The following is a 230,686-nucleotide window of genomic DNA, read 5'->3' as shown; positions in this document are numbered from 1 at the left end:
GAGGAGCTCTACACGCTGGACTACTACCTGGGCCTGGCCCGGCAGATGGTCGACGCCGGGGCCCACGTCCTGGCCATCAAGGACATGGCCGGACTGTTGCGGCCGCAGGCTGCCCGGGAGCTGGTCGGTGCCCTGCGCGCCGAGTTCGACCTGCCCGTCCACCTGCACACCCACGACACCGCCGGTGGTCAGCTGGGCACCCTGCTCGCCGCCGCCGAGGCGGGGGTGGACGCGGTGGACACGGCCGTCGCGTCCATGGCCGGGACCACCAGTCAGGTGCCGATGTCCGCCCTGGTGGCGGCCCTGGAGCACACCGAGCGGGACACCGGTCTCGGGCTGGACCAGGCCGCCGCGCTGGAACCGTACTGGGAGACCATCCGTGAGGTCTACCGCCCCTTCGAGTCCGGGCTGTCGGCACCGACGGGACGCGTCTACCGGCACGAGATCCCGGGCGGCCAGCTGTCCAACCTCCGCCAGCAGGCCATCGCCCTGGGCCTGGGCGACCGCTTCGAGCAGATCGAGCGGATGTACGAGGCCGCCAACGACATGCTCGGCAACATCGTCAAGGTCACCCCGAGCTCCAAGGTGGTCGGGGACCTGGCCCTGCAGCTGGTCGGCATGGACGTGGACCCGGCCCAGTTCGCGGAGAGTCCCCAGGACTTCGACCTGCCGGACTCCGTGATCGGCTTCCTCTCCGGAGAGCTGGGGGACCCGCCCGGAGGCTGGCCCGAGCCGTTCCGGACCCGGGCCCTGCAGAACCGAGGCCGTCGCCGCGCGGAGACCGAGCTCTCCGCGGAGGACCGCGCGGCGTTGGAGCAACCCGGTGCCACCCGCCAGGCGACGTTGAACCGGCTCCTGTTCCCGGGGCCGACGCAGGAGTACGAGGCCAACTGCGCGACCTACGGGGACACCTCCGTCCTGCACACCCGGGACTGGCTGTACGGGCTGGTGCGGGGCCGTGAGCACGTCATCTCCCTGGGCAAGGGCGTGCGCCTGCTGACCACGCTGCAGGCGATCGGCGAGCCCGATGCCAAGGGCATGCGGCCCGTGATGGTGACCCTCAACGGCCAGGCGCGGCAGATCACCGTGCGCGACCGCTCCGTCGAGTCGACCGCCCGGGCGGCCGAGAAGGCCGACCCCGCCAACAAGGGGCACGTGGCCGCGCCCTTCGCCGGGGTCGTCTCCGTGACCGTGGCCGAGGGTGACACCGTGGAGGCCGGGGACACGGTGGCCACCATCGAGGCCATGAAGATGGAGGCCGCCATCACGGCCCATGCCTCCGGCACCGTGACCCGCGTGGTGCTGGGCGGCACCACGGCGGTCGAGGGTGGTGACCTGCTGCTGACACTGGGCGAGTGACCGGGGCGGTGCCCGCGGAGCCTTAGGCTGAGAGCCATGGGCACCGAAACCTACGACCTCGCCATCATCGGCTCCGGCTCCGGCAACTCGCTGGTCACCCCGTACTGGGACGACAAGCGCGTGGCCATCATCGACTCCGGCACGTTCGGGGGCACCTGCCTCAACGTCGGCTGCATCCCCACCAAGATGTTCGCCTACCCGGCGTCGCTGGCCGTGGTGCCGGAGGAGGCCAGCCGGCTCGGCGTGGACCTGGGGATCGGCGGGACCGACTGGCCCGGGATCCGGGACCGGATCTTCTCGCGCATCGACGCCATCTCCGCCGGGGGCCTGCACTACCGGGACGTCGAGTTGCAGAACACCACGGTCATCCCGGAGGAGACGCGGTTCACCGGGACCCGCCAGCTGACCACGGCCAGCGGGCGGGTCCTGGAGGCCCAGGACATCGTGGTCGCCGCGGGCTCGAGGGCGGTCGTCCCCTCCGTCCCCGGCAGCGACCTGCCCCAGGTCCACACCTCGGACACCGTGATGCGCCTGCCCCGGCTGCCCCAGCGGATCGTGGTGCTGGGCGGGGGGTACATCGCCGCCGAGTTCGCCTCGATCTTCTCCGGCCTGGGGTCCTCCGTGGTCCAGGTGAACCGCTCACCGCGACTGCTGCGCCATCACGATGCGACCATCTCCGAGCGGTTCACCGAGATGGCCTCGACCCAGTGGCGGGTCGAGACCGGCTGGACCCTGTCCCGGATCGAGGAGGGGCTGGACGGGTGGGTGACCGTGCATCTCGACGGGCCCACCAACACCACCTGGGAGGTGGACGCCGACGCCGTGCTCATCGCCTATGGCCGGGTCCCCAACAGCGACCGGCTCGACCCGGCCGCCGCCGGGCTGGACCTGCATCCCGACGGGCGGCTCGCCGTCGACGAGTACCAGCGGCTGCTCTCCGGCGGTGAGCCGGTGCCCGGGCTGTGGGCCCTGGGTGACGTCTCCAGTCCCCACCAGCTCAAGCACGTGGCGAACCACGACCAGCGCGTGGTCAGCCACAACCTGGAGCACCCGGATGACCTGCGGCCGAACACGCTGGGTCCGGTGCCCTCGGCGGTCTTCTCCCGGCCTCAGGTCGCCGCGGTCGGTCTCACCGAGGCGGAGGCCGTCGAGCAGTACGGCGCGGAGAGGATCACCGTCAAGGAGCAGAACTACGGCGACGTGGCGTACGGCTGGGCCATGGAGGACGGCACCTCCCTGTGCAAGGTCATCGCCGACCGCCAGACGGGCCTGCTCCTCGGGGCCCACCTGATCGGACGGGACGCGCCGAATCTCATCCAGCCCCTGGTGCAGGCCATGAGCATGGGCCTGGACGCCCACGCGATGGCCCGCGGCCAGTACTGGATCCACCCGGCACTCACGGAGGTCGTGGAGAACGCGCTGCTCGGACTCGACGTCCCGGACAGCGGCCGCCTCTAGGACGAGACCGGCTTCGGCGCCCCGTAGATCTCCTCGACGAGGGACTCGAAGTCCTCCAGGACCACGTTGCGCTTGATCTTCAGGGACGGCGTCATCTGGCCGGACTCGATGGAGAAGTCCACGGGGACGATCCGGAACGCCCGGATCGACTCCGCCTTGGACACCGTCTCGTTGGCCCTGTCGATCACCGACTGGACGTGGTCGAGGACCACGGGGTGCGTGGCGAGCTGGTCCATCGGCGTGTCCGCCGGGACACCGTGCTGGCCCAGCCAGCGCGGCAGGATGTCCGCGTCCAGGGTGACGAGGGCGGAGACGAACGGCCGCTGGTCACCCACCACGACGCACTGGGAGACCACCGCGTCGGCCCGGATCTGGTCCTCCAGCAGCGCCGGCACCACGTTCTTCCCGGACGCCGTGACGATGATGTCCTTCTTCCGACCGGTGATGGTGAGGTACCCCTCGTCGTCCAGGTCCCCGATGTCCCCGGTGTGCAGCCAGCCGTCCACCAAATCCTTCTCGGTCAGGTCCGGACGGTTGTGATAGCCGCGCATCACGCAGACACCCCTGGCCAGGATCTCGCCGTCCTCGGCGATGCGCACCCCGTTGCCCGGGATCGGAGGGCCGACGGTGCCGATCTTCACCCCGTGCGGGACGTTGACCGTGACCGGTGCCGTGGTCTCGGTCAGGCCGTAGCCCTCCATGATGTTGACGCCGATGCCGTGGAAGAAGTGGCCCAGGCGTGCACCCAGTGGGCCGCCGCCGGACACCGCGTGGGTGACCTGCCCGCCCATGGCCTCGCGGATCTTGCCGTAGAGCAGCTTCTCGAACACCGCGTGCTTGACGCGCAGCACCAGGGGCACCCTGCCGGCACTCTTCGCCGTGGAGTAGTCGATGGCGGCCTGGGCGCCGGCCGCGAAGACCTTGCCCTTGCCCCCGGTCTCCGCCTTGAGCTGCGCGGAGTTGTAGACCTTCTCGAAGACCCGGGGCACGGCCAGCAGGAAGGTGGGCCGGAAGGACTGCAGGTCGGGGACCAGTTGCTTGAGGTCGGAGGTGTGGCCCACCTTGGTGCCCGCCGCCAGCGCCAGCACGGAGATGAAACGGGCGAACACGTGGGCCAAGGGGATGAACATCACGGTGCTGGCCTGCGGGTTGACGACCTCGCCCAGGTTCGTCCCGAGGGTCTGCAGGCTCAGCTCGGCGAAGTTGCCGTGGGTCAGTTCGCAACCCTTCGGCTTGCCGGTCGTGCCCGAGGTGTAGATGATGGTCGCCAGGTCGGACAGGGTGGCGGCGGAACGGCGGGACTCCATGGTGGTCTCGTCCGGTCCGCGCTCGGCCAGCGCGCGCAGTTCGTCGAGACCGTCGTCCTCGATCAGCCAGCTGGAGACCAGCGGATCCAGCTGCTCCTGGCGGATGGCGGTGTCCACCACGCCCTGGTGCCGCGACGTGTCACAGACCACCGCCCGCACGTTGGCGTCGGAGATGATCCAGGCGACCTGGCTGGGGGAGGACGTCTCGTAGATCGGGACGGTGACGGCGCCGGCGTACCAGATGGCCACGTCCATCAGGGTCCACTCGTAGCGGGTGGGGGCCATGATCCCCACCCGGTCGCCCGGCTCCAGCCCGGCGGCGGCCAGGCCGCGTGCGAGGGTGCGGACATCCTCGCGGAACTCCTCCGCGCTGACGTCGGTCCACTGCGCCGGGGCGGTCTGCCGGGCGAACAGGGGGCGCCGCGGATCGGCCAGGACCTGCTGCTCCACCAGGTCCGTGATGTTCATGTCCCGGGGGACGTCCACGACGGGAGGGGAGGTGTATTCCTTCAACGTTCGCTCCTGGTGATCGACGGTAGCCGCCTGCGTGGCAGAGTGGTGGTCCCGGGTGCAGGCCCTCCGGGGCGGGGGTCCCCGTGTCCTCTGACCCTACCGGAGGGGTCGGACCGGTGTGTCCTGCGCCACAGGAAATATTCTACTCATGGGTAACTTCGGTTGTCAGCAGGAACGGTGGGACCGACGGTCCGGAAGGCGGTGGCCGGCACGATGGGCGGATCTGCACACCCGGGGGCTCCCGTCGCCGCGGCCATCGGGCTCGACGTCGGAGGCGGGGCGGTCAAGGCCGGCGCGGTCCTGCTGGACGGCCGGGGCAGACTGGTGCCCGCGCTCACGGAGATCCGGGTCGCTCACCACCTCGAGGCGGACGGGGCCGGCCTGAGCGCCCTGTGCGCCCGCACGGCGCTGGAGCTGTTCGGGGCCCTGGACGCCAGCTGGCCGGGTCTGCCCGTGCCGTGGGGGGTCTCCGCCGCCGCCTGGATCGACCCGCGCAGCGGCACCGCCGTCTTCAGCCCGCACCTGATGGGGTGGCGCCAGCGGCCCCTGCCCCAGGACCTGGGCGCTGCCCTGTCGGAGGCGACGGGACGGCCTTCCAGTGCTCAGGCAGCCGCCCGCCCGTCCCGCGATACCGTCCCCTGGCCCGCGGTCGTCAATGACGCGGACGCGGCGGCCTGGGCGGAGGCGCGGCTGGGGGACCCGGCTGCCCCGCCGGCGGGTCCGGACCCGGTCCGCGGGCCGGACCGGATGGTCATGGTCGCCATCGGCACCGGCATCGGGGGCGCGCTGGTCCAGGAGGGGGTGGTGGACGTCGGCGCGCACGGCATGGCCGGGGAGTTCGGGCACATGACCGTGGACCCCTCGGGGCTGCCGTGCCCCTGCGGGAACACCGGATGCTGGGAACTGCTCGTCTCCGCCGAGGCCCTGGCTGCCCGCGCCGGACGTCCCTCCGCCCGGTCGGTCCTCGACGACGCCCTGTCCGCGGACCCGCGCGCCGTGCGGGCCGTGCAGGAGACGGGCCGGTGGCTGGGCCGTGGCCTGGCCACGCTGGCCGCCGTGCTGGACCCCTCCCGGTTCGTCATCGGCGGCGGAGTGGCGGTCGCCGGTGACCTCCTTCTCGAGCCGGCCCGGGCGGAACTGGCCCGCCACATCCCCGGCGGGCGACGGCGTCCGGTCCCGTCCGTCATGGTCGCCAGCCTGGGCAACCGGGCCGGCTGGCTCGGCGCGGCGGGCCTGGCGCTGGAGCGCTCCGGTTGGTCCGTGAGGGAGTCGGCCACCGCCGCCCGGTGACCGGTCGCGCGGATCAGACCTGCGCACCGTCGCCGCCGGGGCCGTCCCGGTCCGCGTCCCGGGGGAGTGCGAAGAACAGTCCCACGGCGCCCGCCACGAACGAGGCGATCAGCACCGCGAGCACGAGTCCGGGCACCGAGGGCCAGAGGATCGCCGCGAGCAACAGGGCCGCGGGCGCGCCGGCCACCCCGATCAAGCTCAGCACGACGACCGAGTTGCCGGAGCCGAGCGCGGGGGGCTCGGGCGGGATGAAGTCCCCGTCGTCCTCGTCCTCCGGGAAGTCGCGTGGACCCCACGCCCGGCCGGGGGCCGGGGGCTCCTCGCGGTCCGGTGCGTCCGGATCCGGTCCGGCCGATCCCGCCGCGGTGGGCTCCGGCCACGCGGTATCCCGGGCACCGGCGTCCAGGGGGCCCAGCCCGGCGATGATCTCCTGCCACCGGCGGTCGACCTCGTCCGGGTCCCGGTGCTCGGGGTCGCTGCCCTCGTGGTCGCGGTCCAGGGGCTCAGCCACGGACGTCGGCCCGTCCACATGCCAACCCGGCGATGAACCTGACCGACTCGTCCTCGATGACCCCCGCGTCCCAGTCCAGGGTGGCCACGTGGAAGCTGTTGTACAGCGGCCTGACGGTCAGCAGCCCGGGGGCCAGGCCGCGAGCGAGGGCGGCCATGGAGGAGTGGGGCACCACGCGGTCAGTCGTGGACCGGAACGCCAGGACCGGTGCCGTGATCGCCGGCAGTCCGGCCCGGGCGGCGGCCTGGAGGGCGCCGACCTGCTGGACGGCGGCCACCGGGGTGCGCGGGTAGGCCTGTTCGTCCACCCCGGGGCGCGCGGCGTCGTTGGCGATCGGTGCCACGCTGCGGACGGCGTACTTGAGCACCCTCGCCAGGGGAGCGGCCGGGGAGGCGAAGCGCAGCCCGGGATTCACCACGACGACGCCGGACACGGACCGGTGCGCGGCCGCATCGAGCGCGAGCGCGCCGCCCATGGACAGACCGGCGACGACCACGCGGTCGTGCCGGGCGAACAGGCGGTCGACCGTGTCCCGCGCGGTGGCCCGCCACTCCTCGGCCGTGACGACCCGGAGGTCCTGCCACCGGGTCCCGTGGCCGGGCAACAGCGGGACCTCCACGGAGGCACCCGCCGACGCCAGGGCGCGGGCCCAACCGGTCACGGAGACGGGACCCGAGGTGAACCCGTGGAACAGGGCGACCCCCGTCGACCCGGACCCGGCGGACGCGGCCAGGGGGCCGTCGTCGGCGCCGTGGAGGGACAGCGCCCGCTGGTGGGCGATCATGTCCCCAGCGTAGCGTCCCGCCCCCCGCGATCGCTCCCTAGACTGGGAACGGTCCACGCCACCACCTGAGAGGAAGACCATCGTGTTCTACTGGTTCGCCAAGACCTTCGTGGTGGCCCCCGTGACGAACCTCGTGTTCCGGCCCTGGGTGAAGGGCCTGGGCAACGTCCCCGAGGAGGGTGGGGCGATCCTGGCCAGCAACCACCTCTCGGTCTCCGACTCGATCTTCATGCCGTCCCAACTCGGCCGGCAGGTCCACTTCCTGGCGAAGATGGAGTACTTCACGGGCAAGGGTGTCAGGGGGTGGCTGACCCGGAAGTTCTTCGAGGCCACCCATCAGCTGCCGATGGACCGTGCCGGCGGCCAGGCCTCACTGGACTCCCTGCGCTCCGGGCTCGAGGTGCTGCAGGAGGGGAAGCTGCTCGGGATCTACCCGGAGGGCACCCGCAGCCCGGACGGCCGGTTGTACCGGGGCAAGCTCGGCGTGGCGAAGCTGGCCCTGAAGGCGCGGGTCCCCGTCGTGCCCATCGCGATGATCGGCACGGACAAGGTCCAGCCGATCGGCAGGACCATTCCGAACATCCGCCGCGTGGGCATGATCTTCGGCCCCCCGCTCGACTTCTCGGAGTACTACGACCGCGCCGGCGACCGCTTCGTGGAGCGTCAGGTCACCGACCAGATCATGGAGGCCATCCGGCGCCTGTCGGGACAGGAGTACGTGGACGTGTACGCCGCCACGGTGAAGAACGCGCCCCCGGCGGACGGCCGCGACGCCGGTTGAGCGTGCCACCGGGCCGGCATCCGGGAGCCGCGCGCCGGCGAAGGGGTAGGAGATCGTCACGTGGACGTCGGAACGGCAACCGTTCCGTACCCTTGGAGCATGATTTCTGATCCCCGCACCGATACCCCGGCCTTCGGCTCAGCCCAGTCCAACGGGGCCGCCGACTATCCCGGCCTGGACACGTGGCGGGAGAAGCCGATCACCCAGCAGCCCACCTGGGAGGACCGGGACGCCTTCGCCGAGGTGATGACGGAACTGTCCTCCGCCCCTCCGCTGGTGTTCGCCGGTGAGGTCGACGTGCTGCGGACCCAGTTGGCCGCGGCAGCACGGGGTGAGGCATTCCTGCTCCAGGGTGGTGACTGCGCCGAGACCTTCGCCGGCGCCACGGCCAACAAGATCAGTGCCCGCGTGAAGACCATCCTGCAGATGGCCGTGGTTCTGACCTACGGCGCCTCCCTGCCGGTGGTGAAGATGGGCCGGATGGCCGGCCAGTTCGCCAAGCCGCGTTCCTCGGACACCGAGACCCGCGACGGCGTGACCCTGCCGTCCTTCCGTGGTGAGATCGTCAACGGCTTCGACTTCACGCCCGAGTCGCGCCGGCACGATCCCCGACGGATGGTGCAGGCCTACAACACCTCCGCCTCGACCCTGAACCTGGTCCGCGCCTTCACGCAGGGCGGCTTCGCGGACCTCCGGTCCGTGCACGCCTGGAACCAGGGGTTCATGCGGAACCCGGCGTACTCCCGCTACGAGGAACTCGCCCAGGAGATCGACCGTGCCGTCCGGTTCATGGATGCCGCCGGCGCTGATTTCGAGGCCCTGCGCCGCACCGACTTCTTCACCGCCCACGAGGCCCTGCTGCTGGACTACGAACGTCCGTTGACCCGCATCGACTCGCGCTCGGGACTGCCGTACGCCACCTCGGGGCACTTCCTGTGGATCGGCGAGCGGACCCGTGACCTGGACGGCGCCCACGTCGAGTTCCTCTCCAAGGTGCGCAACCCGATCGGGGTCAAGCTCGGGCCCACCACGAAGCCCGCGGACGCCCTCGCACTCATCGACAAGCTGGATCCCGAGCGGGAGCCGGGACGGTTGACGTTCATCACGCGCATGGGCGCGGAGAGGATCCGGGAGAACCTGCCCCCGCTGGTCGAGGCGGTCCGGGACTCGGACGCCACGCCGCTGTGGGTCACCGACCCGATGCACGGCAACACCGTGACCGCGGCGAACGGCTACAAGACCCGCCGCTTCGACGACGTCATGAACGAGGTGCGCGGCTTCTTCGAGGTCCACCGTGACGCCGGAACCTACCCGGGCGGGCTGCACGTGGAGATGACGGGTGACGACGTGGCCGAATGCCTCGGTGGCTCCGACCCGATCGACGAGTCCGCGTTCGCCGATCGCTACGAGTCCCTCGTGGACCCCCGGCTGAACCACCAGCAGTCCCTGGAGATGGCCTTCCTGGTCACGGAGGCACTGTCCCGGTCCGGCCGCGGGGTCTGAACGGGCGGACGGCTGCCCTCCGCCGGGGCGTCCGCGCGTGACGCCCCGGCGCAGCCGCCTCAGAGGATGACGATGCGCACGGTCGAGCCCGAAGGGGCCTGGCTGCCGGGCTCGGGGGTCTGACTGCGGACAGTGCCCTCCCGGTCTCCGAAGAGTTCCCCGAGGATCCGCGTCTCCTCCACGGTGAAGCCGGCGTCCTCGAGGATTCCGCGGGCACGTCCCGTGGGCTGGCCGGTGACGTCGGGCACCGTGACGGAGGCCGGCCCGTCCGACACCACGACGGCGACCGGACGTCCGCCGCGCAGGCTCGCCCCGGCGTCCGGTTCCTGGCGGATCACCAGCCCCTTGTCCACGGTGTCCGAGTGCTCCGTGGAGACCCGGCCCAGGCTCAAACCCGCCCCGTCGAGTGCCCGTGCGGCCTCCTCGCGTGCCAGGCCGGTGACGTCCGGCACGTCGAACAGTTCCGGTCCCAGAGACACGGTGACCAGCACGGTGTTGAACCTGCGCAGCTCGGTACCGGGACCCGGATCCGTGGAGATCACGCTGTCCTCGGCCACCACGTCATGGTGGACGCTGGCCAGCGAGTAACCGACCCCGGTCTGCTGCAGCTCCTCCACCGCCGCGGCCTTGCTGTGCCCCTCCACGTCAGGGACGACCACCAGGGCGCCCGGCCCTGAACCGAAGAACCAGCCGGCCAGGACCAGGACCGCGGTCAGGATGAGCACGACCGCCGCCCAGATCCACATCCGCGTCCCGCTCCGCCGCCCCAGGTCCTCAGTGGGGGTGCGGGCACGCCGGATCGCCTGGCGTCGCTGCTGCCGCGTGGAGGGCGGCCTGGGGGACCTGCCCGAGGAGCGGGGAAGCAGTGGGCCGGGGACGGTGCCACGATCCTGGGGCGGGTCCGTCGGTGCACCGGCGCCCGGGTGCCCGGAACCGCCGGGGCGGCGACCCGGGTCCGGTGGCAGGCTGGGCAGGACCGAGGTGCGTTGGGTGCCCGGTGCGGGAAGGACCGTGGTGACTCCCGGGTCCAGGCCCTCCGTGGCACCGGCGTCACCGATCACGTCCGTGGCATCCCCGGGGACCTCGTCCGTGTCCTCGTCGTGGCCCCCGTCCACCCCGTATCCCGCGTCCCGGTACGCGTCGTCCATGGCGGGAGCCCCCGCGTTGACCGCGGGGGGCACGGCGCCGAAGGCCTCGGTGGCCTGACCCCCCGCCCGGGCCTCGTCGTCGGGATCCGCGCCGACCCGCCCGAACGCCTCCGTGGACCCTTCCCCGGCGATGCCGGCCGCGATGACCGGTGGCTCGAAATCGAGGTCCGCGTCCGCCATCGTCGAGCGCAGGTGCCGGATCTCGGTGAGCAGGACCCCGGCGTCTGCCGGCCGGTCCCGCGGGTTCTGGGCGGTGCACCACAACACGAACCGGTCGAGGGCGTCCGCGAGTCCGGGGATACGGCCGGAGGGCGGCGGGACCTCGTTGTTGACGTGCTGATAGGCGACCTGGATGGGGGAGGAGCCGACGAACGGCTGCCGCCCGGTGAGCATCTCGTAGGCCATGATGCCGACCGCGTAGATGTCGCTGCGTTCGTCGGCGGGGGATCCGCTCACCAGCTCCGGGGAGATGTAGGCCACGGTGCCCACGAGGGCCGCACCGATGCCCGTGAAGTCGGTGGTCGCCCGGGCGAGGCCGAAGTCGGCCACCTTGATCTGCCCGTCGCGGGACACCAGGACGTTCTCCGGCTTCATGTCCCGGTGGACCAGTCCGGCCCGGTGGGCTGCCGCGAGCCCGTCCACGATCGCCTCCAGGTAGGCCAGGGCCACCCGGGGGGTCATCGCCCGGCGGCGCTGCAGCACGGTCCGGAGCGTGTACCCGGGGACGTACTCCATCACCAGATAGGCGAGGTCCCCGTCGGGGCGTTCGTCCACGCCCTGGTCCAGGACGTTGACGACGTGGGGGTGGGACAGCCTGGCCGCCGTCTTGGCCTCGAGCTCGAACCGTTCCACCAGCGCAGGGTTCTCGGCCAGGTGCGGATACAGCACCTTCAGGGCGACCTCGCGGTCCAGGCGCCGGTCGACCGCCAGGTACACCGTGGACATCCCGCCCCGGGCCAGGCGGGACCGTATCTCGTACCGTCCCTCGATAACGGTCCCGTTCAGGGGGTCGGTGCGGCGTTCCTTCACCATTACAGGGTAGACCGGGAGACCGGACGCACCGGGGACGCGGGGGTCAGAACCGCTGCATGTACCCCTTGACCTTGGACACGTACCGCTTGGTGTCCGGGTACATGCCGTTGCGCGTCACCCCGCCCAGCCCCTGGTAGTACGCCGCGATGCCGATGTCCACCGACGGGGCGTTGCGCTGCAGCTGGCGGATGATGGCGACACCCGCGGTGGCGTTGTCGTAGGGGTCCAGCAGGTTGAGCTTGCGCCCCACCAGCTCGGAGGCCCAGGTGCCCGAGGACGGGATGACCTGCATGGCGCCGATGGCGTTGGCGGGGGAGACGGCGGCATGGTTGAAGCTGGACTCCGCGAAGGAGTGCGCCAGCGCGAGGCTCGGGTCCACGCCCATCCGCCGCGCCGTGTCGGCGATGATCGCCTGCATCTGGGACCGTGAGGGAACACCGGCGCCCAGCAGGGCGCGCTTGTTCGCGTTGGCCGAGGACACCACATGGTCCGGGTAGGTGTAGTGGAGGAATGTGCTCGGCACGAGGTCGTTGCCGGGTGCCGCCCCCTGGCCGGCCGCGCTGGAGAGCTTGAGGGTCTGGCCGGGGTGGATGATCGCGGCGGAGGACAGCCCGTTGGCCTTGAGCAGGGTGGAGAGGCCGATGCCGTTGCGGGTGGCGATGCCGGACAGGGTGTCCCCGGCCTTGACCGTGTAGGTCCCGGCCGAGGCCCGGGAGGTGGAGGACTGCTGGCCGGCGGCGCCGGAGAGCTTGAGGGTCTGGCCGGGGTGGATGATCGCGGCGGAGGACAGCCCGTTGGCCTTGAGCAGGGTGGAGAGGCCGATGCCGTTGCGGGTGGCGATGCCGGAGAGGGTGTCCCCGGCCTTGACCGTGTAGGTCCCGGCCGAGGCCCGGGAGGTGGAGGACTGCTGGCCGGCGGTGCCGGAGAGCTTGAGGGTCTGGCCGGGGTGGATGATCGCGGCGGAGGACAGCCCGTTGGCCTTGAGCAGGGTGGAGAGGCTGATCCCGTGGCGGGTGGCGATGCCGTAGAGGGTGTCCCCGGCCTTCACCGTGTGGGTGGCCGCCGTCCTGGACGCCTGGGTGGCCCCGGTCGGAGCGACGAATGCTGCCGGCAGGCTGGAGGCCAGCGTCGTGGAGGACAGTCGCACCTGGGCCGTCTCGATGTTGACGGACGTGGCCGACCGGGGCGCCAGCGCCTGTCGGGGCGCGTCGGCAGCCGCGGGGGCCGCCAGGGCCGCTGATCCCAGCACCAGCAGGGGCAGGGTGGACGTGGCCACGGCGGACCTCAGCAGGCGCGGTGTACCGGTCGGGCGTTCAGGCATGGATTTCCTCTGCGGTGGGGCACCGAAGGACATGTCGCGGGCAGTGTGACTGGCGTGACAATCCTTGGCTGATGGTGCCTGTGATCAGAATGTGACGTACGACAACGTACCGGACGATGTTTATCGAAAGGTAATCATTACCGTAACGATAAGGTAACCATGGCGTGTCGTCCTCCGTGGCCTCAGGCTGCCCCGCGGCGCATGTCAAGGGCTTTCAGAGAATTCCCGCCGATCGCTACTCTGGAGCGGTGACTACAACGGACCACCACAAGAACCCGTCATCGGAACAGCCCCTGGAAGACCTGGTCGGAGAGTGGGTTCCCTTCCCTGACCTGGCCGAGCGCTGGGACATCCCCGTGACCCGGGTGCACAACATGGTCAATGACGGCCGCCTGCTGGCCTCCCGCATCGGGGAGAACGCCTATCGGGCCGTGCCCGCCCTGTTCGTGCAGGAGGACGGCCCCCTGGAGGCGCTGCGGGGGACCGTCTCCGTGCTGAAGGACGCGGGCTTCAGCGAGGACCAGGCCATCCGCTGGTTGTTCACCGCCGACGACTCGCTTCCCGGCCGTCCGGTGGACGCGCTGCGCGAGGGGCGCAAGACCGAGATCCGGCGCCGCGCGCAGGCGCTGGCCTGGTAGCGGGCCGTCCTAGCGGCCATGCCGCAGGATGCGGTGCGCCAGACGGGCGAGCCCGTCCCGCACCGCATGGTCCACCGTCATCTCGTCCAGGGCGCGCAGGGCCTGGTCGCCCAGCGTGGCGACCTCGTCCTCGACCCGGGCCCTGGCCCCGCACTCGGTCAGCAGCGACTGGAGCCGCGCCACTGACTCGGGCGTGAGGTCCGGATCACCCAACGAATTCTCCAGGATCTTCGCCTGGCCCGGAGGCAGCAGGGAGAGGGCGTGGGCCACCAGCTCGGTGCGCTTGCCCTCCCTCAGGTCGTCCCCGGCCGGTTTCCCGGTGACCTCGGGATCGCCGAACACGCCCAGCAGGTCGTCCTGCAGCTGGAAGGCCTCACCCAGGGGGAGGGAGAACGCCTCGTAGTAGGTCAGGGGTGCGCCGTCCGTGTCCGCCAGCACCCCGCCGAGGTTGAGTGGGTGCACCACCGAGTACCGGGCGGACTTGTACCGCAGGACGGTGCGCGCACGGGCCAGTGCCTCAGCAGGATCCTGTCCGGGCACCTCGACCTCGTCGAGGACATCGAGGTACTGGCCGGCCATCACCTCGAAGCGCATCCGGTTGAACATGGTCCTTCCGGCGGCCGGCGATTCCGTGGCATCCGCCGCGTGGGCGAACACCTCCTCGCTCAGGGCCAGGCACAGGTCCCCGGTCAGGATCGCGGCGGACGTCCCGAAGTGCTCGGGGTCCTGACGCCATCCCGCCTGCTGGTGACGGGCGGCGAAGGCCCGGTGGATGCTGGGTTCCCCGCGGCGCGTATCGGACCGGTCGAGGATGTCGTCGTGGATCAGCGCCGCGGCCTGGAACAGCTCCAGGCCCACCGCGGCGTCGATGATCCGCTGGTCGTCCACGGCGCCACCGGCGCCGCGCCATCCCCACCAGGCGAGGATGGCCCGCACGCGCTTGCCGCCGCGCACCAGGCCGGCGATGGCCTCGACCAGGGGGGCTGCCGACGTCGAGATCTCCTCGGCGCTGCGCCGGTAGTCGGCGAGCAGTGCGGACATCCGGCGGTCCACCGCCTCGACGAAGGCCTCCTCCGGGAGGCGGTCCTGACAGGGGGATGCGGGGGCTGAGGATGGCACGTCCTCCAGCCTACCGTCGGGACATCGGCCTAGGCTGGAGCCATGGATGAACGCTATTCCGCCGGGGGACCACCGCCGGCGGCCCAGGATCCATCCTGGGATGCCGTCATCCTCCACGTGGACATGGACGCCTTCTTCCTCTCCGTCGAGTTGCTCGAACGCCCGGAGCTCAGGGGCCGGCCAGCCCTCGTGGCCCACCGGGGCGGGCGTTCCGTGGTGCTCTCCGCCTCGTACGAGGCACGGCGCAGTGGCGTGCGCTCGGCGATGCCGCTGGCGCACGCCCTCGCGCTCTGCCCGGGGGTCGCGGTGGTGGAACCACGGCACGAGGGGTACACCGCCGCGTCCCGTCAGGTGATGGACATCCTGGGATCGTTCACCCCGGTGATGGAGCAGCTCAGTATCGACGAGGCCTTCCTCGATGTCTCCGGGGCCCGACGCCGGCTCGGCCCGCCGGCCCGGATCGGCGCCCTGATCCGTGAGCGCGTCCGGGAACGGACGGGGTTGCCGTGCACCGTGGGTGCGGCCACCACCAAGTCCGTGGCCAAGATCGCCTCGACCCGCGCCAAGCCGGACGGGCTCGGCGTGGTTCCCGGTGCGCAGACCCGGGCGTTCCTGGACCCGCTGCCGGTCTCGGCGCTCTGGGGTGTGGGCCCCGTGCTGCAGCGCAGGCTCGTCGAGGCCGGCCTGGAGACCGTCGGTGACATCGCCGCCCAGTCGCCCCGACGCATGCAACGCTGGCTCGGGTCCAATGGGCCGGCCCTGGTCGATCTGGCCCGCGGTATCGACCACCGGGCGGTGGTGCCCGAACGGGAGGCCAAGTCCCTGGGGGTGGAGCGGACGTTCGACGTGGACGTGACGGACCGGGAGGAGTTGCACAGGATCCTCGTGGCGCTCTCCCACGAATGCGCCTTCCGGCTCCGCCGGGCCGGGGTCCGTGCCGGGGCGATCTCCGTCAAGCTCAAGGCTCCTGACCTGACCGTGCGGAACAGGTCCCGCTCCCTGGCGGTGCCGGTGGACTCGGCCGGACCCCTGGCCGAGGCGGCCGAGGAGCTGCTGGCGGAACTGCTGGATGCACGGCGGCACCCGGCCCGGCTGGTGGGCCTTCGCGCCGAGCGCCTCAGCGGCGCCGGCGACGCCGTGCAGGACGCTCTTCCCTGGGAGGACGAGGGGTCAGAGGCGGACTGGTCCGAGGCGGACCGCGTCGCGGACGACATCCGGCGCAAATTCCCCTCCGCGGCACTGCGGCCGGCGACCCTCGTGGACGGCCGACCGGCACCCCGGCGCCCGCGCCTACGCTGATCGCGGAAAAGTCCGGTCCGAGCGGGTCGACCGGCGTTGCCGATATGGCGTGGCGTGCGGCCCGGGCCCTATGCTAGTACTACGAAATTCGTGGCTGGAGGAGGAGGCAGCGATGCCGTTGTCTGAGCGGGAGCAGAAGCTCCTGGAGCAGCTGGAGCAACAGCTGAACGCCGAGGACCCGCACTTTGCCACGAGCATGAGTGAGACGGGGACCTCTCGGTTCTCGACCTCGCGACTGGTCGCCGGAGCGGTGGCTGCGGCGGTCGGCCTCGGAGTCATGCTCTGGGGAATCTCCCAGCAGGCGATCTGGCTGGGCATCATCGGCTTCGTCCTGATGGCCGTGGGCGTCTACGTCGGCACGGCGCGGACCAAGGCCGGTTCAACGGGCCGGGCGTCCGGGACGGCATCGGCCAAGAAGAACTCTGCCTTCATGGACGGACTCGAGCAGCGCTGGGAGCAGCGCCGCCATCAGGACCCGTGACGGTGGCAGCAGCCCGTCACGACTGATCCACCCCGGGACCCCGCCGCATCGCGGCGGGGTCCTCTCGTTGTCCTGCCTTCCTCCACCGGGCCGCCCCACATCCCTCCACCGGGCCGCCCCACATCCCTCCACCGGGCCGCCCCACATCCCTCCACCCCGGTCATTCCGGCGGGATCACCGGCCCCTGAGTGGCCCTGGAGCGGGGGTGGCCGACGTTCGCCCCGCGACGACTCTGGGTGAACCCCACGCCACATCAGCGCAGGTCAGAGGCCATTTCGCGCGGTGGTGGGGGCGGCGCGTGGCTTGACGGTGGAGGGTAGTGGGGTAAAGTGGAGGGCATCAGAGGATGGTGGTGTTGAGGGAGGCTCAAGCGGCCCTTTCGGACGGCAAAGGCGGTGCTCCATGTTCTTGGGGACCTACACGCCTCGGCTGGACGAGAAGGCCCGTCTGATCCTCCCGGCGAAGTTCCGCGAGGAGCTAGCCGACGGTCTGGTCCTCACCCGGGGACAGGAACGGTGCATCTACGTCTTCAGTGCTCGCGAGTTCGAGAGGGTTCACGAGCAGATGAGGTCGGCTCCGCTGTCCTCACGCCAGGCCAGGGACTACATCCGTGTCTTCCTGTCAGGGGCCTCTGACGAGGTTCCGGACAAGCAGGGGCGGATCACCATCCCAGGACCGCTGCGCAGTTATGCGGGACTGGACCGGGACGTGGCGGTCATCGGAGCCGGTACGCGAGCCGAGATCTGGGATGCCGAGGCCTGGAACTCCTACTTGGAGGACCAGGAGAACGCCTTCTCGGAGACCGATGAGGAAGTCCTCCCGGGGATCTTCTGACCGGCCGGCCCCTCCGTCCTTCGGCGGCAGGGGTCGCACACAACCGAACAGCGCGGATTCTTGCATGAGACCTCCAGCCGCCCCAGGCCGGACCTGACCCGACTTCCCCCGGGCCGGGCACGGAACCGGTGAGCGATTCCGGCCCTGACCCGACTTCCCCCGGGCCAGGCACGGAAGACGTGCGGATGGGGATCTGATCCAAGGGTCCGCCTGTCACTTAATGGGGTCCTCTGCCGTCGCGAGCCGGACGGGGACCAGCGGAACCGGACGAGGTCGAGCGTGGAAAGGGACTCACGGCTTGGGTGAAGAGCAGAGACCGGCACAGGACCGGCACATTCCCGTCATGCGCGACCGCGTCCTGGACCTGCTCTCCCCGGGACTCGACGCTGCCCGCGACGCCGGGCGCCGCCCCGTCGCGCTGGACGGCACCCTGGGCATGGGGGGACACGCCGAGGCGATCCTCCGGCGACACCCGGATGCCGTCGTCGTGGGGATCGACCGGGACACCGAGGCCCTGCGCCTGGCGACCGAGCGCCTGGCCTGGGCCGGTGACCGGTTGCGGACCTGGCACGGGACCTATGACGGTGTGGCCGAGGCACTGGCCTCGGCCGGTGTCGCCGAGGCCGATGCCATGCTCTTCGACCTGGGCGTCTCCTCGTACCAGCTGGACGAGCGTGAGCGCGGTTTCGCCTACTCCTACGACGCGCCGCTGGACATGCGCATGGACACGACCGGGGGGATCACCGCCGCCGACGTCGTGAACGAGTACGACGAGGACCGCCTGCGCCGGATCATCCGGTCCTGGGGCGAGGAGAAGTTCGCCGGCAGGATCGCCTCGGCCATCGTCCGTGCCCGCCAGGAGGCGCCCTTCGAGACCACCGGCCGGCTCGTGGAGGTCATCCGTTCGGCCGTCCCCGCCGCGGCCGGCCGCAGCGGTGGGCATCCCGCCAAGCGCACGTTCCAGGCCCTCCGGATCGAGGTCAACGAGGAGCTCGACGTGCTCGAGGCGATGCTGCCGGCGGCGATGCGTGCCCTGTCGGTGGGCGGGCGGCTCGTGGTCATGAGCTATCACTCGCTCGAGGACCGGATCACCAAGAAGGCCATCACGGCACAGTCCACCTCCACGGCTCCTCCCGGGTTCCCGGTCGAACTGGAGGACCACGCACCGGTGGTCCGCGTCCTGACTAGGGGCGTGGACAAACCCACGGAAAAAGAAATCGAAGAAAACCCTCGCGCCTCCTCAGCAAAAGTGCGCGCTATTGAGAAGATCAGACCATCAAGGAGCACAGCATGACCGCAACGCAGCAGCGCACTGCCATGCAGCAGCCCGTCCACGCCCGCGAGAGCACCGCTCCGCAGCTGGACCAGGCTGCTCCTTGGCAACCCACCATCAGCCCCGAGTACCGTGCCGCGCCGGCGGGTACCCCGGGCGAGGAGAACCGGGCCCGGACCCCGCTGGCCGTCGTCCCGGCACCGGTCAGGAGGACCGGCCGGGGCTTCGTCGCCCTGTGCGTCGGAATCCTGGCCCTTGCGCTGCTGGCCGTGCTGGTGGTCAACATCACAGTCTCGAACCGGCAGTACGACATGGTCGGGCTCAAGAGCGAGCAGCTGGACCTGACCCAGTCGAACGAGCTGCTGCGCCAGCAGGTCGAGCACCTCGAGGCTCCGCAGAACCTCGCTGCCGAGGCCGACCGGCTGGGCATGGTGAAGCCGGGGGACATCGCCGCGGTGGACCTCGCCACCGGCCGGGTCACCGGCGCCGCCACCTCCGCCCAGGGCGAGGACGGGCCGACCGGCCTGATCGCCGCGCCCGTCGGACCGGGCGAGCGGGCTGCCGCTGAGGCCGAGGCCCGCGAGACCGGCGTCGAGCCGGGGAGCGAAGCGGACGGGACGACGGCATCCGAGGCGCCGGCCCCCGTGCAGTCCGAACAGGACACGGCGGCTGGTCAGGACACGGCGGCTGGTCAGGACGCCGGGGCCGATCAGGAGGTCGCGGCCGGACAGGACCGGTCCGAGGGCGCCACCTCCGGCGCCGCCCGGGAGCTCAACGGGGGGACGATTCCCGCTCCGCAGTTCGCCGCCGGCAGCGCCGACTGAGACGCATCGCCGGAGAGCCTCCGGCCTGAACCACTCCCGAGGAACTGAGGAACGACCGGACGACGGCCATGCCGTGGTGACCGGCAGGAAGGACTGCAGCAGATGGCCCAGGCATCCGACGCCCGAAGCGCCACGGACGTGACCGGCAGGCGCCTGCGCCTGGGCATGGTCATCGCCCTGGTCCTTCTGGCGGTGCTGGGCCTGCGGCTGGTCTTCATCCAGGGGGTGGACGCCTCCGGCAACGCGCAGGACGCCATGAAGGAGCGGTTGCGCTCCGTGACGGTGGCGCCCGACCGCGGATCCATCCTGGACTCCCAGGGACGGGTGATGGCGGCCTCGGTGGCCCGCTACGACCTGGTGGCCGACCAGCGGCTGGTGAAGGACTTCCGGCGCTGGGACGCCGAGAGCGCCTCGATGGTCGACGTGTCCCTGTCCGACTCACTTGACCGGCTCTCCGGGATCCTGGGCATGGACCGTGCCGAGCTCGAGGCCCGCATGGTCGGCGACCGCCCGTACAAGGTCGTGTCCAAGGGGGTCACGCCGGAGGTCAAGGACCAGGCCCTGGATCTCGGCATCCCGGGCCTGCTGGCCGAGCCCGTCACCGAACGCACCTACCCCAACGGGTCGGTGGCCGGTTCGATCCTGGGCTTCGTCGGGGGGGACGGCACCCCGCTCGAGGGCCTGGAGCTGAGCCAGGACGAGCAGCTCTCCGGCGAACCCGGCAAGCGCACCTACGAGATCTCCGCCGACGGCGTGCGCATCCCGAACGCGGAGTTCTCCGAGGAACCCGCCGTCGACGGCCAGGACGTTCGGCTGACCATCGACCAGGACGTCCAGTGGTTCGCGCAGGAGGCGATCGCCGCGAAGACGGAGTCCTACGACGCCCTGTGGGGCAACATCGTGGTGATGGACGCCAGGACCGGTGAGCTTCTGGCCATGGCCGACTCGACCACGGTGGACCCCTCCGACCCGACGGCCACGGACGGCCTCTTCTGGCGGCCCACCGCCCTGACCCAGTCCTACGAGCCCGGTTCCACCGGCAAGGTCCCCACCTTCGCCACCGCGCTCGAGGTCGGCGGCGTGGAGCCGACCGACGCCTACGAGGTGCCCAACAAGCAGGAGTTCGACGGGCAGATCATCAACGACTCGATGCCCCACGACACCTACGAGATGACGACGGCCGGCATCTTCACCCGGTCCTACAACACCGGCACGGTCCAGGTGGCCCAGAGCGTCGACGACCAGACCCGCTACGAGTACATGAAGAAGCTCGGGATCGGCGAACACGTGGACATCGGCCTGCCCGGCAGCAACAAGGGCATCCTGGTGCCGCCCGAGCAGTGGGACGGCCGTCAGCGGCTCACCACGATGTTCGGCCAGGGATACACCCAGACCACGCTGCACATGGCGCAGGTCTTCCAGACCATCGCCAACGGCGGGGTCCAGCGTCGCCCCCAGCTGATCGACGCCTACATCGACCCCGACGGCTCGGAACACGTGCAGCCGGACCCCGAGGGCACCCGGATCTACTCCGAGGAGACGGCGGAGGAGATGCTGCGGATGATGGAGGGCGTCGTCCAGGTGGGGACCGCCGGGCCGGCCAAGATCCCCGGGTACCGCGTGGGTGGCAAGACCGGTACGGGCGAGGCCGCTGGCGTCGGTGGCTACAACGGCTACACGACCTCCTTCACCGGCGTGGCCCCGCTGGACGACCCCCGGTTCGTCGTGGCCGTCTCCGTCCACCGCCCGCAGGGGAACTGGCGGAACTGGGAGGTCGAGGACACGGCCGCCGAGGTCCTGTCCTACCTGTTGAACCAGTACAGCGTCCCGCCCTCGGACGCGGCACCGCAACACTACGATGTCTTCACCGACGAGCCCCAGAAACGACCCTGGTAGACCCCGGATGACCACACCACTTTCTCCCGCCGCGCAGGACGCGGCCTTCCGACCCGCCGAGATCGAGCCGATGCGCTGGGATGAGCTGCTCGCCGGACTGGACCGCGCGGGCCAGCCCGCCGACGTCGTCGGCAGCACCGCGGACCGTCCCGGTCCCACCGGTGTCACCATGGACTCGAGGATGGTCCGGCCGGGCGACCTCTACGCCGGCGTCCCGGGGGCCTCCCGGCACGGCGCGGAGTTCGCCGGGACGGTCGTCGCCGCCGGTGCCCGGGGCATCCTGACGGACCGACAGGGCGCCCGGCTCTGCGCCGCCGCCTCCGCCGCCGGCATCCCGGTGCTCATCGTGGAGGACGTGCGCGACGCCGTCGGGCCGGCCGCCGCGGCCGTGTACGGCAACATCGGGGCCGGGCCCCGGTTGTACGGGATCACCGGGACGAACGGCAAGACCACCACGAACTACTTCCTGACGGCGCTGCTGGGCGCACTCGGGGAGACCACCGGCATGATCGGGACGATCGAGATCCGGGCCGGCCAGCGCGTGGTCCCCAGCACCCTGACCACCCCGGAGTCCACCCAGTTGCACGCCCTGATGGCCCTGATGCGCCAGGAGGACGTCTCCTCGGCGGTGATGGAGGTGTCCTCGCACTCGGTCAGCTACCGGCGCATCGCGGGACTGCACTACGCGGTGGCCGGGTTCACCAACCTCACCCAGGACCACCTGGACCTGCACGGTTCCATGGACGACTACTTCCGGGCCAAGGCCGGACTGTTCGACGCCGGCCGCACGGACCGTGCCGTGATCACCCTCGACGGCGGACCGGATGCGCCCGACGCCGACGGGCAGACGTGGGGGACCAGGATGGCCGCACAGGCCGGTTGTCCGGTCGTGACCGTGGCCCTGGGCCCCGCGGCCGACCACGGGGGCCGCCCTCTGAGCGGCGACTGGACCGTCACGGACCTCGTCGCGGAGGGCATGGGCCACCGGTTCACGCTGCGGCACGCCGCCTCCGGGCGGGACGTCACCGGCTCCACCGGACTGCCCGGGCGGTTCAACGTCGCCAATGCGGCCCTGGCCGCCGTGATGGTGTTGGAGTCCCGGCCGCCGGCGGACTGGGACCGGATCGCCGCGGTGCTCGACGCACCCGTGGGGGAGGGCCCCTTCGCCACCGCCGTGCCCGGGCGCATGGAGGTCGTCGGCCGCGCCCCGGACGCGATCGTCGACTTCGCGCACAACCCCGACGGGATGGTCCGCGCCCTCGAATCGGTCCGCGAGGCACGGCGCGCCACCGGAAACGACACCGGGCGGACGATCCTGGTCTTCGGGGCGACCGGTGACCGGGACCGGGCCAAGCGCCCGGGCATGGGCCGGATCGCCGCGGAGTGGGCCGATGTCGTGATCGTCACGGACGACGACCCGCACACCGAGCCCCCGGCCGGGATCAGGACCGAGGTCCTGCAGGGGGTCCACGAGGGCGTGCGGACGGCGGCCGCGGCCGGCCGCACCGTCCAGGTGCACGAGTCGGCGCCACGCCAGGACGCGATCGAGCTGGCCGTGTCCTTGGCCACACCGGCCGACACCGTCCTGCTCGCCGGCCGCGGCCATGAGACCGTGCAGGACATGGACGGAGTGGACATCCCGCTCGACGATCGCGTCGAGCTGCGGGACGCCCTGGCCCGGCACGGCCACGGTCCCTCCCCGGTTTCCCCCGAGGCTGCACGTAAAGTTGACGGGTCATGATCGAACTCACCGCCTCCGCCATCGCCGGGGCCACCGGGGGCGTCCTCACCGCCTCGGCGTCCCCTGACCTGCTGGTCAGCGCAGCCACCACCGACTCCCGCGAGGTCACTCCGGGGACCCTGTTCATCGCCAAGCCGGGCGAGCAGGCCGACGGGCACGACTTCATCCCGGCGGCACGGTCCGCCGGCGCCACCCTCGTGCTCGCCGAGCGCGAGACCGCCGACGCCGGGGGACAGGCCGACCCGGCCGTCATCGTCGACGACGTGGTCCTGGCCATGGGACGGCTGGCGGCGTTCATCGTCGCCCGAATCCGCGAGCACTCGCCGACCACCGTCATCGGCATCACCGGGTCGGCGGGCAAGACCACCACGAAGGACCTGCTGGCGGGCATCCTGGGCACCGACGGTCCCACCGTGGCCCCGCAGGGCTCCTACAACGGGGAGGTGGGCGTCCCGCTGACCGTGTTCCGGGCCGACTTGGACACCCGCTACCTGGTGGTCGAGATGGGTGCCGACGGGATCGGCAACATCGAGTACCTGGCGGACATGGTCCGCCCGGACATCGGTGTGGTCCTGATGGTCGGCAGCGCCCACGCCGGCAAGTTCGGCGGCGTGGAGAACATCGCCCGGACCAAGGGCGAACTGGTGGAGGCGCTGCCGGCGGACGGCGTGGCCGTCCTGAACCGTGACGACGCCCGGGTGGCCGCGATGGTGGACCGGACCTCCGCCCGGCTGGCCTGGTTCTCCACCGAGGACGGCAGCTTCCCGCTGGTCGACGCGGACGTGGCCGACGGCACCGCCGACTTCTCCGCCCTGGCCGCGAACCTGACCACCACCGAGGGGCAGCACCCCGAGTTCGACCTGCGACTGGGTGCGGGCACCGCAGCCGAGGCCCATCACGTGGTCTCCGGACTGATCGGCAGGCACCACGCCACGAACATCGCCGCCGCCGCAGCGGCCGCCCATGCCGCAGGGCTGCCGGCCGGCAGGATCGCCGCCGCCCTCGACGGGGCGGGAGCCACGAGCCGCCGGCGGATGGAGCGCACCGACCGGCCGGACGGGGTGACGATCATCAATGACGCGTACAACGCCAACCCGGAGTCCATGCGGGCCGCCCTGAAGACGCTGGCGATGATCGGCCGTTCCACGGGGCGCCGGACGTGGGCCGTGCTGGGGGAGATGCTCGAACTGGGCGACGCCCGCATCGCCGAGCACACCGCGATCGGCACGGCCGTGGTCCGGTTGAACATCGACCAGCTCGTGGTGGTCGGCCGCGGTGCCCGACCGCTCTACACCTCCGCCGTCAACGAGGGCTCCTGGGGGGACGAGATCGACTTCGCCGAGGACGTCGACGAGGCCGAGGAACTGCTCCGGCGTCGACTGGCGCCCGGGGACGTGGTGCTGTTCAAGTCCTCCAACGGCGCCGGCCTGGGGGACCTCGGGGATCGACTAGCATTGGCCCCGGCCAGCCCGGAGCCGGGAGCCGGAAGCCGGAAGGAGCAGCGCCAGTGATAGGCCTGTTGATCGGTGGTCTGCTCGGGCTGGTCCTGACGCTCGTGGGGACCCCCCTGTTCATCCGCTTCCTGGTCAGGAAGGGATACGGACAGTTCATCCGCGATGACGGACCGACCACCCACAAGACCAAGCGCGGCACCCCGACCATGGGCGGGGCCGTGTTCGTGGTGGTCACCGTGGTGGCCTACTTCCTGACGCACTGGATCCTGGGTGGCCTCGGACTGGAGAACGCCGGGCCCACCGCCTCGGCGATGACCCTGCTGTTCCTCATGGCCGGCATGGGACTGGTCGGGTTCCTGGACGACTTCAGCAAGATCTCCAACCAGCGCTCCCTCGGACTGACGCCCTGGGCGAAGATCGTCCTGCAGGGCGTGGTGGGCACCGCCTTCGCGGTCCTCGCCCTGAACTTCCCGGACGGGCGCGGGCTGACCCCCGCCTCGACGTCCATCTCCTTCGTGCGTGACCTGCCGATCGACCTGGCCTTCGCCGGCCCGGTCATGGGTCTGATCCTGTTCGTGGTCTGGTCCAACCTGATCACCACGGCCACCACCAACGCGGTGAACCTGACCGACGGCCTGGACGGCCTGGCCACCGGCGCCACCGCCATGATCACCGCCGCCTACATGCTGATCACCATCTTCCAGTCCAACCAGGCGTGCTCCACGTCCGGGGCGACGCCGGGCTGCTACGAGGTCCGTGACCCGCTGGACCTCGCCATGCTCGCGGCGATCCTCACCGGCTCGCTCATGGGCTTCCTGTGGTGGAACACCTCGCCGGCGAAGATCTTCATGGGGGACACGGGATCGCTGGCCCTCGGTGGGGCCCTGGCCGGGTTCGCCATCCTGTCCCGCACCGAACTGCTCGTCATCATCCTGGCCGGGCTGATGGTCCTCATCACCCTGTCCGTGATCATCCAGGTCGGCTACTTCAAGCTCTCCGGTGGCAAGCGCGTGTTCCTCATGGCGCCGCTGCAGCACCACTTCGAGCTCAAGGGCTGGGCGGAGGTCACGGTGGTCGTGCGGTTCTGGCTGATCGGCCTGCTCTGCGTGGTCCTCGGCGTATCCCTCTTCTACGGCGAGTGGGTGCTGGTCCGATGACGGCCGGGAGCACCGCCGGTCATCCCCGGCTCGACGACCTGACCACGTGGGACGCGGACTGGTCCGGACTGCGGGTGGTCGTGGCCGGCCTCGGCCTGTCCGGGTTCTCCGCAGCCGACACCCTGGCCGAGCTCGGGGCCGACGTCGTGGTCGTGGACGGCCGGGACAGCCCGGAGAACCGTGCCCGGGCGGACACCCTGAGGATCGTCGGGGTCCGGGAGGTCCTGCTGGGCGAGGACCACGCGCGGTCCCTTCCCGACGTCGGCGGGTCTCCCGCCGAGCTCGTGGTCACCTCCCCGGGATGGCGCCCGGACCAGCCGCTGCTGGCCGCGGCCGCGGATGCCGGCGTCCCGGTCTGGGGCGACGTCGAACTGGCCTGGCGGGTCCGCGAACGCGCGGGACGCAAGACGGCCGACTGGCTCGTGGTCACCGGGACCAACGGCAAGACCACCACGGTGGGCATGGTCGAGTCCATGCTGCTCGCGGCCGGCCTGCGGGCGGTGGCCTGCGGGAACGTGGGCACCCCCATCCTGGACGCGATCCGGGATCCGGAGGGCTGGGACGTGATCGCCGTGGAGCTCTCCAGCTTCCAGTTGCACTGGACCCACCACATCGAGCCGGCCGCCTCTGCCGTGCTGAACGTGGCGGAGGACCACGTGGACTGGCACGGGTCCTTCGCGGCGTACTGCGCGGACAAGGCCCGGATCTACGAGCACACCCGCGAGGCGTGCATCTTCAACGAGGCCCAGCCCGAGACCATGCGGATGGTCGAGCAGGCCGACGTCCAGGAGGGGTGCCGAGCGGTGTCCTTCACCACGGACACGCCCGGACTGTCCATGGTCGGCGTGGTCGACGGCATCCTCGTGGACCGGGCCTTCCTGGACGAACGGGCCCATCAGGCCCTGGAACTCGGACACCTCGAGGACCTCGGGCCCATCGCGCCCCGGCACCAGGTGGCCAACGCCCTGGCGGCCGCCGCCCTCGTGCGGGCCATCGGCGTGCCGCCGGAGGCCGTCCGGGACGGGCTGCGTGCCTACCGACCGGGGGAGCACCGCATCCAGCTCGTGGCCAAGGCGGACGACGTGCTGTGGATCAACGACTCCAAGGCGACCAACCCCCACGCCGCGGACGCCTCACTCGCCGCCTTCACCGACGTGGTGTGGATCGCCGGCGGACTGCCCAAGGGCGTGACCTACGACGACCTGGTCTCCCGCCACGCCCACCGCCTGCGCGCCGTGGTGCTCATCGGGGCGGATCCCAGCGAACTGGCAGGTGCCGTACAGCGACACGCACCCGACGTCCCGGTCCTGTCGACGGCGGTACGCGACACTGGAGGGGATCCCTCGGACGGCCACCGGGCCATGGACGCCGCGGTCCGGGAGGCCGATGCCGTGGCCCGGCCCGGGGACGTCGTGCTCATGGCGCCCGCGGCGGCGTCCATGGACCAGTTCACGTCCTACGCAGACCGAGGAAACGCCTTCATCGACGCCGTCGCCCGCCTCATGGAACACAAGGGGCTGAGCAGCTAAGGAGCCCACCCATGGTGACCACCCCCCAACGGCCCCTGAGCCGTACCCGGGGTCCCGCCAGGGGCCGGCGTCCCCGTCCGGGGACCGGCGCGGCCCCGTCCGCCTCCGGTACCCCCTCCGCCCGTGCGGCCGGTGGCCGCGCGGCCCGCGGCGCCGGGCCGGCCTCCGGGCCTCGGCCGGGGAGCACGCGTCGTGGCGGCCGCGGCCCGGCGCACTGGTGGCGGCGGATGTGGTCCTTCCTGGAGGGCGAAGGCTCGGCGTCATCCTATTTCCTCATCCTCGGCTGCACGCTCGCGCTGACCGTGATCGGACTGATCATGGTGCTGTCCTCCTCCTCCGTGGAGAACATCGGAGAGACGACCGGATCCTATGACCTGTTCATCCGCCAGGCCGTCTTCGCCGCCGTCGGGCTGGGTGTGATGGTCTTCCTCTCCCGGCTGAGCACGGACAGACTGCGCCGGCTGGCCTGGCCGGCGCTGGTCATCGCCATCGTGCTGCTGATGCTCGTCCTGACGCCCCTGGGCCACGAGGTCAACGGCAACCGCAACTGGATCAAGGTCGGACCGGCCACGGGACAGCCCTCGGAGGCGGCGAAACTGGCCCTGGCCCTCTGGGCGGCCGCCGTGCTCGAACGCAAGGGCCGGCTCATCGGCCAGCTCAAGCACTCCGTCGTGCCGGTGCTCTTCCCGGTGGGAGCCATCCTCCTCGGCCTGGTCATGATCGGCCGGGACCTGGGAACCGCCATGGTCATCATGCTGGTCGTGGCAGCCGTGCTGTTCCTGGCCGGCACGAGGCTGCTCTACTTCGCGGTGGCCGGAGCCGTGGCCGCGGTGGGCGCGATCATCATGGCCCTCGTCTCGGCCAACCGCACGGTGCGCATCCAGGCCTGGCTGGGCAACTGCGACTTCGCCACCGACCCGTGCTACCAGCCCCAGCACGGCCTGTACGCCCTCGCCTCCGGTGGCTGGTGGGGACTCGGGCTGGGCCAGTCCCGGCAGAAGTGGAGCTACATCCCCGAGGCGGAGAACGACTTCATCTTCACCATCCTCGGCGAGGAGCTCGGACTCGTCGGCGCCCTGCTGGTGCTCACGCTCTTCGCCGGACTGGCCGTCGGCATGTTCCGGGTCGCGCGGCGCACCGACTCCGTGTTCATCCGGATCTGCACCGGCGGCATCCTGGCCTGGATCGTGGGCCAGGCATTCATCAACATCTCCATGGTCACCGGCCTGCTGCCCGTCATCGGCGTGCCCCTGCCGTTCATCTCCTACGGCGGATCCTCCCTGACGTTCGTCCTGGCGGCCGTCGGCGTGGTCCTGGCCTTCGCCCGCGAACAGCACCGGGCGGGCCGGGCCGTCGGAGCCGGCACCGGCCCCGCCGTGGACACCCGCCCCGACACGAAGGAGGCGCACTGATGCCCGACACCCTGAACGTGGTCCTGGCCGGCGGCGGTACGGCCGGCCACATCAGCCCCATGCTCGCCATCGCCCGGGCCCTCGAGGAGACCGCGACCGAGGGCGGCCATCCCACCGCGGTGCACTGCACCATGGTGGGCACCGCCTCCGGTATGGAGACCCGTCTCGTCCCGGCCGCCGGTTACGCGCTGGACACCATCGACCGGGTCCCGATGCCCCGCCGTCCCACCATGGACCTGGTCCGCCTGCCCTCCCGCTTCCGGCGGGCCGTGGCACAGGCGGGTGACATCCTCGACCGGCGCCGCGCCGACGTCGTGGTCGGGGTGGGCGGCTACGTCTCCACCCCCGTGTACCTGGCCGCCGCCCGGCGCCGGGTGCCCGTGGTCATCCACGAGGCCAACGTCCGCGCCGGGCTGGCCAACCGCGTCGGGGCCCGCCGCGCCGCGGCCGTGGCCACCGCCTTCCCCGAGACGGTGCTGCCGGGCGCCCTGCACGTGGGGATGCCGATGCGCCGGGAGATCTCCGCCCTCGACCGGGAGGCGGCCCGCGAGCCGGCCCGGCGGGCCCTCGGCCTGGACCCCTCCGCCACCACGGTGGTGGTCACCGGCGGGTCCTCGGGCGCCCTCAACGTCAACCGGACGATCGCGGCGGCCCTCCCGGCCCTCGCCGGCGCAGGACTGCAGGTCCTGCACCTGACCGGCCGGGGCAAGCAGGTCCTGGGGCCCGACGGCGACCCGGTCGCCTCGCCCGGATACCACCAGGTCGAGTACCTGGAGGGCATGGAGCAGGCCTACGCCGCGGCCGATCTCATCGTCGCCCGCTCGGGTGCCGGCACCGTCTGCGAGCTGGCCGCCGTGGGGTTGCCCGCCGTGTTCGTCCCGCTGCCGATCGGCAACGGAGAGCAGGCCCTCAACGCCCGCGGGCTGGTGACGGCGCAGGGAGCCGTCCTGGTGAAGGACGAGTCCTTCACCGCGGACTGGGTCCGCCGAGAACTCATTCCCCTGGCCCTGGACGCCGGGCGGCTGGAGCGGATGTCCGCCGCCTCCGCCGCGCTGGGGATCCGGGATGCCGACCAGGCCATGGCGCGCCTGGTCCTGAACGCCGCAGGAGGACCCCGATGACCCGACCGACCGACGAGACCACCCCGGTGCGGCCCATGGCGCCGTCGCTGGCCGCCCTGGGCCGGGTCCACTTCCTGGGCCTGGGCGGTGTCGGCGTGTCCGGCATCGCGCGGATCATGCAGCAGCAGGGGGTGCCAATCTCCGGGACCGACGCCAAGGACCTGCCGGTGATGCACGAGCTCGAGGCCGCCGGGGCCGCGGTGTTCGTCGGCTACGACGCGCGGAACCTCGACCGGGTGGCCCAGCGGGCGGGTGGTGCCGGCGTGGACACCGTCGTGGCCTCGTCGATCGCCGGCCCGGGCAACCCCGAGTACGACGCCGCGATCGCCCGGGGCGTGCCCGTCCTGCACCGTTCCCAGGGGCTGGCCGCGGCGATGGCCGGCCACCGGGTGCTCGCGGTCGCCGGCACGCACGGCAAGACCACCACGTCCTCGATGGCGGCGATGACGTTCACCCGCGCCGGCGCCGATCCGACCTTCGCCGTCGGCGCCGCCGTCGCCGGCCTGGGGACCAACGCGCGAGCCGGCGCGGGGGAGTGGTTCATCGCCGAGGCCGACGAGTCCGACGGCACGCTGCTGAACTACCGGCCGCAGATCGCGATCGTGACGAACGTGGAGGCCGACCACCTCGACTTCTACGGCTCCGCCGACGCCGTGGTGCAGGTCTTCCGCGACTTCGCGCTGCTGCTGCCCCCGGACGGCGTGCTGGTGGCCTGTGCCGACGACCCCGGGGCCCTGGCCCTGGCCCAGTGGGTCCGCGCCGAGGCGGCCGCCGGCCGGCCCGCGCCCCGTGTCGTCACCTACGGTTCGGAGCCCGGACGGGGCGACGACCTCGTCCTGACGGACAGCGATCTGGCCGGTACGGCCGGGGGCACCGGGCAACGCGTCACCTTCCGCTGGGCCGGCGGACGCTCCACTCAGGTGGAACTGGCGGTCCCGGGCCGTCACAACGCGCTGAACGCCGCCGCGGTCCTGCTCGCCGCCCACTACGCCGGCCTGGAGGCCGAGGACGCTGCCGGCGGCCTGGAGGCCTTCCGCGGCACCGCGCGTCGGTTCGAGTTCCGGGGCGAGCGTGCCGGCGTCCGCGTCTTCGACGACTACGCGCACCACCCCACCGAGGTGGCGGCGGCCATCGCCGCCGGGCGCTCGGTGGCAGGCGGGCACCGGGTCCACGTGCTCTTCCAGCCCCACCTGTTCTCGCGCACCCGCGACTTCGCGGACGGCTTCGCGCAGGCGCTCTCGGCCGCCGACGGCGTGCGTGTCCTGCCCGTCTACGCGGCACGGGAGGAGCCGATCGCCGGGGTCGACTCGACCTTGATCACCCGGCACCTGTCCACCCTCCTGCCCGGTTCCGGGGAGGTCCCGGAGGACGCCGGTGCCGGCGTGGCCGGCCTGGTCGCCGCGGCCCGTCCCGGCGACGTCATCCTCACCATGGGCGCCGGGGACGTCACGGCCCAGGGCGGGGCGATCCTGGCGGCGCTGGCGGATCGCGACGAGGAAACCCTCGATGGCGGACGATAGGACGGACGCCGGCCCGGAGACCTCCACGACGACCGACGTGATGACCGCGGATGACGACAACGTCCTGGCCTTCCCGGAGACGCCCGAGCAGGCCCGGCGCCGGCGGGTCCGGTTGTGGCGCGTGGTCGGCGCGGCGGGCCTGGTGCTCCTGATCGTGCTCGGGGCGGTCCTGTACTTCTCCCCCCTGCTGGCCATCCGCACCATCACGGTCACGGGCACCGACCTGCTGCCGCGCGAACGGGCCGAGGCGCTGGTGCAGCCCCTGCACGGAGTGCCCCTGCCGCAGGTGGGCCAGCGGACCGTCGCGGAGCGGCTGGCGGGTGAACCCGCGGTCGAGGAGGTCAGGGTCCGGGCGGAACCGCCCGCGTCGCTGGTCGTGGAGGTCGTGGAGCACCAACCGGTCGCCCAGGTGCCGCAGGGGGATCAACGGGTGCTGTACTCGGCCCAGGGCCAGGCCGTCGCCACCCTGGGGGCGGAGGAGGCCGAACGGTACCGGCTGCCCAGTGTCTCCGATGCCGCCGACCTGACCGATCCCGAGGTCTTCGACGCGATCACGACCGTCCTGGGCTCGTTGCCGGACCCCATCCGCAACCGGATGGACTCCGCCTCGGCGCAGACGGTGGACTCCGTGACCCTGACGCTCGAGGACGGGCGCACCGTGCTCTGGGGCAACGCCGAGCACGGGGACCGGAAGGCCCAGGTCCTGGGGGCCCTGCTGAAGGTCCCGCAGGACGAGGCGGACCCGGTCGAGGAGTTCGACGTCTCGATCCCGGAATACCCGGTGACGCGATGAGCGGACCCTGCCGGAGGGCTCCTCGGGGCGCGCGAGGGCGACACGCGGGAGCGGGTCTTTGCGCGATCCGCGTCGGCACCATAACGTTTCACCCAGAACACAGGTTGACATAACACTAACCTTCAACCTGAACGTTAAGCCACCCGGAGGGCGTTGCGGCGTCCGATGGGCGTCCGGGGCGCAGGCCGGACAGCAGACAGACAGACACCGAACAAGGGACAAACACCGTGGCAGCACCCCAGAACTACCTGGCCGTCATCAAGGTCGTCGGCATCGGCGGCGCCGGCGTCAATGCCGTGAACCGCATGATCGACGTGGGACTCCGCGGCGTGGAGTTCATCGCCATCAACACCGATGCCCAGGCGCTGCTGATGAGTGACGCCGACGTCAAGCTGGACGTCGGGCGGGAGCTGACTCGCGGACTGGGTGCCGGGGCGAACCCGGAGGTGGGCCGCCAGGCCGCCGAGGACCACGCCGAGGAGATCGAAGAGGTCCTGCGCGGGGCCGACATGGTCTTCGTCACCGCCGGCGAGGGCGGCGGCACCGGTACCGGTGGCGCGCCGGTCGTCGCCCGCATCGCCCGCTCGCTGGGCGCCCTGACCATCGGCGTCGTGACCCGTCCGTTCACCTTCGAGGGCCGGCGCCGGGCCACCAGCGCCGAGTCCGGCATCGATGCCCTGCGCGACGAGGTCGACACCCTGATCGTGATCCCGAACGACCGGCTGCTGTCCATCTCCGACCGCAACGTCTCGGTCCTGGACGCCTTCAAGTCCGCCGACCAGGTGCTGCTCTCCGGCGTCCAGGGCATCACCGACCTGATCACCACCCCGGGCCTGATCAACCTCGACTTCGCCGACGTCAAGTCCGTCATGCAGGGTGCAGGATCGGCACTCATGGGCATCGGCTCCGCCCAGGGCGAGGACCGTGCCGTCAAGGCCGCCGAGCTGGCCATCGCGTCGCCGCTGCTGGAGGCCTCCATCGACGGTGCCCACGGCGTGCTGCTGTCCATCCAGGGCGGTTCCGACCTCGGCCTGTTCGAGATCAACGAGGCGGCCCGCCTCGTCCAGGAGGTGGCGCACCCGGAGGCCAACATCATCTTCGGTGCCGTCATCGACGACGCCCTCGGCGACGAGGCGCGCATCACCGTCATCGCCGCGGGCTTCGACCGGGTCGACGCCACCTCCGCGCCGGCGGGGGCCTACGGCACCGGGACCCGCCCGCAGGGCCAGCAGGCCGCCCCGCAGCCGGTGCCCAGCCAGTCACTCCCGGCCGCCCCGGTGGCGGTCCCCGTGCCGGCCCAGCCCGCCGCGGAGCCGTCCGGCTACCGCGCCGAACCGGCAGCCCAGCAGGACCTACCCACCGTCGTGGAGCCCGACCTGTCCGGCGGCAGCCGTGACGACCTGGACGTTCCCGACTTCCTGAAGTGACCGGAGGGCCGTTCGTGTTCCGCGTCTCGCCGTCTCCCGGTCTGCACATCGGCTTCACCGGGGTCGGCACCGGCAACCTCGCGTTCCATGTCTCCGGTGGGACGACGGCGCAATACCCCGGCCGTCCTGGGCCCGTGTCCGAGGCCAGGACCCGGCTGGAGCGGGAGATGGGCGTGGCGCCGGGGCGCACCGAGTACCTCACCCAGGTGCACTCCGCGCGCGTCGTCGAGGCGACCGGGAACGGATGGGGTGCACGCAGCGGCCCCGCCGAGGAGGCCGACGCCCTGGTCAGTCCGACGGGGCAGGACCCGCTGGCCGTCATGGTGGCAGACTGCCTGCCCGTCGTCTTCGCCTCCCGCCCCCCGGGCGGCGTGGACCTGACCGGGCCGACCGCGGTCGCCCATGCCGGACGCCGCGGACTGCTCGACGGCGTGCTGGAGGCCACCGTGGACCGGTTGCGGGGTTCCGGCGCCGGGAGCGCGCCCGGTGAGATCGAGGCCTGGGTGGGGCCGGGCATCTGCGGCCGGTGCTACGAGGTCCCCGAGGACATGCGCCGTGACGGCGCCTCGAGGATCCCGGCCGCGGACTCGACCACCTCCTGGGGAACGCCCGCGCTGGACCTTCCGGCGGGCGCGGTCGCCGTACTGGAGCGGCTCGGCGTGACGGTGCACCGCGATGACCGGTGCACCTTCGAGGACGGGCGGCTGTTCTCCCACCGCCGCGCACCGGGTGAGGGCCGATTCGCCGGGGTCGTCTGGCGCACCGGGGAGGGTGCGGCGTGAGCGGGGTGGAGCAGGGGCCGGGGCCCGGCCGGGCCGACGACGCCCGCGGACGGGAGCTCGCGGCCCGTCTCACCACCGTGCGCCACCGGGTCGAGGAGGCCACGCGCGCAGCGGGACGCTCCGACGTCCCCACGCTGATCGTCGTAACCAAGTTCCATCCGGCCGAGGACGTGGCCCGGCTGGCCGCACTCGGCGTGCGGGATGTCGGCGAGAACCGGGACCAGGAGGCCCGCGCCAAGGCGGCCGAGACGGAGCGGCTGACCGGGGTGCAGGCCCCGGACGGTCCCGCGGCCCCGGTGCGGTGGCACTTCATCGGCCAGTTGCAGTCCAACAAGGCCAAGTACCTGGTGCGCTATGCCTCCGCGGTGCACTCGGTCGACCGGGAGTCACTCGTGGACGCCCTCTCCGCGGCGATGGGGCGTGAACAGGCCAGGCGCGCGGAATCCGGACTGCAGGAACGGGATCCGCTGGACTGCCTGGTCCAGGTCGACCTGGACCCGCGGCCCGAACAGGACCGTCCGGCCGGCATCGGCGCCCGCGGCGGTGTCGACCCCGCCGCGGTGGGGGCCCTGGCCGACCGGATCGCGGCGGCCGACGGCCTGAGGTTGCGCGGCGTGATGGCGGTGGCCCCCCTGGGCCTGGACCCCGCCCCTGCCTTCGCGCGGCTGGCGGAACTCTCGGCCGCACTGACCGGAACGTACCCCGAGGCCACGTGGATCTCCGCGGGAATGAGCCAGGACCTGGAGCAGGCCATCTCCGCGGGAGCGACACACCTTCGGGTGGGAACCGATGTCCTCGGGCCCCGTGCGCCCGTGGGTTAACCTCGATAGTGTCCGCAGGACGGCAGATCTCCGCAGGGCCGGCAGCAGGCCGGGCGGCTTCCACACGGTGAGGATTTTCGATGGCTGGTGCACTGAAGAAGACCATGATCTACCTCGGGCTCGCCGATGGCGACGAGCAGTACGAGGAAGAGCAGCGGGCCACGGAGTCCCGTCGGCACGAGCGTGCCGACCGGAGCGAGGTCTCCGACCGCACGGATCATGACGATCGTGCCGACGCCGCCGAGGACTGGGACGAGGACAGCCGCCCGGAGCGCCCCCAGCCGAGCAGGGTGGCAGCGGCCCCGGTGGCGGAACGGGAGTACCGCGCACCGGTGACCCCGATCAAGCGTGCCGCCCACTCCCGTGAGGATGCCCCTGCCGTGCGTCAGATCACCACCGTGCACCCCCGCTCCTACAACGACGCCAAGGTCATCGGGGAGTCGTTCCGTGGCGGCATCCCGGTCATCATGAACGTGACGGACATGGGCGAGGCCGACGCCAAGCGGCTGGTGGACTTCTCCGCCGGCCTCGTGTTCGGGCTGCACGGTTCCATCGAGCGCGTCACCAACAAGGTGTTCCTGCTGACGCCGGCCCACATCCAGGTCCTCGGGGAGGATTCCTCCGGCACCGAGGACCAGGCCCACTTCTTCAACCAGAGCTGACACCCGTCGGGGAGTGACCCCTCCCGGACCCGACATGGTGTGGAATAGGCTGCCGTGACCCTCATCTTCTCCCTCCTCTACCTCGTCCTGGCGATCTTCCAGTTCCTGCTGCTGGTCCGGATCGTCTTCGACGTGGTCCAGTCCTTCGCCCGGGCCTGGCGCCCGCAGGGGTTCATCCTCGTGGTCGCCTCGACCGTCTACACCGTGACGGATCCGACGCTGCGGTGGCTGCGGTCCAAGATCCCCCCGCTGAACCTGGGCGGGATCGGGCTGGACATCGCCTTCCTCGTGCTGTTCGTGGTCGTCGTGCTGCTCAAGTCCGTGGTCGGGGCCCTGGCCGTCGGCTCGTTCGCCTGACCCCCGCCGGACCTGCGCCGTGGCCGGCTGGTGCCGAAGTCCCGGCCGGGACACCGGTGGTAGCCTGAACTGCAGTGTGGCCCTCGTGCGCGGAGAAGCCGTGGCGTGGCGCCACGGGACGACCATTGCCCCTCCGCGGGCAGACCTGACAAGTATTGGGGTGACCACATGGCACTGACGCCGGAAGACGTTGTGAACAAGCGGTTCCAGCCGACCAAGTTCCGCGAGGGATACGACCAGGACGAGGTCGATGACTTCCTGGACGAGATCGTCGTCGAGCTGCGCCGGCTGAACCAGGAGAACGACGAACTGCGTCGCAAGGTCGCCGAGCTCCAGTCCGGCGGTGCCTCCGGGTCCACCGTTCCCGCCCCGGTCTCCGCCGAGGACGCGGAGGACGAGGGGACCGTCGCCACCGGCACCTCCGTCCAGGAGGCCGCCGCAGGCACCCCGTCCACCCCTGTCGCCGAGGCGGCCTCCACCGAGGACACCGGCACCAGCCAGAAGCCGGCCGCCTCCGTGCCCGCGGCCAAGGACTCGGACGAGGTCATCGAGGCGGTGCCGGCCGTCGCGCCGGCTGCGACCGCGGACACGCCGACCACCGCCGTACCGGCCGCACCCGCCGCGGACAGTGGCCGCGAGGCCGTCGCCACCTCGGCCGCCGGCGTGCTCGCCATGGCCCAGAAGCTGCACGACGACTTCGTCGCCGAGGGCGAGGCCAAGCGCGAGCAGATCATCGCCGACGCCCAGTCCGAGGCCGACGGCCTGGTCAACGACGCCCAGGAGAAGTCCCGGAAGACGCTGGCCGAGCTGGAGGAGAAGAAGTCCGTGCTCGAGCGCAAGGTCGAGCAGCTCAAGGGCTTCGAGCGCGACTACCGTGCGCGGCTGAAGGCCTACATCGAGGGTCAGCTGCGCGACCTGCAGAGCCAGGGCCCGATCCAGGACGAGGTCACCGCCACCAGCTGACCGGTGCGGGCCGTCCCGACGGCCCACCGCTCACGCCGGCAGATCCAGACCGGATCCGGGGCCGGCCACGGGAGGACCGTGGCCGGCCCCGCGTCTCTGCCCGTCGCGGCCCCCCGTTCCCCCGTTCCCGCCGATCCGAGAGACCCCACCGCGTGACCGACACCGAACCGACCGTCCCGGCGCATCCGGACGCGGAACGAACCCCGAGGCGTCGCCGCGGCTGGATCGCCGTGCTGGTCCTGGCCGTGGGCTACGTCCTGGACCAGCTGACCAAGCGCTGGGTGGAGACGACCATGGCCGAGGGGCAGGTCATCGACGTCCTGCCCCCGCTGCTGCGCTGGCACTTCATCCGGAACCCCGGGGCGGCCTTCTCGATCGGCGAGGACCACACCTGGGTCTTCACGATCATCCAGGCGGCGGTGGCGGTGTTCGTGGTGGTGTTGCTGTTCCGGGTCCGCTCGACCGCCTGGGCCCTGGCCCTGGGCGGCCTGCTCGGTGGAGTGCTCGGCAACCTCACCGACCGCCTGCTGCGGCCCCCGGCCTTCGGCGTCGGCCACGTGGTGGACTTCATCGCCCTGCCCAACTTCGCCATCTTCAACATCGCCGACTCGCTGATCGTCTGCTCGATGATCGGCATCGTGCTGCTGATGTTCACCGGCCGCCGGCTCGACGGGACGCGGGAGCCCGCCCAGGCCCCTCGCCCGGCGGCCCCGGGGGAGGACCGTGACTGATACCGCACCCGGACCCCTGCCCGGCCCGGCCGTCGTCGTCCCCGGCCCGGCCGACGTCGGCCGGCGGGTGGATGCGGTCCTGGCCCGCGCCCTCGGGGTGTCCCGCACCAAGGCCGGCGCCTGGTGTGCCGACGGCCGGGTGACGCAGCGCCGCACCGGCGCGGCGTCCGGTGCGCAGACCGTGCAGAAGTCGGCGAAGGCCGTCGCGGGAACCGAACTCGTGGTGGACGTGCCCGAGGAGACCGACCCGCTCGAGGTGAAGGTGGAGATCGTGGAGGACCTGACCATCCTGGCTGACGACCCGGACTATGTCGTCGTGGACAAGCCCGTGGGCGTGGCCGCCCACCCGTCGCCGGGTTGGGTCGGGCCGACCGTCGTCGGCGGCCTGGCGGGTGCCGGGTACCGGATCTCGACGTCGGGGGCACCGGAGCGGCAGGGCATCGTGCACCGGCTGGACGTGGGCACCTCCGGTGTCATGGTGGTGGCCAAGTCCGAGCGGGCCTACACCGCCCTGAAGGACGCGTTCCGTGACCGGACCCCGAAGAAGACCTACCACGCCGTGGTGCAGGGACTGCCGGACCCCCTGAACGGCACCATCGACGCGCCGATCGGCCGTCACCCCGGTCACGACTGGAAGTTCGCCGTCCTCGACGGAGGACGGGACTCGGTGACGCACTACCGGACCCTGGAGGCCTTCGGCCGGGCGACCCTGGTCGAGGTGCAGCTCGAGACCGGCCGGACCCACCAGATCCGCGTCCACTTCGCCGCGCTGCGCCATCCCTGTGCCGGGGACCTGACCTACGGGGCGGACCCGAAGCTCGCCGCCGAGCTCGGGCTGACCCGGCAGTGGCTGCACGCCCGCCGGCTGGGCTTCTCCCACCCCGTGACGGGGGAATGGGTCGAGTACGAGAGCCCGTACCCGCATGACCTGGCCTACGCCCTGGACGTCCTCCGGGGCCACTAGGGTGGTACGGCACCACGAATCAGTTGTACGGCAACGCAGCAGGGCAGTAGGGAAGAGCGGACAATGACGGCGACCACATCGGCAACGGGACAGGCCTCGCGGGACGGCGGATTCGCCCACCTGCACACCCACACCGAGTACTCGATGCTCGACGGGGCCGCCAAGCTCAGCGAGCTCTTCGTCGAGACCGAACGCCTCGGCATGGACTCGATCGCCATCACCGACCACGGGTACCTGTTCGGTGCCTTCGACTTCTGGAAGAAGGCGACGGACGCGGGCATCAGGCCGATCATCGGTCTCGAGGCCTACCTGACGCCGGGTCAGCAGCACCGCACGGACAAGACCAAGGTCCGCTGGGGCGAACAGCACCAGCGCGGGGACGACGTCTCCGGCGGCGGTGCGATCACGCACATGACCCTGCTGGCCAAGGACAACACCGGCATGCACAACCTGTTCCGGGCCGGCTCGATCGCCTCCCTGGACTCCGTGTACGCCAAGTGGCCCCGGATCGACCGGGAGCTGCTCTCCACGTACTCATCCGGGTTGATCGGGACCACGGGATGCCCGTCCGGTGAGGTCCAGACCCGGCTGCGGCTGGGCCAGTACAAGGAGGCGGTGGAGGCCGCGGCAGAGTTCCGCGACATCTTCGGCAAGGGCAACTTCTACTGCGAGCTGATGCAGCACGGTCTCGACCTGGAGAAGCGCGTGGTCCCGGACCTGCTCCGGCTGGCCAAGGACCTGGACCTGCCCCTGGTCGCCACCAACGACCTGCACTACACGCATGAGCACGACGCCAAGCCGCACGAGGCGCTGCTGGCCATCCAGTCCGGGTCCACCCTGCTGGAACCCACCTACGACCAGGGCGGCTCCCGGTTCGCCTTCACCGGCACGGAGTTCTACCTGAAGTCCCCGCGGCAGATGCGGGACCTGTTCTCGGAGTTCCCCGAGGCGTGTGACAACACCCTGCTCATCGCCGAGCAGTGCGAGGTCTCCTTCGACACATCCGCCAACTACATGCCCAAGTTCCCCTGCCCTCCGGGGGAGGACGAGACCAGCTGGCTGACCAAGGAGGTCGCCACGGGGCTGAAGCACCGCTACCCCGACGGCGTACCGGACCACGTGCGCAAGCAGGCGGACTACGAGCTCGACGTCATCATCTCCATGGGCTTCCCGGGCTACTTCCTCGTGGTCGCCGACTTCATCAACTGGGCCAAGGACCACGGCATCCGCGTCGGGCCAGGCCGCGGTTCCGGGGCCGGCTCCATGGTCGCCTACGCCCTGAAGATCACCGAGCTCGACCCGCTCGAGCACGGCCTGATCTTCGAGCGATTCCTCAACCCGGACCGCGTGTCCATGCCGGACTTCGACGTCGACTTCGACGATCGCCGCCGCTCCGAGGTGATCGACTACGTCACGGAGAAGTACGGTGACGAGCGCGTGGCCATGATCGTCACCTACGGCACCATCAAGACCAAGCAGGCGCTCAAGGACTCTGCGCGCGTGATGGGCTTCCCGTTCTCCATGGGCGAGACGCTGACGAAGGCGTTGCCACCGGCGGTGATGGCCAAGGACATCCCGCTCAAGGACATCGAGGACAAGGACGCCAAGAGGTACTCGGAGGCGGGGGAGTTCCGGGAGCTGGTCGCCACGGACCCGGACGCCGCGAAGGTCTTCGAGACCGCCAAGGGCGTCGAGGGGCTGAAGCGCCAGTGGGGTGTGCACGCCGCGGGCGTGATCATGTCCTCGGAGCCGATCATCGACGTCATCCCGATCATGCGCCGCATGCAGGACGGCCAGGTCATCACGCAGTTCGACTACCCCACCGCCGAGGGGCTCGGACTGATCAAGATGGACTTCCTGGGCCTGCGGAACCTGACGATCATCTCCGACGCCCTCGAGAACATCACGGCCAACCAGGGATTCGACCTGGACTTGGAGTCCCTCGCGTTCGACGACCGGGCGTCCTACGAACTGCTCGCCCGGGGGGACACCCTGGGCGTGTTCCAGCTCGACGGCGGGCCGATGCGCTCGCTGCTGAAGATGATGAAGCCGGACAACTTCGAGGACATCTCGGCGACCATCGCCCTGTACCGGCCGGGGCCCATGGGTGCCAACTCGCACACGAACTACGCGCTGCGCAAGAACGGCCAGCAGGAGATCACCCCGATCCATCCCGAGCTCGAGGAACCCCTCAGGGAGATCCTCGACACCACCTATGGCCTGATCGTGTATCAGGAGCAGGTCATGGCCATCGCGCAGAAGGTCGCCGGCTTCAGCCTCGGACAGGCGGACATCCTCCGCCGCGCCATGGGCAAGAAGAAGAAGTCCGAGCTGGACAAGCAGTACGTCGGCTTCCACCAGGGGATGGTCGACCACGGGTATTCCGAGGCGGCCATCAAGGCGCTGTGGGACATCCTGCTGCCGTTCTCGGACTACGCCTTCAACAAGGCGCACTCCGCGGCGTACGGCCTGGTGTCCTACTGGACGGCCTACCTCAAGGCGCACTACCCGGCCGAGTACATGGCCGCGCTGCTGACCTCCGTCGGTGACGACAAGGACAAGATGGCCATGTACCTCAACGAGTGCCGCCGCATGGGCATCACGGTGCTGCCCCCGGACGTCAACGAGTCCTCCCTCTACTTCACCCCGGTCGGCAGGGACATCCGCTTCGGCATGGGCGCCGTGCGCAACGTGGGCTCGAACGTGGTCACCGCCATGGTGGACGCCCGCGAGGAGAAGGGGGACTTCGGCTCGTTCCCGGACTTCTTCAAGAAGGTGCCCGCGGTGGTCTGCAACAAGCGCACCATCGAGTCGATGATCAAGGCCGGCGCCTTCGACTCACTCGGGCACTCGCGCCGGGCGCTGCTGGCCATCCACGAGGAGGCCGTGGACGCCACCGTGGCCCAGAAGCGCCAGGAGGCGAACAACCAGTTCGACTTCTTCTCCATCCTCGAGGCCGAGGGTGGAGAGGCGGCCGACGCCGGGCTGGGGCTGGAGGTCCCCGACATGCCCGAGTGGGACAAGAAGGACAAGCTCACCTTCGAGCGGGAGATGCTCGGCCTCTACGTCTCGGACCATCCCCTGCAGGGGCTGGACGGTGTCCTGGCCCAGCACGCGGACACGTCCATCTCGCACATCATCTCCGACGACGGCCCAGCGGACGGTGCGCAGGTCACCATCGCCGGGCTCATCACCTCGCTGCAGCGGCGGATCGCCAAGAGCTCCGGCAACGCCTACGCCCGGTGCGAGGTCGAGGACCTGGGTGCCTCGATGGAGGTCATGTTCTTCGGCCAGGCCTACGCCCCGATCGCCACGATGCTGGCCGAGGACCTGGTGGTCGCGATCAAGGGCCGGGTCCAGCGGCGCGACGACGGGTCGATCACCCTCAGCGCCCAGGAGCTGACCATCCCGGACCTGTCCGGGGGGCATTCGGGACCGGTGTCCATCACCATGCCGGCCTTCAAGGCCAACGAGACCGTGGTCTCCGCCCTGGGGGACGTGCTGAAGACCCACCCCGGGACCACGGAGGTGCGGCTCAGGCTGGCGGGGAACCGGACCATGGAGATCATGCAGCTCGGACCGGACTTCCGGGTCAGTCCCAACCCTGCCCTGTTCGGTGACCTCAAGGTGCTGCTCGGCCCGGCCTGTCTGGAGTGAGCCCGGACCGGCTGGAGGGGCCGACCTGCCGGCCCCGGTCCGGCTTCCGCCCCGGCCCGCCGCCCGGAACACTACATGTGGTGATGTGCCGATTGTGGTGACGCCATATGTGGGATTATGATGAGGGCGTTCACCCGAACGGCCCACGGCGGGCCCGCCGACTGCAGAAGGGGAGTCCATGCACTGTCCCTTCTGTCGTCATGAGGATTCCCGGGTGGTGGACTCCCGGTCCCTCGACGACGGATCCGCCATCCGCCGGCGACGGCAGTGCCAGTCCTGCGGCAAGCGGTTCACCACCATGGAGACCACGGCCCTGACCGTGGTCAAGCGCTCCGGGGTGGCGGAGCCGTTCGACCGCTCCAAGGTCATCAACGGCGTTCGCAAGGCCTGTCAGGGGCGGCCGGTGACCAACGACGACCTGGCCATGCTCGCCCAGGAGGTGGAGGAGACCATCCGCGCCACCGGCAACGCCGAGGTGGACGCCCACGAGGTGGGGCTCGCGATCCTCGACCCCCTGCGCCGGCTGGACCAGGTGGCGTACCTGCGCTTCGCGTCGGTCTACCAGGACTTCGACTCGCTCGACGACTTCGCCCGTGCCGTGGAGGAGCTGCGCGAGGCGGGGAACAGGCCCGAGACGGTCAGGGCCCTGCAGCCGCGGTTGTTCACCCGCTGAGCGCGGGAGCCCGTGACGGGCCCATCAGACTGCCGATGGTGGTTCCGGAGGGGAAGCCGGAGCCACCATCGGCCACCACGGCCCAGCGGGGCGGTCGTGACGCCGGCAGAGCCCGGAGGCTACCGACTGGAGCGGCGGATCGCCTTCTCCATGGCCTTGTGGACGGCCTGGGCCTCCTTGGCCGCTTTGCGCTCGGCCTTGGCGGCCCGCTTCGCGGCCTTGTCGGCCTTCTTCCGCAACCGGGCCGCCTTGTCCTGGACGGCCGTGGATGCCTTTCCCGGCTTGCCCTGTTTGCCCGGCTTGTCCGCCGTGACCCCCTGGGCGGTCTTCCCGGCCTTGCCCGCCGTCCCGCTCGCGACCGTCTCGGCCGCGGCCGCGCGCTCCGCCGCCTGGCGGGCCCCTCCGGCCATGCCCGTGCCCGTCGTCGCGCTCCGTCCGGTGCCGGCCTGGTCGGCCTCCACCCGGCGTGCGATCTCCTGGTCGGCCGCCCTCCGGGCGGTCTGCAGCACGGATGCCCGGGCGGGGGACTGGGCCATCACGTCGGTGGCCCACAGTGCGGCTCCCACGATCCCGGCGTTGTTCTGCAGTGCGGCCGGCACGATCGGGGTGCGCAGGCGCAACAGCGGGAGGTAGTCCTGGGGGCGCTTGGAGATGCCGCCGCCGACGATGATCAGGTCCGGGTAGAAGATGCCCTCCACGTAGGAGAAGTAGCGCTGGAGCCGCTCGGCGTACTCCGGCCAGTCCAGTCCGTCCCGCTCGCGGGCGGACGCCGAGGCCCGCTGCTCGGCGATCGCCCCGTCGAGCTCGATGGTGCCCGGTTCCAGGTTCGGCACCAGTTCGCCGTCCCTGAACAGTCCGCCCCCGATGCCGGTGCCGAGGGTGAGGACGAGGACCGTGCCCGGCACGCCCCGGCCCGCACCGAACCGGACCTCGGCCAGTCCGGCGGCGTCGGCGTCGTTCAGGGTGGCCACCGGGCGCTTGAGGTGCTCGGAGAACAGCGCGTCCACGTCGGTGCCGATCCAGGACCGGTCGATGTTCGTCGCCGTGCGGCAGATCCCGTTCTGGATGGCGGCGGGGAAGCACACGCCGGCCATCAGGGTCGCCGGCGGGGCCTCGGGCCGGGAGTCCAGCTCGGCCGCGATCTCGGCCAGGACCCCGGCGACCGTGTCCGGGACGGCCGGCTTCGGCGTGGGGATCCGGTACCGCTTGCCGACCAGCTGGCCGGTGTCCGGGCCGGCGCCGAGCTGGACGATCCCGCCCTTCATGCCGGTACCGCCGACGTCGATCCCGAGGGCGGTGTGTGCCCCGGTGGCAGGGTCGGTTCTCTGCTGCGCCATGGAAGTGCTCCTAGGGGTGTCGACGGGGGACGTGGTCAGGGCAGGGTCAGGATGTCCGCGCCGTCGTCGGTGACGACCAGCGTGTGCTCGAACTGGGCGGTGCGCCTGCGGTCCCGGGTGACCACGGTCCAGCCGTCGTCCCACTGGTCCCACGCGATGGAGCCGAGGGTGATCATGGGCTCGATGGTGAACACCATGCCGGGGACCATGAGCCGGTTGTGCGCCGGGGCGGCGTCGTAGTGGGGGATGACCAGTCCGGAGTGGAACTCCCGCCCGACGCCGTGGCCGATGAAGTCCCGCACCACGCCGTAGCCGAACCGCTTGGCGTAGGACTCGATGGCGCGGCCGATGACGTTGATCTCCCGGCCCGGCTTGACGGCCTTGATGCCCCGCATCATCGCCTCGTGCGTGCGCTCGACCAGCAGGGCGGACTCCTCGTCCACGGTGCCGACGGTGAAGGTCATGTTGTGGTCGCCGTGGTGGCCGTCCAGGTAGGCGGTGATGTCGAGGTTGATGATGTCCCCGTCCTCGAGCACCGTGTCGTCCGGGATGCCGTGGCAGATGACCTCGTTGAGCGAGGTGCAGATGGACTTGGGGAATCCCTTGTAGCCGAGGCAGGAGGGGTAGGCTCCGTGGCCGATGAGGTACTCGTGGGCCACCCTGTCCAGTTCGGCCGTGGTCACCCCGGGGGTGATGTGCTTCGCCGTCTCCTGCATGGCCCGGGCGGCCAGCCGCCCCGCGGCGCGGATCCTCTCGATGCCCTCGGCATCGTAGACGTCCGACCCCTTGCCCTCGTCCGCGGTGGCCTTCCCCACGTACTCCGGGCGGTCGATGGAGGCGGGTACGGCCAGCGGCGGGGCGACGACGCCCGGGGCCAGGGTGCCCACGGGCGCCAGGGAGCCGGGCTGGCCGGCAGGCGGCCCGGCGGGGGCCGGGCCGTTGTGGCCGGCTGCGGTCCCGGCGGGGACGGTGGCGGTTCGGGTGGACGTCATGGAGCCTTCGGACATGTTTCGATCCTATCGCCGTCCCGACGGACCCGGATCGCCGGGATCGACCCTAGGCTGGTGCCATGAGCGAATACTGGTACAACGTCGTCACCAAGACCGTCGAGGAAGGCCCCCAGTCGGACTGGTCGAAGCTGCTGGGCCCCTACACCACCCGCGAGGAGGCCGAGGGCGCGATCGCGCAGGTGCAGGCCAACAACGAGCGCTGGGACGAACGCGAGGGCGAGGACTCCAACTGGGACAACAACCCCACCAACGACCGGGACTGAGTCCGCGGTCCGCCGCCCGCGCCCCGTGGCCCGGCGGACCGCCCCGCCGGGTCCGTGCAGGACGGGGCCCGGGGGCACCGGAACCTCAGGACTCGAAGCCGTGCTCCGCGGCCGGGAAGGTGCCCTCCAGCACGTCCCGGCGGTAGGCGGCCGCGGCCTCGCCGACGATCGAGCGCAGGTCCGCGTACTGCTTGACGAACCGGGGCATCCTCCCGGCCCGCAGGCCCAGCATGTCCTGCCACACCAGCACCTGTCCCGTGGTCCCGGCACCGGCACCGATGCCGATGGTGGGCACGCGCAGGGCCTCGTCCACCTGGCGGGCCACGTCGGCGGGCACCATCTCCATCAGGACCGCAAAGGCCCCGGCGTCCTGGAGCACCGTGGCCTCACGGATCATGGACGCGGCGGCGCCCTCGCCGCGGCCCTGGACGCGGTACCCGCCCAGGACGTTCTCGGACTGCGGCGTGAAGCCGATGTGGGCCATCACCGGCACGCCGGCATCGGTCATCATGGCCACGTGGTCCGCGTACCGGATCCCGCCCTCCATCTTCACGGCGTGCACCCCGGCCTCCTTGACGAGCCGGATGGCACTGGCGGTGGCCTGTTCGGGGGAGACCTCGTACGAGCCGAACGGCAGGTCGCAGATGACCATCGCATGAGTGGTGCCGCGCACCACGGAACCGGCGAAGACGATCATCTCCTCCATGGTGATCGGCAGCGTCGTGGCGTGGCCCATCACGTTGTTGGCGGCCGAATCGCCCACGAGGATCGTCTCAAGGCCGGCCTCGTCGAACACCTGGGCCATCTGGAAGTCGTAGGCGGTGAGCATGGCGAACCGGCGACCCTCGTCCTTGGCCTGCTGCAGGTGCGCGGTACGGTACCGGGCCGGGGTCTTGGCGGCGTACGGTGCGGTCTCGTTCTCAGCCATGACCGCAGTCTAGTGTCGCCGGCGCTGACCTCGGGGCATGTCCGGCGTGACCGCGCACGGGAGTGCTCCCACCGCTACAGTGGAGCCAACGTCCCGATCCGACAGGAGGCAGCCACGAACGATGGATCGCCAACAGGAGTTTGTACTCAGGACCATCGAGGACCGGGACGTGCGGTTCGTGCGCCTGTGGTTCACCGACGTGACCGGGACGCTGAAGTCCGTGGCCCTGGCGCCCGCCGAGGTGGAGGGGGCCTTCGCGGAGGGGCTGGGCTTCGACGGGTCCTCCATCGACGGCTACACCCGCATCTTCGAGTCCGACATGCTGCTGCAGCCGGATCCCTCGACCTTCCAGATCCTGCCCTGGCGCGGTGAGGAGGAGCCGACATCGCGGATGTTCTGCGACGTGCTCACCCCGGACGGCGAACCGTCCGCGGCGGATCCCCGGAACGTGCTGCGCCGCCAGCTGTCCCGGGCCGCGGACATGGGCTTCACCTTCTACACGCACCCGGAGATCGAGTTCTACCTGTTGGCCTCGAAGGAACCGGGGCCGGACGGCCAACCGGTCCCGGTGGACCAGGCCGGGTACTTCGACCACGAGCCCGGCGGGGTGGCCACGGACTTCCGCCGCCACGCGGTGAACATGCTGGAGGCCATCGGGATCTCCGTGGAGTTCAGCCACCACGAGTCCGGACCGGGCCAGAACGAGATCGACCTGAGGTACGCGGACGCGCTGCAGACGGCGGACAACATCATGACGTTCCGCACGGTCATCAAGGAGGTGGCCCAGCTACAGGGCAACTACGCCACGTTCATGCCCAAGCCCTTCGGGGACCACGCCGGCTCCGGGATGCACACCCACTTCTCCCTCTTCGAGGGTGACTCCAACGCCTTCTTCGAGCCCGGTGCGGAGTTCCACCTGTCCACCACCGCCCGCCGGTTCATTGCCGGACTGCTGCACCACAGCGTGGAGATCACGGCGATCACCCACCAGTTCGTCAACTCCTACAAGCGTCTCTGGGGCGGTGGCGAGGCGCCCGCCTACGTCTCCTGGGGTCACAACAACCGCTCCGCCCTGGTCCGGGTGCCCCTGTACAAGCCGGACAAGGCGGGGTCCGCCCGCGTGGAGTACCGCGGCATCGACGCCTCCGCCAACCCGTACCTCACCTACGCCGTCCTGCTGGCGGCCGGGTTGAAGGGGATCGAGGAGGAGTACGAACTCCCGGAGGCGGCGGCGGAGGACGTCAACGCCCTGACCGCCATGGAACGCCGTGCCCTGGGGCACGATCCGCTGCCGGGCACCCTGCACGATGCCCTGCGGATCATGGAGGAGTCCGAGTTCGTCGCCGGGGTGCTGGGGGAGCAGGTGTTCGAGAACTACCTGCGCAACAAGCGCCAGGAATGGGACGAGTACCGGATCAAGGTCACCCCCTACGAACTGCAGCGGTACCTCGGCATCCTGTAGAGCCCGATGCGACCCTCCACCCCCGGAAGCAGCGCCCCTGCCGCCCGCAGCGCGAACCGCAGCGGCATACCGGTCCCGGCCGGTTCCCCGGCCGAGGCCGGCGGATTCAGCCGGGGCGTGCTCATCGGGACTGGGTTCACCGACCTCGACCGCGCTCGCACGCTGCTGGCCTCGAGCGAGCTCGACCGGGTCGACCACGAGACGCTGCTCGGGATCCTGGCCGACGCCCCGGATCCCGACCAGGCCCTGATCCTCCTGGTCCGTCTCCTGGACCGGGCCCCGGGGACGGCAGGCGTGCTGGACGACCCCGACCGGTCCCTGGCCCTGGCGCGACTGCTGGGCTCCTCGGAGGCACTGGGGGAGTTCCTGATCCGCCGGCCGGACCACGTCGACCTGCTCACCGACCCCACGCAGGCCGCGGCCACGGCCCCCGTGCTCGGCCCGGAGGGGCTGGACTCCGAGTCCTCCACGCTCCGGGACCTGCTGCTGGCGGCCGTGGAGGCGGACCCCTCGGTGCCCGAGCCGGTGGCCGGGCTGCGGGGCAAGGAGGCCGCTGCCGCGCTGCGCATCGCGTACCGCCGCCAGCTGACGGCCCTGGCCCTGCAGGACCTGACCGACCCGGATCCCCAGGGCATCCAGCCGAAGGTCTCGGCGTGGTTGTCCGACCTGGCCGGCGCCGCGATCGAGGCGGGACTGGCGGTGTCCCGCGCGGACGCCGCCGAGCAGTACGGCGACGACGCGCGCAGCGTCAGCCTGGCGGTCATCGGCATGGGCAAGTGCGGGGCCCGGGAGCTGAACTACATCTCGGACGTGGACGTGATCTTCGTCCACTCCTCGACCCTGGCCGACGGGCACCGGTCGGCGACCATCGCCACCGCCCTGGCCGCCGGGATCTCCCGGTACGTCACCGCCGCGGCGCCCGAGCCGGGACTGTGGGAGGTGGACGCCAACCTGCGTCCGGAGGGCAAGGACGGGACGCTGTCCCGCACGGTCGACTCCCACGCCGAGTACTACCGCCGCTGGGCCCACACCTGGGAGTTCCAGGCCCTGCTCAAGGCCCGGCCGATCGCCGGGTTGCCGGAGCTGGGCCAGGAGTACATCGACGCGATCTGGCCCCTGGTGTGGACGAGCTCGGAGCGGGAGGGCTTCGTGTCCTCCGTCCAGGGCATGCGCCGCCGCGTGCTGGACAACATCGCACACCAGGACCGGGACCGTGAGATCAAGCTGGGCTCCGGCGGGCTCCGGGACGTCGAGTTCACGGTCCAGCTGCTGCAGCTGGTCCATGGCAAGACCGAGGAGTCCGTGCGGGTCCGCAACACCCAGAGCGCCATCCGTGCCCTGGAACGGCGCTCCTACATCGGCCGCAAGGACGCCCAGTCCTTCGCGGCGGCCTACCGGTTCCTGCGCCTGCTGGAGCACCGGATCCAGTTGGTGCACCTGCGCCGCACCCACCTGATGCCGGACCGCCCCCGTGCCCGGTGGGTACTGGCCCGCTCCTCCCGGGGTCCGGGGGAACCGGGCCCGTCCGACGCCGATGCCCTCACGGCGGTGTGGAAGCGGACCCGCAAGGACGTGCGGGCCCTGCACGAGAAGATCTTCTACCGTCCGCTATTGTCCACCACGGCGGCCCTGTCCGCCGAGGAGGTCCGCCTCACCCCGGTGGCGGTGGGCGAGCGGCTCTCGGCCCTGGGTTACCTGGACCCGTCGGGTGCCCTGCGCCATATCGAGGCCCTCACCACGGGCGTGTCCCGGCGCGCGTCCCTGCAGCGGCAGCTGTTGCCGGTCATGCTCGGCTGGCTGGCGAACGGACCGGACCCCGACGGCGGCCTGCTCGCCTTCCGGAGGCTGTCCGAGTCCCTCGGTTCCTCACCCTGGTTCCTGGGTATGCTCCGGGACTCCTCCGCGGCGGCGGAGCGGTTGTGCCATGTCCTGTCCTCCTCCTCCTACATCAGCGACATGCTCGAGCACCTGCCGGAGGCCGCGGCCTGGCTGGGCCGGGACCGTGAACTGCAGCCGATGCCGTTCGAGGCGCAGTGGCAGGAGATCCGGGCCAAGATGGCCCGCCACCCGGACGGTGACGAGGCGATGCGGCAGATCCGGTTGATCAGGCAGCGCGAGATCCTGCGCACCGCGATCGCCGACGCCGCCGGACTGCTGGACCAGGACGCCGTCGGGCATGCCCTCTCCGACGCGGACCGGGCCGCCGTCCTCGGCGCCCTGCACGTGGCCGAGAACACGATGTTCGGCCACCCCGAGGCCCGCCAGGACGAGGCCGGGGAACTCACCGACCTGCTCCTGGTCGCCATGGGCCGCCAGGGCGGCCAGGAGATCGGCTACGGATCGGACCTGGACGTGATGTTCGTCCACCGCCCCCGGGCCGGTGCCGACCCCGACGCGGCCCAGCGGCAGGCCGTGGAGCTGGCCAAGCAGGTGAGCTCCCTGCTGACCAAGCCGTGCCGGCCGCCCGTGCTGGCGGAGCGGCCACTGATCGTGGACGCCGATCTGCGTCCCGAGGGCAAGAAGGGGCCGCTGGCGCGGTCCCTGGAGTCCTACCAGGAGTACTACCGGCGCTGGGCGGACACCTGGGAGGTCCAGGCCCTGCTGAGGGCCCGGGCCGTCGCCGGCGACCCCGGACTCGCCCGGGACTTCACCGCATGGGCGGACTCCGTGCGCTACGCCGGGGATCCCGGTCCCACGGCCATCCGGGAGATCCGCCGGATCAAGGCCCGGGTGGAGTCCGAGCGGCTGCCACGGGGCGCGGACCCCGCCCGTCACCTCAAGCTCGGCCGGGGCGGGCTGTCCGACGTCGAGTGGCTCGTCCAGACCCTCCAGCTGCAGCACGCGGACACCCGCGCGTCATTGCGGACGACCGGGACGATGTCCGCGCTGGAGGCGTTGGTGACGGAGGGCCTGCTGCCGGCGGAGGACGGTGAGGTGCTGCACCGTGCGTGGCAGCTGGCCTCGAGGGTCCGCTCCGGGATCGTGGTGTGGTCCGGCAAGAACTCGGACGTGCTGCCGACCAAGCGCCAGGACCTGGAGGCCATCGCGCGGTGGTGCGGTTACGAGCCCGGCAACGCCGCCGGGCTGGAGGAGGACTACCTCCGGTGCACCCGGCACGCCCGCCAGGTGTTCGAGAAGCACTTCTACGGGGCCTGAGCCGTGCCGACGTCCCGTCCGGCGGGTCAGCCGCGGACCATGACGTTCTCCCCGAGCAGCTGGAGGGTGCGGTGCCGGGCCTCGAGGTCCGGGGCCGCGTTGGTGATGATCAGCTCGTCCGCCTGGACGCGCTCCCTGAACCGGTCCAGGTAGTCCCGGACGGTCTCGACGGTGCCGACGGCCGTGTACTTGGTCATCGAGAGCACCTGTTCCGCGGCGGGGGAGTGCATCAGCTGGGTGACCTCCTCCTCGGTGAGGTCCCGTCCCCGGCCGAGCATCTGCCGGATGCGGAACCGCTGGGAGAGTTCGAACTGCCGCTGGGCCTCCTCGGCGGTGTCGGCGGCGATGACGTTCAGCGCGGCGATGAAGTGCGGTTCCGGGTAGTCCTCGGACGGCTCGAACGACTCCCGGTAGATGCGGGCGGCGTGTTCGAGCATCTGCGGGGCGAAGTGCGAGGCGAAGGCGTACCCGAGCCCCAGGGCGGCCGCGAGCTGCGCCCCGTACTGGGAGGAGCCGAGCACGAACAGCGGGACGTCGGTCCCCTTGCCCGGATAGGCGTCCACCCCGGGGATCATGGACTCGCCCTTGAGGTATCCCTGCAGCTCCTTGATGTCCCGGGGGAACGTGTCGGCCGCCGAGGGCTCGCGCCGTAGGGCCATCATGGTCCGCTGGTCCGTGCCCGGGGCCCGCCCCAGTCCCAGGTCGATCCGGCCCGGGTGGATCTCGGCCAGGGTGCCGAACTGCTCGGCGATCACCAGCGGCGAGTGGTTGGGGAGCATGATGCCGCCGGCGCCCAGGCGGATGCTCGAGGTGTTCGCGGCGACGTGGGCGATCAGCACCGAGGTGGCCGAGGAGGCGATGGAGGGGAAGTTGTGGTGCTCGGCGAACCAGATCCGGGCGAACCCCTGCTCCTCGGCCGCCCGTGCCAGGTCCACGGTGGCGGCCACCGCCTCGGCGACGGACTGGTCCGGCAGGACGGTGGACAGGTCGAGGATCGACAGGGGGTAGCTCACGAGGGGCCTTTCACGAGGGGACATCGCTCAGGCACAGCCGACGCCGGGGGGAATCTATTCCCCCGGTCCTCGTCGACCCGAGGCCAGGGGCGCCGGGACGTACCTCCCCCCTCAACGCGGAAGAGCCCGCACGAGACGCCCCTCGACAGGGCGGGCGCTCGTGCGGACTCTGTGCGGGCCGAGGCCCTCAGCGACCGGCGACCAGGCTAGACGCCGTAGTAGAGCTCGAACTCGTAGGGGTTCGGGCGGATCGACAGCGGCAGGATCTCGTGCTCACGCTTGTAGGAGATCCAGGCCTCGATGAGGTCCTCGGTGAAGACATCACCGGCCAGGAGGAACTCGTGGTCCTCCTCGAGCGCGCGCAGGGCCTCCTCCAGCGAGGCAGGTGCCTTCTGGATGGTCGCGGCCTCCTCGGCGGGCAGCTCGTAGAGGTCCTTGTCGATCGGCTCGGCCGGCTCGATCCGGTTGCGGATGCCGTCCAGGCCGGCCATCAGCTGGGCGGCGAAGGCCAGGTACGGGTTGCTGGACGGATCCGGGGCGCGGAACTCGAGGCGCTTGGCCTTCGGGTTGGAGCCCGTGATCGGGATGCGGATGGCCGCGGAGCGGTTGCCCTGGGAGTAGACCATGTTGATCGGGGCCTCGAAGCCCTTCACCAGACGCCGGTAGGAGTTCACCGTCGGGTTGGTGAACGCCAGGATGGCAGAGGCGTGCTTCAGCAGGCCGCCGATGTACCAGCGGGCGGTGTCCGAGAGGTTGGCATAGCCCTTCTCGTCGTAGAACAGCGGCTCGCCGGCGTTCCACAGCGACTGGTGGCAGTGCATGCCCGAGCCGTTGTCACCGAACACGGGCTTCGGCATGAAGGTCGCGGTCTTGCCGAAGGCGTCCGCGGTGTTCTTCACCACGTACTTGAACTTCTGCAGGTCGTCGGCCGCGTGGGTCAGCGTGTTGAACCGGTAGTTGATCTCCGCCTGGCCGGCCGCACCGACCTCGTGATGGGACCGCTCGACCTCCAGGCCCACCTCGTCCAGGGCCACGCAGATCGCATCGCGCAGGTCGGCCTGCTTGTCGACCGGCGAGACGGGGAAGTAGCCGCCCTTGACACCGGTCTTGTGGGATAGGTTGCCACCCTCCTCGGCGCGACCGGAGTTCCACCAGGCCTCGTCGGAATCGACCGAGTAGAAGCTGTGGTTGGGCGTGGACTGGTACCGGACGTCCTCGAAGATGAAGAACTCGGCCTCGGAGGCGAAGTTCGCCGTGTCGGCGATGCCGGTGGAGGCCAGGTACTCCTCGGCGCGCTGGGCGACACCGCGCGGGTCGCGGTGGTACGGCTCACCCGTCCGGGGGTTGACGATGGAGAAGTTCATCACCAGGGTCTTCTCGACCCGGAAGGGGTCGACGTAGGCGGTGGCCACGTCCGGGATCAGCTGCATGTCGGACTCGGCGATGCCCTGGAAGCCACGGATCGACGAGCCGTCGAAGAGCTGGCCATCGGTGAAGAAGTCCTCGTCCACGGCCTTGGCCGGCAGGTTGAAGTGCTGCTGGACCCCGGGCAGGTCGGTGAAGCGGACATCGATGAAGACGATGTCCTCTTCCTGGATGAACTGCAGGGCTTCCTGGACGGAAGTGAACATGCGGGCGCTCCTCGGTGGATCGTTGCGAATGGGTTCACCCTATCGGCATGCCGTGAATCATCGGTGACGGTCGTGTTTCGGGCGTGTAACACGGCACGCCGCGGCCTGGGTCCGCGGTGGCCGTCACCGCGGTGGCAGGCGGACGCGGACGGGCCGACTCGGTAGAGTGGGACGGTGGCTCGATCCAAGAAGAACAGGTCCTCCGCCGGCGCAGGCGCCTCCTCGACGGGGACGTCCGGGAAGCCCCGCGACGACCGTCCGCGACCCGCTGCGGAGCCTGCCGACGAGCGCCTCATCACCCGGCGGGACATGGCCGGGTGGGTCGGGGGGACCGAACGGTCCGGACAGCTGGGCAAGTGGCCCGGGGAACGCCTCGGACTGGCCGAGGAGGGACCGACGGCGATGGCCGGATGGGGCCGGCGGGTGCTGGCCCTGGTCATCGACTGGTTCATCCCCGCCGTGGTGTCCGCCGTGTGGTTCCAGGGGCACAGCCTCGTGACGCTGGGCCTGTTCGTCGTCCTGCAGGTGCTGGGCGTCGGCCTCCTGGGCACCACGATCGGCAAGCGATTGGTCCGGATCCAGGTCGTCCGCGTCGGTGGGGCCATGACCGGCCTGCCCAAGGCCCTGCTGCGCACGGTGCTGCTCTGCCTGATCGTCCCGCCGCTGGTGATCGACGGCGACGGCCGCGGACTGCACGACCGGGCGGCCGGAACCGTCCAGATCCGGATGTGAGGTTCCCCAGGATCCGGGGACGAGGGGACCCGGGTCCTGAGATTCCTGGAACCCGGACGTGCGGGTTCCAGGACGCTCGAGACCCGGGGTCCGTCGCTTCGGGTCAGGAGGCCTTATCGGCCGCGCATCGACTTGCGGTCCGGCCGGGCACGGTAGGGATCGATGCCCTTCGGGATCGGCATCTTCGCGGACCCCAGCGCCGCCAGGCGCTTGTCCACGGCCTGGACCTCCTGCTTGGTCAGGGTCTTCTTCATGCGCTTGAGGGTCTTGGCCAGGTCCTGGAGCTCGACCTGGCCCTCGCCGTGTCCGGTCGCGAGGACCTGGATCGGCACGTTGGGCAGGAAGCGCTGCATGTTGCGCCGCTCCTTCTCCACCAGGGGACGGACGCGGTTGGTCGGACCCTCGGTGATGAGCACGACGCCGGGACGGCCCACCGCGCGGAAGACCGCGTCCTGGGTCTTGGGGCTCACCGCCACGGGCTGCTCGTGGATGATCCAGCCGCGGCGCAGGGTGGACAGGGCCGCGCCGGCGGCGCCGGGGCGGCCGTCGATGCGGGCGAAGGCGGCGCGCTCGGCCATCCGGTTCATGATGATGACGGCGGCCAGCAGGCCGAACGGGATGGCGATGAGCAGCCACGTGATCCAGTTGTTCAGGAGCAGGCCGACGATGAGGCCGATGACGAGGGCACCGACGAAGGCCAGCGACATCCACAGCACGACCTTGGGGTCGTGGGCGCGGGTCATGGAGAAGACCTCGCCCATCTGCTTGAAGACGCCGGGCTTCTTGGTGGCCTTCTTCCGGGCCCTGTTCTCGGCCTTGTTCGCCTTGGCGCTGGCGCGCTCCTGGAGGCGGCGCTCACGCTGGGCGGCCTTGACCGCCTTCAGGGCGTCACGGGTCGAGGACGAGGATGCTGCGGGATCTGTGCTCTTGGCCATAGTGGCGCTAAGTCTACCGGCCGGCAAGGAGGGTTGCGGCCTCCTGCCGCGTGCTGCCGTTGTCCTCGATGTGGGCGAGGTGCTCGGGCATGGGCCGTCCGAGCTTGCGCATGGCAGAGGCGTACAGCCGGCCGGCCCGGTAGGAGGACCGGACCAGGGGACCGGCCATGACGCCGGCGAAGCCGATCTCCTCGGCCCGGTCGGACCAGTGCACGAATTCCTGCGGCTTGACCCAGCGGTCGATCGGGTGATGCAGCTTCGAGGGACGCACGTACTGGGTGATCGTGATGATGTCGCAACCGGCCTCGTGCAGGTCCAGCAGCGCCTGGTCGATCTCGTGGTCCTCCTCACCCATGCCCAGGATGAGGTTGGACTTGGTGAGGAGCCCGTCCGCCTTGGCCATGGTCAGCACGCGCAGGGACTTCTCGTAGGTGAACGCCGGGCGGATGCGCTTGAAGATCCGCGGCACCGTCTCCAGGTTGTGGGCGAAGACCTCCGGTCGGGCGTCGAAGACGACCTGGACGAGGTCCGGGTCGGCCCCGAAGTCCGGGGGCAGGATCTCCACGCCCGTGTTCGGGTTCAGCTCGTGGATCTTCCGGATCGTCTCGGCGTAGAGCCAGGCCGCACCGTCCTTCTGGTCGTCCCGGGCCACGCCGGTGACCGTGGTGTAGCGCAGGTTCATCTCGCGGATGTTCTCCGCCACCCGGCGGGGCTCGTCCAGGTCCAGCGGGTTGGGGCGGCCGGTGGCGATGTCGCAGAAGTCACAGCGACGGGTGCAGACGTCACCGCCGATCAGGAAGGTGGCCTCCCGGTCCTCCCAGCACTCGAAGATGTTCGGGCAGCCGGCCTCCTCACACACGGTGTGCAGGCCGGAGGACTTGACCTTGTTCTTGAGCTGGATGTACTCCGGCCCGATCTCGACCTTCGCCTTGATCCAGTCGGGCTTGCGTTCCACGGGGACCTCGGAGTTCCGGGCCTCGACGCGCAGCAGTCGGCGGCCGTCGGGGGATGCGCTCACTTGGATGTTCCTTCCAGCAGGGGGGAGTCGATTCCCTCGCCCGCGGCGAGGAGGGCCGAGGACACGGGGGCGAGGTGCTCCGGGGCCAGGGCGGTGAAGTGCTCCATCACGGCGGTCACGACGTCGGCGGGGGACACGTCCTGTCCGGTCTCGGCCGCGATGGTGGTGGATCCTGCGTCGGTGATGCCGCAGGCGATGATGTGGTCGTAGGGGGTCAGGTCGTTGTCGCAGTTCAGGGCGAACCCGTGCATGGAGACCCCGTGGTTGACCCGCAGCCCGATGGCCGCGATCTTGCGATCGGGCAGGGGCCTGCCGTCGGCGTCGGTTCCGCCCCGGATCCAGACCCCGGACCGGCCGTCGACCCGTTCACCCGTCAGTCCGTAACCGGCCAGCGTCCGGATGAGGACCTCCTCCAGGAACCAGACGTACTCCCGGACGGCGGCGGGGTCGGCGAGCCGGACCACGGGGTAGCAGACCAGTTGGCCGGGGCCGTGCCAGGTCAGCTTGCCCCCGCGGTCCACGTGGACCACGGACGAGCCGTCATCGGGCATGTCCGCGGGCTCGGTGCGCTTGCCGGCGGTGTAGACCGCGGTGTGTTCCAGCAGCAGCACGGCGCCGGCCGAGGAACCGTCCACGACGTCGGCGTGCAACGACTGTTGCAGGTCCCACGCCCGTTGGTAGTCAACGGTGTCCGGGGACAGGCCCAGGACGCGGAACGGCGGGTAGGTCGACGCGGACATGCGTCCACTCTAGCCTCGCACCCCGTACCTGTGGATAACCCGCCACGCCATGCGGGGTAACGCGGCACGATGGAAGGACGGCGCACGGGAGTGCACGGAAGCGCACCGGACGGCGGGGCAGATGGAACGGGAAGGCGACCGGACAGCATGGGCACACCAGGGGACACCCCCACGGTCCCGGGGTGGCAGGTGCGGCGTGAACTGGGCCGTGGAGGCAGCTCGACGGTCTGGCTGGTGGAGGACGGCCAGGGCGGGCAGGCCGCCCTGAAGCTCCCGGACCGATCGGCCGAGGCGCCCGCGGCCTCGCTCGACGTCGAGTTGCGGGCGCTGGGCGAGCTGAGGCACGAGCACGTGGTGCGACCGCTGGGGGTCGTGTCCACCGACCGGGGACCGGGACTGCTGAGCGAGTACCACGCCGGCGGTTCCCTGGGTTCCCTGGTCCGGGCCGCGGGCCCGTTGCCGGTGGGTCAGGTGGTGACCGTCCTGGTGCCCGTGGCGCAGGCCCTCCAGGCCCTGCACGGGCTCGGTGTGGTCCACGGTGACCTCTCGCCGGGAAACATCCTCTTCACCGTCCAGGGACGTCCGGCGGTCTCGGACCTCGGGTCGTCCCGGTTGCTGGGCGGGGCATCTGTCCGGACCGGCACTCCGGGCTTCTGCGCCCCGGAGATCGCGGACGGTCCCGACGACGGGCACGGTGGGCTCGACCCGGCCGCGGACGTCTACTCGCTGGCGGCCGTCGGATGGTATGCCCTGACCGGACGGGCCCCGGCCCGCACCTCGTCCCGCGCCCCGCTGCCGCTGGTGGTCCCGGACATCCCGGACGAGGTCCTCTCGCTCCTGGAGGCAGGGCTGGCCGAGGACCCGGGGGTCAGGCCCAGCGCCGAACGTTTTGCCCTGGCCTGCTATCGCTGGGCCACCGCCGAACCTGTGGACCTGTACCCGTCGGCCAGCCCGGACGTGGCCATGGAGCTGCCCACGCGCCATCGCACCGAGCCCGCACGACGGCGGCGACGGCCCGTCCTGTGGGCCGCGGGTACCGGCGCGGCGCTGGCGGTGGCCGGCGGTGTCCTGGCCACCGGCGTGGCCGGGATCGGGGCAGATCCCCCGGTGTCCGCCCCGACGCCCGGCCCCGCCGGGGCAGCGGCCAGCGATCCCGCGACGACTGGGCCGAGGGGGACGCCGTCCCCCTCGGCCCCCGGCCCCTCGACCACCGGCCCCTCCGGCACGACGGGCCCTCGGGACGGCGGGGGTACGAGCGACGTGGCGGAGGCGGCGCGAACCCTGGGACCGGCCCGGGCGCGGGCTCTGGCCTCGCTGGACCGGGAGGATGTCCGCGCCTACAGCCTGCCGGACTCGCCGGCCTACGAGGCGGACCTGAGGCTGCTCGACGAATTGGACAGCCGCGGCCTGCGGTATGAGGACCTGGCGCTGCGGACGGCCGTCTCCGGGCCGGTCGACCGCACCGGCCCGGACGAGGCCCGGGTACCCCTGACGCTGACGATCAGTCCCTACCGGACGGTGACGACCGCCGGACGGACCGTCGACGAGGTGACGCGCTCGACCGAGGAACGGTTCACGGCCGAACTGGTCCGGACGGGCCCCGGCTGGCGCGTCGAGCGGATCGTCGAGGGACGGGACCCGGAGCGGTGACCGACGACGAGGGCGCCCGCCCGGGAGATCCCGGACAGGCGCCCTCGTCGAGGTGGTGTGTCCGCTGCGACGGGCGCAGCGAACGCACCACGGGTGGTCAGGCGGAGTAGTCCTGCCACAGTACGGCCACGAGGATGTTGATCAGTCCGAGGCCACCCACGGCATGGGCCAGACCGGTGGGCACCGGCTCACCCCTGTTCTCCTTGCGGCGGCCCAGCAGGGCGGCGACGAACACGGCCAGGCCGATGACCAGCTTCACGGTGAGCTTGATCCGGTCGACGGGACCGTCACCCATCTCGGCGAACCCGAACAGCAGCAGGCCGGAGACGATCATGCCCAGTGAACCCCACCACTGCGACGTCGTGATGGTCGGGTTCTTGAAGTGGGCCAGCCAGCCGCCGACGATGGCCGCCGCGGAGACGATGTGGATGGCGACGAAGATCGCGGTGAGGACCTCCACCCCCTACAGCCCCAGCTCGTGGGCGAACTCGCCCTCCTCAAGGCGTGCCTTGATCGTCTGCAGGAACCGTCCGGCGTCCGCGCCGTCCACCAGGCGGTGGTCGTAGGTCAGGGACAGGTACATCATGTGGCGGATGGCGATGACATCGTTGCCGTCCTGGTCCGTGATGACCATGGGACGCTTCACGATGGTGCCGACGCCCAGGATGGCCACGTTCGGCTGGTTGATGATCGGGGTGTCGAACAGCGCTCCCACCGAACCGAAGTTGGTGATGGAGAACGTGCCGCCGGACAACTCGTCGGGTGAGATCTTGTTGCTCCGGGTGCGATCGGCCAGGTCGGCGATCTTGCTGGCGAGACCGGAGAGGTTCAGCGCACCGGCATCCGAGATCACCGGGACGAACAGGCCCTTGTCGGTGTCCACGGCGATCGCGATGTCCTCGGAGTCGTGGTAGGTGATCTCCGAGGTCTCCGCGTTGTACTCCGCGTTGAGCTTCGGGTGCTGCTTCAGCGCCTCCGCCACCGCCTGGGTGATGAACGGCAGGAAGGTCAGCTTCACGCCGTTCTTCTGCTGGAAGCTGCCCTTGGCCCGGTTGCGCAGCGCCACGATCCGGGTCATGTCGATCTCGTGCACCTGCGTGAGCTGGGCGGACACGTCCAGGGACTCGCGCATGCGCCGGGCGATGGTCTGCCGGATGCGGGGGGCCTTCTCCGTGGAACCGCGCTTGGACGGGTCCACGGTGCTGGCGGCTGCCTTCGCCGCCGGGGCGGCAGACGGGGCCTCCCCACCGGCCGGTGCCTGCGGGCGGCCGCCGGCCTGGGAGGCCTTGGCGGCCTCGGCGGCCACGAGCACGTCCTGCTTGCGGATCCGGCCACCGACACCGGTGCCCACGACCGCGGACAGGTCCACGTCGTTCTGCTGGGCCAGGCGGCGCACCAGCGGGGTGACGTACCCTTCACCGGGCGCCGAGGCCTGGGCCGCGGGCTTGTCCTGGGCCGGCTTGTCCTGGGCCGGCTTGTCCTCGGCCGGCTTCTCCTCGGCCTTCGGCGCGGGCTTCTCCTCAGCCTGGGGGGCCTGCTGGGCGTCCGCCTGCTGGGCGGGCTCCTCCTCGGCGGGCTCCTCTTCGGCGGGTGCCGGCTTCTCCTGGGCCGGGGCGGCAGCCGGGGCGGAACCGCCCGCGGAACCGGAACCGACGAGTGCCAGCAGGGCACCGACCTCGACGGTCTCGTCCTCCTGGACCTTGATCTCCAGCAGCTTGCCGGCCACGGGCGAGGGGATCTCGGTGTCGACCTTGTCCGTGGAGACCTCGAGCAGCGGCTCGTCGACCTCGACGTCGTCGCCGACCTCCTTGAGCCAGCGGGTGACGGTGCCCTCGGTCACGGACTCACCCAGTGCGGGCAGGGTGACCTCGGTGGCCTCACCGCTGCCGCGCTCCTCGGCGTCCTCGGCGGCGACCTGCTCGGAGGACAGCTCCTGGCCGGCGGTGCCGGTGTCCCCGGCCTCGTCGGTGTCCGTTCCCGCGGCCTCCTCGGTCGCCTCCTCGGCCTGCGGCTGCTCCTCGGCACCGGCGTCGGAGCCGGCATCGGAGGAACCGCCGCCGGAACCCTCGCCGATCCGGGCGAGCGGGGCGTTGACCTCGACGGTCTCGTCCTCCTGGACGAGGATCTCCTCCAGGATCCCGGCCACGGGGGAGGGGATCTCGGTGTCCACCTTGTCGGTGGACACCTCCACCAAGGGCTCGTCGACGGCGACCTCGTCGCCGACCTCCTTCAGCCAGCGGGTGACGGTGCCCTCGGTGACGGATTCACCCAGGGCCGGCAGGTTCACGGTTTCAGACATGTCGTCCCGTTTCTCCTCAAGTGCGTGCCGGCTGCCTGCCGGCCTGACGGTTGTTGACGGCCCGACTCCACGGTGCGGGCCGGTGTGCGTTCTGGTGGTCTCAGCCGTGCAACGGGTGGCCGTTCAGGGCCATCGCGGCCTCGCCCAGGGCCTCGTTCTGGGTCGGGTGGGCGTGGACGAACGCGGCCACGTCCTCCGGGTAGGCCTCCCAGTTCACGATGAGCTGGGACTCACCGATCTGCTCGCCGATGCGCTTGCCGATGCCGTGGACACCCACGATCGGACCGTTCTTCTGACGGACCATCTTGATGACGCCGCCGGTGCCGAGGATGGAGGACTTGCCGTTGCCGGCCAGGTTGTACTCCACGGCCTCCACGTTGCCCTCGCCGAACTTCTCCTTGGCCTTGGACTCGGTGTAGCCCACGGACATGATCTCCGGGTCGGTGAAGGTGACCTTGGGGATGTTGATGTCCTCGACGATCAGCGGGTTGTTCCCGGCGATCTCCTCGGCCACGAAGTGGCCCTGCTGGTAGCCGCGGTGCGCCAGCTGCAGGCCCGGCACGATGTCCCCGATGGCGTAGATGTTGCCGACGCCGGTGTGCAGGCGCTCGTTGGTGATGACGAAGCCGCGGTCCAGGGTGATGCCCTGCTCCTCGTAGCCCAGTCCGGCGGTCACGGGGCCACGGCCCACGGCCACCAGGCAGACGTCCGCGGTGAATTCCTTGCCGTCCGCCAGGGTGACCTTGACGCCGTCACCGGTCTCCTCGACCTTCTCGAAGAAGGTGCCCAGGCTGGTCTTGATGCCCTTCTTCTTGAACTCCCGCGTCAGCACCTTGATGATGGCCGGGTCCTCGTTGGGGACCAGGCTCTCCAGGCCCTCGATGATGGTGACGTCCACGCCGAAGGAGTTCCAGGCGGAGGCGAATTCGGAACCGATGACCCCACCGCCCAGGATGATCGCCGACTTCGGGGTGTAGTCCAGTTCCAGGGCCTCGGTGGAGGTCATGATCTTCCCGCCGATCGGCAGGCCGAAGGTCTTGGCCTCGGAACCCGAGGCCAGGACGATGTTCTTGCCCGAGTAGCGGGTGCCGTCGACCTCGATCTCGTTCTGGGAGACGAGCTTGCCCTCGCCCTCGATGACGTTGACCTTCTTCATCTTGAGCAGCCCGGTCAGGCCCTTGAACTTGCCGGCGACGATGCCGTCCTTGTACTTGCGCACCCCCGCCATGTCGATGGAGTCCAGCGTGGTGTTGATGCCGTACTTGGAGCTGGTCCGGGCCTCGTCGGCGAGCTCGGCCGCGTGCAGGTACGCCTTGGTGGGAATGCAGCCCCAGTGGAGGCAGGTGCCGCCCAGCTTGGCCTTCTCGATGAGTCCGACCGTCAGCCCGTACTGCACTGACCGCAGTGCGGCGGCGTAACCGGCGGAGCCACCGCCGAGGATGAGAACGTCGAATTCCTTGGCGGTTGCCTTGTCGGCCACGATGGAGCTCCTCACGATCGGGCAGCGGGGTCTCCGGTTGCCCTGGGGTTGGTGGACGGTCCGTGACCGGATCGTCACGGGGATGCCTCGGGTTTCACCTTAGCCGGACGTGACCGGTCGATCTACTCAACCGGCCGCGTCCGACACGCATCAGGACGCGCGGTCCTGCAGGAACCGGACGAGAGTGCGGACCATCACACCGGTCGCCTCCTTCGGGGTGTACCCGAAGGCGCCCGACTCGTTGAACGAGGGGCCGGCGATGTCCAGGTGCGCCCACGGGGTGGGGGCGGCCTTGACGGCGTCCGGCTCGCGGCCGGCGTCGACGAAGTCACGCAGGAACGCCGCCGCGGTGAGCATGCCGCCGAAGCGGTCTCCCACGTTGGAGATGTCGGCGATCGCCGAGTCCAGCGAGGCGCGCTGGTTGTCCGGGATCGGCATCGCCCAGGCGGACTCTCCGGCGGCACCGGCCGACCGCACCAATTCGTCCCGCAGGTCCTCGGTGCCCATCACGCCGGTCGTACGCGTGCCCAGGGCGATCATCTGGGCGCCGGTGAGCGTGGCCACGTCGATGACGGCGTCCGGGGTCTCGTCGGTGGCGGCGACCAGTCCGTCGGCCAGCACGAGGCGCCCCTCGGCGTCCGTGTTCATGACCTCGACCGTCTTGCCCCCGTAGATGGTGATGACGTCCGAGGGGCGCTGGGCCGTGGCCGAGGGGAGGTTCTCGGCCATGCACAGCCAGCCGGTGACCCGCACGGGCAGCTGCAGCTCGGCGGCTGCCCGCACCACCGCGGCGACGGTCGCGGCGCCGGCCATGTCCGACTTCATGGTGGTCATCGACGTCGGGGGCTTGAGGGAGAGCCCGCCGGAGTCGAACGTGATGCCCTTGCCGACCAGCGCGACGTGGACGGACGCCCGGGCGGGGGAGTAGTCGAGCTTCACCAGCCGCGGGGGCCGGGAGGAGCCCATGCCGACGTTCAGGAGTCCGCCGAAGCCGTCCTTGGCCAGCTTCTTCTCGTCCCAGACGGTGACCTTCACGGGCAGCTTGCGCACCGCGTCCGTGACCTCCGCGGCGAAGGAAGCGGGGAACAGGTGGGACGGCGGGGTGTTGACCAGGTCCCGCGTGGCGCGGACCGCACGGGCGACGACGGCGGCGCGGTCGAGCACGGGTCCGCACTGTCGCGGCTTCAGGGAGGTCACGACGGCGACCTCGGCCACCGGGTCCTTCGCCTTCTCCCGGCCGGGGGCGGAGCGGAAGGCCGTGAACGAGTACGCGGCCAGTGCCGCCCCCTCGGCCACCGCGGCCACGTGCTCCTCCGTGTCCGCTGGCAGTCCCAGAACCACCGAGGAGGTGCCCGCCAGCTGGCGCACGGCGGCGCCCGCGGCGCGCCGCAGGGCCTCGTCGGACACGCCCGCTCCCGGCTCGCCGGTGATCTTCCCGACACCGGTCAGCACCAGGAGGGGGAACGGCAGCGGATCCAGTCCGGGGATGCGCAGCACCTCGTCGGCCGCGCCGGTCACGCCCAGGGCCTCGAGCGAGTCGGCCAGGGCGCGGGCGCCGGCGTCGGGCAGCGGGCTGGGCAGCAGCACCGGCCCGTCGTCACCGGAGGCGATGCCCACCACCAGGGCCGAGGCCGTGCACTTGTCGAGGTCCGGCCCGATGGCGGTCAATACTGGACTGAAGTCGTTGATCACGTGCGCGTTCTCCGTCGTTGGGTGAAGGGGCGAGGGGGACGGGACCGGGAGGCCGCGTCCCACCGTGTCGATCCTAGCCACGGAATACCCGGCATCCCCCGCGCGTTGGACATTGCACGTGTACCCGGTCGCACGAGACCATGTTGCCGAAAGGACTGACCATGCAGGACCCCACCCAGCTGTTCACCCTGGAGGCCGCGGGCCGCGACCTGCTGGCCGGGGGATTCGACGGTGCCTCGGCACTGCGCGGGCTGGGCATGCTGGCGGTCTTCGGCGGCCACCTGGATGCCGGCCACCTCTCCGAGCAGGTCCGCCACACCCTGCTGGACTCACTCGACCACAAGCTGCTGGCCAGCTTCGACGCCGACCAGCTGATCGACTACCGGGCCCGCAGGCCGCAGATCAGCTTCGACGGGGACCGGTTCCTGGACTACCGCTCGCCCCGGCTCGAGCTGCACCTGGTGTCCGACGCCCTGGGCCGGCCCTTCCTGCTGCTCTCCGGACCCGAGCCCGACTACCAGTGGGAACGCTTCGTGGCCTCCGTGCTGTTCCTGGTGGACAAGCTCGACGTGAAGCTGGTGGCGCTCGTGGACGCCGTGCCCATGCCGGTGCCCCACACCCGCCCGCTGGGCGTGACCACGCACGGCAACCAGGACGAGCTCGTGGCCGGCCTGTCCACCTGGAGCCCGCAGGCGCGGATGCTCTCCGGCGTGGCCCAGCTGCTCGAGCTGCGGCTGGACGAGAAGCGCCGGGGTACCACGGGGTACACCCTGCACGTCCCGCACTACCTCGCCGATTCCGCCTACCCGCAGGCCGCCGTCGCGGCCCTCGAGTACGTGGGCGCCGCCCTGGGACTGATGCTGCCCACCGACGAGCTGCGCGAGCGCGGTCGTGAGGTGGACCGCGAGCTCGACCGCCAGACCGGGTCCTCCGGTGAGATCACGGCCATGGTCCAGGGGCTGGAACGCAACTTCGACCAGCACTCCTCCGGGACGGGACGGTCCCTGCTGGTGGGACCGGACGAACAGGTCCCGGATGCCGAGGAGCTCGGCGCCGCCGTCGAGGAGTACCTTCAGAGCCAGCCCCGGCACGCGCTGGACGAGGACACGGAATCCGGGCCGGAGCGGCAGCCCGGTGACCTTCCCGGCGAGGACGACGGCCCCGAACCGACCGACGCCGGCTGAACCGCTTCCCGACCGGCACTGCACAGCTGACCGGAGGCGTCCGGCCCTCCCCGGATGGGGCGTCGGGCGCTTCCGTGTCCCGGGTGGCCACGGAAGCGTGGAGGCATGCAGACAGACCTCCCCGGAAACCGGCTCCCGGCCGGTCCGCCACCGTCCACGTCCCTGAGGCTCACGGCCGTCGAACCGGTCGACCTGGTCAGTTACATCCAGCACACCCTGGGGTTCGTCCCCCGCAACAGCATCACGGCCATCGCCCTGGTGGGCCGCGACCTCGGAGCCGTCCTGCGCTGTGACTGGGACCCGCGGCTCACCGACGACGGGAACGCCCTCGCCGGGTACGCACGGCAGGTGGCCGGCCATCTCACGGCCGACGAACGGGCTGACGGCAGCCTGGTGTTCCTGTTCCGCGACCCCCCGGGACGACCGGGACCCGACGACGACTCCGCGAGGGTCCTCGCCGCGGCACTGGAGATCGAACTGGCCGCGGTCGGGCTGCCCGTGCAGGAGGCGTGGCTGGTGTCGCACGGCAGGCTGTGGCACCTGGACTGTCCCGACCCGGCCGCGTGCACGGCCCACGGGTCCGCGGTGGCCCGCACCGAGACCAGCGCCCTGAACGCGGCGTTCATCATGGAGGGTTCCGTCGTCGAGGACGAGCCCCAGGCAGGTGGGCTGCCGGCTCCCGCGGACAGCATGAGCCCTGCACTCCGGCAGGCCGTCCGGCGGATCTGCGGGGCGACGGACCCCTCCGGGGGCCACGCCGGGTGGCTGCGGGACTGGGAGCAGGTCCTGTCCGGGGCAGGACTCCCGGACGACCCGGCCACCCGGGCCGGGCTGCTCGGGGGACTCGCGGACGTGAACCTGCGGGACACGCTGGTGGCAGCGGCGAGCTTCACGCTGCCGCGGGCGGTCTCGGGCGCGGCGTGGCTGCACGCCGTGCCGCACGAGGTGGCCGAGATCCTGGGGACCAGTCCCCGCGAGATCGACGGGGTGCTGTACTCCTCGGTGCTGATGGCCACATCCCGTCGGGCCCCGGACTGGGACCGGATCGCCCGGCTCCGGGCGGCGTGCGAACAACTGCTGTCCGAGGCCGCCGGGGAACCGGCGGCAGCGGTGCGCTGTCTGGTCGCCTGGGTGGAATGGGCCCGGGGCCGTGGCTCCGTGGCCGGGCGCATCATCGAGGAGTGCCGGCGCTCGGACCCGGACTATCCGCTGGCGCAGGTCCTCGGTGAGGTCATCGACCGCGGCATCCTCTCCGGCTGGGCGAGACGGAGGTCCACCGCCTGGTCGGCCACGCGGCGGGGGCGGCCCTGAACGGAGGTCCGGAACCCAGGCGCGGAACGCAGGACCGGACCGGGGGCGCCGGGATCGCCGCCCATGGATCCGCGGAGGGAGCCGGCGCATGGCATAATCGTCGGGCCTCCTGCGGCTCGCTTCATCCCCTCCCTGTCCGGAGACCGTCACGGCCCCACCGGCCGTTCGGGAAAACCGGGAGCGGAGGGAACAAAACCGGACCGCGGGGCGTTGACCACATCACGACCCTGCTTCTGCGCGCGGGTCCGGCTCCGGGACCCGAGGTCCTGGCCAGTCCGGATCCCATCGACGCGGACTTGACAGGGTCATAGTGGTGTTGACCGTCAGGGGCCCCCAGGGACGCCCGTACGAAAGGTAATGAGTGACTACTTCTTCCAAGAAGACCGAGACCCAGGCCAACGCGTCCGTCGAGGACGCCGGCGCCGAGGACCAGGGCGCGGCGCTGGCCGGCACGTCCACTCGGAAGTCCACCGCCTCGTCGCGGGCCACCAAGTCGACCGCCACCAAGTCCACGGCGGCCAAGGGAGCTGCCCGGGGCGCCGCGAAGTCGGCGGCCGTCAAGACGAACGCCAAGGCCTCCGTCGCCACCTCGGCCGACGAGGCCGAGCCGGAGGAGGAGCCGAAGGACGCCCCGGAGATCGTCGAGGAGGAGGCCGAGGAGGCCACCGCCGGTGGTTTCGTGGTGTCCGACTCGGACGACGACTCCCCGGTGCAGCAGGTCGTCTCGGCCGGCGCCACCGCTGACCCGGTCAAGGACTACCTCAAGCAGATCGGCAAGGTGGCGCTGCTCAACGCCGAGCAGGAGGTGGACCTCGCCCTGCGGATCGAGGCCGGACTCTACGCCGAGCACAAGATGAAGGAGAACCCGGTCAAGGACGCTCGCCTGCGCCGTGACATGGAACTTGTCATCGCCGACGGCCGTCGAGCCAAGAACCACCTGTTGGAGGCGAACCTGCGGCTCGTCGTCTCCCTCGCCAAGCGCTACACCGGACGCGGCATGCTCTTCCTGGACCTCATCCAGGAGGGCAACCTCGGCCTGATCCGCGCGGTGGAGAAGTTCGACTACACCAAGGGCTTCAAGTTCTCGACGTACGCCACCTGGTGGATCCGTCAGGCCATCACCCGCGCCATGGCCGACCAGGCCCGGACCATCCGTATCCCGGTGCACATGGTGGAGGTCATCAACAAGCTGGCCCGCGTCCAGCGCCAGATGCTCCAGGACCTCGGCCGCGAGCCCACTCCGGAGGAGCTGGCCAAGGAACTGGACATGACCCCGGAGAAGGTGGTCGAGGTCCAGAAGTACGGCCGCGAGCCCATCTCCCTGCACACCCCGCTCGGCGAGGACGGCGACTCGGAGTTCGGCGACCTCATCGAGGACTCCGAGGCGGTCGTGCCCGCCGACGCCGTGAGCTTCACGCTGCTGCAGGAGCAACTCCACTCGGTGCTCGACACCCTCGCGGAGCGTGAGGCCGGCGTGGTGGCCATGCGTTACGGCCTGACCGACGGCCAGCCGAAGACCCTGGACGAGATCGGCAAGGTCTACGGGGTGACCCGCGAGCGGATCCGGCAGATCGAGTCGAAGACCATGTCCAAGCTGCGTCACCCGTCCCGGTCGCAGGTCCTGCGCGACTACCTGGACTGATCAGCGGCCGTGCCCGGAAGGGTGGGGACAGCATGAGGGCCCGCCACCGTCCGGTGGCGGGCCCTCATGCTGTCAGGTCCGGGAGAGGGGCGGACGCGGGATCAGTCCGCGCTCACCGGCTCCTTCTCGAAGAGCTTGCTGGTCTCGTCCTGCCAGAGGGTGGTCTGGGGACGGAGGGTGTCCTCCACGGCACGGGCGTGGTGGCCGCAGAACAGCAGTTCGCCGCTCTGCAGGACTGCGCGGACGTAGGCCTGGGCTCCGCAACGGTCGCAACGGTCTGCGCCGGTGAGCACTGGCGGGTCCATCGTCGTGGCGGTCGTGGTGGTCATGATGGCCTCCTCATCTGCTGCCCCTACACCCCTGGTGCGGTCCTGCGGACCGAGGGGATTCGGTATCGAGTACACCTATGGAACCACCTCTGTCCTGTTTTTGTTCGTCGACGGGCCCTATTCGGGCCCGGTTTCGCTGATTGCGTACCGAGCGCCGTTCCTGCGCGGCCCGGTTCCGACGCTGCGGGGCGCCATGCCGATACCCTGAAAGACGATCATCGACCGTGAAGGAAACCCATGTCCCGCAGCAGTGAGTACAACGCCCGGCACCTGTCCGTGCTGGAAGGCCTCGAGGCGGTGCGCAAGCGGCCCGGCATGTACATCGGCTCCACCGACTCGCGCGGTCTGATGCACTGCCTGTGGGAGATCATCGACAACTCCGTGGACGAGGCCCTGGCCGGGTTCGGCCAGTCGATCTCCATCACCCTCCACGCCGGGGGCGCCGTCGAGGTCGAGGACAACGGACGCGGCATCCCGGTGGACATCGAACCGCGGACCGGGCTGTCCGGGGTCGAGGTGGTCTTCACCAAGCTGCACGCGGGCGGCAAGTTCGGCGGTGGCTCCTACTCGGCGTCCGGCGGCCTGCACGGCGTGGGCGCCTCCGTGGTCAACGCGCTGTCCTCACGGCTGGACGTCCAGGTGTTCCGCGGCGGCAAGATCCACCAGCTGTCCTTCCGTCGCGGTGAGCCGGGACAGTTCCAGGACCCCGGTTCGGTGCACCGTCCGGACGCTCCGTTCACGCCCTCGGCAGACCAGTCGCCCATGGAGATCGTCGGCAAGGCCAAGCGGGGCCAGACGGGGACCCGTGTCCGCTACTGGGCGGATGAGCAGATCTTCACGCCGGACGCCACCTTCTCCTACGAGGACCTGCAGCAGCGCGCCCGCCAGACCGCCTACCTGGTCCCGGGACTGAAGCTCACCCTGCGCGACGAGCGGCGCCTGGCCGGGACCGCGGGGGAGTCCGGTCCGGTCGAGGAGGTCTTCCACTACGACGGCGGCATCTCCGAATTCGTCGAGCACCTCTCCTCGGCCAGCCCGGTCACCGACGTCTGGAGGCTGCAGGGGTCCGGAACCTTCTCCGAGCGGGTCCCGGTCCTGGGCTCGGACGGCCGGTCGACCATGCAGGACGTGGAACGCGAGTGCGAGGTGGACATCTCCCTGCGCTGGGACGTGGGTTACGACACGACCTTCCGCTCGTTCGTCAACATCATCGCCACCCCGAAGGGCGGCACCCACCAGTCCGGGTTCGACCAGGCCCTGCTGAAGACCTTCCGGAAGGTCGTGGAGGCCAACGCGCGCAAGCTGAAGGCGGGCAACGACAAGCTGGAGAAGGACGACGTGCTGGCCGGGCTCACCGCCGTCCTGACGGTCCGGTTGGCCGAGCCGCAGTTCGAGGGCCAGACCAAGGAGGTCCTGGGCACGCCCGCGGTGCGCCCGATTGTGGCGAAGGTGGTCGAGCATCAGCTCGGCGCGATCCTGCGTTCGTCGAAGAAGCACGAGAAGAACCAGGTCGCCGTGCTCCTGGAGAAGGTCGTGGCGGAGATGAAGTCCCGCGTCTCGGCCCGCACCCACAAGGAGAACCAGCGGCGCAAGAACGCGCTGGAGACCTCCTCCATGCCCGCCAAGCTGGCGGACTGCCGCACCACGGACGTGCGGTCCTCGGAGCTGTTCATCGTGGAGGGCGACTCGGCCCTCGGGACGGCCAAGCTGGCCCGCTCCTCGGACTTCCAGGCGTTGTTCCCCATCCGGGGCAAGATCCTCAACGTGCAGAAGGCCTCCGTGGGGGACATGCTCTCCAACGCCGAGTGCGCGGCCCTGATCCAGGTGGTCGGCGGCGGCGCGGGACGCAGCTTCGACCTCTCGGCGGCCCGCTACGGCAAGGTCATCCTCATGACCGACGCCGACGTGGACGGTGCCCACATCCGCACCCTGCTGCTGACCCTGTTCTTCCGGTACATGCGTCCGATGGTGGAGGAGGGCCGGGTCTACGCCGCGGTGCCGCCGCTGCATCGCGTCGAGGTGATCCACTCCGGGTCGAAGGCCAACGAGGTGGTCTACACCTACTCGGAGAACGAGCTGCACCGGTTGCTGGCGGACCTGCAGAAGGCCGGGAAGAACTACCGGGAACCCATCCAGCGGTACAAGGGGCTCGGCGAGATGGACGCTGACCAGCTGGCGGACACGACCATGGACCCGCGCCAGCGCATGCTCCGCCGGGTGACCATCCCGGAGGCCGAGGAGGCCCTGCAGCAGGCCGAGCACGTGTTCGACCTGCTCATGGGATCCAACGTGGCCCCCCGCAAGGACTTCATCATCTCCGGCGCGGACGACCTCGACCGCGAACGCATCGACGCGTGATCATGGTCTGATGAGCGAGGAGGGGGATGATCGGCGGATGGAGCCGGGGGACGTGACCCAGTGGGGCCCGGTCACCGGTCCGGATCCGGAACGGCCGGCCGGTACGACGGCGGAGGGTGGCGCCGTCCCGGGAGCGGGCCTGGGCGCCGGTGACCTCCCGACGGGCCAGCCGGGCTATGACGCGCTGGCCGAACTCTACGACCGGAGGTTCCCGGGGCCGTGGGAGCGGCCCCTGGACCGGCACTCCCTGGATGCCTTCGCCGATGCGCTGCCCCGTGGCGGGACCATCCTCGACCTTGGCTGCGGAACCGGGCACGTCACGGTGGAACTGGCCTTCCGGGGCTTCCGGACGATCGGCGTGGACCCGTCCGAGCGGATGCTGGAGATCGCCCGCAAGCGCTATCCGAGCCGGACCTGGATCCCGGGGGACGCCCACTTCCCGGCCGAGTCCTCGCAGGTGCGAGCGGCCGGGCCCATCGCCGGGATCGTGGCGCGCTTCAGCCTGATCCACGTCCCGCCCGAGGAGATCCCCGCGGTGCTGGCGTCCTGGTCCGCGAACACCTTGCCCGGGTGCCGGGTCCTGGTGGTCTTCCAGTGCCTGCTCGAACCAGACCTGGACGCCCAGGAGTTCGACCACGTGGTGGCCCCGGCCTGGCGGTGGAATCCCTCGACGCTGGCCAGGGCCCTGGACGCGGTCGGATTCGCCGAGACCTGGCGGGTCATCGTCTGCCCGGACGAGGGCCACCCCTACCCGGAATGCCACCTGAGCGCCGTCCGGCGCTGACCGGGGGGCGGCTCCGGCCACGCGGCTCCACGCCGCCGCCGACCAGCACCCCCTGCCCCGGCCCGGACCCGGTGCGGATCCTCACGTCGTGCCCGGTTCAGCCCGCCCGGTAGTGCGCGGCCAGCAGGCGCAGTCCCTCGTCGACGGACACGGCCGGTTCCCAGCCCAGTGCCTGACGGGTGCGCCGCTGGTCGAACCAGTGGGCGGTGGAGAGCTGCTCGGCGAGGAACGCGGTCAACGGTGGCTCGTCGCCGTCGGCACCGAGACCACCGGTGTCCCAGACCCGTTCGATGACGGCTCCGGCCGCCCGCGCCAGGCCGGCGGGCAGGCGCAGCCGCGGCTCGGGGGCACCCCCGGCGACGGCCAGTCCGCGGATCAGCTCGCCGACGGGACGCGGTTCTCCGTTCGTGACCACGAGCGCCTCGCCGTGGACGTGGTCCACCGCGTCCACGGCGGCCACCACGGCGTCCACGGCGTTGTCCGTGTACAGCGTGTCGACCAGGGCGGCCGAGGGACCCAGCAGCGGCATCCGTCCGGCGCGGGACCGTTGCACGATCCGCTCGGTCAGCTGGGTGTCGCCCGGGCCCCACATCAGGTGCGGGCGCAGCACGAGCACGCGGAAGTCCGGCGCGTCGGCCGCCAGGGCCAGGAGCTCGCCCACGGCCTTGGTCCGGGCGTAGTGTCCCCGGGCGCGCTCCGGGTCGGCGGGGCCGGCACCCTCCCCGACGATGGACGTGCCCGCGTGGGCGACCGAGGGCGAGGAGATGTGCACGACGCGCTCCACGCCGCAGGCGCGGGCGGCCTCCAGGACCGTGCGCGTCCCGGCGATGTTGACGGCCTCGTACTGGGCGGCGGGACCGGAGACCGAGACCTTGGCGGCGACGTGCACGACGGTGTCCCGGCCGGCCACGGCGTCGGCGACGGCCCCGGGGTCGGTGACCGACCCCGCGACGTCACGCGCGCCCGTCACCCCGGAGGGGCGGCGCTGCAGGGTCACGACGTCGTCCCCGTCCGCCACCAGCCGCCGGGCCACCCCGGCGCCGAGCAGGCCGGAGGCCCCGGTCACCAGCACGCGGCGGTTCACGGGGTGCCCACCCGTCCGCCGGCCAGCACGCCGTCCGCCCACCGGGCCAGGCGGCTGCGGTCGACCTTGGAGTTGTGACGGATGTCCACGGGGACGGTGTCGGTGACCAAGACGGCTGCCACCGGTACGGGCAGGGCCGCCGCGCGCACCTCCGCCGCCAGGTCCGTGGGAGCCAGTCCCGGGCGGACCCGGCCCCTGTCCGGGTTCCCGGCGGCCTCCACGACGGCGACCACGGCCTGGGTGCCGTGCGGGCCGACGCCGACGACGGCGGAGCGGAGCACGGCATCGAGCGCATCGATCCGGGCCTCGGGCCCGCCGGGGGCCACCGGTCCGGCCGGCGTGGTGACCACGTGCTGGAGCCGTCCCTCGATCCAGAGCCGCCCCTCGGCGTCGAGGTGCCCCACGTCCTGGGTGCGGTGCCACTGCAGGCCGTCACGGGTGTCCCGCCGGCTGAGGGCATCGGTGAGCCACAACCGGTCATAGCCGGCCTTCTGGTGCGGTGCCGAGACGACGACCTCACCGATCCGTCCGGTCGCGGCCGGCCCCTCCAGCAGGTCGTCCGCGGCGGAGCCGTCGTCCCGCAGCGGGGCGATGGCGATGCGCACCGGACCCACCGGGCGGCCCACGCACACGCCGTCCTGCGTTCCGTCCCTGGTCGGCGCGGCCAGGTGCTCGATGGTGGGCCGGTCGATGTCGGTGAGCAGCAGGGCCTCGGTCATGCCGTACGGCGAGTGGATCTCGGCCGCCGGGAAGATCCGGGCGACCTGCGCCACCAGGCGCGGGTGCACCGGGGCGCCGGCGGACAGCACCAGGTCGATACGGCCCAGCACCGACCGTTGGTCCGGGCGGAGCCGGTCCGCCGTCGCGACCACGTTGCGCAGGGCCGCCGGCGAGGCGAACAGGATCGTCGCCCGGCCGGCCGCCGCGGCCTCGGCCACCGCCGTGGCGGTGAGCGTGGCCGGCCGGGTCACCGACATGTCCGGGGTGATGGACGTGGCCCCGATGGCCGGTCCCAGCAGGGCGAAGGGCGCGAACCCGGCCAGCAGGCTGGATCCCGGGCGGACGTCGAACACGTCGCGCAACAGTCCGGACAGGGCGGACAGCCGGCCGTGGGTGTACACCACGCCCTTGGCCGGTCCCGTGGACCCGGAGGTGTAGAGGACCGCGGCCGGGTCGTCGGCGGCCGGCTCGTGGACCGGCCCGGCGTCCCCGTCGGCGTAGCGCCGTCCCGCGTGCGCGGCGGCCATCCGGTACAGGCTGTCCTCGACGCGCAGCGCCGCGGCCAGCGGGGCGGGCAGGGTCGAGACCGAGATCCGTCGTCCGGGCCAGCCCTGTGCCCGGGCCACGGTGAGCCCGGGCGTCATCCCGATGATCCAGTCCGGCCGGGCGGCCCGGACGGCGCGGGTCATGCCTGGGACGCCCAGGCCGGCGTCGGCCACGACCACGACGGCACCGATGCGCAGGCACGCGTAGAGCGCCGCGGTGAGGTCGAGTCCGGGGGTGACCATCATCGAGACCCGGTCTCCAGGCCTCACGCCCAGGCGCACGAGGCCCACGGCCATGGCGTCGACCACGCCGGCCAGCCGGCTCCAGCTCACGGGGGGCCGGGAGGCGCCGGCCATGTCCACCAGCGCCGTGGCCGGTTCCTGGCGCCACACGTCGAGGAAGGACCACAGCGGGCGGTAGTCCCCGTCCCGCTCCACCGGGGCCGGCACGGCGGAGGGATCCAGCACGCCCCGGGCCCAGCGCAGGATGGGGCCGGCGATGTCCACGTCCTCGGCGAGCAGGTGGCCGGCGGTCTCGAAGCGGTGCAGGTCGGCCTGCGGGAGCCGCTCGAGCAGGTCGGCGAGGTAACGGTCGAGGAAGACCGGGTCCTGCGGTCCCCAGAGGATGAGGGCCGGCTTCTGGAAGACGGCCAGGTCGCGGGAGACGCGCTGCAGCTCCTCGTGCGAGCCGTGCGCGGGTCCCACGGGGATGTCCGCGACGAACCCGCCGATGCCGCCGCGCCGGTCGGCGGAACGGTAGGGCAGGTGGTAGGCGGCCCGGACCCCGGAGTCCAGGGGCGGGTTCCCGAGGGAGGTGGTGACCTTCAGGAACGCGTCGGTGGCCACGGTGGACCCGGGCAGCAGGGGCCCGGCCAGGGCTGCCCGCAGGGGAGCGGGGAGGGGCTCGGCGGGGTCCCGGTGCACGGCGGTGTTCAGGGTCATGGCCCCGTCCACCAGGTCCTGGTTGCGGCCCGCCCAGCCCAAAGAGACCACACCGCCCCAGTCGTGACCGAGGGTGAGCAGCGACTGTCCGGACCGGGCCGCGGCGTCCAGTCCGAGGGTGGTGACGAGGGCGTCGAGGTCGGCGATCCGCCCGCCCAGGGTCCGGTAGCCGGCGTCGTCATCGAGCGGTGCCGTCCCCGCCGCGGAGGGCCGCGGGAGCCGGCCGTGGGCGAGGCGCTCGGAGAAGCCCATGTCCAGCTGGTCCGGGGCCACGACGCGCCATACCGGTCCGTCCCCGGACCGGGCGGCGTCGAGGGTGGCGGCCGCCAGGGAACGCCACAGGTAGGACCAGGTGGGATTGCCGTGGACCGCCAGGATGATCCCGTCGGGTCTCAGCCCAGCCTCGGCGAGGACGTCGCCGGTGTCCAGGACGTGCAGGGTCCGGTCGCCGTCGAAGGTCCGCACGGTGACGAGGCGGCTCCAGGCCGGGTCCCACCCGGGAAGGCCGGCGGGGGCCGCGGGGGCGTGGGTGTCGGGCAGGGCAGCGGGGGAGGCGGGAACCCTCACCAGCTGATCTCCAGCATGGCCGTGTTGAGCCCGGACCCCACTCCCATGCACAGCACCCGGTCCCCGGCGGAGAGGGAGCCGGCCTCGCGGGCGAGGGTGATCGGCAGGGAGGCGGGGCCCACGTTGCCCAGCTCGGGGAACGTCACCGGGAACCGGTCCGGGTCCAGGCCCGCGGCCTCGGTGATGGAGTCGGTGTGCAGGCGCGAGACCTGGTGGGTGACATAGCGGTCCATGTCCGACCAGCCCCAGTCGGCCGGGACCTCGTTCCAGGCGTCCATGACCAGCTCGAGGCCGTCCCGCAGCAGGGCGGTCGAGTCGGTGAACATCCCCTTGTGGTCCCCCACGCAGAGGTCGTGGTGATCGGTGCCGGCGCGGGTGATGCCGCGCAGGATGCGATGGCCTTCCGGGTGCAGGTCGGTCCGGCCCACGACGGCGGCAGAGGCACCGGAGCCCAGGGTCAGTGAGGCGAATTGCTCCATGAAGCTGCCCCGGTCCACCGCGGCGTGCTTGAGGTTCTCCAGGGTGGCCTGCTGGACCTTGCCGGAGTCCTCACCGGCGACGACGACGGCGTAGTCGATCTGGCCGGCGTCGATCAGGGAGGCGGCCAGCACCAGGCCGTTCACGAAGCCGAGGCACGCGTTGGTGATGTCGAAGTTGGTGGCCGAGGTGGGCAGGCCCATCTCGTGGTGGATACGCACCGCCACGGAGGGCTCGAGCGTCTCCCGGGTCACCGAGGTGTTCACCATCAGCCCCACCTGGTCCGGACGCACTCCGGCCGCGGCCAGGGCGCGCCTCCCGGCCTCGGCGGCGCCGTCCTGGAAGTGGCCCGGGTGCTCCCAGTTGCGGCGGGCCTCCACCCCGGCCACGCGCTGCAGCAGTCCGCGCGGCAGGCGCAGGCGCTTGAGCACGCCGGCCAGCTCGTCATCGATCTGATCGCTCGTCACCGTGACAGGAGCCAGCACTTCCGTCACGGACAGGAGGGAAGCGTTGGAGTGACGGAAGATCGCGTTGCCTTGCACTATGGGCCTGGTCCGTTCGGGGGGTCGGTGGGCTGCTGGGTCATCGGCGGCGAGGGCCACCGACATCCCAGCTTATCGAACCACGGGATGGGGTGCGGCGGGAGAGGCCGTCCACCTTTACGCCAGCAGCACCACGGGAAGGGCCATCAGCCCCAGGGCCGTGACGATGACGGCCAGCCGGACCGTCAGGGACAGGGGCGGCACGGGGTCGAGCAGGCGGTAGAACCGCAGGGTCAGCGGCACCGAGCCGTCCTCCTGCACGTTCGGCACCGTGCGACCGGCGTCGGTCCCGGCCGTCCCGCGGGCGACACCCTCCGCCTCCCCGGTCAGGACGATGGCGCGCACCAGGTCGGTGCGGTCATGGGACTTCAGCGCCGCGTCGTCGGCGAGCATCTCGGTCAGCTGCGCCACCGCGCGGCGGGCCGTGGCCGTGGTCGGCAGCCACGCCACGGCGCGGTGCCAGGACTCGAAGGCGAGCCGCAACAGGTCGTGGCGCTGGCGCAGGTGGGCCCGCTCATGGGCGACGACGGCGTTCACCTCGCGCTCGGAGAGCTGGTCGATCAGCCCCTGGGAGAGCACGGTCAGCGACCCGTTCAGTCCGGGCAGGCAGTACGCCAGGGGGACGTCGTGGGGGAGCACGCGGGTGTGGGCCTGCTCCACCGTGCGTTCGGCGGGAGGCGTGGCGAGCAGTTCGACCATCTGGCGGTGGCGGCGCCGCTGCGTGACGGTCCGCCAGGCCGTGACCGCCAGGGTCAGCACGAGGTGGCCCGCCAGCAGCACGGCACCGGTCACGGCCGCGATGCGGGCCGGCATCCAGACGTCCTCCTCGAGCCGGTCCACCCAGGTTCCGTCGGACAGGGCGGCCACGAAGGCCGGCAGGGACTCACCGAGGTGGTCGCCGAAGGGACCCAGCCCCCAGGCCAGGGGCGTGCCGATCAGGGACAGACCGCCGGCCAGGGCCACGGCCTGCCACAACACCATGGCGGTCCCCGGCGCGCGCCGGACCCAGCGGGCGCGGTCGAGCAGGACCGGGACCGGCCAGGCCAGGGCCACGGCCAGCGTGGCGAGCAGCAGGACGGACACGAGGGAAGTCTAGGGCGCACCGTGCCCCGTCGGGGTGGGCGCGTGTCGTGGACCGGTCAGTCCCCGAGGAGCCGGCGGACGGCAGCGGCCTCGTCCGGGCCGATGCCGCCCAGGAAGCGGGCCAGTACGGCCTGGCGGTCGGGCACGGAGCCCAGGACCTCGTTGAGCAGGCCGACGGTGTGGTCCTCGCGGGAGGACGCGGCGCCGTACCGGTGGGGGCGGCGCCCGCCGTCGCGCTGGACCAGCCCCTTCTTCTCCAGGCGGGACAGCACGGTGAGCACCGTGGTCACGGCCAGGTCCCCGGCCAGCGTGTCGCGGACCTCGTTGGCCGTATGGGGCCGGGGCGGTCCCACAGCAGGTCCATCACGGACCGTTCCAGGTCACCCAGGGCCACTGCCGTCTCCTCGTCTCGTCATCGGTTCCTCGCTCCCGCGGTCCTCGGCGGCACGCGGTGCCGGAACGCGGAGGCGATCCACACCGCCTGGTCACGTCCGGACAGGACATATTCTACAGCACGTAGAAAAGACCGCTATCCTCGATTTCTACAGGCTGTAGAAGACTTCGGTATCCGGCTGTGCCACGGCGTCCCCGCCGAGGCGGCCGGGAAAGGCGCCCACGTGGATCCCCTGGACATCGCCCGCTGGCAATTCGGCATCACCACCGTCTACCACTTCATGATGGTGCCCCTCACGATCGGCCTCGGGCTGGTCGTGGCCACCCTGCAGACCGTGTGGCACCGCACGGGCCGGGAGCAGTACCTGCGGATGACGAAGTTCTGGGGCAAGCTCTTCCTCATCAACTTCATCATGGGCGTGGCCACCGGCATCGTCCAGGAGTTCCAGTTCGGCATGGCCTGGTCCGAGTACTCCCGGTTCGTGGGTGACGTCTTCGGCGCGCCGCTGGCCATGGAGGCACTCGTGGCCTTCTTCCTGGAGTCCGTGTTCCTCGGCCTGTGGATCTTCGGGTGGAAGCGCCTGCCGGCGAGGATCCACCTCTCGGCCATCTGGGCCGCCGTCATCGGCTCGGTGTTCTCCGCCTACTTCATCCTCGCGGCGAACTCCTGGATGCAGCACCCGGTCGGTGTCGAGATGGTGGACGGCCGCCCCGTGATGAACGACATCTGGGCGGTGCTGACCAACAACACCCTGCTGGTGCACTTCCCGCACACGATCTTCGGCGCCGTCTCCGTGGCGGGCGCCTTCCTGCTGGGCATCGCCTGGTTCCACCTGTGGAAGCGCCGCGAGCAGGGCATCGACACCGTGCAGCCCGACGGCACGGTCGTCGTCGGCAGCACCGGCTCCCGTGCCCGGGACGAGACCGACTACCGGGTCTGGTGGGGCTCGCTGCGCTGGGGGGCCTGGATCGCGATCGTCGGCTTCCTGGGCACCGCGTTCACCGGCCATGCCCAGGCCCAGCTGATGATCCAGCAGCAACCGATGAAGATGGCCGCCGCCGAGGCCGCCTGCCACGACGGCACCGGCTTCTCCGTGCTCTCCGTCGCCGACCTGCGCAGCGAGGGTGCGACCAGTTGCGACGACATCGTCGGCGTCTTCGAGATCCCCGGCCTGCTGTCCTTCCTGGCCCACAACGACTTCACCACCGACGTGCCGGGCGTCAACACGCTGATCCCGCAGTACCAGGAGCAGTACGGCACCCACCTGCCGGACGACCCGATCTACGGCGAGCGCGCCGGGATGGAGATCGACTACCTGCCGGTCATGGAGGTCACGTACTGGGGCTTCCGGATCATGATCACCTTCGGCGGACTGGCCGCCCTGGCCGCGGCCCTCGCCCTGTGGGTCACGCGCAAGGGCACCGTGCCGCTGAGCAGGCCGCTGATGCGCCTGGCCGTTTTCGGGATCCTGGCCCCCTTCGGTGCCAACGCCGCCGGATGGATCTTCACCGAGATGGGCCGCCAGCCCTTCGTCGTGGTGCCCAACCCCGATCCCACGGGCATCGACCAGGTCTGGATGTACACCGCGGCCGCGGTCTCACCGGGGGTCTCCGCCGGGGAGGTGATGTTCTCGCTCGTCGTGCTGAGCCTCGTCTACGCCGTGCTCATGGTGGTCGAGGTCATCCTGCTCACCCGCTACGTCCAGGGCGGGGTGCCGGCCGGGATGCCCGAGCTGACCGCGGACGAGCACGACGGCCACGACGGACCGGAAGGCCCCGGCGACCCGTCCGGTGACGGCGGCCGCCATGCCGACGACGTCCTGGCCTTCGCGTACTGAGAGGTAGACAGACCATGGATTTCCTCCCCGCCTTCTGGTTCGTCCTGATCGCCGTGCTGTGGACCGGGTACCTGGTCCTGGACGGCTTCGACCTCGGCGTCGGCATGCTCATGAAGGGGTGGGCGCGCAACGAGAGCCAGCGACGCGTCATGCTCAACACCATCGGCCCCGTCTGGGACGGCAACGAGGTGTGGCTGATCACCGCGGCCGGTGCCATGTTCGCCGCCTTCCCCCACTGGTACGCCTCGCTGTTCGCCGGGCTCTACCTGCCCCTGACCCTCACCCTGCTGGCGCTGATCCTGCGGGCGGTGTCCATCGAGTACCGGGGCAAGTCCCGCACCGCGCGGGCCCGCACCGCCTGGGACTGGTGCATGGCCGGCGGTTCGGCCGTCGCCGCGTTCAGCATCGGGCTCATGCTGGCCGTGACGACCACCGGGATGCCCCTGGACGCCAACGGCGACCGGGTCGGCGGACCCTTCGCCTGGCTGTCCTGGGAGGGCATCGCCGGCGGGCTGGCCGCCGTCGGGTTCGCCCTCGCCATGGGCTGGGCCTACCTCGGGCTGAAGACCGAGGGCAGCCCGCGCGCCGCCGCGCACCACCACCTGAGCCGGTACCTGCCCCTGTACCTGCTGCCCTCGGCGGCCTGGGGCGTGCTGGTGGCCCTGCGCCAGCCGGACGCCCTGCCCTGGGTCCTGCTCGCCGCCGCCCTGTGCGCCGGGATGGTCGCCTGGCTCGCGGCCCGCGTCCGGCGTGAGGGCTGGGCCTTCACCGGCCTGGCGGGCTCGATGGCGGCCGGCGCCGCATCGGTATTCCTGGCGGTGTTCCCGGTGGTGCTGCCCTCCACGATCGACCCGGCCCACCACCTCACGGCCTTCAACGCCTCCTCCTCGGACTACACCCTCACCGTCATGTCCTGGGTTGCCGTGGTGATGGTGCCGATCGTGCTGGCCTACTCGGCCTTCGTCTACTGGGTGTTCCGGCGCCGGCTGCACGAGAGGCACATCCCCGAGTCGCACGTGGTGACGCCGGTCTGAGACCAGAACTGCCCACCTCGAGGTCCGGGCGGCGCGCGCTCGCCGTCCTGGCGCTGCTCGCCGGCGTGAAGGCCGTCGGCTGGATCCTGCTGGCCGTCGGGCTGGCCCGCGGGGTCGCCCACCTGGCCGAGCTGCTGCCTGCCCCGGAGAGCGGCAATCTCGTGGGACTGCTGTTCCGCCCGGACCCGGCGTCCTTCGACCCGGCCGCCCACGGGCTCACCGCGGCCGCCGGAACCGGCGCCTTCACGGTCACGGTGGCCCTGGGCCTGGCCGGCGTGCTCGCGCGGGCCCTGGCGACCTGGGGCCAGCAGGTCTTCTCCCGCCGTGCCGCCCTGGGCGCCAAGGAGGAGCTGCGCCACGGGCTCGTCCGCCACCGCCTGGCGGCCGCCGGAGCGGAGGCCGGGCGGGCCGGGGAGGACTCCGTGCTGGCTGCCACCGGCCTGGACGGCCTGGACAAGTACTTCACGCAGTACCTGCCGGCACTGCTCACGGCCGCGGTGACGCCCCTCGCGCTCGGCGGGTGGATCCTCACCCATGACTGGGTGTCCGCCCTGGTGCTGGTCCTCACCATCCCGCTGATCCCGCTGTTCATGGTCCTGATCGGCCGGTATACCGAGGACCGGGTCCAGCAGGCCGCCGAGGGGCTCGACCGGCTCTCCCACCACCTGCTCGAGCTGGCCCGTGGCCTGCCCGTGCTGGTGGGCCTGCGCCGCGCCGGCACCCAGCGCGAGGCACTGGCCGGGGTGGCCGATCGATACCGGTCCACCACGATGACCACCCTGAGGACCGCGTTCATGTCCGGCTTCGCCCTCGAGCTGATCAGCACCCTGTCCGTGGCGCTGATCGCGGTGTTCATCGGGGTGCGGCTCGTCTACGGGCAGCTGGACCTCTACACGGGCCTGGTGGTGCTGATCCTCGCCCCGGAGGTGTACCTGCCGTTCCGGGACATCGGCTCCGCCCACCACGCCTCGGAGGACGGGGTGGAGGCGTTGCGCCGCGCCCGGGCGGAGGCGGACCGGCCGGTGCCGGCCTCGCTGGCGGACCGGGAGGCCCGCGGTGCGGCCGACGACGGGGACCGCGTGCGGGTCCGCGGGCTCGCCCTGGCCTACCGGGATCCCGACGGCGGGACGTTACCGGCCGTCGTCGACGGACTCGACCTCGACCTCGCCCCCGGAACCACCACCGTGCTGGGCGGCCCGAGCGGAACCGGCAAGACCACGGTGCTCACCGCCCTGGCCGGCGTGCTGCGCTCGGGTGAGGCCCACGCCACCGGAGTGACCGAGGGACTTCGGGGGCGGCCGGTGGCCTGGCTCGGTCAGCACCCGCAGTTCAGTGAGCCCACCGTCGGCGGGGAACTGGCCCTCTACGCGGAGGCCGCGGGGGAGCTGGGGGAGACCGGCCTCCTCGACGCGCTGGCCGCCTGCGGACTGCCCGGCCACGTGCGGCGCCACCCGGACGAGCTGAGCCCGGGGGAGCGGCGGCGGCTGGGGATGGCGCGGGTCCTGGTCCGCCTCATGGCCTCCCGCGCGGACCGGGCCTGGCTCGTGGTGCTGGACGAGCCGACCGCCCACCTGGACCCCGGGCACGCCGCCCGGATCCGCCAGGCGATCACGGACCTGGCCGCGGGCCGGCTGCCCGGCGGGCGCAGCGTCCCCGGGGCCCGGCCGCTGGTGCTCATCGCCTCCCACGACCGGGAACTGCACGACCGGGCGGACACCGTCCTCGGCGCGGACCGGGACCGGTCCGCGCGCGCCACTCCCACCGCCACCACCGCGAGCGCCACCGGCCGTCTCCCCGCCGCGGACGAGGACCCGGTGGCGGCCGGCCGGGGCCGGGATGCCCACGGCCCCGACCGCACGCCGGCCGCCGGGATCCGGGACCGGTGGGGCGGCCGGTGGCAGCGGTGGCGTCGGTGGCTGGCGATCCTGCCGCTGACCGAGCGGAGGTTCATCGGCGGGGTGCTGTGGGCCGCCGCCGCCACGCTGGCCGCCGCCCTGCTGTCCGGACTGTCCGGCTGGCTGATCGTGCAGGCCGCCTACCAGCCTCCCGTGCTCTACCTGCTCTCGGTGATCGTCATGGTCCGGTTCTTCGGGATCGGCCGCGCGCTGTTCCGCTATCTCGAGCGGCTCGACACGCACGATGCGGTCCTGGGCTGGGCCAACCGCCTGCGGCTGCGGCTCTGGGACACCCTCGGTTCCCATGCCGGCCAGTGGGGGAGGCTGACCCGTTCGGGCGGCACCCTGTCCGTGCTGGTGGCGGACGTCGACGAGCTGCGCGACGCCGTCCCGAGGGTCGTCGTGCCGATCCCCGCCGCCATCCTCAGCTGGCTCGTCACCCTCGTCATCGTGGTGCTGATGGCCCCCGCCGCCTGGTGGCCGGCCGCCGTCGCCGGGCTGGTGGGCTTCGTCGTGGTCCCGGTCGCGGTGGGCCTGGCGGACCGGCACACCACCCGGGCCCTGGCCGATCACCGGACGGGTCTGCTGCGCCGCACCTCCGCCCTGTTCACGGCGGCGGCCGACCTGGCCGGCAACGGGACCGCCGGACTGGCCGCGGACCGGTTCGCCGCCGCCGACCTCTGCGCCGACCGGCCCCTGAGGCGCAACGCGGTGGCGGCCGGCCTGGGACAGGGACTCGTCGTGCTGGTCTCCGGCTGGGCCGCCGTCCAGGCGATGGTCCTGTGCTTCACCCAGGGGGTGACGGCTCCGGTGACCGCCATGGTGGTGTTCCTGATGCTGGCCCTGGCCGAGCCGTTGGGCCTGTACAGCACCGCCTGCCAGGAGAGCGCCATCCTGCGCCGCCAGCTCGCCAAGACCGCGCCGCTGCTCGACGAGGAGGTGATGACGGACCCCGGTGCGGGCGTGGAGCTCCGCGCGGCGGCCGGCGCGCGGGACGGGGACGCCGTCGAGGGCATCCAGCTGTCCGGGCTCACCGTGCGGTACCCCGGCAGCGGGACGGACGTGTTCCGTGGGCTGGCCCTGCGGGCCCACCGCGGCGACTTCATGGTGGTGACCGGCCCGTCCGGGTCCGGGAAGTCGACCCTGCTGGCCGTGCTGCTCGGGTTCCTCCCGCCCCGGGAGGGCCGCTACGTGCTGGACGTGGCGGCAGCGCCGCGGCCCACGCCGCGGGCCACCGGGCAGGCCCTGGGAGCCGTGGCCTGGTGCCCCCAGGAGGCCTACCTCTTCGACTCCACCCTGGCCGCCAACCTCGCCCTGGCACGGGACCCCGCCGACCGGCCCGACGACGCCGAGCTCGAGCGGGTCCTGGACCTCGTCGGCCTGGGCCACTGGCTCCGTTCCGCCCCGGACGGCCTGCGGACCAGACTGGGCCCGTCCGGGCACTACCTCTCGGGAGGCCAGCGCCAGCGGGTCGCCGTGGCCCGCGCGCTGCTGGCCCGGGCCGACGTCGTGCTGCTGGACGAGCCGACCGCGCACCTGGGCGCCGACGAGGCCGCGGCGCTGGTGGCGGACCTGCGTCGTGCCCTGCGGGGGAAGACCACCGTGATGGTCACCCACGACGCCCGCTTCGCGGCGGCGGGGACGGCGGCCGTGCGCCTGGGGTGATCCGGTGTCCGGTGTCCCGCCACCCGGCTCCGGGGCCCTCGACCCTCAGTCCCCGGTGGTGACCCCGGAGTCGTCGGCGAAGGGCAGGGCGTCCTCGCGGGGCTGGACGGCCGGTCGGCCGGCGCCCGTGGCAACGGGCTCCGTCCCCGCCGCCGTCCCGGCCCGCTCCGGGGAGGCCCCGGCGCCGATCGCCTCGATCACCTGGTCCATGGCCAGTCCGGAGCCGTCGCGGGAACCGTACTCGGCCGGCAGGGCGCGCGCAACGCCCGTGGCGGTGGCCGCCACGGCGGGTCCGGCCCCGGCCCAGGCCAGCGCCAGTTCCGTCTCTCCCTTGAGCAACCGGTGTGCGCGCACGCCGCCCGTGGCCCTGCCCTTGGCGGGGTACTCGGCCAGCGGGGTGCGCTTGACCGAGCCGGCGACGGTGCCGGGCAGGGTCTGCTCGCCCTTCGTGACGGTCACGACGACGGCCCGTCCGGGCTCCGCGGCATCGTCGGCCGCCGCGGCGGCGGGGACGGCGGAGAACGCGATCACGGCGTCGCCCGCGGCGACCTTGATGCCGGCCATCCCCCCGGCGGTGCGGCCCTGCGGGCGGACCAGCGAGGCCGCGTAGCGCAGCAGCTGGCCGGTGCGGGTGATGAAGACCAACTGGTCGTCGTCGCCGGGCGCCGGCCCGGCCCCGACCACCTCGTCACCGTCCTTGAGCGTGATCGCCTCGAAGTCGTCCCGGTTCAGCGGCCAGTCGGGGTTCACCCGCTTGACCACGCCCTGGCTCGTGCCCAGGGCCAGCACGGTGTCCAGGGGCACCAGGGCCACGAGCGACTCCCCGCGCTGCAGGGTCAGGAAGTCCTTGACCTTGACCCCGGCGGTCAGGTTGGGGGTGGGCGAGGCATCCGGCAGCGACGGGATGTCCACCACCTGCACGCGCTGGATCCGGCCGCTGGAGGTAAGGGCGCCAATCTCCCCGCGGGCCGACGTCGCCACCACCGAGCGGTAGGCATCGTGGCGCTGGCGGCGGCCCCCCGGGACCAGCGGCGTGTCGTCCACCGTGCGGGCCAGCTGGCCGGCGGTGGTGAGCACCACGAGGCAGGGGGTGTCGGCCACCATCAGCGGGTCGGAACCGGGATTGCCGGGCAGCGCCGCCTGGGCGGTGCCCGCGCGCACGGCCCCGGCGGTGGGGGAGGGGGCGGCGATGTTCTCGGATTCCAGCAGGACGGTCCGGCGGTCGTCGCCGAACTCGTCGGCCACGTCCTGCAACTCTGCGGCGACCAGCGCGCGCAGCCGCTCGTCCGAGGCCAGGATGGCCTCGAGTTCCTCGATCGCCGCGCGCAGCTCGTCCTGCTCGGCCTCCAGCTCGATCCTGGAGTACTTCGTCAGTTGCCGCAGCCGCAGTTCCAGGATGTGATTGGCCTGGATCTCGGTGAGGTCGAAGACGCCCATGAGCCGGGTGCGCGCGGCCGCGGTGTCATCCGAGGAGCGGATGATCTGGATGACCTCGTCGATGTCCACGAGGGCCAGCAGCAGTCCCTCGACCAGGTGCAGGCGGTCCTTCTTCTTGCCCAGGCGGTGGGCCGTCCGCCGGCGCACCACGTCCAGCCGGTGCTCCACGTAGACCTGCAGCAGCTCCCGCAGGCCCAGGGTACGTGGCTGGCCCTCGACCAGGGCCACGTTGTTGATGCCGAAGGACTCCTCCATCGGCGTGGCCTTGTACAACTGGGCAAGCACGCCCTGGGGATTGAACCCGGACTTCAGCTCGATGACGAGCTTGAGGCCGTTCCGGCGGTCGGTGAGGTCCAGGACGTCCGAGATGCCGGTGAGCTTCTTGGCGTTGACCGCGTCCTTGATCTTCTCGATCACCTTCTCCGGTCCGACCCCGTAGGGCAGCTCGGTGACGACCAGTCCGGTCTTGCGCGGCGTCACCTGCTCGACGGACACCTTCGCCCGCATCTTGAACGAGCCGCGGCCGGAGGCGTACGCGTCCCGGATGCCGTCGAGCCCCACGATCCGGCCGCCCGAGGGCAGGTCGGGACCGGGCACGTGCCGCATCAGCTCCTCGAGGGTGGCCTCCGGGTGGGCGATCAGGTGCTGGGCGGCGGCCACCACCTCCCGGAGGTTGTGCGGGGCCATGTTGGTGGCCATCCCCACCGCGATCCCGGACGCGCCGTTGACCAGCAGGTTGGGGAAGGCGGCCGGCAGCACCGCCGGCTGGAGGAACTGGTTGTCGTAGTTCGGGACGAAGTCCACGACGTCCTCGTCGAGCGAGGCCGTCATCGCCAGGGCGGCCGGGGCCATCCGGGCCTCGGTGTAGCGCGGGGCGGCCGGGCCGTCGTCGAGCGAGCCGAAGTTCCCGTGGCCGTCCACCAGCGGCAGGCGCAGCGAGAACGGCTGGGCCAGGCGCACCATGGCGTCATAGATGGCCGAGTCGCCGTGCGGGTGCAGCTTGCCCATCACCTCGCCCACCACGCGGGCCGACTTCACGTGGCCCCGGTCCGGGCGCAGTCCCATCTGGCTCATCATGTACAGGATGCGTCGCTGCACCGGCTTCATCCCGTCCCGGGCGTCCGGCAGCGCCCGGGAGTAGATCACCGAGTACGCGTACTCCAGGAACGAGGTCTCCATCTCGGCGGAGACATCGATGTCGACGATGTTCTCCTGCTCGAGGGGGATGGCCTCGGAGGCCGGGGCAGAGGTCTTCTTGGGGGTTCGGGCCATGGGGTCTGCGGGTGTCCTTGTGGGGGATGGTCGTCGCGGCACAGCGTGCAGGACGGGAATTGTCTACTGTGATCCTATGGGCGAGACGTCGAGAACTCCCGAATATCCGTCCCACTGGGAAGCGGATGTCGTCCTGCGGGACGGCACCACGGCCCATCTGAGGCCGGTCACCCCGGATGACGCCTCCGGCCTGCTGCGCATGCACGAGGGCCAGTCGCAGAGCTCGATCTACCTGCGCTTCTTCACCTTCAAGTCCACCCTGTCCAAGAAGGAACTGGACCGGTTCACCCACGTGGACTACCGGGACCGGGTCGGCCTGGTGGTGCTGCGGGGCGAGGAGATCCTGGGCATCGGCCGCTACGATCGGCTGGACGACCCGCTCGAGGCCGAGGTCGCGTTCAACATCTCGGACGCGTCCCAGGGCAAGGGCATCGGGTCGATCCTCATGGAGCACCTCGCCGTGGCGGCGAGGGAGAACGGTATCCGCCGGTTCACCGCCGAGGTCCTGCCGGAGAACCGGAAGATGCTCTCCGTGTTCCAGGACTCGGGGTTCGAGGTCTCCCGCCGGTTCGACGACGGCGTGGTGGCGGTCGAGTTCTCGATCGACCCCACAGCCAAGGTCCGGGCGGTCATGGAGTCGCGAGAGCACCGCGCCGAGGCGCGATCACTGGCCGAGCTGCTGGCCCCCGAGTCCGTGGCCGTGATCGGCGCGAGCAGGCAGCAGGGATCGGTGGGCTTCTCGCTGCTGCAGAACATCATCGAGGGCGGATACACCGGCCCGGTCTACGGCATCAACCGCGAGGCCCTGGAACTGGCCGGGATGATCTCCCGGTCCACCCTGGCCGAGGTGCCCGGCCCCGTCGACCTGGCGGTGCTGGCGGTGCCCGTGGACGAGATCCCCGCGGTGGTCCGGGACTGTGCCCGGCACGGCGTCAAGGGCCTGCTGGTGGTCACCGCCGGGTACGCAGACGCCGGCCGCGACGGCCTGGTCCGGCAGCGGGAGCTGGTGCGCCATGCCCGGGCCAACGGCATGCGGGTGATCGGGCCCGCCTCCGCCGGGATCGTGAACACCTCCCCGGCCGTCTCGCTCAACGCCTCGGTCTCGCCGTTCCTGCCGGCGCGCGGTTCCGTGGGGCTGTTCTCCCAGTCGGCCGCGATCGGGGCCACCCTGTTCGCCGCGGCCCACCGTCGCGGCATCGGCCTGTCCTCCATGGTCTCCGCCGGCAACCGGGCCGACGTCTCCGGCAACGACGCGATGCAGTACTTCGAGGACGATCCGGCCACGGCCGCCGTCGGGGTCTACCTGGAGTCCTTCGGCAATCCGCGCAAGTTCTCCCGGATCACCCGGCGCCTGTCCCGGAGCAAGCCGGTGGTGGTGGCGCGCTCGGACGTGATGGGGCGGCGGCTGCCCCCCGGCCACGAGACCCGGACCACCCAGGCGCCGGCCGGGGCCGTGGACTCGATGCTGGAGCAGACCGGCGTCATCCAGGTGGACAACCACGACGACCTCATGGACCTCATGCAGACCGTGGCCTGCCAGCCCCTGCCGGCCGGCAACCGGGTCGGGGTGCTGGGCAACTCGCTGGCGCTGAACCGGGTGGTGACCGATGCCGCCGAGCGCCACGGGCTGACCGTGGCCGCGACCATGGACGTGCCCGGCATGGACGCCGAGCACCTGGTGGAGGATGCCGAACAGGCCCTGGGCGCGGCTGTCCGCGCGGCCGTGGACGGCGGCACCGTGGACGCCCTGCTCGTGGTCACCCAGGCGGGGATGCACCAGCAGTCCGGCGACGCGGACCGGTTGGCGTCCGTGGTCGAGGACGCGGCCCGGGGATCCGGCGTCCCCGTCCTGGTCTCCTTCACCGGCGTGCTGGACCCCGATTACCAGTCGGCCACCCTGCGCCGGTCCGCCCCCGCGACCGAGGACGGCGGTCTGCAGCGCGGGCTGCCGGTGTTCTCCTCCCCGGAGCAGGCCGCCCGGGTGCTGTCCCGACTGGTGCACTACCGCGACTGGCGCCAGGCCGAGGAGGGGGTGGCGGTGGAGCCGCAGGGCGTGGACCGGAACCGGGCCGAGACCCTGCTCGACGGCTGGACCGCGCGGGCCACCGGGACGGACCTCGTCCGGCTCTCCCCGGAGGAGTCGCGGGAACTGCTGGGCTGCTACGGCATCGAGGTCCTCGCCTCGGAGCGGTTCACCACCGAGGATGAGGCCGTGGCGGCAGCCGACCGGCTGGGCTGGCCGGTGGCGGTCAAGGCCGTCGACTCCTACCTTCGCCACCGGCTGGACCTGAGCGGGGTCCGGCTCAACATCGTGGATGCCGCCTCCCTGCGGCGCAACGTCGCCCAGATGCGCGGCATCCTCGAGCCCTACGGCAGCCCCAGCCTGGAGGTGCAGTCCATGGCCCCCTCGGGGCAGGCCTGCATCATCACCGCCCTGGAGGACCCGCTGCTGGGCCCGGTGGTGTCCTTCGGCATCGCCGGGGACGCCGTGGACCTGCTGGACGACTGGGTCCACCTCGTGCCCCCGCTGACCGACCAGGACCTGGAGCGGATGATCCGCGCACCACGCGCCGCGGCCAAGCTCTTCGGCTACGGGGGCCTTCCCGAGGTTGACACGGCCGCCCTGCAGGACCTGCTGGCGCGCATCGCGGCACTGAAGGACGACCACCCGCAGGTCGCCCGGGTCCGGTTCAACCCGGTGCTGGCCTCAGACCGCGGGATCACGGTGCTCTCCGCCGAGGTGGACGTGGCCAACGCGGCCCAGCGCACGGACTCCGCGCGCCGGGCCATGCGCGGCTGAACCGGCCGCGGTGGCCAGGACCGGAGGCCACCACCGGACAGGCGGCACCGGATACCGGGCACCGGCGCCCGCTGCGGGACACCGCCGGCACCGGGCGGGGCCGATAGCATGGACGGCATGACTCCACTGCGCAGGAACCCCGGCTCCGGCCAGCACCCGTCCGGGCACCATTCCTCGGGCGCCGCGGACAACTCCGGTGCGAATCCACCGGAGCCGCAGGACGCGCCGGGCCCGGTCCACCGCCCGGTCGCACCGGCGTCGGGCGCGGGCGGCGGGCCCTCCAGCCTCGGGGCCGACCTCGAGCGCGCCGGCTTCTACCCGGAGCTGGTGGCGGACGTCCTGGACTCCGTGCTGGACGGGCGCACCGTCACCAGCCACCTGGTGCACGTGGACACGCACTTCGACTACGACGAGATCCACCGGCACATCACGGTGCTCGCCCTGGCCGGGGACATCATGGCGGCCCTGCACCTGGACGACCACGCCCTGGACGACGCCGGCGAGCAGGTCATGGCCCAGGTGTCCACCGAGGTGGTCCCGCTGCGGCGTATCGACTCGGTGGTGGCCACCACGGTCCACCCCCAGCCCCAGGACTTCCGCCGCGGGGACCCGGTGGCCGAGGTCACCCTGTCCGTGACCTGGGCCGGGGGACAGCGGATCGACCTGGCCCCGGCGGCCTGCGCGGACCCCAACTGCGACGCCGACCACGGGTACACCGGCACCTCTGCGCGCGAGGACCTGGTGCTGCGGGTGGCCGCCGAGGCCGAGGGCCAGCGCGCCGTCGACGCCGCCCTGGCCTTCTACCGCGAACTGCGGCGCGCCACCGTCGATGCGGACCGGGAGCGGACCGGGCGGTGACGTCCACTCCACCGATCCCGTCCGGACCCCCGTACGCCGGCCGGTCGCTGGCCGGCGTCCTGACCTCGGCCGCCGCGGCCCTGGGCGCCCCCGGGTTCACCAACGCACTGCAGTTGCCGCGGACCCGCCGGGTCGCCGTCGTCATGGTCGACGGGCTCGGGAAGGCCCTGCTGAAGCGCTACGGCGGCCATGCGCCGTACCTGCGGTCCGTCCTGGAACGGGACTCCACCACCCTGCAGTCGGCGTTCCCCACCACCACCGCGGCCTCCCTGTCCAGCCTGGGCACCGGGCTGGAACCGGGACGGCACGGCCTGGTCGGCTACGACGTGCTCGACCCCGACCGGAACACCGTCATCAACCAGCTCGGCGGCTGGGACCCGCAGACCGATCCGCTGCGCTGGCAGCCTCAGGCCACGGTCTTCGAACGGCTCGCCGACACCGGGGTGGAACCGGTCACCGTGTCCCTGCCGGCCTTCGAGGGCTCCGCCCTGACCAGCGCGTCCCTGCGGGGGTCCCGCTTCGTCGGCGGGACCACGCTGCACGCCCGGTTCCAGCACGCCCGCGAGCAGCTGCACGGGGCGAAGGGGCCGGTGCTGCTGTACCTGTACCTGAACGAGCTCGACAAGGCCGGGCACCAGCACGGCACCGGGTCCGAGAAGTGGCTCTACGCGCTCGAGGAGATCGACGCCGCGGCCCGCCGGCTCAGCCAGGCCGTGCCGAAGGACACCGTCCTGGTGCTGACCGGGGACCACGGCATGGTGGACGTCCCGGAGCCCGGGCGGATCGACTACTCCGCGATGCCCGCCCTGGTCGACGGCGTCGAGCACACCGCCGGTGAACCCCGGTTCGTCCAGCTGCACTTCGCTCCCGACGCCGGCCCGGCCGTGCGGGAACGGACCACGTCCGCCTGGCAGGCCGCCTTCGGCGAGCACGCCTGGATCCTGACCCGCGACCAGGCCCTGCAGGCCGGCTGGTTCGGCGTCACCGAGGACCGGGTCACGCCGCGCATCGGCGAGTTGCTCGTCGCCGCGCACGGACCGGTGGCCCTGTACGACGGACGCCGCGCGGCCCCGGGGGCCTTCGAGATGGTGGGGCACCACGGCTCGCCCACCCGCGCCGAGCGCGAGGTGCCGCTGTTGATGCTGCACCGGCCCCTGCGCTAGACCGGCCCGCTGCTCAGGCCGGCCCCCTGCGCCGCCCGGCGCCGGCCGGCCGGGCCGTCAGTCGTTCTTGCGTCCGAAGACGATCTCGTCCCAGCTGGGCACCGACGGCCGGCGCGCCTTGACGGGCCTGGCCGACTTCGCGGGCTTGGCCTCGGGGGCCGGCGTGACCACCGGGGCCGCGGGCTTCTCCGGCTCCTCCTCGCCGAGCTCGATGGCCGTCTGGTCGGGATGCTCCTCGGTCGGCCCGTCGGCGTCCTGGCCGCCGTCCGCGTCCTCGTCCCGTCCGGTCGCGTCCCCGCCCCGGGTGCCGAAGCGCGGATCCTCTTCGTCGTCGTCGTCCCAGACCTCGACCCAGCCGTCCACGGCGGACTCGTCGGTACCCGCGTCCCGGCCGGTGCCGGACCCGGCCTCCTGGCCGGCGTCACCGGGGGCGGTGGCCACGGTGAGGCGGGGCCGCTGCGTCCCCTGGTGGGGCTGCTCGTCCCGGGTCAGCATCAGGGCGAGCTCGTCGTCACCCTCCTCGTCCACGCCCAGGCGCTGGCCGCGGCGTGCCCGCAGCACGTCCAGCAGCTCGTCCTGCGAGTCCTGGTCCACGGCGGGACGCGGTCCGTGGCTCGCGGGGGCCGGGGCGGGCGCGGGTCCGGCCTCGTCCTCCTCCACGTTGAAGGGGCGGTCCCCGACGGCGGAGAGCCGGCGGGTGCCGAAGGCACCGTCCAGCGGGTCCAGTTCCGAGAGCACCTGCGCCCAGCGGTTGCGGTTGTCGAGGTGCCGGCTGCTGGGACGGAAGGTCCACAGGGCCGGGGGCTGGTCGCCGATCGCGGACTCGGCGCCCTCGGTGGAGAAGTCCAGGCTGACGGTCCAGGTGCCGTCACCCATCCGCCAGGCGTCCCAGTGGGCCGTGCCGGCGTCCATGCCCAGCACGGCCAGCCGGTGGCGCACCATGTCGCCGAGCAGGGCGGGCTCCTCGCCGAAGGTGCCCCGGTAGAGGTCGTGTCCGGGCTGCGGCGCGGCGACCTCCACCTGACGCGCCTGCTGGGCGATCCAGTCGCGCTCGGCCAGCACCGGGCCCTCGTACTTGCGCACCCGCTCCAGGTCCACCCCGGACTCGGCGGCCACCTGCTCGGCGGTGGCCCCGGCGCGGATACGGGCCTGGATGTCCCGGGGCGTCACCACGCCCTCGGCGGCGTCGGCGGCCTGGGCGGAGGGACGGTGGATCGGACGGGTGACCGCGGCCCGCAGGGCGTCGGTCACCGGGAGGGAGAACTCCTCGCCGTCCTCGTTGCTCAGCAACAGGTGCCCGCCGTCCTCCTGGACACCAACGAGACGGAGCTCCTGCATGTTCGTCCTCCACGATCGGCTTGGGTCGGTCCGGGACGCCCCCGGCAACCGACGCGACGGGCGGATGGGACGGTCCCTCCCCGACTTTGCCACGATTCCGGTGGCCGCGCACGACGGTGCCACCGGTGTGGCGTGGATCCATCCGTCCAGATCACCACTGTACGCTCACGGCGATTTTGATTTGGCCACGCCGTAGGGAACAATCTCACCGACGTGCAGACCGTCAAGGGGTCGCCCAGGGCCCCGCGGGCCGGTGTCACGTGGCCGGTCAGACCGGTCTTCCGGCCGGTTCCCCAGCGGTCCCGGCGTCACCATCGCAACATCCCATCCACGGTCGGCCCCGCCGGCCACATCAGCGGAGCGTGAACACACCCCATCATGGCCACCGATTACGACGCGCCACGCAAGAACGAGGACGAGCTGTCCGAGAGCTCGATCGAGGAACTGAAGAACCGCCGCACGGACACCCAGTCCGCGGTGGTCGACGAGGACGAGGCCGAGGCCGCCGAGGGCTTCGAGCTGCCCGGCGCCGACCTGTCCGGCGAGGAACTGATGGTCCGGGTGCTGCCCGCCCAGGCCGATGAGTTCACCTGTGCCTCCTGCTTCCTGGTCCGCCACCGGTCCCAGGTCGCCAAGGAGAAGAACGGCATGCTCTACTGCACCGACTGCGAGGGCTGAGCGGCCCCGCTCACCCCGCAGCGGCATTCCGCGGCAGCCCCGAGGCACGCGACAGGCCGGCCAGGTCCTCCTGGCCGGCCTGAGTTGTCCGCGGGCACCGGTCGTCAGCGCGCGGCGTCGTCCGCGTCCCGCGCCATGGTCCCGCCGAGGACGGCCACGAGGCGCTCCGGGTTCCGGGTGCTCGTCAGCCAGTAGGGGGTCCGGTCCCTCTCGTCCGTGATCTGGATGCGCACGACGGGGTCGATCCAGCCGCGGATGCACATGAACGCCAGTCCGTGCAGGGCCGGGCCGCGCTGGTGGGTCGCGTCGTCCCCGCGGTAACCGGTGACCTCACCGACGTAGGCGCGCTCGATCCCCGCCCGGCCGACCTGCAGGGTCGTGCCGGTCACCACGATCCGCGGGGTCGACGCCCGCAGCAGGATGGCGATGACGATGAAGACGGCGACGGCGGCCGCCAGGCCGATCTCCAGCCCGATCGGGACGAACACCAGGATCGACAGCGCGGAGATCATCACCGCGATGAGCCAGATCCACACGGACGGGCGCAGTCGCTCCTCGTAGAGAACGGAGGAGTCGGCGGGGCGCGCGCCGGAGTCGGCCGGGGATGCGGAGGAGGATTCGTGCATGCCTCCAAGAATCCCACGTTTGGGGCGCGGAACCGTAAATTCCCCGGTCGGGTACAGTGGCGCCCGTGAATCAGCCAGCCGAGACCACGCACCCGCCTGCCCTCGACCGTCCGGTGGTGGCCCTGACGATGCTCGACGACGGCATCGAGCCCCCCTCCTACGCGATGCCCGGGGACGCCGGGGCGGACCTGCGCACCACGCAGGACGTGGAGCTGGCCCCGGGCGCCCGCGCCCTCGTGCCGACCGGGGTCGCGCTGGCGCTGCCGGAGGGCTTCGTGGGCCTGGTCCATCCGCGGTCCGGGCTCGCGGCCCGCCACGGCCTCAGCCTGGTCAACTCCCCGGGGACCATCGACGCGGGCTATCGCGGCGAGATCAAGGTGCCCCTGCTGAACACGGACCGTGCGGAGACGATCCGGTTGCGCCGTGGAGACCGGATCGCGCAGCTGGTCATCCAGCGCGTGGCCCAGGCCCAGTTCGTGGCGGTCGATGAACTTCCCGCCTCCCACCGGGGCGCGGCCGGGTTCGGGTCCACCGGCGGCTTCTGAGACCGCCGGTCAGGACCGTTCGCCGGTCCACCGCGACTGACCTAAGCTGGACAGGCCGCGTCCACGGGGTTGCCCGCTGGGCGCCGGGCCATGAGAGACGCGTGACGGAAGAGAGGCAGGCAGGGCGATGATCTTCGGCCGGAACCGGAACGTCAAGATCGAGACGGTGACCCTTCCGGAGGGACTCCAGGACGACCGGGGCCGGGAGCCGGGCGATTCCTCCCCGAGCGGTCCCTTCGACGTCTCCGAACGGCCCGCGCTGGACGGGTACATCGACCTCGGGTCGCTGCGCGTGCCCGTCGTGAAGGACCTGAAGGTCCGCCTGGACGTCGAGGAGTCCACGAGGCGGATCATCGGCGCCACCCTCACCCTCGGCCAGTCCTCCCTGCAGGCCCAGGCCTTCGCGGCGCCACGCTCCGGCGGGATCTGGGACGAGATCCGGGCCGAGATCGTCCAGTCGGTCACGGCCACGGAGAACTCCCAGGTGGGGGAGCGGCAGGGACCGTTCGGCACCGAGGTGCTGGCCCGGATCCCCGCGGCGATGCCCGACGGCAGTCCGGGATGGCGCGTCGCCCGGTTCGTCGGCGTGGACGGTCCCCGCTGGTTCCTGCGCGGCGTGATCGGCGGAGAGGCCGCCTTCAAGGAGGACTCGGCCGGCCCCATCGACGAGGTGTTCTCCCGGCTCGTGGTGCAGCGGGGGGACGATCCGCACCCGCCGCGGGAACTGCTGCCCCTGACGCCGCCGGAGAACCTCCGGCCGGTCCGCCGCGCCCAGCCGGACCCCGGGGGCCAGCCGGCTCCGGCCCAGCGGCCGCCGGAACGCGGCCCGGAGATTACGGAGGTCCGTTGATCGGTGGCACCGGAGCCGGGCCGTCCCATGGCACCGTGGTGCGCCGGGACGGCATGGTCGACAACGTCCGGCGTCCCGGCCGCGGCGCCCCGGCCCGTTTCGCCGCCGACCTCGTGACCCAGCCCGCCGGCCCCGGACAGGTGTCCGGGACCGGTGAACGGATCCGGCTCGTCTGGATCGGGCAGCGGTCCGTCCCCGGGATCGAGCCCGGCCGGTGGCTGCACGTCGAGGGCTTCCGGGCAGACCATGACGGCGTGCCCACCGTCTTCAACCCGCGCTACGAACTGCTGGCAGGTGCGCACCATGACTGATCCCCGACACCCGGACACCCCTGAGGAGGACGGCCGCCCGGCGGACCCGGTGGACGCGGCGCTGCGCCGGGTCGGCTCGATGGCCGCGACCACCGAGGACGGATCCCTGGACGTCCTGGCGACCATCGGCGGATGGAGGGGGCTGCTCGAGTCCGTGGTCCCCTCGGCGGTGTTCCTGGTGGCCTTCATCACCACCCAGCACCTCTGGGGTGCCGGCATCGCCGCCGTGGCCGTCGCCGCGGTCTTCAGCGTCGTCCGGCTCGCCCAGCGCCAGAGCCCGGTGCAGGCACTGGCCGGCCTCGCGGCCGTCGCCCTGTGCGTGGTGGTGGCCCTGAACACCGGGGAGGCCCGGGACTACTACCTCTGGGGCTTCCTCACCAATGCGGTCTACATCCTGGTGCTGACGGTGTCCGTACTGGTGCGCTGGCCGCTGCTCGGACTGGTCTTCGGCATCATCCGCGGCGAGGGCGTGGCCTGGCAGAAGGACCCACGACGCCGACGGCGCTACGCCCTGGCGACCTGGTTCCTGGTCACGGCCCTGGCCCTGCGACTGCTCGTTCAGGTGCCCCTGTACGCGGCCGAGCTGCTGACGGCGCTCGGCACGGCCCGGCTGGTGATGGGCCTGCCCCTGTATGCGCTCGCACTGTGGCTGGGCTGGCTGGTCTCCGCCCCGGCCGGCCGCTCACCGGCCGACGAGGACCGGCTGGAGCACCCGGGTCAGGGACCCTCGGCGCCGGCCTGATCGCGGGCGGCCCCGCGGCGGGGACGTCGGGCGGCCCGCGCCTGGCGCTCCTGTTCGGGGACCAGCAGGTCCCGCAGCCGGGCCTCCGACTCCTCGGTGGCGAGGAAGAACAGCTCGTCGGCCACCTCCAGCACGTCGTCGTCGCTCGGGGTGATGGGCCGGGTGTCCCGGATGATCGTCACCACGGAGACGTCCGCGGGCCAGGAGACCGAACCCAGCCGGCGCCCCTGCATCCAGTGACCGGCCGGGACGGTGAACTCCACCAGCGTGGTACGGCCCGAGCGCAGGGTCAGCAACCGCACCAGGTCCCCGGTCTCCACGGCCTCCTCGACCAGCGCGGTCATGATGCGGGGCGTGGACACCGCGACGTCGACGCCCCAGGACTCGTCGAAGAGCCAGTCGTTCTTGGGATTGTTCACCCGTGCCACGGTCCGGCCGACGCCGAACTCCGACTTGGCCAGCAGGGACACCACGAGGTTCGACTTGTCGTCACCGGTGGCGGCCACCAGGACGTCCGCCGTCTCCAGGTGGGCCTCCTTCAGCACGGCCAGTTCGCAGGCGTCACCCATCAGCCACTTCACCCCGCGCAGGCCCGAGCGGGTCACCACCTCCGGCTTCTGGTCCACCAGGAGCACCTCGTGCCCGTTCGCCAGCAGCTCGCGGCCGATGGACGACCCGACGGCGCCGGCACCGGCGATCACCACCTTCATGACCGCTCCCCGTCCTGGTCGTCCTGGACGTCCGGACCGGCCTCGAGGCCCGGCCCCGCGGCCAGGACCCGTTCGGCCTCGTCCTGTCCCGCGACGTCCATCACGGCGTGCAGGATGTCGCCCTGCTGGTAGAGGGTCTCGGGCCCCGGGACGATGCCCTCCCCGAATCGCGTGACGAAGGCGATCCGCACCCGCGCCCTCGACTCCAGCTCCGTCAGGGGCCGGCCGATCCAGGCCGGGGAGACATGGACCTCGGCCATGACGATGCGCCCGGAGGAATCGCGGAAGTCACCGGCCAGGTCGGTGTCCGGCAGGATGCGCCGCAGCACCTGGTCGGTGGACCAGCGCACGGCGGCCACGGTGGGGATGCCCAGTCGCTGGTAGATCTCGGCCCGGCCGGGATCGTAGATCCGGGCGACCACGTGCTCCACGCCGAAGGTCTCCCGGGCCACCCGGGCGGCGATGATGTTCGAGTTGTCCCCCGAGGACACGGCCGCGAAGGCGTAGGCGTCCTGGACCCGGGCCCGGGTCAGGGCGTCCCGGTCGAAGCCGACGCCGGTCACCCGCTGTCCGCCGAAGTGACGCCCGAGACGACGGAAGGCGTGCTCGTCCTGGTCCACGACGGCCACCGAGTGGCCCGCCCGCTCCAGGGTCAGGGCCAGGGAGGACCCCACGCGGCCACACCCCATGATCACGTAGTGGGCCATCCGGCCTCCCTCCTGCGTCAGGACGCCGCCCGAGCGACGGCGAGTCCAGTGTGCCACGCGGCCTCACCCCGGGGTGACCGGATGTACGGTTGAGCCGTGCCCAGGATCCTCGAGCCGGTCCGCCGACTGCTGGTCGGCAGGCCCTACGACACCGAGCGGCAGCGCAGCCGGCCCCTGGGGCGTGCCGTGGCGCTGCCGGTGTTCTCCGCCAACGCCCTGTCCTCCGTGGCCTACGCCCCGGACGAGATCCTGCTGACCCTCGCCCTGGGCGGCACGGCGGCCCTGGCCATGGGCCCGGACATCGGCCTGGTGGTGGTGGCCGTGATGCTGCTGATCGTGCTGTCCTACCGTGTGTCCATCAGCGCCTATCCGCGGGGCGGGGACTACGCCATCACCCGCGCCAACCTCGGCCCCTGGGCCGGGGTCACGGTCGGGGCGGCCATGATGATGGACCTGGTGTTCACGGTGGCCGTCTCGGTGGCGGCCATGGCGCACTACCTGGCGGCCGTGTTCCCGGTGCTGACCGGAGCCGAGCTGTGGGTGGCCGTGGTCGGCGTCGTGGTCCTGGCCCTGGCCAACATCCGCGGAGCCGGCCGGGGCCGGCTGCTCCCCGCCGTGCTGGTCTACCTGTTCCTGACCCTGCTGTTCGGGATGCTGGTGAGCGGGCTCGTCCAGGACCTCACCGGCACCCTCGGCGCGGCCCGGTCCGCGGACGTGGAACCCGTCCCGGACCCGGCGTTCGCCCAGGGGCTGGGCGGACTGGCCGTGGCGGTGCTGGCGGTGCGCGCCTTCTCGTCCGGTTCAGCGCTCGCCACGGGCGTGGAGGTCCCGGCCGCCAACGTGGACGCCATGGCACAGCCGCGGATCCGGACCGCGCGGTTCGTCATGCTGGCCATGGGCCTGCTCGCCGGCGCCTCCACCCTCGGGGTGATGTACCTGGCCGACCGCACGGACGTGGTCTTCGTCCTGGATCCCGCCACCCTGCGCACCGCCGGCGGGGGAGAGGTCCCGGCAGACTACGTCCAGAACCCGGTGCTCGCCCAGCTCGCCAACGCGGTGTTCGGGCAGGGCGGGCTCCTGTCCGGTGCCCTGGTGCTGCTGGTCGCCGTGCTGCTGCTGCTCGCCGGGCACTCGGCGTTCAAGTCCTTCCCGGAGCTGACCTCCCGGCTCGCCCGGGACGCCTACCTGCCCCGTCAGCTGCTCACCCGCGGGGACCGGCTCGGCTACACCAACGGGATCGTCCTGCTCACCCTGGCCGCGCTGGTCCTGGTGGTGGCCTTCCGGGCCCAGACGGCCCTGCTGGTCCAGCTGTACGTGATCGGCGTCTTCCTGTCCTTCACCGTCAGCCAGCTGGGGATGGTGCGGCACTGGACCCGCCAGCTCGCCCACACCCCGGGCGGCCGGCCGCGCCAGACGGTCCGGCTCCGGCGGGCGGTGAACCTGGTCGGTCTCGCCGTGACGGCACTGGTCGCCGTGGTGGTCCTGGTCACCCGGTTCACCTACGGTGCCTGGGTGGCCCTGCTGGCCATCGCCGTCATGGTCTCCGTGATGGCCCGCATCCGGGCCCACTACGACGCCGTCGCCGCGGAACTGGACCTCACGCCCGCGGAGGACGCCCGCGCGCTGCCCTCCCGCGTGCACGCCCTGGTGCTGGTGATGAGCGTGCAGCGCCCCACGCTGCGCGCCCTGGCCTACGCCCGCGCGTCGCGGCCGTCCAGCCTCGAGGCCGTGGTGGTGGACCTGGACAAGGCCGCCACCCGGAGGCTGCTGGCCGAATGGGACCGGTTGCAGCTGCCCGTCCCGGTCACCGTGCTGGCCTCCCCGTACCGGGAGATGGCCGAGCCGCTGATCCGCCACCTCCGCACGCTGCGCCGCAGTTCCCCGAGGGACCTGGTGGTGGTCTACATCCCCGAGTACGTCGTGGCCCGCGGCTGGCAGTCCCTGCTGCACAACCGCACCACACAGCGCATCAAGGAGCGGTTGCACCGGGAGCCCGGGGTGATGGTCGCATCCGTCCCGTGGCAGCTTTCCCGCAGGCAGGGGCCGGGTGCGGATACGCGACCGCTACCTGAATCCGAGGCGATCCCGCCGGGGACTGGACCCGGCCCAGTAGAGTCTTCGGTGAAGGACAGTGCGTCGAGGGTCGGCGAGACCGGCCCCCTCGACGCGGGTGCCCACGACCGCTGAGAGGACGTCGAGGATGACCAGTACCCGGGACACCAGCAGGTTCGACGGAGCCCTACGGCCCGTGGACGACGATTCCGGAGCCTATGACGTGCCCCAGCTGCTCGAACTCGAGGCCGGCCCCATGGCGCACGGCGGCCATTGTGTGGCCCGGTACGACGGCCGGGTGGTCTTCGTCCGCCACGCGATTCCCGGAGAGGTGGTCCGGGCCCTCGTCACCGAGGCGGGGGAGGGCGCCCGGTTCTGGCGTGCAGACGCCGTCGAGGTCCTGCAGGGCTCCGAGTTCCGCCGCACCCACCAGTGGAAGCTCGCGGACTCGCTGCGGGCCCATGCCGCCGGGCGACTGCCGGTGGGCGGGGCCGAATTCGGGCACATCGTGCTTCCGCACCAGCGCCGGCTCAAGGCACAGGTCTTCCGGGACACGGTGCACAGGATCGCGGGCATCCAGCTCGACGTCCACGTCACCGGTGCCCCGGGGGACGACCCCTCGGGACTGCACTGGCGCACCCGCAATTCCTTCGCCGTGACCCCCACCGGCCGGCTCGCCATGCACGCCCACCGCTCCACCGTCCTGGTCCCGGTGCGGAACATGCCGCTGGGCGTGCCGGGACTGGACGCCCTGAAGCTGTGGGAACTGGACCTCACGGGCATCGAACGCGTGGAGGTCGCCACCCCCGCGGACGGCCAGCCCTCGCTCGTGGTGCTGACACCGGTCGAGGGAGCGGACATCGCCCAGCTCGGCGGCCGGATGCACCGCCAGACGGCACGGCTGCCCGAGGGGACCTCCGTGGTCCTGATGGGCCCGCCGGAGCGGCCCGGGGACCGGCCCACGCTGCACCGGTTGCGGGGGCGCACCTGGACGCAGGAGGTGGTGGAGTCCCGGATCGGCGGGAGGAAGACCTACCGGATCACCGGGGACGGCTTCTGGCAGGTCCACCGGGCGGCTCCCCAGATGCTGGTGGACGCCGTCCTCGAGGCGGCCGACCCGCAGCCCGGACAGGTCATCGCTGACCTGTACGCCGGGGCCGGTCTGTTCACCGCGTACCTGGCCGACGCCGTCGGGACGCAGGGACTGGTGCTGTCCGTGGAGGCCTCCCCGGGAGCCAGCCGCGACGCCCGGCGGAACCTGCACGGGGTCGAACAGGCCGCCGTGCTCAACGGCCTGACCGACCGGATCCTGGGTGGTTGGCTGAGGGATCCGGCGGCGCCGGTGAACGAGTGCGGCCTGGGCTCCCGGCACGTGGACACCGTGGTGCTCGACCCGCCCCGCGCCGGAGCCGGCAAGACCGCCGTGGAACGCATCCACCGGCTGGACCCCAAGCGCATCGTGTACGTGTCCTGCGACCCGGCCTCGTTCGCCCGTGACCTGGGCCTGCTGAACCAGGCCGGCTGGTCCGTGGAGGCCGCGGACGTCTACGACCTCTACCCGGACACGCACCACATGGAATCGGTCGCGCTGCTGGTCCGCCACTGACGCCCGCGGCGTCCGTCCACCGTGTCAGGAATCCCTGACGGGCCGTCAAGAAAGCCGTGTCACCGCCGGTGAATGGACGGATGACGGGCCGCCCTTCGGGATAGGATGGTCGGCGAGCCCCCTGTGACGGCGTCGACAGACCGCCGGCCCAGGACGGGCACCTGGCCGTCGCCACCGGTCCGGCATCGCCCGTACGCGGTGCCGGGAGAGCCGGTAGGCGCGGCAATGGCACTCAAGACCGGCCAATCGCCCTGACGCAGGGCGGGAAGAGGAGTCCTCCGTGACTACTGTTGACAGCTTCGGCTCCAAGGGCGTCCTGGACGTCAATGGAGCCGAGTACGAGATTTTCCGGCTCAACAAGGTGGAGGGTGCCGAGAAGCTGCCCTACTCCCTGAAGGTCCTGCTGGAGAACCTGCTCCGCACCGAGGACGGTGCCAACGTCACCGCCGAGTCGGTCAAGGCCCTGGCCTCATGGGATCCGAACGCCCAGCCGGACACCGAGATCCAGTTCACCCCGGCCCGTGTCATCATGCAGGACTTCACCGGCGTCCCCTGCGTGGTGGACCTGGCGACCATGCGCGAGGCCATCAAGGACCTCGGCGGCGACCCGACACGCGTGAACCCGCTCGCCCCGGCCGAGCTCGTCATCGACCACTCCGTGCAGATCGACTCCTTCGGCAACGACCACGCCGTCGAGCGGAACATGGAGATCGAGTACCAGCGCAACGGTGAGCGCTACCAGTTCCTGCGCTGGGGCCAGACCGCGTTCGACGACTTCAAGGTCGTCCCCCCGGGCATGGGCATCGTCCACCAGGTCAACATCGAGAACCTCTCCCGCACCGTGATGACCCGCGAGGTCGACGGCGTGCTGCGTGCCTACCCGGACTCCTGCGTCGGCACCGACTCCCACACCACCATGGTCAACGGCCTGGGCGTGCTGGGCTGGGGCGTGGGCGGCATCGAGGCCGAGGCCGCCATGCTCGGCCAGCCGGTGTCCATGCTGATCCCGCGCGTCGTGGGCTTCAAGCTGACCGGTTCCATCCCCGCCGGAGCCACCGCCACCGACGTGGTCCTCACCATCACCGAGATGCTGCGCCAGCACGGCGTGGTCGGCAAGTTCGTCGAGTTCTACGGCGAGGGCGTCGGCTCCGTGCCGCTGGCCAACCGCGCCACCATCGGCAACATGTCCCCGGAGTTCGGCTCCACCGCCGCCATGTTCCCGATCGACCAGGTCACCCTGGACTACCTGCGCCTGACCGGCCGCTCCGAGGAGAACATCGCCCTGGTCGAGGCCTACACCAAGGAACAGGGCCTCTGGCACGATCCGTCCAAGGAGGTCCAGTACTCCGAGTACCTCGAACTGGACCTGGGCACCGTGGTGCCGTCGATCTCCGGCCCGAAGCGTCCGCAGGACCGCATCGAGCTGACCGACGCCAAGGACCAGTTCCGCAAGGACATCCACAACTACGCCTCGGAGGACGAGGCCGGTGCGGGCCGTCCGTCCAAGACCGTGCCGGTCTCCATGCAGGACGGCCGCCAGTTCGAGCTGGACCACGGCGCGGTGTCGATCGCCTCGATCACCTCCTGCACCAACACCTCGAACCCCTCGGTGATGATGGCCGCCGCCGTGCTGGCGCGCAACGCCGTCGAGAAGGGCCTGACCTCCAAGCCGTGGGTCAAGACCTCCGTCGCCCCGGGCTCACGCGTGGTCACCGACTACTACGAGAAGTCCGGCCTGATCCCGTCGCTGGAGGCCCTGGGCTTCCACATCGTCGGCTACGGCTGCACCACCTGCATCGGCAACTCCGGCCCGCTGGAGCCGGAGATCTCGCAGGCCATCCAGGACCAGGACCTGTCCGTGACCTCGGTGCTCTCGGGCAACCGGAACTTCGAGGGCCGCATCAACCCGGACGTGAAGATGAACTACCTGGCCTCCCCGCCGCTGGTGGTCGCCTACGCCCTGGCCGGCACCATGGACTTCGACTTCGAGAACGACCCGCTGGGCCAGGACTCCGAGGGCAACGACGTCTACCTCAAGGACATCTGGCCGGACCCGACCGAGGTCCAGCAGATCATCGACGCCTCGATCGACACCGAGATGTTCACCCACCAGTACGGGACCATCTTCGACGGTGACGAGCGCTGGCAGGCCCTGGAGACCCCCGAGGGCGACACCTTCGCCTGGGACCCGAACTCCACCTACGTCCGCAAGCCCCCGTACTTCGAGGGCATGAAGGCCAGCCCGGAGCCGGTCTCGGACATCGAAGGCGCCCGCGTGCTGCTCAAGCTGGGCGACTCGGTGACCACCGACCACATCTCCCCGGCCGGTTCCTTCAAGTCGGACACCCCGGCGGGCCAGTACCTGCTGGCCAACGGCGTGGAGCGCAAGGACTTCAACTCCTACGGTTCCCGTCGTGGCAACCACGAGGTGATGATCCGCGGCACCTTCGCGAACATCCGCATCAAGAACCAGCTGCTGGACGGCGTGGAGGGCGGCTTCACCCGCGACTTCACCCAGGACGGCGCCCCGCAGGCCTACGTCTACGACGCCGCCCAGAACTACCAGGCCGCCGGCACCCCGCTGGTGGTGCTGGCCGGCAAGGAGTACGGTTCCGGCTCCTCGCGTGACTGGGCCGCCAAGGGCACCGCGCTGCTGGGCGTCAAGGCCGTCATCACCGAGTCCTTCGAGCGCATCCACCGCTCGAACCTCATCGGCATGGGCGTGCTGCCGCTGCAGTTCCCCGAGGGCCAGAACGCGGACACCCTCGGGCTCGTCGGCACCGAGACCTTCTCGATCACCGGGATCACGGCCCTGAACGAGGGCACCACCCCGAAGACCGTCAAGGTCACCGCGACGGCCGAGGACGGCAAGGTCACCGAGTTCGACGCCACCGTGCGCATCGACACCCCCGGTGAGGCGGACTACTTCCGCAACGGCGGCATCCTGCAGTACGTGCTGCGCCAGATCGCCGGCAAGTGACATCGCCCTGAGGTGAGGCCGGCCCCGACGCCGGCCCGCCGAGAGCGAGAGGACCGGGACCCCCAGCGGGTCCCGGTCCTTCGTCGTCCGGACACGTCCCGGGCGGACGCGGGACCGTCACTGGAGGGCGGAGGTGAGCCGTGCGAGCCCGTCCAGGACGGTGGAGCGCAGCGGTTCCCTCTCCCACTCGGCCAGGGTGAGCTCCCGGCTGATCTCGCGGTAGCCGTCCTCGACGCCGCGCATCTGCTCGACGAAGCCGGCCCCGCGCACGAGCAGCGACACCTCGAGGTCCAGGGCGAAGGACCGGATGTCCATGTTGCTGGAGCCGATCACGGCGGTGTCGTCGTCGATCGAGAGGTGCTTGGCGTGCAGGATGAACGGCGCGGGGTACCGGAAGATGCGGACCCCGGCCCGCAGCAGCGCGCCGTAGTAGGAGCGCTGGGCATGGAAGACCGGCCCCTGGTCACCCCATTCCGAGACGAACAGGTGCACCTCGAGACCGCGGTGGCAGGCGGACGTGATGGCGTACATCATCGCCTCGTCGGGCACGAAGTAGGGGCTGGTGATGATGACCCGGTGCCGGGCCGAGTAGAGCAGCGCGAGGAAGAGGTGCAGGTTGTTCTCGTACTCGAAGCCGGGCCCGCTCGGCACCACCTGGCATTCCAGCGCCGCCGGCGAGTCTTCGAACCCGACGGCGGGGGCGGCGACGTGCTCGCCGTCCAGGACCTCATCGGTCTCGCAGTACCAGTCGGTCAGGAAGACCGCGTTGAGGCCACTGACCACCGGGCCGGTGGTCCTGGTCATCAGGTCCTGCCACTGCAGCCCGCGCCGCAGGTTCTTCGCCAGGTTGTAGCTGCGGTCGACCAGGTTCTGCGAGCCCATCCAGCCGATCCGGCCGTCCACCACGACGAGCTTGCGGTGATTGCGCAGGTCGGGGCGCTGCCATTGTCCCCTCAGCGGCCGCACGGGCAGCATGAACGACCACTGCACCCCGATCCGGTCGAGCTCCGCGACGGTCTCGCGGTGCCCGGGGGCGCGGACCGAGGCGACGTGGTCCAGGAGCAGGCGCACCACCACACCGCGGGCGACGGCGTCCTCCATCGCCCGGAAGAAGTCCCTCGTCGCCACGTCGTACGAGACGATGTAGAACTCGACGTGCACGAAGCTGGTGGCGCTGTCGATGTCGGCCGTCATGCCGACCAGCGAACCGGCGTAGTCGCCGACGAGCTCCGCCCGGCTGCCGCCCACGGCCGGCACGGCGCCGAGTGCCCGGTTGAGCTCCACCACCCCGTCGAACCACCCGGGCCGGCGGGCCCTGACCGCCTCGGGCACCAGGTGCACGTCCCGCACCCCGGCGGCGATCATCCGGTTGACCTCGGCCTGCCTCGCGCGCCGCTTCCGCGGCAGCTTCGGGCTGCCGATCAGCAGGAAGAACAGGATGCCGAGGTAGGGGACCAGGAGGATCGCCAGCAGCCACGCCATCGCCGCCGTCGGCTTGCGGTCGCGCGGGATGACAATGAGCGCGGCGATGCGGATGGCCAGGTCGACCGCGACGAGGACCACTGCGATGAGCACCGTCCCCTGCTGCGGCTCCATTCCGCCGACGATAGCGGGGGACGCCGAGGCGCTACATCACCCGATCAGGATGATGACCGCGCGCGGCGCCGTACCTACTCTGGCGATACCACTCGAGCACGAGACGAGGTCGCGATGAGCAGCACCGGTTCGCGCCTCGACGGCCGCACCGGCCGCTACCCCCGGGGGACGATCATCCTCCTCGGCGCAGCTGCCGCCGTCGTCGTGGGCGCGGGGATCCACGGCATCCGGGACATCCTGGCCCCCGTGCTGCTCACCCTCGTGCTCGTGATCTGCGCGAGCCCCGTGCGCGGCCGCCTCGAGAGGCTCGGGGTGCCGTCGGGGCTGGCCACCGGTTCGGTCATCCTCGTCGTGTTCGCGCTGCTGGCCGTGTTCACGTACACGCTGATCATCGCCTTCGCGCAGTTCGTGGCGATGCTGCCGACGTACGCCTCACAGTTCCAGGAGATCGGTGCCCAGATCGCCGCCGCACTGACCAGGCTCGGCATCGGGCAGGCCCAGATCCAGTCGTTCGTCGGCGGCCTGGACCCGGGCAGCATCGCCGCGGCCATCACCGGCGCCCTCGGAAGCGTCGCGAGCATCACGGGCGCGCTCGTCATCGTGCTCACCATGATGATCCTGATGGCGGCCGATGCCGCCTACGCCCGGACGATCCTGCGCCAGCTCAGTGAGCGACGGCCGGACCTGGTCCGGGCGCTGCGCGACTACGCCACGAACGTGCGGCGCTACATGGTGGTGACCACGGTGCTCGGCGTGGCGCAGGGTGCGCTCAACGCGACCGCGCTGTACATCATGGGGGTGCCCGCCGCCCTGCTCTGGGGGCTCCTGGCCTTCCTGTGCAGCTTCATCCCGAACATCGGCTACTTCTTCGCGATCATCCCGCCGATCGTCTTCGGCTTCCTCGTCGGCGGCTGGCCGACCGTGGTCTGGGTCGTCGTGGTCTACGGCGTCATCAACGGGGTGGTGCAGTCGATCGTCCAGCCCCGGGTGGTCGGGCAGGCCGTCTCCCTGAGCCAGACCGTCACCTTCTTCTCGGTGCTGCTCTGGGCCGCGCTGACCGGTCCGGTCGGCGCGATCCTCGCGATCCCGCTCACCCTGCTGGTCAAGGCACTGCTGGTGGACGCCAACCCGGAGGCCCACTGGCTGCGCCCGGTCATCGGCCCCACGGCGGAGACGCGGGAGATCCTGAGGTCCGAGGAGGCCGCGGCGAGGACGGCCCGCACATCGAGGCGGGCCGAGGCCCGACGTACCGGAACAGCCCGTCGCACCGGAACGGCCCGTCGCGGCACCAGTCCCCGGCGGGGCCCGACACCGTCCGCGCCGACCGCCTGATCGGGCCCGCGTGCGCATAGTACGATGAGGGAAGCAGCTGAGGCGTACTTTCCCTGGGGCGCTGGGTCCCGGGCCTTCCCCGGCTCCCCGGCCTCGTGGGAGGGGTCCCTCCGCGTCATCCCGTCCCCGGCCGAAAGGACCGCCAGCCCGTGGGCCTTCTCGAAACGATCCGTTCACCCCAGGACCTCAGCCGGCTCACGCCCAGCCAGGTCCGGAGGCTGGCGGAGGAGGTCCGGACGTTCCTGATCGCCAACGTCTCCCGCACCGGCGGTCACCTCGGTCCCAACCTGGGCGTGGTCGAGCTGACCCTCGCGATCCACCGGATGTTCGACTCCCCGCGGGACGCGGTGATCTTCGACACCGGGCACCAGTCGTACGTGCACAAGCTCGTCACCGGGCGGCAGGACTTCTCCACGCTGCGCCAGCAGGGCGGGCTGTCCGGATACGGCGACCGGGGTGAGTCGGTGCACGACGTCGTGGAGTCCTCCCATGCATCGTCCTCCCTGTCCTGGGCGGACGGCATCTCCCGCGCCTGGGCACTGCGCGGCGAGGGCGACCGGTACGTGGTCGCCGTGATCGGCGACGGAGCGCTGACCGGGGGCATGGCGTGGGAGGCCATCAACAACATCGCCGCGGACCGCGACCGCCGCGTCGTGATCGTCGTCAATGACAACGGCCGGTCCTACGCCCCGACCGTCGGCGGCCTGGCGAACCAGCTCTCGGCCCTGCGCCGGGCGTTCCTGGACAAGCTGCGCACCCACCGCACCTACGAGGACACCCTGGACTTCTGGAAGGGCCGGCTGCAGACCTCCGGTGCCGCCGGGCGCTTCGTCTACCGCTCCCTGCACGCCACGAAGAAGGGCATCAAGGACTGGTGGGCCCCGCAGGGCCTGTTCGAGGACCTCGGGATGAAGTACATCGGCCCCATCAACGGGCACGACCAGGATCAGCTCGAGGAGGCCCTGACCGACGCCCGGAACTACGCGGGCCCGGTCATCGTCCACGCCATGACGGAGAAGGGCCACGGTTACGCCCCGGCGGTCGCGCACGTGGACGACCAGTTCCACGCGATCGGCAGGATCGACCCGGAGACCGGCGAACCGGTGGCCTCGAGCTCCGGACCGTCCTGGACCTCGGTCTTCGGCGACGAGATCGTGGCGATCGCCGACGAGCGCCCGGACATCGTGGCCATCACCGCCGCCATGAAGATCCCCGTCGGCCTGGGCGCGATGGCCGAGAAGCACCCCCAGCGCGTCTACGACGTCGGCATCGCCGAACAGCACGCGGTCACCTCGGCGGCCGGCATGGCGTTCGGCGGGCTGCACCCTGTGGTCGCCGTCTACGCCACGTTCCTCAACCGCGCCTACGACCAGGTCCTGATGGACGTCGGCCTGCACCGCGCCGGCGTGACGTTCGTCCTGGACCGCGCCGGGGTCACCGGACCGGACGGACCCAGCCACCACGGCATGTGGGACCTGGCGCTGCTGCAGTCTGTGCCCTCGCTGCGGATCGCCGCGCCCCGGGACGCCGAACGGCTGCGCGAGGAACTGCGCGAGGCCGTGGCCGTGGAGGACGCCCCGACCGTGGTGCGGTTCTCGAAGGGCTCGGTCGGCCCGGAGATCGCCGCCCTGGAACGCCTGGACGACGGCGTGGACGTGCTGCTGCGCCTCGGCGCGGCCTCCGCGGAGCCCGGTGCCGAGCGCGACGTGTTGATCATCGCCGTCGGCGCCCTGGCCGAACTGGGCCTGGACGTGGCCGCACGGCTGGCCGACCAGGGCATCTCCGCCACCGTCATCGACCCGCGGTGGGTCCTGCCCGTGCGCCGCTCGGTCATCGAGATGGCCGCGGACCACCGGATCGTCGTCTGCCTCGAGGACGGGGTGCGGGCCGGCGGCGTCGGCTCCCGCATCCGGCAGGAGATGCGCGCCCGCGGCGTGGACACCGCCCTGAACGAGGTCGGCCTGCCCGTGGAGTTCCTGGCCCACGGCAGCCGCGAGCAGGTGCTCGAGCGCACGGGCCTGACGGCCCGCCAGGTCGCCCACGACACCGTGGCCCAGGTCCTCGGCACCAAGGTGCCGTTCGCCCGGCCGCTCACCGGCCAGGACACCGGCCCGATCCCGACGACGAAGGAGCAGTCTTGAGCATCGTCCGCACCTACCGGCGCAGCGAGTCCGACGGCCAGCCCCGGCTGGACTACCGCGAGGCCTGGTTCGCGCCCGGCAGCGGTGAGGTGGTGGTCCACCACGGCCGGGTGGGCACCACCGGCACGACGTCGGCCGAGAAGGTCGCGGACGACGTGGCCGGTGAGGAGCTGCTCGCCAGTTTCGCGGCGCAGTGCGCCGAGGACGGCTTCGCCGAGGTGCCCGCCGAGGAGATGGACCGGCTGCAGGTCGCCTACCGGCTCAAGGGCTTCGAGCCGACGCAGGTCGAGCGCGGCCTGGTGGTGCGGCTCCGCGGCGAGATCACGAACCAGCTGGCCTGGCGCGGACTGGGCGAGGTCGTCGGCGAGCGGCTCGAGTCGGGGCAGGTCGTCTTCGAGGTGACCACCCCGCACCGGCGCAAGGCCGCGGCCGAGATCCCGGCCGCGGCGAAGCTCGCGGGCGTCCAGGCCTCGCGCGTGACGACCTCCGCCTGAACCGCCCGGCCTGAACCTCCCGGCCTGGACCGTCCGAACCGCACCGCCCGATTCCGCCCTCTCCGGAAGGACCCTCCCACCCATGCAGTACCGCCGCCTCGGACGTTCCGGGCTGACCGTCTCCGTCGTCGGCCTCGGCTGCAACAACCTCGGCCGTCCCGGCACCGCCACGCTGGAGCAGGAGGGTACCGACGCCGTCGTGCACGCCGCCCTGGACGCCGGGGTGACCCTGTTCGACGTGGCGGACACCTACGGTGCCACCGCCGGCCTGAGCGAGGAACGGCTCGGCGCCGCCCTCGGCGCGCGCCGCGAGGACGTGGTGCTGGCCACGAAGTTCGGCATGGACGCCGGCGGGGCCAACGGACCGGACCTCGGGGCGCGGGGCTCCCGGCGCTACATCGTGCGGGCGGTGGAGGCGTCCCTGCGACGCCTCGGCACGGACTGGATCGACCTGTACCAGTTCCACACCCCGGATGATGCCACGCCCATCGAGGAGACGCTGTCCGCCCTGGACGACCTGGTCCGTTCCGGCAAGGTGCGGTACGTCGGGCACTCGAACCGGGCCGGCTGGCAGATCGCCGAGGCGGAGTTCGTGGCCCGGCAGCTGGGCACCGAACGGTTCATCTCCGCCCAGAACCACTACAACCTGCTGGACCGCCGGGCGGAGCTCGAGGTGATGCCGGCGGCCCGTGCCTACGGCCTGGGCGTGCTGCCGTACTTCCCGCTGGCCAATGGCATGCTGACCGGCAAGTACTCGGCCGGGTCGGCCCCGGAGGGCTCGCGGCTGTCCCACACCCGCACGCACATGGTCCGGGACGCGGACCTGGAGCAATTGCGGCGCTTCGGGGACTTCGCGCGGGAGCGTGGGCTGCACGAGGTGGACCTGGCCTTCTCTTGGCTGGCCGCGCAGGAACCGGTCGCCTCGGTGATCGCCGGCGCCACCCGTCCGGAACAGGTGCGCCAGAACGCCGAGGCGGTGCGCTGGGTGCCGACGCACCGGGAACGGGCCGAACTGGACGAGATCTTCCCGGCGGTGCCGAAGGTCGCGCTGTTCTAGTGGACTCCCTCTCCCTGACCGCGCTCGAGGTCCTGATGTGGATCGTGGCCATCGCCGTGGTGGCGGTGCTCGTCACCGCCCTGGTGTCCCTGTCGCGATCACCCCTGGACCCGGCCCGGCGGCTCCCGTGGGCCTTCGCGATGTTCCTGCTGCCGGTCATTGGCCCGGCGGTCTGGCTCTGGTGGCGTTTCTCCTACTACCCCCAGCGCAAGGCGGAGCAACCGCACTGGGACCCGAACCGCCGCGAGGTGATCGTCAACCCCCCGCGCCGGCCAGGAGCCGGGCGGTAGCCGCGCGGGACGGGACTGATCTAGAGCGTCACCATCACCCAGTCGCCGTCCACGGTGGCGGTGAACTCGGTCAGCGGCTTCTGTGCCGGCCCGCCGAAGGGCACCCCGGTGTCCACGGCGAAGTGGGAGCCGTGGCACGGGCAGGCGAAGACGTCCTGACCGGACTCCGTGGCCGGGGCGACCGTGCAGCCCTGGTGCGTGCAGACCGCTGAGAAGGCGTGGACGACGTCCTCCGCCTCACGTCGCAGCAACAGGGTGCGTCCCTCCACCTCGACCGAGGCGGACGTCCCCACGGGCAGCTGGTCCGCGGGCAGCGTCTGGGTCGGGGTGCCGCCCACGTGGTGGGAGGGCGCATCGGCCCGGTTGCGGATCTGGTCCGTGCATCCGGCCAGCCCCGCCGTGGCCAGCCCCGCCGCGCCGAGCACCGCGCCGCGTTCCAGGAAGGTCCTGCGGGAGGTGCCGCACCCGCACCCGGTGCCCGGGCCGGCGTCGGGGACGGGAGCCGTTCCGGAGGAACGGGGGGAGGGGGAACCGGGGCCTGGCTGGGCGGTAGTCGTCATCCCCCCATTATCAGCCCGCGCCGGCTCAGCCGTGGAACCTGGTGCCGTTCACGCGCTGTGAGGCGCCCACGTCGTCCAGGTAGGGGGTGATCCCGCCCAGGTGCATCGGCCAGCCGGCGCCCAGGATCATGCACAGGTCGATGTCCCGGGCATCAGCCACCACCCCGTCGGCGAGCATCAGGCCGATCTCCTCGGCCAGGGCGTCCTGGACGCGCACGAGCAGTTCCTCGCCGGTTTGGGGGGAGTCGCCCTGGTCCAGCAGCGCCGCCGTGCCGGCCGGGATGGTCTCACCCGAGGCGCCGCCGGACTCGGCCTCGATCCGGTCTCCCGTGAGGTCCTTGGCCCAGAGGGCGGTCTTGCCGGCGTCGATGAGGCGCTGCAGGTTGGCCGAGACGGGGAAACGCGCGTCCCCGAAGGCGGCGTTGAGGGACTCGGTGACGTGCTGGGCGACCGGGATGCCCACCATGGCCAGCAACGTGAAGGGCGTCATCGGCAGCGCGAGGGAGTCGAGGGCGTGGTCCGCCGTGCCCGCCGGGGTGCCCTCATCGAACGAGGCCTGCACCTCGCCCATCATGCGCAGCAGGACGCGGTTCACCACGAAGGCTGGGGCGTCCTGGACGAGCACGGCGGTCTTGCCCAGGGTCCGGGCCGTGCCGAACGCGGTGGCCAGGACCTCGTCCGTGGTGGCCGGGCCGCGGACGATCTCCAGCAGCGGCATGGCGGCCACCGGGTTGAAGAAGTGGAACCCGACGAGCCGTTCCGGGTGGTCCAGGTCCGCGGCCATCCCGGTCACGGAGAGCGAGGAGGTGTTGGTGGCGAGGATGCAGTCGGCCGAGACGATGGCCTCGAGCTCGGCGAGGACCTGCTTCTTGACGCCCATCTCCTCGAAGACCGCCTCGATCACGAAGTCGGCGTCCGCGTAGACGTCCTTGGACACGGAACCGGTGATGAGCCCGGCCAGCTCGGTCCCGGACCCGGCCGAGAGCCTGCCGCGGGAGACCAGCCTCTGCACCTGGGACCGGACGTGCGCCAGGCCGCGGTCCACGCGGGCCTGGTCGATGTCCGTCATCACCACCGGCACGCCCAGGCGCTGGGCGAACAGCAGGGCCAGCTGGCCGGCCATCAGACCGGCGCCGACCACGCCGACCTTGCGCACCGGCCGGGCGAGGGAGACATCGGGGGCCCCGGCGGGGCGCTTGGAGCGCTTCTGCACCACGTCCAGGAAGGCGTAGACGGTGCGGTGGAACTCCGGGGTCAGGGTCAGGCGCGCCAGCGCCTCGCACTCGGCGGCGGCGGACTCGGCCCGGCTGCGGTGCCGGCCGGCCTCGAAGAGCTCCAGGACCGCGGCCGGTGCCGGGACGTGGCCGCCGGTCCTCTCGGCGACGATCCGGCGGCCCTCGTCGATGGCCTCGTCCCAGGCGGCATCCGAACGGTCCCGGTCCCGCTGGGACTCCAGGGCCGCGAGGGTGTCGGCGTCCCCGGTCACCACGCCGGCGGCCCACGCCAGCGAGGCGTCGAGGAACCCGGTGGGGTCCGCGGGGTCCTCGGAGGGGTCGAACAGGGCGTCCGCCAGGCCGATCGAGTACGCCGTGCGCCCGTCGATCGAGCGGTTGTTGTGCAGCGGGTTGGCGAGCATCAGCGTCACCGCGTCCTTCGGCCCGGTGATCCGGGGGGTCTTCCACACCCCGCCCCAACCGGGGACCAGGCCGATGAACGCCTCGGGCAGTCCCAACCCCGTCGCGGCGGAGGACACCGTACGGTACTGCGCGGCCAGCGCCAGCTCCAGCCCGCCACCCAGCGCGAGTCCGTTGATGAACGCGAAGGAGGGTACGGGGAACTCGGTGAGCAGGTCATAGACCTCGTGGCCCAGCCGGGCCAGCAGTGCACCGTCGGTGGGCTCGGTGAGTTCCGTGATGGAGCCGAGGTCCGCGCCGGCCACGAGGAACCCGGGCTTGCCGGTGACCGCGAGTGCGGCGATCTCCCCGCCGCGGGCCCGCGCGGCCTGGCCGGTGAGCACCTCACCGAGGCCGATCAGCGTGTTCGGGCCCAGGGTGGTGGGACGCCGCGGGCCGGCATGGTTGTCGAGCGTGATCAGGGCCAGGGTCCCGGCCCCGCCCGGCAGCACGAGGTCCCTGACCTCGGCCCGGGTGACGACCTCGTCCGGGAAGCGGGCCGCGAGGCCCCGGAAGGCCTCGAAGCGGTCGGGTGCGGTGGTCTCGGACGAGGGGGCGGGCGAGGCGGGCATGCTGCTCCTGGGATCGGGGGCGGGCGGACGGTGTGGGCACCGCCCAGGTTACCGATCGGTAACTACAGGGGCAAGGGTGCGTCGGCCGTGGGCGGCCACGGCCGCCGTTCGCTGGCCGCCCCGCTCACGCGGCCGGATCGGGATCCAGCAGTGCGACGGTGATGATCGGCGCCGTGATCTGCACCTGCCACCGGCGGGCGCCGAGATCCGTCAGCGCGGCCGAGACCGAGTCCAGGTCGATCGCCTCGGGCGGGGTCCAGCACACCCGGCGCAACGTGTCCGGGGTCAGCAGGTTCTCGGTGGGCAGGTTCAGCTCCTCGGCCTTGTTGCCCACCCACTCCTTGGCCGTCTTGAGCCTGCGGTCGGCCAGCGGGTTGCGGTCCCTCCACACGCGCGGCGGGGGCGGGCCCTCGTTGGGCACGTGCAGTGCCGGCAACCGGTCGGGGGTCCGTGCCGCCGCCTGCCCGGCCTGGATGGCCCGGAGCCAGCGCGGCGCCTCCTTGGCGGCGGCCCGGCCGTGGAAGCCGGGGGTCTTCAGCAGCGCGGGGACCGTGGAGGGCTGGGCCGCGGCCGCGGAGACGATCGCCGAGTCTGGGATCAGCCGTCCCGGGGCGGTGTCCCGGTTCCGGGCCAGTGCCTCCCGGGCCTCCCAGAGCTCCCGGACCACCGCCAGTTGCTGGGGCCGGCGCAGCTTGTGCATCCCGGAGGTCCGGCGCCACGGGTCCGTGCGGGGCCCTGGCAGGGGAGTGGTGCGGATGGCCTCGAACTCCTCCTCGGCCCAGTCGAGCTTGCCGGAGGCCTCGAGCATGCCCACCATGGCGGCGCGCAGTTCCACGAGCAGCTCGACGTCGAGCGCCGCGTACCGCAGCCAGTCCTCGGGCAGTGGCCGCTTGGACCAGTCGGCGGCGGAGTGTTCCTTGGCCAGCGTGACCCCGAGCAGTTGCTCCAGCACGGAGGCCAGGCCCACCCGGGGCAGCCCGAGGATCCGGCCCGCAAGTTCCGTGTCGAACAGCCGGTCGGGCCACATCCCCAGTTCCGAGAGGCAGGGCAGGTCCTGGGTGGCGGCGTGCAGGATCCACTCCACGCCGGTCAGGGACTCCTGGATGACCGCGAGGTCGTCGAACGCCTCCGGGTCGATGAGCCAGATGCCGGCACCCTCGCGCTTGATCTGGACGAGGAAGGCGCGTTGGCCGTAGCGGAACCCGGAGGCCCGCTCGGCGTCGACGGCCACCGGACCGGTGCCGGCCGCCAGCAGGCGGGCGCACCGCTCGAGTTCCTGCACGGTCTCGGTGACGAAGGGGATTCCTCCCGCCGGCTCCGTGATGAGCCGGGGGACCGCGGCCGCAGCCTCGGTCTGTGCCTCGGGCTCGGTCGTCTCCGGGATGCGGCTGGTCTCTGCGGTGATGTCAGTTCCTCCTGATGCGCGGCAGGGGCGTGACCCCGTCCGGGACCGGGGGCAGGCCGGCGAAGGCGCAGACCATGTCAGCCCAGGCCTCCAGGTGTTCGGTGGTGTCCGGACCCTCGGGGGTCCATGATGCCCGCAGCTCGATGTCGGTGGTGTCCGGCCGCGTGGCCAGTCCGCCGAAGCTCTCCGAGAGTACGCGCGTGGCCGTGCCACCGGCCTCGGTGTAGCGGGCGTGGTGGGTCTCCAGTGCCTCGACGAGCCAGGTCCATGCCACGGCGCCGAGCATCGGATCACTGCCCAGGTCCAGCTCGAGCGAGGCGCGGATGTAGGTCACCACCCGGAACGTGCCCTGCCAGACCTCGGAGCCGGCCGGGTCGTGGAGCAGGATGAACCGTCCGGTGGCCAGTTCGGACGGGCCCAGGTCGGAGGGCTCGTGGACCTCGGCGGCCAGCGCCACGGCATACGGCGCCAGCCGGCCGGGGGCCGGGATCTCGTCCAGGGTGACCTCCTGCCGGTGCCGGGCGCGGCGCAGGCCCGCGAGCGCCTCGCGGAACTCCGTGGGAAGGCGCCGCGACTCTGCGGGATGGTGGCCTAGGGCAGTCACGGTGTCAACGTGAAAGCCCTGCCTGAGGGATGTCCGTGCGACGCGCCGTGGCGAGGCTCACCGCGTGGCGTCCAGTGCGGAGGACAGGGCGGCGGTGAAACCGTCCACGTCGTCGGCGGTCGTGTCCCAGGAGGTCATCCAGCGCACCTCGTTCCGGGAGCGGTCCCAGTCGTAGAACGCGTACCGGGAGCGCACGGCCTCGGCGACCACCGGGTCCAGCACGGCCAGCACCTGGTTGGCGGCCGGCTCCTGGGTGAGGGTGACGCCGTCGAGGGCGCGGACGCCCTCGGCCAGCCGTGCCGCCATCGCGTTGGCGTGCCGGGCCGATCGCAGCCACAGCTCGTCCGTGAGCAGCGCGACCAGCTGGGCCGAGACGAAGCGCATCTTCGAGGCCAGCTGCATCGAGGACTTGCGCAGGTACTCCACCGCCTTCCCGGCCCCCTGCGGCCCGGCCTGCACGGCGTCCGGGTTCAGCAGCACGATGGCCTCGGCCCCCAGGGCCCCGTTCTTGGTGCCCCCGAAGGAGACGATGTCCACGCCGGCGTCGGTGGTGAACGAGCGCAGCGAGGTGCCCAGCGCGGCGGCCGCGTTGGCCAGTCGGGCCCCGTCCATGTAGAGCGCCATGCCCAGGCCGTGCGCGTGGTCGGCCAGGGCCCGGACCTCGTCCGGGGTGTAGACCGTGCCCAGCTCGGTGACCTGGGCGATCTCGACGACGGCGGGCTGGGCGCGATGGACGAAGCCGAGGCCGTGGGCCTGGGTGTCGACCAGTGTGGGGGTGAGCTTCCCGTCCGGGGTCGGCACGGTGTAGAGCTTGGTCCGGGCCACGCGTTCGGGGGCCCCGCCCTCGTCCTGGTGGATGTGGGCGCTCTCGGCGCAGATCACCGCGCCCCAGGGGGGCAGCAGCGACTGCAGCGCGACCACGTTCGCCGCGGTGCCGTTGAAGACCGGGAACCCCTCGGCCCGCTCACCGAATTGCCCGCGGACCGCCTCCTGCAACCGTGCCGTCCAGGAGTCGTCACCGTAGGCGCTCTCGTGGCCGGTGTTGGCCTCGGCGATGGCCGCGAGCACCTCGGGGTGGACGCCGGCGTAGTTGTCCGAGGCGAAGCCGCGCGGGGCGGGTCCGCTCATGCGCCGGCCTTGGGCTGCAGAGTCAGGGACACCGAGTTCATGCAGTAGCGCAGGTCGGTGGGCGTGCCGAAGCCCTCGCCCTGGAACACGTGCCCCATGTGGGAGCCGCAGTTGGCGCAGCGCACCTCGATGCGCTCCATGCCCAGGGTGGAGTCGCGGATGTACTCCACCCGGTCCTCGGCCAGCGGGGCGAAGAAGGAGGGCCAGCCGCAGTGGGCGTCGAACTTGGTGTCCGAGCGGAACAGCTCCGAGCCGCACGCGCGGCAGGCGTAGACGCCCTCGGTCTCGGTGTCCCAGTACTCCCCGGTGAACGGGCGCTCGGTCCCGGCCTGGCGCAGGACCTGGAACTCGGCCGGGCTCAGGCGCTCGCGCCACTCCGCGTCCGAACGATCCCGCGCCGCCGGGTCACCGGCGGGACCGGGGGCGGCGGGCGAGGCGGGGACGGGGACGGAGTCGGGACTGCCGGGGGTGGGATGCGGATCACTCATGGTCCCCATAACACCACGGACCGGCCAGTTGTTTCCCGGGCCCGCCCGCGACGACCCGGCCGGCGACCCATCCGGTTGGCACACCGGTCCGCCCGGCGGACACAATGGAGCACATGAGCCCACGCACCACCTCCGCGCGTCCCTCCCCGTCCGGGCTGGCCGGCCTGACCGGCCGGTGGCGCGGCCGGGGCCGGAGCCTGCGCAAGGGCATCGGGAAGGCGGAGCCGGTGATGCGCTGGTCCTCGGTGGCCGCCGTGGCCGGCGTGGTGACCGGCTCGGTGGCCGCCGGCACCATCTCCGGGCTTGCCGGACTGTTCGCCCGGACCGTGGTGACGCCGGTGAAGACGCCGGCCGAGGACCTCGAGATCCTCGCCGTCGTCCAGGGCGAGTCCGGACTGGAGATCATCCTCCCGGTCAACGAGGAGACCACCGTGCCGGGGACGTACTCCCTGGTGTTCGACGGCGGCGCCGGCGTGGCGCGCATCGGGGCGGTGTCCTCGTTCGACCCGCGCGACGGCACCGTCCAGCGCGAGGTCGAGGAGGTGTACTCCGGGGACCTGTCCAGGGCCGTCCGGGGCCGGTGGGCCGGGTTCATCTACCCCGATCCGCGGACGCTGGGCTACGAGGCGCTGGACGTGAGGATCGCCGTGGAGAACGGCTCCGCCCCGGCCTGGCTGGTGCCGGCGGCCGGTGACCCCGCGCGCCGGACCGGCACGGCCACGGCGCACCCCGGTCCCGAGCAGGGCCCGGTGGCCGGCAGCCCCGCGCGCGTCCTGCCGGGGGAGGGCATCTGGGCGATCATGGTCCACGGCCGGGGCGCCAAGCGCACCGAGGGGATCCGCGCGATCGGCTCCGCCCGGGCCCTGGGCATGACCTCCCTGCTGATCTCCTACCGCAACGACGGGGACGCCCCGGCGGCCGGGGACGGGCGCTACGGCCTGGGGACCACGGAGTGGCGCGACGTCGAGGCCGCGGTCGCGTACGCGCTGGAGCACGGTGCCCGCGAGGTGGTGCTGTTCGGCTGGTCCATGGGGGCCGCCGTGTGCCTGCAGCTGGCCGACCGCTCCGAACTGGCCTCCTCCGTGGCCGCCATGGTGCTGGACGGCCCCGTCATCAACTGGATCGACGTGCTGGCCCACCAGGCGAGGCTGAACCGGCTGCCCGATGCCTCCGGGCGCCTCGGGCAGTGGCTCATGAGCAACCGGGCCGGCCGCTGGGCCACCGGACTGGCGGCCCCCGTGGACCTGAAGGCCATGAACTGGGTGGCCCGGGCCGACCAGGTGCGGGTGCCCACGCTGATCCTGCACTCGGAGGACGACGACTTCGTCCCCGTCGGGCCCTCGATGGACCTGGCCGCGAAGAACCCGCAGATGGTGAGCTTCGTGCGGTTCACGCTGGCCCGGCACACCCGGGAGTGGAACGTCGACCCGGAGAAGTGGGACCGCGCGGTGCGCCTGTGGCTGCACGCGGTGCTCACCTCGCCCCGGCCCGGCCTGTCCCAGCTGGTCGCGGCCGGGTCCTGAGCCGCCCGGCGCGGGACCGCCGGGCGGCTCAGCCCAGCAGCCCGCGGCGCCGCAGCAGGTGCTCCGGGTCCGCGTCACGGCCCCGGAAGGCCCGGTAGGACTCCAACGGGTCCCGCGTGTTGCCGCGGGAGAGCAGTTCCGCGCGGAAGCGCTCGCCGTTCTCGCGCGTCAGCCCGCCCCGGGACCGGAACCACTCCACGGTGTCCGCGTCCAGTACCTCGGACCAGATGTAGGAGTAGTACCCCGCCGCGTAGCCGCCCGCGAAGATGTGCTTGAAGTACCCGGTCCGGTAGCGGGGCGGGACCAGGGCGGGATCCAGCCCGGCGGCCTCGAGCGCCTCGTGCTCGAAGACGAGCGGGTCCTGCACCACCGTCCCCGGCGCCAGGGAGTGCCAGGCCAGGTCCAGCATGGTCGCGCCCAGGTACTCCGTGGTGCGGAACCCCTCGCCCCAGAGCGAGGACGCCTCGATGGCCGCCAGCACCTCGGGGTCGATCGCCTCGCCGGTGTCCACGTGGCGCGCGTACGCGGTGACGACCTCCGGCCAGTACATCCACATCTCGTTGACCTGGGACGGGAACTCCACGAAGTCCCGCGGCACCGCCGTCCCGGACAGGGAGGCATAGCGGGCCGTGGACAACAACCCGTGCAGCGCGTGCCCGAACTCGTGGAACAGGGTGGTCACCTGGTCCACGGTCAACAGCGCCGGCTCACCCTCGGCCGGGGCCGGGATGTTCAGGGTGTTGGTGACCACGGGCTGCTCGCCGAACAGCGTCGAGGCCTCGCGGAGGGAGTCCATCCAGGCCCCGCCGGACTTGGTCGGCCGGGTGAAGAAGTCCCCCACGAACAGGCCCAGCCCGGCGCCGTCGGCGTCCAGCACCTCCCACACGCGCACGTCCGGACGGTATCCCGGCAGCTCCGGGCGCTCGCGGAAGGTGATCCCGTAGAGGGCGGTGGCGGCGGCGAAGACGCCGTGGGTCAGGACCCGGTCCAGCTCGAGGTACGCGCGCAGCCCGGAGGCGTCCACGCGGAACCTCTCCCGCTCGATCCGGGCCGCGTGGAAGGGCCAGTCCCAGGGCTCCACCGGGTGTCCGGCCGCGGTCTCGACCTCCGCCCTCTCCCGTCGGGCATTCGCGGTGGCGGCCGGGATGATCCGGCCGAGCAGGTCCCGGACCGCCGCCAGGTCCGGGGCCGTCCGGTCCTGCAGGGCGTAGTCGGCCCAGCTGGAGTGTCCCAGCACCCCGGCCTTCTCGGCGCGCAGGGCGGCCTGTTCCACGGCCAGCGGCAGCGTGGAGTGCTCGTCGTCGGTGCTGCCCCGGTGCCAGGCGGCCTCGTGGACCCGCCGACGCGACTCCCGGACCTCGAGTGTCTCCAGCCAGGGCTGGGAGGTGAACATGGACAGCGTGAGGAGGTAGCCGTCGTCGTGCCCGGCGGTGCGGGCCGCCTCCGCGGCCGCGGCGAGGTCCTGCTCCGTGAGCCCGGCCAGCTCCGCGGCCGAGGCGAACCAGACGGCCGCGGCCGTGTTCCCCTCCACCATGCGGCGCCCGTACTGGGCGGAGAGCACGGCCAGGCGCTCGTTGATGGCGGCCAGGCGCCGCTTGGCGGCCGCGTCCAGGTCCGCGCCGCGCAGGCGGAAGGCCCTGAGGGTCTCCGTGGCGAGCCGGTGATCCTCGCCGGTCAACGCCTCCAGGTCCACGCCGGCCAACCGGCGGTAGAGACGCTCGTCGAGGTAGGTCGCATCCTGGTGGGCCGACAGCTCCGGACTGATCTCCTCGTCGATCCGGTGGCGGGCGTCCGTGCCGTCGGCGGCCACCAGGTGGTGGAAGACCATGGACACCCGGCGCAGCGCCCGGCCGGAGCGCTCGAACGCCAGGACGGTGTTCTCGAAGGTGACGGGACCCGGGTCCGTGGCGATGACCTCCAGCTCGGCCCGGTGCGCGGCCATGCCCGCCCGGAACGCCGGCAGGAAGTGGTGGTCCTGGATGGCGCCGAAGTCCGGCAGGCCGTAGGGGAGCGCGGACGGCGTCAGCAACGGGTTGGCATCGGTGCCGGCGGCGGTGAGGGTGTCGGTCGTCATGGTCAGCAACTGTTTCACATCCACCGATCCGTGGACAGGGTGCTCACTGCGCCGCGGCGGCGTCCCGCTAGACTCGTCAGCAGACTTCAGCCGGTACCCGCCGGACGTCACCAACAGCCGATCCCGGTCGTGCCGCGCGCGGCCGGGCAGGGGAGGAGAACACGTGGCAGGGCATTCCAAGTGGGCGACCACCAAGCACAAGAAGGCCGTGATCGACGCGCGTCGGGCGAAAGCCTTCGCCAAGTACGTCAAGGGCATCGAGGTCGCGGCCCGCGTCGGCGGCCCGGACCTGGACGGCAACCCCGCCCTCGAACTGGCCGTGACCAAGGCCAAGAAGCAGTCGGTCCCCAATGACAACATCGACCGTGCCATCAAGCGCGGCGCCGGGCTCACCGGCGAGGTCATCGACTACACCGAGATCATCTACGAGGTGCGCGGCCCCCAGGGCTCGGCGCTGATGGTCGAGTGCCTGACGGACAACAAGAACCGCGCCGCCGCCGATGTCCGCACCGCGGTGACCCGCAACGGCGGCACCATGGCCGACGCCGGCTCCGTCGCCTTCCTGTTCAACCGCACCGGAGTCGTCCGCCTGCCGGCCGAGGGGACCACCGAGGACGAGGTCCTCATGGCCGTCCTCGACGCCGGCGCCGAGGAGGTCGTGACGTCCGGCGACTCCTTCGAGGTCCTGTGCGACCCCTCGGACATGTCCGCCGTGACCGCGGCGCTGGACGAGGCCGGGATCGAGTACGACACCGACGAGATGGAGTTCGTCGCCACCATGAAGGTCGACCTCGACGCCAAGGGCGCCAAGACCTTCCTGCACCTCGAGGAGGCCCTCGAGGACCTCGACGACGTGCAGGGCGTCTACTCCAACGTCGACATCGCCCCCGAGGTCCTCGCCCAGCTCGACGAGGACTGACCGGATCGTGGCTGGGGGTCCGGGACCGGTCGGCGCGGCCCGGCCGGCCGCGCGCCCGCTGCGCGTGCTCGGCGTCGACCCGGGGCTGACCCGGTGCGGCATCGCGGTCGTGGACGTGGCCCCGAACCGCACCGCCACGCTCGTGGGGGTGACCGTCGTCGGGACCGGGGCCGAGACCACCCTGGACAAGCGGTTGCTGGCCATCGACGAGGCGATCAACGAGTGGCTGGACCGGCACGCCCCGGACCACGTGGCCGTGGAGCGCATGTTCGCACAGAACAACACCCCCACGGTGATGGGCACGGCCCAGGCCTCCGGCGTGGTCATCGCCGCCGCCGCGCGGCGGGGACTGCCGGTGGCCCTGCACACGCCCTCGGAGGTCAAGGCGGCGGTCACCGGCCACGGTGATGCCGGCAAGGACCAGATCGCGGCCATGGTGACCCGGATCCTGCGACTGGAAGCACCGCCGAGGCCGGCCGACGCCGCCGACGCGCTGGCCCTGGCCATCACGCACGCCTGGCGCGGTGGCCTGATGGGCAGGGGACTCGAGACCGGGAACCTCACCAGTCCCCGCAAGGACTCCCGCTTCCCGGCGTCGGCCGGACGGGCCGGGGCGGGCGGTCGCGGCGCGACGGCGGCCCAGCGGGCCTGGCTCGAGGCCGAGCGCCGGTCCCGCGGTTCCACCGGTTGGGGGAGCGGGTCCCGGGTCTGAGGGGCAGACAGGCTAGGCTGTTCGTAGATATCTTCGAACAGCGCCCGATGCGCCGCTGTCGTCCGACCCCGACCCTGGAGTGAGGCCCGCATGATCTCGTCCCTGTCCGGCACGGTGGAGACCGTGGGACTGAACCACGCCGTGATCAACGTGGCCGGCTTCGGCATGCAGTTCTCGGCCACGCCCCAGACGATCTCCCACCTGCACGTCGGGGACACCGGCCGGGTGCTCACCACCCTGGTGGTGCGCGAGGACTCCATGACCCTCTACGGGTTCGCCACCCCGGACGAGAAGGAGGTCTTCGAGGTGCTCATCGGCGTCTCCGGCGTGGGCCCCCGGCTGGCGATGGCCGTGCTCGCGGTGCACGATCCCGAGACCGTGCGCGTCGCCGCCTCCTCCGGGGACGACAAGACGTTCACCCGGGTCCCGGGCATCGGGCCGAAGGGCGCCCGCCGGATCGTGCTGGAACTGGCGGACAAGCTCGTCCCCACCGGGGCCCCGGTGGCCGGCGGCCCGGACGAGGACGGTCCCTCGACGGACACGCCCTGGCTGGACCCGGTGCTCGAGGCACTCACCGGCCTGGGCTGGACGGAGAAGGACGCCGACAAGGCCGTGAAGGACACGCTGCGGCACGAACCGGAGCTCGAGGAGTCCGCGGACGTGGCCACGGTGCTGCGGGCCACCCTGCGGCACCTGGGCCAGGGCCAGTCCGCGCGGTCGGGACGCTCGTGAGGAACGCAGGAGGCAGGACATGACGGAACCAGTCAGCCCCCAGCCGGGGCAGGACGGCCCGGCCCGGATGGTCGGCGGCGGCGCCGACGGCGAGGAGCGTGAGCTCGAGGCGGCGCTGCGCCCGAAGAACCTCGACGACTTCGTCGGCCAGCACCGGGTCCGCCGCCAGCTCTCGCTCGTGCTGGAGGCCGCCCGGATGCGCGGCCGCTCGGCCGACCACGTCCTGCTCTCCGGCCCGCCCGGCCTGGGCAAGACCACGCTGGCCATGATCATCGCCGCCGAGATGAACGCGCCGCTGCGGATCTCCTCGGGGCCGGCCATCCAGCACGCCGGCGACCTCGCGGCGATCCTGTCCTCCCTCACCGAGGGCGAGGTGCTGTTCCTCGACGAGATCCACCGCATGTCCCGCCCCGCCGAGGAGATGCTGTACATGGCCATGGAGGACTTCCGGGTGGACATCGTGGTGGGCAAGGGCGCCGGTGCGACCTCCATCCCCCTGGAGATCCCCCCGTTCACGCTGGTGGGCGCCACCACCCGGGCCGGCCTGCTGCCCGGACCGTTGCGGGACCGGTTCGGGTTCACCGGGCACCTGGAGTTCTACAGCACCGAGGAGCTGGAGCTGGTGCTGCGGCGCTCGGCGCTGCTGCTGGACATGAAGGTCAACTCGGCCGGCTTCACCCAGATCGCCTCGCGATCCCGCGGCACCCCGCGCATCGCCAACCGGCTGCTGCGGCGGGTCCGGGACTGGGCCCTGGTCGGCGGCCTCGAGCAGGTGGACGCGCGGGCCGCCTCCGCGGCGCTGGACATGTACGAGGTCGACGCCATGGGACTGGACCGGCTCGACCGGTCGGTCCTGACCGCCCTGTGCACCAAGTTCGGCGGCGGACCGGTGGGGCTGTCCACCCTGGCCATCGCCGTGGGGGAGGAGACCGAGACGGTCGAGACCGTGGCCGAGCCCTTCCTGGTCCGCGAGGGACTGCTGGGACGGACCCCGCGCGGCCGGATCGCGATGCCCGCGGCCTGGGAGCACCTGGGCCTGACGCCCCCGCCCGAGGCCCCGGGGGCGGCCTTCTGGACCGTGGCCGGGTCCGGGACGGCGAGCCCCGTGGACGGCGCGCCGGCCGGAATGGCCGACGCGCGGCGGGCCGACACGCTCTTCGACGCCTGAGGGGCCTCCCGGAGCGGCCGGAGGCGGGACACACCGTAGACTGGTGAAGTTGCCCTGTGCCCCCGACCCTGGAATGTGGTGTCCCGACGTGACCCTGTTGACCGACCTGACCACCGCCTCGATCGTCGCCGAAGGCGGAGCCGGGCAGAACCCCGGCCTGCCGTTCGACCCCTTCCTGCTGATCATGCTGCTGATCTTCGGCTTCCTGATCTTCAGCATGTTCCGGCGCAGCAAGAAGGCCCAGCAGCAGCAGCAGGAACTGCGCAGCAGCCTGGCCCCGGGCGTCGAGGTCATGACCACCATGGGCCTGTTCGGCACGATCGTCTCGGTGGACACCGAGGAGAACAAGGCCGTGATCGAGCTCTCCCCGGGCACCACCGCCACCGTGCACCTGCAGGCCATCGGCAAGGCCGTCGAGCCGGCCGCCGCGGCGCCGGCCGAGGCCGCGCCCTACGAGGCGCCGACCTACCGTGAGGAGGCCACCGGGAACTCCGTCCCGGACTCCCCGGCCGCCCTGGACGAGACCCCGCGCCGTCCCGAGGACACCGACGGCACCGGACCGGACGACCAGCGGCCCGAGGGCAACCGTCCCTGATCCGACGGCTCCGCCGCCGACGAGCACCGCCCCTCCCACCGTGAACTGAAAGCCGTCAATCTCCCATGGCAGACAAGACCCCCCGAGGACGCGCCCGGCGCACGCTCTGGTGGCTCACCGGCCTGATCGTCGTCCTCACGGCGATCCTCGGCGTCGGTATCGCCACCCAGCAGGCGCAATGGGCCCCCAAGCTGGCACTCGACCTGGAGGGCGGCACCCAGATGGTGCTGGCCCCCGAGGTGGCCGGGGGCCAACAGGTCACCCAGGAACAGCTCGACCAGGCCGTGGAGATCATCCGCCAGCGCGTGGACGGTTCCGGAGTGGCCGAGGCGGAGATCGCGACCCAGGGCGGCAGCAACGTCGTGGTGTCCCTGCCCGGCGTGCCCGAGGCGGAGACCCGCGCCCTGATCCAGGCCTCGGCGAACATGGAGTTCCGGCCCGTCATCACCATGGGCCCCTTCGAGCCGGTCCCCGCGGACCAGCGCACCCCGGTGAAGGACTTCCCCGAGCCGAGCGCCGAGCCGCAGAACGGATCCGACCCGAACTGGGTCACCCCGGGACTCGCCGCCGAGTTCGAGGCCTACGACTGCGCGGCGCAGATGAACAACCCGGACCGCAAGGAGTTCCCGGCCGACGGGCCGTCCATCGCCTGCCAGCCCGGCGACGAGGAGTCCGGCCAGCCGGGTGTGAAGTACCTGCTCGGCCCCGTGGAGGTCCAGGGCACCGACATCGCCGGTGCCGACTTCGGACTCGTCAACACGGCCACCGGGGTGTCCACCAACCAGTGGGCGGTCAACCTGTCCTTCAACGGCGAGGGCGCCGACGCCTTCCGCGAGGTCACCCAGCGGCTGACGCCCTACCAGGAGGGCGATCCGCGCAAGCAGTTCGCCATCGTCCTGGACGGCACGGTGGTCTCCGCGCCCCAGTCCAACGCGGTGATCACCGACGGACGGGCGCAGATCACCGGCAATTTCACCGAGCAGTCCGCCGCCGCCCTGGCCGAACAGCTCAAGTACGGCGCCCTGCCGATCAGCTTCACCATCGAGTCCGAACAGCAGATCTCCGCGACCCTCGGCGAGGACCAGTTGCGGCTGGGCCTGATCGCCGGGCTCATCGGCCTGGCACTGGTCGCCGCGTACTCGTTCTTCCAGTACCGCGTGCTCGGCCTCGTGACCATCGCCTCGCTCGTGGTGACGGGGCTGCTCACCTACCTGGCCATCGTCCTACTGGGCTGGTCGGACAACTACCGGCTCTCCCTGGCGGGCATCGCGGGCCTGATCGTGGCCATCGGCCTGACCGCGGACTCGTTCATCGTGTACTTCGAACGCATCAAGGACGAGTTGCGGGCCGGCCGGTCGCTGCCGGAGGCCGTCGAGTACGGCTGGTCCCGGGCCAAGCGCACGATCACCGCCTCCAAGGCCGTGAACCTGCTCGCCGCCGTGGTGCTGTACTTCGTGGCCGTGGGCAACGTCCGCGGGTTCGCCTTCACCCTCGGCCTGACCGCGATCGCCGACCTGGTCGTGGTGTTCATGTTCACCCACCCCGTCATGCAGCTGCTGGCCCACACCCGGTTCTTCGGGGGCGGGCACCGGATGTCCGGCCTGGATCCCTCGCTGCTGGGCCGGGAGCCGTTGTACCAGGGCGCCGGCAAGGTCCGGCAGTTCCGGCCGAGCCCCGAGGCCACGTCCTCGAAGAAGGCCCGGAAGTCCGCCAGGGAGGCGGACCGCCGGCAGACGATCGCCGAGCGCCGGCGCGCCGAACAGATGTCCGGCGTCGGCTCGCAGGCGGCCGGGGCCACCACCCCGGCCGACCGGACGGAGGAGCAGAAGTGAGTGCACTGGCACAGTGGGGCAACCGCCTCTACACCGGCAAGACGTCCTACCCGTTCGTCGGCAAGTGGAAGCTCTGGTTCGCCATCTCCCTGGTCCTGCTCGTGGTCGCCGGCGGACTCACCCTGGCCCGCGGCGGGTTCAACCTCGGCATCGACTTCCGCGGGGGATCGGAGTTCACCGTCTCGAGCGTGCAGTCCACGGACGTCGCCGCCGGTGAGCGCGCCGTGAGCGAGGCGGTCCCGGAGGCCGAGGCGACGGTCACGAACATCGCCCCGGGCACCATGCGGATCCAGACGGACGAGCTGGACGACGACCAGACCCTGGCGGTGGGGCAGAACCTGCAGCAGGCCTACGGGGTGGGCGAGGACCGGGTGACCTCGACCTACATCGGCCCCACCTGGGGTGAGGCCGTGTCCCAGCAGATGGTGATCGGGCTGATCGTGTTCCTCGTCCTGGTCACGGTGCTCATGGCGATCTACTTCCGGACCTGGAAGATGTCCCTGGCCGCGGTGATCGGCCTGTTCTACGTCGTGGCCCTGACGGCGGGCATCTACGGGGCGACCGGCTTCGAGGTGACCCCCAGCGCCATCATCGGCTTCCTCACCATCCTCAGCTACGCCCTGTATGACACGGTCGTGGTCTTCGACAAGATCAGGGAGAACACCGAGCACAATCTCGAGGAGACCACCCGGACCTTCGGCGAGAACGTCAACCTCGCGATCAACCAGACCCTGGTGCGGTCGATCAACACCTCCGTGGTGGGCATCCTGCCCGTCGGGTCCATCCTGTTCATCGGGGCCTTCCTCCTGGGTGCGGGCACCCTGCGGGACATCGCCCTGGCGATCTTCGTCGGGATCATCGTCGGCACGCTGGCCACGATCTTCATCCAGGCCCCGCTCTACGCCCTGCTGCGCCGCGGAGAGGACCGGATCGCCGCGAACGACGCGCGGGTCCTCGAACGCCGTGCCGCCGGCGAGGGCGCCCCGGTGGGAACGGACACCGTCCCGGCCTGACGTCGCCGGAGCCGGACGGACTAGACTGGAGTATCCCGCACGACGGGACGCGAGACCGTACAGTGCGGCACGCGCAGCGAGGCGGCGCTTGTCGCGGGAAGGCAGGCAGTTGTGAGTGCAGACTCCGCCCCGCCCGGCACGGCGCACGACGGCGGGCCGGCGCCCGCCGAGCGGCGTTCCGGCACGGCGTCCTACACCTCTGCCACGCCGACCTCCCAGCCGGCCGACGTCACGCCCGCCGAGCTCGAGCCCGCCCCGCCCGGCCCCTCCCCGGCGGCGATCGTCTCCCGGCGGCCCCGCAGCAGGCTGGCCCGGCTCACCGGGCGGATGGCGAACGACTACTCGCCGATCCTCGAACCGCTGATCCGTACGCTGAAGGTCCGGCACCCCAAGGAGGACCTGGACCTGATCATCCGGGCCTTCGAGGTGGCCGACAAGGCGCACGCCGGCCAGCGGCGCAAGAGCGGTGACCCGTACATCACTCACCCGGTGGCGGTGGCCACCATCCTGGCCGAACTGGGCATGACGGGCACGACCCTGGCGGGGGCCCTGCTGCACGACACGGTGGAGGACACCAGCTACTCCCTGGAACAGTTGCGCCGGGACTTCGGGGACGAGGTCGCGCACCTGGTGGACGGCGTCACGAAGCTGGACAAGGTCAAGTTCGGCGACGCGGCGCAGGCCGAGACCGTCCGCAAGATGGTCCTGGCCATGGCCGACGACGTACGGGTGCTGGTCATCAAGCTGGCCGACCGGCTGCACAACGCCCGGACCTGGCGGTACGTCGCGCCGGAGTCCAGTGCGCGCAAGGCCAAGGAGACCCTGGAGATCTACGCGCCGCTGGCCCACCGGCTCGGCATGAACACCATCAAGTGGGAGCTGGAAGACCTCTCCTTCGCCGCGCTGTACCCCAAGGTCTACGCCGAGATCGTCCGGCTGGTGGGGGAGCGCACCCCTGAACGGGAGAAGAACCTGGCGGCCCTGCGCGGCCAGATCGAGCGGGACCTGAAGGAGGCCAGGATCCGCGCGGTCGTCACCGGCCGGCCCAAGCACTTCTACTCGATCTACCAGAAGATGATCGTGCGCGGGAAGGACTTCGACGAGATCCACGACCTGATGGGCGTGCGCGTGCTCGTGGACTCCGTCCGGGACTGCTACGGCGCACTGGGCGTCCTGCACTCGAAGTGGAGCCCGCTGCCGGGCCGCTTCAAGGACTACATCGCGATGCCCAAGCTGAACATGTACCAGTCGCTGCACACCACGGTGATCGGCCCCGGCGGCAAGCCGGTGGAGATCCAGTTGCGGACCCACGAGATGCACCGGCGCGCAGAGTACGGCGTGGCGGCGCACTGGAAGTACAAGGACCAGGCGTCCACCCCCTCGGCCGGCACCGGGGACCAGACCCCCGGCTGGCTGCGGTCGGTGATGGACTGGCAGAAGGACACCACGGACCCGAACGAGTTCCTGGAGTCCCTGCGGGCGGAGATCGACGCCGCCGAGGTCTTCGTCTTCACGCCCAAGGGCGAGGTGATGGCCCTGCCGGCCGGCTCGACCCCGGTCGACTTCGCCTACGCGGTGCACACCGAGGTCGGCCACCGGGCCATCGGCGCGCGCGTCAACGGCAAGCTGGTGCCCCTGAACTCCGAGCTGCACCACGGCGACTGGGTGGAGATCTTCACCTCCCGGACCGAGGGCGCCGGCCCCAGCCAGGACTGGCTGGGCTTCGTGCGCAGCCCGCGGGCACGGAACAAGATCCGCCACTGGTTCTCGAAGGAACGCCGCGAGGAGGCCATCGAGAAGGGCAAGGAGCAGCTGACCCGTCAGCTGCGCAAGATGAACCTGCCGCTGCACCAGCTGATGAGCGCGGAGTCGCTCTCGCGGGTGGCCGGGGAGATGAACCTGCCGGACATCTCCACGCTCTACGCCTCGATCGGCGATTCGCACGTCTCCGTCCAGAACGTCGTCGAGCACCTGCAGAAGCTCATCGCCGCCCCCGAGGACGTGGAGTCGCTCGACACCGCGCCCATCACCACGATCGCGGCCCCGACCCGGCACCCGGACTCCGGCGTCATGGTCCAGGGCTCCGGGGACGTGATGGCCAAGCTGGCCCGGTGCTGCACGCCGGTGCCCCCGGACGAGATCATCGGCTTCGTCACCCGCGGTTCCGGCGTCTCGGTGCACCGGGCAGACTGCCGCAACATCAACCAGTTGCGCAGCGAGCCGGACCGGATCGTGGACGTCTCGTGGGCACCCACCCAGGCCTCGGTGTTCCTCGTCGAGATCATGGTGGAGGCCCTGGACCGCAAGTCGCTGCTCTCGGACGTCACCCGGGTGCTGGCCGAACACCACGTCAACATCCTCTCGGCCTCGGTGAACACCTCGCGCAGCCGGGTGGCGATCAGCAAGTTCGTCTTCGAGATGGGCGATCCGAAGTTCCTGAGCCACGTGCTGTCCTCCGTGCGCCGCATCGACGGCGTCTACGACGTGTACCGGACGGCGGGCCGGTCCTCGAACGGGGCCTGACCCCCGCCGGAGGCGCCCGTCTGGTCCCGGCCGAGCAGTTCGCGCAGCGCGGCCCGGGCGGCGCTCATCCCGGGCCGCCCCCGGCGGGCCCGGAAACGCTCGCGCAACCGGACGGGGTCGCAGCGGGGCAGCAGCAGGGCCGCGACGGCCCGTTCCGGCCCGGTCGGACCGGCGCGCAGCAGGTCCTCGACCGTCCGCTCGACCGTGGTGCACCACAGGCCGTGGACCGGCGTGACGTCCGCGCGGTGCGGGGTGTCACCGCCCTCCGGGGCCGGGGCGAGCCCGGACTGCTCCAGGCGCAGCCCCACGGCGCCGGGGTGCAGCGGACGGCGGTGGTACCGGTCCACCGAGGCCTCCAGGACACCGGGTGCCGCACCCCCGGCGTGGACCCAGGCCGCCGTCTTGCCGATGGCCACCCAGGCCCCGGTCAGGACCGGTTCGGCCAGCCGGAGCACCGCCGCGGCGCGCGTCCGGACGCCCTCGCCGCCGGCGTGCGCCGCGGGGCCTGCGTCCGCGGGCAGGTAGAGGTCCCCCATGACATGGTCGAGCAGGCCGGACAGCTCCATGCCGCGCAGCTCGGCGGCGGAGAAGGGCAGCCCCGGGACCAGGAACTGCTCCCGGGGCCCCTGCCGGGCCGTCGTCGTCACCACCCCACCAGACTGGCAGCACGAGTGAGGGCCCGGCACCAGGCCGGGCCCTCACTGTGGACAACTCACCCCCGGGAGGGGGTGGTGGAGGAGAGGGTCAGCGCAGACCCTGCGCCGACTGCTGCAGCGTCTGCAGCCACATCCGCCGCGCGTCCAGGGCGTCCTGGGCCTTCCTAATGGCGCGGGCGTCCCCCTTCGCCTGGGCCTTGGAGAGGTCGTCCTCGAGCTCGGCGACCTTGTCCTCGAGCTGGCTCAGCGCGGAGTTGGTCCGGGCCTTCGTCTCGGGGTTGGTCTTGCGCCAGTGCTCGTTCTCGGCGGACTTCAGGCCCTCCTCGAGCTTGCGGAACGCCGACTCCATGCGGGTCACGTCCTTGCGGGGCACCCGTCCGGCGTCCTCCCACCGGCCGCGCAGCTCGTTCAGGGCCTTGCGTGCCGCCTTGACGTCCTTGACGGGGAGCAGCTTCTGGCCCTCGGCGAGGATCTGCTCCTTGAGCTTGAGGTTCTCGCCGTACTCACGGTCGATCTCGTCGTTGGTGGCCTTGCGGGCGTTGAAGAAGACGTCCTGGGCCGCCCGGAAGCGCGCCCAGAGGGCGTCGTCCTCCTTGCGGGAGGCCCGGGGTGCGGCCTTCCACTCGTCCATCAGGTCGCGGTAGGCCCCGGCCGTCGCTCCCCAGTCGGTGGACGTGGACAGCGCCTCGGCGCGCGCGATCAGCTTCTCCTTGACCGACTTGGCCTGGGCATTGGTCGCATCCAGCTGGGAGAAGAAGGCCCGGCGGTGCTTGTCCAGGGTGGTCCGGGCCGTGCGGAACCGCTTCCACAGCCCGTCCTCCACGGCCTTGCCGAGGCGGGGACCGGCCTTCTGGGCGGCCTTCCAGTCCTCGAACAGCTCGGCCATCCGGGCGCTCGTCTGCTTCCACTGCACCTGGGCGGGGTCCTTGGCCGCGAGGGCCTCGGCCTCCGCCACGATGGCCTCCCGCGTGGAGAGCTGCTCGGCCTGGGCCTTCTCGAGGGCGATCCGCTCCGCGACCTTGAGGTCGTCCAGGCGCGTCTGCAGGGCCTCCACGCGGGCGCGCAGGGCGGGCATGTCCCCGACCATGCCGCGCTCGGCGATGGTCTGGCGCAGGTGGCCCAGGGTCTTCTGGATCTCACCGGCCGGGGCGCCGGTGGCGACCCGCTGCTCCAGCAGCATCAGCTGGGAGACCACCTCGTCGTACTTCCGCGCGAAGTAGGCGATCGCCTCCTCGGCGCTGCCGTCCGGGAACTGCCCCACCGGGTGCCGTTCCTCGCCGTCGATCAGGGTGACGTGGCCGTCGTCGCTGACGGTGGCGAACTTCGCGGCCTCCTCCACCGGGGTGGAGTAGTCCGGAGCCGGCAGGGGCGTCACCGGGACGGTGGGAGTGCGTCCGGGCGCGGCCGGGCGACCGGGGCCGGCCGCCGGCTTGGGCTTGCCGGAGGGCTTGGGCCTGCCGGCCGGCTTCGGTGCACCGGCCCGTCCACCCCGCGGCGCGGGCGTGTCCGGGGCCGACCTGTCCGAGGTCGGCGCGGCGGCGGCCTGCGGCGCCGGCTCATCGGCAGCGGGCTCCTCCGGGGCCTCCTGACCGGCCGGTGCCTCATGGGGGACGTCCGACGCCTCCACCGCGCCCACGGACGCCAGGACGGCCTCCGTCTCGCTCTCCGCCAGGGACCCGGCGGGTGACGGTCCGGGCGCACCGGCGGGAGCCTCGGTCGCGGCCTCCTGCGCGGTCGCCGGTGCGGCCTGCTCGGGGGCCTGTTCCACGGACGGGTCCGTGGGCTGGTGCACGGCGTCCTGGGGAGCCTGCTCCGCGGACTGCTCCGTCGGCTGGGGGGTGGTCTGCTGGTCGTCGGGTTGCTGACTGGTCGTCACCGCTGGAACTCCCTGTTGGTGCCCTGCACCGGCTGGCGGCCGCAGGGACGTCTGGACACGATCAGGTCCAGCGTACCGGCTGGACCTAGAATGGGATGCCGAACACCCGCGGCACCCGCCTGACCGGAGTCGCGCCGGTACGTCACCGCACCCGTCCCAACGCAAAGGTCGTCCATGTCCCGCAAGGCTTCCCTGTCCGGTTTCCATGAATGGCTCCCCGCCGAGCGGATCGTTGAGCAGCATGTCCTGGACACCCTGCGGACCACGTTCGAGCTGCACGGCTTCTCCTCGATCGAGACCCGGGCCGTGGAGACCCTGGGGCAGCTGCTGCGCAAGGGCGAGATCGACAAGGAGGTCTACGCGGTCTCCCGGCTGCAGGGCGAGCCGGCCGAACGCGCCGACGGGGCGGAGGACCTCAACCGGCTGGCCCTGCACTTCGACCTCACGGTGCCGTTCGCCCGCTACGTCGTGGAGAACGCCGGCCACCTGTCCTTCCCGTTCCGCCGGTACCAGATCCAGAAGGTCTGGCGCGGTGAACGCCCCCAGGAGGGCCGTGCCCGGGAGTTCACCCAGGCGGACATCGACGTCGTCGGCGACGGCACGCTGCCGTTCCGCTACGACGTGGACGTGGCGCTCGTGATGGCCGAGGCCCTGGCCGCGCTGCCGATCGGCGACTTCACCATCCGGGTTAACAACCGCAAGCTCGCCGAGGGCTTCTACCGTGGCCTGGGGCTGACGGACACCGCCGGCGTGCTGCGCAACATCGACAAGCTCGAGAAGATCGGTCCCGACGAGGTCTCGCGCCTGCTGCAGTCCGAACTGGGCGCCACCGCCGACCAGGCGGCCCAGGCCCTGTCCCTGGCCGCCATCCGCACCGAGGACACCTCCTTCGTGGAGCAGGTCCGCGCCCTCGGGGTGACCCACGCCCTGCTGGACGAGGGGCTCGAGGAACTGGCCGCCGTCGTCGGTGAACTGCACCGCCGGGTCCCGGGCCGCGCCGTCGCCGACCTCTCGATCGCCCGCGGCCTGGACTACTACACCGGCACCGTCTACGAGACCGTGCTGACCGGCCACGAACAGCTCGGCTCCATCTGCTCCGGCGGCCGCTACGACGCCCTGGCCGCCAAGGGCAACCGCACCTTCCCGGGCGTGGGACTGTCGATCGGCGTGACCCGGCTGCTGATGCGCATGTTCTCCACCCAGATGGCCTCGGCCTCTCGCTCCGTGCCCACCGCCGTGTACATCGCCCTGACCCACGACGACGACTGGTCGGCCGCGCAGGATACCGCCCGCGCACTGCGCTCCCGCGGCATCGCGACCGAGGTGGCGGTCTCCGCGGAGAAGTTCGGCAAGCAGATCAAGTACGCCGACCGCCGGGGCATCCCCTTCGTCTGGTTCACCCGCACCGAGGACGACCGGACCGTCCACGAGGTCAAGGACATCCGCTCCGGTGAACAGGTCCCGGCCGACCCGGGATCGTGGATGCCGCCGCAGGAGGACCTGCGTCCCCGGGTCACCGGCGCCTGAGCCCCACCACGGCCCGGCCGGCCAGGCCCACGGCGAAGACCGCGAGCATGACCAGCACCGACTGGACCGGCAGCGTGAAGGCCAGGAGCAGGCAGGCCGCCGCGCCGAGCAGGTTCAGCCACCGGGGTCCCGGCACCACGCGTTCGGTGAGCGTGAGGGCGGAGACGTTCGCCACCGCGTAGTACACCAGCACGCCGAAGGAGGAGAACCCCACGACGGTCAGCACGTCCGTGGTCAGCAGCAGCACGATGACCACCGCCGCCGCCGTGAGCTGGGCGACCCACGGCACGGACGTCCGTGCCGAGATCCGCGCCAGCGGCCGCGGCAGGTCGCGCTCCCGGGCCATCGCCAGGCCCGTCCGGGAGATCCCGGCCGCCAGGTTCAGCATCGAGCCCAGGCAGGCCAGCGCCGCCCCGACCACGGCCAGCCACACCCAGTCCGGCCCGAGCACGACCTCGACGGCGTCGCGCACCGCGGTGGGCGTCTGGCCCAGCCCCTGGAGACCGAGGACGGCCTGCAGGCTCAGGGCCAGCAGCAGGTAGAGCACGAGCGTGAACGCCAGCGCACCGAAGACGGCCCGGGGGATGGTGCGGCGGGGATCGCGCACCTCCTCGCCCATCGTCGCGATGCGCGCGTAGCCGGCGAAGGCGAAGAACAGCAGCCCGGCGCCCTGCAGCACCCCCAGCGGGGTGGGGTCCGTCACCGCACCGGACGGGCCCCCGCCGGGAGCCGGGACGGGGCCGGGCGTGACGCCCACGAACCCGGCCACGATCACCACGGTGAGCAGGGCCAGCACCGGGGTCACGATCACCACGGTCGCCTGCACCGTGCGGGTGATGCCCAGCAGGGTGATGCCGGTGATCACCACGACGGCGGCGATCGCCACCCAGCGGGCCGTCCGGTCCGGGGCCCCGGACGCCGTCGGGACCAGGTAGAGGGCCAGGGTGTACGCCATCGCGGCGATGGAGGCGGACTTGCCGGTGACGAAGCCCCAGCCGGCCACGAAGCCGGCCCACTCGCCCAGCTGGCGCCGCCCGTACACGTAGGCCCCGCCGGAGGTCGGGTGGACGGCCGCGAGCTGGGCCATGGCCGTGGCGTTGACCCACGCGGTGGCACCGGCCAGGACCAGGGCGAGCACCAGGAGCGGCCCCGCGGTGGAGGCCGCCAGGCCGAGGGAGGTGAACACGCCCGCGCCGACCATCGACCCGACGCCGATGACGATCGCGCCGGGCAGGCCCAGGCGGCGCTGCAGGGCGGCCGGGGGACCGGCGGTGGGGTGGGTCTGGGGCATGGCGTGTCCTCCGTCGGGGAATCTGTCCCGGGCCACGGACTAGAATCATCCCCGGAGCCGGACGGCGGCGGGACGTATCGAGCCCGCGCGGTGCTGACGGCTGAAGACCTATCACACCAGATCGACACCAGACCAACATCCCGGTGAACCGGGACCGGAAGGACCCTCGTGCTGCGCACCCACCAGCTGGGCGAGCTCAACGCCTCGCTCATCGGACAGAACGTCACCGTCACCGGTTGGGTGGCCCGTCGCCGGGACCACGGAGGGGTCGCCTTCGTGGACCTGCGGGACGCGTCCGGGTTCGCCCAGGTCGTGGTCCGGGACGAGAAGGACTTCGACCCGCTGCGCAACGAGTTCGTCCTCCAGGTCACCGGCACGGTGGAGCGCCGGCCGGAGGGCAACGAGAACCCGCACCTGCCCTCGGGCGAGGTCGAGCTCATCACGGACACCGTGACCGTGCTCAACACCGCCGCCCCGCTGCCCTTCCAGGTGGACGAGCACGTCGAGGTCGGCGAGGAGGCCCGGTTGCGCCACCGCTACCTGGACCTGCGGCGCCCGGAGCCGGCCCGCATCATGCGCCTGCGTTCCGAGGTGAACCGCACCGCGCGCAACCTGCTGCACGACGAGGGCTTCATCGAGGTCGAGACCCCCACCCTGACCCGTTCCACCCCGGAGGGCGCCCGGGACTTCCTGGTGCCGGCCCGCCTCGCGCCGGGCTCCTGGTACGCCCTGCCCCAGTCCCCGCAGCTGTTCAAGCAGTTGTTGCAGGTCGGCGGCATCGAGAAGTACTTCCAGATCGCCCGCTGCTACCGGGACGAGGACTTCCGGGCGGACCGCCAGCCCGAGTTCACCCAGTTGGACATCGAGGCCTCGTTCGTGGAGCAGGACGACATCATCTCCCTCGGCGAGCGGATCGTGAAGGCCGTGTGGTCGCTGGTCGGCGTGGACGTCCCCACCCCCATCCGCCGGATGACCTACCGGGAGGCCATGGAGAAGTACGGCTCGGACAAGCCCGACCTGCGCTTCGGCCTGGAGCTGACCGACCTCACCGAGTACTTCGCGGACACCCCGTTCCGCGTCTTCCAGGCCCCCTACGTGGGTGCCGTGGTCATGCCCGGTGGGGCCTCGCAGCCGCGCCGGACCCTGGACGCCTGGCAGGAGTGGGCGAAGCAGCGCGGCGCCCGGGGACTGGCCTACGTGCTCGTGCAGGAGGACGGCTCGCTGACCGGCCCGGTCTCCAAGAACATCTCCGAGACGGAGAAGGCCGGACTGGCCGGGGCCGTCGGCGCGCAGCCCGGGGACTGCGTCTTCTTCGCCGCGGGCGAGGCCAAGCCCTCCCGCGCCCTGCTCGGCGCGGCCCGCGTGGAGATCGGCCACCGCGTCGGCCTGGTCAAGGACGCCGGGCCGGACGTTCCCGCGGCCGAGGCCGACTGGGCCTTCGCCTGGATCGTGGACGCCCCCATGTTCGAGCCGGCCGCCGACGCGGTGGCCTCCGGTGACGTGGCCGTGGGATCGGGTGCCTGGACCGCCGTGCACCACGCCTTCACCTCGCCGAAGCCGGAGTTCCTCGACACCTTCGACACGGACCCCGAGAACGCGCTCTCCTACGCCTACGACATCGTGGTGAACGGCCACGAGGTCGGGGGCGGATCCATCCGTATCCACCAGGCCGAGGTCCAGAAGCGGGTGTTCCACCTGATGGGCCTGGACAAGGAGTCCGCCCAGTCCAAGTTCGGGTTCCTGCTCGAGGGCTTCAAGTACGGCGCGCCGCCGCACGGCGGCATCGCCTTCGGCTGGGACCGCATCGTGGCCCTGCTGGCCGGGGCGGACTCGATCCGCGAGGTGATCGCCTTCCCGAAGACCGGCAACGGCTACGACCCGCTGACCGCCGCCCCCGCACCGATCACCCCGCAGCAGCGCAAGGAGGCCGGCGTGGACGCGAAGCCCGAGCCGCAGCAGCCGGCCGAAGCCGGGCCGGCCGCGGACGGCGCCCGGGCGTGACGCAGCCGCCGGCCGGCACGGGCCCCGCGGACCCCGATCCGCGGGTGGTCCCGCCCACGGCGGTGCGCCTGCTGCCGTTGCTCGTGGTGACGTTCGGCCTGAGCATGCTGATCGACCTCACGACCGAGTGGCCCATGCTGCTGCGCTGGCTCGTCGCGGGGGCCGGGGGAGTCACCGCCGCGGTGGTCTCCGTGCGGATCTGGGCGGCGCGCCGGCGCTGATCGGGTGCCGGTGCGCCCGGCCCGCCCGGGCGCTAGCCCCGCCGCGACCCCGTCAGGTCGTCGGTGTCCACCCACACGGTGAAGGGCCCGGAGTTGACCAGGGACAGCTCCATCATCGCCCCGAAGACGCCGCGTTCGACGTGGATCCCCTGCCCGGCCAGCTCCGCCGTGAACCGCTCGTAGAGCGGCTCGGCCAGTTCGGCGGGTGCCGACCGGGTCCAGGACGGCCGGCGTCCCTTGCGGACGTCCCCGTAGAGCGTGAACTGGCTGACCACCAGGGCCCCGGCCCCGGCGCTCAGCAGCGACTGCTCGTCGTCGAGCACGCGCAGCCCCGCCACCTTGGCCGCCAGCTGGCAGGCCTCCGCCTCCGTGTCCTCCACGGACACGCCCAGCAGGACCACCAGCCCCGGTCGATCCAGCCGGCCGACCACCTCGCCGTCGACCGTGACGGAGGCGGACGTGGTGCGCTGCAGGAGTGCTCTCATGCCTCCATGGTGGCTCATCTAGGCTGGAGCGGTGAGTGATCTGTTCAGTGCCCTCAGCGGTTCCGGTGACGCCGAGGAGCCCGACGACGGCGCCTCCGAGGCCGTCCGGGCGCGCCCGGGCGCCCCGCTGGCGGTGCGGATGCGGCCGAGGTCCGTGGACGAGGTGGTCGGCCAGCAGCACCTGCTCCACACTGGGTCGCCGTTGCGCAAGCTGGCCGAGGGCGCCGGTGCCGGCCGCGGCTCGGGCGCCGGGCCGTCGTCGTTGATCCTGTACGGGCCCCCGGGAACCGGCAAGACCACGCTGGCCCACGTGATCGCCCGCGGTCCCGGACGCACCTTCGTCGAGCTGTCGGCCATCAACTCCGGCGTTAAGGACGTCCGGGCGGTCATGGACCGCGCCCTGGACGACCGCGACCTCTACGGCCGGACGACCGTGCTGTTCCTGGACGAGATCCACCGCTTCAACAAGGCCCAGCAGGACGCGCTGCTGCCGGGCGTGGAGAACCGCTGGGTGGTGCTCGTGGCCGCGACCACGGAGAACCCCTCCTTCTCGGTCGTGGCGCCGCTGCTGTCCCGGTCGCTGCTGCTGACCCTCAAGCCCCTGACGGACGCGGACATCGGGGACCTGCTGGACCGCGCCGTGACGGACGAGCGCGGCCTGAACGGCACGGTGGCGCTGGCCGAGGAGGCCCGGGAGTACCTGGTGCGGATGGCCCAGGGCGATGCCCGGCGCGCGCTGACCACGCTGGAGGCCAGTGCCGGTGTGGCGCTGGACCGCCGGGAGGAGGACGGCACCCCCACGATCACCGTGGAGGACGCCGCCCAGGCCATGGACCGCGCGGTGCTGCGCTACGACAAGGCCGGCGACCAGCACTACGACGTCATCAGCGCCTTCATCAAGTCCATCCGCGGCTCGGACGTGGACGCCTCCCTGCACTACCTGGCCCGCATGCTCGAGGCGGGGGAGGACCCCCGGTTCATCGCCCGCCGGCTGATCATCTCGGCCTCGGAGGACGTCGGCATGGCCGACCCCACCGCGCTGCAGACCGCGGTCGCCGCGGCGCAGGCCGTCCAGCTCATCGGCATGCCCGAGGGCCGGCTCGTGCTCGCCGAGGCGGTGGTGCACCTGGCCACCGCCCCGAAGTCCAACGCCTCCTACACCGCCATCAACGAGGCCGTGGCCGACGTCCGCGCCGGACTGTCCGGCGAGGTGCCCGCGCACCTGCGCGACGCCCACTACCCGGGTGCCGCCGGTCTCGGCCACGGAAGGGGGTACGTCTACTCCCACGACGCTCCGCACGGGGTGGCGCGCCAGCAGTACGCCCCGGACCCGTTGCAGGGCAAGGACTACTACCGGCCCACCCGCAACGGGGTGGAGCGGAACCTGGGGGACCGGGTGCAGAGCCTGCGGTCCATCATCCGCGGCACGCCGCCCCCTGCGCGCAAGCCCGACGAGCAGGGCGCCGAGGGCTGACACCGCTCCCGGTGGACGCACCCGCGCCCCGGGGGCCCGGCCGGACCTAGGATGGAGTCGATCCTGTCCGCACCGTCCGGGTCCGGGACAGTCCTCCCAGCGGCCCGGGGAAACCGGAGGCCGTCCCATGACCACTCCCGCCAACAACCCCGCGTCCCGCCTGGTGCCCAACACCGCGGAGGTCGACTACCGCATCCTCAAGACCGTGACCACGTACGAACAGGCCCAGGAACTCGTGGACCGGTTGTCGGACGGCGGCTTCCCGGTGGAGAAGACGCGGATCGTGGGCACCGGGCTGCGCTCGGTCGAGCAGATCACGGGACGGCTGACCACCGCCCGGGCCGCCGGCCAGGGTGCCCTCGGCGGCCTGTGGTTCGGCCTGATGATCGGCATCCTGTTCGTGATCTTCGCCCCGGAGTCCGGCCTGCTGATGATCCTGCTGGCCGTGGGCTTCGGTGCCGTCTGGGGGGCGATCTTCGGGGCCATCGGCCACGCCGCGACCCGCGGCAAGCGCGACTTCTCCTCGGTCCAGGTGATGGAGGCCGAGTCCTACGACGTGCTGGTGGAGGCCTCGCACGTCGCCCAGGCCGCCCAGGTGGCGGAGGGCCGGCCGATGCCCGAGACCCCCCGGGGCTGAGGGTCGCCCGAGCTGAGATGAGCCCGGCCGCCCCGCACGGTGCCGGCACGGACGGCCCCCGGGGACTGGTAGAGTAGTCCGCTGTCTGGCAAGCGCCGCCAGCATTCCCCCGTGGTGGACCGGTCCTCGTGGCCGCGGTCACCGCAGGTCCCGTCCCGGCCGGTCCGCTCCTGCGGACCGCCGACGTGCGGCGCTGCAGCGATGACGGGCAGCGGCATGCCCCTCAGCTCTCCGCAGGACGCGACGGAGGCCAGGTTCCGGTCTGTACTTGTCACACCGTGGGAGTCCCCACCTGTGCCTGGACCGGAGATCACACCAGAACCGTGCCGCCTGACAAGAAAGGTCCCTCGTGGCTTCCAACCTCCGTTCGCGCCGTACCGTGCGCCACTCGCGCGCCCTCGGCATCGCCCTGACCCCCAAGGCCGAGAAGTACATGGAGCGCCGTCCGTACGGCCCCGGCCAGCACGGCCGTGCCCGTCGCAAGGCCGACTCCGACTACTCGGTCCGCCTGAAGGAAAAGCAGCGCCTGCGCGCCCAGTACAACATCCGCGAGGCGCAGATGCGCCGTTACTTCGAAGAGGCCAAGCGCACCGAGGGCCTGACCGGTGAGAACCTGGTCGAGCTGCTCGAGATGCGCCTGGACGCCCTCGTGCTGCGTGCCGGCTTCGCCCGCACCATCGCCCAGGCCCGCCAGATGGTCGTCCACCGCCACATCATGGTCAACGGCGCCCGCGTGGACCGTCCGTCCTTCCGCGTGAAGGAGGGCCAGCTGATCCACGTGCACTCCCGCTCCGAGAAGATGGTCCCGTTCCAGATCTCCGCCACCGGTGCCCACCAGGAGGTCCTGCCGACCGTCCCGGGTTACCTGGACGTCGAGATCGACAAGCTGCAGGCCAAGCTGGTCCGCCGCCCCAAGCGCTCCGAGGTCCCCGTGACCTGCGAGGAGAACCTCGTGGTCGAGTACTACGCGCGCTGATCCGCACGTGACGCAGGACCCGGTCCTCCCCGAGGGGAGGCCGGGTCCTCGGCGTTAACGGGGGTGCACGCGGTGCCGCAGCCGTCCGCCCGTGCCGGTTTCAGCGTCCGGCTCCCGCCACCGGTAAGGTAGACCAGTCACCCCTCCGGAAAGGACCTGTCGTGATCAAGCGCGTACTGCTGCTGGGCGTCGGCGCCGCGGCCGGATGGCTCGGCCACACCGCCTACAGCAAGGGCCGCGATGCCGCCGCCCTCAAGGCCGAGGAGACGCTCCGGAACACCCTGAACCCGGAGAACATCGGCCGCAACGCCGGCCAGGCCGCGGCCACCGCACTGGCCGCCAGCGCCCGGTCCTTCGCCTATCAGCTGCGCGAGGAGGTACCGGCCTGGAAGACCGTCTCCTCCACGCTGGCCGGTGCCGCGCCGCGGACCACGGCCGGGGATGCCCCCGCCGCAGCCCACGAGACCATCCCCGGCACCGCCACCGCCGCCCCCGCCACCTCCGCGTCCGGCACCGCCGGCCGGTCCACCCGCCCCGACTCACGGAAGCAGTCATGAAGTCCCAGGAAATCGCCAGCCGCTGGCTGGAGTTCTTCGAGAAGAAGGACCACACCGTCGTCCCCTCGGCCTCCCTGGTCTCCCCGGACCCGTCGTTGCTGTTCACGATCGCCGGCATGGTCCCCTTCATCCCCTACTTCCTCGGGCAGGAGACCCCGCCGTACCCCCGCGCGGCCACCGTCCAGAAGTGCATCCGCACCGCGGACATCGAGGAGGTCGGCAAGACGGTCCGGCACGGCACCTTCTTCCAGATGTGCGGCAACTTCTCCTTCGGCGACTACTTCAAGGAGCAGGCCATCCCCTTCGCCTGGGAGCTGCTGACCAGTTCCCGCGAGGAGGGCGGCTACGGCCTGGACCCGGAGCGGCTCTGGATCACCGTCTACGAGGAGGACGACGAGGCCGAGCGGATCTGGCGGGATGAGGTGGGCGTGCCCGCCGGCCGCATCCAGCGCATGGGCAAGGCCGACAACTACTGGAACACCGGCCAGCCCGGTCCCGGCGGACCCTGCTCGGAGATCTTCTACGACCGCGGGCCCGAGTACGGGGTCGAGGGCGGTCCCGCCGCGGACGACAACCGCTACATGGAGATCTGGAACCTGGTCTTCATGCAGTACCAGCTCTCCACGGTGCGCACCAAGGAGGACTTCGACGTCGCCGGGGAACTGGCGAACCGGAACATCGACACCGGGCTGGGCCTGGAGCGCCTGGCGATGATCCTGCAGGGCGTGGAGAACATGTACGAGACGGACCAGGTCCGTCCCGTCCTGGACCGCGCCGCCGAGCTGGCCGGCCGTGAGTACACCTCCACCGAGGACTCCCGGGACCCGCACTACGCCGACGACGTCCGGCTGCGGATGATCGCCGACCACGTGCGTTCCGCACTGATGCTCATCACCGACGGCGTGGTGCCGGGCAACGAGGCCGGCGGCTACGTGCTGCGCCGGCTGATCCGCCGCGCAGTGCGTGCGATGCGGCTGATGGGCGTCACCGACCCGGTGCTGCCCGAGCTGCTGCCCGTGTCCCGGGACGCCATGGTGGGCACCTACCCCGAGGTCGGTCGCGACTTCGAGCGCATCTCGCGGATCGCCTACAACGAGGAGAAGGCCTTCCTGCGGACCATCACCGCCGGCACCGCCCGCATGGACGGTGCCGTGGCCTCCGCCCGGGTCCAGGATCCCGAACGCCCGGGCATCTCCGGCGCCGACGCGTTCGAGCTGCACGACACCTACGGCTTCCCGATCGACCTGACCCTCGAGATGGCCGCCGAGGCCGGGGTCAGCGTGGACGAGGAGGGCTTCCGGAGCCTGATGGCCGAGCAGCGCGACCGTGCCCGGCAGGACGCCAAGTCCAAGAAGTCCGGCCACGTGGACGCCTCCGCCTACCGCGAGCTGGTCGCCGAGGGAGACACCGTCTTCACCGGGTACACCGAGCACACCACCGAGTCCCGGATCCGCGGACTGCTCGCCGGGGGCCGGCAGGTCGCCTCGGCGACCGCGGGCCAGGAGCTCGAACTGGTCCTGGACGCCACGCCGTTCTACGCGGAGTCCGGCGGCCAGGCCGCGGACACCGGCCTGATCACCGGTGACGGGTTCGTCCTGGAGGTCCTCGACGTCCAGGCCCCGCTGAGGGGGCTGAGCGTGCACCGGGTCAGGGTGCGGCAGGGCGAGGTGCCCGCGGGCGCCACGGCCGTCGGGGCCATCGACCTGCAGCGCCGCCTGGACGCCCAGAAGGCCCACACCGGCACGCACATCGTGCACGCCGCGTTGCACCAGGTCCTCGGTCCCGAGGCCACCCAGTCCGGGTCCTTCAACAAGGAGGGCTACCTGCGCTTCGACTTCCGCTGGGGCGAGGCGATGTCCGAGATGGCCCGCACCGAGGTCGAGGACGTCTCCAACGTCGCCATCCGGGACAATTACCCGGTGCTCACCCAGGAGATGTCCCTGTCCGAGGCACGCGAGCTCGGGGCGATGAGCCTGTTCGGCGAGAAGTACGGGGACCGCGTGCGCGTGGTCGAGGTCAACGGCGCCTGGTCGCGCGAGCTCTGCGGCGGCACCCACGTGGGCGCCACCGCGGAGATCGGCTCCCTGGCCCTGCTCGGCGAGCAGTCCGTCGGCTCCGGCAACCGCCGCGTGGAGGCCCTCGTCGGCCTCGACGCCTTCCGCCACCTGGCCACCGAGCGGACCCTCGTCAACGAGCTGACCGGCATGCTCAAGGTCCCGGCCGACCAGGTGCGGGACCGCGTGGCCGCCACCCTGGGCCGGCTCAAGGAGATCGAGAAGGAACTGGCCGCCCTGCGGGCCGCGCAACTGCAGGCCGAGGCCGGTCGCCTGCTCGACAAGGCCGTGGACATCTCGGGCGTGAAGGTGCTGGCCCACGACGCCGGCCAGGTCGGTTCGGGCGACGAACTGCGGACGCTGGCGCTGGACCTGCGCTCCCGGCTCGAGAACGCGAGCGGCAACGCCGCCGGCACCGCCGTCGTCGCGGTCCTGGCCGGTGTGGCCAAGGGCCGCCCGCTCGTGGTCGTGGCCACCAGCCAGGCGGCGCGCGAGTCCGGCCTGAAGGCCGGGGCCCTGGTGAAGACCGCCTGCTCCGTGCTCGGCGGCGGCGGTGGTGGCAAGGACGACGTCGCCCAGGGCGGCGGCCAGGACACCACCCGGATCCTCGAGGCACTCGAGGCCGTGAGGCAGTCCATCGTCGCGACCGTCCCGACCGCGGGCGCCGCGGGCGCGTGAGCGAGGCACCGCTGCCACCGCCCGTCCTCCCGCGTGGCGTCCGACTCGGGGTCGACGTCGGGCGCGCGCGCGTCGGGCTGGCCGCCTCCGACCCGGACGGCATCCTGGCCACGCCGGTGAAGACCCTTAGGCGCGACGCGCGGAAGGGGTCCGACCGGCGCATGATCGTCCGGGAGGCCCTGGACCGGGACGCGGTCACGGTCTACGTGGGCCATCCGGTCAACCTGCAGGGGCACCCCACCGCCTCCACCCAGGACGCCGTGGACTACGCCGGCGCGCTGGCTGCGGAGCTGTTCCGGGCCGGCAGCCGCGCCGGAGTCCGCCTGATCGATGAACGGCTGAGCACGGTGACCGCCCACCGGCAGTTGCACGAGGCCGGCCGGAACAGCCGGCAGCACCGTGAGGTCGTGGACCAGGTCGCCGCGGTGCAGATCCTTGAGCAGGCCTTGACTATGCAACAATCACTCCAGCGGGACGCGGGTCGTCCCGTCCCCATCCCTGCCGGTGATCCGAACGAAGGAGAGGACGTCACGCGTGACCAACCTGACTCCTGAAGACCCCGAGGACACCGGCGCGTCGGCGGACGCCCAGCCCGGGAACGAGTCCGCGGCGGAGAGTGACCCCGAGACCCGGGGGCATGGCTCCGAGGGCGGGGACAACCCCGACTCCGCCCAGGACGGCCAGGACGGCCAGGACCTCGACGAGGACCGCCGCCAGTACCCGGAACAGCGCGGCGAGGTCCACGGCGCGCCGGCGACCCCCGTCATCGTCCGGCCCTCCAGCCGGCAGGGGTACCAGACGGTGACCATCAACCCGGACCGCGCCAAGGACGCCGGCCAGCAGGCCAAGAGGGAGGCCCGGCGCAAGCGCCGCCGCCGGCGCAACATCGCCCTGGTCTCGGCCTTCGGCGTGTTCGTGCTGCTGCTGGTCGGCCTGTCCCTGGGGGTCCGGGGACTGCTTCCCTCACCGGCCGCCAAGGACTATCCCGGCCCCGGCGGTGAGGAGGTCGTCTTCACCGTGAACCAGGGTGAGGGCGCCCTGGCGATCGGCACGCGACTGGAGGACCAGGACATCGTGGCCAGCCGGGAGGCGTTCATCGAGGCGGTCAACCAGTCCCGGTCGGAGAACTCCATCCAGCCCGGCGAGTACCCGCTGCGGTCGCAGATGAAGGCCTCCGACGCCGCCGCCATCCTGCAGCGGGAGGGCGTGGGCCAGGTCCACTACGTGGCCATCAACCGGGGCATGCGACTGAACGAGGCCTTCGAGGCGATCTCCACCTCCACGGGCATCCCGGTGGAGGACCTCGAGGCCGCGGCGAAGGATCCCACGGAGTTCGGGCTGCCCGAGACGGCGCCCAGCCTCGAGGGCTACCTGGCGCCGGGGGAGTACCGCTTCGACATCGAGGCCGAACCGGCCGAGATCCTCACCCTGCTGACCGAACCGACCTTCGCCACCCTGGAGGCGGACGGCGTGACCGACGAGGCCGAGCAGCTCCGCACGCTCACGATCGCCTCGATCCTCGAGGCGGAGGCGCTGCCGAAGGACTACGCCACGGTGGCCGGGATCATCGAGAACCGCCTGCACCCGGACAATCCGGAGACCGACGGCAAGCTGCAGATCGACGCGACCGTGATCTACGGACTGGGCCAGCGCCAGCTCCAGTTCACCCAGGAGGAGAAGGAGGACGCCTCGAACGAGTACAACACCTACGTCCACCGCGGCCTTCCCCCCGGACCGATCGGCGCGCCGTCCACGGAGGCGATCGATGCCGCGTCCAGCCCGGAGGACAACGAGTTCTACTACTGGGTGACCACGAACATCGAGACTGGTGAGACGAAGTTCGCCCGGGACTACGCCACCCACCGGACGTACCAGCAGGAGTACCGGGACTACTGTGCCGAGAACAAGGAGATCTGTGGCTGAACCGGTGCACCGCTGGAACGCGGGCGTGCTCGGGCATCCCATCGCCCACTCGAAGTCCCCGGACCTGCACGCGGCGGCCTATCGCGTCCTGGGCCTGGACATCGACTACCGGGCCCACGACGTCACGCCGGAACACCTGTCCGGATTCGTGGCCGGGCTCGGTGACGCGGCCGCGTCGGGGGCGGACTGGCTCGGCCTGTCCGTGACGATGCCCCTGAAGGCCCCGATGGTCGGGCTCATGGACTCGGTCTCGCCCCGCGTGGAACGGCTCGGCGTGCTCAACACGGTCGTCCGTGGGGCCGACGGCTCGTTGTCCGGCCACAACACGGATGTCGACGGCATCGTCCGGTCCCTCGCCGCCGCCGGATTCGACCGGCGTGCCACGGGTGGCCGGATGGGCATCCTGGGCGGTGGGGGCACGGCCGCGGCGGCCATCGCCGCCGCCGCGCAGCTGGGACTGGACGGGATCGAGGTCTTCGTGCGGAACCCGGACCGGGCCGTGGGGCAGGTGACGCTGGCGCGCGCCTTCGGCCTGGAGGCCGCGGTGCGCACCCTGGCGGACTTCCCGGCCTCGGCGCCCGGGTTCCGCGCGGTCGTCTCCACGCTGCCGCCCCGTGCCGCCGACCCGACCGCGGCGGCGCTGGCCGCCGCCGGCCCCGCCGGCACGCGGGGGCTGCCGCCCCTGCTGGACGCCGCCTACGACCCATGGCCCTCGGCCCTGGCCGCGGCCTGGTCCGGTCGCGGCGGGGACGTCGTCAGCGGGCTGGAGATGCTGCTGTACCAGGCCGTCGAGCAGGTCCGCCTCTTCACGGCCCGCGTCCGGACGGGCACGGCCGAACCCGACTGGGCCGCCGTCACCGGTGCGATGGCCGCGTCGATCGGCCTGCCCGCGCGAGAGCCCGCGCCGCCGGCCGGGTCCTGATCCGTCACACCGTCCGGCGCGCCCGGCGGTGCGTGAGAGAATCAAGTCCATGGTGCGCTGGTTGACAGCGGGCGAATCACATGGGCCCGCACTCGTTGGAATCATCGAAGGGCTGCCCGCGGGCATCCCCCTGACGACCGCCATGGTCCAGGAGGCCCTCGCGCGCCGCCGGCTCGGCTACGGCCGAGGGGCCCGGATGAAGTTCGAGCAGGACCAGGTGACGCTGCTCGGCGGCGTCCGCCACGGCTCCACGCTCGGCTCGCCCGTGGCGATCGAGATCGGCAACACCGAGTGGCCCAAGTGGGAGAAGGTCATGTCGGCCGATCCCGTGGACGCCGAGGAGCTGGAGGGCCTGGCGCGCAACGCCGCCCTCACCCGCCCGCGGCCCGGTCACGCCGACCTCGCGGGCATGCAGAAGTACGGCTTCGCCGAGGCCCGCCCGCTGCTCGAGCGGGCCTCGGCCCGCGAGACCGCCGCCCGCGTGGCCCTGGGCACGGTGGCCGGCTCCTTCCTGGCGCAGCTGGGCATCCGGACCGTCTCGCACACCACGGCGGTCGGCACCGTCTCGGTGCCGGAGGACTCGGCACTGCCGGGCCCGGACGACGTGGTGGCGCTGGACGCCGACCCGTTGCGCTGCTTCGACCAACTGACCTCCGACGCGATGGTGGCCGAGGTGGACGCCGCCCACAAGGAGGGTGAGACCCTCGGCGGCGTCGTCGAGGTCCTGGCCTACGGTGTGCCCGTGGGGCTGGGCAGCCACGTCCACTGGGACCGTCGGCTGGACTCCCGGTTGTCCGCCGCCCTCATGGGCATCCAGGCCATCAAGGGCGTGGAGGTCGGGGACGGCTTCACCACCGCAGCCCGCCGCGGCACCGCCGCCCATGACGAGATCATCCGGGGCCAGGACGGCCACCCGCTGCGCACCTCGAACCGCGCCGGGGGCATCGAGGGCGGCATGAGCACCGGGGGAGTGGTCCGCGTCCGCGCCGGCATGAAGCCGATCGCCACCGTGCCCCGCGCCCTGAAGACCGTGGACACCGCCACCGGACAGGACACCCGGGCCCATCACCAGCGCTCGGACGTTTGCGCCGTCCCGGCCGCGGGCGTCGTCGCGGAGGCCATGGTCGCCCTCGTCCTCGCCCAGGCCGTCCTGGAGAAGTTCGGCGGGGACTCGGTCGCCGAGACCCGGCGGAACCTGGACAACTTCGTGGCGGCCCTCGAGCCCCTGCCCGCACCGGAGCCCACCGGGGTCTCCGCTGCCGAGGCGCCGATGGGCGATCCGCTGCAGTGACGCCCGGACCAGTCCCGGCTGGCGCACCGGAGCGGTTCCCCCGTCAGCGCATCGTGCTGGTCGGCCCCATGGGATCCGGGAAGTCGACGGTCGGCACCGTCCTGGCCCGTTCCCTCGGCCTGGCCCGGCTCGACGCGGACGAGCTCTTCGAGTCCGCCCACGGACCGATCCCGGACTACTTCGCACGCCACGGCGAGCCGGCCTTCCGACAGGCCGAGGAGGACGTGATCGGCCAGGCGATCAGCGGCGCCGAGCCCTGCGTGCTCTCGCTCGGCGGAGGCGCCGTGCTCAGCGCGCTGACCCGGTCCCGGCTGGCCGGGTCGCACGTGGTCTACCTGACGGTCGACGAGGCCGTCGCGCTGCGCCGGGTCGGCGGCGGTGAGGGCCGCCCGGTGCTGGCGGGTGACCCCGGTCGCACGTGGCGGCGCATCCTGTCCGAGCGCGAGGCACTGTACCGTGAGGTGTCGGACTGGACGGTGGACACCACCGACCGGTCGGCCGACGAACTGGCCCAGACCATCATCCGCCTCGTGCGCGAGGCCGAATCCGTTTCCCCCACCCCAGGAGCTGTCCATCCATGACCGAACCGAACGTGCCGCAGGCCGCTACGCCCGGGACTCCCACTCCGGCTGCCGATGACGCCACCGTCATCCCCGTCTCGGGTGGATCCGGGGCCGCGGCCTCCGGCGGGTACGACGTCGTCGTGGGCAAGGGGCTGCTGGCCCGGCTGCCGGAGATGCTCGGTGCCGGCGTGCGCCGCGTCCTGGTCATCCACCCGCGCGCGCTGCGGGCCACCGGTGACGTGGTCAAGGCGGACCTGGAGACGGCCGGCTACACCGCCCTGACCGCGGAGATCCCGGACGCCGAGGAGGGCAAGCACATCCAGGTCGCCGCGTTCTGCTGGCAGGTGCTGGGCCAGAACGACTTCACCCGCTCGGACGCGATCGTCGCGGTGGGCGGCGGCTCGGTGACCGACGTCGCCGGGTTCGTGGCCGCCACCTGGCTGCGCGGCGTACGGGTCGTGCACATCCCCACCACCCTGCTGGGCATGGTGGACGCCGCCGTGGGCGGGAAGACCGGGATCAACACCGCCGAGGGCAAGAACCTGGTCGGCGCGTTCCACCCGCCGGCCGGCGTCCTGGCCGACCTCGACACCCTGCTGACCCTGCCGCCGAACGAACTCGTCTCCGGGCTCGCCGAGGTGGTCAAGTGCGGGTTCATCGCCGACCCGACGATCCTGGACGTCATCGAGTCCTCGCCGCAGCAGGCCCAGAACCCCCACTCGGCCCAGCTGCGGGAGCTGATCGAGCGCTCCATCAGCGTCAAGGCCGAGGTGGTCTCCCAGGACCTGCGCGAGGCGGGGCTGCGGGAGATGCTCAACTACGGGCACACCCTGGGCCACGCGATCGAACTGGCCGAGCGCTACCAGTGGCGCCACGGGGCGGCCGTCTCCGTCGGCATGGTCTTCGCGGCCGAGCTCGCCCGCTCCGTCGGACGGCTGGACGACGCCACCGCCGACCGGCACCGCAGCATCCTGCAGTCCCTGGGCCTGCCCACCTCGTACGCGGCCGGGCGCTGGGAGACGCTGCTCGACGGCATCCGCCGCGACAAGAAGAACCGCGGCGACCAGCTGCGCTTCGTCCTGCTGGACGGCCTCGCCCGCCCGACGACCTACGACGTCCCGGACGCCTCGCTGCTGTTCGCCACCTACCAGGAGATCGCCGAATAACCGGACTCCGGTCATCGCCTAGAATGGTCGACTGGACTTCGAACGAGGCAACAGACGGAGAAGACTGTGGCAACCAGCAATGACATCAAGAACGGCACCGTCCTGAAGATGGACGGCCACCTGTGGAACGTGATCGAGTTCCAGCACGTGAAGCCGGGCAAGGGCGGCGCCTTCGTGCGCACCAAGATGAAGAACATCACCACGGGCAAGCTCGTGGACAAGACCTTCAACGCCGGGGCCAAGGTCGAGACCGCCACCGTGGACCGTTCGGACTACGAGTACCTGTACCAGGACGGCGAGGACTTCGTGTTCATGGACCTGGACACCTACGACCAGATCACGGTCTCCCCGGCCGTCGTCGGGGACGCCGCGCACTTCATGCTGGAGAACCAGAAGGTGACCATCGCCATGAACGAGGGCACCCCGCTGTACCTGGACATGCCGCCGTCGGTGGTCCTGGAGATCACCTACACCGAGCCGGGCCTGCAGGGGGACCGTTCCTCCGCCGGCACCAAGCCGGCCACGGTGGAGACCGGTTACGAGATCCAGGTCCCGCTGTTCGTGGACCAGGGCACCAAGGTCAAGGTGGACACCCGCACCGGTGACTACCTCGGCCGCGTGAACGACTGATCCGCCGGTGAGTGCACGAGGCCGCGCCCGCAGGCGCGCCCTGGAGATCCTGTTCGAGGCCGAGCAGCGGGGGACCACGCCGGATGAGGGAATCACCTCCCGCCGGACGTCGACGGAGCAGGTGATCAACCCGTACACGGTCGAGATCATCCACGGCGTGATCGCCGAGCAGGAGCGGATCGACGAGATCCTCTCCTCCTACGCCCAGGGCTGGACCCTGGACCGTATGCCCGCGGTGGACCGTTCGATCCTGCGCATTGGCGCCTGGGAGCTGCTGTTCAACGACGACGTCCCGGACGGCGTGGCCGTGGCCGAGTCCGTCACCATGGCCAAGGAGCTCTCGACCGACGCCTCCCCGGAGTTCGTCAACGGGCTGCTCGGCCGCATCCAGCAGCTCAAGCCAACCCTGCTGGACTGACGCCCGCCGACCCGACCGCGGCCAGCAGCTCCTGGCGCTGGCGGACCGTGGCCCGCAGCAGCCTGGACTCCTCGGCGGCATTGCGCTCCACGTCGTGTCCCCGGTCGAGCCGGTGCCGCACGGCGGCCAGCCTGCGGGCCGTGCGTTCGAGCTGCACCAGCTGGTCACCGGCGCCGGCACGGCGGGCCCAGCGCCGGGACTGGAGCCGGCCCGCCCGGGTGCCGAACATGACCGTCTCCTGGGGCAGCAGCCATCCGGTCCGCTCGTAGTGGGCCAGCTTCTCGTGGGCCAGGCGCCGCTCACCGCGCATCAACAGCAGCACGGCCGCGATCGCGGCGAGGAACAGCGGCACCTGCAGCAGCACGTAGAACGAGAAGAAGTCGTCGAAGAGCAGCGCGAGGCCGCCGTTCCACAGGACGTGCCCGAGGACGGCCGGGACCAGTCCCAGCAGGAACCATCCCGCCCAGCGGGCCGGGGCGGCGTGGGACCCGGGACCCATCCGGTGGGCGGCGATACCCAGGAAGAACCCGATCCAGACGGTGAACAGCACGTGGGCGAAGGGCGAGAACAGCCCCCGCAGCACGAACGTGACGGCCAGTTCCGGGCCCCATCCCACCTCGCCGTAGGCGGCGCCGAAGTAGAGGATGTTCTCGGTGAAGGCGAAGCCGGCGGCGACCATCCCGGCGTAGACGACCCCGTCCACGGGCCCGTCGAAGTGTGAGCGCGCCGCCAGGAAGACGACGATCAGCCCGGCCCCCTTCATGACCTCCTCCACGACCGGGGCCTGGACCACCGCGCCGAAGGTGCCGGCGTCCAGGGCCGACAATTCGGCGAAGGCGGCCGTGAACACCTCCCCGAGCACGAGGGTCCCGAACACGGACACCCCGGCCCCCCACAGCAGGGCGAAGGCCAGCCAGCCCCGCGGTTCCGGATCCCACCGGTCGATCCACCACAGCCCGACCAGCACGATCGCCAGGGGGACGAGGGCGAGCAGCCCGACCACGAACAGGGTGTCCGGACCCAGTGCCGAGGCGAGGAACCGCGCCACCAGGACCGCGACGGCGGCGGTGAGCACCAGCAGGACGGTCACGGCGGCGGTGGAGCGACGCCGGCCGCGCTCGAGCTGACGGGGTGTGGGCGCGGTCGCGTAGGGGCTGGGTGCGGGGGGTTGCGGCCCGCGGCCGTCGACCTGCTGTGACATGCCTCCCATCCTGTCATCCCGGTCCGTCACGTCCCGTCTCGGCCCCGTGGCGGCTGGTCCCGGTGGTAGGGTTGTCGCCGGACCAGACACACCCCTACCGGGGTTGCGTTTCCTTTAAGTTCCGTCCTGTGAGGCGGGGAAGGAGGCATGTGTGCAGGCTGTACCCCGCGATGCGAGGACCGTCCTGTCCGCTGCGGACATCGACCGGGCACTGACCCGGATCGCGCACGAGATCCTCGAGGCCAACCGTGGCCCGGAGGGGATCGTCGTGCTGGGCATCCCCCGCCGGGGCGTGCCGCTCGCCGAGCGCATCGCCGCGAAGCTGGAGCGGATCGAGCCCGGCTTCGCCGCCGCCGCCGCCACGGGCCAGCTCGACGTCACCCTGTACCGCGACGACCTGCGCCGCTCCACCTCACGCACCCCCGCCCCGACGCGGCTCCCGACCTCCGGGATCGACGGCGCCGTCGTCGTCCTCGTGGACGACGTCCTGTACTCCGGGCGCACCATCCGGGCCGCCCTGGACGCCCTGAACGACGTCGGCCGGCCCGCCGCCGTGCGGCTGGCGGTGCTGGTGGACCGCGGCCACCGCGAGCTGCCCATCCGGGCCGACTTCGTGGGCAAGAACCTGCCGACCTCCACCGCCGAGCGCGTCCAGGTCCGGCTCCTGGAGATCGACGGTCCCGCGGGCACCGGTGAGGTCACCGAGGACGCCGTCGCGATCATGGACATCACCGACCCCGCCACGGCCGTGGGGGAGGGCGCCCGGTGAAGCACCTGCTCTCCACCCAGGACCTTTCGCTGAGCGACGCGCTGCGCATCCTCGACACCGCCGAGGAGATGTCCGCCGTCTCCGGCCGCGAGGTCAAGAAGCTGCCGGCCCTGCGCGGCCGCACTGTGGTCAACCTCTTCCTCGAGGACTCCACCCGCACCCGGATCTCGTTCGAGGCGGCCGCCAAGCGGTTGAGCGCGGATGTCATCAACTTCACCGGGAAGGGCACCTCCGTGTCCAAGGGGGAGTCCCTCAAGGACACGGTGCAGACCCTGGAGGCCATCGGCGCGGACGCGATCGTCATGCGCCACTGGGGCTCCGGGGCCGCCGCCCAGCTGGCCGGCTCCGGCTGGATCACCTCCTCGGTGGTCAACGCCGGCGACGGCACGCACGAGCACCCCACCCAGGCGCTGCTGGACGCGCTGACCCTGCGCCGTCACCTGGCCCGCCGCCACGGCACCGGACCGCGCGGGACCGACCTGTCCGGGATGAAGGTCGTGATCGTGGGAGACATCCTGCACTCGCGCGTGGCCCGCTCCAACCTGTGGCTGCTCACCACCCTGGGGGCCGAGGTCACTCTCGCGGCGCCGCCCACGCTCATGCCCGTGGGCGTGGAGCAGTGGCCCTGCCAGGTGACCTACTCCCTGGACGAGGCCATAGCCGCCGGCCCCGACGCCGTGATGATGCTGCGGGTGCAGTCCGAGCGCATGCACGAGGCCTTCTTCCCCTCCGCCGCGGAGTACACCCGGTCCTGGGGGCTGACCGACGACCGGCTCGCCCTGCTCGAGTCCGCCGGCGCCGACGACGCCGTCATCATGCATCCCGGCCCCATGAACCGCGGGCTGGAGATCTCTGCCGCGGCGGCCGACTCCGTGCGGAACACGGCGCTGGAGCAGGTCGCCAACGGTGTCTCCGTGCGTATGGCCGTGCTGTACCTCGTCCTGTCCGGCACCGAGACCGCCGGCACCCCCGACCTCGTCCCCAGCGCCGCCAGGAGGCCTGAAGCGTGAGCCCCACCGCACCCCGATACCTGATCTCCGGCGGCACCCTGCCGGACGGCACCACCTCCGACGTCCTCATCGAGGAAGGACTGCTGGCCGCGGTCGGGCCTGAGGCGCGCTCCCGCGCCGAGGCCGGCGACGGCCCGCTCGAGACCGTGGACGCCTCCGGGCGGATCGTCCTGCCGGGACTGGTCGACCTGCACACCCACCTGCGCGAACCGGGCCGGGAGGACGCGGAGACGGTGGAGACCGGGACCCGGGCCGCCGCCATGGGCGGCTTCACCTCGGTGCACGCCATGGCGAACTCGACGCCGGTCGCGGACTCCGCGGGTGTCGTCGAGCAGGTCTGGCAGCTGGGCCGTGAGGCCGGCTGGTGCGACGTGCACCCGGTGGGCGCCGTGACCGTGGGCCTGGCGGGGGAGCGCCTCGCGGAGCTCGGTGCCATGGCCGCCTCCCGGGCCGAGGTCCGCGTCTTCTCCGACGACGGGATGTGCGTCGCCGACCCGGTGCTCATGCGCCGGGCGCTGGAGTACGTCAAGGCGTTCGACGGCGTCGTGGCCCAGCACGCGCAGGAACCCCGGCTGACCGAGGGCGCGCAGATGAACGAGGGCGAGCTGTCCTCGGTCCTGGGCCTGTCCGGCTGGCCGGCCGTCGCCGAGGAGGCCATCATCGCGCGGGACGTGCTGCTGGCCCAGCACGTCGGCTCGCGGCTGCACGTGTGCCACGTCTCCACCGCCGGTTCCGTGGAGATCATCCGCTGGGCCAAGGAGCGAGGGATCGACGTCACCGCCGAGGCGACCCCGCACCACCTGCTGCTCACGGAGGAGTCCGTGCGCAGCTACGACCCGGTGTTCAAGGTGAACCCGCCGCTGCGCCGTGAGGCGGACGTGATGGCCCTGCGCGAGGGCCTGGCGGACGGGACGATCGACACGATCGGCACCGACCACGCCCCGCACACGGCCGAGACCAAGGAGTGCGAGTGGACGGTGGCGGCGATGGGGATGACCGGGCTGGAGACGGCCCTGCCCGTGGTCCAGCACGCCCTCGTGGACACCGGATTGATGGACTGGGCGGGCGTGTCCCGGATCCTGAGCTCGACGCCGGCGCGGATCGCCCGGCTCGCGGACCAGGGCCGGATCTCGGCGGCCGGCGTCTTCGAGACCGGGGCCCCGGCCAACGTGACCGTCTACGACCCGCACGTCACCCGCACGGTGGATCCCGCCACCCACGCCACGCGCTCGAGGAACAGCCCGTACCGCGGCATGGAACTGCCCGGTCAGGTCACCGACGTGTTCAACCACGGGCACCCGGTGGTGCGTGACCGCGCCCTGGCCACGCCCCGCACCCACTAGAGAAGGACCCTCCCAGACGTGAACGACTACAGCGCCGAGTACACCCTCATCGGGATCCTGACGGTGATCGTGGTGATCGCCATCGGTGTCCTGATGTGGTGGGGCTGGCGCAACCGGAAGCGACGCCAGCAGGACATCCCCGCCCCGGCGCCGGTGCCCGCGCACCTGCTCGAGGCGGCGCCGTCGGCGGACGCGGAGGGCATGTACGTCAGCACCGTCCGCGGTCGCGACTACCTGGACCGCATCGCCGTGCACGGGCTGGGCCTGCGCACCAACGCCCGGCTCGAGGTCCACCCCGAGGGGGTGGTCGTGCTGCGCGAGGGCAGCGCGAACTTCCTCATCCCCGCCGCGGACCTGCTCGAGGTCGGCCTGGACTCCGGCATGAGCGGCAAGTTCGTCGAGTCCGGCGGGCTGATTGTCATGACCTGGCTGCTGGGCGGCCAGGAGGTCACCACCGGGTTCCGCACCCGGGCCGCCAGGGACCGTGACCCGCTGCGGTCCGCGATCGAGCACATCGTCCCCCACCACGACGGCGGCAACCGCGCCGCCGCCTGAACCACGACTTCCCCTCACCCCCCACCAGCAGATGGAGTACCTTCCGTGAGCCTGTTGAACCCTGAACCGGCCCTTCTCGTCCTGGGCGACGGCACCGTCCACCGCGGCCAGGCCTACGGTGCCACCGGCACCACCCTCGGCGAGGCGGTCTTCACCACCGGCATGACCGGTTACCAGGAGACCCTGACCGACCCCTCCTACGCGCGGCAGATCATCGTGCAGACCGCGCCCCACATCGGCAACACCGGCGTGAACGACGAGGACGCGGAGTCCCGCGACATCTTCGCCGCGGGCTACGTGGTGCGGGACGCGGCACGCCGCCCGTCCAACTGGCGTGCCCGTCGCAGCCTCGACGAGGAGCTGGTGGCCCGCGGCGTCGTCGGGATCCAGGGGGTGGACACCCGGGCGATCACCCGGCACCTGCGCAGCGAGGGGTCCATGAAGGCCGGGATCTTCTCCGGCGAGGCCGCCCGGCGCCCCGAGGGCGAACTCATCGCCGAGGTCCAGGCCCAGCCGCCGATGGCCGGTGCCCGGCTGGCCGAGCAGGTCACCACGGACGCCCCCTACGTGGTGGAGCCCGCCGACCACGGCTGGCAGGGCGAGCCCCTGCACGAGATCGCCGCGATCGACCTGGGGATCAAGGCAGCCACCCCGCGCCACCTGGCCTCCCGCGGCGTCCGCCTGCACGTGCTGCCGGCCACCGCGACGTTCGAGGACATCACCGCCCTGGACCCCGCCGGCGTGTTCCTGTCCAACGGCCCGGGCGACCCGGCCACCGCGGACGAGCAGGTGGTCCTGCTGCGCCAGGTCCTGGACGCCGGGATCCCGTTCTTCGGCATCTGCTTCGGCAACCAGGTCTTCGGCCGCGCCCTCGGCTTCGGCACCTACAAGCTGCCCTTCGGCCACCGCGGGCCCAACCAGCCGGTGATGCACAAGACCACCGGCCGGGTGGAGATCACCTCCCAGAACCACGGCTTCGCCGTGGACGCGCCCCTCGGGGAGCCCGTCCAGGCACCCGAGTCCGCCTACGGCCGGGTGGAGGTCTCGCACTGGTCGCTCAACGACCAGGTCGTGGAGGGCCTGCGCCTGCTGGACCGCCCGGCCTTCTCCGTCCAGTTCCATCCCGAGTCCGCCGCCGGCCCCAACGACTCGATCGACCTGTTCGACGCGTTCATCACCATGATGACCGAGCACTCCGCCGCCGGCGCCCCCCAGACCACCAATCCCGCTGAAGGAGCCTGAACCCAGATGCCCAAGCGCACCGATCTGCAGTCCGTCCTGGTCATCGGTTCCGGCCCGATCGTCATCGGCCAGGCCGCCGAGTTCGACTACTCCGGCACCCAGGCCATCCGCGTCCTGAAGGAGGAGGGCCTGCGCGTCGTGCTGGTCAACTCCAACCCGGCCACGATCATGACTGACCCCGAGCTGGCCGACGCCACCTACGTGGAGCCCATCACCCCCGAGGTGGTCGAGAAGATCATCGCCGTCGAGCGCCCGGACGCCATCCTGCCGACCCTCGGCGGCCAGACCGCCCTGAACACGGCCATCGCCCTGGACGCCAACGGCGTGCTGGAGAAGTACGGGGTGGAGCTCATCGGCGCCAACATCGAGGCGATCGAGCTCGGCGAGGACCGCGAGAAGTTCAAGGGCGTGGTGGAGCGCTGCGGCGCGGAGTCGGCCCGCTCCGTGATCGTCCACTCCATGGACGAGGCCTTCGCCGCCGCCGAGACGCTCGGGTACCCGATGGTGGTCCGCCCCTCGTTCACGATGGGCGGCCTGGGTTCCGGCATGGCCTACGACGAGGAGGACCTGCGCCGCATCGCCGGTGCCGGCATCCAGTACAGCCCGACCTCCGAGGTCCTGCTCGAGGAGTCCATCCTCGGCTGGAAGGAGTACGAGCTGGAGATGATGCGGGACCGCAACGACAACGTCGTGGTCGTCTGCTCCATCGAGAACTTCGACCCGGTGGGCGTGCACACCGGTGACTCCATCACCGTGGCCCCGGCCATGACCCTGACGGACCGCGAGTACCAGCGGATGCGGGACATCGCGATCGCCGTCATCCGCGAGGTCGGCGTGGACACCGGCGGCTGCAACATCCAGTTCGCGGTGGAACCGTCCACCGGGCGGATCGTCGTCATCGAGATGAACCCGCGCGTGTCCCGGTCCTCGGCGCTGGCCTCCAAGGCCACCGGCTTCGCCATCGCCAAGATCGCCACCAAGCTCTCCCTGGGCTACACGCTCGACGAGATCCCCAACGACATCACCCGGAAGACCCCGGCGTCCTTCGAGCCGGTCCTGGACTACGTGGTGGTGAAGGTCCCGCGGTTCGCGTTCGAGAAGTTCCCCGCCGCCGACCCGACGCTGACCACCACCATGAAGTCGGTCGGCGAGGCCATGGCCATCGGCCGCAACTTCACCGAGGCGCTGCAGAAGGCCCTGCGCTCCCTGGAGCAGAAGGGCGCCGAGCTGTCCTTCGTGCGCCCGGCCCTGGACGAGGTCCCCGCCCTGATCGAGCAGTCCAGGGTCCCGACGACGGACCGGCTGGCCCAGGTGCAGCGGGCCCTGCTGGGCGGCGCCACCGTCGAGCAGCTCTTCGAGGCCACCGCGATCGACCCGTGGTTCCTGGACCAGCTGGTGCTCATCAACGAGGTGGCGGCCGAGGTTGCGGCCGCCCCCGAGCTGAGCGAGCCGGTCCTGCGGCTGGCCAAGCGCCACGGGTTCTCGGACGCCCAGATCGGCCAGCTGCGCCACATGGACCCCTCGGTCGTGCGCGGCGTCCGCCACGCCCTCGGCGTGCGGCCCGTCTACAAGACGGTGGACACCTGCGCCGCGGAGTTCGAGGCCTACACCCCGTACCGCTATTCCAGCTACGACCTCGAGGACGAGGTCACCGCGCACGACAAGCCCTCGGTCATCATCCTGGGTTCGGGCCCGAACCGGATCGGCCAGGGCATCGAGTTCGACTACTCGTGCGTCCACGCCACGCTGGCCCTGCGCGCCGCCGGGCACGAGACCGTGATGGTCAACTGCAACCCGGAGACCGTCTCCACGGACTACGACATCTCCGACCGGCTGTACTTCGAGCCGCTGACCCTCGAGGACGTCCTGGAGGTCATCGCCGCCGAGGAGCGCAGCGGGGGAGTGCTCGGGGTGTTCGTCCAGCTCGGTGGCCAGACCCCGCTCAAGCTCGCGCAGCAGCTCGCGGACGCCGGCGTGCCGATCCTCGGCACCTCGCCCGAGGCCATCGACCTGGCCGAGCACCGGGGCGAGTTCGCCCGGGTCCTGGACGAGGCCGGACTGGTGTCCCCCAAGAACGGGACCGCGGTGTCCTTCTCCGACGCCAAGAAGGTGGCGGACGAGATCGGCTACCCCGTCCTGGTGCGCCCCTCCTACGTGCTCGGCGGCCGCGGCATGGAGATCGTCTACGACGAGGTCTCGCTGTCCCGGTACATCGAGAACGCCACCGAGATCACCGTGGACCACCCGGTACTGGTGGACCGGTTCCTGGAGGACGCGACCGAGATCGACGTGGACGCCCTCTACGACGGCACCGACCTGTTCATCGGCGGCATCATGGAGCACATCGAGGAGGCCGGGATCCACTCGGGCGACTCCGCCTGCGTGCTGCCGCCCATCAACCTCGGCCCGGACACCCTGGACCGGGTCCGCGAGGCCACCCGCGGCATCGCGGCAGGCGTGGGCGTGCGCGGACTGATCAACATCCAGTTCGCGCTGGCCTCGGACGTGCTCTACGTGATCGAGGCCAACCCGCGCGCCTCCCGCACCGTGCCGTTCGTGTCCAAGGCCACCGGCGTGCAGCTGGCCAAGGCCGCGGCACTGATCGGTACCGGTCGCACGATCGCCGAGCTGCGCGCCGACGGCATGCTGCCCGCCAGCCACGACGGCTCCTCGCTGCCGCTGGACGCCCCGGTGGCGGTCAAGGAGGCCGTGCTGCCGTTCGCCCGGTTCCGGACCCCCGAGGGCCGCGTCGTGGACTCGCTGCTCGGCCCCGAGATGCGGTCCACCGGCGAGGTGATGGGCATCGACAAGTACTTCGACACGGCCTTCGCCAAGAGCCAGTCCGCCGCCAACAACCCGTTGCCGACCTCCGGCAAGGTGTTCCTCTCGGTCGCCAACCGGGACAAGCGCGGGATCGTCATGCCGGCCAAGCGGCTGATCGACCTCGGTTTCACGATCGTCTCCACCGGCGGCACCGCCGAGGTGCTGCGGCGCAACGGCGTGCAGGCGGACGTGGTCCGCAAGATCGCCGACGCCGGCTCCGCGGAGGGGGAGGGCACCGTGCTGGAACTGCTCGGCGCCGGCCAGATCGCCCTGGTCCTGAACACGCCCTCGGGCGGGGACTCGCGCGGGGACGGCTACGAGATCCGGGCCGCGGCGACCTCCATCGGCGTGCCGATGATCACCACGCTGGCCGAGTTCGGCGCCGCCATCCAGGCGATCGAGGCCCAGCGCGAGTACGCGTGGGACGTCACCTCCCTGCAGGAGCACGACGCGCGGCTGGCCGCCGCCATCGGCCGCGCGGGAACCGGGGCGTGAGCGACCCCGCGGCCTCCCCTGCCGGCCGGGCACCCTTCGGTGCCCGGCTGGCAGAGGCCATGGACGCCGCCGGGCCGCTGTGCCTGGGGATCGACCCGCACCCGCAGCTGCTCTCCGACTGGGACCTGCCGGACACCCCGGTGGCCCTGGAGCGCTTCTCCCAGACGGCACTGGAGGCCGCCACGGGAACCGGTGCGCAACCCCTCGTCGCCGCCCTCAAGCCACAGGTCGCCCTCTACGAACGGCACGGTTCCGCCGGGCTGGCCGTGCTGGAACGGCTCCTGTCCGCCGCACGCCGGGCGGGCGTGCTGACGATCGCCGACGCCAAGCGGGGTGACATCGGCTCGACGATGGCCGGGTACGCCCATGCCTGGCTCTCGGACTCCTCGGCGCTGGCCGCCGATGCCGTCACGCTCAGCCCGTACCTCGGCTACGGGTCGCTGGCCCCGGCCATCGAGCTGGCCGCGGCCACCGGGCGCGGCGTCTTCGTCCTGGCCCTGACGTCCAACCCGGAGGGCGCCTCGGTGCAGCACGCCACCGGGCCGGACGGCGCGGTCGCCCGGGTCATCGCCGAGGCGGCCACCGGGGACAACGCGCGGGAACTGGCCCGGGCCCCCGGCCCGCAGGGCGGCCCGGCCGGAGCGCGCCCGGCGTTCGGCCCGGTCGGACTCGTGGTCGGGGCGACCGTCGCCGGCCAGGCCGCGGAGCTCGGCATCGACCTGGCGGGAGTGCGCGGCGCCCTGCTGGCGCCGGGTTTCGGGGCCCAGGGGGCTTCCGGAGCGGGGATGCGCGACGGGTTCGCCCGGGCGTGGCCGTCCGTGCTGGCCACCTCCAGCCGCGCCATCCTGCGGCAGGGGCCCTCGGTGGCGGGACTGCGCGGTGCCCTGGAGTCCGCGCGGGACGAGCTGGCGGGCTGATCTGGATCGACACGCCCACCGTGACCGGGTCGTCATCTACCAGAGGGTAGTCGGTGGCCGCAAGGGCCTCCGATCACCGTTGGATAAAGTTTCGGCGCGGGACCGCGTCCAGACCTGCCCCTGGCCGCGTGGGGTTGGTAGCTTTTCTCCAAGTCACGGCACCACTGCCGTGGCGTGTGGATCTAGCCCGAGGTGGTTCACCATGGCCCTCAAGGAACTGACTTCCGAAGAACGGGAAGCCGCCAGGAGCAAGGCGCTGCAGGCACGGACCGCTCGCGCGGATCTCAAGGAATCGTTCCGTGCGGGGAAGACCACCCTGCAGTCGGTCTTCGAGACGGCCGACGTGGACGACGCGATCGGCCGGATGCGCACCGTGGACCTGCTGCAGACGCTGCAGGGCGTCGGCGAGGTGCGGGCGGCGAAGATCATGGAGACGTGCGGGATCTCACCGAACCGGCGGCTGCGCGGCCTGGGCCGGAGGCAACGTGAGGCGCTGATCGCCTATATTGGCCGGTAGTCCCCTACCGACCAGGAGGTCCCGTGACCGAGCCGACCATCGGCAGATCCGTCGGCTCGGCTGGCTCTGCCGGCCCTGGCGTGCCCGCCGGGCTGGAAGACATCGAGCCCCCGCCCGTGCCGGGTGCCCGACCGGTCAGCCTGCGTCCGGAGCACGGCGCGGCCCCCGCCGGACACCGGCCGGGCATCACCGTGCTCGCCGGACCGACCGCTGTCGGGAAGGGCACCGTCTCCCAGTTCATCCGGGAGCACTATCCACAGGTATGGCTCTCGGTCTCCGCCACCACCCGGCCCCCGCGGCCGGGGGAGGAAGACGGCCGGCACTACTTCTTCGTCTCCCCGGAGCGCTTCGACGAACTGGTCGAGCAGGACCAGATGCTCGAGTGGGCGGTGGTCCACGGGGTCAACCGCTACGGCACCCGGCGGGACACCGTCCAGCGGGCGTTGGCCGACGGTCAGCACGTGCTGCTGGAGATCGACCTGCAGGGCGCCCGGCAGGTGCGCGAGCGGCTGCCGGAGGCCACGTTCGTCTTCCTGTCCCCGCCGAACTGGGAGGAACTGGTCCACCGGCTGGTGGGCCGCGGCACGGAAACACCGGCCGAACAGCGGCGTCGGCTGGAAACGGCTAGAATGGAACTCGCTGCCGAGCCGGAGTTCGACGCCGTCGTGGTCAACGACACCGTGGAACGGGCCGCCCAGGAGCTGGTCCGCATCATGGGACTGGACCCGGACGACCGCCCCTGAGACGCGATCGAGGCAGCCACACAGACTGAGCCGCGGCTACAGCAGCGGACAACCGACAGACAACAGTGGAGATCCTGTGACCGAACAGTACGAAGGCATCGTCAACCCGCCCATCGACACCCTGCTGGAGAAGGTTGACTCGAAGTACGCCCTGGTGCTCTTCGCCGCCAAGCGCGCGCGCCAGATCAATGCCTACTACTCGCAGCTCCACGAGGGCCTGTTCGAGTACGTCGGCCCGCTGGTCGACACCAAGCTCAACGAGAAGCCGCTCTCCATCTCCCTGCGCGAGATCGAGTCGGACCTGCTCGAGGCCACCCCGATGACCGAGGAGCAGATCGCTGCCGAGGAGTCCGGTGACTTCGGCGCCTTCGACCTGCCCGGTTCCACGGACGCCGACTTCTCCGACGCCGGCTTCTCCGGCGAGGGCTTCCTGACCGACACCGAGGTGGCGGACGCGACCACCGACCCGGGCATCGCCACCGACGGGTCCCCGGTCGCCGAGGAGGCCATCAGCACCGACCTGGACGGCACCCCCACCGAGGGCACCGACGACGAGGCCGACCACCAGTCCTGATCACCCGATGAGGATCGTCCTGGGAGTCACCGGCGGGATCGCCGCGTACAAGTCCGCGCTGCTGCTGCGCCTGATGACCGAGGCCGGCCACACCGTGGACGTGGTCCCCACCCCGGCAGCCCTGGGCTTCGTGGGCAAGGCCACGTGGGAGGCACTCTCCGGACGTCCGGTGCGCACGGACACCTTCGAGGCCGTGGAGACCGTCAACCACGTCCGGCTGGGCCGCGAGGCCGAGCTGGTCGTCGTGGCACCGGCCACCGCGGACGCCATGGCGCGCGCCGCCGCCGGGCTTGCCCCGGACCTGCTGGGCAACGTCCTGCTCACCGCCACGTGCCCGGTCCTGGTCGTCCCGGCAATGCACACCGAGATGTGGCAGAACCCGGCGACCGTGGCCAACGTCGCGACCCTGCGCTCCCGCGGCATCACCGTCATGGACCCGGACTCGGGCCGTCTCACCGGCCAGGACACCGGTCCCGGGCGCTTCCCGGAACCCGAGCGCATCTGGGCCGAGGCCCAGCGGCTCGCCCGGCCCACCGAGTCCCCGGAGGCCGGTCCGCTGGCCGGACGCACCGTCGTCGTGACCGCCGGCGGCACCCGTGAGGCGCTGGATCCGGTCCGCTACCTCGGGAACCGCTCCTCCGGCAAGCAGGGCGTGGCCCTGGCGCAGGCCGCCGCGGCCGCCGGCGCCACCGTCCGCTTCATCGGCGGCGCCATGTCCGTGGAGCCGCCCGCTGGCACCGCCGTGACGCGCGTGGAGTCCACCCAGGAACTGCACGACGCGGTCATGGAGCAGTGTGCGGACGCCGATGCGCTCATCATGGCCGCTGCCGTCGCCGACTTCCGGCCCACCGAGTACACGGACGCCAAGATCAAGAAGTCCGAGGACGGCTCCAGCCCCGTGATCCACCTCGAGCGGACCCCGGACATCCTCGCCGGAACCGTCCGGGCGCGGTCCGAGGGCCGGCCCATGCCCGGTGTCATCGTCGGCTTCGGCGCCGAGACCGGTGACGCCGAGCGCTCCGTACTGGAACACGGCGCCGCGAAGCTGGCTCGCAAGGGGTGCGAGATGCTCGTGGTGAACCAGGTCGGCCGGGACCTCGGCTTCGGCCAGGACGTCAACGAGGTCACCATGCTCTTCGCCGACGGTCGCGACCCGGTCGAGGCGGCCGGGTCCAAGGCGGACGTCGCGGCCGCCGTGGTGGACCAGCTGGCCGGGCTGCTGCGGGGCTGACGGCGACGCCCGGCCATCGGTGTCCGCGTCCGTGGCTAGGATGGTCGGGTGACTGACGCAGACAACACCGCAGACATGGCCCAGCCCCGTGAGGCCGCCGGCTTCGAGTCCTACGCGGGCGTCGGGGGAGGTGGACTGCGCCTGTTCACCTCCGAGTCCGTGACCAGCGGCCACCCGGACAAGATCTGTGACCAGATCTCGGACGCGATCCTGGACGCGATCATCGCCCAGGACCCCACCGCGAAGGTGGCCGTGGAGACCCTGACGACCACTGGTCTGGTGCAGGTGGCCGGCGAGGTGAACACCTCTGCCTACGTGGAGATCCCGCAGATCGTGCGCGAGACCATCCTCGGGATCGGCTACGACTCCTCCGCCAACGGCTTCGACGGCGCACGCTGCGGCGTGAACATCTCCATCGGCCAGCAGTCCTCGGACATCCACGCGGGCGTGTCCACCTCCCTCGAGGCCCGCGGCGGCTCCGTGGACGCGGTGGACCTCCAGGGAGCCGGTGACCAGGGCATCATGTTCGGCTACGCCTCGAACGAGACCCCCACCTACATGCCGACCCCGATCTTCCTGGCGCACCGGCTCTCCGAGCGGCTGACCACGGTCCGCACCATGGACGAGTCGCCCATGCCCTACCTGCTGCCGGACGGCAAGACGCAGGTCACCGTCGGCTACGGCGAGGACGGCCTGCCCAAGACCATCGAGACCGTGGTGGTCTCCACCCAGCACCTGCCGGACGTCACGCAGGAGCAGGTGAGGGCAGACGTGGAGCGGCTCGTCATCCGCCCGGTCCTGGACCAGTCCGGCCTCGACTACTCCGGGGCGCAGGTCATCATCAACCCCGGTGGTCCCTTCGTCATCGGCGGACCGGTCGGCGATGCCGGCCTGACCGGGCGCAAGATCATCGTGGACACCTACGGCGGCATGGCCCGCCACGGAGGCGGTGCCTTCTCCGGCAAGGACCCGTCCAAGGTGGACCGCTCCGCGGCCTACGCGATGCGCTGGGTGGCCAAGAACGTGGTCGCCGCCGGACTGGCGGACCGCGCCGAGTTCCAGGTCGCCTACGCCATCGGCAAGGCCCGCCCCGTGGGCCTGTACGTGGACACCTTCGGCACCGCGAAGGTCGACGAGGCCGCCATCATCAAGGCGGTCAACGAGGTGTTCGACCTGCGTCCGCTGGCCATCATCCGGGACCTGAACCTGTTGCGGCCGATCTACCGGAAGACCGCCGCCCACGGTCACTTCGGCCGTGAGGACCCGGACTTCACCTGGGAGCGGCTGGACCGCGTCGACGCCCTGCGCGCCGCCGTCGGCTGGTGACCGAGGAGCCCCTCTTCCACATCCCGGTGCCCGCCCCGGTGACCGGTCTGCCCGAGGTCGCCGGGGGCTGGCCGGACGACCCCGTGGCCCGGGTCCTGCTGGACTCCGGGGTTCCCCACCTGGACCGGGAGTTCGACTACCTGGTGCCCCATGCGCTCGACGACGAGGCCCGCCCGGGGGTGCGGGTGCGGGTGCCCTTCGGCCACCAGGACGTGCTGGGCTGGCTCGTCTCGCGGGGTTCCGAGCCCTCGACCGGTGCCAAGCTGCTGCCCCTGCGCGCGGTGGTCTCCCGCGAGCAGGTCCTCGCACCGGAGGTCCTGGACCTGGCCCGCGCCGTCGCCGCGCGGTACGCCGGGAACGTGGCGGACGTCCTCCGCGTGGCCGTGCCACCCCGCGTGGTCCGGGTGGAGAAGCAGATGGACGCCGAGGCCGAGGCCCCGGAGGCCGTGGGGACAGCAGAGCCCGACCACCCGGGTGCCGCGGGTGAGGCCCCCGGTGCGGACGGCGCCGGCAGCGGTCCGGAGGCCGGATCGCCCGTCGGACCGGTTGTCGAGGCACCCGCCTCGGACCCCGCCCCGGACCCCGTCTCGACCGTGCCGGCTGCGGCCGAGCCCGGGTTCCGGCCCGATGCCGGCAGCCGCTTCGACTGGACCCGTCTGGACGGCGCCACCTCGTTCTTCCGGCAGGTCACCGCGGGAGAGGGGCCCCGGGCGGCGGTGACCGTGCCGAGCGCCCACGGCAGCTGGGACTCCGCCACCCTGCTGGCCGACGCGGCCGCGCGGACCGCCGAGGCCGGCCGGGCCGCCGTCGTGGTGGTCCCGGACCAGCGCGACCTGGACCGGCTCTGCCGGGCACTGGGCCGCCGCGTGGGCGCCGGCGCTTACGCGCGGCTGACCGCCGACGACGGCCCCACCCCCCGCTACCGGGCTTTCCTGCAGTTGCGGCGGGGTCAGCGGCGGATCGCGGTGGGCACGCGGTCCGCGATCTGGGCACCCGTGCCGGACCTCGGCCTGGTGGCCGTCTGGAACGACGACGACGCCCTGCACTCCGAACCGCGAGCGCCGTACCAGCACGTCCGGGAGGTGGCGCTGCTGCGTTCCGAGCTGGCCGGGGCCGGACTGTTGCTGGCCTCCACGTCGCGCACCCCCGAGGTCCAGCGGCTGGTCGAGTCCGGGTGGCTGGGGGAGCTGGGCGTGGACCGCCAGACGGTGCACGCCGCGACCCCGCGGGTCGTGGCCACCGCGGACTCCTGGGAGTCGGAGCGCGATCCGGTGCTGGCGCGCGCACGACTGCCGCAGGCCGCCTGGAAGGCCGCGCGGGAGGGACTGGAGGGCCGGCACGGCGAGCCCGGTCCCGTGCTCGTGCAGGTCGGCCGCAGCGGGTTCATTCCCGCCCTGAGCTGTCAGGACTGCGGGACACCGGCCCGCTGCCGGCACTGCACGGGCCCGCTGGGATACCCGGACCGGACGGCCTCCGCCCGGAACGAGACCGCTTGCCGGTGGTGTGGGCGGCGGGAGCGACAGTACGAGTGCCCCGAGTGCGGCAGCCACCGCCTGCGGGCCGGCTCCCGGGGCGTGGACCGCACCGCCGACGAGCTCGGACGGGCCTTCCCGGACACGCCGATCCTGTCCTCCTCGGGGGACCACATCCTCTCGACCGTGGACGGCACCCCGGCGCTGGTGGTCGCCACCATCGGTGCAGAACCCGTGGCCGAGGGTGGTTATACGGCGGCGCTGCTGCTCGACGGTGACAACCAGCTCCAACGCGAGGGGCTGCGCACCCCGGGGCAGGTGCTGTCGCGATGGTTCGCGGCGGCCGCCCTGGTCCGGCCGCGCCAGGACGGGGGCGTGGCCGTGGTCACCGCGTCGCAGGAGGACGTGGTGGGAGCCCTGGTGCGCATGGACGCCGCCGGGTACGCCTCGCGTCAACTGGCCGAGCGCCGTGAACTCGGGCTGCCGCCGGCCGTGCGGATGGCTGAGGTGTCCGGACCCGCCGACGCCGTGGCCGCGTTCATGGACCTCGTGGGCCCCCTCGGTGGGCCGTCCCCCCTGCCCTGGGTGGGACCGGTCCCGGTGGGCGACGACGCGGGATTCGGGCACGCGGACGGATCTGCCGGTCCGGTCCGGCACCGGGCACTGCTCTTCTTCCCCTATTCCGCAGCTCGGCGGGTCGTCGAGTCGTTGCGCGCCGCACGGGCGGCGGCCAGCGCCCGGCGGTTGACCGAGCCGGTGCGGTTGCGGATCGACCCGGTGGACCTGCCGTAGTCCATCCCGCGCGGTGGTGATCAGTCGGTCCGCAGGAAGTCCCGGATCACCCCGGCCGTCTCCGGGGCCCGTTCATAGTGGATGAGGTGCCCGACGCCGTCGAACACCTCCAGGCTGACCCGGGGAGAGACCTCGCGGATCCGACGGGCCAGGTGTTCCTGGCCCGCCACGGAGCCCAGCTCGTCCTGGGCGCCCGCCACGAGGAGGACGGGCAACGCCAAGCGATCGGCGACCTCCAGGACCGTTCCCCTGATCGACGCGCGATACGACTCCACCAGCACGCGGCGGTGGTCGAACGCGGAGAAGTACCTCTGATGCTGGTCGTGGAGGTACGCGAGCGTATGACGGTCCTTCGTCTTGGCCATCACCGTTCCCGTGAACCAGACGACCACCGGGGAGGACAGCAGGGCCATGCCCAACGACTCGGGCAGGGCCGCGGAGGCCGCGTAGTAACCCTGGGCCAGACGCGCCAGCGTCCGTTCTGAGCGGGTGCCGTCGACGGACAGGGCCGGCTCGCAGATCGGATTGACGAGGATGAGCTCGCTCCACCGCGACGGCTGCTCCGCAGCGAGGTGAGCGGCGACCACGGACCCGAAGGAATGGCCGAGCAGCACGGGCCTGGCCGCCGCCTCCGGTGCCGTGGCCGGGCGCCCTGCGTCGGGTATCGGGACCAGGCCCAGCGCGTGCACCGCAGCGCCCACGGCCGTGGCGTAGTGCGCGACGGTGTGCTCGGCGTCCGGGAAAGCGGGGGAGTGCCCGAACCCGGGCAGCTCGGGGAGGTAGAACTCCATCTCCGGGAGGCAGTCGGCGAGCAGCGTCAGCCCATGGTGATCGCCTCGGAACCCGTGGATCATGACCACCGGTGTGGTGGGTCCTTCTGCGCTCTGGCGGGGTGCCGTCGCGTAGTGCCAGACGGCGATCGGGGTGGCACGGCCAGAGACGGGGTCCGGCACCTCGACGATCCGCCGTTCCGGGGTCCTAGCCCGGTGGCCGGTGATCACCGCGGTGTCGCGCGGGGCCGGGGGGACGAGGAGGCGATCCCTCCACCGGATGGGCAGTGGGCGCCTGCCGCCTGGGGTCCGCTCGGTGTTCACACGGTCAGCCTACCGATCCGTCGTGGTCAGACGGTGAACGGCGGACTAGGTCAAACTCCCCATCCTCGGCCGATGAAGATGGGGGATTCGCCCGATCCACCGCCGGAGGCGGACTCCTAGCGTTGGTTCCGGAAGCATCAGCCGATCTGGAGAGCGACGAGGACCATGGACTTCGACTTGGCGGTACTGGCGGGAGTGATCTCCTCGATCGTCTTCGTCGGCAGCGTGCTGCCGATGCTGATCAAGGCCGTGCGGACCCGGGACCTGGCGTCGTACAGCCTGGGAAACCTCTTGCTGGCGAATCTCGGCAACGTCGTGCACTCCGTCTACGTGTTCAGCCTGCCGACCGGTCCCATCTGGGCCCTGCACGGCTTCTACCTTCTGACTTCGGCCTTCATGCTCGTGATGTACCTGCGCCATCGGGAACCACGGCCCCGGGAGGGGCTCGGCCATGATGTCTCCTCTGACGTCCTTCGGACCGACGGCCGCGTGGGCTCGGGATCTGAGGACGCCGGTCGGGCAGCGGCGGGACGACCCGAGGGCGACCTCCAGGCAGTCGGCGCCCTGCGCTAGCAACGTGGTCGATGGGCCCATCGCCTGATGCACCGACCCCGTCGTGGGGCGGCAGGTCAGTCTTCGATGAAGGGGTTGGCGCACGCCCAACCGTCGGGGTTCTGGTGGCAGTCCTCGGCGACGTTCTTGGCCTCGGATCGCCAGATGTCGGCTTCCACCGGGGTGCTGGGCACACTGGCGGTGCCGGGAATGGCGATCCAGGGGCCACCGTTGACGGAGAACTGTCCCCGGTAGGCGGTGGCCACGGTGACCGGGAAGGTACCGGTCTGCTGGTAGGCGTGGGACGTGGTGGTCTCCTGGTTGAACTCGCGCTGCGGCCCTCCCGGGGTGGTACTGACCAGCGGGGCACTGCCGTCGCCGTAGGTGAACGTCCACTGCACCGGGATTGCCTGGATGGCGACCGGCTGGCCCAGCATGGTGGTGTTGAGGGTCTGTGGCTTGTCGGTGGCATAGAAGTTGGTATTGGCCCGGATCAGTCCGAACCCGCCGGAGTCCGACTCGATCTTCGAGGGGGCTATGTCCAGACGCCGGAAGTCAGCGAGCGTCACGACGGGCATCGGTGGAGCCTCCGGCTCGGCCTCTGCTGGATCACTGATGACCGGGTCCGACGCTTCGGAGCAGAACGGTTGTCCGAAGCGTTGTAGCGAATTGGTGGGATCAGCACGTTCATAGCGTGCCCGGATGACGTACTGGCTTCCATCCTCGGTGCACAGGGTCTGCTCGATTTCGAAGCAGTCGATGTACCCTGTTCCGTCGTTTTCATGCCCCCCGAGGCAAAAGGGTTGAAGTAGCTCTACATATTTAGACTTGAGCCCGGTATTCGCCTTAGACCTGGAATTGGACTCAGATGACTCCGTACTTTCAAGGTCCACGGCCTTATCTCCAGTTGCCGCTTGATCCCGCTCGACTTTCACATCCGCACTGGCATCTCCCGTGTTGGCCTTAATGCGGCTGAACGGATCGTCATTATCGGCAACAGCCGTCATTGAACTAGCGGTCAGCAGTGCAGGAATTGTGCATGCAACCAACAACCTGGTCAGAGCTCCAGTCTTCATTGCACGCTCATGTCTTCAATCTGCCACTGCCCGCCGGAGTATCTGGCGCCGGCACCCCAGCCGACGTCTTTGCTTCCGTCACCCGAAGCCGACTCCACCCTTGAACCGTCGGGCCGGTAGACCTCACCGGGCGCCTCCGAAACCATCAAGATTGCCCGTCCACCGAGATTGTTGTTATCTAGCGAACTAAACGCGACCTCCATTTCTGTTTCTCCTATGTCTGCCCAACCGTCAGCCCTATAAATTGCTGGCCAGTTCTTGATCAACTCTTCACACAAGGCACAGTCTTCGGTCGAGATTGCTCGCAGTGGATCAGGGTCACCAGTCAGCTTGAGGTACCGCTCTGCTTCCCACCAATACTCCAGCGCGGCCTCCAGGCCTTCCTGGGTCTGCTCCGTGGCGGCAGTCGGCATCTCGGGTACCGGCACGTTCTGGGCGGGCCCTTCGGAGGACGCCGGGACGAACTCACCGTCCGCCGCCTCAGGCGACGCCGTCGAGGACCCCGAGGGTGCTGCCAAGTCCTTCCCGTTCTCAGATGCGCTCGGTTCCGGCGAGGCCTCGCTCGACGCCGAGGGAGTGCTCGCCGGGGATCCGGTGACCGGATCGTCGGCCCCACCGCCGCAAGCGGTCAGCGCCAGGGCCAGTACCGCCACGGCAACACCCGCCCGCCCGGTCGGGCGCCTCATCAGCAACGTGCTCACTCGTTCAGTCATGGAGGAACCCCCCGTCAGGCCACGAGGCCAGCCACCGGAGCCGCGCTCGCACGCCCCGGCCTGCCATCCCCACAGCAGTTCAAAGAGCCTAGTCATCCCGTGTCCCAGGCCACACTCGACATTCAAACACAGCCGCCCCATCCGCTGTCCGCCCTGTCCACAGCCGGTATCCTGCCGCCATGCCTCCCAGCGCCGTGATCAGCATCGACCAGGGCACCACCTCCACCCGCGTCGTGGTGATGGACCAGTCCGGCTCCATCATCGCCAGCGCCCAGCGCGAGCACCGCCAGCACTTCCCGCGCCCGGGCTGGGTGGAGCACGACCCGGTGGAGATCTGGGAGAACACCCGGGAGCTGAGTGGCCTGGCTCTGACCCGCGCCCGGATGCGCCCGGGGGACATCGCCGCCGTCGGGATCACGAACCAGCGCGAGACGACCGTCCTGTGGGACGCGGTCACCGGCCGGCCCGTCCACCGGGCCCTGGTCTGGCAGGATTCGCGCACCGACGCCCTCATGGCCCGGCTCCGCTCCGACGGACACGAGGACGCGGTCCGCGCCCGCACCGGACTGCCCCTGGCCTCCTACTTCGCCGCGGGCAAGATCGCCTGGATGCTGGAGAACGTTCCCGAGGCCGCCGACCTGGCCCGCAACGGCCGCCTGCGCGCCGGCACCATCGACAGCTGGCTGCTGTGGAACCTCACCGGCGGCACGGACGGCGGAGTCCACGCCACGGACGTCACCAACGCCTCGCGCACCCTGCTCATGGACCTGGACACCCTCGACTGGGACGAGGACCTCGCGTCGGTCTTCGGCATCGACCCGGACCTGGCCGCCTCGATGCTGCCCCGGATCCACCCGTCCGTGGGAGAGCTCGGCACCATCGTGGGGGCCGAACCACTGAACGGCGTCCCCGTCTGCGGCATCCTCGGCGACCAGCAGGCGGCGACCTTCGGCCAGGCGGCCTTCGACCGCGGGGACGTCAAGAACACCTACGGCACGGGATGCTTCATGCTGCAGAACACCGGCACGACGGCGGAGCCCTCCTCCCACGGACTCGTCACCACGGTCGCCTACCAGGTGGAGGACGCGCCGGCCGCCTACGCGCTGGAGGGGTCCGTGGCCGTGGCCGGCTCGCTCGTGCAGTGGCTGCGGGACAACCTCGGCCTCATCCGCACCTCGGCCGAGGTCGAGGCGCTCGCGGGCACCGTGGAGGACAACGGGGGCGTCTACTTCGTACCCGCGTTCTCCGGTCTCTACGCCCCGTACTGGCGCCCCGACGCCCGCGGGCTGATCGCCGGACTGACCGGTTATGCCACGGCGGGCCACCTGGCCCGAGCGGCCCTGGAGGCGACCGCCTACCAGTCGCGGGACGTGCTGGAGGCGGTGGTGGCGGACACCGGCCAGCGTCCTGAGGAACTGCGGGTGGACGGTGGCATGACCGTCAACGACGACCTGATGCAGTTCCAGGCCGACATCCTGGGCGTCCCGGTGGTGCGTCCGGAACAGGTGGAGACGACGGCGGTCGGGGCCGCCCATGCCGCGGGACTCGCCGCCGGCGTGTGGTCGGGCCTGGAGGAACTGGCCGGACTCTGGCGCGAGGGCGGCCGCTGGGAGCCGAGGATGGACGCCTCGCACCGCGAAGGACTCCTGTCCGGTTGGCAGAAGGCCATCAGCCGGTCGATGGGCTGGATGACGGAGCCGGCGTCGGAACGCGCCTGAGCGTAGGGCCGTGCCGGGTCCGGGGAACTGGCCCTGGTGTCCCGTGCTCGCGGCATTGAACGCCGCAGGGACCGCGCGCACACTGTGCCTGTCAACACCTTCCCTGGTCCCCGGGGCCAGGCGTGTACTAGGCGGTAGAGATGGACCTCCAGGCCGTGCGGCGGATGGCGTGGCCGCTCTTCCTCGTCGGTGCCCTGCTGTTGCTGGGTGCCGGCAACGAACTGCTGTACGGGATCACCATCCCGGCGCTCGCCCTCATCCTGATGCTGGTCGTCCCGGGGGACAGGCCCCGGCTGGCGATGCGCGTGGACTGGCCCGACCTCGCCGTGGTGGCAGTGCTGTACACCGGGGTCGTGGCGCTGTTCTGGCTGGCGTTCCGCGTGTTCACCCAGCAGAACACCCTGGGCCTGTTCCTGTGCTTCGCGGCCGGGATGCTGCTGGGCGTGGTGGGACCGGTCGTGTACACGACCTGGATCCGGCGCAGGGCGTTGGCCGAGCTCGGGTTCCGCCGGGACAACCTGCGTCAGGCGCTCATCCTGGGACTCGTCCTGGCGGCCGTGCAGTTCCTGCTCACGCTGTGGGGTTACGCCCTGCCACGTCCGGTGGACTGGGTCCCGTTGCTGTTCCTTGCCCTGACCGTCGGCCTCTTCGAAGTGGTCTACTTCCGCGGTTTCGTACAGACCCGGTTGGAGGCCTGCTTCGGTTCCGTGCCCGGCGTGGGCGGTGCTGCAGCCCTGTACGCCGCCTACCACATCGGCTACGGCATGGGCCTGAGGGAGATGGTGTTCCTCTTCGGGCTCGGTGTGGTGTATTCCACCGCATTCGCCGTGGTGCGCAACGTGGCCGTCCTCTGGCCCCTGCTGGTCCCGATGAGGTCCTTCTACAGCAACCTGCGCGGCGGGGACATCGTGCTGCCCTGGGCCGCGATCCTGGGCTTCGCCGACGTGCTGGCCGTGATGGTCACCGTCCTGTGGTTCGCGGCCAGGAGCGAGCGGCGTCGACGGGACGGCACGGGCACGGTCCGTCGTGGCGGGCCGGTTCACCGCCGGCAGCCGCCGTAGGCGCGGTTCCGAGGCGACAGCCGCCGCGGAGTAGGATGGGCGGGCGCGTCGAGCGCCCGGTTGACGGGCCGGCGTCGTGATGTTGACACCCCGTTTCCACCGCACTTCAAGGACAGGACTTCCGTGAGCCAGGCAGCGCAAGGTACTCCCCAGGACCCCGTGACGGGGCAGGCCACCCAGGCCGCGCCCGAGGAGTACTCGTTCCGGGCCCTAGAGGACCGCTGGGGCGGTTACTGGGAGAAGCACGAGACCTTCGCGCCGCTGGACGACGGGTCCGCGGAGCGCCGCTACGTGCTGGACATGTTCCCCTACCCGTCCGGTGACCTGCACATGGGCCACGCGGAGGCCTTCGCCATGGGCGACGTCGTCGCCCGGTACTGGACGCAACTCGGCTACGACGTGATGCACCCGATCGGCTGGGACTCCTTCGGGCTGCCCGCGGAGAACGCCGCCATCAAGAACAACGCCCACCCGGCCGAGTGGACCTACCGGAACATCGAGACGCAGAAGTCCTCGTTCCAGCGCTACGCGATCTCCACCGACTGGTCCCGCCAGCTGCACACCTCCGACCCCGAGTACTACCGGTGGACCCAGTGGCTGTTCCAGCAGTTCTACGCCAAGGGCCTGGCCTACCGGAAGGACTCCCCGGTCAACTGGTGCCCGAAGGACCAGACGGTGCTGGCCAACGAGCAGGTCGTCAATGGCGCCTGCGAACGCTGCGGCACCCAGGTGACCAAGAAGTCCCTGAACCAGTGGTACTTCAAGATCACCGACTACGCCGATCGTCTGCTCGAGGACATGTCCGAGCTGGAGGGCCACTGGCCCGATCGCGTGCTGGCGATGCAGCGCAACTGGATCGGCCGCTCCGAGGGAGCCCACGTGGACTTCCAGGTCGAGGCGCGCAACGGCCAGCCCGGCCAGTCGATCACCGTGTTCACCACCCGCCCGGACACCCTGTTCGGCTCGACCTTCATGGTCGTGGCTGCGGACGCCGACCTGGCCCTGGAACTGGTGGACCCGGAGCACCGCGAGGCCCTGGAGGCCTACCGCGAGGAACTGACGCACGTCTCGGAGATCGAGCGGCAGTCCACCGAACGCTCCAAGACCGGGGTCTTCCTGGGCCGGTATGCCGTGAACCCGCTGAACGGCGAGCGGCTGCCGATCTGGGCCTCCGACTACGTCCTGGCCGACTACGGCACCGGCGCCATCATGGCCGTGCCCGCCCACGACCAGCGCGACCTGGATTTCGCCCGCGCCATGGACCTGACCGTGCGCATGGTCGTGGACACCGGTGAGGAGGACCCGGCGGTTTCTGGCGTGGCCACCACCGGGGACGGCACCCTGGTGAACTCCGGCGAGCTGGACGGCCTGGACAAGGCCGCCGCGATCAGCCGCGCCATCGAGATCCTGGACGGCCGGGGCACCGGCCGCGGCACCGTGAACTACCGCCTGCGGGACTGGCTGCTGTCCCGCCAGCGGTTCTGGGGCGCACCGATCCCGATCGTGCACTGCGCCGGTTGTGGCGAGGTCCCCGTGCCGGAGGACCAGCTGCCCGTGCTGCTGCCGACCGACGTCACCGGGGAGAAGCTGGCGCCGAAGGGCAAGTCCCCGCTGGCCGGCATCGAGGAGTGGGTCAACACCACGTGCCCGTCCTGCGGGGGCGCGGCGCTGCGGGACACCGACACCATGGACACCTTCGTGGACTCGTCCTGGTACTACATCCGCTACGCCTCGGCCCACGACGACACCCAGGTCTTCGACCGCGACGCCGTGGACCGCTGGCTGCCGGTGGACCAGTACGTCGGCGGCGTGGAGCACGCGATCCTGCACCTGCTCTACTCGCGTTTCTTCACCAAGGCGCTCTACGACATGGGCCTGGTGTCCTTCACGGAGCCGTTCAAGGCGCTGCTGAACCAGGGCCAGGTGCTCAACGGCGGCAAGGCCATGTCCAAGTCGCTCGGCAACGGGGTGGACCTCGGCGAGCAGCTGGACACCTTCGGCGTGGACGCGGTGCGCCTGACGATGATCTTCGCTTCCCCGCCGGAGGACGACGTGGACTGGGCGGACGTCTCGCCGTCGGGCTCGGCCAAGTTCCTGGCCCGTGCGTGGCGGCTGGCCCAGGACGTGCAGTCCGCCGGCGCGGCGCCGGGCACGGATCCCGACGGCGGCGTGAAGTCCCTGCGCCAGGTCACCCACCGCACGGTGGCGGATGCCGCCCGGTTGCTGGACGAGCACAAGTTCAACGTGGTCATCGCCCGGACCATGGAGCTCGTCAACGCCGCCCGCAAGGAGATCGACTCCGGTGCCGGCGCGGGCGACCCCGCCGTCCGGGAGGCCGTGGAGGCCGTGGCCGTGCTGCTGAGCCTGTTCGCCCCCTACACCGCCGAGGACATGTGGGCCCGGTTGGGCCACGAGCCGTCGGTGGCCCGGGCCGGCTGGCCGGCCGTGGACGAGGCGCTGCTGGTGGAGGACACCACCACCGCCGTGGTCCAGGTCAAGGGCAAGGTCCGGGACCGCCTCGAGGTGGCCGTGGACATCTCCGCGGCCGACCTGGAGGCGCTGGCGCTGGCGTCCGAGGCCGTCCAGCGCGTCCTCGACGGGGCCGAGGTCCGCAAGGTCATCGTGCGCGAGCCGAAGCTGGTCAACATCGTCATCTGAGACCCAGAGCAGGCGACCCGGGGCCGTGGTGCCCCGGGTCGCCTAGGTTAAAGCCGGAACCGTCGGGCGTTGAAGGGAGTGCGCGTGGTCGACATCGCCGACTGGCAGGCCGCCATGCTCGTCCGGATCCGCCAGCTGCGGGCCGCCCAGAGCGGCCGGGTCCGGCTCGGACTCCGTCCGCCGCGGAAGGGGCGGACCGCGATCGTCACCGACTCCTCGGCCTCGATCCCGGCCGAGGTGCTCGCCCACCCGCTGGCCCGCGGCCTGCGCCAGGTGCCCATGCCGGTGATGATCGGCGACCAGATCTACACGGACGGCACTCCCGACCTGCTGCGGGAGCTGCCCCTGGCCCTGGCCGCCGGGACACCCGTGAAGACCTCGCGGCCCTCACCTGGGGCGTTCAGTGCCGTGTACCAGTCGCTGGCCGAGGCCGGTTTCGAGCAGATCATCTCCGTCCACTTGTCCGGCAGGCTGTCCGGGACCGTGGAGGCGGCGCGGCTGGCCGCGCGGGAGTCCCTCATCCCCGTCTCGGTGGTCGATTCGCACACGGCCGGGTTCGCGCTCGGAACGGTGGTGATCGACGCCGTGATCGGGGCGGGCTTCGGCGTGGCCCCGGACCAGCTGGTGTCCGCCGTGGACGCGGCGAGCCAGGACGCCGGGGTGTTCTTCACCGTGCCCAACCTGGAGCAGTTGCGCCGGGGCGGTCGGATCGGGACGGTGGCGGGCCTGCTGGGGTCCCTGTTGCACGTCAAGCCGGTGCTCACGCTCGAGGACGGGGTGGTCTCCCTCGTCGACCGGCCGCGCACCACGGCCCGGGCGACGGAGCGTCTGGTCGAACTGGTCCGGGAGGCGGCGCAGGACTCGGACCCGCCGGGGCCCTCCGAGCGCATCGCGGTCCACGGCTTCGGCAACCAGGAGGCCGCCCACGAACTGGCCGGCCGCCTGCAGAGCCTGTCCGCGATGCCCGTGCCGGTGATCCGGCTCCCCGCGGTGCTGGCCGCGCACCTGGGCCTGGGGGCGCTCGGGGTCACGATGAACCCGGTGCCCACTCCACAGCCCGCCTCCTGACGGCGTGTCGCACCCTCACGGTGCCCTGACCTGCCCGTGGGCCCGTCCCGCCGGACGAGGGTGGAGGCATGGGACGCCACAGCCAGGACGACACCTCCGTGACGGGGGACTGGGAGCAGCCGCCTCCGGTGGCCCCCTTGTGGCGGGGGCGCGTCGTGACCTCCGCCGTCCTGTTGCTGGCGGTGCTCGCCGCCACGTGGTGGGCCGTCAGCTGGCTGATCTCACCGGCCGGGCCGACGGGCACCCCGGCACCCCAGGCCGCCGCCCTCGAGAACCGGGAGGGGCACCGCGGCCGTGACGCCGAGGACGCTGAACAGCGGGCGGGCACGGACCGCGGCCCCTCGTCCACGGCAGTGCCCGGACCACCGGAAGCCGGCCGGCCAGGCGTCGGGCCGTCATCGGTGGACCAGGACGACGGCACGGTGGGCACCGCCCCCGGGGCCGTGATCGTGCACGTGGCGGGAGAGGTCCACGAACCGGGGCTCGTGGAGCTGCCGCCCGGTTCCCGCGTTGCCGACGCCCTCCATGCCGCCGGCGGGTCGACGACGCGGGCGAGACTCGACCTGCTGAACCTCGCCGCACCGGCCGTGGACGCCAGCCAGATCCTCGTGCCCGGACCGGACACCCCACTGGCGACCGGTGGGACGGAACCCGGTAGTGGTCCTGGAGGACAGCCGGTGAACGAGGCTCCGGGTGAACCCGGCTCCCCGAGCGGCACGGTCAACGTCAACACGGCGGATGCCGCCGAGCTCGAACAGCTGCCCGGCATCGGCCCCGCGCTGGCCGGCAGGATCGTCGACCACCGCGAGCAGGTCGGACCCTACGGGTCGCTGGCGGACCTGGACGCGGTGTCCGGCATCGGCCCGGCCATGATGGAACGCCTCGACGGACTCGTCAGCTGGTGAGACGACCACGAGGGCGGCCCCAGAGTCGGGGTCGAGGGCGCACCCGGGCCGGTCCCACCGCATCCGGCCCGGTGACGACGATGCCGTGGTGGTCCGACGGGCTGGACGGCCGGTGAGGCCACCGACTGCCGGACCGGTGCCCGGGCCGGTCGACGTGCGGCTCGTGCCGGCCCTGCTGCTGACGCTGGTGACGTGTCTGGTCGTTCCGGTCCTCCCGTATGAGTGGGTGCAGATGCTGCCGTGGGGCCTGGGAGTGGCGGCCGCCGCGGTCACGGTGCTGTTGGTTGCCATTGCGCGCAGTGGTCGTGTGGCACTGGTGAGCCTGACGGCGCTCACCGCCTGTGCGCTGTGGGTCGCGGCCGTCGCGGCAGTGCAGGCCGTCGGGGACCGGGCCCCGGTGAAGGCCTCCGGCTGGGAGGACGCGGTGTCCGCGGGCCAGCCGGTGCGCCTCTCCGGTCGGGCGACGGGTGGGGCGGTGAGATCCCCGGGGGCCTTCGGGGACTGGTGGCACGTCACCGTTGCCGTAGACGCCTTCGGACACCCGGTACGGACCGTTCCACGAGGCACCGAGGTCGTCGTCTCTGGAGATGCAGAGTGGGACGGTATGGAGCTTGGCACACGGGTATGCCTGACGGCCGACCTCGAACCGTCCGGTACCACGGTGTTCGCTCGTGCCCGCACCGGCCCGGATGCCGGGTCATGCCCGGACCTGGATGGCGGGACAGGCCCGGAGAGCGGCATGGGCCGGAGCACGGGGCGCGAAGTGGTGCGAGCGGCGGTCCGAGACGCGGCGGCCGGTAGCGTGGGCGCGGCACCCCAGCTGCTTCCAGGACTCGTCCTGGGGGACCGCTCCGTGCAGGACCCGGAACTGGACGAGGCGATGAAGGCCTCCGGGCTCAGTCACCTGTCCGCCGTCAGCGGGGCCAACTGCACCCTCCTGGCCGGCGCAGTCGTGATGACACTGCGCACCCTGCGGATCCGTCGTCCGGTGGTGTTGGGCGCGGTCCTGGGGGTGCTGGTCGTCTTCGTCATCATCGTCGGCCCGGAACCCTCCGTGATCCGGGCCGCCGTGATGGGCGGGATCGGCGCCTGGGCGGTGTTCTTCGGGCGGGGACGGCAGGCCCTGCCGCTGCTGTGCCTGGCCGGCTGCGTCCTGCTGTGCTGGCAACCGGCGCTGGCCGCCGAACCCGCATTCCAGCTCTCCCTGGCAGCCACCGCCGGCATCGTCCTGGCCGCACGACCGGTGGAACAGTGGCTGACCGCCACGCTCGGGAGGATACTGCCCGGACCGGTCGCCGGGACGATCGGAGCCGCGCTCGCGGTGACCGTCTGTGCCCAGGTCGCCTGCCAGCCGGTGCTGGTGGGGATCGCGGGCACGCTCAGCAGCTATGCGGTGCCCGCCAACCTGCTCGCGGCACCCCTCGTCCCCCTCATCACCGTGCCGGGCACGGCGGCTGCCATCCTCGCCGTGCCGCTCCCCGGCCTGGCCGCCGCCATCTTCTGGCTGATCGGCTGGCCGGCCGCAGGGATCGGCTGGATCGCCGGCGCCCTGTCGTCACTGCCGGGAGCGCTCCATCCCTGGCCCGGGGGAGCGCTCGGGGCAGTCCTGGTGGCCCTGCACGTGCTCGCGGCCCTGGCCTTGCTCTGGCTGCTGCTGCGGTGGGAACGCACGCGGCCCGCCCGCGTGCGCCGGATCCCCGCCGGTCCGGTTCCGCGCGGCGCCCCGTCCTCCCGGACCCTGCGGTGGTCGCTGGCCGCGGCGTGGACGCTCGTGTGCGCCGCCGTCGGCAGTCAGCTTGCCCTCGTCGTCTCCCCACCGGCCGGGCCCGTCCCGCGGGACTGGTCCCTGGCCGCCTGCGATGTCGGCCAGGGGGACATGCTGGTCCTGCGCACGGGGCAGCGGTCGGCGATGGTGGTCGACACGGGCCCGGACCCGGGGGCGGCGACGTCCTGCCTCCGGAACGTCGGTGTGGAGCGGATCGACCTGCTCGTGCTGTCCCACCTGCACCAGGACCATGCGGGTTCCGCCGCCGCGCTCGCCGAGTGCTGCCAGCCTGCTGCCGTCGTCTACTCGAGCATGGCCACCCCCGGGGCCGGCGGGCCGGGCGCAGGGGACCGCGAGGACCGATCTGCCGCCGAGGGCGCCGGAGGCGCTCGCACCCCCGCCGGTGCGCGCCGGCCGGGGGTGGGGGAGACGGGCACGGTGGGTGAGCCGGCATCGGCATGGCGGGTGGACTGGGAGGTGCTGGCCGCGGACTCGGAGGCGCGCGACGAGAACGATGCCTCCCTGCAGATGGCGGCCACCGTGCACACGCCTCAGGGGTCCTACACCGTCCTGCTCACGGGGGACATGGAGCAGGAAGCCACCGGTGCACTGCTGCGCCAGGGAGTGTTCCCGGAGACGGTGGACGTGCTCAAGGTGAGCCACCACGGGGCCAGGAACGGTGGGAACGACCTCGTGCGCGCCCTGATGCCGGCGTTGTCGGTGGTGCAGGTCGGCCGGGAGAACAGCTACGGGCATCCGCACCCGTCCGTCATCACCGAGCTCCAGCGGCACGGGCCGGTCGTGCGCACCGATGAGCACGGCACGACGGTCGTCTCACTCCGCGACGGACAGCTGGTGCCGACCGTGACCGGCCAGTTCGCACCCGCGGTGACCGGCCGGGCGGCGGGCACCGTCCCGGTAGGATGACACACATGCCCGCCCCCAGCCGCTCTCGCCGATCCACCAGCTCCGGCACCGACTGGCGACGCGTGGAACCGGCGCCCCTCATGCTCCTGAAGGGGCCCGAGGACTTCATCGCCACCCGGGTCACGGACCGGGTCAGGACCGCGCTGCGGCAGGCGGACCCGGGCCTGGAGCTCCACCGGCTGGATGCCGCCGACTACCAGTCCGGACAACTGTCCATGCTGGCCAGCCCGTCCCTGTTCGGCGAGGCGAAGATCGTCCTGGCCGAGGGCCTGCAGGACATGAACGAGGCGTTCCTGGCCGACTGCCTCGACTACGTGGCCGCCCCCGCCGATGACGTCACCCTGATCCTGCGCCACACCGGAGGCAACCGCGGCAAGAGGCTGCTGGACGTGGTCACCTCGTCCGGGGTGCTGGTGGAGTGCCAGCCCATCAAGTCCGACGCGGACAAGGCCGACTTCGTGGTCGGCGAGTTCCGGTCCCGGCGCCGGTCGATCGACCAGGAGGCCGTCCGGTCCCTCATCGACGCCACGGGCGGATCGCTGACCGACCTCGCGGTGGCCTGTCAGCAGCTGGCCGCGGACACCGAGGGGACCGTGACCACCCAGGTCGTGGACCGGTACTACGGCGGACGGGTCGAGGCCACCGCCTTCCGGGTCGCCGACGCGGCCATCGAGGGCCGGGCCGGCCAGGCCACCGCGCTGTTGCGGCACGCCCTGGCCACCGGGGTCTCCGCACCGGCCATCACGGGGGCCCTGGCCATGAAGACCCGGCAGATCGCCAGGATCGTCGACGCCCGCATCTCGCAGGGCCAGGTCGCCCAGGTCCTGGGGATGGCCCCCTGGCAGGCCAAGCGCGTCTCGGAGACCGTCCGGTTCTGGAATCCCGCGACCATCGCGGCAGCCATCGAGTGGGTCGCGCAGGCCGACGCCGAGGCCAAGGGACTGGCCAAGGACGCCGAGTACGCCGTCGAGCGCGTCGTCACCCGCATCGCCCTCACGGCCCGGCGCTGACAACCCGGCGCGGCGCCCTGCAGCGCACCGACCGGTTTCACCCTGGTTCACCGGCCGGTGACGTCCGCTGAACGCACGAGGCCCCCGTCCGATGGGACGGGGGCCTCGGTGCCTGGCGCGGGGCGCCGGCGCAGCGTGAGGATCAGGCGCTGATCTTGTTCACGCGCTTGGCGATACCGGACTTGCGGTTGGCAGCCTGGTTCTTGTGGATGACGCCCTTGCTGACGGCCTTGTCCAGCTTCTTGCTGGCCAGCGCGACGGCGGAGGCGGCGGCGGCCTGGTCACCGGCGGTGACGGCCTTGTCCACGGCGCGGATGGCGGTGCGCAGCTCGGACTTCACGGCGACGTTGCGCTGGCGAGCCTTCTCGTTGGTGAGGATGCGCTTCTTCTGGGACTTGATGTTGGCCACGAAAGAGTCTTTCTGTTGCTTCTGACTTTGGTCGGTGAGGGATATTCCCGGATCCGGCGACTGAGAGGCGTGGGGATGCCATGGAAAAGCCGTTCCGGGAGTGCCCGTCGACCTGCGCGGACACACAGCTGGTTAGTCTATCACGACCACCCGTTCTGGTCGTGGAGTCCGCGGGCCACCGTCTCGAACGCGTTCCGGGGGAGCACCCCACCCTCCCGCCGGACGTCGCGTGGACTGACCTGCAGGATCCGGTCCAGCTTCACCTCGGACGGCCGGCCCCTGGAGTCCCACGGGCCGGTGCCGATGTCGATGTAGTCCCGGTCCCGCCGTACCCCGTTGTTGCGATCCCGCGTCGTGAGCTGGGCGACCAGCAGGTAGTCACCGTTGCGGCCGACCACCAGGACGGGGCGGTCCATGCCCCGGCCGTCGAGCTCCTCGAACGGCACCCACGTCCACACGATCTCGCCCGGCCCGGCCTCGGGGCCGGGGGCCGGGTCGTACTCCACCCTGGCCCGGCCGTGGAAGTCACCCGGGTAGTCCAGGACCTCACCCGCAGGCCCGACGCCGGCCGCATCGCCCGGTCGCGCGCTGCCCGGTCGCGCACCGCCCGGGACGACGCGGGGCTGGGCCGGGCGGGTCGAGCCCTGCCGCGACCCGGGCAGGCGGGGCTGGGGGCGGGAGCGCTGGGAGCCGGTGCCGTCGTCGTGCCGTCCGGGGGAGGGCGCGGAGGAACGCCGGACGTCCCGGACGAGGCGGGCCACCGCACGGCCGGCGGACAGCAGGCGGTTCAGGTTCAGGGCCATGGCACGAACCTACCAACGGGTGTCCGCGCCGCGGGGAACGAGCGCGTCGCATCGAGGCGGATCCGCGGCGGGAAACATGGAAGAATGGGGAGCCAGTCCCGCCTGGCCCCGCCAGGCGCGCCCACGTTCCCCAGTCGAAGGAAGATGCCCGTGTCGCCCATGGCGATCCACGCCCCGGTGCCCGCCGCCACCGATCCGGCGGTGATCCGTAACTTCTGCATCATCGCGCACATCGACCACGGCAAGTCCACCCTGGCCGACCGCATGCTGCAGTCCACCGGCGTGGTCCAGCCCCGGGACATGAAGGCCCAGTACCTGGACCGGATGGACATCGAGCGCGAGCGCGGCATCACCATCAAGTCCCAGGCCGTGCGCATGCCGTGGAACGTGGACGGCGCCGACTACGCGCTCAACATGATCGACACCCCCGGGCACGTGGACTTCACCTACGAGGTCTCCCGCTCACTCGCCGCCTGTGAGGGCGCGATCCTGCTGGTGGACGCCGCGCAGGGGATCGAGGCACAGACCCTGGCCAATCTGTACCTGGCCATGGAGAACGACCTGACGATCATCCCGGTCCTGAACAAGATCGACCTGCCCTCGGCCGAGCCCGAGAAGTACGCGGCCGAGATCGCCGGCCTGATCGGCTGCGATCCGGACGACGTCCTGCGCGTCTCCGGCAAGACCGGTGTCGGCGTGGAGGCCCTGCTGGACCGCGTCGTCGCCGAGATCCCGGCTCCCCAGGGGAACACGGACGGTCCGGCCCGGGCCATGATCTTCGACTCCGTCTACGACACCTACCGCGGCGTCGTCACCTACGTGCGCGTGGTGGACGGCAGGCTCTCCCCGCGGGAGAAGATCACCATGATGTCGACGGGCGCCACCCACGAGCTGCTCGAGATCGGCGTGTCCTCGCCCGAGCCGATCCCCTCGAAGGGCCTGGCCGTGGGCGAGGTGGGCTACCTGATCACCGGCGTGAAGGACGTGCGCCAGTCCAAGGTCGGTGACACGGTCACCTCGGCGGCCAAGCCGGCCACGGAGCGCATCGGCGGGTACGAGGACCCCAAGCCGATGGTGTTCTCCGGCCTGTACCCCATCGACGGCTCCGACTACCCGGTGCTGCGCGACGCGCTGGACAAGCTCAAGCTCAACGACGCGGCCCTGGTCTACGAGCCGGAGACCTCGGTGGCCCTGGGCTTCGGCTTCCGCGTGGGCTTCCTGGGCCTGCTGCACCTGGAGATCATCCGCGAGCGGCTCGAGCGAGAGTTCGACCTCGCGCTGATCTCCACCGCACCGAACGTGGTCTACGAGGTCACCCGGGAGGACGGACAGGTCATCACCGTGACCAACCCGTCCGAGTTCCCCGAGGGCAAGATCAACGAGGTCCGCGAGCCGATGGCCTCGATCACGATCATCGTCCCCTCGGAGTTCATCGGTGCCGTCATGGAGCTGTGCCAGGGCAAGCGCGGGCAGATGCGCGGCATGGACTACCTCTCCGAGGAGCGGGTGGAGATCCGCTACTGGATCCCGCTGGCGGAGATCATCTTCGACTTCTTCGACCAGCTGAAGTCCCGCACCAAGGGCTACGCCTCCCTGGAGTGGAAGACCGACGGCGATCAGGTCGCGGACCTGGTCAAGGTCGACATCCTGCTACAGGGCGAGCAGGTGGACGCCTTCAGCTCCATCACCCACAAGGACAACGCCTACTCCTACGGCGTGATGATGACGGGCAAGCTCAAGGAGCTCATCCCCCGGCAGCAGTACGAGGTGCCGATCCAGGCCGCGATCGGCTCCCGCATCATCGCCCGCGAGAACATCCGCGCGATCCGCAAGGACGTGCTCTCGAAGTGCTACGGCGGTGACATCTCCCGCAAGCGCAAGCTGCTCGAGAAGCAGAAGGAGGGCAAGAAGCGCATGAAGATGGTCGGCCGGGTGGAGGTCCCTCAGGAGGCCTTCATCGCCGCCCTGTCCTCCGAGGGCGCGGGTTCCGAGACCGGCGCCAAGAAGTAGCCAGCACATCGCAGCAGCAGTAGTAGGAGAGTAGTACCGCTTGCCTTCCATCCTTCCCGAGGGTGACCCCGCGCCCGACGACGGCCGGTTGCCCGCGCACGTGGCCCGCCGAGTGCGTGAGGCCGAGTCCGCCGGCGCGCCGCGGACGTTCAGCCTGTACGTCCACGTGCCGTTCTGCGAGGTCCGCTGCGGGTACTGCGACTTCAACACGTACACCGCCGAGGACCTGGGTCCCGGGGCGTCCCGCTCCAGCTATGCCGGCACGGTGACCGGCGAGTTCGACTTCGCCGCCGGGGTGCTGGCGGCCTCGGACGTGCCGGCACGGCAGCTGGAGACCGTGTTCTTCGGCGGCGGCACCCCCACGCTGCTGCCCGCCGCGGACCTGGTCGGCATCCTCGGCCGGGCCCGCGAGGTCTTCGGCCTCGCGCCGGGAGCCGAGGTCACCACCGAGGCCAACCCGGACTCGGTCACCGCGCGGTCGCTGGCCGAACTGGCCGCCGGGGGTTTCACCCGCGTGTCCTTCGGCATGCAGTCCGCGGTGCCCCACGTGCTGGCCACCCTGGACCGCACGCACCGCCCGGAGAACGTGCCGGCCGCCGTCGGGTGGGCCCGGGACGCGGGCCTGGAGGTGTCCCTGGACCTCATCTACGGCACGCCGGGAGAGTCCCTGGAGGACTGGCGGACCACGGTGGAGGCGGCGCTGGCGCTGCGCCCGGACCACGTCTCCGCGTACTCCTTGATCGTCGAGGAGGGCACCAAGTTCGGGTCCTCCGTCAAGCGCGGCGTCCAGGCCGACGTCGACCCCGACGACCAGGCGGACAAGTACCTGCTGGCCGAGCGGCTGCTCGCCGAGGCCGGCTACCGGTGGTACGAGATCTCCAACTGGGCCCTGGATCCGCTGGACGAGGGCATCCACCGCGCCCGCCACAACATGGCCTACTGGCGCGACCAGGACTGGTGGGGTGCCGGCCCGGGCGCCCACTCCCACCTCGCCGGCGTCCGGTTCTGGAACGCCAAGCACCCGGCCGCCTACGCCCAGCGTCTGGCCACCGGCGTGTCACCGTCCGTGGGCCGGGAGGAACCCGATGCCGAGGCCAGGTTCCTGGAGCGCGTCATGCTCGGTGTCCGGCTGTCGGAGGGCCTGGAGACCAGCGTCCTGGACGTGGCACCGGACGGCGGCGCCCAGGCCAGGGGTGAGATCGCGGCGATGATCGCCGAGGGACTGCTGGATGGCCGGGCCGCCCTGGCCGGCCGGATCATCCCGACCCTGCAGGGCCGCCTGCTGGACGACGCGATCGTGCGGCGGCTGGCGGGGTTCTGAGACGCCCCCACCGGTTCGTCATCCCCGAGGGGACCCATCCGGTGCGGTCCCGCGCCGGACATGTCCTGTGAGGACGGACGGACGGGCCTACTGGATCAGGCGCAGGTTGAACGGGTACCGGTACGGCCGGCCCTTGTTGCAGTGGATGCCCGCGGCCAGGCCGGAGATGGTCATGAACAGCCAGATGAGCATCGCGATGATCCCGAAGACCCCGCCGACCACGGGGATCAGGGCCAGCAGGTTCGCCACGATCGCCAGCACCGTGGGCGGCAGCGTGAAGTTCAGCGCCTCCTTGGCCTCCTGGGCCGTGAAGGGCCCGCGGTGGCGGAAGACGAGGTAGATCACCAGGGAGGGGACGAAGCCCAGGATGCCGCCGAAGTGCGCCAAGGTGGCCCACTGGCGGTCCTGCGCGGGCGTCAGGGGTGCGGCCTTGGCAGGGGAGCCCTGCAGGTGCTGGTCGCGCCGGGGCGCGGCGACCGGACGCTGGCGGTGCGGACCGCTGGGCTGCTGCTGTGACACGTCCTTCTGCCTCTCGGGAGTGGGGGTACTACGCCGGATTCCGTAGGACATCCTACGTGGATATCCGCCGCTGCTAGTCGCCCACGGCGGTGAGGAAGTCGATGACCTCCTCGACGCGGCCCAGCAGGGCGGGCTCGAGGTCGGCGTAGGTGCGCACCCGGGAGAGCAGCCGCTTCCAGCCGAGGCCGACGTCCTCCTTGGTCCGGTGCGGCCAGCCCAGGCCCTTGAGGATCCCGGTCTTCCAATCCTGGCCCCTGGGCACCACCGGCCAGGCCTCGATGCCCAGCACGGCCGGCTTGATGACCTGCCAGACGTCCACGTAGGGGTGGCCGACGATCAGCACGTTGCCGCGCGCCCCGGGCACCCGCATCGCCTCCGCGGCGATGCGCTCCTCCTTGGACCCGGACACGAGGTGGTCCACGAGGATCCCGAGCCGGCGCTGCGGCCCGGGGGAGAAGTCGGCGATCGCACCGGCGAGGTCATCCACGCCGTGCAGGGGCTCGACGACGATCCCCTCCAGCCGGAGGTCCTCACCCCAGACCTTCTCCACCAGCTCGGCGTCGTGCAGGCCCTCCACCCAGATGCGGGAGGCGCGCGCGGTGCGGGCCCGGGCGTGGCTCACCCGCACGGACCCCGACGCCGTCCTGGCCGGCAGGGCCTTGCCCGTCACCCCGAGCGTGCGGCCCGGAGCGGCAGGCGCGGGGGGCACCACCTGGACCGGGTCGCCGTCCACGAGGAAGCCGAAGCCCAGCGGGAAGGACTTCGTCCGGCCCCTGCGGTCCTCCAGCACCACCAGGTGCACCCCGCCGGACTTCTCCACCCGCAGGACGGCCCCGGTGAATCCCGTGCCGGCGTCCTCCAGGACCGTGCCGCGGTCCGCGGGGACCTCCGGCACGGCGCGGGCCGCCGGCCGGAAGCCGCCGTCCAGGGTGCCGGGTCCCCAGCTGTTCCATTCCATGGGCCCCGACGCTAGCAAGGCGTCCCGGAGAGCCCGGGGAACGGCTCGCGCCCGGCGTGAACCGGGTCGTGGGCGGAGCGGGACGGCTCGGACACGACCGGGTGGCGGGAGGCGCCGGGAGCGGACTGGACAGAGGTATTAGACTTGGCACTTGAACTCGACGAGTGCTAAGTGCATGGCCGGGACGACCGGTGCACCACTGACCGACGACGGGAGGGTGAGATGAGCGAGCAGCCGCGCCGCATGCAGGTGCTGCAGGCGATCGTGGAGGACTACGTGGCCTCCCGGGAACCGGTCGGCTCCAAGGCCCTCGTGGACCGCCACCAGCTGGGCGTGTCCTCGGCGACCGTGCGCAATGACATGGCCGCCCTGGAGGACGAGGGGCTGATCGTGGCCCCGCACACCTCGGCCGGGCGCATCCCGACGGACAAGGGCTACCGCGTCTTCGTGGACCAGATCTCCGAGGTCAAGCCGCTCTCGGCCGCGGAGCGCCGGGCTGTGCAGACCCTGCTGGACTCCTCCGATGACCTGCACGAGATGATGTCCCGCACCGTCCGGCTGCTCTCCCAGCTGACCCACCAGGTGGCCGTGCTGCAGTACCCGCACCTGGACTCCTCCACCGTGCGGCACCTGGAACTGGTCGCCCTGGCCCCCCGCCGCGTCCTGGCGGTGGTGATCCTGTCCTCCGGCCAGGTGGACCAGCGCGCCGTCACCACCGAGCAGGACGTCTCGGAGACCTCCCTGAACGCCCTGAAGCAGCTGTTCCTGCGCCACCTCGACGGCCTGACCCCCGTCCAGGCCGCCGACGGGCTCCGGGCCGCCATGGCGACCGTGCCGGAGCAGGACCGGGAACTGGCGGGCGTCCTGGCCGGCCAGCTGGACCAGTTGCTGGCAGCCCGGCGCGAGGACCGCATCATCATGGCCGGCACGGCCAACCTGGCCCGGTCACCGGGGGACTTCCCGTACTCGATCGGCCCCATCCTGGAGGCCCTCGAGGAGCAGGTCGTGCTGTTGCGCCTGCTGACCGAGATGGAGCAGGATGTGCGGGGCCTGAGCGTGCGCATCGGGTCCGAGAACACCGGTTCGCTGGCCGAGACCTCGGTCATCGCGGCCGGTTACGGACCCGGGGCCGGCGCCAAGCTCGGGGTCGTCGGACCCACCCGCATGGACTACCCCGGCACCATGACCGCGGTCCGCGCCATCGCCCGCTACCTGTCCAGGATCCTGTCCCAGTAGACTGCCGGGCCGCATCAGACCCGAACACGAATCCCGTCCGGAAGGAATACCCCACACCGTGGCAGACCACTACGAGGTCCTCGGCGTCAGCCGTGACGCCTCTGCCGAGGAGATCAAGCGCGCCTACCGCAAGCTGGCCCGCAAGCTCCACCCCGACGTCAACCCCGCCCCGGAGGCCGGAGACCAGTTCAAGGAGGTCACCCGCGCCTACGAGGTGCTCTCGGACGAGGACAAGCGGCGCAACTACGACGCGACCGGCCACGAGAACGGCACCGGCGGCATGGGCGGATTCGGCGGGGGTGACTTCGGCGGCTTCCAGGACATCTTCGAGACGTTCTTCGGGGGCGGTGGCGGCATGGGCGGCGGCGGGCGTGGCCCGGCGAGCCGGTCCCGCCGCGGCCAGGACGCGCTGATCACCGCGCGGATCGACCTGGTGGACGCCGTGTTCGGCGTGGACAAGACCCTCGAGGTGGACACCGCGGTGGTCTGCCCGGAGTGTGACGGCTCCTGCTGCCGGCCCGGCACCCACCCCGAGACCTGTTCCATCTGCCACGGCCAGGGCGCCATCCGCCGCCCCGTCCGTTCCATCCTGGGCACGGTGATGGCCGCCGAGACCTGTTCGGCGTGCCAGGGCTTCGGCACCGTCATCCCGGATCCCTGCCGCGAGTGCAACGGCCAGGGCCGCGTGCGCGACCGCGCGTCCCTGACCATCAAGATCCCCGCCGGCGTCGCCACCGGCACCCGCATCCAGTTGGCCGGACGGGGGGAGGCCGGCCCGGGCGGCGGCCCCAACGGCGACCTCTACGTGGAGATCGACGTCCGGCACCACGACGTGTTCACGCGGGACGGCGACGACCTGCTGGCGACCATGACCGTGCCGATGACGGCCGCCGCCCTGGGCACCGAGCTCACGCTGGACACCTTCGACGGTGAACAGCAGGTGCCGGTCCGGGCGGGCACCCAGTCGGGTGAGGTGCAGGTGCTCAAGGGCCTGGGCGTCGGGCGGCTGCGCGGTTCCGGCCGCGGGGACCTGAAGGTCACCCTGCGCGTGGAGACCCCCACCCGGCTCGACGACGAGCAGCGGCGACTGCTCGCGGAGCTCGCGATGGCCCGCGGTGAGGAGGCCGTGCACGGCAGCACCGAGCACCGCGGGCTGTTCTCCAAGCTGCGGGACAACCTCAAGAACCTGTGAGCGATCGCCCGTGAGCAACCCGCTGTTCTACCTCGACGCCGGTTCGCTGGCCACCACCGCGCCCGGTGACGCCGTCGTGCTCACCGGCGCCGAGGCCCGCCACGCCGCCCAGTCGATGCGGCTGGGCCCGGGGGAGCCGCTCGACGTAGCCGACGGCTCCGGACGCCGGGTCACGGCGACCGTCGTCGCCGCCGCCCCCGACCGGCTGGAGGCGACCGCCCGGTCCGTCACGGACGAACCGGCACCGCTTCCGGAGCTGGTCCTCGTGCAGGCACTGGCCAAGGGCGACCGGGACCTGATGGCCGTCCAGGCCGGAACCGAGCTCGGGCTGGACGCGGTCCATCCCTGGCAGGCCGAGCGCTCCATCGTGCGGTGGACGGGCGGGAAGCCGGGCAAGGGCGCCCGGACCGACAAGACGGCCAAGGCCCTGGCCAAGTGGGAGGCCGCCCTGCTGGCGGCCGCGAAACAGGCCCGGCGCACCCGGGTGCCGGAGGCCCGCGAGATGCTCGACGGCGTCGGGGTCGCGTCAGTCTGCGGCCCCGGGACGCTGGTGCTGGTCCTCCACGAGGAGGCGCAGGCCCCGCTCGGCGAGGCGGTGGCCGAGGCGGCCGCCGTGGACCGGATCGTGATGGTCGTGGGCCCCGAGGGCGGCATCAGCCCGGCCGAGCTCACGGCGCTCACCCAGGCCGGGGCCGTGCCCGTCCTGCTGGGGCGCAACGTGCTGCGGTCCTCCACCGCGGGGCCCGCGGCGACCGCCGTCGTCCAGCAACTGCTGGGACGTTTCGGGTCCCGGTCGTAGACTTCCACCAGAGCCACCCACCACAGCAGGAGCTGAACCCCCCGCCTTGAGCCTCCCCACCGATTCGACCGGAACCGACCGGGACCAGATCACCATCACCTTCGCCTCCGCCGAGGACATGGTCCGGACCCTGGGCACGCAGGACCTGTTGCTGCGCATCCTCGAGGGCATCTACCCCGGACTGGCCCTGGCCGTCCGGGGCCAGGACCTGGACGTGGACGGGCGGACCGCCGACGTGGGCCAGGCGCGCCAGATCATCGAGGACCTCAACGTGCTGGCCCGGCGGGGCACCACGATCACCCCGGAGGTGGTGGAACAGGTGTCCACCCTGGTCCGGGGCGGGTCCGGGGCCCGGGCCTCGGGGATGCTCTCGGCCTCCATCCTGTCCAGTCGGGGACGCAAGATCCGGCCCAAGACGGTCAACCAGCAGCGCTACGTCGAGTGCATCGACGAGCACACCGTCGTCTTCGGGCTCGGGCCGGCCGGCACCGGCAAGACCTACCTGGCCATGGCCAAGGCCGTCCAGGCACTGCAGGCCAAGGAGGTCAACCGGATCATCCTGACCCGCCCCGCGGTCGAGGCCGGGGAACGCCTGGGGTACCTGCCGGGGACGCTGTCCGAGAAGATCGACCCCTACCTGCGCCCGCTCTACGACGCCCTGCACGACATGGTGGAGCCGGAGTCGATCCCCCGGCTCATGGCGGACGGCACCATCGAGGTGGCCCCGCTGGCGTACATGCGCGGCCGCACGCTCAACGACGCCTTCATCATCCTCGACGAGGCCCAGAACACCACCGGTGAGCAGATGAAGATGTTCCTGACCCGGTTGGGCTTCGGCTCGCACATGGTCGTCACCGGGGACACCAGCCAGGTCGACCTGCCCCGCGGGACCGACTCCGGGCTGGCGCAGGCGGTCTCCGTGCTCGAGGGCGTGGACGACATCGCGGTGGTGCGGCTGACCTCCACCGACGTGGTCCGGCACCGCCTGGTCAGCCGGATCGTGGACGCCTACGAGGGGCTCAGCCATGGCCGTTGAGATCGTCAATGAGTCCGGCGTCGCCGTCGACGAGGAGTCGCTGCTGGGACTGGCCAGGTCCGTGCTGGCCGGACTGCACGTCCACCCCGGGGCCGAGCTGTCCGTGATCTGCGTGGACGAGGCGGCCATGGAGCAGCTGCACCTGGAGTGGATGGACCTGCCCGGGGCCACGGACGTGATGAGCTTCCCCATGGACGAGCTGCGTCCGGGCACCCCCGAGGCGCCCAGCCCCGAGGGGCTGCTCGGCGACGTGGTCATCTGCCCCCAGGTGGCGGCCGTGCAGGCCGCCCGGGGCGGGCACCCGACGTCGGATGAGATCCTGCTGCTGCTGACCCACGGCATCCTGCACCTGCTCGGCTTCGACCACGAGGAGCCCGAGGACCGCGCCGAGATGTTCGGCCTGCAGGCCCGGTTGCTCGGGGACTACCTCGGCCGGCCGGCGCCCGATCCCACCGAGGACTGAGCCGTGCTGACCACCATCCTGCTGGCGGTGCTGCTGGCGCTGCTGTTGCTCCTGACCTGGACGCTGGCCGTGGCCGAGACGTCCCTGGGCTACCTGTCCCGCAAGGAGGCCGAGGGCATCGCCCTGCGGCGCCCGCGCAGCCCAATCCTCACCGTGATGGCCCGCCTGCCCGAGCACCTGCACGCCCTGCGGTTCTGGCGATTGTTCGCCGAGACCACCGCGGCGGTCGCCGGCACCCTGTTCATCCACTCGCTGATCGGGATCGTGTGGCTCACCGCGGTGGTGTCCACGGTCCTGATGGGCCTGGTGGCACTGCTGCTGGTGGTGCTCTCCCCGCGCCAGGTCGGTACCCGGCACGAGGTGGCCGCCGCCCAGCGCACCGCCGGCCTCGTCCGGTTCCTCACCGTGCTGCTCGGCCCGCTCCCGGCCCGGTTCGCCGCGCCCGGGCCACGTTCGGAGGACGAGGAGGAGGAGGCCGCGGAGATCGAGGAGCGGCACTTCCGCGAGTTCGTGGCCCGCGCCAACGACGCCGACGTCCTGGAGGACTCCGAGGCCGAACTGATCCAGTCGGTCTTCGACATGGGGGACACGCTCGTGCGGGCCGTCATGGTCCCGCGCACCGACATCGTCACGATGGAGACGGGCACCTCCCTCGAGGACGCGATGAACCTGTTCCTGCGCTCGGGCTGCTCCCGCATCCCGCTGATCGGGGACAACGCCGACGAGGTCTTCGGGATGGTCTACCTCAAGGACGTCGCCCGGGCCCTGCACCGCGGTCCCGACGGCGACGTGGACCGGACCGCGCCCGTCGACCCCGTGGCCCGGGACGTCCGGTTCGTCCCGGAGTCCAAGCAGGTCTCCGCACTGCTGCCGGAACTGCAGCGCGAGTCCAAGCACGTGGCCATCGTGGTCGACGAGTACGGTGGCACCGCCGGACTGGTCACGCTCGAGGACCTCATCGAGGAGATCGTCGGGGAGATCTCGGACGAGTACGACCGGCAGGACCGGCCCGAGGTCGAACCCCTCCAGGACGGGACCTTCCGGGTGGATGCCCGGATGGGCATCGACGACTTCGCCGAGATGTTCGGCGTGGACCTGGACGACGAGGACGACATCGACACCGTCGGCGGCCTGCTCGCCAAGACCCTCGGCCGGGTCCCGATCCAGGGCTCGTGCGTGACCGTACAGGGCATCGAACTGACCGCCGAGTCCCTCGAGGGGCGTCGCAACCGCGTCGCCCGTCTCATCGTCCGGGACACCGCCGGACCCCGACGCCGGCCGGGCACCGAACTGGTGCCGGCACCTCAGGACGAGGACGAACACACCGACGCCCACGCATACCGGGAGACCCGATGACCAACCTGCTCGACCCCAACGCGGTACCCGAGGGCTTCCGGGCCGGATTCGTCTCCCTCGTGGGGCGGCCCAACGCCGGCAAGTCCACGCTGACCAACGCCCTGGTGGGGGAGAAGGTGGCCATCACCTCCTCCAAGCCGCAGACCACCCGGCACACCATCCGCGGCATCGTCCACCGGGACGCCTTCCAGCTGGTGCTGGTGGACACCCCCGGGCTGCACCGGCCCCGGACCCTGCTGGGCCAGCGGCTCAACGACCTGGTGGCCGAGACGCTGGGTGAGGTCGACGCCGTCGGGTTCTGCATCCCGGCGGACGAGAGGATCGGGCCGGGGGACCGCTACATCGCCGGCCAGCTGGCCCTGCTGAACCGCCGCCCGGTCGTGGCGCTGGTGACCAAGACGGACAAGGTGAAGCCGGACCAGGTCGCCGAGCAGCTGCTGGCCGTCACGGCGCTGGGGGACGAGGTCCTGGGCCCGGAGAACGGCGGGGCCGGCTTTGCCGCCGTCGTGCCCGTCTCAGCGGTCAAGGGCCACCAGGTGGAGGACGTGGCCGAGGTGCTGGCCGGTCAGTTGCCCCTGTCCCCGCCGCTGTACCCCGGGGGCGAGCTCACGGACGAGCCGGAGGCCGTCATGGTCGCCGAGCTGATCCGCGAGGCGGCCCTGGAGGGGGTGCGGGACGAGCTGCCGCACTCCGTGGCCGTCGTGGTCGAGGAGATGAACCCCCGAGAGGGACGGCCCGCGGACAGGCCGCTGCTGGACGTGCACGCCAACGTGTTCGTGGAGCGGGACAGCCAGAAGGCGATCATCATCGGCAAGGGCGGCTCCCGGCTCAAGGCGATCGGCTCCCAGGCCCGCACCTCGATCGAGCGGCTCCTGGGCACCCCCGTCTACCTCGACCTGCGGGTCAAGGTCGCCAAGGAGTGGCAGCGCGATCCCAAGCAGCTCGGCCGGCTGGGGTTCTGACGCTCTCCCGACCCGCGGCGCGCGCGGTGCTAGTCTGATGCCATGCGTGACCGACTGGGACTCGCCGGGATCCTCCCGGACACCGTTGCGGGGCTGCTACTAGGCCGCCGCAACGGGGCTGAGCCGTCGGTCGTGGTGCCCGCCACGCGCTGACGCGCCGGGTGTTCGCAGCACCCGGTGGGGCCGGATCCCCGTTGCGGAGGAAGAACCACGGCCCCTGCCCCCGTCAGACCCTCCGGTCCACGCCGGATCCATGAAAGGCACGCTGAACAGCACCATGCGCAACCTGCAGAAGTCCTCCGGGATGAAGTTCCACAAGTACACCCCCTTCCAGGACCAGATCCAGGTCCACCTGCCGGACCGCACGTGGCCGGACAAGGTCATCACCGAGGCGCCCCGGTGGTGCGCGGTCGACCTGCGCGACGGCAACCAGGCCCTCATCGACCCGATGGGGCCGGAGCGCAAGCTGCGGATGTTCGAGCTGCTGGTGTCCATGGGCTACAAGGAGATCGAGGTCGGCTTCCCGTCGGCATCGCAGACCGATTTCGACTTCGTCCGCCAGCTGATCACCGAGGACCGGATCCCCGAGGACGTCACCATCCAGGTCCTCACCCAGTCCCGCGAGCACCTGATCGAGCGCACGTATGAGGCGCTCGAGGGCTGCCACCGCGCGATCGTGCACCTGTACAACTCCACCTCCGTGCTCCAGCGCCGCGTCGTGTTCCGCGAGGACCAGGACGGCATCGTGGACATCGCCACCTCCGGGGCCCGACTGTGCCGGAAGTACGAGGAGCAGATGAAGGGCACGGAGATCATCTACCAGTACTCCCCGGAGTCCTTCACCGGCACGGAGCTGGAGTTCGCCGCCCGCATCTCCAACGAGGTGGCCGAGGTCCTGGAGGCCTCCACCGACCGCCAGATGATCCTGAACCTGCCGGCCACCGTGGAGATGGCGACCCCGAACGTCTACGCCGACTCGATCGAGTGGATGCACCGCAACCTCGCCCACCGGGACGCCATCATCCTGTCCCTGCACCCGCACAACGACCGCGGCACCGGTGTGGCCGCCGCCGAGCTGGGCTACATGGCCGGCGCGGACCGGATCGAGGGCTGCCTGTTCGGCAACGGTGAGCGCACCGGGAACGTGGACCTGGTCACCCTGGGCATGAACCTCTACAGCCAGGGCATCGACCCGATGATCGACTTTTCCGACATGGACTCGATCCGCCGGACGGTCGAGTACTGCAACCAGCTCAAGGTCGCCGAGCGGGTGCCCTACGGCGGCGACCTGGTGTTCACCGCCTTCTCCGGTTCGCACCAGGATGCCATCAAGAAGGGCTTCGAGGTCATGGACGCCGACGCGGCCGAGGCCGGCACCGACCGGGACGGCATCCCGTGGGCGGTCCCCTACCTGCCGATCGACCCCCAGGACATCGGGCGCTCCTACGAGGCCGTGATCCGGGTGAACTCGCAGTCCGGCAAGGGCGGCGTGGCCTACCTGCTCAAGAGCGAGCACAACCTGGACCTGCCGCGTCGTGCGCAGATCGAGTTCTCCCACGTCATCCAGCGGATGGCGGACAGCCAGGGCGGGGAGGTCACGGGCGACCAGCTCTGGCAGGTCTTCCAGGACGAGTACCTGCCGGCCGAGGAGGGCCAGACCCGCTGGGGTCACTACCGGCTCGGCGCGGTGCACTCCGAGACCGCCGAGGACGGCAGCTTCACGATGACGGCCGAGGCAGACGTCGCGGGCGTGCGGCACCAGCGCACCGCGTCCGGCAACGGACCCATCGCCGCCCTGCTGACGATCCTGTCCGAGGACGGGCTCGACATCCGGGTGCTCGACTACACCGAGCACGCCCTGTCGGAGGGTGGCTCGGCGATGGCGGCGGCGTACGTCGAGTGCGCCGTGGGGGAGCGCGTCCTGTGGGGCGTGGGGCTGGACTACAACACCACGATGGCCTCGCTCAAGGCCGTCGTCTCCGCCGTCAACCGTGCCCTGCGGGACGACGCCGAACTGCTCGAGGCCATCGTCGGTCCCGCGGCGTCCGGGTCGGCCGCCCACTGACGGTCACCGACGATGGCGGGCCGGGGCGGCGGTTATGCCGCCAACAGCTATCGCACCGACGCCCTGGTGCTGCGCACCTACAAGCTGGGTGAGGCGGATCGCATCATCGTGCTGCTGACCCCCGGCCACGGCCAGGTCCGGGCCGTGGCCAAGGGGGTCCGCCGGACGACCTCGAAGTTCGGGGCCACCCTGGAGCCGTTCATGCTGTCCCGGCTGCAGCTCGTCCACGGCCGGAACCTGGACATCATCACCCAGGCCCAATCGGTCACCCCCTACGGCACCGCCATCGCCGCGGATTACGACGCCTACGCGGCGGCCTCCGCCATGGTGGAGACGGCCGAACGGCTGACGGTGACCGAGGTGGGGGAGCACGGTGGCGGGGTCGAGGCGCCGAGCCAGTACCGCTTGCTGCACGGGGCCCTGGCGGCCCTGGCACGGCGGGCCCACGCACCCCGCCTGCTGCTGGACTCGTACCTTCTGCGGGCCCTGGCGACGGCAGGCTGGGCGCCGAGTTTCACCTCGTGCGCCCGCTGCGGGGCGCCCGGGCCGCACCGCTCCGTCAACGTCACGCTCGGCGGCAGCGTCTGCGACGACTGCCGGCCGCCCGGGTCCTCGACGCCGGCCCCCCAGTCGGTGGCGCTGCTGGCCGCCCTGCTCTCGGGGGACTGGACGACCGCGGACGCCGCGCCGGAGGCCTCCCGGCGCGAGGCGGCCGGTATCGTGGCGGGGTACCTGCAGTTCCACCTGGAACGCCACCTGAAGTCCCTGGCCGTGATGGGCCAGGACGCCGACCGCAACCCCTAGAGGACCGCATGCCCCGTCGACCCGCCCGCGCCGTCCAGGAGCCGTACCCGCACCCCAGCGGGGCGCAACCACCGGTCATGGACCCGCGGTTCGTGCCACGCCACGTGGCGATCGTCATGGACGGCAACGGCCGGTGGGCCAACCAGCGCGGGCTGCCCCGCACCGAGGGCCACCGGGCCGGGGAGGCGGCCCTGCTGGACGTCATGGCCGGCGCCGTGCAGCTCGGGATCGAGTACGTGACCGTCTACGCCTTCTCCACGGAGAACTGGAAGCGCTCCCCGGAGGAGGTGCGCTTCCTGATGGGCTTCTCCCGTGACGTGCTGCGCCGCCAGCGGGACACCCTGGACTCCTGGGGGGTGCGGATCCGGTGGAACGGCCGCCGGCCCCGGCTGTGGAAGTCCGTCGTGGACGAACTGCTCGTCGCCGAGGACCAGACCCGGCAGAACACCCGCTGCCACCTGACGATGTGCGTGAACTACGGCTCGCGGGCCGAGATCACCGACGCGGTGAAGGACATCGCCCGGGAGGTCGAGGCCGGGCGGCTGTCCGCGGCGGGCATCCGGGAGGAGACCATCACCCGGCACCTGGACGAGCCGGACGTCCCGGACGTGGACCTGTTCCTGCGCACCTCGGGGGAACAGCGGCTCTCCAACTTCCTGCTCTGGCAGTCCGCCTACGCGGAGCTGGTCTTCCTGGACACGCTGTGGCCGGACGTGGACCGGACCACCCTGTGGGACGCCGTCGAGGTCTACGCCCGGCGCGACCGCCGTTACGGGGGAGCCGTGGACCGGTCGGGCGACGCTCAGGCGTAGGCACCCAGCCACGTGAACATCTCGCGGGCGGCCGTCCGGCGGATAGGCTCGACGGAGGCCATCACGTCGTGCAGGGCGCCGGGATGGCGGACCACCGTCACGTGCCGGCCGAGGCGGGTGGCACGCTGGGCCAGGACCTCCACGTCCAGCACGACGTCCGCGGCCGTCATGTCCTCGGACCACCTGGTGCCGAAGACCGTGCGGTCGGACAGCATGACGTAGACCGGCTCGGCCAGCCCCAGCCCGGACGCCACCCGGGCGTGCCCGGCCATCACCGCCTGCAGCCAGCCGCCGGGCACCTCGAAGGAGTGCCGGGGACGCCAGAGCGGGTGCAGCGCCCAGTCGCCCTCGGCCTCGTCCGAGATGGACCGCCAGTAGTGGTCCACGCGGGGCAGCCTCAGGAAGCTCTTCGGCTGCAGCCGGGCCACCGGGTCCAGCACGGCCTGGGCCATCAGCCGCACCAGCGCGGAGCCCTGCATCTCCAGCCAGGGGCTGTTCAGCACCAGGGCCCGGGCCCGGCCCGGATGCCGGTCGGCCCACAGGGAGAGGGTGAGCCCGCCGGTGGAGTGTCCCATCAGCACCGGGGGCTCGGGGTGGTCCCCGGCGATCAGGCGCAGCGCCGAGCCGATCTCGTCGTCGTAGACCTGCAGGCTCTGGACCCAGCCGGGAGTCTGGCCCGGGCGCAGCGAGCGTCCGTACTTGCGCAGGTCCAGGGCGTGGAAGGCGTAACCGTGCTCCTCGAAGAGCCGGGCCAGCGGGGCGTTGTAGAAGTAGTCCGACCAGCCGTGGACATACAGCACGGGAACCCGGTGCCGTAGCCTGCCGGCAGCCCGCTCACCGGTCGCCGGACCCCGGGCGACCCGGACGAGGGTGGCCACGTTGGGGCCCTCCTCGTCCACCTCCAGCGGGACGGTCAGGCGCTCGAAGCCCTCCAGCACGTCCGGGACCCACACCCCGGGCGGCGAGTCCTCCAACAGGTCCCCCTCGGGACCGGTGAGGGGCTCCTGCGCGGGCCGCGGCTCGTCCGGGGTGTCCGGTTCGTCCCGGGTCGATGGCAGGGAGGGCATGACGGCCAGCCTACGATGGAGTCATGCCCCACCCCGACCTCACCCTGCCGCGGGTCTACCCGGCCTTCTTCAACGCCTTCTTCAAGGGCATGGACGCCGAGAAGGCCCACCACGCCGGCTTCAGCATGATCCGCGCCACCGAAGCCACCGGGGTCTCGGCCGCGCTGCGCCGACTGACCCGTCCCCACCCGTCGCTGACCACCCGCGTCATGGGACTGGACTTCCCCTCGCCCTTCGGGCTGGCGGCCGGTTTCGACAAGCAGGGACTGGGCACGGCCGCCCTGGCCGACCTCGGCTTCGGCCACATCGAGGTGGGGACGATCACCGGGCAGGCGCAACCGGGCAACCCGGCGCCGCGGCTCTTCCGGCTCGTCGAGGACCGCGCCCTGATCAACCGGATGGGCTTCAACAACGACGGGGCCGCCGCCGTCGCGCCCCGCCTCAAGGCCACCCGCAAGACGCTGACCCGGCGGTTCGGCAGCCGTCGTCCGGTCCTCGGGGTGAACATCGGCAAGACCAAGGCGGTGCCGCTGCAGGACGCCACCCGGGACTACCTGGTCTCCACCGCGGCCCTGGCACTCCACGCCGACTACCTGGTGGTCAACGTCTCCTCGCCGAACACCCCGGGACTGCGTCAGCTCCAGGACATCGAGGCGCTGGCCCCGCTGCTCGCCCAGGTCCGGGCCACGGCCGACCGGACGACCGGACGTCACGTCCCGCTGGCCGTGAAGATCGCCCCGGACCTGGCCGACGAGGACGTCGACGCCGTGGCCGGGATGGCCGTCGAACTGGGCCTGGACGGGGTCATCGCCACCAACACCACGATCAGCCGCGAGGGGCTCCGCACCCCGGCCGCCGAGGTGGAGGCCATGGGTCCCGGCGGCCTGTCCGGGGCCCCGCTGAAGGACCGGTCGCTCCAGGTGCTGACCCGCCTGCGGTCGGGGCTGCCGGACTCGGTGGCCCTGGTCTCCGTCGGCGGGGTGACCACCGGCGCAGACGTGCAGCAGCGACTCGACCTCGGGGCCGACCTGGTCCAGGGCTACACGGCGTTCCTGTACGAGGGGCCCTTCTGGGCGGCGCGCATCAACCGCGACCTGGCGCGGGGACGCTGAGCCTCCCGGTCAGGCGGGGTACTGGCCCCGCTTGACCTGGGGCTTGGGCAGGCGCAGCCGGCGCAGCTGCATGGCGCGCATCACCCCGTACCAGCGCACGCCGCGTTCGACCGCGCCGAACTTCTCCGTCAGGCGCCCCTTGAGCTGGAACGAGACGAGGACGCCCTCGAGGACCACCAGGAGCACCAGCGCCCACAGGGAGAACGTGAGCCACAACTGCAGGTCCGTATTGGGCAGGAACGCCATGAACACGTAGACGAGGACGATGATCATCAGCCACTCGCCCAGGCCGGTGCGGGCGTCCACGAAGTCCCGGGCGTAGCGCTTCTGCGGTCCACGGTCGCGGAGCGGCATGTGCCGCTCGTCGCCGGTCTCCATGGCGAGCCGCATCTTCTGCCGCTCGGCGGCCTCGGCCTCGCGGGACGCCGCCCGGGCGGCCTTGCGGTCGTCCGGCACCAGCGGGCGGCGGCGGGCCGCCTCCTGCTGGGCGCGCGTGGGGGTCGGCCCCTTCTTCTGCCGCGGGGCAGCGCCGACCTCCTCTGCGGGCACCACGGGCATCTCGGCAGGGTTCTCGGAGGTCTTCTTGCGTCCAAACACCCGTTCATTCTAGGTCGTCGGGGCCCGCCCGTGGGCCAGGCCGGGCCCGTGCCACCGGCCGGTCCGGATCGGTACGCTGGCCCCATGCCCGAACAGCCTGACCGTGACCTGATCACCCACCTCGCCGATGCCGTGGACGCGCTGATGCCCCAGGCGATCTCCACCCTGGAGGACCTCGTGGCCATCCCGGGCATCGCCTGGAACTCCTTCGACCGCGAACCCCTCGAGCGGTCCGCCCGCACGGTCGCCGAGCTGGTCCGCGGCCTGGGACTGGACGACGTCGAGATCCTGACGGAGGCAGGCGGCGGACCGGCCGTCGTCGGGCGCCGCCCGGCCGCACCCGGACAACCGACGGTCCTGCTCTACGCGCACCACGACGTCCAGCCCGTGGGGGACCTGGCCCTGTGGCAGACCGAGCCGTTCACCGCCGTCGAGCGCGACGGCCGGCTCTTCGGGCGCGGCGCGGCCGATGACAAGGCCGGCATCATGGTCCACCTGACGGCGCTGAAGGCACTGCTCGACGTCGGCGCGGACCCCGGGGTGGGCGTCACCTTCTTCATCGAGGGGGAGGAGGAGGCCGGTTCACCCACGTTCCGGGCGTTCCTGGACAGGCACCGTGATCGGTTGGCCGCGGACGTCATCGTGGTGGCCGACTCCGGCAACTGGAAGGTCGGCGTGCCCGCCCTGACCACCTCGCTGCGGGGACTGGTGGACGGGGTCATCGGGGTGCGCGTCCTGGACCACGCCGTGCACTCCGGGATGTACGGCGGGCCGGTCCTGGACGCCCCCACGCTGTTGGCCCGGCTCATCGCCACCCTGCACGACGACCGGGGCAACGTCGCGATCGCAGGCCTGGAGCAGCGGCATCACGCGGCGATCGAGTACCCGGAGGCCGACTACCGTGCCGATGCCTCGGTCCTGGACTCCGTGCGACTGGCCGGCAGCGGCCCCCTGGCGGACCGATTGTGGAACCGGCCGGCCCTGAGCATCATCGGGACGGACGTGCCCCGGCTGGAGGTCGCGTCGAACACCCTGCAGCCGGAGGCCCGCGCCAAGTTCAGCCTGCGGCTGGGGCCCGGAACCGACCCGGAACAGGCCATGGCCGCGGTGCGTGAGCACGTACTGGCCCAGGACCTGTTCGGCGCCGAGGTCTTCTTCGAACCGGGGGAGACCGGCCAGCCCTTCGCCACCGACACGTCGGCGCCCGCGGCCCGGGCGATGCTGGACTCCCTGCGGGACGCCTGGGGCGTGGAACCGGTGGAGACCGGGATCGGCGGCTCCATCCCCTTCACGGCGGACCTCGTGGAGGTCTTCCCGGCGGCGACGCTGCTGATCACGGGCGTGGAGGACCCGGACTCCCGCGCGCACTCGGCCAACGAGTCGCTGCACCTCGGTGACTTCCGCAACGCCGTGCTGGCCGAGGCCCTCCTGCTGGTCCGGCTCGGCGCCGGCGCCTAGACTCGTCGGACCGGCCGGGAATGTTCCGGCCACCCGTGCTGTTGGCACCGGTGACGGCGGGCCCTGTCCGCCGACCCCGAGGGGGAGTAGACGCGCAGAAGAAGGAGCGATCATGAGCGTTTCCGCAGAAGCATCCGGGACTGAGATCCCCACCGCCCAGCCCGCCGAGGGCCTGGACGCCCACGAGGTCGCCCTGACCGACGTGGCCGCCACGAAGGTCCGCACCCTGCTGGAGCAGGAGGGCCGGACCGACCTGCGCCTGCGGGTGGCCGTGCAGCCCGGAGGGTGCTCCGGACTGATCTACCAGCTCTACTTCGACGAGCGGGTGCTTGAGGGCGACACCCTGCGTGACTTCGACGGTGTCGAGGTCATCGTGGACAAGATGAGCGTCCCGTACCTCACGGGTGCCACCATCGACTTCGAGGACACCATCTCCAAGCAGGGGTTCACGATCGACAACCCGAACGCCGGCGGTTCCTGCGCGTGCGGGGACTCCTTCCACTGAGCCACCACGGGATTCGAGCCGGATCCCCGCAGAACCGAGTGCCCGGGCCCCTTGGGGGTCCGGGCACTCGGCGTTTCCGCGTGTCATGGGGCAGACGATCAGGACGGTAAGCTCTACAGTAGGTAGTAAACCTAGGGGTCCCCCTGTGGCTTCGTCGTCCCGGCCCAGACGCTGGCGCGGCATGGTCCGTCACAGGAGGCATTCGCACTCAAGATGAAGAGGAAGGGCCGTCTGTGAGATCGCAGAATCAAGCCGGCAGCCGTGGCAGGCGTCTCCTGAAGGGGGGAGCGCTTGCCGTCGTGGCAGCCGTGGTCCTGTCCGGTTGCTCCGAGCAGGTCCAGCGTGGCTGGCTGCCGGGCACGCGGGAGACCACGAACCAGTCCGCCGAGTTGACCGACCTGTGGGTCAACTCCTGGATCGCAGCCCTGATCGTGGGCCTGGCGGCCTGGGCCATGATGCTGTGGTGCATGGTCGCCTACCGGCGCCGGAAGAACGACAAGGGCTACCCGCGCCAGATGGCCTACAACGTCCCGTTGGAGACGCTGTTCACCGTCATCCCGATCATCATGGTCCTGACCCTGTGGGGCTTCACCGACCGCGTCCAGCGCTCGGTGGACACCCCGGTGGAGGACTCGCCGCTGACCGTTCAGGTCTACGGCAAGCAGTGGGCCTGGGACTTCAACTACAGCTATGACGGCCAGGAGAAGCACCTCGCCGGCGTCCAGGCACAGCTCGACGGCACCGAGGGTGTCGAGGAGACGCTGCCGACCTTGTACCTGCCGGTGGACGTCCCGGTCGAGTTCGAGCTGAACTCGCGTGACGTCATCCACTCGTTCTGGGTCCCCGCGTTCCTGCGCAAGCTGGACATGGTCCCGGGCAAGACCAACTACATCTACCTGACGCCCCAGGAAGAGGGACGCTTCCAGGGCAAGTGCGCCGAACTCTGCGGCGAGTACCACTCCGAGATGCTCTTCAACGTGGAGGTCGTCTCCGAGGCCGAGTTCCGGGAGCAGCTGTCCCGGATGGAGGACGGCCACCTGGGTGAGGAGTACAACCGCAACCCGAACGAGAACCCGGACGGCTGGCGTGACTCCCAGGTCCAGAACCAGGGTGACGGCACCCTGCGCGGCGAGTCCGGCGGTTCGACCGGTGGCGAGGACCTGACAGGTGAGGGAGACAACTGATGACCACCTATGAGTACGCCACGGACGAGGCGGCGGCCCAGCCGCGCGTGGTGCCCGTCTCCAAGGGCAGGATCGTCGTCAACTGGCTGACGACCACCGACCACAAGACGATCGGGTACATGTACCTGATCACGTCCTTCATCTTCTTCTGCATCGGCGGCGTCATGGCGCTGCTGATCCGCGCCGAGCTCTTCGAGCCGGGCATGCAGTTGCTCCAGACGAAGGAGCAGTACAACCAGCTGTTCACCATGCACGGCACGATCATGCTGCTGATGTTCGCGACCCCGCTGTTCATCGGCTTCGCCAACGTCATCATGCCGCTGCAGATCGGCGCGCCGGACGTGTCGTTCCCCCGCATGAACGCCCTGGCGTTCTGGTTCTTCCTGTTCGGCTCGATCATCGCCGTGGCGGGCTTCCTCACCCCCCAGGGTGCGGCCTCCTTCGGCTGGTTCGCCTATGCGCCCCTGTCGAACACCACGTACTCGCCGGGCGTGGGCGGTGACCTCTGGGTCTTCGGTCTCTTCCTGCAGGGCTTCGGCACCATCATGGGTGGCGTCAACTTCATCACCACCATCCTGACCATGCGTGCCCCGGGCATGACCATGTGGCGCATGCCGATCTTCACCTGGAACACCCTGATCACCGGCATCCTGGTCATCATGGCGTTCCCGCCGCTGGCCTCCGCCCTCGCGGCGCTGGGCATGGACCGCCGCTTCGGCGGACACGTCTTCGACCCGGAGAACGGCGGTGCCATCCTGTGGCAGCACCTGTTCTGGTTCTTCGGCCACCCGGAGGTCTACATCATCGCCCTGCCGTTCTTCGGCATCGTCTCGGAGATCATCCCGGTGTTCAGCCGGAAGCCGATCTTCGGCTACAAGTCGCTGGTGTTCGCCACCACCGCGATCGCCGCGCTGTCCGTGACCGTGTGGGCCCACCACATGTACGTCACCGGTTCCGTGCTGCTGCCGTTCTTCTCGCTGATGACCATGCTGATCGCGGTCCCCACCGGCGTGAAGTTTGTCAACTGGATCGGCACCATGTGGCGGGGTTCGCTCACCTTCGAGACCCCCATGCTGTGGACGCTCGGCTTCATGGTGACCTTCCTGTTCGGTGGCCTCACCGGCGTCATCCTGGCCTCCCCGCCGCTGGACTTCCACGTCTCGGACACGTACTTCGTGGTCGCCCACTTCCACTACGTGGTCTTCGGCACCGTGGTGTTCGCGATGTTCGCCGGGTTCTTCTTCTGGTGGCCCAAGTTCACCGGCAAGATGCTCAACGAGCGCCTGGGCAAGATCCAGTTCTGGCTGCTGTTCGTCGGCTTCCACGGCACGTTCCTCATCCAGCACTGGCTGGGCGTCATGGGCATGCCGCGCCGGTACGCGGACTACATGGTCGAGGACGGCTTCACCCTGATGAACCAGTTCTCCACCGTGTTCTCCTTCATCCTGGGTGCCTCGCTGATCCCGTTCTTCTGGAACGTCTACATCACGGCGCGCAAGGGCCGGAAGGTCACCGTGGACGATCCTTGGGGCTTCGGTGGCTCGCTCGAGTGGGCCACCTCCTGCCCGCCGCCGCGGCACAACTTCCATTCGCTGCCGCGCATCCGTTCGGAGCGTCCGGCACTCGACCTGCACCACCCCGAACTGCTGCCCACCTCCCCGCAGCATGAGCCCGAGGTCTTCGGAGAGATGGCGGCTGCCAAGTGAGAACAAACGTCAAGCTGTTCACCATCCTGGGTGTCTTCTTCGTCATCGTCGCCACCATCTACGGGGTCTGGGTGCAGTGGTCCGAGTGGGCCGGTATCCCGGCGCTGTACGCCCTGGGCGGCCTCGGCCTGATGATCGCCATCTACCTCTACCTCACCGACCGTCGCTTCGGCCTCGGGGCGGATGACCGTGAGGACGGGGACATCGCCGAGTACGCGGGCACCTACGGCCGGTTCGCGCCGTGGAGCTGGTGGCCTCTCGGCCTCGGCATCTCCTGCGCCGGGCTCGTCCTCGGCCTGGCCGTCGGCTGGTGGATCTTCTTCGTCGGCGTCGGCCTGGGGCTGTACTTCGTGGTCGGATGGGTCTTCGAGTACTCGAAGGGCGATCACGCCCACTGATCCACTGCGGATCATCATGTGACACACGGCGTGGGCCGGGACCTGAATGGTCCCGGCCCACGCCGTTCTCATAGCGCCTGCCGCAGGTTTCGCCAGTGACCGACCCCGGGAGCGCCACCACCATCGCGCGCTCTCGGGCGTCGGACGGAAGACCCGGCCCTGACGTGGGGCGCCGTGGGGCTGGGACCCGGGCCCAGAACCGGGGACGAGCGAGACCCTGCGAACCGGGGCGGGCCGGCCGGACTCAACATGAGTGGTGACCGGGTGGTCCTGCCGGAAGTGGATGTGACATTCCGGCGGCGGTCGAGTATGCCAGAACCTGTCGTCCGGGGCGGACCGGCGCATAGGTTACTGCGCATGCCACAGACTGCGCACAGCCACGCCACAGCCGTCGACGCTAAGCCGTCCAAACGCGTTGTCGGAATCGACGCCGCGCGCGGGTTGGCGTTGATCGGCCTGTTGGCTGCCCACGTGTTCCCCGTTGCCAATGAGGACACCGGGCAGGCCACTCTGGCCCACGAACTCTTCGCCGGGGACTCGGCCGCCCTGTTTGTCATGCTGGCCGGGGTGGGCCTGGCCCTGCTCACCGGAGGACGGAGCCCGCACGAGGGCCGGCGGATGGCCGCGGACCGGGCCGGGGTGGCGGTGCGCGCGGTGCTGGTAGGACTGACCGGCCTGCTGATCGCGATGCTCATGCCGGCCGACCCACCGGCCAACGGCATCCTGCTCTACTTCGCCGTGTATTTCCTGTTGGCGATCCCGTGTTTCCGTTTGCGGCCGCGGACCCTGTTCCTCGTGGCAGCGGCGTGCGGGATCATCACCCCGGTGTTGATGCAACGGTTGTACCCGGTGCTGCCGGAGACCTCCGTGTACGAACACACCGTGGTGACCCTGTTCACCGAGCCGGTCGGAGTCGTGGCCGAGTTGCTGCTCACCGGCACGTATCCGGCGCTGGCCTACATGGCCTTTGTCCTGGTCGGTCTGGGACTGGGCCGGCTGCAGCTTAACAGCACCCGGGTCCAGGTGTGGATCGCCGGCGTCGGGGCGGGCCTGTTCATCCTGGCCAACACTGTCTCGCACGTGTTGCTCCAGAACGCCGGGGGGTACCAGGCGTTGCTGGACACCCCTGGAGCGAGCAAGGACATGGTGGACGCGGCACTGATGGTGGCCCCGGAGGTGTTGCCCGACACCTCGTGGTGGTGGCTGGCCATCGCGACCCCCCACTCCAACACCCCCTTCGCCATCGCTTCGAGCCTGGGCATGGCCATGCTCGTGCTGGGCGTGGTGTTGCTGGTGGCCCGCCGATTCGGCCGGTGGCTGTACCCGCTGACCGCGATGGGCGCGATGACCATGAGCGTCTACACCGCGCACATGATTGCGCTGAGCTTTGAACTCCATTATGACAACCCGGTGCTGTGGTACGTCGTCCACCTCTCCGTGGCGGTGGTGTTCGCCCTGGCCTGGACCCGGTGGTTTGGCCGGGGGCCTCTGGAGAAGCTCATGACGGTCGGTGCTCAGCGCGCCATGCAGCGATACGTCCTCGATAACGGGACCTACGAGGCGGCCCCGCCCAGCCCGTCGCCGAGCGACGACCGGCAGAACGCACACGCCGGCGTAGGACCCGGTGCCCGGTCAACGGGAAAGACCCCGCAGACCCACACCCCGCCCGACGCGAAGGTCGACCAATCGGCCGCGCGGCCTGCTGCCGCCGGGCCCGATGAGGGCACCGCCCCACCGCGCCTGACCCCCACCACAGCACGTCTCGATGCACCTAGGGAGAAGCCATGATGAAGATTCTGATCGTCGGAGCCGGAGCCACCGGCGGGTACTTCGGGACGCGCCTGATCCAGGCCGGCCGGGACGTGACCTTCCTGGTCCGCCCGCACCGGGCCGAACAATTACGGGACGGGTTGCGCGGTTGCGGGCCCGGTTACGACCTGACCGTCCCGGTCCGGGCGGTGACCGCAGGTGAACTGGACGGTCCCTACGACCTGATCCTGCTCATGACCAAGGCCTGGTCCCTGGACCAGGCCTTGGAGGACATCGCCCCGGTCGTGGGACCGGACACCACCATCCTGCCCCTGCTCAACGGCATGGCCCACCTGGAGCGGGTGAACGCCCGCTTCGGCCGCGGTGCCGTGCTCGGGGGGATCGTCCGTGTGGTCGCCACGGTCACCCCGGAGGGTGCGGTCTTCCAGTTCAAGCCGGGCGCCACGATGATCTTCGGCGAACAGGACCGGCAGCACACTGACCGGGCGGCCCGGGTCCAGCAGGAACTGTCGGTCCCGGGGTACGACCTGGTCCTGGACGAGGACGTCCTGGCCGCGATGTGGCACAAGTGGGCCTTCATCGTGGCCGGGGGGACCACCACGTGCCTGATGCGTGGCACCATCGGCGCCATCCTGGCCACCCCCGGCGGCAGGGAGTTCGTCCTGGAGGTCATCGCCGAGACCGAACGGGTCGCTGCGGCGGCCGGATACCCCGTCTCGGACGCCGCGCACGCGGCGAGCCTGGAGATGTTCACCGAACCCGGGTCCGTGTTCACCTCCTCCCTCTACCGGGACCTGACCGCCGGGTTCCGGCACGAGGGAGAGCACCTGCTCGGCGAGTTCGTGGCCACGGCGGAGCGGTACGGCGTGGAGGTCCCCCTGACCCGGCTGGCCCTGGCCCACGTCCGGGTCCACGACCAGGCCGGCAGCCCGCGGCCGCAGTCGGTGCTCGCCGGCACCCACTGACGGGAACAGCCCGTCTCCGGCCCAGAACCTCGTCATCATTTCCCATCCAGGGCCTCACCACCCGGGGTGACCCGACGACTGAGCATGCGGCGAACCCTTGCTGGTGCGCCCATCCGCCGTGGGGGGCTCGTTCTGGACCCGGGCCGTCCACCGGTATGGGCAGGCTGGCCTACTGACGGCTCATGGGTGGTGGTCGTCCGGAGCTGCACCATGACGCCCAGGCCTGCCCGGGGCTCCTCACGGAGATCCGTCCGGACCTCGGGAGCGGCCGGATCTGCGCCTGCGGCCGGATCTGCGCCTGCGGCCGGACCGGGACGGTCTCTTCGGGTCCGGTGTTCGACACCGCCGCGGACACCAGCTCCGGAGCAGTACGCCGCCCAGGCACAGGGACATCTCTGCCAGTGCAGGAATCACCCCGTGGGACGTGAGCAACCCAGGCAGGACGGGGAGCGCGCCGCCGCTCCGGGGGAACGTCGGCGGGTGCGTCAGGGCCGTGGCATCCTGGCCGCCCGTGCCCACGGAAGGTGGTGGAGGGACGACTGGACGATCGCCGTCGCGATACCCCTCTGCAGCATCTGCACCGATTCGATCTCGATGAGTTCAATGCGGTAACCGCGGACCCTGACCCGGTCGTCGATACGGCCCAGGTACTCGATGTTCCCGTCCGCAGCGATCCGGCCCAGGTCGCCGGTGCGGAAGATCCGACCGGACGGGTTGTTGGGCAGGTCGATGCTGTCCTGGATGAACGCCTTCGCCGTGAGCTCGGGACGGTTCAGGTATCCAGCGGCGAGTCCCACACCGCCGATGCAGATCTCACCGGCTTCGCCGCGGGCAACCACCCGGTCGGACCCAGGTTCCAGGAGGACCACCGAATAGGTCGGCAAGGGCATCCCGATGGTCACGCGGCCGTGCGGGTCCAGGGTGGTCCACGTAGTCGTGACGGTGGCCTCCGGGGGGCCATAGGCGTTCACCAACCGAAGACCGGGCCGGTGCCAGCGGGTGATCAGGTCGTGCGGACACGGCTCGCCTGAGACGAGCAGGAACCGCAGGTCAGGCAGATCGTCGTCCAGCGTGGCGAGCAGGGTGGGGACGCAGCAGAGGCCAGTGACCCGGAGATCGAGGAGGAAGTCATGCAGGTCCTGGCCGATCAGGGGCGCCCCGTGGGGCTTGGGCACGATGGTGGCACCGGCCATCCAAGGCACCCAGATCTCCTCGATCGAGAAGTCGAACGCGATACTCATGCCCTGATAAAGCCGGTCTTCACCCGTGATGCCGTAGACTTCGGCCGCCACCCGCACGAAGTTGCAGATGCTGGCGTGCTCGATCGCGACCCCCTTGGGTCGCCCGCTCGCACCCGAGGTGTAGACGACATAGGCCAATTCATTGACGGGGATTCCGCGCTCCTCTGGCATGAGCCGCTCGGAGGGCTGGGCGGCGATGGCGGAGGCCTCGGCATCCACGACGACCACGGTGGCAGCGACCGCGTCCAGTGTCTCCACGTGGAGGGAGCGCGTCAGGACAGCGCTGACGCCGGCGTCCCGGCAGATATAGGCGATACGGTCCACGGGGAAACCAGGGTCAAGCGGCACGTAGGCGGCATTCAGCTTCAACGTGGCCAGCATGCCGGTATACCCGTCCAACGGATGATCCGACAACAGCGCGACGCGGTCCCCGCAACGGACCCCGCGTCCTCTCAGATGACGAGCAAGACGGTTGGCCCGCGCGTCGAGATCCGCGTAGGTGACCGCGAGGGCGCCGGTGTCCACCGCGAGGCGATGCGAGTGCTCGTGCTGCGCCAACTCGTCGACCTTATCCTCGAACAGGTGATCCAGTCGTTCGCCCGGACACCAGCGCACGCCTTGGTCGAACCGCGTGTCCACCAAGACCGCCGGGACGCTGGGACGGGCCTCCAGGGACTCGGGTCCGGGGGAGAGGAACCCCGTGTCCACGCCGCCTCCAGAGGATGCCCAGGTGCCCGGGGGAGTCCCAGGTCCCTGGGGAAGAGACCGGCCGGATCCGAACGACTCCGACCCGCGAGTAGCGAAAATGGCTTCCTGATCCGTCACGGCCATGCCTTCCATCGAGATGCACCACAGCCCAGAGCGGGAGAAGGGGATAACCCGATGCTGGGCCCACAGAAATCGCGACCTTGCGATACAGTGCACCCTGACACCGCGGTCCGGAGAGGGTCAACACCCCACGAAGGACGCTTCGATGATCCAGGTACCGTTCGGGTGTGATCGTGCCGGAACCTCTCGGTGACGCTCCGGACAGGCAAGAGTGTCCTGCGTCAATCAGCAGTCAGGAAGTCCTTGGACCCATTCCGGGACCCGGCCTCAGAGGGCCACAGCTCGTGGTCGACGATCCGGAAGCCTTCCGCCAGGGGCGGCTCCACCGTCCGGGGGGACGCGTGGGGAGGACCGTCGGCATAGCGCCGGCGATGACGGCGGGGTAGGTTGCTGGCATGACGGCGCATCAGCCGTATGAGACGCTGCGTGTGAATGACCGTGTCGAGGTGCGCCGGTACCCCGAGCACGTTCTGGCAGAGACGACCGTCGAGGCAGGCTTCACGGATGCCGGCAACCAGGCCTTCCGCATCCTGTTCGGTTATATCAGCGGTACGAACCAGGCCGAGCAGAAGGTGGCGATGACGGCGCCGGTGCTCCAGGACGCCCCGTCTGAGTCCATCGCGATGACCGCTCCCGTCCTGCAGGAGGACGCGGACGTGTACCCCGACGGCACCGGCCGCGGGCGCTTCCGGGTGGCTTTCGTCCTGCCGGAGGGATTCACCCTCGAGAACGCCCCTCGCCCCACGGATTCCCGCGTGCGGTTGCGTCGTGTCCCCACGACCGTGGCCGCGGCCATCCGGTTCCGTGGACGCTGGAGCGAGGCGAACTATCGCAAGCACCTGGAGAAGCTGCGCACCGCCCTGCGCGCCGAGAATCTCTCTCCGGTAGGACCACCACGCTTCGCCCGCTTCGATCCTCCCTTCAAGCCCTGGTTCCTGCGCCGCAACGAGATCGTCCTGAGCCTGCAGGACCCGGTCAATCCGCCCAGTCCACCCGAGAAACGTCGCTGAGGGGCTCTCGACCACTACCCGTGCAGAGCGTTTGGCGCCAGCTCACAAGGTGTGGGTCCCTGCCGGCGGGGCCGTGGTGAGCGCGTCCGTGCGGCGCAGCGCATGACCACCCCCGAGCCAACGTCACGGGCGCTCCGGCGTGGAGGCGTGGGCGGGGGAGCCGGGGGTCAGACGCCGTGGGTCAGGCGTGGCGGGTCAGGAGGGTGGTGACCCGGCGGATCTGGTCGGGCTGGAACCCACACCAGTGGTCCTCGTCGTCGACCACGACGACGGGGGCCTGACTGTACCCCAGCTCGTTCTGGATGTACACCAGGGCGGCCGGGGCCTGGCGGACGTCGATCTCCTCGAAACCGAGCCCGGCGGTGGCAAGGGCGGTCTTGGTGAGCCGGCACTGCATGCACGCCGGCCCGGTGGTGTAGACGGTGATGGTCCTCATCGGTGCGCTCTCCTTCGCTCCGTGACCCCTTTGGGATACCAGCCGGAACGGACACGTTTAGCCGGCCGCGACGGAGCAGTGGTCGGTGGCGTGGGGAGGGGAGCGGACTGACGAGCGGGTGAGGGGTCGAAGTCGTCGGAACCGGGGCAACAGGCCCACTCACGCAGGAAGGCCCCGCCGGAGCGGGGCCTTCCTGGTGTGGTGTTCTGTCAGTGCTCGAGGGTGCCGCGGCTGCCGGTGGCGGCCAGGGCGTCGGGCACGTCGTGGTGGTCGTGGGTCTTGGCCTCGGCCAGCTCCGCGCGGCTCACCGGCTCGACACGGTCCTCGTAGAACCAGCGGTTGAGCTTGGCGCGGCGCTTCTCCCCGCCGGAGACCTTCCCGTCCGGTCCCGGCTGGGCCGGGACGGGACGGTTCGCCTCGAAGCTGACCAGCTGGTAGAGCCGGTAGTCGTCCAGGCGCTCGTGCCGCTCCCGGAACTCGCCGTCCGGGGTCATCTCGATCACACCGGCCTCGCGACCGTGCAGCACGATCTCGCGGTCCTTGCGCTGCAGGGACAGGCAGATGCGCTTGGTGATGATGAAGCCGATGAACGGGCCCAGGATGAAGATCCCGCGCAGCCAGTAGGTCACGTCGTTCAGCGACACCCCGAAGTGGGTGGCGATCAGGTCCGAGGAGGCCGCGGCCCACATGGTGCAGTACCAGATCACGCCGGCGACGCCGATGCCCGTGCGGGTCGGGGCGTTGCGCGGGCGGTCCAGGATGTGGTGCTCGCGGTTGTCCTTGGTCACCCAACGCTCCAGCCAGGGCCAGGCCATCATCGTGCCGATGAGGATGGCGGCCGGGATCATCGGGATCAGCACACCCAGCGCCAGCGTGTTGGTTCCGCCCGGGAACAGGGTCCACACGTCCTGGACCTCGGTGGGGCCCGGAACCCGGTCATCACCGAGGAAGGGCAGCGGCAGCTGCCACTCGAACGGGAAGGACCCGAGGAAGCCCGGCATCAGGCGCAGCGCGCCGTCGACCCAGCCGATGTACCAGTCCGGCTGCGTACCCGCGGACACGGGGGAGGGGTCGTAGGGGCCGTAGTTCCAGACCGGGTTGACGGTGAACAGCCCCGAGATCAGCGCGATGATGCCGAACACGATGAAGAAGAACCCGCCGGCCTTGGCCGCGTACACCGGCCCGACCGGGTAGCCGACCACGTTGTTCTCGGTCCGGCCCGGGCCCGGGTACTGGGTGTGCTTGTGGACCACGACCATGAACAGGTGGGCCACGATCAGCAGCAGGATCACGCCGGGCACGAGGAACACGTGCAGGATGTACAACCGTCCCACGATCGCGTCCCCGGGGAACTCCCCGCCGAACAGGAAGAAGGAGATGTAGGACCCCACGATCGGCAGGGCCTTGATGACCCCGTCGATGATCCGCAGGCCGTTGCCCGAGAGCAGGTCATCGGGCAGGGAGTACCCGGTGAACCCGGCGGCCAGGCCCATGATCAGCAGCACGCAGCCCACGACCCAGTTCAGCTCGCGGGGGCGCCGGAACGCACCGGTGAAGAACACGCGGAGCATGTGCACCGACATCGCGGCCACGAACAGCAGGGCCGACCAGTGGTGCACCTGGCGCATGAACAGCCCGCCGCGGATGTCGAAGGAGATGTCCAGGGTGGAGGCGTACGCGGTGGACATCGGCACCCCGTACAACGGCTTGTACGAGCCCAGGTAGGTGACGTGCGCCATCGAGGGATCGAAGAAGAACGCCAGGAACGTGCCCGAGAGCAACAGGATGACGAAGGTGTACAGGGCGACCTCGCCGAACATGAACGACCAGTGATCCGGGAAGATCTTCCGGCCGAACTCGCGCACCATGGGCGAGGCCCCGACGCGGGTGTCGACGAAGTTGGCGATCTTCCCCGTGGGGGTCGATGCCTGGTACTCGGTGGTGGATGAGGTGCTCATCGGTATCAGCCACGCTCCCAATATGCCGGTCCAACGGGCTCGTGGAAGTCGCTCTGGGCGACCAGGAAGCCCTCTTCATTGACGGTGATCGGCAACTGCGGCAGCGCATGGCCGGCCGGGCCGAAGATGACCTTGCACTCCTGCGTCAGGTCGAAGGTCGACTGGTGGCAGGGGCACAGCAGGTGGTGGGTGTGCTGCTCGTAGAGGGCCACGGGGCACCCGACGTGCGTGCAGATCTTGGAGTAGGCGACGATGCCGTCCACGTTCCAGTCCTCGCGCTCCGGGGAGATCTGCAGGTCCTGCGGATCCAGGCGCATCAGCAGCACGACGGCCTTGGCCTTCTGGTTGAGGTGCTCAGTGGGCGGAAGTTCGTTGAGCCCCTCGGGGATGACGTGGAAGGCCGAGCCGACGGTGACGTCGGAGGCCTTGATCGGGGTGCCGGTGGGGTCCCGGACCAGGCGCACGCCCGAATCCCACATCGTGTGGCTCAGACGCTCGACACCGAAGTTCTCGGCGGCGAGCTCGGAGCGGTTGTCCGAGTCGTCCAGGTCGCGGAAGAGCGCGATGGCCGGCAGGGGAGCGAGGGCGACGGCGCCGATCAGCGTGTTGCGGAGCAGCGGGCGACGCTTGAGCTGGGACTCCTCGACGATGTCGTCGATCATCCCGACGGCGACCCGACGGTCCTCCTCGGTCCGCACCTCGTGGCGTGCCTCCGAGACCTCGTGGTCCGGCATCAGGGTCTTGGCCCAGTGGACGATGCCGACGCCGATGCCGAGCATGGAGAAGGCGGTCCCCAGCCCGAGCAGCATGTTCTGCAGGCGCACGGTGCCGATCTCGGTGTCCGGACCGATCTGTCCGACCACGAAGTAGCCGACGAAGAACAGCACGGTGCCGATGATAGAGATCCCGAACAGGACGGCCACCTGGCGCTCGGCCCGCTTGGCCGCCCGCGGATCCTCGTCGGCCAGCCGCGGACGGTGCGGCGGGATACCGGGGTTGTCAATGGCGTATTTGCCAGACTCCTCCACACCGGCGTGCTCAACGGCGCCCGAGTGCTCCGGACCTCCGTGGCTTTGCTCAGACATCGATCTGAATCCTTTGCTTGAGTGATGGTGACGTTGTGTGTGGCCGGCGCCCCCACGGCGCCGTCAGGTCAGGAGGACCGCGAGGTCAGCCAGACCATGAAGCCGACGATCAGTGCTAGGCCTGCGGTCCAGATGAACAGGCCCTCGGACACCGGGCCGAGCGAGCCGAGCTTGGCGCCACCGGGGGATCCCTGGGTCTCGATCTCCTTGAGGAAGGCGATGATGTCCCGCTTGTCCTCCGGCTTGATGTTGGAGTCGGAGAAGACCGGCATGTTCTGCGGGCCGGTGACCATGGCCTCGTAGATGTGCTTCTCGGAGACACCGTCCAGGCCCGGGGCGAACTTGCCACGGGTCAGCGCGCCACCGGCAGCGGCGGCGTTGTGGCACATGGCGCAGTTCACGCGGAAGAGGGTTCCGCCGTTGCCCAGGTCCACGTCCTCGTGATCGGTGTCCAGGTACTGCTCATCCGGAATCGACGGACCGGCGCCGAGGGAGGAGACGTAGGCGGCCAGCTGCGCCGTCTGCTCGTCGTTGAACTGCTTCGGCTTGGCCTGGGCCTGCGGCCCCTGCATCTGCATGGGCATGCGGCCGGTGCCGACCTGGAAGTCGACGGACGCGGCGCCGACGCCGACCAGCGTGGGGCCGTCCTGGGTGCCGACGGCCTCGTAGCCGTGGCAGGTTGCACAGTTGGCGTTGAAGAGCTTCTCGCCCTCGGTGATGTCCTCAGCGCTGTAGGTGGAACCGGTGGTGGCGGCCTGGGCCTGGTTCATGGTGCTGGCGACGGAGTAGAGGCCGCCGGTGATCAGAAGTCCCAGAAGCAGCAGCGCGAGCCCGGCGATCGGGTGGCGCCGTTTCTGTGAGAGTGCCTTCACGGTTGGTTCCTTACGTTTCTTGTGACCGGAGCAGGGTGACGTTCCGTCTCCGGTCGACCTCAGTGTGGTGCGAGAGTGCCGGTGACGGCGTGGCCTATTTCAGGAAGTAGACGATGGCGAAGAGTGCGATCCAGACGACATCGACGAAGTGCCAGTAGTAGGACACCACGATGGCCGAGGTGGCCTCGTGGTGACCGAAGCGCTTGGCCAGGTAGGCGCGTCCGATGATGAACAAGAACGCGATCAGCCCGCCGGTCACGTGGAGGGCGTGGAAACCGGTGGTGATGTAGAAGGCCGAACCGTAGGCGCTGGCGTCGATGGTGACCCCGTGGGAAACGAGCACGGCGTACTCGTAGGCCTGGACGGACACGAAGATGGCGCCCATGATGAAGGTCAGGATGAACCACTCGACCATGCCCCAGCGCTTGAGCGAGAGGAGCCCACCGGTGCGGTGCGGCTGCAGGCGCTCGGCCGCGAACACGCCGGCCTGGGCCGTGAAGGAACTGGCCACCAGGATCAGGGTGTTCACGAACGCGAGGGGCACGTTCAGCGTGGCGGTGTTCTCGGCCCACAGCTCGGGAGATGTCGAGCGCAGGGTGAAGTACATGGCAAAGAGGCCACCGAAGAACATGAGCTCGCTGGAGAGCCAGACCATGGTGCCTACTTGCACCATATTGGGTCGGCTGGGGAGCCCTGTCGCGGGCCTGGGGAGGGCATGGGTTGCAGTCGTCACCCGCCCATTATGGCCCTAAAACGTCTCACGGCTCCAATGCGACGAACGTGTCGGCGTTTCCCTCTGTTCCCGGTTCCGCGCTGTTCGCACGCGATTCCACGGCTACGCCCAGGCTTCGTACAGGTTCGCAGGTCACGGACGTTCCGGCCAGGGCGGGTGCGCCGGGACCCGACCGGCGGCCCGGCCGCCGGGGCGAGGCGCCCGCGAGGCGGTGCCGGGGCAACAGTGTGTCGCCGATCCCGGTGCAGGTGGGGGCCGGGACTAGCATGAGCCCGTGAGCACTCCGACTGAATCCCTGTCCTGGCCGTTCATCTTCAGCCTGCTGCTGGGCCGGAGAGACCTGACCACGGACCAGGCGATGTGGGCGATGCGGGAGATCATGTCCGGCAATGCCACGGACGCCCAGATCGCCGGCTTCCTGGTGGCACTCTCCGCCAAGGGCGAGACGGTCGACGAGCTGCTCGGCCTCACCCAGGTCATGCTGGACAACGCCGTGCACCTGAACGTCCCGGGGGAGACCCTCGACATCGTGGGCACCGGCGGGGACAAGCTCGGCACCGTCAACCTCTCCACCATGTCCTCCCTCGTGGCAGTGGGCGCGGGCGCCACGGTGGTCAAGCACGGCAACCGGGGGGCGTCCTCCACCGCGGGTGCGGCGGACGTGATCGAGGCGCTGGGCGTGGACCTGAACCTGCCCGTGGAGAAGGTCGTTGAGTGCGCGATGAAGGCGGGCATCACCTTCCTGTTCGCCCAGGGATACCACCCGTCCATGAAGTACGTGGCGCCCGCGCGCAAGCAACTCGGCGTGCCGACCGTCTTCAACTACCTCGGCCCGCTGACCAACCCCTCCGGGGTCCGGTCCCAGGCACTGGGCTGCGCCAGTGCCCGGATGGCCCCGCTGCTGGCGGGGGTGCTGGCGGATCGAGGCGTGCGCAGCCTGGTCTTCCGCGGCAGCGACGGGCGGGACAAGATCACGACGTCGGGTCCCACCGCGATCTACGAGGTGCGGGACGGCGCGGTGGAGGAGTACGAACTCCACCCCGAGGAGTTCGGGATCCCGCTGGCGCCCGTGGAGGCCCTGGCCGGCCGGGACGGGGCGTACAACGCCGGGATCGTCCGGGACCTGCTGGCCGGGCGCAAGGGACCGGTGCGGGACGCGGTGGTCCTCAATGCGGCGGCGGGACTCACCGCCTTCGACACGCGTGCCGATGGTCACCTGTTCGACCGGATCCGGGCCAACATGGACCGCGCCGTGGAGTCCATCGACTCCGGCGCGGCCCAGTCCGTGCTGGACACCTGGGTGGCGGTCTCCAACGCCTGAGGGGCTCCCCGGAGGGACGACCCGGGAGTCTCCCGCAGGGTCAGCGCTCGATGTTCTCGAACCCGAGCGCGAAGCCCTCTTCGAGGTCGTGCTGGGAGTAGGCACGGAACGCGAGCATGGTCTCGGTGTCCCGGACGCCCTCGACCTTGGACAGGTGGTCGGCGATGACGTCGGCCAGGTCGTCGAACTGGCGCAGGCGGACCATGGCGATGAGGTCCCAGTTGCCCGTCACGGAGTACACGGCCGTCACACCCTCCAGGTCCGCCAGCTCGGTGGCGCATTCCGGAATGCGGGTGGGGTCGGTCTTGATCATGACGAATGCGGTCACCATCACGGTTCCTCCTGGATCGGTCGGTTGGAGGCCGCACTGCTCCGCGACCCCCGACTCATCCTAGGACCGCGCGCGGCGGCCGGGCCGCAGCAGGAGCGTCGTGACGAGCCGGCGCCCGAGCAGGAGGACGCCGAGCACCAGTGCGGTCACCAGCTGGAAGGAGGGGGCCGCCGTGTCCCCGAACAGGACGCGCAGCAGCAGACCGCCCGCCACGGTGACCAGCCACACCACGACGCCGGCCGGCCATAGTCGGGCCCACTGACGGCGGGTGGCCAGGGTGATGAGGGCCCAGGCGATGAGGAACGGCAGGGCGGTCCACAGGATCCCCGCTGGATCCATTCCGGATGCATGGGTCCTGCGGCCCAGGGTGGCGAAGAGGATGATCAGCAGGACGTCCACCCCGAGGGCGAGCCCCGGCCACCACGCGGACCGGGCCGGTGCGGTGGGGGAGGAAGCGGAGGTCTGAGCGTCTCGGGCCATCCCTCGATCGTAGGCGACGACCGAGAACCGCCTTTGAACAAACCCAGAGCGTTGTTGTTACGAGAACAAACCTCTAGGATTGTGCACATGTTCGTGATGACGATGGACCAACGGGGGTCGAGTTCCGGCCCGGACCGGGTGGCCGGGCTGGTGGACGGGCTGAACGCGGAGGGGCCTGAGCCGGGGATCGTGCGTCCCTTCCAGCGTACGGCCGGTGACGAGGTGCAGGGGCTGCTGGACCGGGCCGACGTCGTGGTCGGCATCGCCCTGTCGGCGGCACGCTCCGGGCACTGGAGTGTCGGGATCGGCGTGGGGCCGGTACGGGAACCCATGCCGCGGGAGACCCGGGCCGGAGCCGGACCCGCCTTCGAGAACGCCCGCGAGGCCGTCGAACGGGCCAAGCACTCCCCGGGCCACGTGGCGGTGTCGGCGCCCGTGTCCCGCCCCGCAGTGGCCGGGGCAGCGATGGAGGACGCGGACCCGGCGGGACTGCTCGAGGCCGTGGAGGCCGGACTGCAGCTGCTGGCCGAGCTGGAGTACCGGCGCAGCGAGGAGGGACAGGACGCCGGACGGCTGGTGGACGACGGACTGACGCAGCGCGAGGCGGCCGAACGGCTGGGCATCACCCAGCAGGCTGTGAGTTCGAGACTGCGCTCGGGTCTGTGGCATGAGACCCGCCGCCTCGCCTCCGTCGCGGCGGCCCAACTGGAGGGGCTGGACGGGCGGCTGGCCGCCGGAGGCTCAGCGCCGGGGGGCCTCCGGTGAGTGGGTTCTCCGTCGCGTCCCTCGTCCTGCTCGTGATCGCCGGGATCCTGGCCGTGCCGCAGTACTTCACCCGCACGCGCGGCACGGCGGGCAGCCCCCACCGGGTCCTCTACGCCACGGCCCTGGTCCAGCTGGTCCTGTTGGGGATCTCCGCCGTGACCGCCCTGCTCTCCGGCGGCGGGGCGGGGTGGGCCGTGGCCGCTCCACTGGCCGTGCTAGCCGCCACCCTGGGCGGTGGGTCTCCCACCACGGCGATCCTGCAGATCTCCTTCAACGCCTCCCACCCGGAGCACCAGCCCATGCTGACCGGCAAGGACGGGGAACCGGTGTTCAACGAGGAGGTGGACGCCCAGCCGGTGCTGCGCGGTGGCGCGTGGATCGGCGTCCTGGAGCGCCTGGCCGTCTCCTCCACCCTGTTGATGGGCTGGCCGGAGGGGCTGGCCATCATCCTGGCCGTCAAGGCCCTGGGGCGGTACTCGGAACTGGGCAAGTCCGGTGCCGCCGAGCGGTTCATCCTGGGTACCTTCGCCAGCCAGCTCTGGGCGTGCGCGTGCGTGGGCGTGGCCGTCCTGCTGCGCTGAGGACTGGCGTCACCGCGGCGCCGGTCACACGCAGAACTCGTTGCCCTCGGGATCCGCCAGTACCGTCCAGCCGAACGGGCCCTGCCGTCCGGACCCGATCCGGGTAGCACCCAGAGCGACGAGTCGCTCCACCTCGGCAGCCCTGCGGTCGTCGTCGGCCCCGGGTTCGCGCAGGTCCCAGTGGACGCGGTTCTTCACGGTCTTGGTCTCGGGCACCGGCTGGAACAGGATCCGCGGCCGGTCCTGGGCGCCGGTCATGCCCGGAGGCGGGCCGATCGCCGCGCCGGCCACCCAGACCAGCCGACCGTGGTGGGTGGTGGTCTCGTCCTCGGTGGCATGGCCCTCGGCGACCATCCGCCGGATGAAGTCCTCGTCCTGGACCTCGACCTCCCAGCGCAGGGCCTCGGCCCACCAGTCGGCCAGTTCGTGGGGGCGGGCGCAGTCGACGCAGATCTGCAGTCCGTAGGCGGGGGAGCGTTCGGTCATGCACCCACGGTAGGGGCCGTCGACGCCTGCCCTGAAGGGCTGCGCTGCTGCCGTCCCCACCACGGGGTCACGCGGGTGCAGGTCCCGCCCGGCCGGGCCGGGGGACTCATCTGCGCCGCCGGCGTCGTCCGCTGAAGGCCAGGTATCCACCCAGCAGGCCTGCGGCACCGGCCGAGGCGGCGGCCACGGGGCCGCGCAGCGCGGCGGTGCGTCCGGTGCCGGAGGTGGCCACGATGCCACCGGCGACGTGGATGAAGGACGCGGCCAGCAGGCCGGCGACGATCCGGTTGCCGGCGAGCTGGCTGTGCGTGCGCTGGTGCTCGAGCTCCTCGGGTCCCAGGGTCAGCTGGGGTCCGCCCCGTTCGACCAGGTCGACCAGGCTCTGCAGCAACCGCGGCGCGTCCTCACCCGCCTGGCGCACGTCGTCGACCACCTCTCCCAGGCGGCGGCGGAGGGCGTCGAGGGAGTAGCGCTGCAGGACGAGCCGCCGGGTGAACGGGGCCAGGACGACGGCGAGATGGAAGTCCGGGTCGAGCCGGCGCCCCAGCCCCTCGGCCATGACCAGCATCTTGAACAGCATCGCCAGGTCGTTCGGCAGGTGCAACCGGTGCCGGCGCAGCATCCTCAGGACGTCGTTGATCAGCGCGGACACGGGGAGATCGGAGATGGAGTGGCCGCTGAAACGCTCGATCAGCGCCCCGGCGTCCTCCTTCAGTGCGGCCCGGTCGACCCTCTCCGGTGACCGGTTCAGCCGCAGCAGCGCGGAGGTCGCCCGGGACGGGTCCCCCCGGACGATCGCGACCAGGATGTCGCCGAGGGTCTCCTTCAGCTCGTCGTCGATCGTGCCCACCATGCCGAAGTCGATGATGCCGAGCGTGCCGTCCTCCTCGACGAAGAAGTTGCCCGGGTGCGGGTCCGCGTGGAAGACGCCGTGCTCGAACACCATCCGGCACAACACGCCGGTGGCCCGCTCGGCCAGCTCGGACCGGTCGATCCCGGCGGCGGAGATCGCCTCCACGTCGTGGATCTTGATGCCGCGGATCCGTTCCAGCGTGAGCACGCGGGACGAGGTGGTCTCCCAGTGCACCACCGGGATGTGCACCGCCGGGTCGTCGGCGAAGTTCCGCGCGAACTGCTCGGCATTGCGTCCCTCGCGGAGGTAGTCCAGCTCATGGTGGAGGGTCTCGGAGAACTCGCGGACGAGGCCGAGGACGTCGTGGTCCCGGGCGAAGTCCCAGCGCCGGGTCGCCTGCTGGGCCAGGTTCTCCAGGATGTCCAGGTCCTGGTTCACGGTCTCCACCACCCCGGGGCGGCGCACCTTGACGACGACCTCCACGCCGTCGAGGGTGGCGGCGTGGGCCTGTCCGATGGAGGCGCTGGCCAGCGGCTTCCTCTCGAAGCCGTCGAAGACGGAGGTCGATCCCAGTTCCTCGGTCAGGACGGCCATGACGTCGGCGGCGGGGATCGGACCGACCTGGTCCTGCAGCCTCGACAACTCCCGGACGTAGGGCGGTGGCAGCAGGTCCGGTCGCGTCGAGAGGATCTGCCCCATCTTGACGAAGGTCGGCCCCAGTTCCTCCAGGGCCATCCGGACATGCTCGGGCCGGGAGTACGCCTGGCCCGATGCGTGCCGCGGGATGCGGTGGAACGGGAAGCGGCCGGAGAGACCGAGCGCGCTGACCACGAACCCGAATCCGTGGACGGAGAAGACCTCGGCGATCTCCCGGTAGCGTTCGGCCCTGGAACCCATGATCGTGCACCTCCTGTCGGGGTCGAGTCTGGCACAGTCGCCCCGGGATGCTGTCCGTGCCGTGCCGGCCGGGGATACCCTGCTTCCATGTCCTCCGCTGGCGCCCTGGAGCGGGTGGCGGGGCTGGTCCCCGGAGTCGGGGTCGCCGCGCGCTACCAGCGTCGCTGGCTCTGGGCCGACGCGCGCGCGGCACTGGTCCTGACGGCCGTGCTCATCCCCGTGGGGATGGGGTATGCCCAGGCCTCGGGGCTGCCGGCGTACACCGGCCTCTACGCCACCATCGTGCCGATGCTCGCCTACGCCGTGTTCGGCCCGTCGCGGATCCTGGTCCTGGCCCCGGACTCGGCGCTGGCGCCGATCCTGCTGGTGACCATCACGCCGCTGGCGGCCGGGGACGGGGCCCGCGCCGTCGCGCTGGCGGGGCTGCTCTCCATCATGGTCGGGGTGCTGCTGGTGCTCGGCGGCGTCCTGCGGCTCGGGTTCGTCACCGACCTGCTGTCCGTGCCCATCCGGACGGGGTTCCTGAACGCGCTGGCACTGCTGGTGCTGGCCTCGCAGCTGCCGGGGCTGGTCGGCATCGACGTCGACGCCGCCGACCCGCTCGGCCAGGTCACCGGGACGGTGGCGGGCATCGCGGCCGGTGCGGCCTCGCCGCTGGCCGCGGCGCTGGGCGTCGGCACGCTGACGGTCATCCTGGGGTTCCGGCTGCTGCCGGTCGCCAAGGTGACGGGGACGATCGTCGCCGTGGTCGCCGCCGTCGGGATCACCGTCCTGTTCGGCCTGCAGGACCGGGTGCCCGTGGTGGGGGAGATCCCCCGGGGCCTGCCCGCGCCCGCCCTGGGCGGGCTGGGATGGCCCGACGTCGGCGCCCTGGCCTGGCCCGCGGTCGGCGTGGCACTCATCGCCTTCGCGGACTCCATCGCCCTGTCCCGGGCCTACTCCGCCCGTCAGCAGGAGGACGTCGGGGGCAACCAGGAGATGGCGGGGCTGGGCCTGGCCAACATCGCCGGCGGGTTGTTCGGGGGTTTCGCGGTCTCGGCCTCCGGGTCGCGGACGCCGGTGGCCGAGCAGTCCGGGGCCAGGACCCAGTTGGCCCATGTCCTCAGCGCGCTGCTGATCATGGCGTTCATGCTGCTGGCTCCCGGGGCGACCCGGTACCTGCCGGAGGCCGTCCTGGCCGCGGTGGTCATGGTGGCCGCCCTGAGCCTGCTGGACGTGGGGCGGTACCTGAGGCTGTGGCGCATGGACCGGGTGGACGCCGCGCTGTCCACGGCCACGCTGCTGGGCGTGTTCCTGGTCGGCGTGCTGGAGGGCCTCGGACTGGCGATCGGGCTGGCGTTCGTGGCCTTCGTGGTGCGGGCCTGGCGGCCCTACCGCACGGAGCTCGGCCTGGTGGCGGGGCTGCGCGGATACCACGACCTGCGCCGTCACCCCGAGGCGACCCGGGTCCCGGGCATCCTGATCCTGCGCTTCGACGCCCCGTTGTTCTTCGTCAACGCCGGGCTGTTCAACCAGTGGGTGCGCCGTTGCGTGCGCCGCGTGGTGCGCCAGGTCAGGGCGGCGGGCGGGACGCCGCCCACCACGCTGGTGCTGGCGGCCGAACCCATCACGGACGTGGACACCACGGCGGCCGAGGAACTGGCGGACCTGGATGACTGGCTGGCCGGGCAGGGCGTCACCCTGCTGCTCGCCGAACTGAAGGGCCCGGTCAAGGACTCCCTCGCGCGATACGGGATGGCCGGACGCTTCGGTCCGGAGCGATTCCCCCCGACCGTCGGGGCGGCCGTTGACGCGGTGACCGGGCGGCTGCGTCAGGACATCGACGAGACGCCGGAGGAGCGAACGGACCTGCGCGGCGAGTCCTGGTGAACCGGACAGAACCTGGGTGAGCCGGGGTGAACCGGGATGGAGGTCTCGCCGTGCGCGGATGACCCGCGTACCGTGGGGCCGCATGGGCATCCAGCGGCTGGAGAATGTCGGCATCGTGGTCGAGGACCTGACCGCCGTGAGGGACTTCTTCGTGGCCCTGGGCCTGTCGGTGGAGGGGGAGGCCTCGGTCGAGGGAGACTGGGTGGACCGCACCGTGGGGCTGGAGGACGTCCGCTCGGACATCGTCATGCTCGTCACGCCCGACGGCCACGGCCGGCTGGAATTGCAGCACTACCGGCACCCGGCGGCCCGGGACGCCGCTCGTGACGCCCCGCCGAACACGCACGGACTGCACCGCGTGGCGTTCGGCGTGGACGATGTCGACGCGGCCGTGCGCACGGCGGTCGACGGGGGAGCGCGGTTGCTCGGTGACATCGTGCGCTACGAGGACGCCTACCGGATCTGTTACCTGCGCGGGCCGGAGGGGATCATCGTCATGCTGGCCGAGCGGCTGGGCTGAGCCGTGGCGGACGACCTGCTGGAGGCCAGTGCCGTCGAGCTCACCCGGATGATCCGTGCCCGCGAGGTCTCGTCCCGCGAGCTGGTGGAGGCCCATCTGCGGCGCATCGACCAGGTCACCCCGGTCATCAACGCCGTCGTCACCCTCGACCCCGAGGGCGCGATGGTGGCCGCGCGCCGGGCCGACGAGGTCACCGCCGCCGGTGGGGAGCTCGGCGTGTTGCACGGGGTGCCGATGACCCACAAGGACACCCACCGCACGCGGGGCATGCGCACCACCCAGGGGTCGACGGTCTTCCGGGACCAGGTCCCGCACCAGGACGACCTGGTCGTCCAGCGGCTGCGGGCGGCCGGCGTCGTGACCACCGGGAAGAACAACGTGCCGGAGTTCGCGGCGGGTTCCCACACCTTCAACGACGTCTTCGGGACCACGACCAACCCGTATGCGCCCGATCGCAGTGCGGGCGGGTCCAGCGGGGGACTGGGAGCGGCCCTGGCCGCCCGGATCCAACCGCTGGGGGACGGCAGCGACATGGGCGGGTCCCTCCGCATCCCCGCCTCGTTCTGCAACGTGGTCGGTTTCCGCCCGTCCTACGGGGTGATCCCCGCCCCCTCGCCGCTGGACGCGTGGCAGTGGCTCGGCCGCATCGGTCCGATGGCACGCACCGTCCAGGACATCGCCCTGTTCATGACCGCCGTGGCAGGGCCCGTCGACGAGCTGCCGCTGGCCGCGCCGTTGACGGGGGACTCATTCGCCGGCCTGCTGCCGGAGCCCGCCGGTGGGGACGACGGCGGCCTGGCGGGGGTGCGCATCGGCTACTCGCCGGACTTCGGGCTGGGCATCCCGGTCGAGCGCCCGGTGCGGGAGGTGCTGGAGGCACAGCTGGGCGTGTTCGAGGACCTCGGGGCCGTCGTCGAGGAGGCGACGATCGACCTGCGGGAGGCCGACCGGGTGTTCGACGCGACGCGGGCGATGCACTTCGCCGCCCACCTGGGTGACGTGGTGCGGGCGCACCCCCAGGAGGTGAAGCCGGAGGTCGTCTGGAACGTGGAGCGGGGTTGGGAGCTCACGGCCGGGGACTGGATCGCCGTCACCGCGGCCCGGACGAGGCTGCAGCGGCGGGTGCGGGAGTTCTTCGGCCGGTACGACCTCTTCCTCAGCCCCACGGCGCAGGTGGTCCCCTTCGACGCGACCCTGCGTTATCCGGCCGAGGTGGCGGGCGTGCCCTCCCGGACGTACCTGGACTGGATGCGATCGGCCTGCGTCATCTCCGCGACGGGACTGCCGGCACTCAGCGTTCCCGCCGGGTTCACGCCGGAGGGCCTGCCGGCGGGGTGGCAACTGGTGGCCGACCACTACGACGACGTCCGCCTGCTGCGCTGGGCCGGGGCCTACGAGAGGGCCACCGGGTTCGCCGGCCGCCCGCCCGCGCTGTCGTCCTCGCATCGTCCGTGAGGGACAGGCGGTGCTTGGCCCGCCGGCGCCGGTGCACGATGCGCACCCGCACGCGGGACGGCGTGAGCGCGGTGACCGTCGCGGGCACCCCGGACGCTTCGGCTGCCCTCGACGGCATCGGCCGGGCCGGGTTCGCGTGCCACCACTGGCCGTCCGGGACCTGCTCCCCCTTCATCAGGAACGCGTCGGTGTCGATGAGGGTGTTCCGCCCCAGGTGGGTGCCGTAGTGGACGAACGCCTTGGGGGCGAGGGTCACGCCGTCCTCGACCACGATCACGTCCGACTTGAACGTCCCGTCCTCGAGTGAGTGCCCCTGCAGGATGCTGCCGAGGTTGAGGGTGCAGTAGTCCCCGATGGTGACCAGGGACCGCTCGACGAGGTTGCTGCCGTCATCGAACAGCTGCCGGCCGATCCTGGCTCCGTGCAGCCGCAACAGCCACGCCTTGAAGGGCGTGCCGTTGACCAGGCCGGCGGCCGCGTCGGACTGGAGTTTCCAGAACCGTTCGTGCCGCCAGAAATAGGGGTTGTAGATGGAGCAGTACTGGGGCTGCATGCTCCGGAAGCCCATGGTGGCC

191 protein-coding genes and 3 pseudogenes (2 of these 194 cut by a window edge) are annotated in these 230,686 nt (G+C 71.4%); 132 read left to right on the top strand and 62 right to left on the bottom strand.

What is annotated here, in order from left to right; all coding sequences use genetic code 11:
• Positions 1–1,359: the final stretch of a pyruvate carboxylase gene (locus GGQ69_RS07505; RefSeq protein WP_183528412.1), read on the top strand. Its footprint begins 2,088 nt before the window's first position; 1,359 of the gene's 3,447 nt are visible here — the last part of the coding sequence; its start codon lies off the left edge, out of view; its stop codon occupies positions 1,357–1,359.
• 36 nt (positions 1,360–1,395) lie between these two features.
• Positions 1,396–2,817: a mycothione reductase gene (locus GGQ69_RS07500; protein ID WP_183526627.1), complete on the top strand. Its 1,422-nt coding sequence runs from the start codon at positions 1,396–1,398 to the stop codon at positions 2,815–2,817.
• Here the strand turns inward: GGQ69_RS07500 and GGQ69_RS07495 are convergent.
• Complete coding sequence (locus tag GGQ69_RS07495) at positions 2,814–4,637, bottom strand: long-chain fatty acid--CoA ligase (RefSeq protein WP_183526625.1); 1,824 nt, start codon at positions 4,635–4,637, stop codon at positions 2,814–2,816. The two genes, GGQ69_RS07500 and GGQ69_RS07495, sit on opposite strands and share 4 nt — an antisense overlap.
• Before the next feature lie 213 nt (positions 4,638–4,850).
• Here GGQ69_RS07495 and GGQ69_RS07490 point away from each other — a divergent pair, with 213 nt between their 5' ends.
• On the top strand, positions 4,851–5,927 hold the full coding sequence (locus GGQ69_RS07490; RefSeq protein ID WP_183526623.1) for an ROK family protein: 1,077 nt from the start codon (positions 4,851–4,853) through the stop codon (positions 5,925–5,927).
• A gap of 13 nt (positions 5,928–5,940) precedes the next feature.
• Here the strand turns inward: GGQ69_RS07490 and GGQ69_RS07485 are convergent, their stop codons facing one another.
• Both GGQ69_RS07485 and GGQ69_RS07480 read right to left on the bottom strand, forming a co-directional pair.
• Positions 5,941–6,438 carry a hypothetical protein gene (locus GGQ69_RS07485; RefSeq protein ID WP_183526621.1) on the bottom strand — a complete coding sequence of 166 codons (498 nt, stop codon included), beginning with the start codon at positions 6,436–6,438 and terminating at the stop codon, positions 5,941–5,943.
• Positions 6,431–7,222 carry a carboxylesterase gene (locus GGQ69_RS07480; protein WP_183526618.1) on the bottom strand — a complete coding sequence of 264 codons (792 nt, stop codon included), beginning with the start codon at positions 7,220–7,222 and terminating at the stop codon, positions 6,431–6,433. The genes GGQ69_RS07485 and GGQ69_RS07480 overlap by 8 nt, the downstream gene beginning before the upstream one ends.
• Before the next feature lie 82 nt (positions 7,223–7,304).
• Here GGQ69_RS07480 and GGQ69_RS07475 point away from each other — a divergent pair, with 82 nt between their 5' ends.
• Together GGQ69_RS07475 and GGQ69_RS07470 are read left to right on the top strand one after the other, a co-directional pair.
• Positions 7,305–8,003 carry a 1-acyl-sn-glycerol-3-phosphate acyltransferase gene (locus GGQ69_RS07475; protein ID WP_183526616.1) on the top strand — a complete coding sequence of 233 codons (699 nt, stop codon included), beginning with the start codon at positions 7,305–7,307 and terminating at the stop codon, positions 8,001–8,003.
• 99 nt (positions 8,004–8,102) lie between these two features.
• Positions 8,103–9,506 (top strand): class II 3-deoxy-7-phosphoheptulonate synthase, encoded by a 1,404-nt coding sequence (locus GGQ69_RS07470; RefSeq protein WP_183526615.1) that lies wholly within the window; start codon positions 8,103–8,105, stop codon positions 9,504–9,506.
• Positions 9,507–9,565: 59 nt separating this feature from the next.
• Here the strand turns inward: GGQ69_RS07470 and GGQ69_RS07465 are convergent, their stop codons facing one another.
• Positions 9,566–11,683 carry a PASTA domain-containing protein gene (locus GGQ69_RS07465; RefSeq protein WP_370577127.1) on the bottom strand — a complete coding sequence of 706 codons (2,118 nt, stop codon included), beginning with the start codon at positions 11,681–11,683 and terminating at the stop codon, positions 9,566–9,568.
• Positions 11,684–11,729: 46 nt separating this feature from the next.
• On the bottom strand, positions 11,730–13,007 hold the full coding sequence (locus GGQ69_RS07460) for a lytic transglycosylase domain-containing protein (RefSeq protein ID WP_183526608.1): 1,278 nt from the start codon (positions 13,005–13,007) through the stop codon (positions 11,730–11,732).
• 248 nt (positions 13,008–13,255) lie between these two features.
• Here GGQ69_RS07460 and GGQ69_RS07455 point away from each other — a divergent pair, with 248 nt between their 5' ends.
• Positions 13,256–13,645 (top strand): Rv2175c family DNA-binding protein, encoded by a 390-nt coding sequence (locus tag GGQ69_RS07455; RefSeq protein ID WP_183526605.1) that lies wholly within the window; start codon positions 13,256–13,258, stop codon positions 13,643–13,645.
• Between the two features lie 9 nt (positions 13,646–13,654).
• Here GGQ69_RS07455 and GGQ69_RS07450 read toward each other — a convergent pair whose 3' ends face one another.
• Positions 13,655–14,764, bottom strand: coding sequence for a polyprenyl synthetase family protein (locus GGQ69_RS07450; protein WP_298044820.1), 1,110 nt, complete (start codon positions 14,762–14,764; stop codon positions 13,655–13,657).
• A gap of 42 nt (positions 14,765–14,806) precedes the next feature.
• Here GGQ69_RS07450 and dinB point away from each other — a divergent pair, with 42 nt between their 5' ends.
• The 24 genes from dinB (at position 14,807) to nrdR (ending at position 43,135) form a co-directional block, all read left to right on the top strand.
• Complete coding sequence (gene dinB / locus GGQ69_RS07445) at positions 14,807–16,063, top strand: DNA polymerase IV (protein WP_183526601.1); 1,257 nt, start codon at positions 14,807–14,809, stop codon at positions 16,061–16,063.
• Positions 16,064–16,175: 112 nt separating this feature from the next.
• Positions 16,176–16,544, top strand: coding sequence for a DUF3040 domain-containing protein (locus GGQ69_RS07440; RefSeq protein ID WP_183526584.1), 369 nt, complete (start codon positions 16,176–16,178; stop codon positions 16,542–16,544).
• 402 nt (positions 16,545–16,946) lie between these two features.
• Positions 16,947–17,378 (top strand): division/cell wall cluster transcriptional repressor MraZ, encoded by a 432-nt coding sequence (gene mraZ, locus GGQ69_RS07435; protein ID WP_010143394.1) that lies wholly within the window; start codon positions 16,947–16,949, stop codon positions 17,376–17,378.
• A gap of 343 nt (positions 17,379–17,721) precedes the next feature.
• The gene (rsmH, locus tag GGQ69_RS07430; protein WP_183526580.1) at positions 17,722–18,672 is read left to right on the top strand and encodes a 16S rRNA (cytosine(1402)-N(4))-methyltransferase RsmH; all 951 of its coding nucleotides are present in this window, start codon (positions 17,722–17,724) and stop codon (positions 18,670–18,672) included.
• Positions 18,669–19,475 (top strand): hypothetical protein, encoded by an 807-nt coding sequence (locus GGQ69_RS07425; protein WP_183526577.1) that lies wholly within the window; start codon positions 18,669–18,671, stop codon positions 19,473–19,475. The genes rsmH and GGQ69_RS07425 overlap by 4 nt, the downstream gene beginning before the upstream one ends.
• A 102-nt stretch (positions 19,476–19,577) precedes the next feature.
• Complete coding sequence (locus GGQ69_RS07420; RefSeq protein WP_183526573.1) at positions 19,578–21,371, top strand: penicillin-binding protein 2; 1,794 nt, start codon at positions 19,578–19,580, stop codon at positions 21,369–21,371.
• A gap of 7 nt (positions 21,372–21,378) precedes the next feature.
• Entirely contained in the window at positions 21,379–23,112 is a 1,734-nt protein-coding gene (locus GGQ69_RS07415; RefSeq protein ID WP_183526570.1) for a Mur ligase family protein, read from the top strand.
• A complete protein-coding gene (gene murF / locus GGQ69_RS07410; RefSeq protein ID WP_183526567.1) occupies positions 23,109–24,623 on the top strand; it encodes a UDP-N-acetylmuramoyl-tripeptide--D-alanyl-D-alanine ligase in 1,515 nt (504 codons plus the stop codon). Before GGQ69_RS07415 ends, murF begins: the two co-directional genes overlap by 4 nt.
• Positions 24,620–25,723, top strand: coding sequence for a phospho-N-acetylmuramoyl-pentapeptide-transferase (gene mraY, locus GGQ69_RS07405; RefSeq protein ID WP_183526565.1), 1,104 nt, complete (start codon positions 24,620–24,622; stop codon positions 25,721–25,723). The genes murF and mraY overlap by 4 nt, the downstream gene beginning before the upstream one ends.
• Entirely contained in the window at positions 25,720–27,252 is a 1,533-nt protein-coding gene (gene murD, locus GGQ69_RS07400) for a UDP-N-acetylmuramoyl-L-alanine--D-glutamate ligase (protein ID WP_183526563.1), read from the top strand. Before mraY ends, murD begins: the two co-directional genes overlap by 4 nt.
• 11 nt (positions 27,253–27,263) lie before the next feature.
• Positions 27,264–28,664, top strand: a complete 1,401-nt coding sequence (gene ftsW, locus GGQ69_RS07395; RefSeq protein ID WP_255459443.1) for a putative lipid II flippase FtsW — start codon at positions 27,264–27,266, stop codon at positions 28,662–28,664.
• Positions 28,664–29,785 carry an undecaprenyldiphospho-muramoylpentapeptide beta-N-acetylglucosaminyltransferase gene (gene murG / locus GGQ69_RS07390; RefSeq protein WP_183526560.1) on the top strand — a complete coding sequence of 374 codons (1,122 nt, stop codon included), beginning with the start codon at positions 28,664–28,666 and terminating at the stop codon, positions 29,783–29,785. Before ftsW ends, murG begins: the two co-directional genes overlap by 1 nt.
• Positions 29,782–31,305: a UDP-N-acetylmuramate--L-alanine ligase gene (gene murC, locus GGQ69_RS07385; protein WP_183526557.1), complete on the top strand. Its 1,524-nt coding sequence runs from the start codon at positions 29,782–29,784 to the stop codon at positions 31,303–31,305. The genes murG and murC overlap by 4 nt, the downstream gene beginning before the upstream one ends.
• Positions 31,292–32,098 (top strand): cell division protein FtsQ/DivIB, encoded by an 807-nt coding sequence (locus GGQ69_RS07380; protein WP_183526554.1) that lies wholly within the window; start codon positions 31,292–31,294, stop codon positions 32,096–32,098. The genes murC and GGQ69_RS07380 overlap by 14 nt, the downstream gene beginning before the upstream one ends.
• A 227-nt stretch (positions 32,099–32,325) precedes the next feature.
• The gene (gene ftsZ, locus GGQ69_RS07375) at positions 32,326–33,525 is read left to right on the top strand and encodes a cell division protein FtsZ (protein WP_010143379.1); all 1,200 of its coding nucleotides are present in this window, start codon (positions 32,326–32,328) and stop codon (positions 33,523–33,525) included.
• On the top strand, positions 33,522–34,307 hold the full coding sequence (locus GGQ69_RS07370; RefSeq protein ID WP_183526551.1) for a polyphenol oxidase family protein: 786 nt from the start codon (positions 33,522–33,524) through the stop codon (positions 34,305–34,307). The genes ftsZ and GGQ69_RS07370 overlap by 4 nt, the downstream gene beginning before the upstream one ends.
• On the top strand, positions 34,304–35,128 hold the full coding sequence (locus GGQ69_RS07365; protein ID WP_183526549.1) for a YggS family pyridoxal phosphate enzyme: 825 nt from the start codon (positions 34,304–34,306) through the stop codon (positions 35,126–35,128). Before GGQ69_RS07370 ends, GGQ69_RS07365 begins: the two co-directional genes overlap by 4 nt.
• An 80-nt stretch (positions 35,129–35,208) precedes the next feature.
• Positions 35,209–35,790, top strand: a complete 582-nt coding sequence (locus GGQ69_RS07360) for a cell division protein SepF (protein ID WP_183526546.1) — start codon at positions 35,209–35,211, stop codon at positions 35,788–35,790.
• 54 nt (positions 35,791–35,844) lie between these two features.
• The gene (locus GGQ69_RS07355; protein ID WP_183526543.1) at positions 35,845–36,147 is read left to right on the top strand and encodes a YggT family protein; all 303 of its coding nucleotides are present in this window, start codon (positions 35,845–35,847) and stop codon (positions 36,145–36,147) included.
• A 168-nt stretch (positions 36,148–36,315) separates the two neighbouring features.
• Complete coding sequence (locus GGQ69_RS07350; protein WP_183526540.1) at positions 36,316–37,110, top strand: DivIVA domain-containing protein; 795 nt, start codon at positions 36,316–36,318, stop codon at positions 37,108–37,110.
• 152 nt (positions 37,111–37,262) lie between these two features.
• Complete coding sequence (lspA, locus tag GGQ69_RS07345) at positions 37,263–37,841, top strand: signal peptidase II (protein WP_010143373.1); 579 nt, start codon at positions 37,263–37,265, stop codon at positions 37,839–37,841.
• 16 nt (positions 37,842–37,857) lie between these two features.
• Complete coding sequence (locus tag GGQ69_RS07340) at positions 37,858–38,805, top strand: RluA family pseudouridine synthase (RefSeq protein WP_183528406.1); 948 nt, start codon at positions 37,858–37,860, stop codon at positions 38,803–38,805.
• A 63-nt stretch (positions 38,806–38,868) separates the two neighbouring features.
• The gene (gene dnaE / locus GGQ69_RS07335) at positions 38,869–42,462 is read left to right on the top strand and encodes a DNA polymerase III subunit alpha (protein WP_183526537.1); all 3,594 of its coding nucleotides are present in this window, start codon (positions 38,869–38,871) and stop codon (positions 42,460–42,462) included.
• Positions 42,463–42,640: 178 nt separating this feature from the next.
• Complete coding sequence (gene nrdR / locus GGQ69_RS07330; protein WP_029139032.1) at positions 42,641–43,135, top strand: transcriptional regulator NrdR; 495 nt, start codon at positions 42,641–42,643, stop codon at positions 43,133–43,135.
• Between the two features lie 545 nt (positions 43,136–43,680).
• Here nrdR and ppgK read toward each other — a convergent pair.
• A pseudogene (ppgK, locus tag GGQ69_RS16480) lies at positions 43,681–44,472 on the bottom strand (polyphosphate--glucose phosphotransferase); the annotation flags it as partial.
• A gap of 35 nt (positions 44,473–44,507) precedes the next feature.
• Positions 44,508–45,464: a type I methionyl aminopeptidase gene (map, locus tag GGQ69_RS07320; protein WP_255459442.1), complete on the bottom strand. Its 957-nt coding sequence runs from the start codon at positions 45,462–45,464 to the stop codon at positions 44,508–44,510.
• Positions 45,465–45,541: 77 nt separating this feature from the next.
• Here map and GGQ69_RS07315 point away from each other — a divergent pair, with 77 nt between their 5' ends.
• Positions 45,542–45,745 carry an SPOR domain-containing protein gene (locus tag GGQ69_RS07315; protein ID WP_183526528.1) on the top strand — a complete coding sequence of 68 codons (204 nt, stop codon included), beginning with the start codon at positions 45,542–45,544 and terminating at the stop codon, positions 45,743–45,745.
• 85 nt (positions 45,746–45,830) lie between these two features.
• Here the strand turns inward: GGQ69_RS07315 and panB are convergent, their stop codons facing one another.
• Positions 45,831–46,673 (bottom strand): 3-methyl-2-oxobutanoate hydroxymethyltransferase, encoded by an 843-nt coding sequence (gene panB, locus GGQ69_RS07310; protein ID WP_183526525.1) that lies wholly within the window; start codon positions 46,671–46,673, stop codon positions 45,831–45,833.
• A gap of 121 nt (positions 46,674–46,794) precedes the next feature.
• On the opposite strand from panB, the gene GGQ69_RS07305 reads away from it, so the two are divergent.
• Positions 46,795–48,135, top strand: a complete 1,341-nt coding sequence (locus GGQ69_RS07305; protein WP_010143363.1) for a glutamine synthetase family protein — start codon at positions 46,795–46,797, stop codon at positions 48,133–48,135.
• A 6-nt stretch (positions 48,136–48,141) separates the two neighbouring features.
• Entirely contained in the window at positions 48,142–51,291 is a 3,150-nt protein-coding gene (locus tag GGQ69_RS07300; protein WP_221243361.1) for a bifunctional [glutamine synthetase] adenylyltransferase/[glutamine synthetase]-adenylyl-L-tyrosine phosphorylase, read from the top strand.
• Positions 51,292–51,317: 26 nt separating this feature from the next.
• Here GGQ69_RS07300 and GGQ69_RS07295 read toward each other — a convergent pair whose 3' ends face one another.
• A complete protein-coding gene (locus GGQ69_RS07295) occupies positions 51,318–52,304 on the bottom strand; it encodes an LLM class flavin-dependent oxidoreductase (protein WP_183526522.1) in 987 nt (328 codons plus the stop codon).
• A 206-nt stretch (positions 52,305–52,510) separates the two neighbouring features.
• Positions 52,511–53,935, bottom strand: coding sequence for a type I glutamate--ammonia ligase (gene glnA, locus GGQ69_RS07290; protein WP_183526519.1), 1,425 nt, complete (start codon positions 53,933–53,935; stop codon positions 52,511–52,513).
• A gap of 174 nt (positions 53,936–54,109) precedes the next feature.
• Here glnA and GGQ69_RS07285 point away from each other — a divergent pair, with 174 nt between their 5' ends.
• The gene (locus GGQ69_RS07285) at positions 54,110–54,667 is read left to right on the top strand and encodes an RDD family protein (protein ID WP_183526516.1); all 558 of its coding nucleotides are present in this window, start codon (positions 54,110–54,112) and stop codon (positions 54,665–54,667) included.
• Positions 54,668–54,780: 113 nt separating this feature from the next.
• Here the strand turns inward: GGQ69_RS07285 and GGQ69_RS07280 are convergent, their stop codons facing one another.
• The 3 genes from GGQ69_RS07280 to lipB are packed head-to-tail and all read right to left on the bottom strand — an operon-like array spanning position 54,781 to position 57,360.
• Positions 54,781–55,602 carry a DUF4191 domain-containing protein gene (locus GGQ69_RS07280; protein ID WP_183526513.1) on the bottom strand — a complete coding sequence of 274 codons (822 nt, stop codon included), beginning with the start codon at positions 55,600–55,602 and terminating at the stop codon, positions 54,781–54,783.
• A gap of 13 nt (positions 55,603–55,615) precedes the next feature.
• The gene (gene lipA / locus GGQ69_RS07275) at positions 55,616–56,620 is read right to left on the bottom strand and encodes a lipoyl synthase (protein ID WP_183526510.1); all 1,005 of its coding nucleotides are present in this window, start codon (positions 56,618–56,620) and stop codon (positions 55,616–55,618) included.
• Positions 56,617–57,360: a lipoyl(octanoyl) transferase LipB gene (lipB, locus tag GGQ69_RS07270; RefSeq protein ID WP_183526507.1), complete on the bottom strand. Its 744-nt coding sequence runs from the start codon at positions 57,358–57,360 to the stop codon at positions 56,617–56,619. The genes lipA and lipB overlap by 4 nt, the downstream gene beginning before the upstream one ends.
• Positions 57,361–57,507: 147 nt before the next feature.
• On the opposite strand from lipB, the gene GGQ69_RS07265 reads away from it, so the two are divergent.
• On the top strand, positions 57,508–59,010 hold the full coding sequence (locus GGQ69_RS07265) for a serine/threonine-protein kinase (protein ID WP_183526505.1): 1,503 nt from the start codon (positions 57,508–57,510) through the stop codon (positions 59,008–59,010).
• Positions 59,011–59,107: 97 nt separating this feature from the next.
• On the opposite strand, the gene GGQ69_RS07260 is transcribed toward GGQ69_RS07265, so the two are convergent.
• The 4 genes from GGQ69_RS07260 to GGQ69_RS07245 form a co-directional block, all read right to left on the bottom strand.
• A complete protein-coding gene (locus GGQ69_RS07260; protein ID WP_183526502.1) occupies positions 59,108–59,470 on the bottom strand; it encodes a hypothetical protein in 363 nt (120 codons plus the stop codon).
• 3 nt (positions 59,471–59,473) lie between these two features.
• A complete protein-coding gene (sucB, locus tag GGQ69_RS07255; protein WP_183526499.1) occupies positions 59,474–61,309 on the bottom strand; it encodes a 2-oxoglutarate dehydrogenase, E2 component, dihydrolipoamide succinyltransferase in 1,836 nt (611 codons plus the stop codon).
• A 100-nt stretch (positions 61,310–61,409) separates the two neighbouring features.
• The gene (gene lpdA, locus GGQ69_RS07250) at positions 61,410–62,789 is read right to left on the bottom strand and encodes a dihydrolipoyl dehydrogenase (RefSeq protein ID WP_183526495.1); all 1,380 of its coding nucleotides are present in this window, start codon (positions 62,787–62,789) and stop codon (positions 61,410–61,412) included.
• Between the two features lie 150 nt (positions 62,790–62,939).
• Positions 62,940–64,481: a leucyl aminopeptidase gene (locus GGQ69_RS07245; RefSeq protein WP_370577126.1), complete on the bottom strand. Its 1,542-nt coding sequence runs from the start codon at positions 64,479–64,481 to the stop codon at positions 62,940–62,942.
• 161 nt (positions 64,482–64,642) lie between these two features.
• Between GGQ69_RS07245 and GGQ69_RS07240 the strand changes: the two genes are divergently transcribed.
• From GGQ69_RS07240 to GGQ69_RS07230, 3 genes are all read left to right on the top strand, one after another.
• Positions 64,643–65,665, top strand: a complete 1,023-nt coding sequence (locus GGQ69_RS07240) for a PAC2 family protein (RefSeq protein ID WP_183526492.1) — start codon at positions 64,643–64,645, stop codon at positions 65,663–65,665.
• Positions 65,666–65,770: 105 nt separating this feature from the next.
• On the top strand, positions 65,771–66,976 hold the full coding sequence (locus tag GGQ69_RS07235; RefSeq protein ID WP_183526489.1) for a DUF4192 family protein: 1,206 nt from the start codon (positions 65,771–65,773) through the stop codon (positions 66,974–66,976).
• Positions 66,977–67,337: 361 nt separating this feature from the next.
• The gene (locus GGQ69_RS07230; protein ID WP_183526486.1) at positions 67,338–68,618 is read left to right on the top strand and encodes an RNA polymerase sigma factor; all 1,281 of its coding nucleotides are present in this window, start codon (positions 67,338–67,340) and stop codon (positions 68,616–68,618) included.
• A gap of 101 nt (positions 68,619–68,719) precedes the next feature.
• Here GGQ69_RS07230 and GGQ69_RS07225 read toward each other — a convergent pair whose 3' ends face one another.
• A complete protein-coding gene (locus GGQ69_RS07225) occupies positions 68,720–68,947 on the bottom strand; it encodes a hypothetical protein (RefSeq protein ID WP_183526483.1) in 228 nt (75 codons plus the stop codon).
• A gap of 237 nt (positions 68,948–69,184) precedes the next feature.
• On the opposite strand from GGQ69_RS07225, the gene GGQ69_RS07220 reads away from it, so the two are divergent.
• A complete protein-coding gene (locus GGQ69_RS07220; RefSeq protein ID WP_183526480.1) occupies positions 69,185–71,305 on the top strand; it encodes a type IIA DNA topoisomerase subunit B in 2,121 nt (706 codons plus the stop codon).
• Between the two features lie 10 nt (positions 71,306–71,315).
• Positions 71,316–72,089 (top strand): class I SAM-dependent methyltransferase, encoded by a 774-nt coding sequence (locus GGQ69_RS07215; RefSeq protein ID WP_183526477.1) that lies wholly within the window; start codon positions 71,316–71,318, stop codon positions 72,087–72,089.
• Positions 72,090–72,186: 97 nt separating this feature from the next.
• Here the strand turns inward: GGQ69_RS07215 and GGQ69_RS07210 are convergent, their stop codons facing one another.
• The 5 genes and pseudogenes from GGQ69_RS07210 to GGQ69_RS07190 all read right to left on the bottom strand — a co-directional run bounded on the left by GGQ69_RS07210 (position 72,187) and on the right by GGQ69_RS07190 (position 78,413).
• Positions 72,187–73,173, bottom strand: coding sequence for an NAD-dependent epimerase/dehydratase family protein (locus GGQ69_RS07210; RefSeq protein WP_183526474.1), 987 nt, complete (start codon positions 73,171–73,173; stop codon positions 72,187–72,189).
• Positions 73,170–75,947 (bottom strand): alpha/beta fold hydrolase, encoded by a 2,778-nt coding sequence (locus GGQ69_RS07205; protein WP_370577125.1) that lies wholly within the window; start codon positions 75,945–75,947, stop codon positions 73,170–73,172. The genes GGQ69_RS07210 and GGQ69_RS07205 overlap by 4 nt, the downstream gene beginning before the upstream one ends.
• Entirely contained in the window at positions 75,944–76,966 is a 1,023-nt protein-coding gene (locus GGQ69_RS07200; RefSeq protein ID WP_183526471.1) for a 3-oxoacyl-ACP synthase III, read from the bottom strand. Before GGQ69_RS07200 ends, GGQ69_RS07205 begins: the two co-directional genes overlap by 4 nt.
• 117 nt (positions 76,967–77,083) lie before the next feature.
• A complete protein-coding gene (locus tag GGQ69_RS07195; protein ID WP_183526468.1) occupies positions 77,084–78,049 on the bottom strand; it encodes a M56 family metallopeptidase in 966 nt (321 codons plus the stop codon).
• A 56-nt stretch (positions 78,050–78,105) separates the two neighbouring features.
• A pseudogene (locus tag GGQ69_RS07190) lies at positions 78,106–78,413 on the bottom strand (BlaI/MecI/CopY family transcriptional regulator).
• A gap of 253 nt (positions 78,414–78,666) precedes the next feature.
• On the opposite strand from GGQ69_RS07190, the gene GGQ69_RS07185 reads away from it, so the two are divergent.
• From GGQ69_RS07185 to cydC, 3 genes are all read left to right on the top strand, one after another.
• Positions 78,667–80,280 carry a cytochrome ubiquinol oxidase subunit I gene (locus GGQ69_RS07185; protein WP_183526465.1) on the top strand — a complete coding sequence of 538 codons (1,614 nt, stop codon included), beginning with the start codon at positions 78,667–78,669 and terminating at the stop codon, positions 80,278–80,280.
• A 14-nt stretch (positions 80,281–80,294) separates the two neighbouring features.
• Positions 80,295–81,314: a cytochrome d ubiquinol oxidase subunit II gene (cydB, locus tag GGQ69_RS07180; RefSeq protein ID WP_183526462.1), complete on the top strand. Its 1,020-nt coding sequence runs from the start codon at positions 80,295–80,297 to the stop codon at positions 81,312–81,314.
• 65 nt (positions 81,315–81,379) lie between these two features.
• Complete coding sequence (cydC, locus tag GGQ69_RS07175; protein ID WP_183526460.1) at positions 81,380–84,874, top strand: thiol reductant ABC exporter subunit CydC; 3,495 nt, start codon at positions 81,380–81,382, stop codon at positions 84,872–84,874.
• 45 nt (positions 84,875–84,919) lie between these two features.
• Here the strand turns inward: cydC and GGQ69_RS07170 are convergent, their stop codons facing one another.
• Positions 84,920–87,583, bottom strand: coding sequence for a DNA topoisomerase (ATP-hydrolyzing) subunit A (locus GGQ69_RS07170; RefSeq protein WP_183526457.1), 2,664 nt, complete (start codon positions 87,581–87,583; stop codon positions 84,920–84,922).
• A 76-nt stretch (positions 87,584–87,659) separates the two neighbouring features.
• Between GGQ69_RS07170 and GGQ69_RS07165 the strand changes: the two genes are divergently transcribed.
• The 3 genes from GGQ69_RS07165 (at position 87,660) to GGQ69_RS07155 (ending at position 92,404) form a co-directional block, all read left to right on the top strand.
• Positions 87,660–90,383 carry a GNAT family N-acetyltransferase gene (locus GGQ69_RS07165; protein ID WP_183526453.1) on the top strand — a complete coding sequence of 908 codons (2,724 nt, stop codon included), beginning with the start codon at positions 87,660–87,662 and terminating at the stop codon, positions 90,381–90,383.
• Between the two features lie 117 nt (positions 90,384–90,500).
• A complete protein-coding gene (locus GGQ69_RS07160) occupies positions 90,501–91,241 on the top strand; it encodes a DUF5998 family protein (protein WP_183526450.1) in 741 nt (246 codons plus the stop codon).
• The gene (locus GGQ69_RS07155; protein ID WP_183526447.1) at positions 91,238–92,404 is read left to right on the top strand and encodes a nucleotide pyrophosphatase/phosphodiesterase family protein; all 1,167 of its coding nucleotides are present in this window, start codon (positions 91,238–91,240) and stop codon (positions 92,402–92,404) included. Before GGQ69_RS07160 ends, GGQ69_RS07155 begins: the two co-directional genes overlap by 4 nt.
• A 57-nt stretch (positions 92,405–92,461) precedes the next feature.
• Here GGQ69_RS07155 and sepH read toward each other — a convergent pair whose 3' ends face one another.
• Positions 92,462–93,742, bottom strand: coding sequence for a septation protein SepH (sepH, locus tag GGQ69_RS07150; RefSeq protein ID WP_183526444.1), 1,281 nt, complete (start codon positions 93,740–93,742; stop codon positions 92,462–92,464).
• Between the two features lie 378 nt (positions 93,743–94,120).
• Here sepH and GGQ69_RS07145 point away from each other — a divergent pair, with 378 nt between their 5' ends.
• On the top strand, positions 94,121–94,420 hold the full coding sequence (locus GGQ69_RS07145) for a DUF4193 domain-containing protein (RefSeq protein ID WP_010143324.1): 300 nt from the start codon (positions 94,121–94,123) through the stop codon (positions 94,418–94,420).
• A 104-nt stretch (positions 94,421–94,524) separates the two neighbouring features.
• On the opposite strand, the gene GGQ69_RS07140 is transcribed toward GGQ69_RS07145, so the two are convergent.
• Positions 94,525–95,046: a DUF3093 domain-containing protein gene (locus GGQ69_RS07140; protein WP_183526441.1), complete on the bottom strand. Its 522-nt coding sequence runs from the start codon at positions 95,044–95,046 to the stop codon at positions 94,525–94,527.
• Positions 95,047–95,111: 65 nt separating this feature from the next.
• Between GGQ69_RS07140 and dut the strand changes: the two genes are divergently transcribed.
• From dut to GGQ69_RS07120, 4 genes are all read left to right on the top strand, one after another.
• Complete coding sequence (gene dut, locus GGQ69_RS07135) at positions 95,112–95,591, top strand: dUTP diphosphatase (RefSeq protein ID WP_040385564.1); 480 nt, start codon at positions 95,112–95,114, stop codon at positions 95,589–95,591.
• A gap of 127 nt (positions 95,592–95,718) precedes the next feature.
• Positions 95,719–96,441, top strand: coding sequence for a DUF3710 domain-containing protein (locus GGQ69_RS07130; protein ID WP_183526438.1), 723 nt, complete (start codon positions 95,719–95,721; stop codon positions 96,439–96,441).
• Positions 96,438–96,752 (top strand): hypothetical protein, encoded by a 315-nt coding sequence (locus GGQ69_RS07125; RefSeq protein WP_183526434.1) that lies wholly within the window; start codon positions 96,438–96,440, stop codon positions 96,750–96,752. The genes GGQ69_RS07130 and GGQ69_RS07125 overlap by 4 nt, the downstream gene beginning before the upstream one ends.
• Complete coding sequence (locus GGQ69_RS07120; protein ID WP_183526431.1) at positions 96,745–97,494, top strand: DUF3159 domain-containing protein; 750 nt, start codon at positions 96,745–96,747, stop codon at positions 97,492–97,494. Before GGQ69_RS07125 ends, GGQ69_RS07120 begins: the two co-directional genes overlap by 8 nt.
• Here the strand turns inward: GGQ69_RS07120 and GGQ69_RS07115 are convergent.
• Complete coding sequence (locus GGQ69_RS07115) at positions 97,470–98,204, bottom strand: TrkA family potassium uptake protein (RefSeq protein WP_183526428.1); 735 nt, start codon at positions 98,202–98,204, stop codon at positions 97,470–97,472. The genes GGQ69_RS07120 and GGQ69_RS07115 overlap by 25 nt on opposite strands.
• On the bottom strand, positions 98,201–98,911 hold the full coding sequence (locus GGQ69_RS07110) for a TrkA family potassium uptake protein (RefSeq protein ID WP_183528398.1): 711 nt from the start codon (positions 98,909–98,911) through the stop codon (positions 98,201–98,203). Before GGQ69_RS07110 ends, GGQ69_RS07115 begins: the two co-directional genes overlap by 4 nt.
• A gap of 96 nt (positions 98,912–99,007) precedes the next feature.
• Here GGQ69_RS07110 and GGQ69_RS07105 point away from each other — a divergent pair, with 96 nt between their 5' ends.
• The 3 genes from GGQ69_RS07105 to acnA all read left to right on the top strand — a co-directional run bounded on the left by GGQ69_RS07105 (position 99,008) and on the right by acnA (position 105,549).
• Positions 99,008–101,098, top strand: coding sequence for an APC family permease (locus GGQ69_RS07105; RefSeq protein WP_183526425.1), 2,091 nt, complete (start codon positions 99,008–99,010; stop codon positions 101,096–101,098).
• 13 nt (positions 101,099–101,111) lie between these two features.
• Positions 101,112–102,569, top strand: coding sequence for a class I SAM-dependent RNA methyltransferase (locus GGQ69_RS07100; protein ID WP_183526421.1), 1,458 nt, complete (start codon positions 101,112–101,114; stop codon positions 102,567–102,569).
• Between the two features lie 280 nt (positions 102,570–102,849).
• Positions 102,850–105,549, top strand: coding sequence for an aconitate hydratase AcnA (gene acnA / locus GGQ69_RS07095; RefSeq protein WP_010143314.1), 2,700 nt, complete (start codon positions 102,850–102,852; stop codon positions 105,547–105,549).
• A gap of 117 nt (positions 105,550–105,666) precedes the next feature.
• Here acnA and cls read toward each other — a convergent pair whose 3' ends face one another.
• Positions 105,667–107,145, bottom strand: a complete 1,479-nt coding sequence (gene cls, locus GGQ69_RS07090) for a cardiolipin synthase (RefSeq protein ID WP_183526418.1) — start codon at positions 107,143–107,145, stop codon at positions 105,667–105,669.
• Between the two features lie 114 nt (positions 107,146–107,259).
• Here cls and GGQ69_RS07085 point away from each other — a divergent pair, with 114 nt between their 5' ends.
• The 5 genes from GGQ69_RS07085 (at position 107,260) to GGQ69_RS07065 (ending at position 112,459) form a co-directional block, all read left to right on the top strand.
• Positions 107,260–108,477: an AI-2E family transporter gene (locus GGQ69_RS07085; RefSeq protein WP_221243359.1), complete on the top strand. Its 1,218-nt coding sequence runs from the start codon at positions 107,260–107,262 to the stop codon at positions 108,475–108,477.
• A gap of 149 nt (positions 108,478–108,626) precedes the next feature.
• Positions 108,627–110,618 (top strand): 1-deoxy-D-xylulose-5-phosphate synthase, encoded by a 1,992-nt coding sequence (dxs, locus tag GGQ69_RS07080; protein ID WP_183526415.1) that lies wholly within the window; start codon positions 108,627–108,629, stop codon positions 110,616–110,618.
• Entirely contained in the window at positions 110,615–111,112 is a 498-nt protein-coding gene (locus GGQ69_RS07075; RefSeq protein WP_010143312.1) for a hypothetical protein, read from the top strand. The genes dxs and GGQ69_RS07075 overlap by 4 nt, the downstream gene beginning before the upstream one ends.
• 82 nt (positions 111,113–111,194) lie before the next feature.
• The gene (locus GGQ69_RS07070; protein ID WP_183526412.1) at positions 111,195–112,169 is read left to right on the top strand and encodes an aldo/keto reductase; all 975 of its coding nucleotides are present in this window, start codon (positions 111,195–111,197) and stop codon (positions 112,167–112,169) included.
• Entirely contained in the window at positions 112,169–112,459 is a 291-nt protein-coding gene (locus GGQ69_RS07065; protein WP_221243358.1) for a PLD nuclease N-terminal domain-containing protein, read from the top strand. The genes GGQ69_RS07070 and GGQ69_RS07065 overlap by 1 nt, the downstream gene beginning before the upstream one ends.
• A 20-nt stretch (positions 112,460–112,479) precedes the next feature.
• Here GGQ69_RS07065 and GGQ69_RS07060 read toward each other — a convergent pair whose 3' ends face one another.
• The 6 genes from GGQ69_RS07060 to msrB all read right to left on the bottom strand — a co-directional run bounded on the left by GGQ69_RS07060 (position 112,480) and on the right by msrB (position 118,898).
• Positions 112,480–113,019 (bottom strand): ubiquinol-cytochrome c reductase iron-sulfur subunit, encoded by a 540-nt coding sequence (locus tag GGQ69_RS07060; RefSeq protein ID WP_255459441.1) that lies wholly within the window; start codon positions 113,017–113,019, stop codon positions 112,480–112,482.
• A 25-nt stretch (positions 113,020–113,044) separates the two neighbouring features.
• Positions 113,045–115,264 carry a 3-hydroxyacyl-CoA dehydrogenase NAD-binding domain-containing protein gene (locus GGQ69_RS07055; RefSeq protein WP_183526409.1) on the bottom strand — a complete coding sequence of 740 codons (2,220 nt, stop codon included), beginning with the start codon at positions 115,262–115,264 and terminating at the stop codon, positions 113,045–113,047.
• Positions 115,265–115,388: 124 nt separating this feature from the next.
• Entirely contained in the window at positions 115,389–116,546 is a 1,158-nt protein-coding gene (locus GGQ69_RS07050) for a ribonuclease D (protein WP_010143306.1), read from the bottom strand.
• A 124-nt stretch (positions 116,547–116,670) separates the two neighbouring features.
• Complete coding sequence (locus tag GGQ69_RS07045; RefSeq protein ID WP_183526406.1) at positions 116,671–117,273, bottom strand: DUF3000 domain-containing protein; 603 nt, start codon at positions 117,271–117,273, stop codon at positions 116,671–116,673.
• Between the two features lie 57 nt (positions 117,274–117,330).
• On the bottom strand, positions 117,331–118,401 hold the full coding sequence (locus tag GGQ69_RS07040; protein WP_183526403.1) for a low specificity L-threonine aldolase: 1,071 nt from the start codon (positions 118,399–118,401) through the stop codon (positions 117,331–117,333).
• On the bottom strand, positions 118,398–118,898 hold the full coding sequence (gene msrB / locus GGQ69_RS07035) for a peptide-methionine (R)-S-oxide reductase MsrB (protein WP_183526400.1): 501 nt from the start codon (positions 118,896–118,898) through the stop codon (positions 118,398–118,400). The genes GGQ69_RS07040 and msrB overlap by 4 nt, the downstream gene beginning before the upstream one ends.
• 104 nt (positions 118,899–119,002) lie before the next feature.
• Here msrB and GGQ69_RS07030 point away from each other — a divergent pair, with 104 nt between their 5' ends.
• Positions 119,003–120,412: a S9 family peptidase gene (locus tag GGQ69_RS07030; RefSeq protein WP_183526397.1), complete on the top strand. Its 1,410-nt coding sequence runs from the start codon at positions 119,003–119,005 to the stop codon at positions 120,410–120,412.
• A gap of 28 nt (positions 120,413–120,440) precedes the next feature.
• Here the strand turns inward: GGQ69_RS07030 and GGQ69_RS07025 are convergent, their stop codons facing one another.
• Positions 120,441–122,486 (bottom strand): M3 family metallopeptidase, encoded by a 2,046-nt coding sequence (locus GGQ69_RS07025; protein WP_183526394.1) that lies wholly within the window; start codon positions 122,484–122,486, stop codon positions 120,441–120,443.
• A 163-nt stretch (positions 122,487–122,649) separates the two neighbouring features.
• Between GGQ69_RS07025 and GGQ69_RS07020 the strand changes: the two genes are divergently transcribed.
• From GGQ69_RS07020 to GGQ69_RS06985, 8 genes are all read left to right on the top strand, one after another.
• Positions 122,650–123,405 carry a YebC/PmpR family DNA-binding transcriptional regulator gene (locus GGQ69_RS07020; RefSeq protein WP_183526391.1) on the top strand — a complete coding sequence of 252 codons (756 nt, stop codon included), beginning with the start codon at positions 122,650–122,652 and terminating at the stop codon, positions 123,403–123,405.
• A gap of 7 nt (positions 123,406–123,412) precedes the next feature.
• A complete protein-coding gene (gene ruvC, locus GGQ69_RS07015) occupies positions 123,413–124,117 on the top strand; it encodes a crossover junction endodeoxyribonuclease RuvC (protein ID WP_183526389.1) in 705 nt (234 codons plus the stop codon).
• 90 nt (positions 124,118–124,207) lie between these two features.
• A complete protein-coding gene (gene ruvA, locus GGQ69_RS07010) occupies positions 124,208–124,849 on the top strand; it encodes a Holliday junction branch migration protein RuvA (protein ID WP_010143298.1) in 642 nt (213 codons plus the stop codon).
• A 67-nt stretch (positions 124,850–124,916) separates the two neighbouring features.
• Entirely contained in the window at positions 124,917–126,017 is a 1,101-nt protein-coding gene (gene ruvB, locus GGQ69_RS07005; protein WP_255459619.1) for a Holliday junction branch migration DNA helicase RuvB, read from the top strand.
• An 88-nt stretch (positions 126,018–126,105) separates the two neighbouring features.
• Positions 126,106–126,612, top strand: a complete 507-nt coding sequence (yajC, locus tag GGQ69_RS07000; RefSeq protein ID WP_010143296.1) for a preprotein translocase subunit YajC — start codon at positions 126,106–126,108, stop codon at positions 126,610–126,612.
• A 65-nt stretch (positions 126,613–126,677) separates the two neighbouring features.
• Positions 126,678–128,444, top strand: coding sequence for a protein translocase subunit SecD (gene secD, locus GGQ69_RS06995; protein ID WP_183526383.1), 1,767 nt, complete (start codon positions 126,678–126,680; stop codon positions 128,442–128,444).
• Positions 128,441–129,457: a protein translocase subunit SecF gene (secF, locus tag GGQ69_RS06990; protein WP_183526380.1), complete on the top strand. Its 1,017-nt coding sequence runs from the start codon at positions 128,441–128,443 to the stop codon at positions 129,455–129,457. The genes secD and secF overlap by 4 nt, the downstream gene beginning before the upstream one ends.
• Before the next feature lie 111 nt (positions 129,458–129,568).
• Positions 129,569–131,980, top strand: coding sequence for a bifunctional (p)ppGpp synthetase/guanosine-3',5'-bis(diphosphate) 3'-pyrophosphohydrolase (locus GGQ69_RS06985; protein WP_183526377.1), 2,412 nt, complete (start codon positions 129,569–129,571; stop codon positions 131,978–131,980).
• On the opposite strand, the gene GGQ69_RS06980 is transcribed toward GGQ69_RS06985, so the two are convergent.
• Both GGQ69_RS06980 and GGQ69_RS06975 read right to left on the bottom strand, forming a co-directional pair.
• Positions 131,935–132,630 (bottom strand): hypothetical protein, encoded by a 696-nt coding sequence (locus GGQ69_RS06980; protein ID WP_183526374.1) that lies wholly within the window; start codon positions 132,628–132,630, stop codon positions 131,935–131,937. The two genes, GGQ69_RS06985 and GGQ69_RS06980, sit on opposite strands and share 46 nt — an antisense overlap.
• A 94-nt stretch (positions 132,631–132,724) precedes the next feature.
• Positions 132,725–134,428, bottom strand: coding sequence for a DUF349 domain-containing protein (locus GGQ69_RS06975; protein ID WP_183528390.1), 1,704 nt, complete (start codon positions 134,426–134,428; stop codon positions 132,725–132,727).
• A gap of 258 nt (positions 134,429–134,686) precedes the next feature.
• Between GGQ69_RS06975 and hisS the strand changes: the two genes are divergently transcribed.
• A complete protein-coding gene (hisS, locus tag GGQ69_RS06970; protein ID WP_183526371.1) occupies positions 134,687–136,039 on the top strand; it encodes a histidine--tRNA ligase in 1,353 nt (450 codons plus the stop codon).
• Here hisS and GGQ69_RS06965 read toward each other — a convergent pair.
• Entirely contained in the window at positions 136,026–137,330 is a 1,305-nt protein-coding gene (locus GGQ69_RS06965; RefSeq protein ID WP_183526368.1) for an APC family permease, read from the bottom strand. The two genes, hisS and GGQ69_RS06965, sit on opposite strands and share 14 nt — an antisense overlap.
• Positions 137,331–137,498: 168 nt before the next feature.
• Between GGQ69_RS06965 and aspS the strand changes: the two genes are divergently transcribed.
• Positions 137,499–139,331, top strand: coding sequence for an aspartate--tRNA ligase (gene aspS / locus GGQ69_RS06960; protein WP_183526366.1), 1,833 nt, complete (start codon positions 137,499–137,501; stop codon positions 139,329–139,331).
• Entirely contained in the window at positions 139,328–139,552 is a 225-nt protein-coding gene (locus tag GGQ69_RS06955) for a hypothetical protein (RefSeq protein WP_183526363.1), read from the top strand. Before aspS ends, GGQ69_RS06955 begins: the two co-directional genes overlap by 4 nt.
• Positions 139,553–139,584: 32 nt before the next feature.
• Here the strand turns inward: GGQ69_RS06955 and dtd are convergent, their stop codons facing one another.
• Positions 139,585–140,037, bottom strand: coding sequence for a D-aminoacyl-tRNA deacylase (gene dtd, locus GGQ69_RS06950; protein WP_183526360.1), 453 nt, complete (start codon positions 140,035–140,037; stop codon positions 139,585–139,587).
• A gap of 31 nt (positions 140,038–140,068) precedes the next feature.
• Here dtd and GGQ69_RS06945 point away from each other — a divergent pair, with 31 nt between their 5' ends.
• The 13 genes from GGQ69_RS06945 to nusB all read left to right on the top strand — a co-directional run bounded on the left by GGQ69_RS06945 (position 140,069) and on the right by nusB (position 153,326).
• A complete protein-coding gene (locus GGQ69_RS06945; protein WP_183526357.1) occupies positions 140,069–141,511 on the top strand; it encodes a replication-associated recombination protein A in 1,443 nt (480 codons plus the stop codon).
• A gap of 127 nt (positions 141,512–141,638) precedes the next feature.
• Positions 141,639–142,148 carry a general stress protein gene (locus GGQ69_RS06940; protein WP_183526354.1) on the top strand — a complete coding sequence of 170 codons (510 nt, stop codon included), beginning with the start codon at positions 141,639–141,641 and terminating at the stop codon, positions 142,146–142,148.
• 349 nt (positions 142,149–142,497) lie between these two features.
• Positions 142,498–143,124, top strand: coding sequence for a 30S ribosomal protein S4 (rpsD, locus tag GGQ69_RS06935; RefSeq protein ID WP_010143281.1), 627 nt, complete (start codon positions 142,498–142,500; stop codon positions 143,122–143,124).
• Positions 143,125–143,285: 161 nt separating this feature from the next.
• Complete coding sequence (locus tag GGQ69_RS06930) at positions 143,286–143,681, top strand: hypothetical protein (RefSeq protein WP_183526351.1); 396 nt, start codon at positions 143,286–143,288, stop codon at positions 143,679–143,681.
• The gene (alaS, locus tag GGQ69_RS06925) at positions 143,678–146,413 is read left to right on the top strand and encodes an alanine--tRNA ligase (protein ID WP_183526347.1); all 2,736 of its coding nucleotides are present in this window, start codon (positions 143,678–143,680) and stop codon (positions 146,411–146,413) included. The genes GGQ69_RS06930 and alaS overlap by 4 nt, the downstream gene beginning before the upstream one ends.
• Positions 146,410–146,967, top strand: a complete 558-nt coding sequence (gene ruvX, locus GGQ69_RS06920) for a Holliday junction resolvase RuvX (protein ID WP_183526344.1) — start codon at positions 146,410–146,412, stop codon at positions 146,965–146,967. The genes alaS and ruvX overlap by 4 nt, the downstream gene beginning before the upstream one ends.
• Positions 146,948–148,336 (top strand): endolytic transglycosylase MltG, encoded by a 1,389-nt coding sequence (gene mltG / locus GGQ69_RS06915; protein WP_183526341.1) that lies wholly within the window; start codon positions 146,948–146,950, stop codon positions 148,334–148,336. Before ruvX ends, mltG begins: the two co-directional genes overlap by 20 nt.
• Complete coding sequence (locus tag GGQ69_RS06910; protein ID WP_183526338.1) at positions 148,329–149,258, top strand: shikimate dehydrogenase; 930 nt, start codon at positions 148,329–148,331, stop codon at positions 149,256–149,258. The genes mltG and GGQ69_RS06910 overlap by 8 nt, the downstream gene beginning before the upstream one ends.
• Positions 149,259–149,307: 49 nt before the next feature.
• Positions 149,308–150,549 (top strand): chorismate synthase, encoded by a 1,242-nt coding sequence (aroC, locus tag GGQ69_RS06905; RefSeq protein ID WP_183526335.1) that lies wholly within the window; start codon positions 149,308–149,310, stop codon positions 150,547–150,549.
• Between the two features lie 68 nt (positions 150,550–150,617).
• On the top strand, positions 150,618–151,130 hold the full coding sequence (locus GGQ69_RS06900; protein ID WP_183526332.1) for a shikimate kinase: 513 nt from the start codon (positions 150,618–150,620) through the stop codon (positions 151,128–151,130).
• Positions 151,127–152,278, top strand: a complete 1,152-nt coding sequence (gene aroB, locus GGQ69_RS06895; RefSeq protein ID WP_183526329.1) for a 3-dehydroquinate synthase — start codon at positions 151,127–151,129, stop codon at positions 152,276–152,278. Before GGQ69_RS06900 ends, aroB begins: the two co-directional genes overlap by 4 nt.
• 66 nt (positions 152,279–152,344) lie before the next feature.
• The gene (gene efp / locus GGQ69_RS06890; protein ID WP_010143271.1) at positions 152,345–152,908 is read left to right on the top strand and encodes an elongation factor P; all 564 of its coding nucleotides are present in this window, start codon (positions 152,345–152,347) and stop codon (positions 152,906–152,908) included.
• A 7-nt stretch (positions 152,909–152,915) separates the two neighbouring features.
• A complete protein-coding gene (gene nusB, locus GGQ69_RS06885) occupies positions 152,916–153,326 on the top strand; it encodes a transcription antitermination factor NusB (protein ID WP_010143269.1) in 411 nt (136 codons plus the stop codon).
• Here the strand turns inward: nusB and GGQ69_RS06880 are convergent.
• Complete coding sequence (locus GGQ69_RS06880; protein WP_183526326.1) at positions 153,304–154,527, bottom strand: PrsW family intramembrane metalloprotease; 1,224 nt, start codon at positions 154,525–154,527, stop codon at positions 153,304–153,306. The genes nusB and GGQ69_RS06880 overlap by 23 nt on opposite strands.
• A gap of 151 nt (positions 154,528–154,678) precedes the next feature.
• Between GGQ69_RS06880 and pyrR the strand changes: the two genes are divergently transcribed.
• The 13 genes from pyrR to GGQ69_RS06815 all read left to right on the top strand — a co-directional run bounded on the left by pyrR (position 154,679) and on the right by GGQ69_RS06815 (position 170,336).
• Entirely contained in the window at positions 154,679–155,296 is a 618-nt protein-coding gene (gene pyrR / locus GGQ69_RS06875; protein WP_183526323.1) for a bifunctional pyr operon transcriptional regulator/uracil phosphoribosyltransferase PyrR, read from the top strand.
• Positions 155,293–156,306 (top strand): aspartate carbamoyltransferase catalytic subunit, encoded by a 1,014-nt coding sequence (locus GGQ69_RS06870; RefSeq protein ID WP_183526320.1) that lies wholly within the window; start codon positions 155,293–155,295, stop codon positions 156,304–156,306. The genes pyrR and GGQ69_RS06870 overlap by 4 nt, the downstream gene beginning before the upstream one ends.
• Positions 156,303–157,649, top strand: a complete 1,347-nt coding sequence (locus GGQ69_RS06865; protein WP_183526317.1) for a dihydroorotase — start codon at positions 156,303–156,305, stop codon at positions 157,647–157,649. Before GGQ69_RS06870 ends, GGQ69_RS06865 begins: the two co-directional genes overlap by 4 nt.
• An 18-nt stretch (positions 157,650–157,667) precedes the next feature.
• Entirely contained in the window at positions 157,668–158,204 is a 537-nt protein-coding gene (locus GGQ69_RS06860) for a hypothetical protein (protein ID WP_370577124.1), read from the top strand.
• Positions 158,205–158,249: 45 nt separating this feature from the next.
• Positions 158,250–159,446 (top strand): glutamine-hydrolyzing carbamoyl-phosphate synthase small subunit, encoded by a 1,197-nt coding sequence (gene carA, locus GGQ69_RS06855; RefSeq protein ID WP_183526314.1) that lies wholly within the window; start codon positions 158,250–158,252, stop codon positions 159,444–159,446.
• 6 nt (positions 159,447–159,452) lie between these two features.
• A complete protein-coding gene (gene carB, locus GGQ69_RS06850; protein ID WP_183526299.1) occupies positions 159,453–162,764 on the top strand; it encodes a carbamoyl-phosphate synthase large subunit in 3,312 nt (1,103 codons plus the stop codon).
• Positions 162,761–163,681, top strand: a complete 921-nt coding sequence (pyrF, locus tag GGQ69_RS06845; RefSeq protein ID WP_183526283.1) for an orotidine-5'-phosphate decarboxylase — start codon at positions 162,761–162,763, stop codon at positions 163,679–163,681. The genes carB and pyrF overlap by 4 nt, the downstream gene beginning before the upstream one ends.
• 202 nt (positions 163,682–163,883) lie before the next feature.
• A complete protein-coding gene (mihF, locus tag GGQ69_RS06840) occupies positions 163,884–164,198 on the top strand; it encodes an integration host factor, actinobacterial type (protein WP_010143257.1) in 315 nt (104 codons plus the stop codon).
• Between the two features lie 140 nt (positions 164,199–164,338).
• Positions 164,339–164,941, top strand: a complete 603-nt coding sequence (gene gmk / locus GGQ69_RS06835) for a guanylate kinase (protein WP_183528386.1) — start codon at positions 164,339–164,341, stop codon at positions 164,939–164,941.
• 76 nt (positions 164,942–165,017) lie between these two features.
• Complete coding sequence (gene rpoZ, locus GGQ69_RS06830; protein WP_298044225.1) at positions 165,018–165,515, top strand: DNA-directed RNA polymerase subunit omega; 498 nt, start codon at positions 165,018–165,020, stop codon at positions 165,513–165,515.
• Positions 165,516–165,522: 7 nt separating this feature from the next.
• Positions 165,523–166,746 carry a bifunctional phosphopantothenoylcysteine decarboxylase/phosphopantothenate--cysteine ligase CoaBC gene (coaBC, locus tag GGQ69_RS06825; protein ID WP_183526280.1) on the top strand — a complete coding sequence of 408 codons (1,224 nt, stop codon included), beginning with the start codon at positions 165,523–165,525 and terminating at the stop codon, positions 166,744–166,746.
• 75 nt (positions 166,747–166,821) lie between these two features.
• On the top strand, positions 166,822–168,072 hold the full coding sequence (gene metK / locus GGQ69_RS06820; protein ID WP_183528382.1) for a methionine adenosyltransferase: 1,251 nt from the start codon (positions 166,822–166,824) through the stop codon (positions 168,070–168,072).
• Entirely contained in the window at positions 168,069–170,336 is a 2,268-nt protein-coding gene (locus GGQ69_RS06815; protein ID WP_183526277.1) for a primosomal protein N', read from the top strand. Before metK ends, GGQ69_RS06815 begins: the two co-directional genes overlap by 4 nt.
• A 20-nt stretch (positions 170,337–170,356) precedes the next feature.
• Here GGQ69_RS06815 and GGQ69_RS06810 read toward each other — a convergent pair whose 3' ends face one another.
• Positions 170,357–171,190: an alpha/beta fold hydrolase gene (locus tag GGQ69_RS06810; protein ID WP_255459607.1), complete on the bottom strand. Its 834-nt coding sequence runs from the start codon at positions 171,188–171,190 to the stop codon at positions 170,357–170,359.
• Between the two features lie 405 nt (positions 171,191–171,595).
• Here GGQ69_RS06810 and GGQ69_RS06805 point away from each other — a divergent pair, with 405 nt between their 5' ends.
• Positions 171,596–172,003: a hypothetical protein gene (locus tag GGQ69_RS06805; protein ID WP_255459440.1), complete on the top strand. Its 408-nt coding sequence runs from the start codon at positions 171,596–171,598 to the stop codon at positions 172,001–172,003.
• A 56-nt stretch (positions 172,004–172,059) separates the two neighbouring features.
• Here the strand turns inward: GGQ69_RS06805 and GGQ69_RS06800 are convergent, their stop codons facing one another.
• Together GGQ69_RS06800 and GGQ69_RS06795 are read right to left on the bottom strand one after the other, a co-directional pair.
• Positions 172,060–172,989, bottom strand: a complete 930-nt coding sequence (locus tag GGQ69_RS06800) for a hypothetical protein (RefSeq protein ID WP_183526271.1) — start codon at positions 172,987–172,989, stop codon at positions 172,060–172,062.
• Between the two features lie 65 nt (positions 172,990–173,054).
• Positions 173,055–173,759, bottom strand: coding sequence for a DUF6318 family protein (locus GGQ69_RS06795; protein ID WP_183526268.1), 705 nt, complete (start codon positions 173,757–173,759; stop codon positions 173,055–173,057).
• Positions 173,760–173,950: 191 nt separating this feature from the next.
• On the opposite strand from GGQ69_RS06795, the gene glpK reads away from it, so the two are divergent.
• From glpK to holA, 7 genes are all read left to right on the top strand, one after another.
• The gene (gene glpK / locus GGQ69_RS06790) at positions 173,951–175,489 is read left to right on the top strand and encodes a glycerol kinase GlpK (RefSeq protein ID WP_183526233.1); all 1,539 of its coding nucleotides are present in this window, start codon (positions 173,951–173,953) and stop codon (positions 175,487–175,489) included.
• A gap of 140 nt (positions 175,490–175,629) precedes the next feature.
• Complete coding sequence (locus GGQ69_RS06785) at positions 175,630–176,550, top strand: type II CAAX prenyl endopeptidase Rce1 family protein (protein ID WP_183526230.1); 921 nt, start codon at positions 175,630–175,632, stop codon at positions 176,548–176,550.
• Between the two features lie 159 nt (positions 176,551–176,709).
• The gene (leuS, locus tag GGQ69_RS06780) at positions 176,710–179,208 is read left to right on the top strand and encodes a leucine--tRNA ligase (RefSeq protein WP_183528380.1); all 2,499 of its coding nucleotides are present in this window, start codon (positions 176,710–176,712) and stop codon (positions 179,206–179,208) included.
• An 84-nt stretch (positions 179,209–179,292) separates the two neighbouring features.
• The gene (locus tag GGQ69_RS06775) at positions 179,293–180,276 is read left to right on the top strand and encodes a DegV family protein (RefSeq protein ID WP_370577123.1); all 984 of its coding nucleotides are present in this window, start codon (positions 179,293–179,295) and stop codon (positions 180,274–180,276) included.
• A 68-nt stretch (positions 180,277–180,344) separates the two neighbouring features.
• On the top strand, positions 180,345–181,181 hold the full coding sequence (locus tag GGQ69_RS06770; RefSeq protein ID WP_183526225.1) for a ComEA family DNA-binding protein: 837 nt from the start codon (positions 180,345–180,347) through the stop codon (positions 181,179–181,181).
• 112 nt (positions 181,182–181,293) lie between these two features.
• Positions 181,294–183,873 (top strand): ComEC/Rec2 family competence protein, encoded by a 2,580-nt coding sequence (locus tag GGQ69_RS06765; RefSeq protein ID WP_183526222.1) that lies wholly within the window; start codon positions 181,294–181,296, stop codon positions 183,871–183,873.
• A 5-nt stretch (positions 183,874–183,878) separates the two neighbouring features.
• The gene (gene holA, locus GGQ69_RS06760) at positions 183,879–184,883 is read left to right on the top strand and encodes a DNA polymerase III subunit delta (protein WP_183526219.1); all 1,005 of its coding nucleotides are present in this window, start codon (positions 183,879–183,881) and stop codon (positions 184,881–184,883) included.
• 142 nt (positions 184,884–185,025) lie between these two features.
• Here the strand turns inward: holA and rpsT are convergent, their stop codons facing one another.
• The gene (rpsT, locus tag GGQ69_RS06755) at positions 185,026–185,292 is read right to left on the bottom strand and encodes a 30S ribosomal protein S20 (RefSeq protein WP_010145386.1); all 267 of its coding nucleotides are present in this window, start codon (positions 185,290–185,292) and stop codon (positions 185,026–185,028) included.
• A gap of 140 nt (positions 185,293–185,432) precedes the next feature.
• Positions 185,433–186,095 (bottom strand): type II toxin-antitoxin system PemK/MazF family toxin, encoded by a 663-nt coding sequence (locus tag GGQ69_RS06750; protein WP_183526216.1) that lies wholly within the window; start codon positions 186,093–186,095, stop codon positions 185,433–185,435.
• A gap of 150 nt (positions 186,096–186,245) precedes the next feature.
• Here GGQ69_RS06750 and lepA point away from each other — a divergent pair, with 150 nt between their 5' ends.
• The gene (gene lepA, locus GGQ69_RS06745) at positions 186,246–188,105 is read left to right on the top strand and encodes a translation elongation factor 4 (protein WP_029139329.1); all 1,860 of its coding nucleotides are present in this window, start codon (positions 186,246–186,248) and stop codon (positions 188,103–188,105) included.
• 40 nt (positions 188,106–188,145) lie between these two features.
• Positions 188,146–189,426 (top strand): radical SAM family heme chaperone HemW, encoded by a 1,281-nt coding sequence (gene hemW / locus GGQ69_RS06740; RefSeq protein WP_183526213.1) that lies wholly within the window; start codon positions 188,146–188,148, stop codon positions 189,424–189,426.
• Positions 189,427–189,513: 87 nt separating this feature from the next.
• On the opposite strand, the gene GGQ69_RS06735 is transcribed toward hemW, so the two are convergent.
• Positions 189,514–189,945 carry a DUF4870 domain-containing protein gene (locus GGQ69_RS06735; RefSeq protein WP_183526210.1) on the bottom strand — a complete coding sequence of 144 codons (432 nt, stop codon included), beginning with the start codon at positions 189,943–189,945 and terminating at the stop codon, positions 189,514–189,516.
• A 73-nt stretch (positions 189,946–190,018) separates the two neighbouring features.
• Entirely contained in the window at positions 190,019–190,903 is an 885-nt protein-coding gene (locus GGQ69_RS06730) for a DUF3097 family protein (RefSeq protein ID WP_183526207.1), read from the bottom strand.
• Positions 190,904–191,125: 222 nt separating this feature from the next.
• Between GGQ69_RS06730 and hrcA the strand changes: the two genes are divergently transcribed.
• The 10 genes from hrcA (at position 191,126) to GGQ69_RS06680 (ending at position 201,628) form a co-directional block, all read left to right on the top strand.
• Positions 191,126–192,139 (top strand): heat-inducible transcriptional repressor HrcA, encoded by a 1,014-nt coding sequence (gene hrcA / locus GGQ69_RS06725; protein ID WP_029139326.1) that lies wholly within the window; start codon positions 191,126–191,128, stop codon positions 192,137–192,139.
• 58 nt (positions 192,140–192,197) lie between these two features.
• Positions 192,198–193,331, top strand: a complete 1,134-nt coding sequence (dnaJ, locus tag GGQ69_RS06720; protein WP_010145378.1) for a molecular chaperone DnaJ — start codon at positions 192,198–192,200, stop codon at positions 193,329–193,331.
• 10 nt (positions 193,332–193,341) lie between these two features.
• A complete protein-coding gene (locus tag GGQ69_RS06715; protein ID WP_183526204.1) occupies positions 193,342–194,130 on the top strand; it encodes a 16S rRNA (uracil(1498)-N(3))-methyltransferase in 789 nt (262 codons plus the stop codon).
• A gap of 46 nt (positions 194,131–194,176) precedes the next feature.
• Complete coding sequence (locus tag GGQ69_RS06710) at positions 194,177–195,166, top strand: PhoH family protein (RefSeq protein WP_010145376.1); 990 nt, start codon at positions 194,177–194,179, stop codon at positions 195,164–195,166.
• Positions 195,156–195,629, top strand: a complete 474-nt coding sequence (gene ybeY, locus GGQ69_RS06705) for an rRNA maturation RNase YbeY (protein ID WP_010145375.1) — start codon at positions 195,156–195,158, stop codon at positions 195,627–195,629. The genes GGQ69_RS06710 and ybeY overlap by 11 nt, the downstream gene beginning before the upstream one ends.
• A gap of 3 nt (positions 195,630–195,632) precedes the next feature.
• Positions 195,633–196,985, top strand: a complete 1,353-nt coding sequence (locus GGQ69_RS06700; protein ID WP_183526201.1) for a hemolysin family protein — start codon at positions 195,633–195,635, stop codon at positions 196,983–196,985.
• Positions 196,982–197,947 carry a GTPase Era gene (gene era / locus GGQ69_RS06695; RefSeq protein WP_183526198.1) on the top strand — a complete coding sequence of 322 codons (966 nt, stop codon included), beginning with the start codon at positions 196,982–196,984 and terminating at the stop codon, positions 197,945–197,947. Before GGQ69_RS06700 ends, era begins: the two co-directional genes overlap by 4 nt.
• A 277-nt stretch (positions 197,948–198,224) precedes the next feature.
• Complete coding sequence (leuA, locus tag GGQ69_RS06690; protein ID WP_183528376.1) at positions 198,225–200,012, top strand: 2-isopropylmalate synthase; 1,788 nt, start codon at positions 198,225–198,227, stop codon at positions 200,010–200,012.
• A 12-nt stretch (positions 200,013–200,024) separates the two neighbouring features.
• Positions 200,025–200,816 carry a DNA repair protein RecO gene (recO, locus tag GGQ69_RS06685; protein WP_183526195.1) on the top strand — a complete coding sequence of 264 codons (792 nt, stop codon included), beginning with the start codon at positions 200,025–200,027 and terminating at the stop codon, positions 200,814–200,816.
• Positions 200,817–200,824: 8 nt separating this feature from the next.
• Positions 200,825–201,628, top strand: a complete 804-nt coding sequence (locus tag GGQ69_RS06680; RefSeq protein WP_183526192.1) for an isoprenyl transferase — start codon at positions 200,825–200,827, stop codon at positions 201,626–201,628.
• Here the strand turns inward: GGQ69_RS06680 and GGQ69_RS06675 are convergent.
• Entirely contained in the window at positions 201,619–202,695 is a 1,077-nt protein-coding gene (locus GGQ69_RS06675; RefSeq protein WP_183526189.1) for an alpha/beta hydrolase, read from the bottom strand. The two genes, GGQ69_RS06680 and GGQ69_RS06675, sit on opposite strands and share 10 nt — an antisense overlap.
• A gap of 23 nt (positions 202,696–202,718) precedes the next feature.
• On the opposite strand from GGQ69_RS06675, the gene GGQ69_RS06670 reads away from it, so the two are divergent.
• A complete protein-coding gene (locus GGQ69_RS06670) occupies positions 202,719–203,807 on the top strand; it encodes a quinone-dependent dihydroorotate dehydrogenase (RefSeq protein ID WP_183526186.1) in 1,089 nt (362 codons plus the stop codon).
• A gap of 9 nt (positions 203,808–203,816) precedes the next feature.
• Here GGQ69_RS06670 and GGQ69_RS06665 read toward each other — a convergent pair whose 3' ends face one another.
• Positions 203,817–204,404, bottom strand: coding sequence for a DUF3043 domain-containing protein (locus GGQ69_RS06665; RefSeq protein WP_183526183.1), 588 nt, complete (start codon positions 204,402–204,404; stop codon positions 203,817–203,819).
• Positions 204,405–204,488: 84 nt separating this feature from the next.
• On the opposite strand from GGQ69_RS06665, the gene GGQ69_RS06660 reads away from it, so the two are divergent.
• The 7 genes from GGQ69_RS06660 to GGQ69_RS06630 all read left to right on the top strand — a co-directional run bounded on the left by GGQ69_RS06660 (position 204,489) and on the right by GGQ69_RS06630 (position 212,390).
• Complete coding sequence (locus GGQ69_RS06660) at positions 204,489–205,862, top strand: dipeptidase (protein ID WP_183526180.1); 1,374 nt, start codon at positions 204,489–204,491, stop codon at positions 205,860–205,862.
• A gap of 112 nt (positions 205,863–205,974) precedes the next feature.
• Positions 205,975–206,367, top strand: a complete 393-nt coding sequence (locus tag GGQ69_RS06655) for an iron-sulfur cluster assembly accessory protein (RefSeq protein WP_010145801.1) — start codon at positions 205,975–205,977, stop codon at positions 206,365–206,367.
• 233 nt (positions 206,368–206,600) lie between these two features.
• Complete coding sequence (gene coxB, locus GGQ69_RS06650; protein WP_298044202.1) at positions 206,601–207,551, top strand: cytochrome c oxidase subunit II; 951 nt, start codon at positions 206,601–206,603, stop codon at positions 207,549–207,551.
• Positions 207,551–209,257, top strand: coding sequence for a cytochrome c oxidase subunit I (gene ctaD, locus GGQ69_RS06645; protein WP_183526177.1), 1,707 nt, complete (start codon positions 207,551–207,553; stop codon positions 209,255–209,257). The genes coxB and ctaD overlap by 1 nt, the downstream gene beginning before the upstream one ends.
• Positions 209,254–209,655 carry a cytochrome c oxidase subunit 4 gene (locus GGQ69_RS06640; RefSeq protein WP_010145806.1) on the top strand — a complete coding sequence of 134 codons (402 nt, stop codon included), beginning with the start codon at positions 209,254–209,256 and terminating at the stop codon, positions 209,653–209,655. Before ctaD ends, GGQ69_RS06640 begins: the two co-directional genes overlap by 4 nt.
• Positions 209,656–210,012: 357 nt before the next feature.
• Positions 210,013–211,443 (top strand): heparan-alpha-glucosaminide N-acetyltransferase domain-containing protein, encoded by a 1,431-nt coding sequence (locus GGQ69_RS06635; protein WP_183526174.1) that lies wholly within the window; start codon positions 210,013–210,015, stop codon positions 211,441–211,443.
• Complete coding sequence (locus GGQ69_RS06630; protein ID WP_255459436.1) at positions 211,440–212,390, top strand: ketopantoate reductase family protein; 951 nt, start codon at positions 211,440–211,442, stop codon at positions 212,388–212,390. Before GGQ69_RS06635 ends, GGQ69_RS06630 begins: the two co-directional genes overlap by 4 nt.
• A gap of 485 nt (positions 212,391–212,875) precedes the next feature.
• Here GGQ69_RS06630 and GGQ69_RS06625 read toward each other — a convergent pair whose 3' ends face one another.
• Positions 212,876–214,339, bottom strand: a complete 1,464-nt coding sequence (locus tag GGQ69_RS06625; protein WP_370577122.1) for an amino acid adenylation domain-containing protein — start codon at positions 214,337–214,339, stop codon at positions 212,876–212,878.
• A gap of 515 nt (positions 214,340–214,854) precedes the next feature.
• On the opposite strand from GGQ69_RS06625, the gene GGQ69_RS06620 reads away from it, so the two are divergent.
• Entirely contained in the window at positions 214,855–215,469 is a 615-nt protein-coding gene (locus GGQ69_RS06620) for a heme-binding protein (RefSeq protein ID WP_183526167.1), read from the top strand.
• Between the two features lie 181 nt (positions 215,470–215,650).
• Here GGQ69_RS06620 and GGQ69_RS06615 read toward each other — a convergent pair whose 3' ends face one another.
• The 5 genes from GGQ69_RS06615 to GGQ69_RS06595 form a co-directional block, all read right to left on the bottom strand.
• Positions 215,651–215,905, bottom strand: a complete 255-nt coding sequence (locus GGQ69_RS06615) for a glutaredoxin domain-containing protein (RefSeq protein ID WP_183526163.1) — start codon at positions 215,903–215,905, stop codon at positions 215,651–215,653.
• A gap of 209 nt (positions 215,906–216,114) precedes the next feature.
• Entirely contained in the window at positions 216,115–217,863 is a 1,749-nt protein-coding gene (locus GGQ69_RS06610; RefSeq protein ID WP_183526160.1) for a ubiquinol-cytochrome c reductase cytochrome b subunit, read from the bottom strand.
• Between the two features lie 5 nt (positions 217,864–217,868).
• Entirely contained in the window at positions 217,869–218,948 is a 1,080-nt protein-coding gene (locus tag GGQ69_RS06605; protein ID WP_183526157.1) for a ubiquinol-cytochrome c reductase iron-sulfur subunit, read from the bottom strand.
• Positions 218,949–219,016: 68 nt separating this feature from the next.
• Positions 219,017–219,820 (bottom strand): cytochrome c, encoded by an 804-nt coding sequence (locus tag GGQ69_RS06600; protein WP_183526154.1) that lies wholly within the window; start codon positions 219,818–219,820, stop codon positions 219,017–219,019.
• Between the two features lie 94 nt (positions 219,821–219,914).
• Positions 219,915–220,493 (bottom strand): heme-copper oxidase subunit III, encoded by a 579-nt coding sequence (locus GGQ69_RS06595; protein WP_183526151.1) that lies wholly within the window; start codon positions 220,491–220,493, stop codon positions 219,915–219,917.
• Between the two features lie 334 nt (positions 220,494–220,827).
• Here GGQ69_RS06595 and trpD point away from each other — a divergent pair, with 334 nt between their 5' ends.
• Positions 220,828–221,874 (top strand): anthranilate phosphoribosyltransferase, encoded by a 1,047-nt coding sequence (gene trpD, locus GGQ69_RS06590; RefSeq protein WP_183526148.1) that lies wholly within the window; start codon positions 220,828–220,830, stop codon positions 221,872–221,874.
• Positions 221,875–221,914: 40 nt separating this feature from the next.
• On the opposite strand, the gene GGQ69_RS06585 is transcribed toward trpD, so the two are convergent.
• Together GGQ69_RS06585 and GGQ69_RS06580 are read right to left on the bottom strand one after the other, a co-directional pair.
• Positions 221,915–222,205, bottom strand: a complete 291-nt coding sequence (locus GGQ69_RS06585) for an Lrp/AsnC family transcriptional regulator (protein WP_010142736.1) — start codon at positions 222,203–222,205, stop codon at positions 221,915–221,917.
• A gap of 60 nt (positions 222,206–222,265) precedes the next feature.
• Positions 222,266–222,685, bottom strand: a complete 420-nt coding sequence (locus GGQ69_RS06580) for a DUF3054 domain-containing protein (RefSeq protein WP_183526146.1) — start codon at positions 222,683–222,685, stop codon at positions 222,266–222,268.
• Positions 222,686–222,772: 87 nt separating this feature from the next.
• Here GGQ69_RS06580 and GGQ69_RS06575 point away from each other — a divergent pair, with 87 nt between their 5' ends.
• Both GGQ69_RS06575 and GGQ69_RS06570 read left to right on the top strand, forming a co-directional pair.
• Positions 222,773–223,450 carry a sigma-70 family RNA polymerase sigma factor gene (locus GGQ69_RS06575; RefSeq protein WP_183526143.1) on the top strand — a complete coding sequence of 226 codons (678 nt, stop codon included), beginning with the start codon at positions 222,773–222,775 and terminating at the stop codon, positions 223,448–223,450.
• Positions 223,447–224,031, top strand: coding sequence for a hypothetical protein (locus GGQ69_RS06570; RefSeq protein ID WP_183526141.1), 585 nt, complete (start codon positions 223,447–223,449; stop codon positions 224,029–224,031). Before GGQ69_RS06575 ends, GGQ69_RS06570 begins: the two co-directional genes overlap by 4 nt.
• Positions 224,032–224,055: 24 nt before the next feature.
• Here GGQ69_RS06570 and GGQ69_RS06565 read toward each other — a convergent pair whose 3' ends face one another.
• Together GGQ69_RS06565 and GGQ69_RS06560 are read right to left on the bottom strand one after the other, a co-directional pair.
• Positions 224,056–224,517, bottom strand: coding sequence for a VOC family protein (locus tag GGQ69_RS06565; RefSeq protein ID WP_183526138.1), 462 nt, complete (start codon positions 224,515–224,517; stop codon positions 224,056–224,058).
• A 106-nt stretch (positions 224,518–224,623) separates the two neighbouring features.
• Positions 224,624–226,267 carry an AarF/ABC1/UbiB kinase family protein gene (locus GGQ69_RS06560; RefSeq protein WP_183526134.1) on the bottom strand — a complete coding sequence of 548 codons (1,644 nt, stop codon included), beginning with the start codon at positions 226,265–226,267 and terminating at the stop codon, positions 224,624–224,626.
• Between the two features lie 87 nt (positions 226,268–226,354).
• On the opposite strand from GGQ69_RS06560, the gene GGQ69_RS06555 reads away from it, so the two are divergent.
• The 3 genes from GGQ69_RS06555 (at position 226,355) to GGQ69_RS16475 (ending at position 230,111) form a co-directional block, all read left to right on the top strand.
• Complete coding sequence (locus GGQ69_RS06555; protein ID WP_183526130.1) at positions 226,355–228,136, top strand: SulP family inorganic anion transporter; 1,782 nt, start codon at positions 226,355–226,357, stop codon at positions 228,134–228,136.
• Between the two features lie 82 nt (positions 228,137–228,218).
• A complete protein-coding gene (locus tag GGQ69_RS06550) occupies positions 228,219–228,656 on the top strand; it encodes a VOC family protein (RefSeq protein WP_183526126.1) in 438 nt (145 codons plus the stop codon).
• A gap of 3 nt (positions 228,657–228,659) precedes the next feature.
• Positions 228,660–230,111, top strand: a complete 1,452-nt coding sequence (locus GGQ69_RS16475; protein ID WP_370577121.1) for an amidase — start codon at positions 228,660–228,662, stop codon at positions 230,109–230,111.
• Between the two features lie 136 nt (positions 230,112–230,247).
• Here the strand turns inward: GGQ69_RS16475 and GGQ69_RS06545 are convergent.
• Positions 230,248–230,686, bottom strand: a pseudogene (locus GGQ69_RS06545) (Pls/PosA family non-ribosomal peptide synthetase); its annotated part runs 3,587 nt beyond the window's last position; the annotation flags it as partial.

Source organism: Micrococcus sp. TA1, from assembly GCF_014199555.1.
Lineage (GTDB): Bacteria > Actinomycetota > Actinomycetes > Actinomycetales > Micrococcaceae > Citricoccus.
The sequence above is the reverse complement of the archived record's forward strand: the minus strand, read 5'-3'. Positions and strand labels throughout refer to the sequence as shown.

Excerpts from the sequence above, each read along its gene's own strand:
- GGQ69_RS06900 (WP_183526332.1), top strand. The coding sequence starts at position 150,618 with ATGGGATCCGGGAAGTCGACGGTCGGCACCGTCCTGGCCCGTTCCCTC.
- GGQ69_RS07300 (WP_221243361.1), top strand. The coding sequence starts at position 48,142 with ATGCGACCCTCCACCCCCGGAAGCAGCGCCCCTGCCGCCCGCAGCGCG.
- GGQ69_RS07070 (WP_183526412.1), top strand. The coding sequence starts at position 111,195 with ATGCAGTACCGCCGCCTCGGACGTTCCGGGCTGACCGTCTCCGTCGTC.
- GGQ69_RS06615 (WP_183526163.1), bottom strand. The coding sequence starts at position 215,905 with ATGAGGACCATCACCGTCTACACCACCGGGCCGGCGTGCATGCAGTGC.
- aroB (WP_183526329.1), top strand. The coding sequence starts at position 151,127 with ATGACCGAACCGAACGTGCCGCAGGCCGCTACGCCCGGGACTCCCACT.
- GGQ69_RS06880 (WP_183526326.1), bottom strand. The coding sequence starts at position 154,527 with ATGTCACAGCAGGTCGACGGCCGCGGGCCGCAACCCCCCGCACCCAGC.
- GGQ69_RS07215 (WP_183526477.1), top strand. The coding sequence starts at position 71,316 with ATGAGCGAGGAGGGGGATGATCGGCGGATGGAGCCGGGGGACGTGACC.
- GGQ69_RS07420 (WP_183526573.1), top strand. The coding sequence starts at position 19,578 with ATGGCCCAGGCATCCGACGCCCGAAGCGCCACGGACGTGACCGGCAGG.
- GGQ69_RS07460 (WP_183526608.1), bottom strand. The coding sequence starts at position 13,007 with ATGCCTGAACGCCCGACCGGTACACCGCGCCTGCTGAGGTCCGCCGTG.
- GGQ69_RS07480 (WP_183526618.1), bottom strand. The coding sequence starts at position 7,222 with ATGATCGCCCACCAGCGGGCGCTGTCCCTCCACGGCGCCGACGACGGC.
- GGQ69_RS07110 (WP_183528398.1), bottom strand. The coding sequence starts at position 98,911 with ATGGCCCACTACGTGATCATGGGGTGTGGCCGCGTGGGGTCCTCCCTG.
- murD (WP_183526563.1), top strand. The coding sequence starts at position 25,720 with ATGACGGCCGGGAGCACCGCCGGTCATCCCCGGCTCGACGACCTGACC.
- murC (WP_183526557.1), top strand. The coding sequence starts at position 29,782 with ATGACCCGACCGACCGACGAGACCACCCCGGTGCGGCCCATGGCGCCG.
- dnaE (WP_183526537.1), top strand. The coding sequence starts at position 38,869 with ATGACGGCGACCACATCGGCAACGGGACAGGCCTCGCGGGACGGCGGA.
- metK (WP_183528382.1), top strand. The coding sequence starts at position 166,822 with ATGGCCCAGCCCCGTGAGGCCGCCGGCTTCGAGTCCTACGCGGGCGTC.
- sucB (WP_183526499.1), bottom strand. The coding sequence starts at position 61,309 with ATGTCTGAAACCGTGAACCTGCCGGCCCTGGGTGAATCCGTCACCGAG.
- hrcA (WP_029139326.1), top strand. The coding sequence starts at position 191,126 with ATGAGCGAGCAGCCGCGCCGCATGCAGGTGCTGCAGGCGATCGTGGAG.
- GGQ69_RS07160 (WP_183526450.1), top strand. The coding sequence starts at position 90,501 with ATGACTCCACTGCGCAGGAACCCCGGCTCCGGCCAGCACCCGTCCGGG.
- ruvA (WP_010143298.1), top strand. The coding sequence starts at position 124,208 with ATGATCTCGTCCCTGTCCGGCACGGTGGAGACCGTGGGACTGAACCAC.
- GGQ69_RS07490 (WP_183526623.1), top strand. The coding sequence starts at position 4,851 with ATGGGCGGATCTGCACACCCGGGGGCTCCCGTCGCCGCGGCCATCGGG.
- sepH (WP_183526444.1), bottom strand. The coding sequence starts at position 93,742 with ATGCAGGAGCTCCGTCTCGTTGGTGTCCAGGAGGACGGCGGGCACCTG.
- ftsW (WP_255459443.1), top strand. The coding sequence starts at position 27,264 with ATGGTGACCACCCCCCAACGGCCCCTGAGCCGTACCCGGGGTCCCGCC.
- aroC (WP_183526335.1), top strand. The coding sequence starts at position 149,308 with ATGGTGCGCTGGTTGACAGCGGGCGAATCACATGGGCCCGCACTCGTT.
- cydB (WP_183526462.1), top strand. The coding sequence starts at position 80,295 with ATGGATTTCCTCCCCGCCTTCTGGTTCGTCCTGATCGCCGTGCTGTGG.
- GGQ69_RS07315 (WP_183526528.1), top strand. The coding sequence starts at position 45,542 with ATGAGCGAATACTGGTACAACGTCGTCACCAAGACCGTCGAGGAAGGC.
- rsmH (WP_183526580.1), top strand. The coding sequence starts at position 17,722 with ATGCGCGACCGCGTCCTGGACCTGCTCTCCCCGGGACTCGACGCTGCC.
- GGQ69_RS07350 (WP_183526540.1), top strand. The coding sequence starts at position 36,316 with ATGGCACTGACGCCGGAAGACGTTGTGAACAAGCGGTTCCAGCCGACC.
- GGQ69_RS06660 (WP_183526180.1), top strand. The coding sequence starts at position 204,489 with ATGCCCGAACAGCCTGACCGTGACCTGATCACCCACCTCGCCGATGCC.
- GGQ69_RS07470 (WP_183526615.1), top strand. The coding sequence starts at position 8,103 with ATGATTTCTGATCCCCGCACCGATACCCCGGCCTTCGGCTCAGCCCAG.
- GGQ69_RS07235 (WP_183526489.1), top strand. The coding sequence starts at position 65,771 with ATGCAGACAGACCTCCCCGGAAACCGGCTCCCGGCCGGTCCGCCACCG.
- GGQ69_RS07170 (WP_183526457.1), bottom strand. The coding sequence starts at position 87,583 with ATGGCCCGAACCCCCAAGAAGACCTCTGCCCCGGCCTCCGAGGCCATC.
- GGQ69_RS07025 (WP_183526394.1), bottom strand. The coding sequence starts at position 122,486 with ATGACGACCGACACCCTCACCGCCGCCGGCACCGATGCCAACCCGTTG.
- leuA (WP_183528376.1), top strand. The coding sequence starts at position 198,225 with ATGCGCAACCTGCAGAAGTCCTCCGGGATGAAGTTCCACAAGTACACC.
- GGQ69_RS07145 (WP_010143324.1), top strand. The coding sequence starts at position 94,121 with ATGGCCACCGATTACGACGCGCCACGCAAGAACGAGGACGAGCTGTCC.
- GGQ69_RS07100 (WP_183526421.1), top strand. The coding sequence starts at position 101,112 with ATGACCAGTACCCGGGACACCAGCAGGTTCGACGGAGCCCTACGGCCC.
- glpK (WP_183526233.1), top strand. The coding sequence starts at position 173,951 with ATGCCTCCCAGCGCCGTGATCAGCATCGACCAGGGCACCACCTCCACC.
- panB (WP_183526525.1), bottom strand. The coding sequence starts at position 46,673 with ATGGCTGAGAACGAGACCGCACCGTACGCCGCCAAGACCCCGGCCCGG.
- msrB (WP_183526400.1), bottom strand. The coding sequence starts at position 118,898 with ATGGGGACCATGAGTGATCCGCATCCCACCCCCGGCAGTCCCGACTCC.
- GGQ69_RS07305 (WP_010143363.1), top strand. The coding sequence starts at position 46,795 with ATGGATCGCCAACAGGAGTTTGTACTCAGGACCATCGAGGACCGGGAC.
- GGQ69_RS06670 (WP_183526186.1), top strand. The coding sequence starts at position 202,719 with ATGCCCCACCCCGACCTCACCCTGCCGCGGGTCTACCCGGCCTTCTTC.
- GGQ69_RS07130 (WP_183526438.1), top strand. The coding sequence starts at position 95,719 with ATGATCTTCGGCCGGAACCGGAACGTCAAGATCGAGACGGTGACCCTT.
- GGQ69_RS06940 (WP_183526354.1), top strand. The coding sequence starts at position 141,639 with ATGACCACTCCCGCCAACAACCCCGCGTCCCGCCTGGTGCCCAACACC.
- dtd (WP_183526360.1), bottom strand. The coding sequence starts at position 140,037 with ATGAGAGCACTCCTGCAGCGCACCACGTCCGCCTCCGTCACGGTCGAC.
- GGQ69_RS07085 (WP_221243359.1), top strand. The coding sequence starts at position 107,260 with ATGAGCAGCACCGGTTCGCGCCTCGACGGCCGCACCGGCCGCTACCCC.
- GGQ69_RS07120 (WP_183526431.1), top strand. The coding sequence starts at position 96,745 with ATGACTGATCCCCGACACCCGGACACCCCTGAGGAGGACGGCCGCCCG.
- era (WP_183526198.1), top strand. The coding sequence starts at position 196,982 with ATGACCAACCTGCTCGACCCCAACGCGGTACCCGAGGGCTTCCGGGCC.
- GGQ69_RS07360 (WP_183526546.1), top strand. The coding sequence starts at position 35,209 with ATGGCTGGTGCACTGAAGAAGACCATGATCTACCTCGGGCTCGCCGAT.
- GGQ69_RS06750 (WP_183526216.1), bottom strand. The coding sequence starts at position 186,095 with ATGGCCCTGAACCTGAACCGCCTGCTGTCCGCCGGCCGTGCGGTGGCC.
- GGQ69_RS06605 (WP_183526157.1), bottom strand. The coding sequence starts at position 218,948 with ATGTCTGAGCAAAGCCACGGAGGTCCGGAGCACTCGGGCGCCGTTGAG.
- hisS (WP_183526371.1), top strand. The coding sequence starts at position 134,687 with ATGTCCCGCAAGGCTTCCCTGTCCGGTTTCCATGAATGGCTCCCCGCC.
- mraZ (WP_010143394.1), top strand. The coding sequence starts at position 16,947 with ATGTTCTTGGGGACCTACACGCCTCGGCTGGACGAGAAGGCCCGTCTG.
- GGQ69_RS06575 (WP_183526143.1), top strand. The coding sequence starts at position 222,773 with ATGTTCGTGATGACGATGGACCAACGGGGGTCGAGTTCCGGCCCGGAC.
- GGQ69_RS06585 (WP_010142736.1), bottom strand. The coding sequence starts at position 222,205 with ATGGTGACCGCATTCGTCATGATCAAGACCGACCCCACCCGCATTCCG.
- GGQ69_RS07415 (WP_183526570.1), top strand. The coding sequence starts at position 21,379 with ATGACCACACCACTTTCTCCCGCCGCGCAGGACGCGGCCTTCCGACCC.
- ctaD (WP_183526177.1), top strand. The coding sequence starts at position 207,551 with ATGACCACCTATGAGTACGCCACGGACGAGGCGGCGGCCCAGCCGCGC.
- GGQ69_RS07425 (WP_183526577.1), top strand. The coding sequence starts at position 18,669 with ATGACCGCAACGCAGCAGCGCACTGCCATGCAGCAGCCCGTCCACGCC.
- mihF (WP_010143257.1), top strand. The coding sequence starts at position 163,884 with ATGGCCCTCAAGGAACTGACTTCCGAAGAACGGGAAGCCGCCAGGAGC.
- carB (WP_183526299.1), top strand. The coding sequence starts at position 159,453 with ATGCCCAAGCGCACCGATCTGCAGTCCGTCCTGGTCATCGGTTCCGGC.
- GGQ69_RS07500 (WP_183526627.1), top strand. The coding sequence starts at position 1,396 with ATGGGCACCGAAACCTACGACCTCGCCATCATCGGCTCCGGCTCCGGC.
- lipB (WP_183526507.1), bottom strand. The coding sequence starts at position 57,360 with ATGTCCGCGTCGACCTACCCGCCGTTCCGCGTCCTGGGCCTGTCCCCG.
- GGQ69_RS07240 (WP_183526492.1), top strand. The coding sequence starts at position 64,643 with ATGCAGGACCCCACCCAGCTGTTCACCCTGGAGGCCGCGGGCCGCGAC.
- GGQ69_RS07030 (WP_183526397.1), top strand. The coding sequence starts at position 119,003 with ATGAGCCCACGCACCACCTCCGCGCGTCCCTCCCCGTCCGGGCTGGCC.
- recO (WP_183526195.1), top strand. The coding sequence starts at position 200,025 with ATGGCGGGCCGGGGCGGCGGTTATGCCGCCAACAGCTATCGCACCGAC.
- GGQ69_RS06730 (WP_183526207.1), bottom strand. The coding sequence starts at position 190,903 with ATGGAATGGAACAGCTGGGGACCCGGCACCCTGGACGGCGGCTTCCGG.
- GGQ69_RS06655 (WP_010145801.1), top strand. The coding sequence starts at position 205,975 with ATGAGCGTTTCCGCAGAAGCATCCGGGACTGAGATCCCCACCGCCCAG.
- cls (WP_183526418.1), bottom strand. The coding sequence starts at position 107,145 with ATGGAGCCGCAGCAGGGGACGGTGCTCATCGCAGTGGTCCTCGTCGCG.
- alaS (WP_183526347.1), top strand. The coding sequence starts at position 143,678 with ATGAAGTCCCAGGAAATCGCCAGCCGCTGGCTGGAGTTCTTCGAGAAG.
- GGQ69_RS07220 (WP_183526480.1), top strand. The coding sequence starts at position 69,185 with ATGTCCCGCAGCAGTGAGTACAACGCCCGGCACCTGTCCGTGCTGGAA.
- GGQ69_RS06610 (WP_183526160.1), bottom strand. The coding sequence starts at position 217,863 with ATGAGCACCTCATCCACCACCGAGTACCAGGCATCGACCCCCACGGGG.
- GGQ69_RS07225 (WP_183526483.1), bottom strand. The coding sequence starts at position 68,947 with ATGACCACCACGACCGCCACGACGATGGACCCGCCAGTGCTCACCGGC.
- GGQ69_RS06675 (WP_183526189.1), bottom strand. The coding sequence starts at position 202,695 with ATGCCCTCCCTGCCATCGACCCGGGACGAACCGGACACCCCGGACGAG.
- GGQ69_RS06770 (WP_183526225.1), top strand. The coding sequence starts at position 180,345 with ATGGGACGCCACAGCCAGGACGACACCTCCGTGACGGGGGACTGGGAG.
- ruvB (WP_255459619.1), top strand. The coding sequence starts at position 124,917 with ATGGTCGGCGGCGGCGCCGACGGCGAGGAGCGTGAGCTCGAGGCGGCG.
- GGQ69_RS06810 (WP_255459607.1), bottom strand. The coding sequence starts at position 171,190 with ATGATCCACGGGTTCCGAGGCGATCACCATGGGCTGACGCTGCTCGCC.
- GGQ69_RS07055 (WP_183526409.1), bottom strand. The coding sequence starts at position 115,264 with ATGCCCGCCTCGCCCGCCCCCTCGTCCGAGACCACCGCACCCGACCGC.
- coaBC (WP_183526280.1), top strand. The coding sequence starts at position 165,523 with ATGAGGATCGTCCTGGGAGTCACCGGCGGGATCGCCGCGTACAAGTCC.
- map (WP_255459442.1), bottom strand. The coding sequence starts at position 45,464 with ATGACGTCCACCCGAACCGCCACCGTCCCCGCCGGGACCGCAGCCGGC.
- GGQ69_RS06965 (WP_183526368.1), bottom strand. The coding sequence starts at position 137,330 with ATGCCCCAGACCCACCCCACCGCCGGTCCCCCGGCCGCCCTGCAGCGC.
- dinB (WP_183526601.1), top strand. The coding sequence starts at position 14,807 with ATGGATGAACGCTATTCCGCCGGGGGACCACCGCCGGCGGCCCAGGAT.
- GGQ69_RS07060 (WP_255459441.1), bottom strand. The coding sequence starts at position 113,019 with ATGACGACTACCGCCCAGCCAGGCCCCGGTTCCCCCTCCCCCCGTTCC.
- GGQ69_RS07380 (WP_183526554.1), top strand. The coding sequence starts at position 31,292 with ATGGCGGACGATAGGACGGACGCCGGCCCGGAGACCTCCACGACGACC.
- nrdR (WP_029139032.1), top strand. The coding sequence starts at position 42,641 with ATGCACTGTCCCTTCTGTCGTCATGAGGATTCCCGGGTGGTGGACTCC.
- GGQ69_RS06620 (WP_183526167.1), top strand. The coding sequence starts at position 214,855 with ATGACGGCGCATCAGCCGTATGAGACGCTGCGTGTGAATGACCGTGTC.
- secD (WP_183526383.1), top strand. The coding sequence starts at position 126,678 with ATGGCAGACAAGACCCCCCGAGGACGCGCCCGGCGCACGCTCTGGTGG.
- GGQ69_RS07165 (WP_183526453.1), top strand. The coding sequence starts at position 87,660 with ATGGGCGAGACGTCGAGAACTCCCGAATATCCGTCCCACTGGGAAGCG.
- murG (WP_183526560.1), top strand. The coding sequence starts at position 28,664 with ATGCCCGACACCCTGAACGTGGTCCTGGCCGGCGGCGGTACGGCCGGC.
- GGQ69_RS06560 (WP_183526134.1), bottom strand. The coding sequence starts at position 226,267 with ATGGGTTCCAGGGCCGAACGCTACCGGGAGATCGCCGAGGTCTTCTCC.
- GGQ69_RS06595 (WP_183526151.1), bottom strand. The coding sequence starts at position 220,493 with ATGGTGCAAGTAGGCACCATGGTCTGGCTCTCCAGCGAGCTCATGTTC.
- GGQ69_RS06580 (WP_183526146.1), bottom strand. The coding sequence starts at position 222,685 with ATGGCCCGAGACGCTCAGACCTCCGCTTCCTCCCCCACCGCACCGGCC.
- GGQ69_RS07440 (WP_183526584.1), top strand. The coding sequence starts at position 16,176 with ATGCCGTTGTCTGAGCGGGAGCAGAAGCTCCTGGAGCAGCTGGAGCAA.
- GGQ69_RS06555 (WP_183526130.1), top strand. The coding sequence starts at position 226,355 with ATGTCCTCCGCTGGCGCCCTGGAGCGGGTGGCGGGGCTGGTCCCCGGA.
- GGQ69_RS06635 (WP_183526174.1), top strand. The coding sequence starts at position 210,013 with ATGCCACAGACTGCGCACAGCCACGCCACAGCCGTCGACGCTAAGCCG.
- GGQ69_RS07115 (WP_183526428.1), bottom strand. The coding sequence starts at position 98,204 with ATGAAGGTGGTGATCGCCGGTGCCGGCGCCGTCGGGTCGTCCATCGGC.
- GGQ69_RS06630 (WP_255459436.1), top strand. The coding sequence starts at position 211,440 with ATGATGAAGATTCTGATCGTCGGAGCCGGAGCCACCGGCGGGTACTTC.
- GGQ69_RS06565 (WP_183526138.1), bottom strand. The coding sequence starts at position 224,517 with ATGACCGAACGCTCCCCCGCCTACGGACTGCAGATCTGCGTCGACTGC.
- GGQ69_RS06680 (WP_183526192.1), top strand. The coding sequence starts at position 200,825 with ATGCCCCGTCGACCCGCCCGCGCCGTCCAGGAGCCGTACCCGCACCCC.
- GGQ69_RS06550 (WP_183526126.1), top strand. The coding sequence starts at position 228,219 with ATGGGCATCCAGCGGCTGGAGAATGTCGGCATCGTGGTCGAGGACCTG.
- glnA (WP_183526519.1), bottom strand. The coding sequence starts at position 53,935 with ATGTTCACTTCCGTCCAGGAAGCCCTGCAGTTCATCCAGGAAGAGGAC.
- holA (WP_183526219.1), top strand. The coding sequence starts at position 183,879 with ATGCCCGCCCCCAGCCGCTCTCGCCGATCCACCAGCTCCGGCACCGAC.
- ybeY (WP_010145375.1), top strand. The coding sequence starts at position 195,156 with ATGGCCGTTGAGATCGTCAATGAGTCCGGCGTCGCCGTCGACGAGGAG.
- murF (WP_183526567.1), top strand. The coding sequence starts at position 23,109 with ATGATCGAACTCACCGCCTCCGCCATCGCCGGGGCCACCGGGGGCGTC.
- GGQ69_RS07265 (WP_183526505.1), top strand. The coding sequence starts at position 57,508 with ATGGGCACACCAGGGGACACCCCCACGGTCCCGGGGTGGCAGGTGCGG.
- GGQ69_RS06785 (WP_183526230.1), top strand. The coding sequence starts at position 175,630 with ATGGACCTCCAGGCCGTGCGGCGGATGGCGTGGCCGCTCTTCCTCGTC.
- GGQ69_RS06805 (WP_255459440.1), top strand. The coding sequence starts at position 171,596 with ATGGACTTCGACTTGGCGGTACTGGCGGGAGTGATCTCCTCGATCGTC.
- GGQ69_RS07040 (WP_183526403.1), bottom strand. The coding sequence starts at position 118,401 with ATGAGCGGACCCGCCCCGCGCGGCTTCGCCTCGGACAACTACGCCGGC.
- GGQ69_RS06800 (WP_183526271.1), bottom strand. The coding sequence starts at position 172,989 with ATGACGGCTGTTGCCGATAATGACGATCCGTTCAGCCGCATTAAGGCC.
- GGQ69_RS07140 (WP_183526441.1), bottom strand. The coding sequence starts at position 95,046 with ATGCACGAATCCTCCTCCGCATCCCCGGCCGACTCCGGCGCGCGCCCC.
- GGQ69_RS07280 (WP_183526513.1), bottom strand. The coding sequence starts at position 55,602 with ATGGCCAAGAGCACAGATCCCGCAGCATCCTCGTCCTCGACCCGTGAC.